Raw genomic sequence first — 220,561 nt, 5'->3', positions numbered from 1 at the left:
CAGCAGGGCCCGTGCAGCACCAGGTGAAAGCCCGCGCGCTGGTGGCCGTTCAGGCTGCTTTCCCAATGGTCGCAGTACTGGCCCAGGTGGAACAGGCTGGCCGTGATCTCCAGCCCGGACAGCAGCAGGTCCTCGACTGGATGTAGCGGGTCGGCGGTCTCGGGGCTTGCTTGGGGAGCGACTGAAGCGGGGTGGCTCATGGCAGGAATATGCTTATTTCTTTTCGTGGATATTTTCAATATGAATACAGCTAGACTGGCATATGGAAGCGCCGGGCCGCAGGGCCGACAATGAAGGCCTGCCATGAATCATCAAGGACCTAACGCTACCATGTCTCGCCTCACTCTTCACACTTTGGATTCCGCTCCTGAAGCCGTCAAGCCCGCGCTGGAGAAGGCTGTGCGCGGCAGCGGCTTCCTGTCCAACCTGCTGGCCGTGCTGGCCAGTTCGCCCGTGGCCCTGCAGGCCTACCAGGACATGTCGGCGCTGAACGCCACCGCCAGTCTGTCGCTGATCGAGCGCGAGGTGGTGCAACTGGTGGCCGGCACCACGCACGGCTGCCGGTTCTGCGTTGCCGGCCATACCGCCATCGCCACCAACAAGGCCAAGCTGGATCCGGAGATCCTGGCGGCGCTGCGCGCCCGCGGCTTCGAGCAGATCCAGGACGAACGCCTGCAGGCGCTGGCCCTGTTCACCAAGGCCGTCATCGATACTCGAGGCCAGGTGTCCGACCAGGCGCTGCAGGACTTCCGCGACGCCGGCTATGGCGACCAGCAGGCGCTGGAAGTGATTGCCGGCGTGGGCCTGGCGACAATCTGCAATTTCGCCAATAATCTGGCCCGCACCCCTCTCAACAGCCAACTGGAGGCCTACGCATGGGAAGCGCCCTGAACGCCGCACCCGACGAACTGACCGGCGCACCGACCGTGCGCCTGTCGCCCGGGCTGGTCCAATGGCTGGAAGAAAACGCCCTGGAGCTGGACACCGGCGCATCGCTCTCGGACGAGCTGCTGCCGCGCCTGGCTGAAGAAGGCCTGTTTCGCCTGGGCCTGAAAGACGATCTGTCGGATTTCGGTGATGCGGTGCGTTCCGTGGTGGCCGTGGCCGAGCATTCCCTGACGGCGGCGTTCGTGCTGTGGGGCCAGCGCACGTTCATCGAATACCTGCGCAACGTGCAGGATCCCGCCATGCGGGAGCGCTACCTGCCCAGCCTGCTCGACGGCCGCCTGGCCGGTTCCACCGGCCTGTCCAATGCCATCAAGTTCCTGGGCGGCATCGAAGGCCTGCAGTTGCAGGCGCGCCCCGACCAGGGTCAATGGCGTTTCGAAGGCCGCCTGCCCTGGGTGACCAATCTGCGGCGCGACAGTTTCCTGGTGGCCGTGGTGGCCGGCATGCCCGACGAGCAGGTGGGCATCTGGGCGTTCGAACATGGCGACGCCGGCCTGCAGCGGTCGGAGGACCTGGAGCTGGTGGGCTTGCGTGGCAGCAGCACGGCGGCGCTGACCTTCGACGGCGTGCGTGTGGGTCGGGAACGCCTGATGCACGCCAATGCCGCCGAGTTCGTGCGCGCCGTGCGCCCGCGTTTCATGGCGCTGCAGTGCGGCATGACCATGGGCCTGGCGCGCCGTTCCCTGCAGCTGGTGCTGCAGGCGCCGCGCCGCCAGTGGGTCCAGGAGCAGCCGGCCAGGCGCCTGCTGGCCCGGATCGAGGAGCTGGCCGACATCCTGATCGGCGCCGCCAGCAAGCCCGGCTCGGTGCCGCCGCCCGACCTGTTCCGCGTACGCATCGAATTGAGCGCGCTGGCCGCCGAGGCCGTGTCGCTGGAAAGCTCGGTCACCGGCGGGGCGGCCTATCTGGATGGCAAGCATCCGCAATTGCTGCGCCGCTATCGCGAGGCCCTGTTCGTGCCCTTGATCACGCCCACCGTCGCCCAATTGAAAGCGGAGCTGGGGCCGGACGCCGCATGAGCACGTCCGCCGCCACTCCGCCTCGCGCCCAGGAGCAGGCTCTGCTGGCCGGCCGGGGCATCACCCTTGCCTATGGCGGCCATACGGTCCTGCAGGGCCTGGACCTGACGGTGCGGGCCGGCGAGATCGTCGCGCTGCTGGGGCCCAGCGGCGTGGGCAAGTCTTCCCTGCTGCGCGTACTGTCCGGCCTGCAGGCGCCCACCCAAGGCGAGGTGAGCTTCCTGGGGCAGCCCGTGCGGGGAGTGCATCCGGCGCTGGCCATGGCCTTTCAGGAAGCCATCCTGCTGCCCTGGCTGAACGTGCAGGCCAATACGGGCTTCGGCCTGGGGTTCGCCCGCCAGCCGCGCCTGCAGGCCGCCGAGCGCCGGGCGCGCGTCGAGCAGGCCTTGCGCCAGGTGGGACTGTACGACAGCCGTCACCTGCGTCCTTCGGCCTTGTCCGGCGGCATGGCGCAGCGCGTGGCGATCGCCCGCTGCCTGGCGCGTCGTCCGCGGGTTCTGCTGATGGACGAGCCTTTCGGCGCCCTGGACGAGGTCACGCGTCGCCAGATGCAGCAATTGATCCTGTCCATCCGCGACCAGACCGGCTGCGCCATCGTGCTGGTCACCCATGACATTGACGAGGCCCTGTTGCTGGCCGATCGGGCCTTGTTGTTGGGCGGACGCCCTGCCGGCCTGCGCCGTGAATGGGCCTGCCCGGCCCATCCCCGCTCCCATCTGGATTCCTGGTTGCAGGCCATACGCCTGGAGGTCGTGGCCTGCCTGGAGCAGAGCCTGGCCCAGGCCGCTCCTTCTTCCTTTTTGCAAGGTATGCCGTCATGACCGACACCCCCACTTCCCGGACCCGCCGCGATCTGCTCAAGCTGGCCTCGCTGTTCACCGCGGCGGGCGCCGCTCCCTTGCTGGCCCAGCGCGCTGCGCGCGCCCAGGCCGAGCCCGATGCGCCGCTGCGCATCGGCTATCTGCCCATCACCGACGCCACCGCCATGCTGGTGGCGCACCACAACGGGTACTTCGAAGAGGCCGGCGTTGCCGTCGAGAAGCCCGTGATGGTGCGCAGCTGGGCCCAGTTGATCGAGGCCTTCATCTCCGGCCAGGTCAATCTGGTGCACCTGCTCACGCCCATGACGATCTGGGGGCGGTATGGCAGCCGCGTGCCGGCCAAGGTCGCTCTCTCTCTCTCTCTCTCTCTCTCTCTCTCTCTCTCTCTCTCTCTCTCTCTCCCTCCCTCCCTCCCTCTCTCTCTCTCTCTCTCTCTCTCTCTCTCTCTCTCTCTCTCTCTCTCTGGCCTGGAACCACATGAGCGGTTCGGCCATCACGGTCGAAAAGAGCATCACTTCCGCCGAACAATTGGGCGGACGCACCGTCGCCATCCCGTTCTGGTATTCCATCCACAATGTCGTGCTGCAGCACGTGCTCAAGGCCCACGGCCTGACGCCCGTGTCGCGCGGTTCGCAATCCGTGGCCGCCAAGGAGGTCAATCTGGTGGTGATGGCGCCGGCCGACATGCCGCCGGCCCTGGCTTCCGGCCGCATCGCCGGCTTCACCGTGGCCGAACCCTTCAATGCCATGGCCGAGACGCAGGGCGTGGGCCGCATCTTGCGCTTCACGGGCGACGTCTGGCGCGACCACGCCTGCTGCGTGGCCTTCATGCACGAGCACGACCTGGAACAGCGCCCGCAGTGGGCGCAGGGCGTGGTGGACGGCCTGGTGAAGGCGCAGGCCTGGATACGCGACAACCGCGCCGAGACGGCCCGGATCCTGTCGCGGGAAGGCGGCAACCGCTACACGCCGCACACCAGGGAAAATCTGCTGAAGGTTCTGGCGCCCGATCCGGCCGACCGCCGCCAGTACGTGGAGTCCGGCGTCATCCGCCATCCGGATTGGGACGACAAGCGCATCGACTTTCAGCCGTATCCCTTCCCCAGCTATACCGAAGAGCTGGTGGGCATGCTGCAGGGCACTCTGATCCAGGGCGAGCGCGGCTTCCTGGACAGCCTGACCCCGAAGCAGGTGGCGGCGGATCTGGTGGATGACCGCTTCGTGCGCGCCGCGGTCGAAAAACAGGGCGGCCTGGCGCGCTTCGGGTTGCCCGGCCAGTACACCCGTACGGAGACCATCGTCGCATGAGCGCGTCCGTATCCGCATCGGTCGAATCGCCAGCGAATCGCGGGCGCGCCGCGTCGTCGGGGCGGCGTCGGCTCCTGCATTCGACCCTGCGCTCGGCCGCCTGGGGGTTGGGCGGTCTGGCAGCGGGCGTGCTGCTGTGGTGGCTGGCCACGGCTTTCAGCGACAGCGCCTTGATGCGCCAGTTCGGCCCCGGCCAGGCGCTGGCCAGCCTGGCGGACATGCTGGGCTGGTCCGACACCTGGATGCACGTGGGCGCCAGCCTGCGGCGCATTTTCGTGGGCCTGGCCATCTCCCTGGGCGTGGGCGTGCCGGCCGGCCTGCTGCTGGGGCTTTCGGCGCGCGCCCACGCGGCGCTCACCCCGTTGTTCCAGTTCCTGCGCATGATCTCGCCCCTGTCCTGGATGCCCATTGCCGTCATGGCCTTCGGCATTGGCGATGCGCCGATTTATTTCCTGCTGGGCGTGGCCGGTGTCTGGCCCGTCCTGTTGAACACGGCCTCGGGCGTGCGTCACCTGATTCCGCGCTTGCTGATGCTGGGCCGCAGCCTGGCGGCCACCCGCCTGGAAACCTTGTTCCATCTGGTCCTGCCGGGCATCGTGGGTTCGGTGCTGACGGGCAGCCGCCTGGCCATCGGCGTACTGTGGATCGTGCTGGTGCCCTGCGAAATGCTGGGCGTGTCCGCCGGCCTGGGCTATCTGGTGCTGGATACGCGCGACCGCATGGCGTATTCGGAGTTGATGGCCGTCATCGTGCTGATCGGCTTGATCGGCTACGTGCTGGACAGCGCCCTGCGGGCCTTGTTCGCCGCCTTCGGGCAGAAGTAGGCGGCTAGAGCTGGGCGAGCGCCGTCGTGCGGCTGCGCACGTCCAGGGAAAAGCGCTGCTTGACGCGTTCGTTGGCGCCCATGCGACGATAGAAGGCGATGCCTGCCTGGTTGTCGGGCGGCGTCTGCCACTCGATCCAGCCTATCCCGCGTTCATGGGCGAAGGCGGCCAGGGTTGCGATCAGGTTCCTGCCTGTTCCCTGGCCGCGCATCTCGGGCTCCAGGTAGAGGCAATCCAGGTAGACGAAAGGCGCCGCGTGCCACGTGGAGCAGTCGATGGTCGCGCTCATGTAGCCGCCGAGCGCTCCGTCCTGTTCCACGACCCAGAGGAAGATCCTCGGCGGCTCGTCCAGGACCAGCTTGCGCAGTCTTTCCAGATCGACAGGCTCGGACAGGGGGGCGCCTTCGTAGGCGGCATGGTTTTCGATCAATTGGCCGAGCTGCTTGAAATCAGCATGAATGGCGGGACGAATCATTCAATGAGCTCCTGAGGGGCGATGACGAAAGAATGCCCAGCGGCGCCTGCGCATGCCCGTAGTCATGCGCAGGCGCCGTTTTGGATCCCGACCGTGCCGGCGAAGGCAAAGCCTGCGGCCATTCAAGGTCAGGCGGGTTCCAGGATGCCGTCTTTATGTATCGGGTGATGCTGGGGGCTGAGCAGGTCGATGAGCTCGCCATGCCAGGACAAGGTTGCGCCCAGGGTGGCGACCTTGCCGATGAGCAGGATGGAGGGACTCTTGAACTCGTGCTGCTGGGCATCGCGCGCAATATTGCGCAGCGTGGACAGCAGGGTGCGCTGTTCGGGCCGGGACCCGTTCTCCACCAGGGCGCAGGGCGTGTCGGCATCGCGGCCGCGCAGCAGCAGCTCTTCGCTGAAGCGCAGGATCTGCTGCAGGCCCATGTAGACGGCTACGGTCTGGGAGGGATCCAGCAGGGAGGTCCAGTCCTGGATGGCGTGGCCGCTCTGGCGGTGCGCCGTGACGAACTGCACGGATTGCGCATGGTCGCGGTGGGTCAGCGGGATGCCGCTGTAGGCGGCGCAGGCCAGGGCGGCGGTGATGCCCGGCACCACTTCGAAGGCCACGTCGTGCCTGGCCAGAAATTCCAGTTCCTCGCCGCCCCGTCCGAAGATGAAACCGTCGCCGCCTTTCAGGCGCACCACGGTGCGCCCGGCGCGGGCGTGTTCCACAAGCAAGGCATGAATGCGGGCTTGCGTTTGGTGATGGTCTTCGCCCAGCTGCTTGCCCACGAAAATGCGGGCGGCGTCGCGGCGGGCCAGCTCCAGCACCTGGTCCGACACCAGGCGGTCGTACAGGATGACGTCGGCGCGGTTCAGGGCGCGCAGGGCGTGCAGGGTCAGCAGCCCTGGATCGCCGGGCCCGGCTCCCACCAGGATGACGCGCCCCTGGCCGCCCTGGGCGGTCTCGGGGCCTTGCAGCGCGTGTTCCAGCGCCAGGCGGGCCTGTTCGTCCCGACGGCCGCGCAGGGCGGCGCCCACGGGGCCGTCCACCAGCCAATCGTAGAAGCGGCGTCGCGCGCCCAGTTCGGGCCGCGCGCGGCGTATGGCGCCGCGGTACTCATGGGCCAGGCGGGCCAGCGCCCCCAGGGAATGGTCCATCATGGTTTCCAATTGTTCGCGCACGCGGCGCGCCAGCATGGGCGCCGAGCCGGTGGATGAAATGGCGATGATCAGCGGCGAGCGGTCCACGATGGCTGGCACCTGGAAGCTGGAGAGCTCCGGATCGTCCACCACGTTGACCAGGATGCGGGCTTGCTGCGCGTCCTGCGCGATGCGCTGGTTGACAGGTCTGTCGTCCGTGGCGGCGATGATCAGCCAGGCGCCGTCCAGGTGGCGCGCCTGGTAGCGTTCGCGGTAGAGGACGATGCGTTCCTGCCGGGCCAGTTCCTGCAGCGCGTCCACGGCGTATGGCGCCACCACGCTGACGCGTGCGCCGGCCGCCAGCATCAGGCGCACCTTGCGTTCGGCGATCTCGCCTCCGCCTATGACCAGCACGGCGCGATGCCTCAGGTTGGCGAACAAGGGGAACAGAGTCATGATCAGGCCGGCTGCAATACCAGGGGAATCAGGCGGGCCGAGGGTTCGGCGACAACGCCCGCGCGCACCAGGAAGTCTCCGAAATGTTCGCCGGGCTGGCGTTCGGCGGCGAAGCGGCCGAACAGTTCGCCCAGGATGGCGAGGATCTCGGTTTCCGGGATGTTCTGGCGGTAGACGACATTCAGGCGTTCGCCGCTGAAGTTGGCGCCCAGCCGAAGGTCGTAGCGGCCCAGCGCGCGGCCCACCAGGGCGATCTCGCCCAGATAGGGGCGCGAGCAGCCGTTCGGACAGCCCGAGATGCGGAACACGATGCGTTCATCGCGCAGGCCGTGCTGTTCCAGCAGCGCTTCGAGCTTGGGCAGTAGCACGGGCGCGTAGCGTTCGCTCTCGGCCATGGCCAGGCCGCAGGTGGGCAAGGCCACGCAGGCGATGGTGCTGCTGCGTATGCCGCTTTGCGTCTGGTAGACGTCCAGCTTGTGTTCGGCCACCAGCTTGTCGATCCCGGCCTTGTCGCGCGCGGCCACGTCGGCAATGATCAGGTTCTGGTTGCACGTCAGGCGGAAGTGGCCCTTGTGCACCTGGGCGATGGCTCGCAGCCCGGACAGCCAGGGACCGTTTTCCGTGTCCATGAGACGGCCCGAGTCCACGCGCAGGCCCAGGTGCCAGCGTCCGTTGGCGCCCTTGACCCAGCCGAAGCGATCGCCGTTGTGATCGAAGTGGTAGGGACGCGAGGGCTCCAGCGTCTGGCCGCTGCGGCGCTGCACTTCCTCCAGGAACCAGTCCGCGCCCAGGCGGTCCACGGTGTACTTCAGGCGCGCATAGCGGCGTTCGTCCCGGTTGCCGTGATCGCGCTGGGTGGTGATGATGGCTTCGCACACGGCCAGCAATTGTTCGGGACGTACGAAACCGATGATGCTGCCCAGGCGCGGGTAGGTGGTGTCGTCGCCGTGCGTCGAGCCCATGCCGCCGCCGATGGCCACATTGAAGCCCAGGAGCCGGCCGTTCTCGATGATGGCGATCAGGCCGATGTCCTGCGCGAACACATCCACGTCGTTCAGGGGCGGCACGGCGATGCCGATCTTGAATTTGCGCGGCAGGTAGGTCTTGCCGTAGATGGGCTCGACCTCTTCGCCTTCCGTGGCTTCGTCGATCTTCTTGCCGTCCAGCCAGATCTCGGCATAGGCGTTGGTCTTGGGCAGGAAGGCGTCGGAGATCTTTTCGGCCCACTCCTGCACCAGGGCGTGCTGTTCGGACAGCAGCGGGTTGGCGGCGCTGACCACTTGTCGGTTCACGTCGCCGCAGGCGGCGATGGTGGTGGCCATGGCGTCGTGGATGGCGCGCAGCGTGGGCTTGAGGAAGGGCTTGCGCACGCCGTGCCACTGGAAGGTCTGGCGCGTGGTGATGCGCAGGCCGAACTGGGCCCAGTCGCGCGCGATCTTGTCAAAGGCCAGCCACTGCGGCGGGGTGACCACGCCGCCGGCCAGGCGGGCGCGGATCATGAAGCTGTAGGCGGGCTCCAGTTTCTGCTTGCGGCGCTCCTCGCGCAGGTCGCGGTCGTCCTGCTGATAGCTGCCGTGGAACTTCAGCAGCTTGTTGTCGTCTTCGCTGATCGCACCGGTAACGGGATCGGCCAGGCCCTGGGCGATGGTGCCGCGCAGGTAGCGGCTGTCCACCTTGAGTTGTTCTATGGGGGCGAGTTTCTTGTCGGTCATGTTCTTGCTTCAGTAAACGTCACGGGCGTAGCGGCCTTGGGCGGACAGCTCCTCCAGCCAGGCGCGGGCTTGCTCGGCGTCCAGTCCGCCTTGCTGGCGGGCGATGTCCTGCAGGGCCTGGTGCACGTCCTTGGCCATGCGGGCGGCATCGCCGCATACATAGATGTGCGCCCCGCCCTGGATCCAGGCGTAGACCTCGGCGGCTTTTTCCAGCAGCCGGTGCTGCACATAGATCTTTTCCTGCTGGTCGCGCGAGAAAGCCAGGTCCAGCTGGTGCAGCTGGCCGTCCTGCAGGGCGCGCTGCCATTCGGTCTGGTAGAGGAAATCGGAATGGAAATGCGGATTGCCGAAGAACAGCCAGTTGCGGCCTTCGCCGCCCTGGGCCGCGCGCTCCTGCACGAAGGCGCGGAACGGGGCCACGCCGGTGCCGGGGCCTATCATGATGACGTCGCGGCCAGGGTCCTCGGGCAGGCGGAAACGCGTGTTCGGGTCGATGAAGACCGGCACGGTGTCGCCCTCGGCCAGGCGCGCCAGGTAGTCGGAGGCCACGCCCCAGCGGTCCTGCTCGTTGAACTGGTATTGCACCTTGGCCACGGTCAGGTGGACTTCTTCGTCCACCTCGGACTGGCTCGACGCGATGGAGTACATGCGCGGGGCCAGGGGGCGCATGGCGGCGACCAGCTCGGCGGCGCTCCAGGCGGCGGGAAAGCGTTGCAGGACGTCCAGCACCTGATGCGTGCCCAGCAGCTCCTGCAGGGTCGGCAGGCCTTCGGGGCCGACAGCGGCCTGCAGGACGGGATCATTGTTGCGCTTGGCCAGTTCCGCCAGAAAGGGCTTGGTCAGCTGGGTCAGTTCCCGGTAGTGGCGCAGCCAGTCCTGCAGGCTGCGGCTGTTGTCCTGGATGGCGACCTGCTCCTGGGGATCCAGCTTCAGGGTCTGGATCACGGCCTGGACCAGGTTCTCGTTCTGGGTGGGCCATACGCCCAGCGCATCGCCGGGCTGGTACTTCAGGCCGCTGCCTTCGAGAGACAATTCGTAGTGGCGGATGTCGCGCGAGCTGCCGCGGCCCGTGATGGGCTGGCTTTGCAGCACCGTGGCCAGGAAGGGTTTTTCGCGTGTGTAGGCGTTGGCGCGCGACTGCGCGCCCAGCACCGTGACATTCCCGCCCGGTGCAGCCGCAGGTGCGGCTGCCTGGTAGTCCTTTTCGAGCAGCGCGAAAGCCTTGTCCTGCCAGGGGCCGGCCACGGTGGCGATGTCCAGGTCGGCCAGGCCGGTTTCCTGGATGCGCTCGGCGCCCAGGGCCTGCAGGCGCTGGTCGATCTTTTCGGCGATGCCGCAGAACAGCGGATAGCTGGAATCGCCCAGGCCCAGCACGCCGTACTTCAGCTTGGGCAGCTTGGGGGCGCGGGCGCCCGACAGGAATTCGAAAAAGGCGATGGAGTCGTCCGGCGGATCGCCTTCGCCCTGGGTGCTCATGATGATGTACAGCAGGCGCTCGTCCTTGAGTTCGCGCGTGGGATAGCGATCGGCGCGCAGCAGGCGCACCGGGATGCCGGCGGCTTCGCAGCGCTGCGCGAAGGCCTCGGCCACGTGCTGGGCGTTGCCGGTCTGGCTGCCGAAGACGATGGTGGCGGGCTTTTGGGACGGAGCGCTGGCGGCGGGCACCAGGGACAATTCGGGCGAGGGCGCCGCCTGTGCTTGCGCGCCGCCGTTGCGTACCTGGGCGACGCCGGCCAGGTAGCCGGACAGCCAATTGAGGGAAAACGGATCGAGCTCTTCGGCGATCTGCTGGATCAGGCCGCGGTTCGACTCGGAGAGACGGGACAGGGCGTGCATGCTAACACTCGGTTATAAGAATGGTTTGTCCCATTCTAAAGAGCGCCCTGTTAGTGGCGAACGATCCGATTCTTATTTGTTTATAAGCACTTCGGTTATTAAGGAGGGGGCATTGCGCCCCCTGGGCGTGCCTGCGTCGGTGTGGACGCAGGGCCTGAAACGCCCGGGCCTGTTCAGGCGGAATCGCGCGGCCGCAGCTCGCGGCGCAGGATCTTGCCCACGTTGGTGCGCGGCAGCTCCTCGCGAAACTCCACCTGGCGCGGCACTTTGTAGCCGGTCAGATTCTTGCGGCAGTGCGCAATGACCTCGGCTTCGGTCAGGGAAGGGCTGCGCCGTATGACGAACAGCTTGACCGCTTCGCCCGAACGCTCGTCGGGCACGCCGACGGCGGCCGCTTCGATGATGTCGGGGTGCTGTACGGCCACGGCCTCCACCTCGTTCGGATAGACGTTGAAGCCCGACACCAGGATCATGTCCTTCTTGCGGTCCAGTATGTAGACGTAACCTTGCTCGTCCATATAGCCCAGGTCGCCGGTGCGCAGGAAGCCGTCGCGGTCGAAGGCCTTGGCGGTTTCATCGGGTCGGTTCCAGTAGCCGGGCGTGACTTGGGGCCCTCGTATGCACAGTTAGCCGTTCTGGCCGGGCGGCAGGTCGTTCTGTTCTTCGTCGCGTATGCTCAGTTCGGTCGAGGGCACGGGCAGGCCGATGGAGCCGGTGAACTCCTGCTTGTCCAGGGGGTTGATGGTGGCGGCCGGCGAGGTTTCAGTCAGGCCGTAGGCCTGGGCCAGGGGTTTGCCGGTGGTCTGCAGCCAGCGTTGCGCCACGACTTCCTGCACGGCCATGCCTCCGCCCAGGGTGAAACGCAGGGATGAGAAATCCAGTTTGCGAAAGTCCGCATTGTTCAGCAGGGCGTTGAACAGGGTGTTCACGCCGGTGATGGCGGTGAAGCGGACCTTGCCCATTTCCTTGACCATGGCCGGTATGTCGCGCGCATTGACGATGAGCAGGTTCTGGGCGCCCAGGCGCAGGAACACCAGGCAGTTCGCGGTGAAGGCGAAGATGTGGTAGAGCGGCAGGGCGGTGACGATGCAGTCGATCTGGTCCTGTTTCAGGCAGGGCCGGACCCAGGCCAGCGCCTGGCACAGGTTGGAGACCAGATTGCCGTGCGTGAGGATCGCGCCCTTGGCCACGCCGGTGGTGCCGCCCGTGTATTGCAGGCAGGCGATATCGTCGTGATCCAGTTCCACGGGCGCGGGCAGGCGGGCGCGGCCTTGCGCCAGCGCCGTGTTGAAGGGGACGGCCTGCGGCAGGGGCCAGGGCGGCACGCCTTTCTTGACGTGGCGCACGATCTGGTTGACCAGCCAGCCTTTCAGCGCTCCGAGGCGGTCGCCCACGCCGGTGACGATGATGCGCTTGACAGGCGTGTCGTGCAGGACCTCCTGCAGGACGTGGGCGAAGTTCTCCGCAATGATGATGGTCTGCGCGCCGCTGTCCTGCAACTGGTGGCGCAGCTCCCGGGCCGTGTACAGGGGATTGGTGTTGACCACCGTCGCGCCGCAGCGCAGCACGCCGTAGAGGCTGATCGGATATTGCAGCAGATTGGGCATCATCAAGGCGACGCGGTCGCCTTTGCGCACGCCCTCGTGCTGCAGCCAGCCGGCCAGGGCCAGGGCATGCTGTTCCAGTTCACGATAGCTCATGCGCCGGCCCATGCTTATGTAGGCTGTGCGTTCGGCAAATTCGGCGCAGCTGCGCTCGAACACCGAGAGCAGGGAGGGATACTGCCGGGCCTGGTCCTCGATGGACTCAGGGACGGCCGGCGGGTAGTGTCGTAGCCAGATCTTGTCCATGGCGCGCTCCGGGCAGACGGGTCACGATTGGCCCAGCAGGGCTTTCTTCAGGGATTCCTGGGCGGGTTTCCTGCCCAGCCAGATCTTGAGCAGCGCCGGAGCCAGGTCGGGGTGGGAGACCCGTCCCAGCGGCTTCTGGTTGAATACGATCTGCACGCCCTGCGCGTCCATGTCCAATTGCACGAGATCGCCTTCCTTGGCCTGTCCGACTTCGCGCATGCGTTCCTCGAACTGGACCAGCGCGGGGTCCAGCTCCCGCCTTTCCTGTTCGTCCAGATTGTTGTTCACGCCTTCCTTGAGCGCGTCGATCAGGGTCTGCGCATCCAGGTCGCGCTTGAGCGTCAGGCGCATCTGGCGCGGGCGCCTGTCGTTGATGACCGCGTCGGCGTCCTGGGTGCGCGCGGCGGTGTACAGGGCGGCCACGTAGACGTCGAAGATGACTTTCTTGCGCAGGCCCGCGCCGTTCAGCGTCAGGGTCTGCGCGTCCACGGCGGCGGTCTCGGGCACGGTCACGCCGGCGACGGTGGCGGCCTGGGCGGCGGGCAGGCCCAGGCTCAGGGCTAGGACTAGGGCGGCACAGCGATGGGTGAACATGAGGCGGTCCTCCTGGGGAGTCAGCGTGATGTTGATTTCTGCCGGTAGAAGTCGGCGTCCGCGATGTACAGCGTGCGTTCCACAATGGTGTAGACCAGGCCTTGCGGGTCCTTGAGCTCGACCGTGAAGGTGGCCTCGGTTTCGTGATGCTGGTCCAGCTGGCGGCGTATGCCGTCCAGTTCCTGCAGGCTGACGCGAAAGTCCGCGTACAGGGTCTGGTAGCCGGGGCGGCGGTAGCGTATCTGCGCGGCCTTGTCCCAGACCACGACAGGGCGGCTCAGGCCGGCCATGAGCATGGCGGCGTGCACGCCGTCGGTGATGGCGAACAGGAAACCGCCGTACAGCGAGCCCACGATGTTGCGGGTGCGCCGGCGCAAGGGCAGGCGCACCACGATGTGCTGCAGGTCGGCCGATACCCGCTGGACCCGCCCGCCGGTGGCCCGGAAGGCGGGATGCCAGTTGAAGCCCAGCTGCAGCAGCCGCGAGCGCCAGCGCGGCGGCAGGCGCCGGAGCAGCTCCATGCGGCGGCTGCGTGCCATGACGCGTCCTTAGAAGCGGTAGCTGAACTGCACGCCCAGGATGTCCCCGCTGTTCTTGTAGGTCCCGCGCACCAGGCCGCGCTTGGCCAGGTCCGAATCATTGTTGATGTCGGTGTTCTTCAGGAACAGGTGGGTATAGCCGAAATCCAGGGTGGCGTTCTTGCTGGGCCGATATTGCGCGCCGATGGACACCCAGTAGCGGTCGCTGTCCGGCAGGGAGGTGGGCCGGTAGTTTTCGTCGCGCACGGGAGACTGGTCCCAGGCCACGCCGCCCTTCAGGGTCCATTGCTCGTTGTAATGGTAGTTGGCGCCCAGGGCGACGCGCCACGCATCCTTGAAGTTCAGTTTCAGGTCGGCGTTCTGGGCGCCTGCGCCGCTGTTCTCGATTTCCAGGTGAGGAATGCTGCTCCAGCCGGTCCAGGAGATGTCGGCCAGCAGTTGCCAGCGTGTGTTCAGGTCGTGCACGACGCTGAAGATGGCTGTGTCGGGCAGCTTGATGGTGGCTTCGGCGTCCCAGTTGAAGTTGGGGGCGGGTAGGCCGGGCGGAATGTTGCGGTTGCTCAGCTTGGTGGTGCCGTCCGGCGTGATCTTGACCTGCGAACGGTAGGACAGGCCCAGGCGGGTGCTGGGGGTGGCCTGGTACAGGATGCCGGCGTTCCAGCCCCAGGCCTCGCCCTTCATCTTGACGCGGGTGTCCAGGTCCAGGGGGCCGAGCAGGGGATGGAAGCCTGCCGGCGTGGCCAGGCGATAGTCGGCGTCGATGTGCATCCAGTTCACGCCCAGGCCCAGGGACAGCTGGTCATTGACCTTGTAGGCGACGGACGGATTGATGTTGATGGTCTCGATGGCGAATTTCTCGGAGTGGTAGCGGCCCACCCAGCCTTCCTCGTATTCGGTGGTCAGACCGAAGGGCGCGCCCACGCCCAGCCCCAACCACCACTGCGGATGTATCTGGTAGGACAGGTAGATGTTGGGCACAGCCGCCCATTTGCCGGCGTCCCCGCCTTCTCCGCCCGTGGCTGGACGGGGGACGCCGCCCGTCAGGCCCAGGGGCAGCGTGCTGCCGTCGTCGGAAAACTTGAATGTGGGCTTGATGGCGTTGAAGCCGGCGGAGAAGTTGCCGCCCGGCAGCTGGGTCATGCCCGCCGGGTTGAAATAGATGGTGCTGGCGTTGTCGGCAATGGCGGCCGACCCGGCATAGGCGTTGCCCAGGCCGCTGGCGTTCTGTTCCAGCAGGTTGAAGCCGGCGGCATGGACCTGGCTGGCGCCCAGCGCCATGAGCAGGGCGGGAATTGTTCGTAAAGCAACAACCGTCTTTTTCATGTGTCTTCTCCAGTTGGTATGTGCTGCTGGTGGCAGCGGCCGAGGGGCAGGTTTTAAAACGCCTGTTTGTTTTCTATGGTGCATGACCCCGGCCGTTCGGCGTATAGGTAGTTGTGCCAATCCGTGCTAAATGTGTTGTTTCCGTGCCGCTTTGTAATGCAGCGGACCGCCGCGAAACGGCGCGAAGCCCGTGCCGAAGATGACGCCCGCATCGGCCAGGTCCTCGTCGCCCACCACGCCGATATGCACCTGCTCCCGTGTCTTGGCGATCAGCGGCTGGATCAGGCGCTCGGCCAGGCCCGGCGGCACAGTGCCGGCGTGGGGCTTTTGCGCCTTGCCGTTTTTCCACGTGTAGAAGCCCTGGCCTGTCTTGCGGCCCAGTTCTCCTCGGTCCAGGCGCTGCCTCAGGCAGGCGGGCGGGACGGCCTCGCCGCTGAGCTGCACGCCCGCGTCGCGGGCGATGTCCAGTCCCACGGTGTCGGCCAGCTCCAGCGGCCCCATGGGCATGCCGAACTGCTCCATGGCCTTGTCCACGGTGGCAGGGGACAGGCCTTCGTCCACGCAGCGCATGGCCTCCAGCATGTAAGGCGCCAGCACGGCATTGACCAGGAAGCCGGGGTTGTCCTGCACCGGCAGGGGCAGCTTGCCGATCTGGTTCACGAAGGCGTAGGCGGCGCTGCGCACGTCCGGCGCCAGGTGCGCGCTTTCCACGACTTCCACCAGCGGCATGCGCGCCACGGGGTTGAAGAAGTGGATGCCCACCAGCCGGTCCGGCTGCAGCAGGCTGCGTCCCAGCTCGGTCAGGGACAGGCTGGAGGTGTTGGTGGCCAGGAAGGCTCCGGGCTTGAGCCGGGGTTCCAGGGCGGCGTACAGGGCGCGCTTGGCATCGGCGTTTTCGAAGATCGCTTCCAGCACGATGTCGGCCCTGGGCACGCCGTGGCCGTCGGGGTCGGGAATCAGCCGGTCCAGCGCGGCCTGGACCAGGCGGCGGTCCTTCAGGCGGCGCTGGAACAAGGCGGCGGCCCGGCCCTGAGCCTGGGCGATGCGTTCGCGGTCCTGGTCCTGCAGAGTGACGGTCATGCCCTTGAGCGCGCACAGCGCGGCGATGTCCCCGCCCATGACGCCCGCGCCCACCACATGCAGGCGGGCGATGTCCGGGTGAGCCGTACGCTTGCCTATGCCTTTCAGGCGTTCTTGCAGATGGAACACGCGCAACAGGTTCTGGGCCACGTCCGACTGGGTCAGGCGCTCGATCAGTTCGGGTGCCTGCAGGGCGTCGCCGTCGTGCTTTTCCCAGACTTCCAGGATGGCGCGCGGCGCCAGGTAATGCTGATACGGGTCGCGCCGATCGATCTGCTTGCGGATCTGGCGGGCCACCAGGGGGCGCAGCCATTTCTGGTTGAGCAGGGCGGCGGCGCCGCGCGCCTTGCGCTCGGGCTTGCCGCTGAGCACCTGCTGGGCGGCGGCCTGCATGGCCAGCCGCGTGGGCACGAGCGCGTCGGCCAGTCCCAGGCGCACGGCCTTGCGCGCGTCCACGCTCTTGCCGCTGAGCATCAGGTCCATGGCGGCCGCCGGCCCGATCAGGCGCGGCAGCCGCCTCATGCCGCCCCAGCCGGGAAAGATGCCCAGCATGACCTCGGGCAGCGCCAGGCGCGTGTCGGGCTGGTCCACGACCAGTCTATAGCGGCAGGCCAGGGCCAGTTCCAGGCCGCCGCCCAGGCAGTGGCCCTGTATCAGGGCGAGCGTCGGGTAGGGCTGTTTGGCCAGCTTGTTGAACAGGCGCCAGCCCCGCGTGACCAGGGCTTGCCCTTTCTCCGCGTTGTCCAGCTCGGCGAATTCGTCGATGTCGGCGCCGGCGACGAAGCCGGCGGATTTGCCCGAATAGATCACCAGGCCCTTGGGCGGATGGCCGTTCAGGTAGTCCAGCGCCCGCGCCAGCTCCTGGAGCACGTCCGCGGACAGCCGGTTCACGGTGCTGCCGGCGCAGTCGATCTTCAGCCAGGCGATGTGCTGTTCGTCCGTGTACAGGGTGAAGTTCTGCAGTTCGAGCGTGAGGACCGGGGTCATGATTGGACTCCTTGCAGCGATTCGATCAGCATGGCGCCGCCCTGGCCGCCGCCGATGCAGATGGCGGCCAGCCCCAGGCGCAGATTGCGCCGGCGCAGCGCGTTCAGGCAGTGCAGCACGATGCGGGCGCCCGAGGCGCCCACCGGATGGCCGATGGCGATGGCTCCGCCGTCCACATTGAGCCTGTCCAGGTCCAGCAGGCCCAGGGCGTCGCGGCCCAGGTGCTGGCGGCACCAATCCTGGTCGTTCCAGGCGGCCCGGCAGGCCAGCACCTGGGCGGCGAAGGCTTCATTGATCTCCCACAGGTCTGGCGCGTTCAATCCGAGCCGGTTGCGCTCCAGGATGGGCGTGGCGGCAAAGACCGGGCCCAGGCCCATGGTGGCCGGGTCCAGCCCGGCCCACTGCACGTCCATGATGCGGCCCAGGGGTTCGAGCTGGTGCTCGCGCACGGCCGCTTCGCTGGCCAGGATGAGCAGGGCCGCGCCGTCGGTGACCTGGGAGCTGTTGCCGGCGGTGACGTTGCCCCAGGGCGGATCGAATACGGGCCGCAGCTTGGCCAGCTTTTCGGGCGTGGAGTCGGCGCGCACGCCGTCGTCCTGGGGGTAGTTCCTGCCGCGCGCATCGGTCAGGGGCACGATCTCCCCGAAGACGCCGTCCTGCTGGGCCTGCAGCGCCAGACGGTGGCTGCGGGCGGCATAGTCATCCATGTCCTGGCGGCTGATGTCGAACTGGTGGGCCAGGTTCTCCGCGGTCTGTCCCATGGACAGGCCGTCCACCGGGTCGGTCAGGCCCTTGAGCAGGCCGATGACCGGCTTGAGGTAGCGCGGGCGCAAGCCGCGCAGGGCCTTGAGGCGCGCGCCCAGGCTGCGCGCCTTGTTCCAGCCGGCCAGCCAGCGGACCATGTCGTCGCTGAGCAGCACGGGCGCGCGCGACAGCGCATCCACGCCGCCGGCCAGCACCAGGTCGGAGCGGCCGGTCTGGATGGACTGGATGGCCGAATCCAGCGCCTGCATGCCCGAGGCGCAGTTGCGCATGACGGTCCAGCCCGGCACGCGGTGCCCCGCGCCCAGCCGCAGGGCCACCACGCGGCCGATATTGGTTTCGTCGGCGGAAGGCGCGGCGCAGCCCAGGATGACTTCGCTCAGCTGGGGCGCGGTGAAGCGCTGGCGCAGCAGCAGTTCGCGACCGGTCTGCAAGGCCAGGTCGCCGGCCGAAAAGGGGCCGGGCGCGTTGCGTGCTTTCAGGAAGGGACTGCGCGCGCCATCGATGATGTAGACAGGCTCGAAACTCATGGCTGGCTTCCTCGTTCATCGTGTCGGGGGGCGGCGGGCTCCGGGCGCAGGTCAAAAGGGAAGTCGTCGACGGCGATCACCCGATCCCGCAAGGCATTGCGAGCCTTAACCATATCGTATTCCTGGGCGGTGATGCCACCGGCCTGGAAGACGGCCTCGGCCAGGTCGCGCACATTGGCCCTGGGATCGGCTTCCAGCCGCCCGCTTTTCTCGAACTGGCGGATCTTGGCGTCGATGTCGCGCGTGTTCAACGTGGCCTGCAGGGCGGCTTCGATGGCGCCTACCGGGTCCTGGTCGTTGGCCGGCAGGTAGACGTCATAGGTCAGGCGGTCGCGCGTGGCGCCGGCTTGCGTCAGCAGCTTGGCCACGGCGTGGTCCAGCCTGTCGTCCGGCCCAAGGCGGCGCGTGCCCAGGGGAAAGACCAGCACGCGCAGGATCCAGGCGAGCGGTCGGTTGGGGAAGTTGCGCAGCACGCCGTCCAGGGCCTGCTGGGTGCGCTGCAGGGCGTCCTGGGCGGCCCAGTGGGCCAGGGGGGCGTCATCCTGTTGCTGGCCTTCGTCGTGGAAGCGCTTGAGCACGGCGCTGAGCAGGTAAAGCTGCGAGAGCGCATCGCCCAGGCGCGAGGACAGGCGCTCGCGCATTTTCAGCGAACCGCCCAGCACCAGCATGGAGGCGTCGGCCAGCAGGGCGAAGGCGGCGCTGTAGCGGCTGGCCTGGCTGTAGTAGGAGCGCATGGCGCCGGCCGTCCCGCGCGGCGCGCGCAGCAGGCGCCAGCCGCCCAGGCCCAGCCACAGCGAGCGGCCGGTGTTGGCCAGCGTGTAGCGCACGTGGGCCCAGAAGGCGCCGTCGAACTTGTCCAGGCCGGCTTCGCGATCGGGATCCAGCGCGGCCTTCATTTCGTCCAGGATGTAGGGGTGGCAGCGGATGGCGCCCTGGCCGAAGATGATCAGGCTGCGCGTCAGGATGTTGGCCCCCTCCACCGTGATGCCCACTGGCAACTGCTGGTAGGCGCGGCCCAGGAAGTTGGACGGGCCCAGGCAGATGCCCTTGCCGCCTATCACGTCCATGCCGTCGTTGACCACGATGCGGCCGCGTTCGGTGATGTGGTACTTGACGATGGCCGAGACCACGGAGGGCTTCTCGCCCAGGTCCACGGCGGCCGCCGTCATGGTGCGGGCGGCGTCCATGGCGTAGGTATGGCCGGCCATGCGCGCCAGGGCTTCTTCCACCCCTTCGAACTTGCCGATGGGGCTGCGGAACTGCGTGCGCACGGCGGCGTAGCCGCCCACGGCGCGGCTGGTCAGCTTGGCCATGCCGGTGAAGGAGGCGGGCAGCGAGATGGAGCGGCCGGCGGCCAGGCATTCCATCAGCATGCGCCAGCCCTGGCCGGCCATGGCGGGGCCGCCGATGATGAATTCCAGCGGCATGAAGACATCCTTGCCGCGCGTGGGCCCGTTCATGAACATGGCGTTCAGCGGGAAATGGCGCCGGCCGGTCTGCACGCCGGGATGGTCGCTGGGCACCAGCGCGCAGGTGATGCCTATGTCTTTTTCCCCGCCCAGCAGGCCGTCCGGGTCATACAGGCGAAAGGCCAGGCCCAGCAGCGTGCACACGGGCGCCAGCGTGATGTAGCGCTTGTCCCAGGTGACCTTCATGCCCAGCACTTCCTGGCCTTGCCACTGGCCCTTGCAGACGATGCCCGCGTCGGGGATGGAGGCGGCGTCCGAGCCGGCCCAGGGGCTGGTCAGCGCAAAGGCGGGGATGTCGCGCCCGTCCGCCAGGCGCGGCAGGTAGTGCTGCTTCTGTTCAGGGGTGCCGTAGTGCAGCAGCAGCTCGGCCGGTCCCAGGGAGTTGGGCACCATGACGGATACGGACAGGGCGGAATTGCGCGTGGACAGCTTGGCCACCACGGCCGAGTGGGCCTGCGCGGAAAAGCCGCGCCCGCCATATTCCTTGGGGATGATCAGGCTGAAGAAGCGGTTCCGCTTCAGGTAGTCCCACACGGCCGGCGGCAGGTCGAAGTCTTCCTGGCTCAGCTTCCAATCGTCGACCATGGCGCACACGGCCTCCACTTCCGTGTCCAGGAACTGGCGCTCTTCGTCCGTGAGCCGGTAGGCCGGATAGGCGGACAGCCTGTTCCAGTCGGGCTTGCCGCGGAACAGTTCGCTTTCCCACCAGACCGTGCCGGCCTCCAGCGCGTCGCGCTCGGTCTGGGACATGGAGGGCCGCCCGCGGGAAAAGGCCCGGTAGATGGGGCGGCTCAGCCATTTGATGCGCAGTTCCCGGTTCTTCAGGACGTAGGCGCAGCCAAGCAGGATCAGGATCAACAGCAAAGTCAGAAACATAGGGACTCCGGCTAGCTCTGGTTGGAGGGTGGAGCCGCCGCCCGGCGTCAGGCGGAGGGCGAGGTCGGCAGGGGGGCGCGCAGGCCGCCCAGCAGAAAGCTCATCAGGCGTTCCTGCAGTTGCTGGCCGCCGTCCTGCGCGTCATTCAGGGGCAGCTGCAGGGCTCGGCGCAGCGATTGCGTGGCCATCAGGGCGTAGGAGGTGGCGCCCAGCATGAAATGAAAGCGCCAGATGATTTCTTCCTCGGGCACGATGGGCAGGGCTTCCAGCAGGGCCTGCTTGAAAGGCAGGAAGATGGCGACCTGTTCGTCCCAGCAGATGGACTGGATGAAGTCCTGGGGCGCGGGCCGGTCGCCGCTGGGCAAGGGAATGAAGGAGCGGTTCGGCCCGTCGCCCGAGCCGGCCAGCCGGATCATCGGGCCGAAGAAGGCGTCCACCACCTGCGAGGCCTTCAACGGGCCTGACCCCGCCAGTTTGCGGTAATGGGCCAGCTTTTCCAGGCGCTCCTGGTTGATGACGTTGAGGCGGCGCTGGAATACCGCCTGGGTCAGGCCGTCCTTGCTGCCGAAGTGATAATTCACGGCGGACAGATTGACGCGCGCTTGCGCCGTGATCTGGCGCATGGAGGTGTTTTCGTGAGCGTGCAGCGCGAACAGTTGCTCGGCTGCATCGAGTATGGCGGACCGGGTCCGATCGGAACGTTTCGCCGTCACGCCTTGATTCAAACGCTTGTTTGAATATGCTAGCGGGTGTGCGCTGAAAGTGCAGTAGGGATTGCCCCTAGCCTGTATGGCCAGGGGCAGGCGGTTCAGATCTGCGTGACGAACTTGGTGACCAGGTAGCCGTCGAAGGTTTCGGCGACGCCCTCGCTGCCGATGCCGCTGTCCTTGACTCCGCCAAAGGGGGTTTCGGGCAGGGAGCTGCCGAAATGGTTGATGTTGACCATGCCCGATTCCAGTTCATTGGCCAGCTGGTGCGCGGCCTGCAGAGACTGGGTGAAGGCGTAGGCGGACAGGCCGAAGGGCAGGCTGTTGGCGCGCCGGATGGCCTCGTCCAGATCCGTGTAGCGGGTCAGCGGCGCGATCGGGCCGAAGGGCTCCTCGGTCATCAGCATGGCATGGTCAGGCAGGTCGGTGACCACCGTGGGCGAGAAGAAGAAGCCGTCGCGCTCCAGGCGCTCGCCGCCCAGGATCACCTTGCCGCCCAGCTGGCGCGCATTGTCCACGAATTGCTTCATGACGGGTACGCGGCGTTCGTGCGCCAGCGGGCCCATCTGCGTGTCCGGGTCCAGTCCGTCGCCCACGCGCACGCTGGCCAGTTCCTCCGTGAAGCGCTGTTCGAAGGCGTCGTAGATGTCGTCATGGATGTAGAAGCGGGTGGGCGAGATGCAGACCTGGCCGGCGTTGCGGATCTTGAAGCGGGCCAGTTGGCGGGCGGCGCGCTCCACATCGGCGTCGGGCAGCACCAGCACGGGGGAATGCCCGCCCAGCTCCATGGTGATGCGTTTCATGTGGGCGCCGGCCAGCGCGGCCAGCTGCTTGCCCACGGGCACCGAGCCGGTGAAGGAGACCTTGCGCACGATGGGCGAACGGATCAGGTAGTCCGACACTTCCTGCGGCACGCCCCAGACGATGTTGAGCACGCCGGGCGGCAGGCCCGCGTCATGGAAGGCCTGGGCGATGGCCATGACGGCGCTGGGGGAATCCTCGGGGCCTTTCAGGATGATGGTGCAGCCGGCGCCGATGGCGGCGCAGATCTTGCGGATGGCCTGGTTGTAGGGGAAGTTCCAGGGCGTGAAGGCGGCGCACACGCCGATGGGCTCGCGCAGCACCATCTGGCGCACCTTGGGATTGCGCGGGCTGATGATGCGGCCGTAGATGCGGCGGCATTCCTCGGCGTGCCAGTCGGCATGATCCGCGCAGGACATGATCTCGCCTACCGATTCGGCCAGCGGCTTGCCCTGGTCCAGCGTCAGGTTGCGGCCGATTTCCTGGGCGCGTTCGCGGGACAATTCGGCCACCTTGCGCAGGATGGCGCTGCGATCCATGGGGGAGCTGTGGCGCCAGCTCTGGAAAGCGGCCTGCGCGGCTGCCAGGGCGGCGTCCAGATCCGCCTGGCCGGCCAGGGGCAGCTGGCCCAGGGTCGCGCCGCTGGCGGGGTTGATGACGGGCTGGGTCTTGCGACCCTGGCCGTCCAGAAACTCACCATTGATATACAGGTGCAGGTCGGGATACATGTCGTCTCCTACTTGATGTTGACGATAGCATAAGGAAAAAGAATGGAATGGGACGGGCGGACCGTGAAGTTTTGCAAACTTCGCGATTTATTTATAAAACTTAGTATTGTTTTCGTACAATTTTGAAATTGTTGGACACTGGTTTTTTGCAAATCGTGTTGCATATGTTTTTATAGTCGTGCAGTGTCTCTGTGTGAACGTCCTGAATGAGGGTTAAAGGCTGTCCATGGGCTTCTTGAAGCTAAGACAAAAAAAACATCTTACCAGCCAAGGCTCGCAGCCCGCGGAGGTAGGGGCTTTGTTGCCGTTCGTGGACCTGCCTGTCGAGTTCGCGCAGCTGCAGCGCGGCGGCTTGTATGCCGTGGGCGTCTACGGACACAGTCAGACCCGGGACCTGGCCGTTCAGACTTTTCTTGCCCTTCCCCGGGGCAGCCGCGCCGTATTCGTAGACGTCGCCGACCAGGTGGACGCACTGATGGCCGAACTGGCCCGCGCCGGCGCAGCCGCGGAAGTGCGGGGTTTTGCCTGGGCTGCTCAGACGCCCAGGGCTCTGGCTGAATTTCCGCTCGATCTGGACAAACTGTTGCGGCCCCGCGGCCGCCTCATCGTGGCGCATGTATCGGCTGATGCCTTGCAAGCCCTGCCTGATGTCGGGCGCTTGATGAAGGCCTGGTCGAACTGGCTGCTGGCCGGCGATTGCACCCTGATGCTGATCATGGCCGGAGCCGCCGCCAAGCCCATGCTGGAACACATGAGCAGGCTCAACCAGTACGTTCGCGGCGCAGCGCACCTGGTCGAGCTGGAGGCGGGCGCGCGCTGGGAGGTTGCGTTCTGGCGCAACACGGAAGGAGTCTGCGGCCCGGCCGGATTGGGTCTGGCAAGGCAAGCGGTAGCCGGATGGCGGTACACGGGACGGAGGTATTCGCAGTCTGCGCATGAGGCCCCGGGAGCCGGCGGCGTGCTTGACGAACAGAAATGCATCCTGCAGGAGCCGGTGCTGGAAGGGACGCCGGTTTTCATGGCCGAGGACTGGCAGGTCCACGCTACGGCGCAGCAGGTGTACGAGCAGGCGCTGCGCGCCACGCATGCCACGGTGGTCTTTGCCTTGGATCATGTTTCCCAGGTGGAGGATCTGGCGCGCAAGCTGTACAACTTGCGCAAGCAACGCGGCCCGGACCTGAAATTGGTCGTGAGGGAAATGCGGCGGACCTTGCGTGATCAGGACGATCAGATCCTGCATGCCTGCGGGGCCACCTTGCTCGTCCCGGCCGATACGCATATCTCCCGTTTCTTCAGTCTCCTGGAAAGCATCCAGGGACAGACGTACACGCGCAGCCTGCCCGAGGACCTGGAACAGGTCCTGAAAAGGCGTGCGCCTGTCGAGGTAAAGGGCATGATCTCTCCTTCCGCCTTTGTCGATTATGTGCACCGGAGCCTGCCCTTGCTGGTCCAGCCCGGCGGTGCGGCCGTGCTGGTGGCTCTGGAGCCCGTGCCCGGGCTGAACACGTCCCAGGTCATGACCCAGCTCATCATGCGTCGTAACGGCGATGTCGCCTGCCATGTGGGCGGTGTTGTGTATTTGTTCTTGCTGGGCTGCCGTCCCAACCTGGTCGAACTGGCTCTGGCGAACGTGTTTCGGCTTCCCTACACGGATATTTTTGTTGAGCATCGTGTGTATTCGAGCCATTCACAGATCGAGGTTCAATTGCAAAACCTGCGTCAGCAACTGGACCAGGGCCTGCAGGAGCCCGACGAGTCGATCGAGGCGCCGGATCTTGTCTCCGGGCCGGGGCCGGCAGCCCGCCAGGATGCGGAACGAGCCTGGAGCGTGCGTCGCTACAGCCTGAAGCTTGCCTCGGGAGAGCTGTCATGACGCAGTTGTTCGCGGCCATCGCCATGGCGGCGTTCGTGCTGGGCCTGTTCCTTGGCCGCCCCTTCTGGCGAGTTCTGCTTGGATTTTCATTATGGTTCAAACTGAGTTTCATGCCTGCCCGCTATTTGCGGAGCAGGGGTGTCTACCGGCCCCAGGGGCAGGACGAGGGTCGCTGAAGAAATGGCTAAAAACAAAGATCAGGATTTGCCGGCGCCCTTCTACGCCATATGGCGCGGCCTGGGCCTGTGGAATCTGTATTTCATTGCCAAGCTTTTCTTGTATTGGGCCGGGCTGCTCAATTTTCATGCTTTTTATAATTTGATTTTTGCCTGCGCGCTGCTGCTGCCGCTGCCGCCTTTGTGGCTGCATCGCCTGCGCCACTTGCTGGCGATTCCGGTGGGCGCGGCTCTTTTTTACTATGACACCTGGTTCCCGCCCATATCGCGCCTGCTGGCTCAGCCCGATGTCCTGAATTTCTCGACCGTTTACCTGCTGGAGCTGGCGCAGCGCTTCATCAACTGGGATCTGGTGGGCGCCGGCTTCGTGCTCCTGGTGGTCTACCTGTTCCTTTCCCAATGGTTGCGCTTGACCATGTTCAGCATGGTGGCGCTGGTCGGGACCAGCTGGCTGGCGTCATTTCCTTGCCGGCAAGCCTGTGGGGCACACAGCCGGCCGTGATGGCGCAGGGGCAGGCGGTGGCGCCGGCTGCGGGCATCGCGCAGCCGCCTGAGCCGGTCGCGGGCAAGCCGCTCAACGAACAGCTCAACCAGGCGTTGCAGGACTTTTATGCAGCGGAGAAAAAACGCGTCACCCAGTTTCCGGTGGAACTGGGTGAATCGGCGGCGTTTGATGTGCTGCTTCTGAATATCTGCTCCCTGTCCTGGTCGGATCTGGAAGCGAGCAATCTTCGCTCCCATCCCATTTTTCAGAAAATGGATGTGGTCTTCAATAATTTCAATTCGGCAACCTCGTACAGCGGTCCCGCCGTGCTGCGCCTGATGAGGGCCAGTTGCGGCCAGGAGTCCCACCATGATTTGTACGAGCCGGTGGATGACCAGTGCTATTTGTTCGAAAACCTCAAACGGCTTGGTTTTTCTCCGCAGACCGCTTTGAACCATAATGGGCAATTCCAGGGATTCATCGAGGAACTGACGGCCGGCGGGCGTTTCCCCGCGCCGTTCATTCCCAAGGATTCCAAGCGCCGCTGGTCCGCATTTGATGACTCTCCAATCTGGGATGACCGCGAGACCCTGCAGCAATGGTGGCGCAACAGATTGGCTTCGGGTCAGAAGAATGCGGCGCTGCTCTACAACACCATTACCTTGCATGATGGAAATCGCGAAATCACGTCCACGGGCGGCAGCCGGTCTTCTCCTTTCCAGAACAGGGCTCAGGTGCTGCTCGACGAGCTGGACGCATTCATGGACGAACTGGAGTCCAGCGGACGGCGCGTACTGGTGATCCTGGTGCCCGAACATGGCGCCGCCTTGGTGGGCGACAAAATGCAGATCTCGGGCATGCGGGAAATTCCCGCGCCCTCCATCACCAATGTGCCGGTGGGCGTGCGCCTGATCGGCGGCAAGAAAACTCAGCAGCCTCGCCAAACGCTGCGTATCGACGAGCCAAGCAGTCACCTGGCGATTTCGGAGCTCTTGTCGCGTCTGCTGGCCGCGCATGCTTTCGAACAGGACACGGTGGACTGGGCAAGCCTGACCTCCGGGCTGCCGCAGACGCTGGCGGTGTCGGAGAACGAAGGCACGGTGCTCATGCCTTACCAAGGCGTGCCCTACGTCCGCATGGGCGGGCGCGACTGGATTCCTTACCCACGATAGAGGCCGTCATGCAAGAACGTTCCAAACTGGTATTGGCCGATGATGTGGTTTCGTTGCGGGAATTCCTGAAGTTGCGCTCCTTGCACTACGTGGACGTGGCCGCGCGCGAAGAACACGAGAAGCTGCTGCAGCGCTGGCCCTTGATGGGCGAAATGCATCGCCTGGCGCAGCAGCGCGACCGCGATCCGGAGCTGCCATCATGAAACTCATGACGGTAGGGACCTTGCGTGGGGGAGCGGGCGCCACGACGGTGGCCGCCATGGCGGCGGAAGCCCTGGTCGGTCAGGGAGCGCGCGTGCTGCTGCTGGACGCATGCCCGGAAAACATGCTGCGGCTGTTCTTTCCCATTGCCTATGAAGCGCAGGACGGCTGGGCGCATGCGCCGCAGGCATGGACCGAGCAGGCCTTCGAGGTGCAGGAGCGGCTCGTGCTTTGTCCGTTCGGCCAACCCGCGGGCGGCGCGCGGGCTTTGAACGCGGATGCGGCGATTGAATTCTGGATGCAATCCCTGCCACGGCTGGCGCCCGAGTTCGACTGGGTGATCGCCGACATCGGCGTCATCGGCCCGGGCAGCGCGTCATGGCGCAGGACCGCCTTTATGGATCTCATCGTGCTTAACCCCGATATCGGCACTCATGTGCGAATGGGGCAAAGTTCATTGCTCGCTCCGGAAAGCCGTTTGCTGATCAACCAGTTCGATCCGGCGCGCAAGCTCTCGGCCGACCTGGTGCTGGACTGGCGGGGGGGCTATGCGGACCAGTTGCTGCCGGTGTTCGTGCATAGGGACGAGGCGCTGCACGAGGCATTGGCCAAGCGCATGACCATAGCGGACTATATGCCTCGCTCGGCGGCGGCATTGGACTTTTCAGCCCTGGCGGTATGGGCGCTTGCGCAGCAAAGGCTCGAGCAGCCATGCTGACCCGTCTTTTCCTCACCCCGGCCGCCCAGGCCTACCTGGAGCGCACCCGCGTCTACCTGCGCGAAGACCGCGGCATGGGACGGCGAACCGCAGCCTGGTATTCGTTCTGGCTGGGCGTGTGCTTCATTTTCTTCAGGCTGGAAGGCCCTGCCTGGCAGTCGCTGCGGCGCCGCTCGGCCCCCTGGTTCGAGCACCTGCGCAGTCGTCCCTGGAGATTTGCGGATCCGTTGCGCTATGTCTTGCAGGCGGGCTGGATGCTGCTGTTCGTTTCGCCAGGCGAGCAACGCGGCTGGCCTGCAGCCCGCACGATCCAGCGTTTCATGCAGGCGGCTCGCTTCTGGCTGCTGCGGCGCCGCCGCCGCTGGCTCGAGCGTCTGGGACAGATGACTCTGCGCATGCGTCAGGACGGGTATGGCCGCTATGTGGCCGAGCACTATGCCGCGCTCGGACGGGGCGCGCGCGGGCTCGTCCTGCTGCTGGCCGGGACGCTGGCCTGCGGCATGGCCCTGTTGCTGGTGACTCAGCCGTTTTCCTATTTTGCGCAGCTGATCTTCGTCATCTTGCTCTGGGGCACCGCCATGGTGGTCCGGCGCATGCCCAGCCAGCTCTCCACCCTGATGCTCATCGTCCTGTCCGTGACGGTGTCCAGCCGCTACATCTGGTGGCGCTATACGTCCACCTTGAATTGGAGCAGCAATCTGGATCTGGTCTTTGGCCTTGCCCTGCTGCTGGCTGAAACCTATTCCTGGATCGTGCTGCTGCTGGGTTATGCGCAGACGGCCTGGCCATTGCGGCGCCAGCCCGCATCCCTGCCCGAGGACCAGTCTCAATGGCCCACGGTGGACTTGATGATCCCCACCTACAACGAGGACCTCAGCGTCGTGAAACCCACGGTCTACGCCGCCTTGGGGATGGATTGGCCCAAGGACAAGCTGCGCATCCACATCCTGGACGACGGGCGTCGCGAGGCTTTCCGGGAATTCGCGCAGCAGGTGGGCGTGGGCTACATCATCCGGCCCGACGGGCGTCATGCCAAGGCGGGCAACCTGAACCATGCCTTGCAATATACGGATGGTGATCTGGTGGCGATCTTCGATTGCGACCACATACCGACGCGTTCGTTCCTGCAGCTGACCACAGGCTGGTTCCTGAAGGATCCCAAGCTGGCCTTGGTGCAGACGCCCCACCACTTCTTTTCACCCGATCCCTTCGAGCGCAACCTGGGGCATTTCGGCAAGCAGCCGAATGAAAACGCCTTGTTCTACGGTTTGCTGCAGGACGGCAACGACTTGTGGAACGCCGCCTTTTTCTGTGGTTCGTGCGCGGTGCTGCGCCGCTCGGCCATCGAGGACATCGGCGGGTTCGCGGTGGAAACCGTCACCGAGGACGCTCATACGGCCCTGCGGCTGCACCGCAAGGGCTACAACTCCGCGTACCTGCGCATCCCGCAGGCGGCCGGCCTGGCCACTGAAAGCCTGTCGGCCCATATCGGGCAGCGCATCCGCTGGGCGCGCGGCATGGTGCAGATCTTCCGCACGGACAACCCCTTGCTGGGCAAGGGCCTGAGCTTCTTCCAGCGCATCTGCTATCTGAACGCGATGCTGCATTTCCTGGCCGGCATACCGCGCATCATCTATCTGACGGCGCCGCTGGCCTTTCTCTGGTTTCATTCCTACATCGTCTACGCGCCGGCGGTGGCCATCTTGCTCAATGTCGTCCCGCACATGGTGCACGCCAACATCACGAACTCGCATATTCAGGGTTCGTACCGGCGCACGTTCTGGGGCGAGGTCTACGAGACCGTGCTGGCCTGGTACATCGCCCGGCCCACGACGGTGGCCCTGTTCGCACCCAGCAAGGGCAAATTCAATGTGACGGCCAAGGGCGGCCTGGTCGAGCGCCAGTACTTCGACTGGACCATCTCCCACCCCTATGTGCTGCTGGCCCTGGCCAACGTGGTCGGCCTGGGTTTTGGCGTATGGCGGCTGTTCACGGGCCCCTCGCATGAAATCATCACCGTGCTGATCACGATGCTCTGGGTTTTCTACAATCTGATCATTCTGGGCGGGGCGGTGGCCGTGGCGGCGGAGGTGCGCCAGGTGAGGCAGACCCATCGCGTGCCTGCCTCGCTGCCCGCTTTCGTGCAAAGTGAAGACGGCCATATCCTGCCGGCCGTGCTGACCGACTATTCCGAAGGCGGGGTGGGTCTGACGCTGGACGAGGCGCGCGGCTTGAAACATGGCCAGCGCATAACCCTGATTCTGGCTCGCGGCGAGAGGCGTTTCAGTTTTGCCGGCACGATCAGCCGCAGTCTGGGGCGCAACATCGGCATACAGTTCGACAGCCTCAGTCAGCAGGACCACATCGACCTGATCCAGTGCACGTTTGCACGCGCCGACTCCTGGCTTGCCTGGAGCGACCGGTTCCGTCTGGACAGGCCCTTGCGCAGTCTGCGCGACGTGGTGGTCCTTGGCTTCAGCGGCTATCAGCGCCTGGCCGCGCACGCGCCATTCCCGTTCAACGTGATGCTGCGCGAAAGCACAAACGCCCTGTCCTGGCTGATGTCCTTCGTGCCGCGTCGCAATGTCGACGCACCCGTTTCCAAGTTTTGAGTGACCGTAACGTTTGCCTTATGAAAAAAATGATGAAATTCCTGTTTGCGGCACTTGGCATGGCGTCCAGCGCCCTGGCCTTTTCGCAAGAAAACACCCCGGCGGGCCTGACGGCGCCGACCGGGATCGTGGAACCGCCGGCCAGCAGTGCCGCGCAGGAGCAGCATGACGCGCCGCGGACCGTGCGCACGGAGCTGAGCCTGAGGCGGCTGGCCAATGGCGACGTGGCGGTGCTCAACGGCCTGCAGAATGTGCAGACGCTGGAGTTCACCCTGCGCAAGGACCAGGTGGTGACCCAGGCCCACCTGGACCTGGCCTTCACGCCGTCTCCCGCCTTGCTGAGCAAGCTCTCGCACATCAGGGTGTACCTGAACGAGGAGATGATGGGTGTCGTGCCGGTGGACGAAACCGCCCCCGGAACCGTCCAGTCGCACCGTGTCGGACTGGATCCGCTCTACCTGACCAGCTTCAACCGCCTGCGGCTCGAATTCGTCGGGCATTACACCAATATCTGTGAAGATCTGGCTCACACGTCGCTGTGGCTGGACCTCAGCCAGAAGACGCGCGTGGTCCTGGATCAGCAAGCCCTTCCGGTCGTGAACGACCTGGCGTTCTTTCCGGAGCCATTCCTGGACCTGGGCGACATGAACGCCCAATCCATTCCGTTCATGTTCCAGCAATTGCCCGATGCGCCCACTTTGCAGGCCGCCTCCGTGCTTTCCTCTTTCCTGGGCAGCCGGGCCGCGTGGCGCGTCCTGGAGTTTCCGACCCTGATCAACAGTCTGCCCGCGCAGGGTCATGCGGTGGTCTTTGCCGACAATGACCATCGCCCCGACATCCTCAAGGATTATCCCAAGGTCGATGCTCCCACCGTGGAACTGATCAGCGTTCCCGACAATCCGACCCGGAAACTGCTGCTGGTGCTGGGGCGAGACAGTGCGGACCTGCTGACGGCGGCCCAGGCGCTGGCCCTGGGCAACCCCTTGTTCCGCGGCCAGAGCGTCACCATCAAGGATGCGGTAAGCCTGCAGGCGCGCAAGCCTTACGACGCTCCCAACTGGACGCCGACGGATCGGCCGGACCGTTTTTCGGAGCTGGTCGAGTATCCGGGGCAGCTGGAGGTGTCGGGCCTGAGGCCCGCGCCCATTACCTTGCGCCTGAACCTGCCGCCTGATCTGTTCGTCTGGCGCAACAACGGCATTCCCATGCAGGTGCGCTATCGCTATACGCCCCCGGCTTCGGTGGATGAGTCGCGGTTGAGCCTGAGCCTGAACAACCGCTTCGTGGATAGTTATCTGCTCAATCCCCAGGGCGGCACCCGGGCCTTGAGCGACATGCGCCTGCCTTTGCTCAGCAATGATTCGACCACCACGCAGGAGAACCTGTTGATTCCGGCCCTGAAGATCGGGGCGCACAATCAATTGCGGTTTGATTTTTCCTTTGCCGCGCTGGTGGGCAGTTCGCAGCCGGACCGTTGCCAGACCATGCTGCCGGTCGACACGCGGGCCGCCATCGACGAAAACTCCCACATCGATTTTTCGGGTTATCGGCATTACCTGGAAATGCCGAATCTGCAGGCTTTCGCCATGAGCGGCTTTCCGTTCAGCAAGATGGCCGACCTGTCTGAAACCCTGGTTGTGCTCCCGGCCAAGCTCAACAAAGAGAGCGTCTCGACCGTCCTGGAGTTGATGGGCCATATCGGCGCGCAAGTGGGCTATCCCGCTGTCAAGGTGCGCCTGAGCCAGGATCTGAATGCGGCGGCCGCCCAGGACGCCGATGTCATCTGGATCGGGGAGATGCCGGAGGCGGCGCGTCTAAGCCCAAACGCCAATCTCTTGTTGCAGGAGGCTGGAGACAGTGTGAAGCAGCCTCGCCAGTCTGGATTGCGCGTCAGCGACAGCCTGCGACATACCGAGTTCTCCGAGCGTCCCGAGATGGACGCGGTGACGCGAGTGGACGTGAAGGCGCTGGCTCCGCTGGCGGCGGTGGTCGGCATGCAGTCGAGCGCCTACCCTCAGCGTAGCTGGGTGGGCCTGCTGGCTTCCACGCCGGAGGATTACGCCTTGCTGCGTACGGCTTTTCGCGATGAAGGCCGCCGGGACGCCATCCAGGGTTCCGTGGCCCTCATCCGGGATTCGGGCGTTGTGAGCGAAGCGGTGGGGCCGCGTTATTTCGTCGGTCAACTGCATTGGTGGCAACTGGTATGGTTCCACTTGTCCGATAAACCGCTGCTGCTGGCCGCCGTGGCGGCGCTGACGGTGGTGCTGATCGCGCTCATGCTGTGGCTGGCCTTGCGGGCAGTGGCTCGCCGGCGGTTGAGCAAAGATGCTTAAGCGCCTGCTTGCGGCATTGTTGCTGCTGGCGGCCGGGCTGCCGGCCTCGGCCGATACTTGCCAGCCGTCCGCCTTCGAGGCGCGCTGGCAGTATTTCAGCCAGCACCTGATCACGGACGAGGGCAGGGTGGTGGACTATTCGGACCAGAGGCAGATCACCACGTCCGAAGGGCAGAGCTATGCGATGCTGTTCGCCTTGCTGGCCGGTGACCAGCCCATGTTTCGCCGCCTGCTCGCCTGGACCCGGGATAATCTGGCCCAGGGAGACCTGGGCGCGCATCTGCCGGCCTGGCTCTGGGGCAGGCAGTCCGAGGACGCCTGGGGCGTGCTGGATGCGAATTCGGCGTCGGATTCCAATGCCTGGATTGCTTATGCGCTGCTTGAGGCTGGCCGTTTGTGGAAGCAGCGCGAGTATACGGTGGCGGGGCACCTGCTGCTGCAGCGCATGGGCAAGGAAGAGGTGGCGGATCTGCCCGGCTTCGGGGCCATGCTGCTGCCGGGTCGGCAAGGTTTCGTGCATGAAGACCAATGGCGCTTGAATCCAAGCTACCTGCCGCCCATGGTGATGGAGCGTTTCGCGCAGGAAGCCAGCCAGCCATGGGCGCAGGTTCTGGAAGGGACGCGTCGTCTTCTGGTCGAGTCCGCTCCTCTGGCCGTATCGCCGGACTGGGTGGATTGGGACGGGCAGGGGCATCGCTTCGTCAGCCGTGACGGAAAAGACGCCCAAAGCAGCTATGACGCCATCCGTGTCTATCTATGGGTGGGAATGATGCCCGCGGGCATGACGGGCGCGGTGGAATTGAAGGCGCACTTCGCCCCCATCGGGCAATGGATAGGTGCCGACGGGCGTTTTCCCGAGCGCATCGATAGCCGTGACGGGACGGCGCTTGGCGTCGGGCCGGCCGCTTTTTCCGCCGCCTTGCTGCCTTTGTTCGCCGATGGCGATAAAGCCAGGGCCTTGCGCACGAGGGCGGCGGGGGTGCCGATGGCGCGAGACAACTATTACAGCCAGGTGCTGAGCCTTTTTTCCGCTGGGTGGGACGCCGGCTTGCTGCGATTCGACCCCCATGGTTTTCTTGATTCACAACAGTCGCCATGCCCTTGAATCGACTCAACTTCATCCTGTTGGCCGGCATGTTCGCGGCCAATCCGGTTCAGGCTCAGCCGCAGGCCGACGCCGAGGCCCTCAAGCGGCGCATCATTGAACAGATCCATGTAGGCGAATCCGCCTATCGGGATGATATCGTCAACGATGCCGTGCAGCGCCTCTATCGTTTGGAGCCGGGGCATCCTGCGGGGGTGTTCGCCCAATTCAACCAGGCGTTGCGAACCGGCAAGCTGGTCGAAGCGCAAGCTTTCCTGCAGGATCTGGAGGCCCGGGCGCCGCAGTCCCAGGAGTTGCGCGAGGCGCGTGTCCTGCTGCGCCTGTCCCAGCCTGCCGGCTCCCAAGCCCTGGGCCAGGCTCGCCTGCTGGCGGCGGCAGGCCGCGTGGAAGAGGCCAGGAAAGCGTATGACGATTTGTTCAAGGGCGTTCTGCCAGGAGCGGACTATGGTGTGGAGTACTGGCAACTGCGCGCCCGCGAAGAGGGCGGCAGGCAGGCGGCCTACCTTCAATTGCAGCAGCTCCAGAAAACGTATCCCAGGCATGCCGCCCTCCTGACCGTACTGGCCAATCTGGCGTTCAACCTGAACCAGCCCGCCCAAGCCCGAAATTACCTGTACCAGTTGGCCAAGCTGCCCGGCGGCCTTGGGGCAGCCGCCACGCGGGAATTCGATTATCTGTCCACGCTGCCGGTGTCGGCCGAGTCCTTGGGCGCCTGGCGGGAGTTCGTCGCCCTGTACGCAGGCCACAGCCTGGTTGCCAAGGCACAGGCCCAGGCGGATCGTCAGGCGGCATTGTTGAGCGATCCTCGTTGGGTGGCCGGCCAGCAGGGGATAGCCGCCATCGAGGCGGGAGGGTCGAGCGCCCGCAGCCTTGCCCAGCTGCAACAGGCCGCGCGGGCCTATCCGGACGATGTGGAGGTCCTGGGCGCATTGGGCCTGGCTTATCTGCGCCGCGGCGATCGCGTACGGGCCCTGCAGTATTTCGAGCAGGCCAAGCGGAGCGAACCTCGGGAGGACCAGACATACCGCTGGGTGAGCCTGATCGATTCGACGCGCTACTGGCTGTTGCTCGAGCAGGCGGAGGCGGCCCTGAAGGCTTCCCGCCTGGACCAGGCGCAAGCTCTGTATACGCAGGCGACGCGCCTGGATGCGCAAGACGTCCATGCGCCGCTGGGGCTGGCGGATGTGGCGGCCGCACGCGGCCAGTACGATGCCGCCCTGGCCGGCTACATGCGCGTTCTGTCGCGGGAGCCCGGGCAGGCGGAGGCGCTGCGCGGAATCGCCCGGACCCTGGATAAATACGAGCCCGCCCAAGCCCTGGCCTGGCTGGACTCGATCCGCGGGCCAAACGCTGCGGCATTGGCGCAGACGCGGCGTCTCGTCCAGTTGCGCATGTACCTGGCCCAGGCGCAGGAGCAGGAGCGGGCGGAGCAGTGGGGCGCATCGGCGGCCTCCCTGGAACAGGCCCAGCAATTGGATCCGGATGACCCATGGCTGAGCTATCGCCTGGCCGAGATGTGGTTCAAGGCCGGCGAGACCGAGCGCGGCCTGCAGGCATTCCAGCGCCATCTGGACAAGCATCCGCGCGCAGGGATCAGCCGCTATGCCCATGGCCTGCTGCTGGAGTCCCTCGATCGCTGGAGCGAGGGACTGGCGAGCCTGGAGCGGGTGGCTCGTACCGACTGGACCGCGGACATGCAGTCCCTGGCGCAGCGTCTGCACGACAGGGAACGGATCGAGCAGGCTCGCAGCTTGTATGCCGTGGGCCGGGTCCAGGATGCGATAGGCTCGCTCGAACGTGAAGACCGGCCCAGCAATGCCGTGCGCCTGCAGATCGCGGCATGGGCTTTGGAGTCCGGCGACGTGGCGAAGGCCAAATCCCAATATGCGGCGGTGCTGCGGGCCGAGCCCGAGAACCCGGACGCCTACCTGGGCCAGATGGAAGCCTGGCAGTCCGAAGGGCGCACGGCGACGGTCGAGCAGGCCTTGAGCGACAGGCCGGCGAGCTTGCGCGACTCAGCCAGCGTCAATGAGAAGCGGCGCCTGTCGGCGCTTTATCTGGCCTTGGGCGAAAGGGCGCAGGCGCGCACTCTGCTGGAGCAGGCCGCCAGCCAGGCCCAGGGGCCGGAGCCTCTGCTCTACCGCGACCTGGGCCGCATCGTCGCCAAGGATCAACCCGAGCAGGCGCTGGGACATTTCGAGACGGCCTTGCGGCAGGCCGTAGCCTTGCAGGATTATTCGGCGGCAGGGCAGGAGCGGCGCAAGACGGAGCTGACCCGGGCGACGCGCAGCAACGAGAGCGATGACTGGCTGTTGCGCAGCTTGCGCAGCGACACGGCCGAGCTCTATCAGCAGCAGAGCCCCGTACTGCATCTGCATGAGGACTTCTGGGGGCGCAACGACGGCACGCCGGGCCTGTCGCGGCTGAGGGCCGGCACGACCATGGCCCAGCTGGATTTCCCGCTGGGCGAGGGCACCATGTATGTACGGGCCGACCATGTGCGCATGAATGCGGGCTCGTTCGATGTAGAGACGAACGGCGCCCACCAGGAGCGATTCGGCACCTGCTCGTTCACGGCGGACGACGCCGACGGAAATACAGTCGCCCTTCCAGGATGCAGCAGTGACTTGCGCCAGCGCGCCAACGGCACCAGCTTTGCTCTGGGTTACCGGAACGGGCGCTTCGCCGCCGACATAGGCCGCACGCCGGCCGGCTTTCCTGTGGAAAACTGGGTGGGCGGCGTCAGCATCAGCGGGGACGCCGGACCGCTTGGCCTGACGCTCACCGCTTCGCGCCGGCCCTTGTCCAATTCGCTGCTGTCATTTGCAGGGGCCCGCGACCCCCGTACCGGCATCACCTGGGGCGGAGTTCTGGCCACCGGGGCGAGCCTGGGCCTGAGCTGGGACCAAGGCCTGGCCCACGGGGTCTGGGCGGATCTGGGGCTGCATCGTCTTACGGGCCGCAATGTGCAAGGCAACACCCGCACCACCTTGATGGGCGGCTACTATCACCGCCTGATCAATCGGCCCCATGAACAATTGTCCGTGGGGGTGAATGCGCTCCACTGGCGGTTCTCGCAGGATCTGGGGGAATACACACTGGGGCAGGGAGGATACTTCAGTCCGCAGCGCTTCACCTCCCTGTCGCTGCCTGTCACCTATGCCCGGCGCACGGCCAACTGGTCTTTCGAGCTGCAGGGCTCGGTGTCCCGCTCCTTCACGCGCAGCCAGGCATCCAGCTACTATCCTCTGGAAGGGCTGGTCTCGGGGCCTGCAGGTCAGATGACGGCCATGGGCGTGCCGTACGCCAATCTGCTGTCCTCCAACGCCATCGAGGGCAGCTCGAGCAAGGGATGGGCCTACTCCTTGCGGGGAGTGGCCGAGCGCAGGCTGGACAATCATTGGGTGCTGGGCGGCGGCATCGACTGGCAGAAGGGCAAGGAGTACGCCCCGAGCCGCTTCATGCTCTACCTGCGCTACAGCTTCGAGCCATGGCAGGGGGACCTGCCCTTGCCGCCCCGGCCCCTGACTCCCTACGCGGATTTCAAGTGAACGGGGTCCCCACGCCGGTCGCCAGGTCGCCTGGTGTGGGGAAAAGTCCGCAAGCTCAAGGCTTTACTGAATTTATCCTTGCTTTTCGGGCTGGCTTTTAGTATTATGAATAGCTTACCTGTCCATTTGTCCGAATGGCATTGTGCTTTGGCATGGGGTCTGGCTGGCAAGCCTGGCAGGTAATACACGTTTTGTCTCTCGCAAGATTTCAACCTAGGGTTCGGCTTGCCGGACCAGATCGAGATCGGGTTTACGGTATCGAACTGGCTGGATCCGAATCTGACGGGACCAAAACTGGTTGTGTGACCCGGTCATTTTGGCTGGATCGTTGCAATTAAGTTGGAACAGGAAAAATCATGATTCAAATGCAGACCACGCTGGACGTGGCCGACAACACAGGTGCGCGTTCCGTAATGTGCATCAAGGTGCTGGGCGGCTCGAAGCGCCGTTATGCCGCCATCGGTGACATCATCAAAGTTACCGTCAAGGAAGCGGCCCCGCGCGGACGCGTCAAAAAAGGCGAAATCTACAACGCTGTAGTGGTTCGTACCGCTAAGGGCGTGCGCCGCAAAGACGGTTCGCTGATTCGTTTCGGTGGCAATGCCGCCGTTTTGCTCAACGCCAAGCTGGAACCCATTGGCACCCGCATCTTCGGACCCGTTACGCGCGAACTGCGTACCGAGAAGTTCATGAAGATCGTGTCTCTGGCTCCCGAAGTGCTGTAAGGAGCGCGAAAAAATGCAAAAAATTCGCAAAGGCGATGAAGTTATCGTGCTGACCGGCCGTGATAAAAAACGCCGCGGCACCGTACTGCAACGCGTCGATGCAGACCACGTCATCGTGGAAGGCATCAACGTAGTGAAAAAACACGTTAAGGCCAATCCCATGGCTGGCACGCAAGGCGGCATCGTCGACAAGACCATGCCCATCCACATCTCGAACGTTGCTCTGTTCAACCCCGAGACCGGCAAGGGCGACCGCGTCGGCATCCAGGTGATCGACGGTCAGAAGACGCGTGTTTATCGTTCCAACGGCAAAGTCGTTGGCGCCAAGGCATAAGGGGCGGATAACATGGCACGTTTACAAGATTTCTACCGCGAAAAAGTGGTTGCCGACCTGCAGAAGCAGTTTGGTTACAAGAGCATCATGGAAGTACCCCGCATCACCAAGATCACCCTGAACATGGGCGTCTCGGAAGCGGTTGCTGACAAGAAGATCATCGAGAACGCGGTTTCGGACATGACCAAGATTGCTGGTCAGAAGCCCGTCGTGACCAAGACCCGCAAGGCTATTGCCGGTTTCAAGATTCGCGAAGATTACCCGATCGGTTGTATGGTGACCCTGCGCGGTCAACGCATGTACGAATTCCTGGATCGCCTGATCGCCGTGGCCCTGCCGCGCGTGCGCGACTTCCGTGGTGTGTCGGGTCGTGCGTTCGACGGTCGCGGCAACTACAACATGGGGGTTAAAGAGCAAATCATCTTCCCCGAAATCGAGTACGACAAAATCGACGCAGTGCGTGGTCTGAACATCAGCATCACTACTTCTGCCAAGACGGACGAAGAGGCCAAGGCGCTGCTCGGCGCGTTCAGCTTCCCGTTCCGCAACTAAGGGGCGCAACGTGGCTAAACTTTCCCTGATCAATCGCGACATCAAGCGCGCCAAGCTGGCTGAGAAATTCGCCGCCAAGCGCGCCGCACTGAAAGCGATCATTGACGACCAGTCCAAGTCTGACGAAGAACGCTACCAGGCTCGCCTGCAGCTGCAGCAACTGCCTCGCAACGCGAACCCAACCCGTCAACGCAACCGTTGCGTTATCACCGGGCGCCCACGTGGTGTCTTCAAGAAATTCGGTTTGACTCGCCATAAAGTGCGCGAAATGGCAATGCGCGGCGAGATCCCCGGTATGACCAAGGCCAGCTGGTAGGAGAAATACACATGAGCATGAGCGATCCAATCGCCGATATGTTGACCCGCGTGCGCAACGCGCAGATGGTCAACAAAACGTCGGTCAGCATGCCCTCCTCGAAGCTGAAGGCAGCCATTGCTGCCGTGCTGAAAGACGAAGGCTACATCGAAGACTTCCGCATCGCTGGCGAACAAGCCAAGCCCGAGCTGGAAATCACCCTGAAATACTATGCCGGCCAGCCAGTCATCGAGCGCATCGACCGCGTCTCGCGCCCTGGACTGCGCATCTACAAAGGCAGCGCAAGCATTCCTCAAGTCATGAACGGCTTGGGTGTTGCCATCGTGTCCACCTCGCGTGGCGTGATGACCGACCGTAAAGCACGCGCAGCCGGCGTTGGTGGCGAAGTGCTGTGCTACGTGGCATAAGGAGAACATCATATGTCACGCGTCGCTAAGTATCCCGTTTCTCTGCCCAAGGGCGTGGAAACGACCATTGCCGCCGATCAGATCACGGTCAAGGGCCCCCTGGGCACCCTGGTCCAGCCTCTGACTGGCGATGTCACCATCGAGCTTCAAGACGGTCAGCTGTCATTTGCCGCTGCGAACGAAACCCGTCACGCAAACGCAATGTCCGGCACCGTGCGCCAACTGGTCAACAACATGGTTGTTGGCGTCAGCGCCGGTTTCGAGCGCAAGCTGAGCCTGGTTGGCGTGGGTTTCCGCGCACAGGTCCAGGGCAATGCCTTGAAGCTGCAGCTTGGTTTCTCGCACGACATCGTGCATGAACTGCCTGAAGGCATCAAAGCCGAGTGCCCCACCCCGACGGAAGTCGTGATCAAGGGTTCGAACAAGCAGGTGGTTGGTCAGGTTGCCGCTGAAATTCGTGGCTATCGTCCACCAGAGCCCTACAAGGGCAAGGGTGTGCGTTATGTCGACGAACGCGTCATCCTCAAGGAAACCAAGAAGAAATAAGCCTGCAGGCAAGGACGAATCATGGACAAGAAACAATCCCGTATGCGTCGTGCAGTGGCTACTCGCCGCAAGATCGCCGAGCTGCGCGTACACCGCCTGTCGGTGCACCGCACGAATTCGCATATTTACGCGAGCATCATCTCGCCCGAAGGCGACCGCGTTCTGGTCAGTGCTTCCACTGCCGAGGCCGAGGTTCGCAAAGAATTGGCCGTTGGCAGCAACGTTGCGGCCGCCAGCCTCATTGGCAAGCGCGTCGCCGAAAAGGCGAAGGCCGCGGGTATCGAGTAGGTTGCTTTCGACCGCTCGGGCTTCCGTTACCATGGCCGCGTGAAAGCGCTGGCCGAGGCCGCGCGTGAAGCCGGCTTGAAATTCTAAAGGAATTATCAAATGGCTAAAGCACAAGGCAGACAGGCTCCAGAGCAAGAGCGCGATGATGGCCTGAAAGAAAAAATGATCGCGGTCAACCGCGTCAGCAAAGTGGTCAAGGGCGGTCGCACCATGAGCTTTGCATCGCTGGCCGTGGTCGGTGACGGCGATGGTCGCATCGGCATGGGCAAGGGCAAGGCACGCGAAGTGCCCGTGGCCGTTCAGAAAGCCATGGAACAGGCCCGCCGCGGTCTGATCAAGGTGCCTCTGAAGAACGGCACGCTGCACCACACCGTCGTTGGCAAGCACGGTGCCTCCACCGTTCTGATCTCGCCCGCGGCCGAAGGTACCGGCGTGATCGCCGGCGGCCCAATGCGCGCTATCTTCGAAGTGATGGGCGTACGCAACGTCGTGGCCAAGAGCCTGGGTTCCAGCAACCCTTACAACATGGTTCGCGCTACATTGAACGGTCTGCGTGCCTGCTCGACACCGGCTGACATTGCTGCCAAGCGCGGCAAGACGGTCGAAGAAATTCTGGGGTAAGTCATGGCACAGAAACAAATCAAAGTAACGCTGGTGCGTTCGATCATCGGCACTAAGCAAAGCCACCGCGACACCGTGCGCGGCCTGGGTCTGCGCCGAGTCAACTCCAGCCGTGTATTGGTTGATACTCCTGAGGTTCGTGGGATGATCCGCAAGGTGGATTATCTGGTTACGGTCTCGGAAGCCTGAAAGGAATCGGGATGTCTGAATTGCAATTGAACAAGCTCAAGCCCGCCGCCGGCGCCAAGCACGCTGCTCGCCGCGTAGGCCGCGGCGTGGGTTCCGGCTTGGGTAAAACCGGCGGCCGTGGCCACAAAGGCCAGAAATCCCGTGCCGGCGGTTTCCACAAAGTCGGTTTCGAAGGCGGTCAAATGCCTTTGCAGCGTCGTCTGCCCAAGCGTGGTTTCACCACCCTGGACGGCCACCTGTACGCAGAAGTGCGTCTGTCCGAACTGCAGAAGCTGGATGTCGAAGTCATCGACGTCCAGGCCCTGAAGCAGGCCGGCGTGGTTGGCCAAATGGTGCGTTACGCCAAAGTCATCAAGTCTGGTGAACTTTCCCGTAAAGTTGCGCTGAAAGGCATTAATGCAACGGCCGGCGCCCGCGCCGCGATCGAAGCAGCCGGCGGCTCGCTGGAATAAAGAAGGGGTCACGGTGGCAAAAGCTCAGGCACAGAGTAAATCGGGTCCGCGCTACGGCGATTTGAAACGTCGTCTCGTTTTCCTGTTGCTCGCCCTGGTTGTCTACCGCTTGGGTACGCACATTCCGGTACCAGGCATCAATCCTGATGCCTTGTCCGAACTGTTCACTCAAAACCAGAGTGGTATTCTGGGTTTGTTTAACATGTTCTCCGGTGGTGCTCTGGAGCGATTCTCGGTGTTCGCTCTGTGAATCAAGACCTACATCTCTGCGCCCAGCATCATGCAATTGATGACCGCTGTGGTGCCCACGCTGGAAGCGATCAAGAAAGAGGGTGAGTCTGGTCGTCGCAAGATCAAGCAATACACCCGTTACGGAACCGTGTTTCTGGCACTGTTCCAGGGAGTCGGGATTTCCATCGCTCTCGAATCGCAGCCCGGATTGGTCATCGACCCCGGCATGCTGTTCCGCTTTACTACAGTGGTTACGCTGGTAACCGGCACCATGTTCGTCATGTGGCTGGGCGAGCAGATCACTGAACGAGGCCTGGGCAATGGTATTTCCATCCTGATCTTCGCCGGTATCGTAGCAGGCCTGCCTAATGCACTGGGCGGCATGCTGGATCTGGTGCGTACGGATTCCGTGTCGATTCTGTCGTCCCTGTTTATCCTGGTTTTGGTAGCCGCCGTCACGTACTTCGTCGTCTTTGTCGAGCGTGGTCAGCGTCGTATTACGGTCAACTACGCCAAGCGTCAGGTAGGTAACCGTATCTATGGTGGTCAAAGCTCGCATTTGCCGCTCAAGCTGAACATGGCAGGCGTGATCCCTCCGATCTTCGCCTCGTCCATCATTCTGCTGCCAGCGACGATTGCCAACTGGTTTTCCAGCTCGCCCGGCCTGGGCTGGCTGCGTGAAATCGAAGCCGCTTTGTCGCCTCGTCAGCCGCTTTACATCACTCTGTTCTCCGCGCTGATCATCGTTTTCTGCTTTTTCTACACGGCCCTGGTGTTCAACAGCCGTGAAACCGCAGACAACCTGAAAAAGAGCGGAGCCTTCGTCCCAGGCATCCGTCCCGGCGACCAGACAGCGCGTTACATCGACAAGATCCTGATGCGTCTGACCCTGGCCGGTGCGATCTACATCACCCTGGTATGTTTGGTTCCAGAGTTCCTGCAAATGCGCTGGAATGTACCGTTCTACTTCGGCGGCACATCCTTGCTGATCATTGTTGTAGTAACCATGGACTTCATGGCGCAGGCCCAGGCCTATGTCATGTCCCAACAATACGACTCGCTGCTCAAGAAGGCTAACTTCAAAGGCTCGAGCCTGCCTATGCGGTAATGTGAAAATGGCAAAGGACGACGTCATTCAAATGCAGGGGCAGGTTCTTGAAAATCTGCCCAACGCAACTTTTCGCGTCAAGCTGGAAAATGGTCACGTAGTGCTCGGATACATTTCAGGCAAGATGCGTATGCACTATATCCGGATTCTGCCGGGCGACAAGGTCACTGTGGAGCTCACGCCCTATGATCTGTCCCGCGCACGAATTGTGTTCCGCTCCAAATAAGCGGCCGGTTACAGGAAACTAGGAGTCAAACCATGAAGGTAATGGCATCGGTAAAGCGGATCTGCCGCAACTGCAAAATCATTAAACGTCATGGCGTGGTGCGTGTCATCTGCACCGATCCACGTCATAAGCAGCGTCAAGGCTAATTCGCCGAAACGCAACCGATTTAACAAGGAATAACCATGGCCCGTATTGCCGGCATTAACATCCCGCCGCATCAACACGCCGAAATCGGTCTTACCGCGATTTTCGGCATTGGTCGCACCCGCGCTCGCAAGATTTGCGAAGCTTCGGGTATCGAATACTCCAAGAAAGTCAAGGATCTGACCGACGCAGAGCTCGAGCGCATCCGTGAACAGATCGGCCAGTTCACCGTCGAAGGTGACCTGCGTCGTGAAGTCCAGCTCTCGATCAAGCGTCTGGCTGACTTGGGAACTTACCGCGGCATGCGCCACCGCCGCGGTCTGCCGGTGCGCGGCCAACGTACTCGCACCAACGCCCGTACCCGTAAAGGTCCGCGTCGTGCCGCCGCGTCCCTGAAGAAATAATCGAGGAATAGAAGATGGCCAAAGCTTCTAGCAGCGCTTCTCGCGCACGCAAGAAAGTCAAAAAGAGCGTGTCGGACGGTATTGCACACGTCCACGCTTCTTTCAACAACACGATCATCACGATCACTGACCGTCAGGGCAATGCTTTGTCCTGGGCTACGTCGGGTGGCGCGGGCTTCAAGGGCTCGCGCAAATCCACGCCGTTCGCCGCGCACGCTGCCGCTGAAACAGCCGGCCGCACTGCCATGGAATACGGCATCAAAAATCTGGAAGTTCGCATCAAGGGCCCCGGCCCAGGCCGTGAATCGTCTGTGCGCGCTCTGAATGCTCTGGGTATCAAGATCACCAGCATTGCAGACATCACGCCGATTCCACATAACGGCTGCCGTCCGCCCAAGCGTCGTCGCATCTAAGGGGAAGCTACGTGGCTCGTTATATTGGACCAAAATGCAAACTCTCGCGCCGCGAGGGTACCGATCTGTTTCTGAAGAGCGCCCGCCGCTCGCTCGATTCCAAGTGCAAGCTGGAATCGCGTCCTGGTCAGCACGGCCGCACCTCCGGTGCCCGCACGTCTGACTTCGGCCTGCAGCTGCGCGAAAAGCAAAAGCTCAAGCGCATGTACGGCGTGCTGGAAAAGCAGTTCCGCAAGTACTACGTCGAAGCCGACCGCCGTCGTGGCAACACCGGTGAGACGCTGATCCAGCTGCTGGAATCCCGCCTGGACAACGTCGTCTACCGCATGGGCTTCGGCTCCACGCGTGCAGAAGCTCGCCAGCTGGTGAACCACCGCGCCATCGAAGTCAACGGCCACACCGCTGACATCGCTTCCATGCTGATCAAGGCCGGCGACGTGGTTGCCGTCCGCGAAAAGGCCAAGTCCCAGTCCCGCATCAAGGAATCCCTGGAACTGGCCACCAGCAATGGTCTGCCACAGTGGGTCGAAGTCGACGCCAGCAAGCTGTCCGGCGTCTTCAAGCAAGCCCCCGATCGCGCGGATGTCGCTCACGACATCAACGAATCGCTGGTTGTCGAGTTGTACTCGCGTTAATTTTTCCGCGAACAAGGCTCCAACAGTTCAGCAAAGCAAGCCCACTTCCCGATTCTTCGGCAAGTGGGCTTTGCGATACTTCCTCGCTGGCTTAGGCCAGTTTCCGTCAGCCTTATCGGTGTAACGAGCCGAGGGTATTGAAAAGGAAATCGAATGTCTCAAGGTTTTTTGAAACCCCGTTCCATTGAAGTTGAACCCATCAGCAAGAATCACGCCAAGGTGATCATGGAGCCCTTCGAGCGCGGCTACGGCCACACGCTGGGCAACGCACTGCGCCGTATCCTGCTGTCCTCCATGACCGGCTACGCACCCACCGAAGTGCAGATCACCGGCGTGGTGCACGAATACTCCACGTTGCCCGGCGTTGGCGAAGACGTGGTCGACATTCTGCTCAACCTCAAGGGCGTGGTCTTCAAGCTGCACAGCCGTGAAGAAGTCAGCCTGATCCTGCGCAAGGAAGGCGCCGGCCAGGTTCTGGCCAGCGACATCGAGCTGCCGCACGATGTCGAGATCATCAATCCCAATCATGTCATCGCCACGCTGACCGACGATGGCAAGCTGGAAATGCAGATCAAGGTCGAGCAAGGCCGCGGCTATGTGCCCGGCAACGTGCGCGCCCTGGCTGATGATCGCACCCACACCATTGGCCGCATCGTGCTGGACGCGTCCTACAGCCCCGTGCGTCGCGTGAGCTACGCGGTCGAGAACGCCCGTGTGGAACAGCGCACCGACCTGGACAAGCTGGTCCTGGACATCGAAACCAACGGCGTGATCTCGCCCGAGGAAGCCGTGCGCCAGTCCGCCCGCATCCTGATGGACCAGATCTCCGTGTTTGCCGCCCTGGAAGGCGTGGGCGATGCCTACGAAGCGCCTGTACGCGGCGCGCCGCAGATCGATCCCGTCCTGCTGCGTCCCGTGGACGATCTGGAACTGACGGTTCGTTCGGCCAACTGCCTGAAAGCCGAAAATATCTACTACATCGGCGATCTGATCCAGCGCACCGAAAACGAACTGCTCAAGACTCCGAACCTGGGCCGCAAGTCCCTGAACGAGATCAAGGAAGTTCTGGCCGCGCGCGGCCTGACCCTGGGCATGAAGCTCGAGAACTGGCCTCCACTGGGTCTGGAACGTCCCTAAGCAGTAAAAACAGGACGATGGCGCGCCCAAAAGTGTGCTATTGTCCTGTGTTGTCCATCCGGTCCGCAGCCTTGCTGATAGAAGAACCGGGTTTACGCGTGCCGCATGTGCGGCGCGCCAATTAGATTCATTCATTAGGAAATCATCATGCGTCACCGTCACGGTCTTCGTAAACTGAATCGTACCAGCAGCCACCGTCTGGCCATGTTCCGCAACATGTCCGTCTCCCTGCTGACCCACGAAGCCATCAAAACCACCCTGCCCAAGGCCAAAGAGCTGCGCCGCGTGGTCGAGCCCCTGATCACCCTGGCCAAGAACCCAACCGTGGCCAACCGTCGTCTGGCGTTTGCCCGTCTGCGCGATCGCGACGCCGTGACCAAGCTGTTCGACGTCATCGGCCCTCGCTTCCAGGAGCGCAACGGTGGTTACACCCGCATCCTGAAAATGGGTTTCCGTCAGGGCGACAATGCTCCCATGGCTTTCATGGAGCTGGTCGACCGTCCAGAAGCCCAGGAAGAAGCCGCCGCTGAATAAGCGCCGCTTTTTTCGGCAATGAGCTTGAAACGGGCCCTTCGGGGCCCGTTTTTTTATGGTTTTAATTACTCCAAGTAATTGCCATATAAGGGTTTTTACTAAGAGCCACGGGGCGAAACATTTTACAATTCAAATAATTGCAGGCATTCGATAAAGCCTGCACTTCTCGGATAGTGAGCGTCTGCCGGCCTTCCTAAAATCTGCTCCATGCCGGGCCCGCCAGCGTGGCGGCCTGCATCAGGACAATGACTATCGGGAGACCTGCCATGGCACAGAACACATTGCTCACACACGACAAATTTCTGCTCGGCACCTTCGCCACCAATTGCGGCGGCGGCATGACGGTGTCCACCTTGCCCGACCGCTGGCAGGCCACCTGGGAAAACAACCTGAAGCTTGGCCGTCTGCTGGATGAGGCCGGCATCGATTTCATGCTGCCCATCGCCCGCTGGATCGGCTACGGCGGCCAGACCGATTTCCATGGCTATGTGCTGGAAACCGTGACCTGGGCGACGGCATTGCTGGCCAATACGCGCAATATCAGCGTGTTCGCCACGGTCCATACGGTCGCCAATCATCCCGTCGTGCTGGCCAAGCAGATCGCCACCATGGCCCAGATGAGCGGCAACCGCGTGGGCCTGAACATCGTGGCAGGCTGGAACAAGCCCGAGTACGACGCCCTGGGCCTGGACCTGCCCGACGACCACGAAACCCGCTATGGCTATGCCCAGGAATGGTTCGACCTGATCAAGAAGATCTGGCACCACGAAGGCCGCTTCGACTGGAACGGGCAGTATTTCAAGGCCAAGGGCGTCTATGGCAATCCGCGCCCCGAGTTCGATCCGCCCATCTTCAATGCGGCCGGATCGGGGCAGGGCCGCGAGTTCGCCAGCCGCAACGCCAATTTCCTGTTCACGCCGGCCATGGAGCTGGATCGCTCGGCCAAGGAAGTGGCCGAGCTCAAGGCCCAGGGCCGCGCGCAGGGCCGCAAGGTGGACGTCATGACCTTCTCGCATGTGGTCTGCCGTCCGACCGAGGCCGAGGCCAAGGCTGAATGGCAGCGCATCCTGGACAACACCGATGAAGGCGCCGTGGACAATCTGATGCGCCTGCAGTTCGCCCACGCGCATTCCTTCCCGCATGAACTGCTGGCCCAGATCCGCGAGCGCATGGCGGCCGGCCATGGCGGCTTCCCGCTGGTGGGCACGCCCGAGCAGGTGGCCGACGGCCTTTGCGCCCTGCACCGGGCGGGCTTCCGGGGAACAACCCTGTCGTTTGTCGACTATGTGCAAGAGTTTCCGTACTTCCGTGATACTGTGCTGCCCTTGCTCCGGCAGCGCGGCATCCGTTGACCACGCGCCTGTGTGCAGGCCTTGCCTTGAACGGCGAGGCCGCGCCGGGCTGGATTGATACGGCGCGAAGGCGCCACTGAATCGCGGCGGGCAAGCTCCGGTCCTGGGCCGGAGCTTGCGTGCCTGGAACAGATAAGGTGAATCATGCCTGTTGAATTGGCTCCTCCCATACAGATTGAAGAAGCGCTGCGCACTCCCGTCGTCTCGGCGGAGCAGTTCAAGCAGGCCATGCGTCACCTGGGCGGCACCGCCAACGTCATCACTGTGGAACACGAGGGCCGGCGCAGTGGTTTGACCGCCACCTCGGTGACGTCGGTGGCGGCCGACCCGGCGGAAGTGCTGGTGTGCGTCAACCAGAGCTCCTCGTCCTGGCCGCTGCTGCGCGACAGCGGTCTGTTCGGCGTCAATATCCTGGGCGCCGAGCAGGCGGGCCTGGCGCTGCAGTTCGCCGGTTTCAAAGGCGAGCAGGGCGAGGCGCGCTATGCGGGCCATGACTGGCTGCGCACCGAGCATGGTGTCTGGCTGGCGCGCCAGGCCCCGGCCGCGCTGGCCTGCCAGGTCGTGGAGATCGTCGAGCGCCACAGTCACGCCCTGGTGCTGGGCCGGGTGCTGCAGGTGCACCACGCCGAGCAAGTCCAGGACTCGCCGCTGCTGTACTGGCAGGGCCGTTTCGGTCGCTTCCAGGACCAGTAGGCATATCGGCTCAGGCCTGTCCGCACGGTCTTGCCCGCTTGCCGGCAGGGCCTAGGGATAGTCTCGATGTTGCGCTGCGCAAGGCTGTGCCAAGATGGGCACGGCCTTTTTTTCGCCCATCGCTTCGCTCATGACCTCTTTACTGAAACGCTATGCCCAGCTGCATTCGCAGGATGTGGAGCGCGTTCAGCAGCATATCTCCCAGGTGTTCTGCCCGCACAGATTGACGCTGGCCGATGGCTGCCGCGGCCTGGATGCGCGCCTGTTCCTGCGCCAGGGACAGGACGTGGCCTACGGACGCCTGCGCTATGGGGCGCAGGTGCGCATCGAGCCCCAGCCCCTGGACGATTTCTATCTGCTGCAGATACCGCTGTGCGGCCAGGAGCAGATACAGACGGCGCACGGCCGCTTCGCCTCGACTTCTCGTCTGGCGTCCATCATCAGCCCGACGCAGCCCTTCAGCATGGAGCACAGCCTGGAAGCCGACAAGCTGTTCGTGCGCATAGGCCGCCGGGGACTGGAGCGCCATTACCGCGATTATTTCGGCCAGGAGCCGCGCGGCGCGCTGGAATTCCAACCTTCCATTCCGCTGGACGAACCGGGCGGCGCCAGCTTGCGCCGCCTTCTGGACTGGCAGTTCGCGGAGGTGTCGGAGGGCGCGCTGTTCGACCAGCCCCGCCAGGTGCGCCAGTTCGAGCAGACCCTGGCCTACGCCCTGTTCGAACTGCACGCCCACAACCAGGCCGGGCATCGCGCCGAGGTGGCGCTGCCGCATGTGCTGCGGCGCGCCCTGGAATTCATGCAGGGCCATGCGGGCCAGGCGATCGGCATCGTCGACATCGCGCAGGCGGCGGGAGTCAGCGTGCGCAGCCTGTACGCGGGCTTCCGGGACCATCTAGGCGTCTCGCCCATGGCGCGCCTCAAGCAGATGCGGCTGGAGGCGGCGCGCAGCCAACTGCTGCAGGGCGGCGCATCCGTCACGGACGTGGCGCTGGCCTGCGGTTTCACGCACCTGGGTCAATTCTCCGCCGACTATCGGCGCTGTTACGGCGAACGCCCCTCCGATACCCTGGCCGGCCGACGCGCTGCGGGCCGGGCCAGCTGAACGCCACGAGCGCGCGCTACACTAGGGGCTCTCGCTTAGGAGCTCGCATGTCCGACACCCCCGCTTCCCCGGAACACGATCTGTCCCTGTCCCTGGCCGGCCTGGAGCCGCAGCATGTCGTGCTGGCGCAGACCACCGTGCCCGACCTGATGCTGGCCAAGTACATGGCGCATCAACTGGTCGAGGACGGAATCGTCGCCTGCGCGAACCTTGCGCCGATCGGCTTGTCCATGTACATGTGGCAAGGAGAGCTGCAGGGCGACGAGGAAATCACCCTGACTTTCAAGACCACAGTCGCCCGGCTTCCGGAACTGGCAGATCGCCTGCGTGCCCAGCACCCTTACGACCTGCCGGAATTGATCGTCCTTCCGGTAGCCGGTGGTTTCACGGCATATCTGGACTGGGTGCGCGCGCAGACGCGCGCGGCCTGATCCGTTTGTGCATGCCTTCAAGATCCGGGACCGATTCGTGTCGTTGTTGCTGAACCAGACCCCTCGCCAATTGCCCGCGCCGCGTCTTGGCGCCGTGTTTTTCCTTCTTCTGTTCGTGCTGGCCGGCTGGCTGGCCGCCTGGTCGCCGCAGGCCCGGGCCGAGGAAGAGTTCCTGGACCCCGAGCAGGCCTTCGTCCTGACCGCCGCCATGAGCGCGCCGGACCAGCTCGATGTGCACTTCCAGATCGCGCCCGGCTATTACATGTATCGCAAGCGCTTCGAGTTCACGAGCGCGGACCCCTCCCATCTGGGCGCGCCCCGGCTGCCGGACGGCGAGAAAGTCTATGACCCCAATTTCGATGAAGTCATGGAGGTCTATCGCCAGTCGGTGACGGTGCGCGTGCCCATCCTGGCCGACAGCTCGGCCGGCGGCGAGCTGCAGGTGGACGTGGTCAGCCAGGGCTGCGCGGACGCCGGCCTGTGCTATTCGCCGTCGACCCAGACCCTGACATTGATTCCGACTGCGCAGGGCTTCGAGGTCGCGGGCCCGTTCGGCGTGCTCAGCGTTCCTCCGCCCGGCCAGTCCGCCCGCCAGGCGGCCGCCGCCAGCGCCCAGCCTTCGGCCGGCGGCGTGGCCTCCGCCCTGAATCTGAGCGACGTGGGCCTGGCGGACTACCTGAAGCAGGCCGGCTGGGGCCAGGTGGTGCTGCTCAGCTTCGTGTTCGGCCTGTTGCTGTCGTTCACGCCCTGCGTGCTGCCCATGGTGCCCATCCTGCTGTCCATCATCGCGGGGCGGCGCGAAACGGCGTCCTCGCGCTGGCACGGGCTGGCCATGGCGTTCGCCTTCGTGCTGGGCCTGTCCCTGGTCTATACGCTGCTGGGCGTGGCCGCGGGGCTGGTGGGCGCGGGCCTGGCCGCCTGGCTCCAGAAGCCCTGGGTGCTGGGCCTGTTCGCGCTCATCCTGGTGGTGCTGGCCCTGTCCATGCTGGACGTCTTCACTTTCCAGGCGCCTTCTGGTCTGCAGAGCCGCCTGAACGACAAGGTCAACCGCCTGCCCGGCGGACGTTTCGGCGGGGTTTTCCTGATGGGCATGCTGTCCGCGCTGATCGTCGGCCCCTGCGTGGCCGCGCCGCTGGCCGGCGTGCTGCTGTTCATCTCCCAGACGGGCGACGTCGTGCTGGGCGGCTCGGCCCTGTTCGCCCTGGCCTGGGGCTCGGGCGTGCTGCTGCTGGCGGTGGGCGCGGGGTCCGGACGTCTGCTGCCCAAGGCCGGCGCCTGGATGAACAGCGTCAAGACGGCATTTGGCGTCTTGCTGCTGGCCACGGCATGGTGGATGGTCTCGCCCCTGATGGTTTCTTCCGTTGCCGTGCTGGGCTGGATCGTGCTGGCCCTGTGGGCCGCGGCCTTGCTGGGCGCCTTCGGGCGCGGCGCCGCGCCGCTGACGGCCTGGTCGGCCTTGCGTCAGGGTCTGGGAGTCCTGCTGGCCGGCTGGGCTGCGCTGATGCTGATCAGCGTGGCGCTGGGCCGCCCCAGCGTGATCCGGCCGCTGGACGGGTTGAAGAACGCGGGCGTGGCCGCGCCGGTTGCCGGCAAGGTCGAATTCCAGCGGATCAAGACCTTGGCGGAGCTGGAGCAGCGCCTGGCCCAGGCCACGCGGCCCGTCATGCTGGATTTCTATGCCGACTGGTGCGTGTCCTGCATCGAAATGGAGAACTTCACCTTCAGCGATCCGGCGGTGGCGCAGCGCATGGCGCAGTTCGAGCTGCTGCAGGCCGACGTCACGGCCAACAATGCCGACGATCGGGCGCTGCTCAAGCAGTTCCGCCTGTTCGGCCCTCCCGGCATCATGTTCTTCGACTCCAAGGGCCAGTACCTGGACGCCCATCGCGTCATCGGTTTCCAGGACGCGCAGCGCTTTGGCAAGGTGCTGGACCAGGTGTTGGCCGCCGGCTAGGCGCGCCGCGCCCGGGCGCAACAAAAAACGCAGCCCGGGAGCTGCGTTTTTTTGTCCGCCAAGTGCGGGTCAGGCGTTCTGCTGGCGCAGCAGCGTGGCCGCCTCGATGGCGAAATAGGTCAGGATGCCGTCGCCGCCGGCGCGCTTGAAGGCCAGCAGGGACTCCATCATGACCTTGTCGTGATCCAGCCAGCCGTTCTGGGCGGCGGCCTTGATCATCGCGTATTCGCCGCTGACCTGGTAGGCGTAGGTGGGCATGCCGAACGCGTCCTTCACGTCGCGCAGGATGTCCAGATAAGGCAGGCCGGGCTTGACCATGACCATGTCCGCGCCTTCACGGATGTCGGCGGCCACTTCGCGCAGGGCTTCGTTGCGGTTGGCCGGATCCATCTGGTAGGTGTTCTTGTTGGAACGCCCCAGGTTGGCGGCCGAGCCCACGGCGTCGCGGAACGGGCCGTAAAAGGCGCTGGCGTACTTGGCCGAATAGGCCATGATGCGCGTGTGGATGAACTGGTCCTGGTCCAGGGCGGCGCGGATGGAGCCGATGCGCCCGTCCATCATGTCGCTGGGCGCCACGATGTCCACGCCGCATCGGGCCTGCGACAGCGCCTGGCGGATCAGCATGTCCACCGTGGCTTCGTTCAGGATGTGGCCCTGCTCGTCCAGGATGCCGTCCTGGCCGTGGCTGGTGTAGGGGTCCAGGGCCACGTCGGTCAGCACGCCCAGCTCGGGGAAGCGCTGCTTGAGCATGCCCACCACGCGCGGGATCAGGCCGTCCGGGTTGGCCGCTTCGGCGCCGTCGGGCGTCTTCAGGGACGGGTCGATGGAGGGGAACAGCGACAGGACGGGAATGCCCAGCTCCAGGCAGCGTTCGGCCACGCGCAAGAGCTCGTCCGGGGAATAGCGCATCACGCCGGGCATGGAGCCGACCTGTTCCTGGACTTTCTCGCCCTCGCGCACGAAGACGGGGTAGATCAGGTCGTCGGTGGACAGGCGGTTCTCGCGCACCAGCCGGCGCGAGAATTCGTCGCGGCGGTTGCGGCGCAGGCGGGTATTGGGAAAGTCAGCGGGGGGAGAAAACGAGTCATGGAACGACCTTCGGAGAAATCCAGTTTTCGATGTGTTCGGTCGCTTCTTGCAGGCCGATCCGATCGGTGGAAGAAAAGGGCAGGGCTTGCAGGGCGCCGATTTCCTTGAGCTGGCGGCGCACCTCGGCCACTGCCTTGACGCGCTGGCCGTAAGGCAGCTTGTCCGCCTTGGTCAGCAGCGCGAGCACGGGCTTGCCGGTGGGTGCGATCCACCGGGCCAGGCGATGATCCAGTTCGGTGACGCCGCGACGGATGTCGATGAGCAGCACGATGCCGGCGATGGAGGGGCGCGACACCAGGTAGCCGCCCAGCACGTCCGACCAGTCCTGGCGCTCGCGCCGGGCCACGGCGGCAAAGCCGTAGCCGGGCAGGTCGACCAGATGGCCCAGGTAGTCGCCGGGGCTGAGCGGATCGGGAATGCCGAACAGATTGATGAGGCGGGTGCGGCCCGGCGTCTTACTGGAGAAGGCCAGCTTGCGCTGATTGGTCAGCACATTGATCGCGGAGGATTTGCCCGCATTGGAGCGCCCCACGAAGCAGACCTCCGGAGGACCCGGAGGGGGCAGCTGATCGATTTGAGCAGCTGAAATCGTGAACTGAGCGCGGTGCAGTATCGACATGGTTGCAGCGTAATTCCATATTGGTTCAGCGCCTATTGTATAATCTGTCGATTTGAAACAGTAACGTCGTGTACACCCCCGATCTTACCGGCGGTCTACGGCGGGTTTTGCGGGGCGCATGCGGCACCCCGATTGAATCGCGATTGTCGAGGTCCTAATGAAGCGTACGCTTTCCCGAATCGTTGTCGCAAGCAGCCTGACGATGGCTTGCTCTGTGGTTTTTACCGCTAACGTGGCAAATGCAGCTGGTCTGCCCAAACCCGATGCCGCCAAGGGCGAGCAGCTCTACCTCAAGGGGGAGATGTCGCGCGGCGTGCTGGCCTGTGTGTCCTGTCACGGGGACGCGGGCAACAGCACCATCCCTGCGAATCCGTCGCTGGCGCATCAGCCCTACGAATACCTCGTCAAGCAGCTGCACGACTTCCGCGCCAAGGACGAGAAGTCCGTGCCGACCCGTCGCGGCCCTGATGGCGCCAATACCCTGATGACCGCCATCGCCGGCGGCATGACCGAAGACGAAATTCGCGACGTCGCCTTCTACCTCTCCACCCAGTCCGTGGATTGGGACAAGGCCGCCAACGCCACCAAGGAAGACACCATGGAGCGCGGCCAGAAGATCTGGCGCGGCGGCCTGCCCGAGCGCGGCGTGGCTGCCTGCGCCGCCTGCCACTCGCCCGACGGCGCCGGCATGCCCGGCCAGTTCCCGCGCCTGGCCGGCCAGCACGCTTCCTACATCGCCGAGCAGCTCAAGCTGTTCCGCAGCGGCGATCGCGCCAACGGCCCGATGATGCATGACATCGCCGACCGCATGTCCGACGCCGACATAGCGGCGGTAGCCGATTTCGCAGCAGGCCTGCGTTAATAGCCAAAGGGGGCCGACGGCCCCTTTTTTGACGCCGGGAGCATGTCTTCCGGCCGTCCCCCGGTCCTGCCCAGGTTCCGGGAGGGAGCCGCAGCCCTCTGACCGCAACGGCGCGCCCGCTTGCCGGTCCTGCATCGGGTACTGGCGTTTGCCTTTTGTCATGTGGGGAACCTTTGCCCGCTTCGCGCATCCAACGTCAGGATGTCTCCGGTGACCACGCGCTTTCGCATCAGTTTCGCCGTCCACGGCGAGGTTGAGCGAGGCGGCATGGATACGGCGCCGCAAGCGCCCCTGTATCGTGGCGAAGCAACTCCGGCCGCATGGCCGGGGCTTCTTCAATCCGCCCACTTCTTAAGATAGACGTTTGTGAAAAAAGTATCTTCCACGCGCCGTTTTGCCGCTGATTTCTTCGAGTTGCTGGGTTCGATGCGTTTTGCCATCAGCCTGCTGATGTTCATCTGCGTCGCCAGCCTGATCGGCACGGTGCTGGCGCAGAACCAGCCGGCCAATACCTATATTGACCAATTCGGCCCCTACTGGTTCGAGCTGTTCGACCATTTTTCCATCTGGTCCGTCTACAACAGCGGCTGGTTCCTGGTCATCATGGCCTTTCTGGTGGTCTCCACCACCTTGTGCGTTTTACGCAACGCCCCGAAGATGGTCCGCGACATGCGCGCCTTCAAGGAGCATGTGCGCGGCGGCAGCCTGAAGGCCTTTCCGCATCGGGTGGAGCTGAACAGCGCCGGCGCGCCAGAACACAGCCGCGAACAGGTGCAGGGCTGGCTGCAGGCTCATGGCTATGCGGTGCGGGTAAGGCGCGACGAGGACGGCAGCATGATGGTGGCGGCCAAGAAGGGCAGCGCCAACAAGCTGGGCTACATCTTCGCCCACCTGGCCATCGTGGTCATCTGCGTGGGCGGGCTGCTGGACAGCGAACTGCCGGTGCGCCTGCAGGTCTGGCTGGGCGGCAAACAGCCCATCACCGAAAACATGCTGATCTCCCAGGTGCCCGATTCGGGCCGACTGGCATTGGGCAATCCCAGTTTTCGCGCCAATATGCTGGTGCCCGAGGGCGCGCGCACAGCCTCGGCCGTGATCAATTCCGGCGAAGGCGTGCTGGTCCAGCCCGTGCCTTTCGCGCTGCAGCTCAAGCGCTTCCTGGTCGAATACTATTCCACGGGCATGCCCAGCAGCTTCAAGAGCGAAGTGGAGGTCACCGACCCGGCCACCGGGGAAACCTTCGAGCGCACCATCCAGGTCAACGAACCGCTGCGCTACAAGGGCGTCACGGTCTACCAGTCGGGCTTTGACGACGGCGGCAGCCGCCTGACCCTGGCCGGCTATCCACTGGCCGGCTCCAGCAGCAAGCCCTTCGAATTGAAGGGCACCGTGGGCGAGAAAGCCGTCATCACGGCCCAGGAAAGTCCCGACGCCCAGCCCCTGACCGTGCAGTTCACCGAATTGCGGCCCATCAACGTGGAGAATCTGTCCGAGGGCGATCCCCAGCCCAAGGCCATGATCGAGCACGTGGCCGCCGTGACCGGCAGCGCCGCCAACAGCAGGAACGAACACTTGAAGAACGTCGGCCCCAGCGTCAGCTACCGCATCATTGACCAGCAAGGGCAGGCGCGCGAGTTCGTCAACTACATGATGCCCGTGGAGCTGGACGGCACGCTGGTCTTTCTGGCCGGGATGCGCAATTCCCCTGCTGAATCCTTCCGCTACGTGCGCCTGCCGGCCGATGCCAACCGCTCCCTGAAGGAGTTCATGGACGTGCGCGCCGCCACCCAGGATCCGGCCATGGTGGAGAAGGCTGCCGAACGTTTCGCGCAGCGGAACTCTTCCTCGCCCGAACAGAAGGAGCTGATGCTGGCCGCCGCCCGGACCTCGCTCCAGGCCTTTACGCGCGCGGGTTTTGACGGCATCATTGGTCGTGTGCCCGAGGCGGAACGCGAACGCATTCTCAGCTTCGCCGTTCCCATGATCCAGCTCACGCTCACCGAATTGCGCGACCTGGTGCGGCAGCAGCAAGGCTTGCCCGAACTGGATTACAGCCAGGAAAACAACGAGGCCAATCGCTGGATCCAGTCCGCGGTTCTGGCTTTCGCCAATCTTCCCAACTATCCCGCTCCGGTCATGCTGACGCTGGACAGTTTCGAGCAGGTGCAGGCCAGTGTCTTCCAGGTGGCGCGCAGCCCCGGCATGTACACGGTGTACCTGGGGTGTCTGTTTCTCATCATTGGCGTGTTCTCGATGTTCTACATCCGGGACCGTCGCGTGTGGGTCTGGATACGTCCGCACGAGCAGGGCAGCAGCCTGATGGCTGCAATGACGTCGCAACGTCGCAACTTGGACTTCAACCTCGAATTTGACCGCCTCCAGGAGGCGTTCAAGCGGCTCTCTGTCTGACAAGGTGTAGCTATGGCGCAGACTCTCTCCTCGGCCACCCCGACCATGTGGCACGACAACATCGCCTCCAGCGGCGATCGCCGCGGCATCCGCGGTCGTCCCGACTGGACCGACCTACTTTATTTCGTCCTGCTGGCGGCGGGCGCGGCCTACGCGCTCAATACCTACAGCGACAGCATGGACTACTACGAAAAGATCATCCTGGTGGGCTTCGTGCCGTTCGTCGCCTGGCTGGGCTGGCTCTGGCGCCCCCTGCGCACCATCACCGTGGCCTGCGGCCTGACGGCCCTGCTGGCCATCTGGCTCTACAGCACGGGCGGCGGCCTCATCAACGGGGACATCCAGAAGGCCGATTCCGTCTTCCTGCTCAAGTACCTGCTGTCGTCCCAGTCCGCCATCCTCTGGATGTGCGCCCTGTTCGTCCTGGCCACGGTGCTGTACTGGGTGGGTTTCTTCAGCGACACGGCCGCCTGGATGGGTTCGGGCCTGACCTGGGCGGCTGTCTACGCCGGCACCACGGGACTGCTGGTGCGCTGGCGCGAGGGCCATCTGCTCGGTCCGGACATCGGCCACATCCCGGTCAGCAACCTGTACGAAGTCTTCGTGCTGCTGGCCTTGATCACCGCGCTGTTCTACCTATATTACGAGCGCCGCTACAACACGCGCGCCCTGGGCGGCTTCGTGCTGCTGGCCATCAGCTCGCTGGTCATCTTCCTGTTGTGGTATTCCTTCGCGCGCGACGCGCACCAGATCCAGCCCCTGGTGCCCGCCCTGAAAAGCTGGTGGATGAAGCTGCACGTGCCGGCCAACTTCATCGGCTACGGCACCTTCTCGCTGGCCGCCATGGTGGGCTTTGCCTACCTGGTCAAGGAAAACGGCGAAACCCGCTCGCGCGGCAAGCTGGTCCCCTTGTTCGTGCTGGGCGCCATCCTCTGTGCCGAGCCCATGATCTTCGGCTCGCGTGAACTGTCCCTGACCTGGATGCTGTATTTCGGCCTGGGCAGCATCATCGTGGGCACCATTCTGTATTTCCGCGGTCCGATCTCGCGCAAGCTGCCTGCGCTGGAGGTGCTGGATGACATCATGTATCGCGCCATCGCCGTGGGCTTTGCCTTCTTCACCGTGGCGACCGTGCTGGGCGCGCTGTGGGCCGCCGACGCCTGGGGCACATATTGGCAATGGGACCCCAAGGAAACCTGGGCCCTGATCGTCTGGCTGAACTACGCCGCCTGGCTGCACATGCGCCTGCTCAAGGGCCTGCGCGGCACCATGGCCGCCTATTGGGCGCTGGCCGGCCTGCTGATCACCAGCTTCGCCTTCCTGGGCGTGAACATGTTCCTGTCGGGCTTGCACTCCTACGGCGCCTTGTAGGCCGGCTAGGCATTGCGCAAGAAAAACCCCGCAACTTCAGTTGCGGTTTTTTTTTGTTTCACGATGACTCCAGTACCGCAATTCGCTGGGCTACGCCAAGGCTCGATAGAGCAGGTTTATCAATCACTTAGGTGAGTTCAACATATGCCGGGGCTTTCCGAAACTTGTCCCAGCTTCCCCTCGCGTGGCTCCCATGCGGCTCTTGGAAACCAGGCTTTCCGAGGAGTCATCATGGCGAAGATCAAGCTCACCAAGTCCGCAGTCGATGCGGCACAATCTCAAGACAAGGCCATCGAACTGCGGGATACCGTGGTGCCTGGCTTCCTGTGCAAGATCACCCCGGCGGGCCGCAAGCCCGCCCTGGGCCAATACGGGGAACTAACCGTCGATCAGGCACGCACGATGGCGCAGGAGCGGCTGGCCGAAGTACGCAAGGGCGGCGACCCCAGCGCGGCCAAGAACGCCGCCCACAAGGTATCGATCATGAAGGAGTATGGCCACACCTTCATGGAGAACTACTCCAAGCAGCGCAGCAAGCCCGGCACGCAGCGTGGCTATCAGGGCGTGATTGACCGCTGCATCATCCCGATCATGGGCCGGATGAAGGTGCAGGACGTGAAGCGCCCGGACCTGGCTGCGCTGATGAAGAAGCTGGCCTACAAACAGGCCGAGGCCAACCGCACCTTCGGCGTGCTGCGCAAGATGTTCAACCCGGCCGAAGTGTGGGGACTGCGCCCTGACGGCACGAATTCGTGCCGCCACGTTCCGATGTACCCGCCGGACAAGGAAACCCGGCTCATCGTAGACGATGAACTGGCGCGGATCTTCCGTCACCTGAAGCATCTGGAGGCGAAAGGGCTGGAGAACTATGTCATCCCGCTGGCGATTCGCCTGCAATTCGAGCTTGCGGCCCGCCGCTCCGAAATTTGCCCGTTGGAGCGGGACCGGGTTGATCTGGAGAAGCGCCGCGTCGTCTGGCCTGACAGCAAGACCGGCGGTATTTCCAAGCCCATGAGCGAGGAAGCCTATCGGTTGCTTTCGACGGCACCGCGCCGGGAAGGCTGCCCCTACGTCCTGCCGTCGCCCAACGATCCGACTCGGCACATGACCCACGGCGAACACTATGGCGGCTGGACGCGCGTGCTCAAGGTCGCTGGCGTGCCGCACGTCGGCACGCACGACATCCGACACAGGGCGACGATCGACATTGCCAACTCAGGCGTGCCAACCAAGGTGGGCATTAAGCTCACAGGCCATGAGACCGTGGCGATATTTATGCACTATGTTCATACCGAGGACAAGCCGGTGCGGGATGCGGCCGAACTGGTGGCGAATCGGCGGCTGGCGATCACCGGGGCATCCCGTTCTATGGAGGTGACAGCATGACAAGGAAGACGCCCGTGGCAACGCGGAAACCTGCTGCCCTACCGGCTGGCTATGCCGGCATCCACAGCGGCATCGTGGAACTGCTGGATGCGGCGCGCTGGGCAGCGGCGCGCAGCGTCAATGCGCTGATGACGGCCAGCTATTGGGAGATTGGCCGTCGGATCGTCGAAGCCGAGCAGAAAGGCAGGCGGCGGGCCGGTTACGGCGAGCAATTGATGATGCGGTTGTCTGCCGATCTGACGGCTCGATTCGGGCGCGGCTTTGGCGTAAACAACCTGGAGAGCATGCGGCGTTTCTTCCTTGCATACCCCCAGCCCGAGATTTCCCAGACACTGTCTGGGAAATTGGGAAATGAGTCGCTTGTCGAGAAATCCCAGACAGTGTCTCGGAAATTCGACCTCTCCGAACTGTCCCAAGTCTTCACTCTGCCATGGTCGGCCTATGTCCGGCTGCTGTCGGTCAAGGATGATCATGCCCGTCGGTTCTACGAGGCCGAGGCGCTGCGCGGTGGCTGGAGCGTGCGCCAGCTCGATCGGCAGATCAGTAGCCAGTTCTATGAACGCACGGCCTTGTCCAAAGACAAGGCAGCGATGCTGGTCAAGGGTTCGGTGCCCAAAGCCGAGGATGTCGTCACGCCCAATGACGCGATCAAAGACCCGTATGTGCTGGAGTTCCTCGACCTGAAGGATGAGTATTCGGAATCCGATCTGGAAGCGGCCTTGATCCAGCGCTTGGAAGACTTCCTGCTGGAACTGGGGGAAGGCTTCACCTTCATCGGAAGGCAGCGGCGCTTGCGCATCGACCAGACTTGGTATCGGGTCGATCTGTTGTTCTTCCATCGCAAGCTGCGCTGCCTGGTCATCATCGATCTGAAGCTGGGCAGCCTGACCCATGCCGATGTGGGGCAGATGCACATGTACTGCAACTATGCCAAGGAGCATTGGGCCTACCCGGGCGAGAACCCGCCGGTGGGTCTGATTCTGTGCGCTGACAAGGGCCATGCCCTGGCGCGGTATGCGCTGGATGGCTTGCCGAACAAGGTGATGGCGGCGAACTATCGGACGGTGCTGCCGGAGGCCGAGTTGCTACAAAAGGAACTGGAGAACACGCGGCGTCTACTCGAATCTCGCGGAGCGCTGCCCCCAAAGGATGCCAATCCATAGTCGTGCGTTCCGGCGTTTCGCCGTTGGGCTCTCTGGCTAGCGCCGCGCGCTTCGTGTCGAATCACAGCTATGTGGCGCTGATTCTTAGCCCCCGATGTTACGATCCCGCAAAGCGGCTAGAAGTAGAGCTAAACCAGTGTCCCGTATAGTTTTTCTATCACCAAGCTGTTTTCATTAAAAGCTTGACGCCGGACTTTTTTTACCTCCAAACCGGGCTCAGACCGTCGGCGAATGCTTCTGCTGGGATTCCAGCAGGAACTGGCGGGCGGGCGCGTCCTTGACCAGGTCGGTGATGGCGGTGGCCTTGAGCAGCTCGGCCGGCGTGCAGGCGCGCGAGACGATGAAGCCCTGCACGTAGTCCACGCCGAGCTCCTGCAGGACCTGCAGGGTGGGCACGTCCTCCACCCATTCGGCGATGCTGATCATGCCCAGGTTGCGCGCCAGCTCCACGATGGTGCGCACGATGGCCACGTTGGTTTCCTTGTTCAGCATGTCGCAGATCAGGGCGCCGTCGATCTTGATGGCGTCGGCGGGCAGCTCGCGCAGGTAGGAGAAGGAGGTATAGCCGGCGCCGAAATCGTCCAGGGCGATGCGCACGCCCGTCTGCTGCAGGCGGCGCATGAAGTGGCGGGTGTGTTCCAGGTCGTCCAGGGCCACGCCCTCGGTGATCTCCACGCACAGCTTGCGCGCCAGGTGCTCGTAGCGCGCCAGGATGTCGAAGAACCACTGGATGAATTTGTCGTCGTTCAGCGACACGCCGCTCAGGTTGATGTTCACCAGCTGGGTGCGCGCCAGTTGCTGCTCGTGCTTGGACATCCATTCCAGCGTGGCCGAGAACACCCACTTGTCGATGATGGTGATGGTGCCGCTTTCCTCGGCCGAGGAAATGATGCGGCCGGTCGGGATCAACTGGCCGGACGAGTCGCGCACGCGCAGCAGCACTTCGAAATTCAGGCTGTCGATGGGACGGCGCAAGGACACGATGGGCTGCATTTCCAGGTACAGGCCGCGCGAGGAGCCGCCTTCCAGCTGTTCGAACAGGCGCAATTCTTCCGCATGTTCCTGCAGGGCATTGGAGTCCTGGTCGTAGATGATCATGTCCTGGTGCTGGCGGCGCGCTTCGCGGGCGGCGCGGCTGGCGGGCGAGAGGGCTGCGTGCGGCGCCATGCCGGGCGCCACCTCCACCCGGCCCAGCGTGCTGCGCAGGTTGAAGCTGCGGTTGCCGGCCATCAGGGGGCTTTTGTTCAAGGCCTCGATGACTTCGTTGGCCAGTGCGCGGGCCTGTTCGGGGTCGCTGTCCTCGAAGATGATCACGAATTCGTCGCTGCCGATGCGGCCTATCTTCTCGCCGGCCTGCAGCACGGCCTCCAGCTGCTCGCAGACCTTCAGCAGCAGGGCGTCGCCCGAGGAATGGCCAAAGGTGCCGTTGACGTACTTGATGTGGTTCAGGTCCAGATAGGCCAGCAGGCAGGGCTTGTCCTCGGCGCTGCGGGCGAGCGCCTCGTCCAGGGCTTTCTCGATGCCTCGCTGGTTCAGCACATTGGTGACCGGATCGTTGTCGGCCATCAGGCGCAGCTGGCGCAAGGTTTCGGCGCGCGCCGTGACGTCCTGCAGCGACCCTTCGATGTGCTGGTTGACAATGGCCACGCGCAGGGCGAACTGGCAGGGGCCGATGTGGGTATCATGCCGGGCGACGGTCACGTCCTGGCTGGCCTGGGTGCTCTGGGCCACGGCCTTCCAGTCCTGCTCGGGAAAGAAATCCGTCCAGTGCACCGGCGCACCGGAGGGGTCGAACTGGATGCCCAGCATCTCGGCCAGCACCGGGCTCATGCGGTGAAAGGCGCCCGATTCGCCCAGCGTGAACATGCCGATGGGCGTCAGGGTGTAGTGGGCCAGCAGTTCGTTGCGGGCGCGCAGGGCCTCGCTGCGGTCTTCGCGCAGACGCTCGCCGATGGCCAGGGCGACCATCAGGTTGGAGAGCAGCAGCGTGATCACGCCATTGAAGTTTTCCACGAAGCTGGAGCGTCCGAACGCGGCCAGGAAGATGGCGGAGATCAGCACGCACAAGGCCATGCTGAGCAGCACCAGCTGCCACAGCATGATGCGCGAGCGGGCCTGCAGCAGGATGGACAGCAGCACCCATCCGGCGCAGCACAGGGCGTAGATGGCGCTGAACCACATCAGGGGCTGGAACAGGTCCGTGGGCAGCAGCACGGAGGCCAGCAGCAGGACCAGGCCCAGCAGGCCTGCCGAGCTGAGCCAGCGCTGCTGAATCATCGAATGGATGGACGGCTTGAGCAGCAGGGTGAACAGCGAGTAGCTGAGCAGGAAATAGCAGGCGATGGTCACCTGGCGCAGCGGCGGCATGACGGCGGCCGGCAGGGTGTGCCCCAGCCACTGCATGTCCCAGCCCATGGCCATGGAGCCCAGGCGCAGGTTGCCGACCAGCCAGACCGACAGCAGCAGGTAGATCCATTCGCGATTGGTGGCGGCCAGCACCAGCATGAACAGCGACATGGTCAGCAGTCCGCCTTCCAGCAGGCCTATGCCGCGCGTGTAGCGGATGGAGGAATGCTTGATGTCGTCTGCGGCCCAGAGCTCCACCTGCAGCACGCCGCGGCGGTCCACTTCGAGGCGGCACAGGATGGAGGCGGGGACGGCGGACGCGCCCAGATCCACGGTGTAGCCCTGGACGGGGGAGCGCAGGGCCTGGGTGGACAGGCTGTGGTCATTGACGGTCAGCGTTTGCAAGTCGTTCGTGCGCCAACAGGCCAGCACGTTGAACCGCGATGCGGGGAAATGCAGGACATGCTCGTTGCCGTCATCCTTGGAGGGCAGGTCCAGCAGCAGCCAGTGCGGCTCGTCCAGTTGCAGCTGGCGCTGCAGGGGGCTGGCCGTCAGGCGGCTGATCAGGTCCGGACCGGGTGTGGCCTGGTCGCTGGCCAGGGCATGGAAGTTCAGGGGCTGGCCCGAAGGCGAAGGGTAGCGGTTGGGCAGGAAGATCAGGGCCCAGAGCGTGAGCAGGATCAGGAACAGAGGGATGACGTAAAAGCTCAGCCCGCGAATCAGGCGTTCGCCGGTCGATGTGACAGGTTCTAGGCTGTCGATCTGTATTCCTGAAACGGTCATGATGGCGATACAGCCTCCAGCGCTTACCATCGAACTGCCCGGCCACCGACAGTGGAGTTTGCGCTTGTCCGTTCGGGACGCGCTAGGCCTGGGCCGACATGCACGGTGGTGACATCTCGGCCCGCAAGATCATCCGTTTAACGGTTTGCGCGCTGAGTTCTTTAAGGCTGAACGGTCGGAACCTCCAGCCCTGCCGTCATTCAAGGCAGCAAACGTTCGGAGGCAAACAGACTTTCCAGGCTTTCACGCGGGCGGATGACGTGGACCTGCTCGCCATCGACCAGAACTTCCGCCGCCCGCGGGCGGGTATTGTACTGGCTGGCCATGGTGAATGCGTAGGCGCCGGCCGACATGATGGCCAGCAGGTCCCCTTGGCGCAGTTCCAACTGCCGGTCGCGCGCCAGCCAGTCGCCGCTTTCGCAGATGGGGCCCACCAGGTCGTAGCGGGGCGTGTCCGCGGTCACGGCGCGCGGCTGGACGGTTTCCACGCTGTGCCAGGCTTCGTACAGGGTGGGGCGGATCAGGTCGTTCATGGCGGCGTCGATGATGGCGAAGTTCTTGGTTTCGCCATGCTTGAGGTATTCCACGCGCGTCAGCAGCACGCCGGCGTTGCCCACCATGGAGCGGCCGGGCTCCAGCACGATTTCCAGTTCGCCCAGGCCATGGGCGTCCAGCGCCGCGTAGACCTTGCTGAGCAGGTCGGTGGGCGTGACCAGGGTTTCGTCGGTGTAGCGGATGCCCAGGCCGCCGCCCAGGTCCAGGTGGTGCAGTTCCACGCCCTGGTCCTTCAGCGCCAGGATCAGCTTGATCAGCTTGTCCAGGGCGTCCAGGTAAGGGCTGACCTCGGTGATCTGCGAGCCGATATGGCAGTCCACGCCCACGATGCGCAGGCTGGGCAGCTCCTGGGCGCGCGCGTAGATGCGGGGCGCCTGCTCGATGGGCACGCCGAACTTGTTGTCCTTCAGGCCGGTGGAGATATAGGGATGGGTGCGGGCGTCCACGTCCGGATTGACGCGCAGCGAGACGGGCGCCTTCAGGTTCAGGCGGGCGGCCACCTCGGCGACGCGCTCCAGCTCGGCTTCGGATTCGATGTTGAAGCATTTGACGCCGGCGGCCAGGGCGGCCTCGATTTCCCAGACCTGCTTGCCCACGCCGGAGAACACGACTTTGCCGGGATCTCCGCCGGCGGCGATGACGCGCGCCAGCTCACCGCCCGAGACGATGTCAAAGCCTGTGCCCAGGCGTGCGAACTCCTGCAGCACGGCCAGGTTGGAGTTGGCTTTCATGCCATAGCACACCAGCAGCTTGCGGCCTTCGCCGGCGACGCGGTAGGACTCCCAGGCGTCGCGCAGGGCCTGGCGGGAGTACACATACAGCGGCGTGCCGAACTCCTCGGCCAGGCGGGTCAGGGGAACCTGCTCGGCGTGCAGCGTATCGTTCTGGAATTGGAAGTGAGGTGCAACGGTCATGATGTCGTCAAATAACAGGGGTTGAGCGATCAACGCGGAGAAACTAACGAGGCGCCGTGTCGGCGGCCGGCGGCTCTTCGGCGGGCGGGTGGTAAAGCGGGCCTTTGTAGCCGCAGGCACTGAGCACGACGCTCAGCGCCAGCAAGGCCAGAAGGCGGGATGGGCGGGCCATTTTCATGATGTTTTCCAGCAAGGGCGGGCAAAGGAGACCATTATGCCATCGGCCCGGCCAAAGCAAAAAAACGCCGGCGATCGCCGGCGTGTGGGTGAAGGGGATCAGAACGGCACGAACTGGTTGTTGTTGCCGCCGCCGCTCGCGTTCTGCTCGGGAGCGATCTGGCGCAGCAGGTCGCCGATGCCATCGCTGCCGTCCTGTTGCAGGCTGCTGTCGCTGGGAGCGGGCAGCCCGACGCGGGCGATGGCCTGACCGGGCGGGAATTCGTTGAAATAGAAGTCCCCGTTGGTCTTGGTGAGGCCGCTGGGCATGGGGCCGGGCGGCACGATGGGCTTGTCCTTCAGGGCCGTGCGCATGTAGTTGATCCAGATGGGCATGGCTGCGCCGCCGCCGGTCTCGCCCGAACCCAGGCTGCGCGGCTGGTCGAACCCCATCCAGGCGATGCCGACCAGATCGGGCGTGAAGCCGGCGAACCAGGCGTCCTGCGAGTCGTTGGTGGTGCCGGTCTTGCCGCCGATGTCGGTGCGCTTGAGTTCGCGCGAGGCGCGCGCGCCGGTGCCGTAGGTAGCCACGCCGCGCAGCAGGTCGTTCATGACGTAGGCCGTGCGCGGATCGATCGCCCGGGCCGCGGCGTCGCCCGCCACCACGGGCTTGGCGCGCATGATGACCTTGCCGGTGCTGTCGGTGACGTGGTCGATCAGGTAGGGCACGGTGCGGTAGCCGCCGTTGGCGAACACCGAGTAGGCGCCGGCCATCTGTAGCGGGGTGACGCTGCCCGCGCCCAGGGCCAGCGGCAGCACGGCCGGCTGGCGCGCCTTGTCGAAGCCGAAGCGGGTGATGTATTCCTGCACGTACTTGGGACCGACCGCCTGCATGATACGGATGGACACCATATTCTTGGACTTGTACAAACCCTGGCGCATGGTCAGCATGGGTTCGTAGGTGCGACCGTAGTTCTTGGGCGTCCAGGGCTTGGAGCCGGTCTGTGCGGCGGTCAGCACGAAGGGTTCGTCCGAGATCTGGGTGGAGGGCGTCAGGCCCCGTTCCAGCGAAGAAGCGTAGATGAAGGGCTTGAAAGCCGAGCCGGGCTGGCGCCAGGCCTGGGTCACGCGGTTGAACTTGCCGTCTGAGAAGTGGAAGCCGCCGACCATGGCCTGGATGGCGCCGTCCTGCGGACGCACCGACACGAAGGCCGCCTGCACGGCGGGCATGTTGATCACTTCCCAGTAGTCGTTGTTCTGGAACAGGTAGACCACCGAGCCGCGTTGGATGCGCACGTCCGCCTTGGCGTTCTGGACCAGGCCGCGCGCCACGATCTTCAGGGCGCGCTTGTCGGTGACGTCGATGATTTCCTGGGCCGTGCGGGCCACGCGGATGCGGTCCGGACCGGCTTCCAGCACCACGCCGGTGAGCAGATCGCCCGTGTCGGGATACTTGTCCTGTATTTCGTCCAGGATGGCGTCCAGGCGGGTGTGGTCGTTTTCAATGCCGGCCGGCAGGTCCACCTGGCCTTGCGGGCCGGTGTAGGGCGCGCGCCGGGTGTAGTCCAGGATGCCGTTGCGCACGGCGCGGTAGGCTGCTTCCTGGTCGGTGGAGTTGATCGTGGTGTAGATGTTGAAGCCGCGCGAATAAACGTTGTCCTGGTAGACGCCGTAAAGCAGTTGGCGCGCCAGTTCGGCGGCGTATTCGCCATGGATGGCGTAGCCGCCGGCGGGCGTGCCCACGGCCGACTTCACCTCGATCTCCTGGGCCATCGCATCCTGGTATTCCTGTTCGGTGATGTAGCCCAGGGAACGCATGCGGCCCAGCACGTAGGCCTGGAGGGTCTTGGCGCGTTCGAAGTTGGCGATGGGGTTGAAGCGCGAGGGCGCCTTGGGAATGCCGGCCAGCATGGCGGCCTCGGCCGTGGTGACCTCGGCCAGCGGCTTGCCCAGGTAGGTGCGCGAGGCGGCCGCAAAGCCAAAGGCGCGGTGGCCCAGGTAGATCTGGTTCATGTACAGGTCCAGGATCTGGTCCTTGGTCAGGGTGGCCTCGATCTTGAAGGTCAGCAGCAGTTCGTAGAACTTGCGGGTGTAGGTCTTTTCCGAGGACAGGTAGAAATTGCGCGCCACCTGCATGGTGATGGTGCTGGCGCCCTGCGTCTTGGACATGTGGGTCAGGTTGGCCAGGGCCGCGCGGCCCACGCCCATCCAGTCGATGCCGCCATGCTGGTAGAAGCGGTCGTCCTCGGCGGCCAGGATGGCCGATTTCATGACGTCGGGGATTTCGTCAAAGCGCAGCACGTTGCGGCGTTCTTCGCCGAACTCGCCGATCAGGACCTTGTCCGCCGTGTAGATGCGCAGCGGCACCCGTGGACGATAATCGATCATGGCGCTCAGATCGGGCAGATTGGGCCAGGCCAGCGCCAGAGCGAGCGAACCGAGCAGGGCTGCGCACAGGCCGAGTCCGCCGACGAAGACCGCCGTCTTGATGATGAAGCGGGCCAGCCAGGAACCGGAGGAGTGCTCGGGCTTGGAATTGGGGGAGTGGGCAGAAGAACTCATTGGGGCTGATTTTAAAGTCCAAACGGGGCTGGACTTGGCCTTGCGCCTGGCATCAATGTAACAAAATAATTCTGGACAGCGGACTGTGCTTCGTGTGGGCTAATGGGATAATACACAAATGAACCACTCTTTACCCGCAGACTGATGCCTGTAGATCATCCTAGCCCTTTATCAGACACCGCGCTGCTCGAATTACAACAGGCCGGCTCGCGGCCCGTCATCCTGGTCGGCATGATGGGCGCGGGCAAGACCACCATAGGCCGCCAGCTGGCGCGGGAGCTGAAGCGCGAATTCCTGGACCTGGATCACGCACTGGAAGCGCGCAGCGGCGTGCGGGTCGCCACCATCTTTGAGTTCGAAGGCGAAGAAGGGTTCCGCAAACGCGAATCGGCCGTGCTGGACATCTGCTCGCGCCTGCCCGGCATCGTGCTGGCCACGGGGGGCGGGGCGATTCTGTCCGAGGCCAATCGCCAGATCATCAAGGATCGCGGTATCGTAGTGTATCTGCGCGCCAGCGTGGACGAACTCTTTCGCCGCGTGGCGCGCGACCGCAACCGGCCGCTGTTGCAGACGGCCGATCCGCGCGCCCGCATCCAGGAGCTCCTGCAGCGGCGCGAACCCCTGTATGAAGAAGTGGCCGACGTGCACTTCGAGACCGGTTCCGCGCCCGTCCACCATGCCGTGCGCCAACTGTTGACCCTCCTGAAAGAACGAGGTTGCTGAATGACCGTAGTGCATGTAGCCGTGGAAGGCGGCGACTATCCCATCCATATCGCTGCAGGCCGCCTGCAACGGCTGGCCGACAGCGTGCCGGCCAACGCCACGGCGGTGGCAATTGTTACAAATCCGACCGTCGCGGCCCTCTACCTGGAGCCGGCCCGGCGCGCCCTGGAGGCCGCCGGCAAGCCCGTGCACGTGGTGGAGCTGCCCGACGGCGAGGCCTACAAGAACTGGGAATCCCTGAACCTGATCTTCGATGCGCTGCTGGGCCGCCACCTGGACCGCAAGGCGCTCATCGTCGCCCTGGGCGGCGGAGTCATCGGCGACATGGCCGGTTTTGCGGCCGCCTGCTTCATGCGCGGGGTGCGCTTCCTGCAGGTGCCCACCACGCTGCTGGCGCAGGTGGACTCCTCGGTGGGCGGCAAGACCGCCATCAACCACCCCCTGGGCAAGAACATGGTGGGCGCCTTCTATCAGCCCATCGCCGTGGAGGTGGACACCCGGGTGCTCAAGACCCTGCCCGCCCGCGAGATCTCCGCCGGGCTGGCCGAGGTCATCAAGTACGGCATGATCTACGACCGCGATTTCTTCGACTGGTGCGAGGCCCGCATCGACGGCATGCGCACCCTGCAGGAAGACGACATCGTCCACGCCATCCGGCGCTCCTGCGAGGTCAAGGCCGAGGTCGTCTCGCAGGACGAGCGCGAATCGGGCCTGCGCGCCATCCTTAACTTCGGCCACACGTTCGGTCATGCCATCGAATCGGGCATGGGCTACGGACAGTGGCTGCACGGCGAGGCCGTGGGCTGCGGCATGATCATGGCGGCCGAGCTGTCCGCGCTGGCCTGCGGCCTGCCCGCCCAGGACGTGGCCCGCATCCGCGCCCTGGTCCGGGCCAGCGGCTGCCCCACCGATCCGCCGCACTGGCCGGCCGAGCGCTGGCTGGAGTTGATGCAGGTGGACAAGAAGAACGAAGGCGGCCAGCTGCGCTTCGTGTTGCTGGACCGCCTGGGCCATGCGGTGGTCCAGGCGGTGGATCCCGATGTGGTGCGCCAGGCGCTGGCGCGCTTCGATCCGGCGGTGCAGGAGTAAACGCCATGCTGACGCTTGCCGCTTATGCCTGTCATCCTGAACAGTCCCGCGGCCGGCGTCACCCGGAAGCCCCGCCGCAGGGCCGCAATGCCTTCCAGCGGGACCGGGACCGCATCATCCACTGCAACGCCTTCCGTCTGCTGGAATACAAGACCCAGGTCTTCATCAACCACGAAGGGGACCTGTTCCGCACGCGCCTGACCCATAGCCTGGAAGTGGCCCAGTTGGCGCGCGCCATCGCCCGCAACCTGGGCCTGCACGAAGACCTCATCGAGGCCATCTCCCTGGCGCACGACCTGGGCCACACGCCTTTCGGCCACGCCGGCCAGGACGAACTGAACGCCTGCATGCAGGAGCTGGCGCCCGAGGCGGGCGGCTTCGAGCACAATCTGCAGAGCCTGCGGGTGGTGGACGAACTGGAAGAGCGCTATGCCGCCTTCAACGGCCTGAACCTGTGCTTCGAGACGCGCGAAGGCATACTCAAGCATTGTTCGGTCAAGCACGCCCGCGAGCTGGGCGACGTGGGCCGGCGCTTCCTGGAGCGCAGCCAGCCCTCGCTGGAGGCCCAGATGGCCAATCTGGCCGACGAGATCGCCTACAACAACCACGATATCGATGACGGCCTGCGCTCGGGCCTGATCAGCCTGGAGCAATTGCTGGAGCTGCGCCTGTTCCGCGACCATTACGATCAGGTGCAGGCGCGCTACCCGGGCCTGGACGGCCAGCGCCTGGTGGCTGAAATCATACGAGGCATGATCAACACCCTGGTGGTGGACCTGACCGAGACCACGAAGGCCAGGCTGGACGAGCACAAGCCCGACAGCGCGGACGCCGTTCGTGCCCTGCCGCGCCTGGCGGGGTTTTCGCCCGAGCTGCGTGCGCAGGCCGACGAGCTCAAGCGCTTCCTGCACGCGAACCTGTATCGCCATTACCGAGTGGTGCGCATGATGGGCAAGGCCCGGCGCATCGTGCGCGAGCTGTTCCAGGCCTTTCTGGTTGATCCGCGCCTGCTGGCCGCCGAGCACCGGCGCGAGGATCCCGTGGCGCAGGCGCGCGCCATCGCCGACTATATCGCGGGAATGACGGACCGCCACGCGATCCGCGAGCACGACGCCCTGTTCAAGATGTAACAGGGCGTCTTCAAGCTGGCTTTTTCGCTTTGGCGCCGGGCCTGCGGCCGGGCTAGTCGTGGCGCTGCAGAAGTGGTTTCAGGTAGCGGCCGGTGTGGCTTTGCGCACAGGCCGACACGGACTCGGGCGTGCCTTGCGCCACGATCCGGCCGCCGCCGCTGCCGCCTTCGGGGCCCATGTCCACCACCCAGTCGGCCGTCTTGATCACGTCCAGGTTGTGCTCGATGACCACCACCGTGTTGCCCGACTCCACCAGCTTGTCCAGCACGCCCAGCAGCACCGCGATGTCGTGGAAGTGCAGGCCGGTGGTGGGTTCGTCCAATATGTACAGGGTACGGCCCGTGCTGCGCTTGGACAGCTCCAGCGACAGCTTGACGCGCTGGGCCTCGCCGCCGGACAGGGTGGTGGCGCTCTGGCCCAGGCGGATGTAGGACAGGCCCACGTCCATCAGGGTGGACAGCTTGCGCGCCACGATGGGCACGGCGTCGAAATACTCCATGGCCTGGGCCACGGTCATGTCCAGCACTTCGCTGATGTTGCGTCCGCGATAGCGTATGTCCAGGGTTTCGCGGTTGTAGCGCCGCCCCTGGCAGACGTCGCAGGGCACGTACACGTCCGGCAGGAAGTGCATCTCCACCTTGACCACGCCGTCGCCCTGGCAGGCCTCGCAGCGCCCGCCCTTGACGTTGAAGGAGAAGCGTCCCGGGTCGTAGCCGCGCAGGCGCGCCTCGGGTACGCCGGCGAACAGTTCGCGGATGGCCGTGAACATGCCGGTGTAGGTGGCCGGGTTGCTGCGCGGCGTGCGGCCGATCGGCGTCTGGTCCACATTGATGATCTTGTCGAAATGCTCCAGCCCGTCCAGGCGGTCGTAGGGAGCGGGCTCGGCATGGGCGCGGTGCAGGATGCGCGAGACGGCCGTGGCCAGGGTGTCGTTGATCAGGGTGGACTTGCCCGAGCCCGACACGCCGGTGATGCAGACCAGGCGCCCCGACGGGATGGCCAGGTCCACGGATTTCAGGTTGTTGCCCGCAGCCCCGTACAGGCGCAGCCAGTCCAGCGAGTCGTCCACCGGACGGCGTTGCGGCACGGCGATCCGGCGCGCGCCCGACAGGTACTGGCCGGTCAGCGAGTCCGGATTGGCCGCCAGTTCGCGCGGCGAGCCCTGCGCGGTGATCTGGCCGCCGTGCTCGCCTGCGCCCGGGCCCATGTCGATGACATAATCGGCGGTGCGTATCATGTCCTCGTCGTGCTCGACCACGATGACGCTGTTGCCCAGGTCGCGCAGGTGCTGCAGGGTCTGGATGAGCTTGTCGTTGTCGCGCTGGTGCAGGCCGATGGAAGGCTCGTCCAGCACATACATGACGCCGGTCAGGCCCGAGCCTATCTGGCTGGCCAGGCGGATGCGCTGGGCTTCGCCGCCGGAAATGGTGTCGGCGCTGCGGTCCAGCGACAGGTAGTTCAGCCCCACGTTGGTCAGGAATTCCGGGCGCGCGCGGATCGCGCGCACGATGCGGGCGGCGATGTCCTTCTTGGCGCCGGACAGTTCCAGCCGCTCGAACCAGTGCAGGCAATCGGACAGGGCCAGGGCCTCGACCTCGTAGATGGCCAGGCCCTTGGGCTGGCCGCCGGCCGCCGCTGTGCCGGGGGCGGGGTCGTCGCCGATGCGCACATTGCGCGCTTCCAGGCGCAGCCGCGCGCCGTGGCAGGACGGGCAGACCTGGGTGCGGCGCAGCTTGCTCAATTCCTCGCGCACGGCGGCCGAGTCGGTTTCTGCCCAGCGGCGCTGCAGATTGGGGATCACGCCCTCGAAGGCGTGCGTCTTGACCGTGGTGCGGCCCTTCTCGTTCAGGTACAGGAAGGAGATCTGTTCCTCGCCCGAGCCGTACAGCACTTTGCGCCGCACGTCCTCGGGCAAGGATTCGAAGGGCGCATCCATGTCGAAGTGGTAATGCGCGGCCAGGCTGGTCAGCAGGGTGTAGGTGAAGGCGTTGCGCCGGTCCCAGCCGGAGATGGCGCCGCCGGCCAGGCTCAGCTCGGGAAAGGCGACCACGCGGTCGGGGTCGAACACGTCCACCTGGCCCAGGCCGCTGCAGTCGGGGCAGGCGCCGGCCGGATTGTTGAAGCTGAGCAGGCGCGGTTCCAGTTCGGGCAGGGCGTAGCTGCAGACCGGACAGGCGTAGCGGCTGGAATACGGCTGTTCGTGGCCGCTGTCCAGGTTGACGACCAGGCAGCGGCCGTCGGTCAGCGACAGGGCCGTCTCCAGGCTCTCGGCCAGGCGTTGCTGGCTGTCGGGACGCACGCGCAGGCGGTCCACCACCAGGTCCAGGTCATGAGGCTGCGCCGCGTCCAGGGCGGGAACGTCCTCCATGCCGTAGGTCTGGCCGTCGATGCGCACGCGCACGAAGCCCTGGGCCTGCAGGCCCGCCAGTTCCGCGCGCAGGTCGCCCTTCAGGCCCCGGTGCAGGGGGGCGAGCACGGCGATGCGGCACTCCGGCTCCCATTGCAGGACCTGGTCCACCATCTGGCTTACGCTCTGCGCCTGCAGCGGCAGGCCGTGCTCGGGGCAATAGGGCGTGCCGACGCGGGCGTACAATAGACGCAGGTAGTCATGGATCTCCGTGGTGGTGCCCACGGTGGAGCGGGGATTGTGGCCCGCCGCCTTCTGCTCGATGGCGATGGCCGGCGAGAGACCTTCGATCAGGTCCACGTCCGGCTTGTCCATGAGCTGCAGGAACTGCCGCGCATAGGCCGACAGGCTTTCGACGTAGCGCCGCTGGCCTTCGGCATAAAGCGTGTCGAAGGCCAGCGACGATTTTCCGGAACCCGACAGCCCCGTCAGGACCACCAACTGACGACGCGGCAGGTCCACGGAGACATTCTTCAGGTTGTGCGTGCGGGCACCGCGGATGCGTATGGCTTCCATCAGCTTTATTTAAGGTCAGTCAAAAGGCAACTTGCTACTATAGCGCGTTGCGTCGGGTTTTATATGATCGGGCTGCGGGCCTTTCCGGCAGCCTTGTTGTGGCAGAGTATTGAATGAGTACACACCAAACCATGAATGCGGCGGGGGCGCGTCCGGCACGTCTCAGCCTGACTCAGGGCGAGCGCAAGGCAAGCATGCTGCTCGCCCTGTTGTTTGCCTGCCGGATGCTGGGCCTGTTCCTGCTCACGCCGGTGTTCGCCGTGGCCGCGCAGGCGTTGCCCGGCGGCAACGATGCGGCGCGCGTGGGCCTGGCGCTGGGCGCCTACGGCCTGACCCAGGCCGTGCTGCAGATCCCGCTGGGCATGGCCTCGGACCGTTATGGGCGGCGTCCGGTCATCGTCGCGGGCATGGTGCTGTTCGTCATCGGCGGGGTCATCTGCGCCCTGGCCAAGAGCGTGGACTGGGTTACGGCGGGCCGTTGCATCCAGGGTCTGGGCGCGGTGTCGGCCGCCATCTCGGCCTGGGTGGCCGATTCGACCCGGCCGGAGGTGCGTACCCGCGCCATGGCCATGGTGGGCGGCTCCATCGGCATTTCCTTTGCCGTGTCGCTGGTGCTCTCGCCCGTGCTGGTGGGCCAGTTCGGCCTGTCGGGCCTGTTCTGGGCCATCAGCCTGCTGGGCTTCGTGTGCCTGCTGATCGCCGCCTTCGTCGTGCCCGCCGCGCCCAAGGCGCCGGTTTCCGCGGTCAAGGTCACGGCCGGACAGGTGCTGCGCCATGCCGACCTGTTGCGCCTGAACTTCGGCGTGTTCTGCCTGCACTTCATATTGATGTCGCTGTTCATCGTGGTGCCGGGCGTGCTCGCCGCCCTGGGCGGCTATGGCACCCAGGATCTGTGGAAGGTCTACCTGCCCGTCATCCTGGCCTCCTTCGTGCTGATGGTGCCGGCCGTGTTCTATACGGAAACCCGCAAGCGCCACAAGCAGGCGCTGGAGCTGGCCGTGCTGGCGCTGATCGTGGTGCTGGCCCTGATGCCCTGGGCGAGCGCATCGCTCGCCCCCATGGTGGCCGCGCTGGTGCTGTTCTTCATCGGTTTCAACATTCTGGAGGCCTTGCAGCCTTCGCTGGTGTCGCGCGTCGCTCCGCCTGAATACAAGGGGCTGGCGCTGGGCTTCTACAACACGTCGCAGTCGCTGGGGGTTTTCGGCGGGGGCCTGGCGGGCGGCCTGCTGGCGTCCCACGGGCAAGTGCAATGGGTCTTGTGGACCGGCGCGGGCCTGGCCTTGCTGTGGCTGCTGACGGCGCGCGGTTTCAAGGACAAGTACTGAGATCGTGGGCGGGCAAGGGGCTGCGGGCGGACCGTTTTGTCCTGTCCTTGGCTCAGCCAGGTGTGTTCATCAAGCACCGAATCCACGATAATAAGGCTTGCTTTGCGCCCTCGCGCCGGCCTTGTCATGGACGACGAGGCCCGGCCAAGCCGGATGGATGCGATGCGTATCGCGTTCCAGCATCATGGCGCAGAAGCCCCGGCCGCAGGGAGGGGCTTCTTCATATCGAAATTTTGACTACAGGATTTTTTTCATGGCATCGGTAAATAAAGTCATTCTGGTCGGCAACCTCGGCCGTGATCCGGAAGTGCGCTACAGCGCAGAAGGTTCGGCCATCTGCAATATTTCCATTGCCACGACTTCCCAATGGAAGGATCGCACCTCGGGCGAGCGCCGCGAGGAAACCGAGTGGCACCGCGTCGTGTTCTACAACCGCCTGGCCGAGATCGCCGGCGAATACCTGCGCAAGGGCCGCTCCGTCTACGTGGAAGGCCGCCTGCGCACCCGCAAGTGGACCGGCCAGGACGGCCAGGAGCGCTACACCACCGAAATCATCGCCGAACAGATGCAGATGCTGGGTGGCCGCGACGGCGGCGAGATGGGCGGCGGCAGCATGGGTGGCGGCGACTACGGCAGCAGCGCCCCGGCTCCCCAGCGCGCTCCGCGCCAGGCTCCCCAACAGCAACAACAGGCTCCGCGCAACAATCCGCCCATGTCGGATAATCTGGCGGACATGGATGACGACATTCCATTCTGACCACGCTTTTCGTGCTGTCCAGGCCCCCGCTCCGCGGGGGTTTTGCATTTTGGGCGGCCTGTTTGTCGATCCGGTTCACCACAAGGCGGTGCAATGGCAATATGCTATGCCTTTGACACGCCGGGCCACGCTATGGCCGAGGCCGACTGCAAGGCGGTTGCGCCCGGCCTGTTCCATGTCGACCGCATCGTTCAGCCCCGGGACTGCGCATGCGCCAGGAGCGATCCAGAATGACGATTGAACCTACTGTGAAAGGCCCTGCTTCCTATTTTCCATCCATCGAGAAGAAATACGGCCAGCCCATCAGCCATTGGCTGGCGGTACTGGAGGGATTGCAGGAGATGAAGCATATGGAGCAGGTGGCCGTGCTCAAGTCCGAACATGGGATGGGCCACGGCCATGCCAACGCCCTGGTCGCTTATCACCGGGCGCGGAACGGGGCATAGAAGACAGGGCCTCAAGGTCCCTGTCCCTGGTCAGAACGCCGCCCGTCGGGTGCGCCGCAGCGGCAGCAGTCCTGCGGCCGTCAGGGCTGCGAAGAGGGCGCCGGCGGCGAAGGTGCCTTGGAAGCCCACCGTATCCCAAAGCGCGCCGGCGATGACGCTGGCCAGCAGCAGGGCCACCCCGGTCAGCAGATGGAACATGCCGAAGGCCGTGCCGCGCAGTTGCGCGGGGGCGCTGTCGGCGATCAGCACATTGAACAGGCCCTGGGTGAAGCCCATGTGCAGGCCCCAGAGGGCCACGCCCAGGCCCAGGCCCGTCAGTCCGGGAACGAAGGCCAGCACCAGGTCCGCCGCGACGAGCAGGGCGACGCCGATCAGCAGCAGGTCCATCTTGCGCATGCGGTCGGACAGCACGCCGGCCGGGTAGGCCGACAGGGAATAGGCCACGCCCATGACCACCAGCACGGCCGGCGCCCACATCGGCGCCAGTCCGGTCGCCTCGGCCCGCAGGATCAGGAAAGCCTCGCTGAAGCGCGCCAGCGTGAAGGCCAGGCCTATGACCACCACCCACCAGTACCCGGAACCCAGGCGGGCCAGCTCGCCGCGGCTCAAAGGCAGCTTGCGCGGCCGCGAGGCGGCGGGCAGCTTGGGCTCGCGCACGCAGAATGCCAGTATCGCCACCGCGGCGAAGGCCGGCAGCACGGCGAACCAGAAGACCAGTTGGTAGTTGTCCGCGGTCCACCACATCAGGCCTATGGCCAGCAGCGGTCCTGTGAAGGCGCCGACGGTGTCCAGGGTCTGGCGCAGGCCGTAGGCGGCGCCGCGCAGCTCGGGCGGCGTGACGTCCGCCACCAGGGCGTCGCGCGGCGCGCCGCGTATGCCCTTGCCGATGCGGTCCACGAAACGCGCGCCCACCAGCCAGTCCAGCGTGCCCGCGAGCGGGAACACGGGCTTGGTCAGCGCGGCCAGCCCATAGCCGATGACGGCCAGCAGCTTGCGCTTGCCGAAACGGTCGCTGATCGCCCCGGAGAAGACTTTCATGATGGACGCGGTGGCTTCCGCGATGCCTTCGATCAGGCCCACGGCCAGCACCGAGGTGCCTAGCACCGCCACCATGTACATGGGCAGCAGGGCATGGATCATTTCGGAAGAAATGTCCATGAACATGGAGACGAAACCCAGCGCCCAGACGCTGCGGGGCACGGCTCCGCGCCTGGGCTGCGCGGGGTCCGGGGAGACGGCCTGGGTGTCAGCGGTTTTCGTCATGGGCGTCATACACCAGTTGGGCATAGTGATCGAGCAGCGCCTTGCAGTCGCGCAGGCGCTCCTGTGCGACGGCCGCGAGCGGCGCGTCGTAGAAGTCCAGCTTGCGGATCTTCTCGTACCAGTTCTCCAGCTTTTTCAGGTCTGTTTCTTCCTCGTCCAGTTCGGCGTAGGTGAATTTCTGAATGGAGATTTCCTTGGCGATCTCGGCCTCGAAGCCCTGGCAGCGACCCAGCAGCTCCCGGTACTGGTCATCACGGTCCGCCTTGAAGCGGGCGATGACTTTTTCTTCCTGCTGATGGTCCAGCGCGATGGTCTCCAGCAGCACGCATTCGCCTTCCATATTGGCGATGTCGTTTTCCAATACCTTGAGCCGGCGCACGTGCTCGTCCGTCTTGGGCAGCAGGCAGACGCCGTTCTGCAGGTAGACGGCGCCCAGGCTCTTCAGTCGCCGCCACAAGGCCAGACGTTTGGAGCCGGGTTCCGCAGGCACCTTATAGGTGAGCAGCAGCCATTTTAGTGAATCCATGATTTTTCTTTGAAAGTAACGGCCGCTTCATATTAAAGGTTACGAAACATATTGGAAAGCAGAATCAGAAAGAGCATTCTTCCAGTAGGACCAATCGGCTCCTTCGGGACTCGGGATCATCCGTGTATCCAAGTGTTCGTCCTTGTATCTGAAATCGACCTGTTCCCGAACCGTCCGGCGGCCGAAGGCGAAAGATCGCTGTCCGGCCGCCAAGCCGCATGCCTACTGGTTTTCCCTGATTCGTAAGGGAGCGAATGGATGAGGATGTGCGTGCGTAAAAGCGGGGGCGACACGCCTGTGCTTGCGTCTGGCCGCGCTTTCCAAGCCCAGTGGCAGTCGTTACCATGGTGGCACCTATCCACGTTGTTCAGGTTCGCGCACGATCGGCTCTTTCGGGCACCCGTGCCGGCTTCAGACTCAGGCGTAGGTAAGGGCCGGCCGTCTCCGGCTGGTTCTTGGCTGTGTTTGAAGCCAGGGTGTTCGTCCCGGTTGGTGCACGATGAAGCGCCGCGCTTCGCGGCGGGAATCAATACGGAGGAATACAATGAGCAATCAGAAGGCTATCCAGAGCAATCATGGTCCCATCGACGTGGCAGCCATCCGCGCTGCGGCCAAGCAGTTCGTCGATGACGGCGCGGTGGCGTCCGGCTATCAGGGCAACCGCGAAGAAATCATCCAGATGCTCAACGATGCGCTCGCGACGGAACTGGTCTGTGTGATGCGCTACAAGCGCCACTATTTCACCGCCACCGGCCTCATGAACGAACCGATCAAGGCCGAGTTCCTGGAGCACGCCAACCAGGAGGCCGAGCACGCCGACCGTATTGCCGAGCGCATCGTGCAACTGAACGGCGAGCCGGATTTCAATCCCAGGACGCTGGTCGAGCGCAGTCACGCCGAATACGACGACAGCGGCGACATCAAGTCCATGATCCGCGCCAACCTGATCGCCGAGCGCATCGCCATCGAGTCCTATCGCCAGATGATCGAGCGCATCGGCGACAGCGATCCCACCACTCGCCAGATGCTGATCGAGATCATGGCCGTGGAGGAAGAGCATGCGGACGACATGAGCGACCTGCTGGATCTGTAAGGCGTTCCGGATGATGAATCGGCCAGCGTTGCGCTGGCCGTTTTTTTTGGTTCTTCGAGACGTTCCGGGGACTGGGTTGCCAAGTCGATGCCGAACTGGTTTTTGAAGACGCCGTTCAAGGCGCAGGAAGATCGGACGGCGCTGATGGCTTGCCGGCGCGGTGCGCCGGTGCCCTGGTCGGGGCGCCTGGCCGGGTGCGTCGTTAACTCCGGCGAGTTGCTCGCCTCCCAGGCGAGCAACCAGCGCCGCCGTCGAACAGAACGACGCTTGCACCCCGTCCCCGCACCCCGCCTGCGGCAAGCCATCCGACCCGCCCCGGCCTGCTTCGCGAGAACCCGAGGTTCTTTCCGCTTGGCCCAAACGGCTCGCCAAACACGGAGGAATCCCCGGAATTCTTTGAAGAATCATTTTTTGCCGCGGGAACGCCGGACCGCTCAAGGCGGAAAGCCCCCTTGGCCGCGCGACTTCTTTATTTTTATCAGACCGTATTGTTGCCCGACTGTGCGTCCTGATAGGCCTGGGCGGCGTTGTGCACGTGCTGGGTGGCCAGCAGGTTGGCCAGTTCGCCGTTGCCGGCGATGACGGCGTTCAGGATCTGGGCGTGGTCCTCCCAGTTCTGGCGAATGCGCTGCAGATTGCTGGGCGCGAACAAGAGGGCGGTGCGATCGCGCAGCGAGCGCATGAGTTCGGTCAGTACGACATTGCCCGACATGGTGGCCAGGGTTTCGTGGAACTGGCGGTTCAGGGACTTGAGCAGGTCCAGGTTGCCCTCGTCCACGGCCTGCCGGCCCTGCGCCAGGATGGCCTGCAGTTTCTCGATGCTGGCCGGATCGCGGCGTTGTGCGGCCAGCTTGGCGTTCAGCCCCTCCAGGGTGGCGCGCACCTCGGCCATGTTGTAGGCGATGTCCGAGGACAGCACGGCCACGGAGGCGCCGCGGCGTGGTTCGATGGTGACCAGGCCTTCGGAAGCCAGCTCGCGCAGGGCTTCGCGCACAGGGATGCGCGAGACGCCCAGTTCCGTGGCCAGCTTGCCTTCCACCAGTCTGTCGCCGGGATGGAATTCGCCGCTGAGGATGCGTTCGCGCAACTGGTCGCGGATGACGGCGAACAGGGAGGCGTGCTGATCCCCCAGGCGCGGGCTGTCGCCGCCGGCGCTGGGGTTGGGAAGGCTGAAGCTGGGGATGTTCATCGTGTGACCTGTGCAATCCGGCAAGGGGGCCAACCTAGATTATACGGGCTGCGGGCGTTTTCCTGAATATGGTATACAGTTTGGGGCCTAAACGAATCAGGCCCAGAGCGTGCGCGCGATCAGGGCGAGGGCGCTGAAGGTGCAGATCGTCAGCAGGAGGCGGCGCATCAGCGGCAGGCTGACCTTGTGCCTCAATTGCCCGGACAGGGCGAAGCCCAGGAGCATGAAGGGGTACAGCACGATGCTGAGCATGGCCTGCTGCAGGGTGAACAGGCCGGCCAGGATCAGCAGCAGCACGGACAGGCTGGCGCCCAGGAACAGGATCAGCCCCAGCGAGGCCCGCAATTGCGCGGGCGCCAGGTTCTGCATGGCGATCGCCAGCGCGGGGGCGCCCACGGAGGTCAGCGTGCCCATGATGCCCGAGGCTACGCCCGCCAGGCTCATGTTGCGGGTGCTGGGCAGGATGCGCAGGCCCCGGGCGGACAGGGCGACGGCGGCCAGGATGGCGACGGCAAAGCCCAGGTTGAGGGCCTGCAGCGGCAGTTGCGTCATGGCCGTCACGGCCACCACGGAGCCGGCGGCGCGGCCCGCCAGTGCGCAGGCGACCACGCGCGGCGCAATATGCTGGCGTTCGCGCAGGGCGGCCAGCAGGGAGACGCTGCCGCCCAGGGCCAGCAGCGGGCCGGGCACCAGTTGCGGAAAGGTCAGCGCGGCGATGGGCGCCACCAGCATCGCAAAGCCGATGCCGCCCACGCCCTGCAGAAAGGCCGCCAGCACCACCAGGCCGGCCATGAGCAGCCAGGACAGCGGATCCACCAGTTCAAGCAAGGTCGTCATGGGTCTTTCTATCCTCTTCCATGTATAAGGTATTCCAAGCTGATAATTCAGGCTTGAATCTCTTAGCGTTTTCCCCAGTTTGGGGCATTTTTTTCTGATTCGAAAACAAAATTGAAGATAGTATACCGTTTATCGTTTCGGACGATGTCCAGAAAAATGACAAGGAAGGGGGATGCATGCAAAGCGACGTGGTGCTCAGTGCGGCGCACTGGGCGTATCTGATCAGTGTCCTGGTCATCATCATCACGATGATGTTCCGGGCCAATGTGGTGGTGCCGTCCGTGATCGGCACGCTGGCGGTGGTGACGGCCATGACGGGCAGTCCCATCCAGGGCTTGATCAGCATCTTCTCGGCCAGCTTCGTGGCCGCCAAGGAGCTGTTCAATATCTTCCTGGTGATCACCTTCATGACCGCGCTGCTCAACTCCCTGAAGCGGCTGGAGGCGGACGTGAAGATGGTGGCGCCGTTCCGCAAGGTCATGGTCAACAGCGCCTCGTCCTTTCTGATGATCGCGGCGGCGACCTATTTCATTTCCCTGTTCTTCTGGCCCACGCCAGCCGTGCCGCTGGTGTCGGCCATCCTGCTGCCGGCCGCCATCGCGGCCGGGCTGCCGCCCCTGGCCGGCGCCATGGTGATCGCCATCTGCGGCCAGGGCATGGCGCTGTCCTCGGACTACATCATAGGCGTGGCGCCGGGCATCAGCGCCAAGGCCGCCGGGGTGGGCGCGGACGTGGCCGTCCTGGCGGATCGCGCCCTGGTGCTGTCCTGGATCACGGGGGGCGTTGCGCTGGTGCTGGCCTTCGTGACCATGCGCCGCCATTTCAAGCCGGCCAGCAGCCGCTTGCTGGATGAATGGATGCGCCGCGCGCCGGACAGCACCCTGGACGAAGTCGAATCCCAGGGCACGTACGACAAGGCGGAAATCGCACGCGGCACCTCGGGCAACGAGCATACCGCGCACACAGGACTGACGCCGCGGGAAGAGCGCTACTCGCGCATCCTGGCGGTGATCACTCCGCTGGCCTTCCTGGCCGTGATCGGCATCATGCTGCTGCCGCGCTTCATCCCCTCCCTGCCCGTGCTGCGCGGCGTCGTCGGGCGGGGCTGGTGGGCGGCGTGGCCTTCATCCTGATGATGATCGCCACCTGCATGGCCGAAGGCCCCGCCGCATGCTGGACACCTGTCCGGACCACATGACCGACGGTTTCGTGTTCGCCTTCCGCGCCATGGGCTCGGTGCTGCCCATCGCCGGTTTCTTCTTCCTGGGCGCCAGCGAAGCCACGTCCGCCATCCTGGGCACGCCGCTGGACCAGACGCCCAGCCTGCTGTTCGAGCTGATCTCGGCCGGCCAGCATTTCATTCCCGACAACCACTTCCTGGTGGCTTTCGGCGTGCTGCTGGTGGGCGTGATCTCCGGCATCGACGGATCGGGCTTCTCGGGCCTGCCGCTGACCGGCACGCTGGCCTCGGCGCTCAGCCCCGTGTCCGGCCTGGACGTGGAGACCCTGGCGGCCGTGGGCCAGATCGGCGCCATCTGGACGGGCGGCGGCACGCTGATCGCCTGGTCCTCGCTGATCGCCGTGGCCGGTTTTGCGCGGGTGCACATCCTGGACCTGGTGCGGGCCCTGACCTTGCCGGTGCTGGCCGGCATGGCGATTTCCACCATCTGCGCCGTGCTGGTGTTCGGGTGAAGGCCATGGGCGATGCGACTGGAAAACTGGATTGCGGCGCGACCTGGGCCGTGGCGACCGGGCATCCGCTGGCCGCCCGGGCCGCGCGCGAGGTGCTGGAACAAGGCGGCGGGGCGGTGGATGCGGCGATTGCGGCCGACGCCGTGATGGGAGTGGTCGAACCCATGGCCACCGGCATAGGCGGCGATCTGCTGGCCATGATCGCGGCGCCGGGCGCCGAGCCCGTGGCCTACAACGGCAGCGGCGCGGCGCCGCAGCTGCTGACGGCCGACGCCGTGCGCGGCCTGCCGGGGGAGCGCATCCCGGAGCGGCACGTGCTGTCCATCACCACGCCCGGCCTGGTGCGCGGCTGGTGGGACGTGCACCAGCGCTACGGCCGGCTGCCTTGGAGCCGGCTGTTCCAGCCGGCCATCCAGGCCGCCCGCGAGGGCTTCGCGGTGGCGGCCGTGGCGGCGCGGGAGTGGCGCATTTTTGATTTTGTGCTGCATCGGGATCCGGTCTGCGCCGCGCTGCACAGGGCGGGCAATCCACCCGCCGCGGGCGAGCAGTATGCCAACCCGGAGCTGGCCGCCGTGCTGGCGGACATCGCACGCGACGGCCCTGACGCCTTCTATCTTGGAAGGCCGGCGCAGCAGGCCGAGCAGGCGATGCGGCGGGTGCAGGGTTTGTTGCGCGCCGAGGACTTCCGGCGGCACCGAGGCTTTTTCTGCGAGCCGGTCAAGGCGCCGCTGGGCGACTACACCCTGTACGAATGCCCGCCCAACACGCACGGCCTGGCGGTGCTGGATGCCGTGCAGGCGGCCTGGAACCACGCCGGCGGCGATGAGGCCGAGGCCGAACTGGCGCTGGTCCGGGCGACGGAGCAGGCCATGGCCAATGCGGCGCGCGTGGTCTGCGATCCGGCGGGCAATACCGTGTGCACGGTGGTGGTGGACGGCAAGGGCCTGGCCGTGACCTTCATGTCCAGCATATTCAAGCGTTTTGGATCCGGCTACGCCGTGCCGGACTGCGGGTTCGTGCTGCAGAACCGGGGCTTCGGCTTTTCCACGCCCGGCCATGTGAATGGACCGGGGCCGGGCAAACGGCCCTATCACACCGTGGTGCCGTCCCTGGCCTTGCGGGGGGACGGTTTCACATGGGGCTGGGCGTGGTGGGCGGGTTGATGCAGCCGCAGGGACAGATACAGATCTGGACTCGCGTGCTGCGTGACGGCCTGCCCTTGGAGCAGGCTTTGTTCGCGCCGCGCTGGCGTCTGGAAGCGGCAGGGCGACTGGCCCTGGAAGAGGGCTTCGACCTCGGGTGCGCGGCCTTCCTGCGCGAGCAGGGCTACGCGGCACCGGACAAAGGGGTCGGCGAGCTGGCGGGCCGCAGCGATTTCGGCGGCGCCCAGGCCGTGGAGCGGCTGCCGGACGGCCGGCTGAAGGCCGTGTCCGATCCGCGCAAGGATGGCTGCGTGGCCGTGGCGTGAGCGAACAGGCAGGGTTATTACCTACTGAACAAAAAGGTAGACGGTATACAATATACCTAAATAGTCGAATCTTCATCTTTCGTCGGCTGCTGTAGAGGCGACGTCTTTCACAAGGAAACAGTCATGGAAAAATTGCTGAACCGCGACGAATTTCGCGCTGCGCTGGAAACCGCCATCAAGGGCAAGAGCGCCAACACCTCTCCCTTCAGCATCGCCTGGGCCAGCGGCAAGCTGAGCCGCGAGCATCTGGCGCGCTGGGCGGAGAACCATTACCACTACGTGGGCCCCTTTGCCGACTACCTGGGCTATCTGTACGCCCGCACGCCGGCTGAATACGTGGAAGCCAAGGATTTCCTGCTGGCCAATATGTACGAAGAAGAGATCGGCGGCGACCGCCACACCGATTTGCTGATCCGCTTCGGCGAAGCCTGCGGCACCACTCGCGAGCGCATCGAGAATCCCGACAACATGAACGCCACCACGCGCGCCCTGCAGGCCTGGTGCTATGCCGTCGCCATGCGCGAAGACCCGGTGGTGGCCGTGGCCGGCCTGGTGGTGGGCCTGGAGTCCCAGGTGCCATCCATCTACCGCAAGCAGACGCCCACCCTGCGCGAGAAATACGGTTTCACCGACGAGGAAGTGGAATTCTTCGATCTGCACATCGTCTCCGACGAGATCCACGGCGAGCGCGGCTACCAGATCGTGCTGGAGCACGCCAATACGGTGGAACTGCAGCAGCGCTGCCTGCGCATCTGTGAAATTGGCGCCGAGATGCGTCTACTGTATACCACTGCCTTGTACAACGATTACGTCAAGGACGAAATCAGCCTGCAGGAGCTGCAGCTGGAAGCGGCCTGAGCTGCCGAGCCGAGCGGGCGGATGGGCCGCCCGCCGACACAGAAACAAGGAAGCACAGCGGTGGACAATCTCAAGGACGCGGTATTTGACAACTATATAGGCGGGCAATGGCAGCCCAGCCGGAGCGGGCGCACGCAGCCCAACCTGAATCCGGCCGACCTGGACGACGTGGTGGGGAGCTTTCCCTTGTCCACGGCGCAGGACGCCCAGGCCGCGGTGGAAGCGGCCCAGGAGGTATTCGCCGGCTGGCGGGCCACGCCTATTTCGACCCGGGCGCGCATCTTGAACGCGGCGGCCGACTGGCTGGACGCCAATGCGGCGCGCATCGCCGAGGGCCTGACGCGTGAAGAGGGCAAGACGCTGGCGCAAAGCAAGATGGAAGTGGGCCGTTCGGCGCAGACGCTGCGTTTTTACGCGGTGGAAGGGCAGACCTACACCGGGGAGACCTTTCCGCAGGACGATGCGCAGCAACTGGTCTACACGCAGCGCGAGCCGCTGGGCGTGGTGTCGGTGATCGCGCCCTGGAACTTCCCCATCTCCATCCCAGCCCGCAAGATCGCCCCGGCGCTCATCACCGGCAATACCGTGGTGTTCAAGCCTTCGTCCGATACGCCGCTGACCGGCTACTACCTGTGCGAAGCCTTCGCGCAGGCCGGCATCCCCGCCGGGGTGCTGAACCTGGTACATGGCCGCGCCGGCGAGGTCGGCCCGGTGCTGGTGCAATCGCCCCAGGTGCGCGCCATCTCTTTTACCGGCTCCACCCGGGCGGGCGAGGACATCTGCCGGCAGGCGCGCATGAGCACCCGCACCCAGATGGAACTGGGCGGCAAGAACCCGCTGATCGTGATGGAGGACGCCGACCTGGACCTGGCTGTGAAACTGGTGGTGCAGGGCGGTTTTTCCCTGAGCGGCCAGGCCTGCACCGGCACCAGCCGCGTGCTGGTGCATCGCCAGGTCAAGGAGGAGTCCACCCGCCGCCTGGTCGAGAAAGTGCGCGCCCTGACGGTGGGCAACGGGCTCACGGGCAATCCGGACCTGGGACCCATCGCCACGCAGGGCCAACTGGACAGCATTCTGGAATACGTGGCCATCGGCAAGCAGGAAGCCACCCATCTGCTGGGCGGCGAGCGGCTGACGGAGGGCGACTACGCCCGCGGCCTGTTCATGACGCCGGCCGTGTTCACGGACGTGACCCAGCAGATGCGCATCGCCCGCGAGGAAATCTTCGGGCCGGTGATCGCCCTGCTGGAGATCGACTCCTATGAGCAGGCCCTGGCGATGGCCAATGACACCGAATACGGCCTGTCGGCCGCCATTGTGACGCGCAGCGCCGAGTATGCGCACCGTTTCGCCACGGACATCGAGGCCGGCACGGTCAAAATCAACCGCACGACCACGGGCAATTTGATCAATGCGCCCTTCGGCGGCCTCAAGCAGTCCAGCACTTCCACGTTCCGCGAGTCGGGCAGGGCGGGGCTGGAGTTCTACACCCAGATCAAGACCGTGTATCGCGGCATCTGAGATTCATCAACCAGGAAGATTGAGAAGGCATATGAAAAAAATCCTACGTCTCGAACAGCGCGAAGCCCGTCTGATGGTGGATGCGGCCATTGCCAAGTCCAAGGAGATCGGCGTACTGGAGACGGTATGCGTGGTCGACGAAGGCGGCTATCCCATCGTGCTCGAGCGCATGGACGGAGCGCGCATCACGGGGGCGCAGATCGCCTGGAACAAGGCGTTCACGGCGGCCGGTCACAAGCGCTCCACGCATTTGTTCACCACGCCGCCCAATGGCCCGGCCCTGCCCGGCAACGAGGCCTTCGGCATCCAGTTGAGCTTCGAAGGGCGCTTTGCGGCCTTCGTGGGCGGCTACCCCATCGTGGTCAACGGCGAAGTGATCGGCGGCATCGGCCTGAGCGGCGGCAATGGCGAGCAGGACACCGCCGCCGGCGTGGCCGGGCTGCAGGCCTTGGCCGAGGCGCTCAAGGGCGAGGGGCTGGACGTGCTGGTCCAGGCCGATATCAAGAAGTAAGAGCATCAGGAGGAAGGGTCATGGCCCATCGTGTCGACATCAAGGAAACCGGCGAGCAGTTCTGGGTGGAGCCGCAGGAGAGCATTCTGCAGGCGGCCCGGCGGCAGGGCGTGCGCATTCATAGCGACTGCGAGTTCGGCGGATGCGGCACCTGCCGCATCCAGGTGACGCGCGGGCAGGTCTGTTACGAGGACGGCTGCCTGCCCATGAGCATTGCCGACGAGGAGCACGAGCAGGGCCATGCCGCCGCCTGCCAGGCGCGGCTGACGGGCGACATCGAGATCAGCCTGGCCAGCCATATGGATGTGCTGCCGCAGGCGCAGCAGCTCACGGCGCGGGTGCACAGCGTGGAGCGGGCCTGCCAGGGCATCTGGCGCTTGGTCCTGCAGTTGCCGGCGGACGTCGCGGTGGATTTCCGTCCGGGCCAGTATTTGAACATCTTGTTCGAGGATGGACGGGCGCGCAGCTTCTCCATGGCCAACGCCGATGCGCGCAGCGGCCGGCTGGAGCTGCATGTGCGGGAAGTGGAGGGCGGGCGTTTCACCCAGGCGCGCCTGCCGGGACTGCAAGCGGGCGAGGAATTGCGGCTGGAGCTGCCGCTGGGCCTGTTCTATTGGCGCGAGCGCGACTGGCGGCCCATGGTGATGGTGGCCACGGGTACGGGCATCGCTCCCATCAAGGCCATTCTGGAGTCCCTGCTGGACAATGACGACTGTCCGCCGGTCAGCCTGTACTGGGGCATGAACCGTCCCGAAGACCTGTACCTGGCGCAGGAGATCGAATCCTGGGCGGACCGGCTGTGCGAGTTCCGCTTCGTGCCCGTGCTGTCGCATGCGGACGAGCACTGGGACGGGGCGCGAGGCTATGTGCAGCATCAGGTCTGCCGGGACGTGCCGGACCTGTCGGAACACGCCATTTATCTGTGCGGCTCGCCCGTGATGATCGAGCAGGCGCGCGCCTTGTTCAAGGAACATGGCGCAGACGAGCAGTTCATGTACGCCGACGCCTTCAATTTCCAGGCCGACGCGCCTGCCGTGGAAGTATCGGCAGCCTAGGCGCCGTGGGGCAGGTGATCCTGGGGATGGTTCTTGTCCCGGTTCTTGCGGCCTGGGAACAGGTCCGCCAGGCGGGGCAGGTTGATCAGGGGGATGCGGCGGCGCAGATGCTTGCGCTGAGCCAGGTGAGGCAGCAACTGCTCGCCGACCGGACGCTGCAGATAGCGAAGTTCGACGGGGGTTTTCATGATGGTCTCGATAAAACGGTTTTGTTGAATTAAGTATACCGCAATAGGGGTTTCTACTCAAACGAGCGGAAATTTGTGTCTAAAAACAAGAAAAATCGTTGCCTGAACAGCACGTTTTTCAAGTTGGTATACCGTTCATGGATTTTTAGGCGGACAGGGCTGGCAATCCGGTCGCAACATTGGCAGCAAGCAGGAGGCCTTATGCCAACCATTACCTTTCACAAGAATGGCCAGGTCCATGTGGGCGAGGTGCAGGAGAACACCAACCTGGTGGTGCGGGCGGGAATCAAGCAGTTTCCCTTTCCCCACCTGACCTACGGTTGCGGCATGGGCAAGTGCGCCAAGTGCGCCTGCCGCGTGCTGGAGGGGGCCGAGCATCTGCCGGCCGCCAACTGGAAGGAAAAGAAACAGCTGGGCGAGCGCCTGGACCAGGGCTGGCGCCTGGCGTGCCAGTTGTGGATCAGCCAGGACATCGCCCTGGAGCAAGCCGATACACAGGAGGTGCAGTAATGTATGTGGTGCTGACCAGCAAGCCGGGCGAGTACCGCACGGAACCGGGCGCGGGCGTGGAGACGGTGGCGGCGTATGAATACCATTTCCACGGCCGGCTCAAGGCGATCTTCGCCATTGCCCGCGTCCAGGACGGATCTCGCGTGCGCATCGTGGAGGAGACCCCGGGCGGGACCGTCAACGACATCCCCACCCGGCAGATGGAGAAATTCGATACGCGGGAGCAGGCCTATGAGGAGCTGGCAGGCCTGACCCGTCTCGTCACCATGGCGGCCGAGCTGCGCGCATGCGCACAGCTCCGTGCCGACGGACGGAGCGTTTCCGCCTCCATGCAGGGGCGCTTTCAGCGCCACACCGGGACGGCCTCGAGCGAGCCCGCCGTGAACGGCGAGGCTGGCGCGAAGGCGCGTGGTCAGCAGCAAACCTGAGGTAGCAGAACATGGTTCAGATTACATTTGCATCGAACAACGACCTGGTGGTGTCGGCGGCGGAGAACAGCAATCTGCTGCGCGTATCCATCCGCGAGCGCGGCGGCATTCCTTTCAAGTGCGGCGGCGGCATCTGCGGCACCTGCAAGTGCCGCATCACCGAAGGGCTGGACAACACCGACGCGGTCAAGCCCAAGGAACACAAGCATCTGTCCGCCGAGGATCTGGCCCGGGGCTTTCGCATGGCGTGCCAGACCTTCGTGCGCGGCGACGTCACGGTGGCCTGGTAGGCCGGGAGAGCGCGCATGCTGCATCTGACGGATCAGGAACTGCACGAGCTGCTGGACGCACCCGCCGTCCAGGCGGCGCTGGAGGAAGCCTTCGGGGAATTCGGGCGCGCGCAGGCCGCGCAGCAGCGCCGCTTGCGCACCGAGGCGGGCGGCATACGCCTGTCCACGCTGGGGGCGGTGATTCCCGGCCAGCAGGTGGCCGGGGCCAAGATCTACACCACGGTGCGGGGGGCCTTCAATTTCGTGATCGTGCTCTTTGACACGGTCAGCGGCGCCGCCCTGGCAAGCTTCGAAGCCGGGGCCATCACGCAATGGCGCACGGCGGCCTGCTCGGTGCTGGCGGCGCGGCGCGGCGCGAGCCCGCAGTCGCAGACGCTGGGCGTGCTGGGCCTGGGCGCCCAGGGCGTGGCGCATGCGCGCCAGTTCTGCCAGGCGTTCGATCTGCGCCGCGTGCTGGTGTGGAGCCCCGGCGTGGACGAGGAGCGCTGCCGCCGGCTGGAACTGGAGTGCGGCGTGCCGGTGCGCGCCGCCAGTCCCGAGGAGATCGCCGCCCAGGCGGACATCCTGGTGACGGCCAGCCGCAGCCGCGAGCCGCTGTTCGACGGCCGTGCGCTCAAGCCGGGCTGCTTCGTGGCGGCTGTCGGCTCCAGCCTGCCCACGGCGCGCGAACTGGACGATGCCTGCCTGCGCCGCGCGCAACGCGTGGTGGTGGAATGGGCGCCGCAGACGCTGGCCGAGGCCGGGGACTTGATCCTGGCTGCGCCGGATTGCGGCGTGCAGGACAAATTGTGCGAATTGAGCGACTGGCTGGGACTGGCCCCCGGCCAGGGCTACGATGAACAGGGCATTTGCGTGTATAAATCGGTGGGTGTGGCGATCGAGGACATTGCCGTGGCCGGGCTGGCGTATCGCCGCCATCGGCTCAGGCAGGCGCAACAGGAGCAGGCCCTCGCCCACTGAACAGACATAGAACAATTCAAGCATGTTGGGGGTAGACAAGGGGAATGGCAGGCTGTTCTTCACCAGGCGAATTCAAGGAGGCGCTGACACGGGACTACAACCGCATCAACAGCAGCATCTTCGCCTCCGGCGTAGTGACGCTGAAGATCGATGTGCACGAAGACCGGATCAGCATGTTGGCCGTCCACAAGCGCCAGCCGGCGCTGCAGGCTCTGAGCCGTGAGAACGCGCATATCGCCGACCTGGCCGATCTGTACCTGATCAAGGCCTTCAAGAAGGAGATGAAGCAGGTTCTGGTGGAGCAGTACGGACTGGACGTGGTGGCGATCTTCAAGGATTACGACGCCGGCGCGGAACTGTCCTCCACCATGGTGTTGTTGAAAAAGGGGGTGTGAACGCAGCGGCGCCGGCGCGAGCCGGCTGCCTGAATTCGCCATCCATGACAAGCAGCTGACTGGTAGACAGTCTTGTTGTCCTTTCGCCGCGGACCGGGCGCCTTGAGCGCGCCGGCCCGCGGGCCCGATCCCGGCATGCGCGGGACGGGTCACGGAAGTCGCCGACAGGAAGCACTTACATACCGCCGGCCTCGGGCACTGGGAAGTCCCAGGGCCGGAGGCCGGCTTTTTTTTTTGGAGACAAGAAAATGGCCTATGTAGCCGATTTGCTGGACGCATTGAACGTGATCACGGGAGGCCGCATGGTCTCCTGTATGGACGAGGTCAAGCATGGCCACCATCCCTTCGTGATCTGGAAGTCCTCGGGAATCTACGGCAAGGCGGTGCTGGAGATCCCGGGGCTGATCCATGGCGATCCCAACAAGGAGATCCGCAAGGTGGCCGTGTGCATGACCATGTCCGAGCTGAGCATCGAGCTGGCGGGGGCGACGGGCGTGGACGCCATCGTGGCCCACCATCCCATTGCCGATGCCGCAAGCTGCGGCGGCGTCACCTTGAAGGATTACCTGAACCTGTATGGCGTGGCCGCGCTGGAGTGCCACGAGGCCTTTCACGGCCTGCACCCCGGCATCGCCTTCCTGCATGGCCACAAGGTGCGCAAGAGCGATATCTCCTATGGCGGCATCCATGGCAATGTCATGTTCGTGGGCGAGCCGCTGGAGGACGTGCGCACGCTGGGAGACATGCTGGCGCGCCTGGACGGTTTCATGGGGCTGGACCTGGAGGAGCAGATCCTGCAGGCCGAGCGCCGCATCAAGGGCAACGAGGACATTCAGGAAACCAGCACGCTGACGCGCGGCGCCATTCGCCTGGGCCGGCCCGACAGTCCGGTCAGCCGCATCCTGCACATCTTCCCGCACACGGGCTTCAGTCCCGAGCATCTGCGCCAGGCCGTGGCCGAGAACCCCGGGGTGGACACGGTGCTGGCCTCCATCAGTCGTGTCTACGACGGCCACGCCCTGATCGAATGCGCCCGCGAACTGGGCCTGAACTTCCTGGTAGGCAACAGCCACGTGCTGGAGATCCTGGAGAACGGACTGCCGCTAGCCTATGCGCTGAGCGCCTTGCTGGACGGGGTGGAGGTCGTGGTCTTCCGCGATCGGGTCACGTCCACGCCGGTCCACCAGGTGGGCGGCACGCGCCTGCGCGAGTATGCCCGGCATTTTTCCACCGCCCACTTGATGGGCAAGAATATATTGAGCTTCCAGTAGGTCCCATCCCCCAAGACGGAGAGAGACATGGATAACAAAACCATAGAAATCGACAAGGTCGTGCATTCCCCGCCGGCGGGCCGCCGGCCTCTGGAGCGCATCGAAGTCGTGGGCCTGGCCTTGCTGGCCCTGGCCATGCTGACGCTGTTCTTCTTCCCGGCCACGCTGTCGGGCGCCTTCGACACGGTGCTCAACAAGGTCAAGCCCGTGGTGGTGGACGTGTTCCTGACCGGCCAGGTCGGGGTGGCGGTCATCATCAGCGTGATCATCGGGCGCCTGCTGGAGCGCCTGGGCTTCACCGACGCCATGATGCGGGTGTTCATGCCGGCCATGCGCGCCATCGGCATCAATCCGGCCGTGATCATCCCCAGCGTGTACAACATCTTCGGCGACATCAACGCCGCCGGCCGCATTTCCGGCCCGCTGCTGCGCAAGGCGGGCGCCGCGCGCGACGAGCAGAAGATCGCCGTTGCCACCATGGTGCAGTCCCAGCAGTCCTTTTCCACCTTCATGCTGGGCATGATGGCCCTGACGTTTGCCGGCGTGAACGTATTCGCCGTGGTGCTGATCGCCATCTTCGGACCTTTGCTGCTCTCGCCGCTGATCCTGTCGCGGCTGGTGTACCGCGACGTGCGTTCGGTGGACCTGCTGGCCGCGCCGCGCTTCACGCCCGACATCGATTTTGCGCCCATGCTGTTCAAGGCGGCGCGTGAAGGCGTGGAGCTGCTGCTCCTGATCCTGATCCCCGCCGTGGCCCTGGTCTTTTGCGTGATCGGGCTGCTGGATCACATCGGCGTCTGGCAGCCGGTCAGCAGTCTGCTGGAGCGCGCCTTGCTGGCCATGAACATCCATCCCGAAACCGGCGTGCTGGCCATGCTGGTCAGTCCGACCCTGGCCATGGGCAAGCTGCAGGCCATGGCCTCCACCCTGGATCCGTCCCTGGTGGTGGGCTCTTTCGTGCTGGCCTCCTCGGGCCTGCCCTTGTCAGCGGTGTTCGGCCAGATTCCGGTGGTCTGGGCGGAATGCTCCGATCTGACGGAAAAAGAAGCCATGAAAGCCGCCGTTCTGGGCATCGTGATGCGTCTGCTGACGGCCGTGGGCCTGGCCGTGCTGTTGACTCCGCTGATCACCTGACGTTTTGCCGCCGTTTCCCCCCTTTGGAGCGCCGCTTGCGGCGCTCTTTTTTTTGCTTAGGCGCCTTTGCCATCTTACTGACACAAAACTTTAACAGGACTGAAAGAACTCTTGTTTAACCTGAACCTGTCTTGGTTTTCATGTCGGGGCGGCGCTTGCGTCCCGGTTCTTTAAATTTATGTCATCCCCTGTCAGCCGGGTCCATGGGCGGCCTGCATTCCAAGCCCATGTTTTCGCTTCTTGGCGCACGGCCGGTCATTCATGCGGCCGGGCCGCCGGCAGGCGGGGAATGGCGCGGCGCGCCCGCGCAAGGGGAGACCTGCCATGAGCCACGCCACCGTTACCGTGCTGAGCGGGCATGGCAGCAAGTCGCCGGCCGCCATCCTGGTCGAGGCTCGCGGCCTGCGCCTGCTGCTCGATGCCGGGGGCCCCCTGTATCCGGGCCAGCGCTGCGACTGGCACCAGGGCCTGGCAGTGGACGCCGTGCTGTTGACCCACGACCATCAGGACCACATGGGTTCCCTGCACCTGCTGCCCGAGCATGTGCCGGTCTACGCCACGGCGGCGACGGCGCGCTGCCTGCCGCCGGGCCGGATCTGGCGTGAGCTGCCCACGCGGGGCGTCACGTACATCGATGGCGTGGCGGTGCAGACCGGCCTGTCGGGCCATGCGCTGGGCGGGGTCTGGCTGCACCTGGACGTGGGCGGGGGCGTGTTCTACAGCGGCGATTTCTCCTGTGAGTCCCTGCTGTTTCCCTTCGACCTGCCGCCGCCGGCGCAACTGGCGCTGCTGGATGCGTCCTACGGACTGTACGACCAGTCGCGCCAGGTGGCCGCGGTGGCCCTGGACCAGTTGCTGGAAGGCCAGCCGGCCCTGTTGCCCGTGCCGCCCACCGGCCGCGCCATCGAGATCGCCCTGTGGCGTCACCAGCTTGGCCACGCGGACTGGAGCATGGATGCCGAATGCTATGAAAACCTGACCCGCCTGGTCTACCAGAGCGGGGACCTGCTGCTGCCGGGGGTGCAGCAGGAGCTGCGCGAACTGATGCCGCGCGCGGCCGTGTTCGACCCGAATGCGCATCTGGTGCTGGCCGGCGATCCGGACGGGATCAGCGGCATGGCGGGCGAACTGATACGCAAGGGCGGGCCGGGCGCCTTCGCCGGCGCGGATTCGCTCACGGGGCGCTTGCTGGTTCATACCGGCTATGTGGCGCCGCATGCGCCGCGCGGCACCCATGTGCTGTGCTGGAATGTCCATCCGCGTCTGACGGACCTGCGCTGGCTGGCGGACATGCTGCAGCCGCGTTATTGCATGCCTTTGTTCACGCCCATGCACGACCTGGCCACCTGGCGCAGCGTGCTGGGGCATTCCTTGAGCCTGGATGGCCGCTGGGAGCTGGAAGCGGCCAGCGGCGTGGTGTCGGCCTGAACCGGCCTTATGCCGTATAACGCTCCAGCAGGGCGTCGCGCCGGGCCGCGTCCAGATTCAGGGCCTGTTGGGCGTAACGTTCGAAGCTGCCGTGCTCGCGGTCTATGGTCTTGAAGGCCGTCTCCAGGAACTCGGGCTCCACGCCCCACAGGATCTCCAGCACTTCTTCGCTCAGGCCGCGGTTGTCGGGCAGGTCGGGGCGGCGGAACAGCCGGCGTGTCAGCAGGTAATCGTGCATGACGTCGTCCGGCCCCACTCCGGCCGCCCGGTGCAGCAGCGCCACGGCAAAGCCGGTGCGGTCCTTGCCGGCGGTGCAGTGCATCACCACGGGCGCGTCCGCCTCCAGCAACTGGTCGAAGACCTGCGCGAAGGTGGCCGAGTGCTGCGTCACGAATTCCGTGTAGGTCTTGTTCATGACCTTGCGCGCCATGTCGGCGTCGAGCCGGCCCTGGCTTGCCACGGCGGCCAGGTCGGGCAGGATGGTGGGCTCCACGGTCAGGGCGTGGCTGGCCAGGAAGTCATACTGGTAGGGCGAGCGCTGGCGCTCGTGCGCGCCGCGAAAGTCCAGCGAACGGGCGATGCCCAGTTCCTGCAGGATGCGCAGGTCCTGCGGGCTGAGGTCGGCCAGATGATCGGATCGGTATACGCGGCCTTTGCGGAAATGTCCCGCGCCCGCGGCGTAGCCGCCGATGTCGCGGAAATTGCTGGCTCCTTCCAGGGGGCAGGAAAGGGAGGCGGGGGGCGGCGATACGGTCACGGCTGACTCCTTTTGAAACAGGGCGAAAGTCCCATGTTAACGGTCTTGCGCGACACGCGCATGTCAAGGGGGCGGAACCCTGTCCGGCGCATACGGGCAGGCTGGGTATTTTCCCTAAAAACGCAGCTTGCCCGCCGCCTTTTCGTTGACACCTTAATCACTATGTATATACTTTTTTGAACCACATTCGCTTGTCCCGCCTGAGCTGCTCGGGCAGGCGGGGCAAGCATGATCCCGCGGCGCCGCCCTGGCCGCGGGGCCGGTGGCAAACGGCCGGGCTAGTCGGGACGGTCGATCCTGTCGTTGAACTTCACATAAAAATGAACGGGCGAGCCGGCCGACCGGGTTCCGGACCGCCCCTTGGAGGAGTACGAGAAATGCGGATCAAATCCCTGATCAATGCCTGTGCCGTCACCTTGACCATGACGCTGATGGCCGCGCCCGTGCATGCCCAGGACCTCCTGGCGCGCATCAAGAACGCGGGCGAGCTGGTGGTGGGCACGGAAATGCAGTTCGCCCCTTTTGATTTCCACGAGAACGGGCAGCAGACCGGCTTCAACAAGGACCTGTTCGGCGCGGTGGCCGAGAAGCTGGGCGTGAAAGTGCGCTTCATCGATCTGCCCTGGCCCAGCGTGCTGCCCGGGCTGGACGCCAGCAAGTTCGACATGGGCGGGGGCCCCATCCTGGTGACGCAGGCGCGCAAGGAGCGTTACGCCTTCACCCTGCCGGTGGCCGACGGCACCGTGGCCCTGCTCAAGAGCGCCAAGAACGACGCCCTGCAAAAACCCGAGGACATAGCCGGCCTGACGGTCGGCGGCAGCAAGGGCTCGGCGCAGCTCGAGCAGCTCAAGACCTTCGCGGCCACGCTGCCCAAGCCCGTGGAGGTGAGGGAGTACGTGGACAACAATCAGGCCTATGCCGACATCGTTTCGGGCCGCCTGGCGGCCGTGGGCAATTCCATCACCAACATTGCCTATGTGGCCAAGCAGCGGCCCAAGATGTTCCAGGTGGTGCAGCCGCCGTTCGGCAAGAAGGTCTATTTCGCCTATTTCATGCGCAAGGACGAGGATAGCCGCTCCCTGCTGGAGGCCTTCAACAAGGCGCTGGGGGAGATGCGCGCCGATGGTTCGCTGGCCAAGCTGCAGCAGAAGTGGTTCGGCATGGAAATGGACGTGCCCGCGGCGGGTTTCCAGCCCGAGGTCTGATGCGCCGGCGGCGCCCCGGACGGCGCCGCCTCCTTCGCATGGGCGTCCGGATCTTTGCTCCGGGCGCCCGCCAAGAGGTAAGAATCATGCTTGAGTTCGATGTTGCGCTCGATGCCATGCCCCTGCTGGTGCAGGCGGCGCGCATGACGCTGTTCGTGTCGGCGGTGGGCCTGGCGCTGGGTTTCGTGATCGCCGTGCTGGTGGCCTCGGCCAGCCTGTCGGCCTCGCCGCTGCTGCGTCGCGCGGCGGGCGCCTATGTCTTCGTGTTCCGCGGCATCCCGCTGCTGGTGCAGTTGATGGTCGTGTTCTATTTCCTGCCCGTCATCGGCGTGAACGTCCCGCCCCTGGTGGCGGCCATCGTGTCCATTTCCTTGTGCGAGGGCGCCTATATCGGCGAAATACTGCGCGGCGGCTTCATGGGCATTCCCAAGGGGCAGATGGAAGCCACGCAATTGCTGGGCTTTTCTCCCTTGCAGACCTTGCTGCGCATCCAGGTGCCGCAGGCGTTGCGCCTGACCACGCCTGCCCTGGTCAATGAAATGATCATGCTGGTCAAGGCCTCGTCGCTGATCTCGGTGGTCGGCGTGACGGAGCTGACGCGCATGGCCCAGAACATCGCCGCCAACACGTTCCTTCCCATGGAGATCTACCTGAGCGCCGCCCTGGTGTACTTCGTGATCAATGGAGCGTTGTCGGTGCTGGGACACCTGGCCGAGCGCCGTTTCGGGAGGACGGTCTGATGAATATCGATTTCGGCGTGCTGGCCGAGTACTGGCCGGCCATAGGGCGCGGTTTCCTGATGACGGTGTTCTGCTGGGTCGTCTCGGTGGCGCTGGGCATGGCGCTGGGCTTCGTGATCGCCGTGCTGCAGCAGTACGGCGGGCTGGCGGCGCGCGCGGTGCTGCGCGTCTACATCGAGGCGATACGCACCACGCCCTTCCTGGTGCAGTTGTTCGTGCTTTATTACGGCGGGCCCACGATAGGCCTGGATCTGTCCGCGCTGCAGGCGGGCGTCCTGGGGCTGACGATCTACGGCAGCGCCTATTTCGCCGAGGTGTTCCGCGGCGGTTTCGCCGCCGTGCCCAAAGGGCAGGTGGAGGCGGCCGAATTCCTGGGGCTGTCGCGGCTGGACGTGATCTGGCGCGTCAAGCTGCCGCAGATGCTGGTCATCATCACGCCGTCCCTGCTGAACCTGATCATCATCCTGAGCAAGGAAACCGCCATCCTGTCCATCGTCACCGTTCCGGAGCTGACGGCCGTGATGGTGCAGATCGGCAATGAACAGTTCGCCTACCTGGAAACCACCCTGTTGCTTTGCGTGGCCTACCTGATCCTGGTGGCCGTGACCGAGCGGCTGGGACGCTGGGCCGAGGCCCGCAGTTGCCGCTTCCTGGCGCGTTGAGCCGGGCAAGCAAGGAGACAAGACATGGACAAGACGATAAGCCCTGTTCCGGCCCGCGACCCGGCCTGCCTGGTCGAGGTGCGCAACATCAGCAAGAGCTATGGATCGGTGCAGGTGCTCAAGAACATCTCCATGGGCGTGCGCCGCTCCGAGGTGACCTGCATCATCGGCCCGTCGGGCTCGGGCAAGAGTACCCTGCTGCGTTCGCTGGCCTTTCTGGAAGAGTACGACAACGGCGAGGTGCTGATCGAGGGACAACTGCTGGGCTACGTGGACAAGCCGGACGGGCGCCGCGTCAAGGCGAGCCGCGCCGAGCTGAACCAGGTGCGCCGGCACGTGGGCATGGTGTTCCAGCAGTTCAATCTGTGGCCCCACATGACGGCGCTGGGCAACGTGGCCGAGGCGCTGCTGCGCGTCAAGCGCCTGCCTCGCGAACAGGCCCTGCAGAAGGCCCGTGACATGCTGGGCAAGGTCGGCCTGGCGGACAAGGTGGACTACTACCCGGTCAATCTGTCGGGCGGGCAGCAACAACGCGTGGCGATTGCGCGCGCATTGGCCATGGAACCGCATATCATGTTGTTTGACGAACCCACCTCGGCCCTGGACCCGGAGCTGGTGGGCGAAGTCCTGCAGGTCATGAAGGAGCTGGCCCGCGAAGGCATGACCATGGTGGTGGTCACCCATGAAATGGGCTTTGCGGCCCAGGTGGCGGATCGGGTGGTCTTCATCGACAAAGGCGAGATCGCCGTGACGGGCAGCCCCCGCGAGGTCTTCTCGCAGGCCACGCAGCCGCGCCTGAAGCAGTTCCTGCAGAATTACATCGAACGCAACGCTTTCTGGGACCGCACCTGTTCCACAGACGCCGGCCAGCCGCGGGCGGCGGTGGCCTAGGGTCCTTAACCGGAATTTTTCAAGGAAGAACCATGTTTGAGCATCTGAAGGCCTATGGCGGCGACCCGATTTTCCGTCTGGGCGAGGCATTTCACGCCGATCCGCGCGAGCGCAAGGTCAATCTGACGGTGGGCCTGTACTACGACGAGCAGGGCCGCCTGCCCTTGCTGGACGTGGCCCGCCGGGCCGAAGACCACTGGGCCGCCAAGGGCCTGCCGCGCGGCTACCTGCCCATCGAGGGACTGGCTTCGTACCGCGAGGCGGTGCAGAAGCTGGTGTTCGGCGCGGACAGCAAGGCGCTTGCCGAAGGCCGTGTCGCCACCATCCAGACCCTGGGCGGCACCGGCGCGCTCAAGGTGGGCGGGGACTTCCTGCACGATGCCTATCCGCACAGCGAGATGTGGATCAGCGATCCGGCCTGGGACAACCACCATGCCATCTTCCAGGGCGCGGGCATTCCCACCCACACCTACCGTTATTACGACGCGGCCACGCGCGGGCTGGACTTCGCCGGCCTGATGCAGGACATTGCCGCCTTGCCCGAGCGCAGCATCGTGCTGCTGCATCCCTGCTGCCACAACCCCACCGGCGCGGACCTGAGCGATGCGCAGTGGCTGGAGCTGATCCCCGTGCTGCAGGAGCGCAAGCTGATCCCCTTCCTGGACATGGCCTACCAGGGCTTCGGCCGCGGCCTGGACGAGGACGCCTTCGCCGTGCGCGCCATGGCGGATGCCGGCATGACCTTCCTGGTGGCCAACTCCTTCTCCAAGAACTTTTCCTATTACTCCGAGCGCTGCGGCGGCCTGTCCGTGGTCTGCCAGAGCGCCGAGGAAGCCGGCCGCGTGCTGGGCCAGCTCAAGGCCGTGGCCCGCCGCATCTACTCCAATCCGCCCTCGCACGGCGGCCAGGCCGTGGCCACGGTGCTGGCCGATCCGGCCCTGTTCGCGGTATGGAAGGCGGAAGTGGAGGCCATGCGCCCCCGCACCGCCCAGCTGCGCCAGCTGGTGCACGAGCGCCTGAAGGAAATCGCCCCGCAGTACGACAGCAGCTATTTCGTCAAGCAGCGCGGCATGTTCTGCTACACCGGCCTGAGCCTGCCCCAGCTGGAGGCGCTGCGACGCGACTACGGCGTGTACATCATCGACTCGGGCCGTATCAGCGTGCCCGGCCTGAACACGTCCAATGTCGATTACTTCGCCCAGTCCCTGGCCGCCGTGGTGGCCCAGGAAACCGCCCAGGCATAGGAGCTCCCATGACCACCGTCTCGCCGTCCCTGGACGACTCCCTGGAAATCCTGCGCGATGCCGATCGCATGGCGCCCTATATGCAGGACGCCAGCGGCGAGGCGGCGGACCAGCCGCCCGCGCAGGTCGCGCGTCCGCGCAATACCGAAGAAGTGGCCGCTTTCCTGCGCCATTGTCATGAGCAGGGTCGGCCAGTCTGCATCCAGGGCGGCCTGACGGGGCTGGCGGGCGGCGCCGTGCCCGGCCGGGGCGAGGCGGTGTTGACCCTGGAACGCATGAACCAGGTGCTGGATTTCGACCCGGTGGGCGGCACGGTGCGGGTGCAGGCCGGCATGGTGCTGCAGGCCTTGTGCGACTACGTGCAGGAGCGCGGCTGGTATTTCCCCATGGACCTGGGCGCGCGCGGTTCCTGCCAGATCGGCGGCAACGTGGCGACCAACGCCGGCGGCAACCGCGTCCTGCGCTATGGCACCATGCGCGAGCTGGTGCTGGGCCTGGAGGCGGTGCTGGCGGACGGCACCGTGCTGTCCATGCTCAACCGGGGGCTGAAGAACAACACCGGCCTGGACCTGAAGCACCTGTTCATCGGCACGGAAGGCACGCTGGGCGTCATCACCCAGGTGGTGCTGCGCCTGTTTCCCCTGCCGCAACGTCGCTACAGCGCCTTGCTGGCGCTGGAGGATTTTCCCAGCGTCGTGGCCCTGCTGCACAGGGCGCGCGGGGCGCTGGCGGAACTGTCCTCGTTCGAGGTGATGTGGCAGGATTACCTGCAGGCGGCCGCGCAGCGCCTGGACTGCCGCGCGCCCTTCGATGCAGTCCATCCCGTGTATGTGCTGCTGGAGATGGAGGGGCGGGACCGTCCCGAATCCGAAGCCTTGCTGGAGCAGTTCCTGGGCGAATGCCTGGAAGAGGGCGTGGCGGTGGACGCCATCCTGCCGCAAAGCCAGGAACAGGCCGCCCAGCTATGGCGCCTGCGCGACGCCATCGGGGAGATCCTCTCCGGCATGAAGCCCTACGTGGCCTTCGACGTGGGCATCCCGCTGGAGCATACCGACGCCTTCGTGCGCGACATCCGCCAGGCGCTGTCCGAGGCCTATCCCCAGGCGCGCCACCTGTTCTTCGGCCACCTGGGCGACGGTAATCTGCACCTGTCCACCGGACCGCATGCGCCCGACGATCTGCTGGCCGTGGAAGAAAAGGTGTACCAGGCCGTGCAGGCCGTGGGCGGCAGCATTTCCGCCGAGCATGGCATAGGCCGCATCAAGAAGCCCTTTCTGCACTACAGCCGCAACGCCGTCGAGCGCGACCGCATGCGCGCCATCCTGCAGTTGCTGGATCCGCAGCAGATCCTGAATCCGGGACGCGTGCTGGATCGCTAGGCCACTTGGCGCGAGGCCGTGTTCTTTACAGCTTTGCGCGCTTTCTTGAAGCGTTTCAGGTCGCTGACGGCGAAGAGCTGGCTGCGGCCTATGGCGCTGCTTGCCTGGAGGCGGCCGTCGTTGACGCAGCGGCGGAAGGTGGACATGGATATTTCCAGATATCCGCAGGCTTCTTCTGCAGTGAAATAGTCGCCGGACAGATGGCCGAACAGTTCGTCGTGGCTCAGGTCTTTTTCCTGGAACGCTTTCTTGGCAAGCAGGACGAAGAATTTCTGCCGTTCGGTTTCCGGCATCTGCTTCAGGTCCTGGAAGAGTTCTTCGGCGGTGATGGCATGTGGCATGGTGCTATCGTCCTGATCGTAGATATCGTTTGAGGTCAGCGTAGAAATTTTCGTGGGGCCCAATCAGGTAAAAATCGATGATGGGCGAGGCTCCAGATCCCGTGTCAGCGGACGAGCGGCAGTGGTACGCGATCAGGAGCTCTTGTTGCTGGAAGTAGAATTTGTAGACCCTGATGGCCAGCAGATCGCCGGCCTTGGCAGCGCCGATCCAGGGCTTGTCGCAAATGTCCTGCACGGCATCTTCGATGGCGAGCTGGAAAGGCTTACGAGCCTTTTTCACAAAACGACTGAACGGCGGCTTGTAGTTCGGCGTCACGGTTCCAGCTCCATGATAGAGATATTTTGACATTTTTTCAACCCATAAATGAATTGAAAAAATGTCGTCGAGTGTCTATCTATCATTTTGCCCGTCGGCGTTCATGAAACGGTCTTCAGGCAGGAGCTTTGGATCCAGCCCGATCTATTCGGGCGTGGCTGCGGCGGTCGGGTTCAGCGCCCGCGCCAGCATGTCCTGGTTCAGGCGCTCCTGCTGGCGTCCCCGGTTGAGCAGCCAGCGGTGGAATTCGCGGCTTTGCAGGGATTCGAAGACGCCTGCACGCCAGGTCAGTACATAGGGCCAGGGCAGGGGCAGGGAAAGCGAGAAGGGCAGCACGAGCTGCCCGGTGCGCAGTTCGCGCTCGATCATGGAGCATTGCGCCAGCACGAAGCCCTGGCCGGCCACGGCGGAGTCTATGGCCATGTGGGACAGGGAAAAGATCCGGAAACGGTCCAGCGGCGCGTCGCCGCTGTCCACGCCGGCCGCCTCGAACCACTCGCGCCAGGAGGGCGGAGAGGTGAAGCGCGGCTGCCAGTCCGAGGACAGCAGGGGGTAGGCCAGCAGGTCGCGCGGCTGGCGCAGGGCCGGCTTGCCCTGGAGCAGGGCGGGGCTGCAGGCCGGAACCACGCGGTCCGTGTATAGCTGCGCCGAACCATTGGGGCGCGCCCCGGCCTGACCGTAGGTGATGCGGAAATCGATGCGCTCGGCCTCCAGGTCCGGCTCGGCGTGGCTGCCTTTCAGGTGCAGGGTCAGGCCGGGGTCGTGCTGCTCCTGCCAGTCGAAGGCGAGCGGCGCCACCCAGGTCTTGAGCAGGGACGGCACGGCGCTGATGGACAGCAGGCTGGTGTTGCGCGAACGCTCCATTTCCTGCTGCCCTTCGCGCAACAGCTCGAAAGCCTGCGAGCAGATGTCGTGGAAGCGGCTGCCGGCGGCGGTCAGGCGCAGGCGCTTGCCTTCCTTGTAGGTCAGGCTGCAGCCCAGGCTCTCTTCCAGCAGTCGCAATTGCTGGCTGATGGCGCCGGGAGTGATCTGCAGGCGGCGGGCGGCCTCGTTCAGGCTCTGGCTGTGGCCCAGGGTTTCAAATACCTGCAGGGCGCGCAGGGGGGCAGTTTGTCCATGGCGGCAGAGGTCCGTGACAGGCGGAGCAGGAGAAGGGTTTCAGGTTTAGAAATTCTAAACAATAAGCGAATTGGCCTGTGTCTGGTTGAGGCTATCATGAAGTCGTCACAAGGAGCATGCCGTGCCGAGCATGCCGTTCATCCTGAATCGGGGGTAGAAAATCATGTTTGTACGCAATGCCTGGTATGTGGGAGCCCTGGCCAAGGACGTGGGCCGCGCGCTGTGTCCGGTGCGCATGCTCAGCGAGAACCTGGTGCTGTATCGCCGCGAGGACGGCCAGGTCGTCGCCCTGGAGGACTCCTGTCCCCATCGTCGCCTGCCCCTGTCCAAGGGCCGCCTGATCGGCGACCAGGTCGAGTGCGGCTATCACGGCCTGACCTTCGATTGCAGCGGCGCCTGTACCAAGGCGCCCGGCACGGCACAGATTCCCAAGAGCGCCGTGGTGCGCAGCTACCCCTGTGCCGAACGCTACGGCATGGTCTGGGTCTGGATGGGGGACGCCGCCCTGGCAGACGAATCCAAGCTGATCGAGATTGCCGAGTGGGACGATCCCGAGTGGGGCGTGAACAGCGGCGACGCCATGGAGCTGAATTGCAACTACCTGTATGTCACGGACAATCTGCTCGATCCTTCGCATGTGTCCTGGGTGCACCAGACCTCCTTCGGCAGCCCCGACATCATCGGCCTGCCGCTGGAAGTCAAGGTGCAGGACAGCGGCGTGACGGTGTCGCGCTGGTCCAGGAACGTGGAGGTGGCCCCCTTCTACAAGCAGTTCGTGAAATTCGCCGGCAACTGCGACCGCAAGCAGCAGTACGAAGTGCGCTTCCCTTCCCAGGCCGTCATCCGCGCGGTCTTTCTGCCGGCGGGCGCGGCTACCGAAGATTCCCCGCAGTTCCACCCCGCCGTGTTCCTGATGGACTCGTACAACTTCCTCACGCCGGTGGACGAGGAGCGCACACGCTACTTCTGGTTCCAGCTCCGCAATTTCAGCCCCAACGACGAAGAGATCTCCAAGGTGTTCAATGAAGACGTGCGGCACGCCTTCATGGAAGACAAGGTCGTACTGGAGGAGGTGCACAAGGGGCTGAAGGAGCGTCCCGCCGCCCTGGATCTGCCCATCGATTCCGGCCCCATGCGTTTTCGTCGCAAGATCAGTCAGTTGATCGAGGCCGAGCAGGCCCCGGCCCCGGTCGAGGCCTGAGCAGGAGACGTCCATGGCAGAACCTGTCGCCACTTCGGCCTCGGCGGGCCCCGCCGCAAGCCGGCGCTTTCGCCAGTACCGTGTGCTGGAGCGCCGCGCGGAAAGCGCGGTGATCACCTCCTTCGTGCTGGAACCGGCCGATGGAGAGCCTGTGCCGGTCTACCGGCCGGGGCAGTACCTGGTGTTCCGCTTCGATATCGACGGCCAGTCCGTGCTGCGCAATTACAGCGTGTCGGGTGATCCTGATCATCCGGGCCGTCTGCGCATTTCCGTCAAGCACGAGAAAGCCCCGGCGGGCCAGAGCGTGCCGGACGGGCAGGGGTCGTCCTTCCTGCACCTGCGCGTGCAGGAAGGCGACATCCTGAGCGCGGCCGGTCCCATGGGGGACTTTGTGCTGGACGAGGACAGCGAGCGGCCCGTGGTGTTGATGAGCGGCGGCGTGGGCCTGACTCCCATGCTGGCCATGCTGCACCGCCTGGTGGGCCGCAGCCAGCGGCGCGTCCATTTCATCCACGCCTGCGAGAACGGCGCGGTGCACGCTTTTGGCGATGAGGTCCTGGAACTGGCGTCCCGGCGGCATGGCGTGCAGGCCTATTTCTGCTACCGCAACCCCGATGCGGACGATGTGCAGCGCGCCCGCCACCATGTCAGCGGCCTGATCACGCGTGAACAATTGCAATCCTGGCTGCCCCTGGACGATTACGAGTTCTACCTGTGCGGGCCCAGCGGCTTCATGCAGGCCAACTATCGCCTGCTGCGCAGCCTGGGCGTGGCCCGTGAACGCATCCATTACGAATTCTTCGGGCCGGCCACCGTGCTGGAGGAAACGTTGGCGCAGGCCAGGGATGCGGCCCCGGACGCTGCCGCTGCGCCTGCCTGCCTTCCCGCCGTCGAGCCCGTCGCTGTTGATTCCGCCGTCTCGATGCAGACCGTGACTTTCCTGCCCGACGGCCGCCAGGCGAACTGGCACGACGATTGCGAATCCTTGCTGGTCCTGGCCGAAGAATCGGGCCTGAGCCCGGACTTCAATTGCCGGGCCGGCCTGTGCAACACCTGCATGTGCACCCTGGTGTCCGGCGAGGTCGATTATTTCGAAGAACCGCTGGACGACGTGCCCGCCGGCAAAGTCCTGTTGTGCTGCTCCCGCCCCAAAGGCGCCGTGGTCGTGGACCTGGCCTGAGAATTTTCCGATTGCTTGTTGAGGTTTGCCCCGTCCTGATGGACGGGGTTTTTTTTTGGGGCTCGCCTTTTACATGCGTCCCGTGAATTTGTACCGATCCCCCGGATGCCACAGGCGCGCGTGCGTGGTGAACTGGTCGCTGGAAGAAGTGCTGCGGTCCATCACCAGGCAGGGCTGGTGTTCAGCCATGTGCAGGGCCTGGGCGATGGCCGGCGGCGGCACCTGGACCTCGATCGTATAGAAGCCCTTGGGCAGCGGGGCCACGCGCACCAGGTATTCGTTGGGCGTGATCCGGCTCCAGTCCTGCTCCATGTAGTCGGGCGCCATGCGCGCGTCCACGATGCGGTCCTCGTACTGGATGGGCAGGCCGTTCTCCGCATGCACGATGATGGAGTGGAACAGCGGCGTGTCCACCGGAATGCCGTACTGTCGCGCCTGCGCGCGCGTGGCCTGCAGGCGCTCGATGCTCAGCACCTGGCTGGTGTGCTCGTGGCCGCGTTCGCGTATGTCCTGGGCGATGCTGCGGATCTCGATCAGCGTGGACTGGAACTTGGGCTGCGCCACATAGGTGCCGGAACCCTTGATGCGCACCAGCAACTCGTCATTGGTCAGCTCGCGCAGCGCCCGGTTCACCGTCATGCGCGAGACGCCGAACTGTTCGCACAAGGCCAGCTCGGTGGGAATCAGGTCGCCTTCGCGCCATTCGCCGTTCTGGATTTTTTCCAGAACGAAGGTCTTGATCTGCAGATAGGCGGGCGCGGCCGCTTCCTTGGCCGAGGGTGTCGTCGGGGCGTTCATTGTTGCACTTTCCTTATGTGGTCATGCAGCGTTTGGAACCTGTTCAGGGTCTTAGGGCTTTCCATGATATGTATAGACAATTAGAAGAAATGCCTATACATTGACCGTGAGCTTACAAGAAAACCGTTGTTTTGTCGGCGCTCTGCGAGGCGTCGCCAGTTTTGCCCCATTCAGACACCCAACGCGTTCAGAGAGACACCGAGATGGAGGAGAGCACCATGCCGAAAGATAACGCCGCCGCGCCCAGCGGGGACCCCCGTTTTGACGCCAGCCGGGAGATCCACGCGCCCACCGGGACGCAGCGCAGCTGCAAGAACTGGGTGGCGGAAGCGGCCTATCGCATGATCCAGAACAACCTGGACCCGGCCGTGGCGGAAAATCCGCAGCATCTGGTCGTGTACGGCGGGATAGGGCGAGCTGCGCGCAACTGGGATTGCTATGACCAGATCCTGGCCAGCCTGCGCGAACTGGAAGAGGACGAGACCCTGTTGATCCAGTCCGGTAAGCCCGTGGGCGTGTTCCGCACGCACAGCGATGCGCCGCGCGTGCTGCTGGCCAACTCCAACCTGGTGCCCAAATGGGCCACCTGGGAAAAATTCAATGAACTGGACCAGGCGGGCCTGTTCATGTACGGCCAGATGACCGCTGGCAGCTGGATCTACATCGGCAGCCAGGGCATCGTGCAGGGGACCTACGAGACCTTTGCCGAAGCCGGCCGCCAGCATTACGGCGGGTCGCTGGCAGGGCGCTGGATCCTGACCGCGGGCCTGGGCGGCATGGGCGGCGCCCAGCCGCTGGCCGCCACCTTTGCGAGCGCCGTATCGCTGAACATCGAATGCAAGCAGAGCAGCATAGACTTCCGCCTGAAGACCCGTTATCTGGACAAGCAGGCGCGCGACCTGGACCATGCCCTGGAACTGATCCGCCAGCACACCGCCGCCAAGGAAGCGGTGTCCATCGGCCTGCTGGGCAATGCGGCCGACATCCTGCCCGAGCTGGTGCGGCGCGCCCAGGCGGGCGGCCTGCGCCCCGACCTGGTCACCGACCAGACCTCGGCCCACGATCTGGTCCATGGCTACCTGCCCTCGGGCTGGACGGTGGAACAGTGGCTGGCCGCCCAGGCCGACGTCACTCAGCATGCGCGCCTGCAGCGCGAGGCGGCGCGTTCCTGCGCCGTGCACGTGAAAGCCATGCTGGCATTCCAGGAAATGGGGATTCCGGTGGTGGACTATGGCAACAACATCTGTCAGGTCGCCAAGGACGAAGGCGTGGAGAACGCCTTCGATTTTCCCGGCTTCGTGCCCGCCTATATCCGTCCGCTGTTCTGCGAAGGCAAGGGCCCGTTCCGCTGGGTGGCCCTGTCCGGGGATCCGGAGGACATCTACAAGACGGACCGCAAGATCAAGGAGCTGTTCCCCGACAACCGGCACGTGCATCGCTGGCTGGACATGGCGCAGGAGCGCATCGCCTTCCAGGGCCTGCCCTCGCGCATCTGCTGGCTGGGCCTGGGCGAGCGCCATCGCGCCGGCCTGGCCTTCAATGAAATGGTGCGCAACGGCGAACTGAAAGCCCCTATCGTGATCGGACGCGATCATCTGGACACGGGGTCGGTGGCCAGCCCCAACCGCGAGACCGAGGGCATGCGCGACGGCACGGACGCCGTCTCCGACTGGCCCCTGCTCAATGCCTTGCTGAACACGGCGGGCGGCGCCAGCTGGGTGTCGCTGCACCATGGGGGCGGCGTGGGCATGGGCTACAGCCAGCACGCCGGCATGGTCATCTTGGCCGACGGCAGCGAGCAGGCCGCCGCGCGTCTGGAGCGCGTGCTGATCAACGACTGCGGCAGCGGCGTGATGCGCCATGCCGACGCCGGCTACGATCTGGCCATCAAGACCGCCAAGGATTTCGGGCTGAAGCTGCCCATGATCAAATAAGAACAAAGGACAGGATGCATTATGAGCAACACCATCGAGATCTCCCCCGGCGCGCTGACCCTGGAGCAACTGCGCCGCATCTGGCAGGACCAGGTCGCGCTGAGCCTGCCCGGCAGCGCCATCCAGGCCATGGACGCGGCTCCGGCCATCGTGCAGAAGATCATCCGTGAAGGCAATCCGGCCTACGGCATCAATACGGGTTTCGGCAAGCTGGCACAAAAGCGCATTCCCGATGAAGACCTGGAGCAACTGCAGAAAAACCTCATCCTGTCGCACTCCGTGGGCGTGGGCGAGCCGGTGGCCGACTCGGTCGCCCGCCTGATCCTCGCGCTGAAGATCGGCAGCCTGGCGCGCGGCTTTTCCGGCATACGTTCCGAGGTGGTCACGACCTTGCTGGACATCCTGAACGCCGGCATCGTGCCCTTCATCCCGTCCAAGGGCTCGGTGGGCGCTTCGGGCGATCTGGCGCCTCTGGCGCACATGACGCTGACCCTGATCGGGCAGGGCCGGGCGCGCTACCAGGGCGAGTGGATGGACGCGGGCCAGGCGCTCAAGCGCGCGGGCATCACGCCCATCGTGCTGGCGGCCAAGGAGGGGCTGGCGTTGATCAACGGCACCCAGGTGTCCACGGCACTGGCGCTCAACGGCCTGTTCCGCGCCCATACCCTGTTCCGCAACGCCATCCTGGCCGGCGCGCTGAGCGTGGACGCCGCCAAGGGCAGCGACGCGCCATTCGATGCGCGCATCCATGAGGTGCGCGGCCAGCCTGGACAGATCTATGCGGCGCGCTTGTACCGGGAACTGCTGGCCGGCAGCCGGATCCGGCAGTCGCACGTGGACAACGACAACAAGGTGCAGGATCCGTACAGCCTGCGCTGCCAGCCTCAGGTCATGGGCGCGGTGCAGGATCTGATCGAGCAGGCGGAGCGCACCTTGCTGACCGAAGCCAATGCCGTCACGGACAATCCGCTGGTGTTCCCAGGCAAGGACGGCCAGCCGGACCAGGTCATTTCAGGCGGCAATTTCCATGCCGAGCCGGTGGCTTTCGCCGCCGATACGCTGGCCCTGGCCATCGCCGAGATCGGCGCGCTGGCCGAGCGGCGCGTGGCCCTGCTGATCGACGCCAGCATTTCCGGCCTGCCGCCGTTTCTGGTGCCGTCCGCGGGCCTGAATTCGGGCTTCATGATCGCCCATGTCACGGCTGCGGCGCTGGCTTCGGAAAACAAGTCGCTGGCGCATCCGGCCAGCGTGGACAGCCTGCCGACCTCCGCCAACCAGGAGGACCATGTCAGCATGGCGACCTTTGCGGCCCGCCGCCTGGAGGACATGGCGCAGAACACCGCCGCCATCGTCGCCATCGAGCTGCTGTGCGCAGCCCAGGGCATCGATTTCCATGCCCCGCTGAACACGTCGGCCCGCCTGCAGAAAGTCCAGGACGCCATCCGCGCCGCCGCGCCGTTCTATGACCAGGACCGTTACCTGGCCCCGGACATCGAGGCGCTCAAGGCTCTGGTGCTGGACGACAGCCTGGCCAATACGGCGGCTGATCTTTTTTGATTACCTGAGCGGCAGGTAAAAAGCCGATGCGGAAAATTCCGCATCGGCTTTTTTTTATTTTCAGGGGTCATGGGCATTTGTACGCATGGACCAATCCGGTATTCGAGCTGGTCGCCGAAGATGGGGTCGGGCATGCTGTGAAGAGCTCCGGTACTGCTGCCGGAGTTTCTCGTCCACGCTACAGGAGCGCTCTGTGCTCTGTATTGGTATCGCCTTGCTTGACCTCGCCGTGAATGGCAAGGCGTGCTCGAAAGCGCGTGGTCAGGGTGTTTTCAGGAGCCTGATGTGTCCGTCCATGATGCTGCCTATCGTCAGATCTTCAGCCATGTGCTGGTTCTGGAGTCTTTGCTGGAAACGGTGGTTTCGGCAGAGCTGGCGTCCTTGCTGGACACGGCTGGCGGCCAATTATTGCCAAGCTCTTACTTCGCGCGTGGCGGACGCAGTCGCAATGCAGACCTGGTATGGAGATTGCGACGGCGGGATAGCCGGGAACAGTACATATTGCTGAGCCTGGAGCACCAGTCCACGGTGGACCCTCTGATGGCTTTGCGCATGACGACATATACATCTCTTTTGCTGGAGAACCTGGCCAGGCGAGAGCGTTTGGTTGCGGGGCGCCTGCCCTTGGTGTTGCCGATTGCCATCTACAGCGGGACGCGGCGCTGGGCGGCGTCAACACGCCTGGAAGATCTTTTCATGCCGACGCCTCTGTTGTTGAAACGCTACCAACCCAGGCAGGAATATTTGCTGATTGAGCAAAAACAGCAGCTTATGAACGGCTCCTTGCCGACGGATAGCCTGCTTGGCCTGATATTCCGCCTGCATCACCATCAGAGTCTGGACGAGTTGCGCGAGCTTGTTCAGACTCTGAATCATCGTCTGTCGGGAGAGGCGGCGGAAGGATTGCGCCGCACCTTGCTGGAATGGGTCATGCACGGTTTGCTGCCCGAGCGGCTGCCCTGTGTTCCATTACCTGCCTTGAATCACTTTTCGGAGATATCCACCATGTTGGATGACAGTCCACCTAACTGGACCGAACAATGGATGGCTCAGGGCCAGCAGGCCTTGCTACGCCATCAAATGGAACATCGTTTTGGCCCTCTCGCTCCTCATTTGCAGGAACTGTTGGGCCAAGGGTCTGAAGCGGATGTTCGAGCCTGGAGCCTGAACCTGCTGACGGCCGACAACGTGCAGCAAGTCTTTGCATCGGGGTCCGCCCAATATTGAGGTCGCCGCTGCTGCGGCCTATCTCAAACAGGACTCTCGTAGAAAAGAAACGTGGCAACAGCTCTTGTCCAGGCTGTGGTCATGCTGCGTTCAGCGGGAATCCTTTGACAGTGTATTCAGCGCCAATTCCAGGCAGCGTTCCAGCACGGGCGCCAACCTGTCGGCGCGTGCCGGATCGTAGGCGTAGGGCGGGGCCTCGTCCATGTAGTTGATCTGCGCCAGCTCCAGCTGCACCGCGTGTATGTCCTGGTCGGGCCGGCCGTAGTGGCGGGTGATGTAGCCGCCCTTGAAGCGGCCGTTCGCCACGGCGCTGTAGCCCGCCCGGGCGGCTTCGTCGGCCAGGGCCTGGGCCAGGCCGGGCAGGGCGCTGTCCTCGTCGGCCGTCCCGAAGTTGAAATCCGGCAGGCGGCCTTCGAACAGGCGCGGCACCACGGAGCGGATGGAGTGCGCTTCCCAGAGCAGCACGCGTTCGTGACGGCCGCGCAGGCGCTGCAGCTCGCCCTGCAGGGCGTCGTGGTAGGGCCGCCAGTACAGGTCGCGGCGGCGCTGCTTCTCGGCGTCGTCCGGTTCGCGACCTGGCAGGTACAGGGGGTCTTCGTCGAAGGTGTCCAGGGGCAGCAGGCCGGTGGTGTTCTTGCCGGGGTACAGGTTCCGGTCGTCGGGCGGACGGTTCAGATCGATCACGTAGCGCGAATGCGAGGGCGTCAGGATGGAAGCGCCCATGCGGCGTGCGAAGGCGTACAGGCGGTCCAGGTGCCAGTCGGTGTCGTCCAGGCGCAGGGCGGTGTCGCGGTGCATGCCGGCCAGGAGGTCCTCGGGAATGGTCGTGCCCAGGTGGGGAATGGAGATCAGCAGCGGGGCGGCGCCCGTTTGCAAGGTATAGACGGTCATGATGGAACCTCGACAGGTGCTCAGGCGTGGCGCAACAGCGTCGCCATGGCGCGTTGATAGGCGGCGAAAGCGGCTTTTTCGCGGGGGTGGCGGCCGTTCAGCACGCAGGCCGCGCCGCTGACGAAGACATCGCGGATCGGGCTGGAGTGCGCCCGCTCGGCGAAGACCAGGGCGGAGAGCCAGTGCCGGCTGTCCAGTCCCGCCAGGACGGGGTGCTCCAGGTCTATCACCATCAGGCCGGCTTGACGGCCGGCTTTCAGTTCCCCTGACTCACGCCCCGAAGCCTGGGCCCCGCCGCGCGTCGCCGCGTCGAAAAGCCGGTCAGCAACAAAAGGCTGCGCGTCTGAGCTCAGCACATTGCGCTGGCGCAGCAGCAGGCGCTGGCCGTACTCCAGCAAGCGCAGTTCGGCACGCCAATCCACGCAGATATGGCTGTCCGAGCCCACGCCGATGCGTCCGCCTTCGGCCAGGAACGGCGCGGCGGGGAACAGTCCGTCCCCCAGGTTGGCTTCGGTGCTCAGGCACAGGCGGGCCACGGCGCTGCTGCGGGCGATGCGCCGGCGCTCCTGTTCGTCGACGTGGGTCGCATGCACCAGACACCAGCGCTCGTCGACCTCGAAGTTGTCGTGCAGGTAGGCGACGGGCCCGCAGCCATGGCGGTCCTGGCAAGCCTGCACTTCGGCGGTCTGCTCAGCAATGTGGATGTGGATGGGGCCGGCTTGGGGCAGTCCGCGCAGCAAGGTATCCAGCGATTCCACCGTGACCGCGCGCAGGGAGTGGGGCGCTACGCCATAGCGCCGGTTCAGGCCGGCGGGATGGCTGCTTTGCAGGGATTCCAGCAGGTGCAGCAATTGGGCCGGACTGTTCAGGAAGCGCTTCTGATCGTCGCGCGGCGCTGCCGCGCCGAAGTTGCTGTACTGGTACAGCACGGGCAGCAGGGTCACGGCCAGACCGCTGCTGCGCGCCGCCTCCAGCACGCCTTGCGCCAGTTCGGTGACAGGACTGTAGGGCCGGCCGTCGCGCTGGTGATGCAGGTAGTGGAACTCGCAGACGCTGGTGTAGCCGGACTTGAGCATCTGGATGTACAGCCATTCGGCGATGGCGCGCAGTTGGTCCGGCTCCAGGCGCGCTGCGAAGCGGTACATCAGGTCGCGCCAGCTCCAGAAGCTGTCCTGGCCCTGGCTGCGGAATTCGGTCAGGCCCGCCATGGCGCTCTGGAATGCGTGGGAATGCAGATTGGGCATGCCGGGCAGAACCGCGCCTTGCGCCGCATGGACCCGGCCGGCGGCGCGTATGTCCTGGGAGCTGGCCTGCGGGATCAGGCTGGTCAACGTGCCCTGCTGGTCCCAGCGCAGCAGGACATTGGCCTGCCACCGGCCGTCTATGCGCGCCCAAGGGGCCAGCAGGGCGTCGTGATGTTGCGGCAAAGTCATGCGGCCCCCTTGCGCAGGTCGCGGCTGATGCGGCCATGGCGCACCACCAGCGCGCAGCGCGGCAGGCCCAGCCAGTACACCAGTTCGGCCAGGGAGTCCACGTCCCAGGCCACGAAATCGGCGCGTGCGCCGGGCTTCAGTTCGCCGGTGATGTCCGGATCGCCCAGGGCGCGGGCGGCGTGGCGGGTGACGCCCGCCAGGGCTTCGGGTACGGTCAGGCGGAACAGCGTGCTGGCCATGTTCAGCACCAGCAGCAGCGAAGCGCAGGGCGAGGTGCCCGGATTGCTGTCCGTGGACAAGGCCATGGGCACGCCGTGCCGGCGCAGCAGCTCGACGGGGGGCAACTGCCGCTCGCGCAGGAAATAGAATGCGCCGGGCAGCAGCACGGCCACGGTGCCCGCCTGCTTCATGGCCAGCACGCCGGCTTCGTCCAGGTACTCCAGGTGATCGGTGGACAGGGCGCGATAGCGGCTGGCCAGCACGCTGCCGCCCAGGTTCGACAATTGCTCGGCGTGCATCTTGACCGGCAGGCCCAGGGTCCGCGCTGCCTGGAAGACGCGTTCGGACTGGGCCAGGTCGAAGGCGATGCGCTCGCAAAATACATCCACGGCGTCGATCAGGCCTTCGGCCGCCAGGGCCGGCATCATGTCTTCGCACACCAGGTTCAGATAGTCGTCGGGACGGCCCGCGTATTCGGGCGGCAGGGCGTGGGCGCCCAGGAACGTGGTGCGCACCGTCACCGGACGCAATTCGCCCAGCCGGCGCGCCACCCGCAGCATCTTGCGCTCGCTCTCCAGGTCCAGGCCATAGCCCGACTTGATTTCGATGGCGGTGACGCCTTCGTCCAGCAGGGCGTCCAGGCGGCGCAGCGATTGCGTCAGCAGTGTTTCTTCGTCCAGCGCGCGCGTGGCGCGCACGGAGGATACGATGCCGCCGCCCTGGCGGGCGATCTCCTCGTAGGAGGCCCCGGCCAGCCGCAGCGCGAATTCTTCCGCCCGGTTGCCGCCATAGACAAGATGGGTATGGCAATCGATCAGGCCCGGCGTGACCCAGCGCCCGCCCAGCTCATGCTCCTGGTCGGGCCGGCTCCACTGGACCGGCAAGTGCGCGCGCGGTCCCAGCCAGGCAATGCGCCCGTCCTGCTCGACCAGGCAGGCGTCCTCGACGGCATGCGCGGGATCGGCGCCAGGCGCCAGGCGCAGATTGGTCCAAAGCGTGTAGCTCATGAGTCGTCAATCCTTGGAAGAGGCGATGAATGCATGCACCAGGACGCCCTGCTGGCCGACGGCCCGCCATTGCAGGCTGGCGCCCTGCGGGCAGGCCATGGCCAGGGCCTGCCCGGCGGCCAGCGGCCAGGCCTGGCCGTCCAGGCTGGCGTGATAGGCGCCCTGCGCGACGTACAGCAGATGAAAGCCCGCGTTCAGGGCGGCCGGCGCGGCGAGGCCGCGCCAGGCCTGCAACCCACCCTGGGCGCGCCCGCGGCGCAGCATCAGGTTGAAGTCCCGGGTAGGCCCGTGGGGCAGGGCGCTGGCGACGGCCGCCTCGCCCGCGAAGGCATGGGGCTCGAACGGCCGCAGCACATGGGTGCTGCCGCGCTCCTTGTCCGTCAGGGGCATGCTGGCACCCTCGATCAGCATGATGTGCCTGTCCACTCCCGGAAAACGTGAAAAGTCGCCCGGCTGTGCAACCCGGGCGATGCTGATGCGCCAGTCGAAATCCTCGAAGCCGGCGCAAGGCGGATGGCAGAGGAGTTCGCGGGTGGCGCCGCCGCCGTTCTTCCAGGCTTGTTCGGGCAGGCTGTCCGCTTCCAGCACGCTCACGCGGCAGGCGGGAGGGGAGAGGCTCATGGCGGGCGGGCTCCTTGTCGCAATAATTGTATATACAATACCCTCAATCCTGCCTCGGCCACAATCGCAGGCGGGCGCCAGGAGCCTGTTTTCAGGGTAAATCCCGAGGCTGGAGCCGCATGGCTCTTGCGTTGGCGGCGGCTTGGTGGCAAGGTAGAGCAAGCACGCTAATAATGACCATGGCAGGCAGCCTTGCTCCGGCCGCGCGGATCCGTCCGCCCTTGCCGGCTGCCATTCCCCTCCCGCCAACCCGGCCCGGTCCGGGCTGACGCCAGGATGTGAACAGCATCTGCACCCGCAGCGATACCATTGCCTGCATCGCGCCAGCCAGCCATCCCTGCGGTCCAGGAGACGCGTCAAAATGTTGCAAATTAGCGCCGCGTTGCGCCAAATGGTGCAGGATGACGGCCCGGCCGCGCATCCTGCGGTAATCTACAAACCTAAAGTTTGTATGTGAAGTTTCAATTGTTCTTATTCAGGACTGTTCCGCATCATGGATTCCCTATCCCAGCCTTTTACCTTTTCCCAACGCGCCCAGAAACTGACCGGCTCCGCGATTCGTGAAATTCTCAAGGTCACCTCGCGCCCCGAGATCATCTCTTTTGCGGGTGGTCTGCCTACGCCGGTCGGCTTTCCCGTCGAGGAAATTCATCGCGCGTTCGACAAGGTGCTGAGCGAGCAGGGACGGGTTGCGCTGCAGTACGCCACCACGGAAGGGCACCTGCCGCTGCGCCAGTGGCTGGCCGACCAGATGACGGCCGAAGGCGATACCGTCAGCCCGGACGAGGTCCTGCTGGTGAACGGCTCGCAGCAGGCGCTGGACATGCTGGGCAAGCTGTTCATCGACGAAGGCAGCAAGGTGCTGGTCGAATCCCCCACTTACCTGGGCGCCCTGCAGGCCTTCTCGTTGTATGAACCGTCCTACACCGCCATTCCCACGGACGAGCAGGGCATGCTGCCCGAATACGTATCTTCGCCCGAGGCCGCCGGCGCGCGCCTGCTGTATGCGCTGCCCAACTTCCAGAACCCGACCGGCCTGCGCCTGCCTCTGGAGCGCCGCCAGGAGCTGGTCGAGCGCTGCGCGGCCGCCCGCATCCCTATCGTCGAGGACGACCCCTACGGCGAGCTGCGCTACGCCGGCGAGCGTCTGCCCAGCCTGCTGGCCCTGGGCCGCAAGGCAGGCGCCACGGTGGTGCGCCTGGGCACGTTCTCCAAGGTGCTGGCGCCCGGCCTGCGCCTGGGCTACATCGTCGCCCCGCGCAAGATCATCGATAAACTGGTGCAGATCAAGCAGGCGACCGACCTGCATACTTCCACGCTGACGCAGATGGCTGTCTACGAGGCCGTGCGCACCGGCTTTCTGGACCAGCACCTGCCCACGGTGCGCGACCTGTACCAGAAGCAGTGCAGCTACATGCTGGACGCCATGGCGCAGCATTTCCCCGCCAGCGCCAAGTGGACCCGTCCCGAGGGCGGCATGTTCATCTGGGTGACCCTGCCCGAACACATCGATGCCACCGTGCTGCTGCAGAAAGCCATCGAGAATCTGGTGGCCTTCGTTCCCGGCGAACCCTTCTACGCCGGTGCCGACGTCAAGCGCAACACGCTGCGCCTGAGTTTCGCCACGGTGCCGGAGGAAAAAATTCGCGAGGGCATCGCCATCTTGGGTAAACTCATCAAAGAAGCCTGATCGCCGCGCCATGCACCGGCGCCATTCGCCCCGCGTCTGGTCCGATGCCCTTGGCGCGCCTGTCAGCGCCGTCGTCCGCCGGGGACGGCCCTGCTTTCCCCGGTCTGTAGTCCGAATCCATGGCATACCCTCCCAGCGGAGGGTATGCCTGTTTTCAGCCCGCGGCCATGCGCCGCGGATCCAGGTTTTGCCGTCATGACATCTCCACCCGCTTCCGATACCTCCCGGCGTCCCGATCTTTCCGACATGCGCCCCGCGGACGACTGGGTCGCGCGCCATCTGCCCGCGTCCTGGGGCCCATATGCGCGCCTGTGCCGGCTGGACAGGCCGGTGGGCACCTGGCTGACCCTGCTGCCGGCCATCGCCGCCCTGGTGCAGGCGGCCGACGGCCTGCCCACGCTCTGGCGCCTGGTGGTGTTCTCCCTGGGAGCCCTGCTGATGCGCGGCATAGGCTGCTGCTTCAACGACATGGCCGACCGCAATTTCGATCACCAGGTCGAGCGCACGCGCTTCCGGCCCCTGACCAGCGGCCAGATCACCATGCGCCAGGCCGTCATCTTCGTGCTGGCCCAGATCGCGGTCTGCGCCTTGCTGCTGCTGGCCATCAATGAATACAGTCGCTGGCTGGCGCTGGCGCTGTTCCCCATCGTCATGATCTACCCCTTGTGCAAGCGCTTCACGTACTGGCCGCAGGTGGTGCTGGGCATCTGCTTCAACTGGGGCATGCTGATGGCCTGGTCCGACACGCAGAATGTCGTGCCGGTCGGCGCCGTGCTGATGTGGGTGGGCGCCATCCTCTGGCAGGTGGGCTACGACTCCATCTACGCCTACATCGACGTGGCGGACGACACCAAGCTGGGCCTGCACTCCACGGCGCTGCGTTTTCGCGAGGCCGGCAAGGCCTGGATCAGCGGCTTCTACATCGCCGGCATGGGGTGCTGGCTGGCGGGCGGCTACCTGCTGAACGAGCGCGTCCTGTACTACGTGGTCATGGCGGTCATCGCCGCGCACCTGAGCTGGCAGATGCGGCACTTCGACGTGCGCTATCCCGAACGGGGCCTGCGCCTGTTCCGGGCCAACATCTGGGTGGGCGTGTTGCTGGTCGTGGCGGCCCTGGCCGGCACCGTAAGCCTGGCCTGATGCGGATTTCTCCAATTTCAATAATGCTATAAAAAAGGTTTGAGGAATGGCTACTCCACTCGAGATCGTTGCAACGGCGTTGTTCGCCATCGCAATCATCCACACCTTCTCCGTCCCCTTCTTCGCGCGCCTGGCCAACAAGGGAGGCAGTCACGCCGGGCTCTGGCACATGCTCTCCGAGGTCGAGGCCGTCTTTGGCGTCTGGGCCTGTGTGCTGGTGGCCTACATGGCGGTGTTCATCGACCTGGATTCGGCCATCCAGTACCTGGAAGGGCGCAACTTCACCGAGCCCATGTTCGTGTTCGCCATCATGGTGGTCGCCGCCAGCCGCCCCATCCTGGAGCTGGTCAACAAGACCGTGGCCCTGCTGGCGCGCGCCCTGCCCATGCCGGACAAGGTATCCATGTACCTGATCACCATGTCCGTGGTGCCGCTTTCGGGCTCCTTGATCACCGAGCCGGCCGCCATGACGCTGGCCGCGCTGCTGCTGCGCAAGGCCTATTTCCGCCACCAGGGCCACGCCGGCTTCAAGTACCTGACGGTGGGCGTGCTGTTCGTGAACATTTCGATTGGCGGCGTGCTGACGGCCTACGCAGCGCCGCCCGTTCTGATGGTGGCCAACACCTTCGGCTGGGACACGGCCTACATGGCCACGCATTTCGGCTGGCGCGCGGTGCTGGCGGTGGTCATCAATGCGGGCCTGGCCACGCTGCTGTGCCGCAAGGCGCTGCTGGAAATGGGGGAGGGTATGGAGGAAACCAGGCAGAGCCAGCTTCCCGTGCCTTTCACCGTCATGGCCATCCACGTGGCCTTTCTGGTGGCCATCGTGCTGGGCGCCCACCACCCCATCGTGTTCATGGCGCTGCTGATGCTGTTCATCGGCTATGCCCACTCCTACCAGCATTACCAGAATCCCCTGCTGGTGCGCGAAGGCCTGATGGTCGGCTTCTTCCTGGCCGGGCTGGTGGTGCTGGGCGGCCTGCAGAAATGGTGGCTGCAGGACCTGCTGGGCGGCCTGTCGCCCACGGTGCTGTTCTGGGGCGCCACGGCGCTGACCGCGGTGACCGACAATGCGGCCCTGACCTACCTGGGCTCGCTCGTGGAAGGCACCAGCGAGGTGTGGCGCTACATGCTGGTGGCCGGCGCGGTCACGGGCGGAGGCCTGACGGTCATCGCCAACGCGCCCAATCCGGCCGGCTTCTCCATCCTGAAGGGCAATTTCCCGGACGGTTCCATTTCCCCGTTGCGCCTGCTGGCCAGCGCCGCCGTCCCCACGCTGGTGGCGGCCGCCATGTTCCTGCTGCCGGTCTGAGCGCGCCGGCGGCGTCGGCCGGGGAGCTCGAAGGCCGGCGCCCCTTCGGCCCGTTGCGCCCAGGCCCCGTTCTGGCCGATGATCAGTGCCACTGACGGCCAAAAGGGCTAAAATCACGGCGGAAGCGCCCCTGGCCTGTTCCTTGCGGATCAGGCCAGCGTTTTTCATTTCAAAGTTTGTTTCGGCTTTTTGTTAGGATTGAGTCGTGCCTATTTACTCGTACAAATGCAGCGCGTGCCAATACGAAAAAGACGTACTGCAGAAAATGTCGGATCCTGTCCTGGAAGTCTGTCCCGAATGCGGCCAGCCTACCTTTGGCAAACAGGTGACGGCGGCAGGGTTCCAGCTCAAGGGTTCGGGCTGGTACGTCACGGATTTCCGCAACCAGGGCGGCGGCAGCAAGCCTTCCGACAGCGGTTCTTCGTCGTCTTCCACCTCCACGTGATCGCGTCTCCGGCATGCGTCCCTTCAAGCGCTACTTCGTCACAGGCCTGCTGATCTGGGTGCCCCTGGTCATCACCGTCTGGGTGATCACCCTGCTGATCGAAACGCTTGAAAGCGTCGTGCCGGAGTTCCTGTCCTCGCAGGCCCTGTTCGGCCTGCGCATTCCCGGCTTTCGCATCCTGCTGGTGCTGGCGGTGCTGTTCGGCACCGGTCTGCTGGCGGCCAACTACCTGGGCCGCGCCGTGGTGGACGCTGGGAATTGCTGCTCGGACGCATCCCTTTGGTGCGTTCGATTTATAATTCGGTCAAGCAAGTCAGCGACACCGTGCTCGCGCCGGACGGCCAGGCGTTTCGCGAAGCGGTCCTGGTGCAGTATCCCCGGGCCGGCTCCTGGACCATCGCCTTCCTGACCGGAGCGCCGGGCGGCGAAGTGGCCCGGATGCTGGAGGGCGACTTCGTCAGCGTCTATGTTCCCACCACGCCCAACCCCACATCGGGTTTTTTCCTGATGATGCCGCGTGCGGACGTACGCAAGCTCGACATGACGGTGGACGCCGCGCTTAAATACATTGTTTCCATGGGCGTGGTGGTGCCTCCCGAGCCTGCCTCCCTGCCCGCGGCCCTGGACCAGCCGGGCGGCCCCGACGGGGCGCCGCCGCTGACCGGGGCCTGAACTTTCCAATTTGCAGTCTTTACTACTATTTCGGAGTCATCCTAGATGCGTACGTGTTATACCGGCGAGGTTTCCAAAGAATACCTGGGCCAGACGGTCAATTTGTTTGGCTGGGTACATCGTCGCCGCGACCACGGGGGTGTGATTTTCATCGATCTGCGCGACCGTGCCGGCCTGGCCCAGGTGGTGGTCAATCCCGACAACGTGCAGGCCTTCGAAATCGCCGAACGCATCCGCAATGAATATTGCCTGCGCATCACCGGTCGCATCCAGGCCCGTCCCGAAGGCACCGTCAACCCCGATCTGCGCTCGGGCGAGATCGAAATCATCTGCGACGAGATCGAGATCCTGAACGCCTCGGTGACGCCTCCCTTCCAGCTGGATGACGACAACCTGTCCGAGACCACGCGCCTGACGCATCGCGTGCTGGACCTGCGCCGCCCGCAGATGCAGAACAACCTGATGCTGCGCTACAAGGTCACCATGGAAGCGCGCAAGTTCCTGGACGAGCTGGGCTTCATCGACATCGAAACCCCCATGCTCACCAAGAGCACGCCCGAAGGCGCCCGCGACTATCTGGTCCCGTCGCGCGTGAACGCCGGCCAGTTCTTCGCCCTGCCGCAGTCCCCTCAGCTGTTCAAGCAGATGCTGATGGTGTCGGGCTTTGACCGCTACTACCAGATCACCAAGTGCTTCCGCGACGAGGACCTGCGCGCCGACCGCCAGCCTGAATTCACCCAGATCGACTGCGAGACCTCCTTCCTGAACGAAGTCGAGATCCGCGCGATCTTCGAAGGCATGGTGCGCCACATCTTCCAGAAGGTGCAGCAGGTCGAGCTGCCCCAGCCTTTCCCCACCATGAGCTGGTCCGAGGCCATGCAGCGCTTCGGTTCGGACAAGCCCGACCTGCGCGTCAAGCTGGAATTCGTGGACGTGGCCGATCTGATGCGCGACGTGGACTTCAAGGTGTTCTCCGCGCCCGCCAATGATCCGGCCTGCCGCGTGGTCGCCCTGCGCGTGCCCGGCGGCGGCGCCATGCCTCGCAGCGAGATCGACGCCTACACCAAGTTCGTGGGCATCTACGGGGCCAAGGGCCTGGCCTACATCAAGGTCAACGACGCCGCCTCCATTCCCGAAGGCCTGCAGTCGCCCATCGTCAAGAACATCCACGTGGATGCGCTCAAGCAACTGATCGCGCGCACCGGCGCCCAGGACGGCGACCTGATCTTCTTCGGCGCGGACAAGACCAAGGTGGTCAACGACGCCATCGGCGCGCTGCGCATCAAGATCGGCCACAGCGATTTCGGCAAGGAGCACGGCCTGGTCGAAAACGGCTGGAAGCCGCTGTGGGTGGTGGACTTCCCCATGTTCGAGTACGACGAGGAAGAAAACCGCTACACGGCCGCGCACCATCCCTTCACCAGCCCGAAGGACGGCCACGAGGACCTGCTCGAGACCGATCCGGGCAAGGCTTTCGCCAAGGCCTACGACATGGTGCTGAACGGTTGGGAAATCGGCGGCGGCTCGGTCCGTATCCACCGCGCCGATGTGCAGAGCAAGGTGTTCCGCGCCCTGAAGATCGACGCCGAGGAAGCGCAGCTCAAGTTCGGCTTCCTGCTGGACGCGCTGCAGTACGGCGCCCCGCCTCACGGCGGCCTGGCCCTGGGCCTGGATCGTCTGGTCACCATGATGGCGGGCCCCGACTCCATCCGCGACGTCATCGCCTTCCCCAAGACGCAGCGCGCCCAGTGCCTGCTGACCCAGGCGCCGTCGGCCGTGGACGAGAAACAGTTGCGCGAGTTGCACATCCGCCTGCGAGCTGTCGAAAACAAGTAAGCCTATGTAGGGGGACGACGTGTCGGTGATACGGGTAGTCAGCTACAACATCCACAAGGTCCGGTCAGCCTCCGGCAAGCGCGAGTCCCTGGCAGACCTGCGCCTGGGGCTCTACGGCCTGTCCCCCGACTTGCTTTTCCTGCAGGAAGTGCAGGGCCGCAACCAGTTGCAGGGCAGCCTGGACGCGCAGCACGAATCCCTGGCGGCGGCGCTGCGCATGCATACGGCCTATGGCTGCAACGTGGTGCGCCAGCATACCGACCACGGCAATGCGCTGCTGTCGCGCTTTCCCATCCTGCAATACGAAAACCAGGACATCTCGGACCATCGCCTGGAGCAGCGCGGCCTGCTGCATGCGGTCATCCAGGTCGACGGTCGGCCCGTGCACTGCATCGTGGTGCACCTGGGCCTGTTCAACAACGGCCGCGTGCGCCAGATCCAGGCCCTGCTGGACCGCATCAAGCGCATCGTGCCGGCGGACGAGCCCTTGCTCATCGCCGGGGACTTCAACGACTGGAACAACCGCCTGGCGCCCATCTTCGTGCAGCAGCTCAACCTGTACGAAGTCTTTTCCTTTTCCCCTCAGGGCCAGGTGGATCACCGTTTCCGCTTGCGCCGGCCCATCAACTGGCTGCGCACCTTGCGCCAGGGCGTCATCCAGCCGTCCGCCGGCAGCATCCAGCTCGGCGTCAACGGCGCGGCCCGCATGACGCCGCCGCCGCGCACCTTTCCCGCGGTCTTTCCCTGGCTGCGCCTGGACCGCGTCTACCAGCGGGGCTTTGCCGTGCGCAATGCCCGCGTGCTGGTCGGCGATCCGTGGAAGCAGCTTTCGGATCACGCGCCCATCCTGACCGAACTGGAGCTGCCCTGACGGGCCCGTCCGTCTGACGGCGCAACTGCCAGGCCGATCACCGCCATGCCCCGCCTCAAGCGCAACCCCGTCTGGCACGACGGCAACCGGATTACCCTGCTGCAGAATGGCCAGGATTTCTTCCCGGCCATTTGCCGGGCCATTGCCCAGGCGCAGCACAGCATCCATCTGGAAACCTACATCTTCAACCTGGATGACAGCGGACACAGCGTGCTGGAGGCCCTGCGCGAGGCCAGCGCCCGGGGTGTGCGCGTGCGCGTGGTGATCGACGGCTTCGGCAGCGATCGCCATGCCCTGCAGATCGGCGAGCAGTTGCGCGCCATGCGCGCCCGCTACCGCATCTACAGGCCCAAGCCGCGCGGCTGGCGCGAACCGCGCCTGTCCTTGCGCCGTCTGCGCCGCCTGCATCGCAAGGTGCTGGTGGTGGACGAGCGCATCGGTTTCGTGGGCGGTATCAATATCCTGGACGATTTCGACGACGTTCCCTTGCTGGACGGACGGACCAATCCAGCGCTTTGATTTCGCCGTGCGCTGCGAGGGCCCCATCGTGGACGACATGGTACGTGCGCAGCAGGCCTTGTGGCTGCGCATGGCCTGGCGCCGGCGCGACGATTGGGAAAGCTTCACCCAGCGCTTCTTGCAGTGGTGGCTCCGGCAGCAGCAGCGGCGCCGGAGCTGGATGCCCCGACACCCGCCGGCCGAGAAGGGGCTGCGCGCCACTTTGCTGCTGCGCGACAATGTGCGATACCGCCAGCAGATCGAGAAAGCCTATCTGCACCTGCTCGCGACCGCCCGCCAGGACGTGATCCTGGCCAATGCCTACTTCTTCCCCGGCCGCAAGCTGCGCCGCCAGCTTGAAAAGACCGCGGCGCGCGGGATACGGGTGCGGCTGCTGCTGCAGGGTCACGACGAGTATTTCCTGCAGTATCGGGCCTGCCGCTACATGTATGGGCAGTTGCTGGACGACGGGATCGAGCTCTACGAATACAACGCCAGCTACCTGCATGCCAAGGTGGCGGTCGTGGACGACTACTCGATGGTGGGCTCGTCCAACCTGGACCCATTCAGCCTGCTGCTGGCCCGCGAAGCCAATGTGCTGATCGATGACGCCGGCTTTTCCGCCGACCTGCGCCGGCGCCTGGAGCGCGAGATTCGCGATTGTTCCAGGCAGGTGACCGCGGCGCAGTACCGCAGTCTGGGGCCGCTGAGCCGCCTGGTGGACTACCTGGCGTATGGCATGCTGCGGCTGGGCGTGCTGCTGACGGGGAAATCGTCCTTGTATTGACCGCGCGCCTTCGCGCCGGCCTTGCCGTTCGCGACGGTGATACGCGGGCCGGCGGCGTTCCTCATCTAGGCGAAAAAGCCCGGGCCGCTGGCCTTTGAGTCGATAGCTCTATACATTATGGCTTGGCGCCGTCTGGCTGCGCGCTTGCGCCGCCCTGGCGGAAAGCCGGAGACGACATCCTACCAAGAGAGGGCTATGACACAGGAACTGGAACTGTTGAACGAACACCGCTGCTTCGATGGCTGGCAGCGCTATTACCAACATGCGTCGCAGGCGATCGGCCTGCCCATGCGCTTTTCCGTTTATCTGCCGCCGCAGCTGCAGGCCAAGGCGCACAAGGGGGCGGCGAGCCTGGAGCAGGCAGTGGGCCAGGGCCGCGTGCCCGTGCTGTTCTTCCTGGCGGGCCTGACCTGCACCGAAGAAACCTTCATGATCAAAGCCGGCGCTCAGCGCTACGCCGCCGAGCACGGCATCATGCTGGTGGCGCCGGACACCAGCCCGCGCGGCGCGGGCGTGCCCGGGGAAGACGAGGGCTGGGATCTGGGAACAGGGGCGGGCTTCTACCTGGACGCCACCGAGCCGGGCTGGAGCACACACTATCGCATGGAGAGCTATGTGGCGCGCGAGCTGTTCGAGCTGGCGACCACGGTGCTGCCCGGCGATGCGGCGCGCGCCGGCATCTTCGGCCATTCCATGGGCGGGCATGGCGCCCTGACGCTGGCCTTGCGCCACCCGGGCCAGTACCGCTCCGTATCCGCTTTCGCGCCCATCGCCGCGCCCACTCGCTGCCCTTGGGGAGAAAAAGCCTTCGGCGCCTATCTGGGACAGAACCGCCAGGCCTGGGAGGCGCATGATGCCAGCGTGCTGATGGCGGAAGCCAGCGCGCCATACCCTGCCGGCATCCTGGTGGATCAGGGCCTGAGCTGTCTCTTATACACACCCGACGCTGCCGACGACCCCATACGTCGGAGTTCTGCTGGTTGCGAGCGGGCTGAACAGCCGCTCACGCTGCGCCGCCACGAAGGGTACGACCATGGTTATTACTTCATTTCCACCTTCATCCAGGACCACATGCGCTTTCACGCTGAGCGGCTGTGAGGATGTGAAGGATGGCGTAGCGCCCTGTCATGTTTTTGTTTTATAAGGGCGCTAAGCTGCGGACAGGCAGGGCTTGCCCTGCCTGTTTTTTATTTCCAGCCCGTGGCGGGGCGTGCTGTGGACGGGTTGTTTTTTGCCCTCCGGCTGGAACTTTTTCTTGCTGAGGGGCTCCTAATCCTGTATTGCAATTTTTTAGCACTCCCCACGCCAGAGTGCTAAACTGAGATCAACATCGATATACGTTTCGTCCGGTGCGTGTTTGAGCTTCTTGTTCCCGCCGGCCGACTTTTGAAGGATTTTCCATGACACAACAAGCGAACGCGTTGGCCCTGGCGTCTGGTAATGAACTCGTCGCTGCGGTCTCCAATCCAGGCGCTCTGGGTACCATTGAAGCGTATATTTCCGCCGTCAACCGCCTGCCGCTGCTCAGCGCCGAGCGCGAGACAGAACTGGGCCAGCGCCTGCGCGACAAGGGGGACCTGGACGCGGCCCGTGAACTGATCATGTCGCACCTGCGCCTGGTGGTTTCCATTTCCCGCCAGTACCTGGGCTATGGCCTGCCGCACGCCGACCTGATCCAGGAAGGCAATGTGGGCCTGATGAAAGCCGTCAAGCGCTTCGATCCCGATCGCGGGGTCCGCCTGGTGTCTTTCGCCGTGCACTGGATCAAGGCCGAAATCCACGAATACGTGGTGCGCAACTGGCGCATGGTCAAGGTCGCCACCACCAAGGCCCAGCGCAAGCTGTTCTTCAACCTGCGCCGCATGCGGCCCGACGGCCAGACGCTGGACTCGGCACAGGTGGACGAGATCGCCCGCGAACTGGACGTGCGTCCGCAGGATGTCAGCGAAATGGAAGTGCGCCTGTCGGGCCACGACCTGGCTCTGGAAGCGCCCAGCGACGACGACGAGAGCTTTGCGCCCATTTCCTACCTGTCCGACGACGGCCACGAGGAACCTTCGCAGGTGCTGGAGCGTCGCGCCCGGGACATGCTGGAGGGCAGCGGCCTGGAGGAAGCCATAGCCGCGCTGGACGAACGTTCCCAACGCATCGTGCGCGCCCGCTGGCTGCAGGATGAGGGCGGCGCCACGCTGCACGAACTGGCCGCCGAATACGGCGTGTCGGCCGAGCGTATCCGCCAGATCGAGTCCGCCGCATTCAAGAAGCTGCGCCTGGCCCTGGCCGGATCGGTTTAAGACTCAAACAGTTACATCTTTTGCGGGAAATCGAAGAACTTAAGCGCCTCACGGCGGACTAAACAATACATGTGCTGATTATTGCCACCTACGCATTCCAGCATATGTCGTCCGCTTCGGCTTCTCCTCTTCCCCTCCCTTTTGAAGCGGATGTTTACGGGACACCAGCAAGGGTGTCCCTTTTTTTTTGCCCGCGCCGGGCGGATGTCCCGCCCGGTGCAGCCGGCCTTAGAACGACAGGGCCGCCTTCAGCCAGACCGTGCGCCCCGGATCGTTGAAGCGGGTCGCCGCGGCGTAGCCGAAGCCGCTGTTGCCGGCCAGGTTCAGGTGTTCGCTGTAAGTCTTGTCGAACACATTGTCCACGCCCGCCGTCAATGCCAGATGTCGGTTGACCTTGTAGCCTCCATACAGGGACACGGTGCCGAAACCGCCGGTCGGCCCGAAGTCATACCCCACCACATTGCCCTGGCCGCTCGCGTAGTGGTTCTGGGCGGCCACCAGGCGCCAGACGCCGCCCGCCGACCAGGCGCCGCGCGTGTAATCGGCGTTCAGGCGCAGGTCCAGCGGCGGCATCTGCGGCAGGGGGCGGCCGTCGCTGCGGTTGCGGCCCCAGGCGTAGGCCAGGGCGGCGCCCAGCTTCCAGTTCCGGCCGACCTGAACGTCCGCGCCCAGTTCCGCACCCATGATGCGGGCCTGCACATTGCGCGCCTGGGCGCCGGCGCCCATCATGCCGCCGGATGGGTAGTCGAACAGGATGTAGTCCTGGATATGGCCGGCATAGGCCGAGGCCCAGGCCGACAGGGTCTCGCCCTTGTACTGCGCGCCTATGTCCAGCTGAGTGGTCTTTTCAGGCCGCACGCCCAGGAAGGCGCTGGCGCTGCCCTGCGGGCCGCGCTGGGGGGAAATCAGCTCCCAGTAGTCCGGCATGCGCTGCACATGGCCCAGACCGGCATACAGGCTCAGCGGCACGGATTCCAGATCGTGTTCCAGGCGCAGAAAACCGCTGGGCAGGGTCTCGCGCCGGCGCACGCCGGCGCCGGGGTTGGTCATGTTCATCATGCCGCTGCCCAGGGTAGGGCGCAGGTCCTTGGCTCCTGCCCGGTCCAGCCGCGCGCCGCCCGCCAGGCGGTAGCCGTCGGCCAGCTCCCAGCGGGCTTCCGTGAACACGCCCAGATTGTCGAACTCCGCATCCTTGATCCAGGGCTGGTCGCGATAGTCCTGGCGTCCCATGGCGCTGCGCTTGCGGTGGCGGCTGCGCTGCAGGTCCAGGCCGGTGGTCAGGGTCAGCTTTTCGCGCAGCGTCCAGTCCGCGCTGAGGCGCGCGCCCCAGGTCAGCCTGTCCACGTTGGACGCCATGGGCATGGACATGCCGCCGCCCGGCTTGAAGGGGCGCAGCTCATGGTTGTCCATGACGTGATCGGCGTAGTTGTAGTAGAGCTGGGCTTCGACATTGCGCAGCAGGCCCTGGTCCATGTCTTTCTTGAAGCGCATGCCCAGGCTCTCGCGCTTGAAACGCGTGCCGTCCATGCCGCGCCCGGCGTAGCGGGCGTAGCCATCGCCGGTTCCGGCGCTCAGCTCCAGCAGCGTGTCCGGGTCGGGCGTCAGGCCAACCGAGACGTCCGCATTCCATTTTTTCCAGCGCGAGGGCACGCGTTCGCCGTCGCCGTCGCTATAGTCCTGCGCCCGGTCCCGGTTGACGGTCAGGCGCGTGTAGTAGGACGCATTGCCGGCCGCAAAGTCCGCCGCACCGGCATGGCGGCCCCAGGAGCCACCCAGCAGGCTGGCTTCCAGCGTGGCGTCCGGTTCCGTGAAAGCGGGCGGCTTGCGCTCGAGGCGCACGGTGCCGGCGGAGGCGCCGGGTCCCCAGCGCACGCTTTGCGGGCCCTTGATGATGGTCAGCTCGTCGAAGGATTGCGGAGAAATGTAGGAGGTCGGGGCGTCCATCCGGGCCGGGCAGGCGCCGGGCATGGCGCTGCCGTTGGCCAGGATGGCCAGGCGCGAGCCGAACATGCCGCGCAGCACGGGATCGCCGTTGCTGCCGCCGTTGCGTATGGCGGTGAAGCCGGGGATGGTCTTCAGGTAGTCTGCGCCGTCGCTGGCGGGCAAGGGCAGGCGCGGCAGCTTGGGATTGGTGCTGAACAGCAGCGGTGTTTCGGGCGTCACGCCGGTGACGACGATGGGGCTCAGCTGTTCGACGGGCGGGGTCTGGGCGGCGGCGGGATGGGACAGGCAGGCCAGGACGGCGGCGCTGATCAGGCCGGGAGCACATGTATTCTTCATGACGGAATTCCAGGGAACGCCGGTCTCCCTGCGAACGGTTCGCAAGGCAGGGGCGTCGAATAGAAAGGGCGCACGGCGCGAGCCGGGCGCGGGAAGTCAGGCAGGAAGAAGAGAAGGCGGGCGCGCTGGCCCACGGGCGGGCCGCGGATGAAGGCCTGGTCCGGGATCGGTTCCAGGACCGGCAGCAGCAGAGGCCGGAAACGGCCGCTGTGCAGGGGAGGCAGGGCGGCGAGCGGAGCGGGGCTCAGGGCCGCCTGCAGCATCATGGCGAATGGGCAGGTGGCGCTGGTGGTGGCCTCGTCCTGGTGCTGGACGGGCTCTTCGCCCATCAGGGCGGTCCATTGCCGGGCCGCCTCGGGAGACAGGATCTGGCCGGCCGGCAGGCAGAAGGTCAGGGCGTAGCCCTGCTCGGTCTGCCTGGGCATGTAGCCCGCGGGCACCACGCCGCGCAGCATGAGCCCCAGCAGCAACAGGCACAGGCCCAGGCGTCTGGGCCAGGATGCGGCGTCAAGAGAAGGGCGCGGGGAGCTCATGGCGTAGCAGTATAGCGATTCGCCCGGCTCACGGATTTGTTCCAGCGCAGCCGTCCATGAAAAAAAGAGGTCCCGCCGCGTACGGAAAAAACGTAAATTTTGGTAGAAAAGGCCCTGCCTCGGGCTGTGCTTCAGGTAAAAAGCGCTATGCTAATCCTTGCGGGGAGCGGGGCGTCCCGTGCCGATCCGGCCCGACTTGCGGCCATGCCTGGTATTCACTCCTACGCGGATCGGCTCATCGCCGATGACAGAGGACGTTGTGATGCAGATTGGGCAGTTGGTATTTGGTTTGGCGGGCCTGCTGGCGCTGGTGGCCTTCATGCCGCCGCTGGCGGGACGCCTGCGTCTGCCGTATTCCGTCCTGCTGGCCCTGATCGGCTTTGCGCTGGGCATATTGCTGCACCTGCATGCCTGGGCGCCCAAGGTCATGTCGGACTTTTTCGATACCCTGCAGGCCTTCAAGATCTCCTCCGAGACCTTTCTCTACGTTTTCCTGCCCATCCTGCTGTTCGAAACCTCGCTGTCCATGAACCTGCGGCGTCTGCTGGACGACATAGGCCCCATCCTGATGATGGCCGTGGTGGCGGTGGTGGTCTGCACCTTTGCCGTGGGCTACGCGCTGAATGCGGCCTCGACCTACGGCCTGGTGGTATGCCTGATGCTGGGCGCCATTGTCGCCACCACCGACCCGGTCGCCGTGGTCGGGGTGTTCCGCGAAGTGGGCGCCCCCAAGCGCCTGTCCACGCTGGTCGAGGGCGAGGCGCTCTTCAACGACGCCGCCTCCATCGCCCTGTATTCGGTGCTGCTGGCCGTGCTGACCGGCGGCGGCGCCCTGTCGGGCGGCACGGTGCTGAACAGTTTCCTGATCAGCTTTCTGGGCGGCGCCCTGGCCGGCTACCTGATGGGCCGCCTGGCCAGCAGCCTGTTCGTGCTGCTGGGCGGCTGGCCCTCGGCCGAGGTCACGCTGACCGTCGCGCTGGACTACCTGGCCTTCTTCGTGTCCGAGCACTACCTGGGCGTATCGGGCGTCGTGGCCACCGTCATCTCCGGCCTGGTGGTGGGCTCCACCGGCCGCACCCGCATGTCGCCCGCCACCTTCGAGCTGCTGACCAGCTCCTGGGCGCAGATGGGCTTCCTGGCCAATTCCCTGATCTTCCTGTTCGCCGCCATGCTGATTCCGCGCATGATGGCGGAAATGACCTGGACGCAAGTCGGCCTGATCGGCCTGCTGTTCGTGGTCACCCTGCTGGCGCGCGCCGTCATGGTGTTCGGCGTGCTGCCCTTGCTGGGGCGTACGCGCTTTGGCACGCGCGTCAGCCGGCCCTACCGCATGGGCATCCTGTGGGGCGGTCTGCGCGGCGCCGTGTCGCTGGCCCTGGCCCTGGCCGTGACCGAACAGCATGCCGTGCCGCATGAGGTGCGCCAGTTCATCGGCGTGGCCACCACCGGTTTCGTGCTGCTGACCTTGTTCGTCAACGGCATGACTTTGCGGCCCCTGATCCACCGGCTGGGCCTGGACCAGCTCACGCCGCTGGAGCGGCACTTGCGCGATCAGGCGGTGAGCCTGGCGCTGGAGGACCTGCGCGACAAGACCGAAGAGCTCGCCCGCCAGGAAAAGATCAAGCCGCAGGTGACCGAGCATCTGTGCACCGTCTTCGATGCCAGCCAGGCCAGCGTCGCTTCCGGCCAGATCCAGAGCCTGACCGAGGCGCAGAAGATCAAGATGGGCATGGCCATGCTGTCGGCGCGCGAGGTGGAGCTGTTCTATGAGCTGCTCAAGTCCCAGATCGTGGACTGGAAGACGGCCGAATCCTTGCTGAGCCGGGCCGAGCGCATGAACGACACGGTGCGCCAGGGCGGCCTGACGGGCTTCGAGTCCGCCATTGCCGCCGACCTGCGCTATTCCTACGGTTTCCGCTGGGCCTTGCGCCTGCATTACCTGATGGGCGTGCAGGGCTGGCTGGCCCGCGAACTGGCCAAGCGCTTTGCCAACCTGATCGCCAAGCGTTCCGTGGCCGAGCGCCTGATCCGCTTCGCGCGCACGGAACTGCCGCCCCTGCTGGGCCAGCAGGCCACGGAAACCATTGTGCAGGCGCATCAGCTGCGCCTGACGCAACTGGAGGACGCCATGCACTCGCTGACCCTGCAGTATCCGGTGTTCGCGCAATGGCTGCAGGAGTCCTACCTGGCGCGCATCGCCGCCTCGCAGGAGCGGGCGCGCTATCGGGAAATGCTGTCGCATTCGCTGATCACCGGCGAGATGTACGCCGACCTGGTCAAGCAGATCAATCAGCGCTGGCGCTATCTGGACAAGCGGCCGGCCCTGGACATCGCCATGAGCGCGTCAGAGCTGATCAGCCGGGTTCCTTTGTTCGACGGGATTCCGGACGAGACCAAGCAGCGCCTGGCCAAGCGCCTGCGTCCCCGCCTGGCCTTGCCGGACCAGAAGATCCACCTGCGCTTTGGCGGCATGCGCGCCATGTACTTCGTCGCGTCGGGAGCGGTGGAGACCACCCTGCCGGACGGCAGCACGGTGGAGCTGGGCACGGGAGAGACCATAGGCGAAGTCAACCTCGTCGAACACACGGATTATGCGGGCGAGGTGCGCTCGCTGGGCTACAGCCGCCTTCTGATGCTGACCGAGCGCGATTTCGACGCCTTGCTGGCCAAGGCTCCCTTGCTGCGCGAAAAGATAGAAACCGTGGTGCGCCAGCGCCAGCGCGCCTACCAGGTATGGAAGGAGTTTGAATCGGGGCAGCGCAAGCACGAACCCTTGCCGCCCCTGTTCGGCCTGGCCCAGGCCTTGAGCCAGGCGGAAAGTTTCGTGGGCCCGCTGCAGCCGGGCAGCAGCATTCCGGTCGCCGCCAGCGCGCCGGCGCCGCACTGAACCCGCGTCAGCCCAGCAGCAGGCGCACGTCGTGGGCGATTTCCTCCGGACTGGCGTCGCCGCGCAACAGCGAGCGCGCCTCGCCTTGCTGGTCGATCACATAGAAGGACGAGGAATGGTCCATGCTGTACTGGCCTGAACCGGGCGCGCCCGAGCGCGCGTAGAAGGCCTTGAACGAGCGCGCCGTGCGGGCCAGCTGGTCGGCGCTGCCCGTCAGCCCCACGAAATCGGGGTTGAAGGCGTTCAGGTAGGCGCGCAGCAGCGCGGGCGTGTCGCGCTCCGGGTCCACGGTGATCATGATGGCCTGCATGCGCGCGGCATCGTCGCCCAGCAGTTCCTGGGCCGTGGCCAGCTGGGCAAGGGCGGTGGGGCAGACGTCCGGACAATGCGTGAAGCCGAAGAAGACCACCAGCACCTTGCCTTTGTAGTCCTTCAGGTGGCGCGTGCGGCCTTCGGTGTCCACCATTTCCAGGTCCTGGCCGAAGTGCGAGCCGCTGATATTGCTGCCGTGGAAAGCCGGCGGGGCGGGCTCGGGCGAGCAGGCGGACAGCAGCAGGCCCAAGGAAGCGACGAACAGCAGGCGTCGCCATGAAACAGCGCTTGAAAGGTTCAGCATGAGGACACGGGAAAGGGGAAGTCAGATCTCCTCAGATTAACCGAACCCAGTGATCCAGTAAAAGCGCGCCGAACAGCAAGGCCAGGTAGAGGATGGAGAACCGGAACAGCTTGCGGGCCAGCTCGTCGCTGTAGCAGCGATGCAGCTGGTGGGCATACTGGATGAAGCGCGCGCCCAGCAGCACGGCGGCGGCCAGGTACAGCGGGCCGCTCATGCGGATGACGAAAGGCAGGATGGTGCCGGCCAGCAGGATGTAGCTGTAGAGCAGGACGTGCAGGGTGGTGAAGGTCTTGCCGTGGGTGACGGGCAGCATGGGCAGGCCCGAGCGCTGGTAGTCGTGCTGGCGGTACAGCGCCAGGGCCCAGAAGTGGGGCGGAGTCCAGATGAAGATGATCAAAACCAGCAGCCAGGCTTCGGCGGGCACCGAGTCGGCCACGGCGGCCCAGCCCAGGGCGGGCGGCATGGCGCCGGACAGTCCGCCGATGACGATGTTCTGCGGCGTCAGGGGCTTGAGGATGACGGTGTAGATGACGGCATAGCCGATGAAGGTGGCCAGCGTCAGCCACATGGTCAGGGCGTTGACCCAGTAATACAGCACCAGCATGCCCAGGCCGCCCAGCAGGCCCGAGAAGGCCAGCACCTGGGCGGAGGTGATGGCGCCGCGCGCGGTGGCGCGGCGGGCGGTGCGCAGCATGCGGGCGTCGATCTCGCGCTCGATCAGGCAGTTGATGGCGAAGGCGGCCGCGGCCAGCATCCAGATGCCCAGCGTGCCGGCCACCACGGTGCCCGGATCGGGCAGTCCCGGCGTGGCCAGGAACATGCCGATGACGGCGCAGAAGACAGCCAGCTGGGTGACGCGGGGCTTAGTCAGTACCAGATACTGGCGCAGGAGCGAAGCTTGGGCGAGGGTAGCGGTGGTTGTCATACTGTTTTCCTTCGAGGACAGTCGACTTGCGGGACAGCCGTACCAGCAGGGTCACGCAGGTCAGCACCAGACCGGCGGCTCCCCCATTATGCAGGACGGCGATCAGAAGAGGCCACTGGAAAAATATCGTGGTTAACCCCGTGACGAGCTGCGCCAGCAGGAGCAGCAGCGCCAGGGTGGCGGGCCGGCGCAGCACCGGATCGGCGCGCAGCTTCCAGGCCACCGTGCCCAGCAGCAGGAACACCGCGAAGGCCATGTTGCGGTGGACCCAGTGGATGGCGGTCAGCGCGGCCTGGGAAATCATCTCGCCCGAGGGCAGTTCGCCCAGGGCGCGGAACAGGGAGAAGCCGCCGTGCAGGTCCATGTCGGGAATCCATTGGCCATGGCACAGCGGGAAATCCATGCAGGCCAGGGCGGCGTAATTGGTGCTGACCCAGCCGCCCAGGCCGACCTGCACGGTCAGCAGCAGCAGCGATACGATGAGCCAGGGCCGCCAGCGTTGCGTGGCCGGGGCGGCCGGCGGGCCGGGGTTTTCGCGCGCCGCCAGCCAGGTCATCAGGGCCAGCACGCCCATGCCGCCCAGCAGATGGGTGGTGACGATGATGGGCATGAGCTTGTGGGTGACGGTCCAGGCCCCGAAGGCGCCCTGCACGCAGACGGCCAGCAGGGTGAAGGTGGCCAGGCGGGCCGAATGGCCCAGCGCCCGGCGATGCCGCCAGGCCATCCAGACAATGGCGATGATGAGCATGCCCAGCGCTGCGCCCACGTAGCGGTGGATCATCTCGATCCAGGCCTTGCCCCAGCTGACCGGGCCGTAGGGCATGGCCTGGTAGGCCTGTTCGATGTGCGCGCCCGCGCCCAGGGGCGTGAGCTTGCCGTAGCAGCCCGGCCAGTCGGGGCAGCCCAGGCCGGAATCGGTCAGGCGCACGAAGGCGCCGAACATGATCAGGTCCAGGGTCAGGAACCAGGTCAGGTAGACCAGCTTGCGATAGCGTAGGCGTATGTCTGCCATGCCTTATCCGATGCGCGAGTTGTACAGGAGCTTGCTGATGTCCTTGCGCACCTTCAGGGGGTCGGCGTCGCCGGGAAAGGACATCATCAGATTGCCGTTGGGATCGATGATCCACATGCCGTTCTTCAGGGCGTCCCTGGCCTCGCCGGCCTGCGGCGCCAGGAAGGCGGCCAGCCGCTGCGGGTCGGCCTGCAGCATGTGGGTGCCCTGGTAGGCCTGGAGTATCTGTTCCGTCGGCTGGCCCTGGTCGGTGACGAACCAGACGCGGGCCAGGCGCTCCACGTTCTTTCCCTGGCTGGCATGGGAGTTTCGCAGGATGAAGAGCTTGCGCACGCAGCTCTCGGGGCAGGCGCTGTCGTCGGCGCTGACCAGCACCCAGCGTCCGCGCAGCGATTGCAGATCGAACGGCTGGCCGTCCAGGCGGCGCAGCGGCAGGGCCGCGTTGTCCGGGACGGGCCGCTGGGGTTCGATCAGCCGGCCGTAGGCGCTGCTGTCGTCGGGGCGCAGTCCCAGGCCCGGGATGTAGTAGGCGGCCAGGGCGAACAGCACGGGAGCCAGGCTGATCGCCAGCAGCAGGTACAGCGGCGTCATGGAGCGCGGGCGGGCGGGGCGTTGGGTCGTTTCCACGTCAGGTTTTCCTTGTTGTTGGCCTGGAGCGTCGCAGCCATTTCCACGCTACACCGATCCAGGCGCACAGGGCAATCAGGGCAAAACCGAACCACTGCATTGCATAGCCGCGGTTCTTCTCGAAGTCGATGTTCGGATCAGGCCAGTCGGTCAGCAATTCCGTGGCCGGTTTGGTCTGCGCCAGCACGCGCGGCTGCAGGGGCAGGGCGCTGCGCTCGCTCAGCTCGGACACGGTCAGGTTCTGCACCACGGGCGCGGCGCCGGACGGGTCGGGCAGGGACCGGGGCAGGGAGGATGCGCCCAGTTCGAACAGGCGCGGCACGCGTTCCAGCAGTTCGCCTTCGATGGCTTGCGGGCCGGCGGGCGCGGCGGGCGGACGGGGCGGCTGGCCGGGCTGGCGCGCCAGCCAGCCGCGCAGCACCAGGATGGCGCTGCCGGCCAGGGTGCCCTGGTCCAGCACGAAAGGCGTGGCGACCCAGTAACCCGGCCTGCCTTTGAAATTGCGATTGTCCAGGAGTACAGTTAAATCGCCGCGCCACGATCCATGCAGCGCGACCGTCTGCCAGAGGGCGCCCCGGTCCAGCGCGGCCTGGGAGTCCACTTGCAGAGGCGCTTGCCGGCGGCCCTGTTCGATCTGCTGGGCCAGCGTCTGGCGTTCCTGGGCCCGGCCCAGCTGCCAGCGGCCCAGGCTGACGAACAGCATCATCAGCAGGCCCAATGAGACCAGGGGGAGCAGGGAACGGCGGGAAGAGAAACGAGTGTTGCTGGACATCAATGAAACCTGAAGCGGGGTGCTGAATGCGTGTGCTCGTACTGGTGGTATTTCTGGGAATTATTGCGTCGCTGGGCTCGGCCCTGGTCTATCTGATGCGGGATCGGGGCAATTCCAGCCGCATGGCCTTTGCGCTGACCTGGCGGGTGGGGCTGTCGGTGGCGCTGTTCCTGTTCGTGTTGCTGGCCCATCACTGGGGCTGGATAGAAAGCACGGGCGTGCCCATGGCTTGAAGACGGCCAGGCCCGGTTTCCCGGGCCTGGCGCGCAGGGTCAGAACCAGTAGACGTACAGGTACAGGCCCAGCCAGACCACGTCCACGAAGTGCCAGTACCATGCCGCGCCCTCGAAGCCGAAGTGGTGTTCGGCCGTGAAGTGGCCGCGCATCAGTCGCAGCAGCATGACGCTGAGCATGGTCGCGCCGATGATCACGTGAAAGCCGTGAAAGCCCGTCAGCATGTAGAACAGCGCGCCGTAGGCGCCGGAGGTGAACTTCAGGTTCAGTTCCGTGTAGGCGTGGTGGTATTCGTAGGCCTGGCAGGCCACGAAGATGAAGCCCAGGGTCACGGTCAGGAACAGCCAGAAGATGGCGCTGCCGCGCTTGCTGGCGCGCAGCGCGTGGTGGGCGATGGTCAGGGTGACGCCCGAGGACAGCAGCAGGGCGGTGTTGATGGTGGGCAGCCAGAAAGGGCCCACCGTCTGGAAGGGGGCGACGGTTCCGGCCGGGCCCTGGTTGGGCCAGGCGCCGGAGAAGTCGGGCCACAGCAGGATGCGGTGATCCAGGTCGCTCAGCAGCGGGGTGGCGATCTCGCGGGTATACCACAGCGCTCCGAAGAAGGCGGCGAAGAACATCACTTCCGAGAAGATGAACCAGGACATGCTCCAGCGATAGGACACGTCCACCCTGGCGCTGTTCAGTCCGCCTTCGGATTCGCGGATGGAGTCGCTGAACCAGAAGTACAGCACCACCAGGAAGCTCAGGATGCCCACCAGGAACAGCCAGAAGCCGCCGGACCAGTTGTTGATCCAGGTGGCGGCGCCCAGCAGGGTCAGGCAGAGGGAAATGCTGGCGCGCACCGGATGCCCCGACAGCCCGGGCACGTAATAATAAGGCGCCTTGGAGGCATGGACCGTGGATTCGACATGCATATTGTTCTCCTTCTCCCTATTCGCCCCCGGGGGCGCAATGTAAGCGATGCGATCAGGACGCGTGGCCGATGAACCAGCGGGCCACCATGACCAGGCCCACGACGAAAAGAACGGTGGCGATGACGGCGGCGATGATCAGGTAGACCGGGTTGATCTTGGCGATGTCCTGCTCGTGATCGCGGCCGCGGCGCACTCCGAAGAACCCCCAGGCGATGGCCTTGAGGGTCTGGAAAAAGCTCAGCTTGCGCCGCGAGAGGTCCCGGAAATCATCATCCATGTCACTGCCCCAGGAATTGGCTGCCCTTCAGGAAGGTCCAGACCAGGACGGCCACCACGAACAGGGCCAGGAGCAAGCCGGTGCGGCGATTGCGGCGTCGTTGTTCAGGGGTCATGGCTGGATCCTCCGGTGTTACTTGATGACGGGCGGCGTTTCAAAAGTGTGGTGCGGAGCGGGCGAAGGCACCGTCCATTCCAGCCCTTCCGCGCCTTCCCATGGCTTGGCGGGTGCGGGCTCGCCCTTGCCGCGCGCCGCCTGGATCACGATGTAGATCAGCAGCAGCTGGGACAGGCCGCACCAGAATGCGCCTATGGTGGCGATCTGGTGGAAGTCCGTGAACTGGCCGGCGTAGTCCACATAGCGGCGCGGCATGCCGGCCAGGCCCAGGAAGTGCATGGGGAAGAAGGTCACGTTGAAGGAAATCATCGTGGACCAGAAGTGGATCTTGCCCAGGCGCTCGTTGTACATGCGGCCCGTCCACTTGGGCAGCCAGTAGTAGGCGCCGCCGAACAGGGCGAACAGTGAACCGGCCACCAGCACGTAGTGGAAGTGGGCCACGACGTAATAGGTGTCGTGCACGGCGATGTCGATGGGGGCCACGGCCAGGATCAGGCCGGTGAAGCCGCCGATGGTGAACACGAAGATGAAGCCGATCGCAAACAGCATGGGCGTCTCGAACGAGAGCGAACCGCGCCACATGGTGGCCACCCAGTTGAAGATCTTCACCCCGGTGGGGATGGAGATCAGCATGGTGGCGTACATGAAGTACAGCTGGCCCGTCACCGGCATGCCCGTGGTGAACATGTGGTGGGCCCAGACCAGGAAGGACAGGATGGCGATGGCGGCCGTGGCGTACACCATGGATGCGTAGCCGAACAGGGGCTTGCGCGAGAAGGCGGGCACGATGGCGGAGATGATGCCAAAGGCCGGCAGGATCATGATGTAGACCTCGGGGTGGCCGAAGAACCAGAAGATGTGCTGGTAGAGCACGGGGTCCCCGCCGCCGGCGGCGTTGAAGAAGTGGGTGCCGAAGTGACGGTCGGTGAGCAGCATGGTCACGGCGGCGGCCAGCACGGGCATCACGGCGATCAGTAGGTAGGCGGTGATCAGCCAGGTCCAGCAGAACAGCGGCATCTTCATCAGGGTCATGCCGGGCGCGCGCATGTTCAGCACCGTCACCACGATGTTGATGGCGCCCATGATGGAGGAGGCGCCCAGGATGTGGACCGCGAAGATGGTGAAGTCCATGCCCGGACCCACTGCAGGGACAGGGGCGCGTACATGGTCCAGCCGCCGGCCGGCGCGCCGCCGGGCACGAAGAAGGACGTGGTGAACAGGATGGCGCCCACCGGCAGCAGCCAGAAGCTGAAGTTGTTCATGCGGGCGAAGGCCATGTCCGAGGCGCCGATCTGCAGCGGGATCATCCAGTTCGCAAAGCCCACGAAGGCGGGCATGATGGCCCCGAAGATCATGATCAGGCCGTGCATGGTGGTGAACTGGTTGAACAGTTCGGGCCGGAAGAACTGCAGGCCGGGCTGGAACAGCTCGGTGCGCAGCAGCAGCGCGAGCACGCCGCCCTCCAGCAGCATGACGAACGAGAAGATCAGGTACATCGTCCCGATGTCTTTGTGGTTGGTGGCGAACAACCAGCGGCGCCAACCCGTGGGTGTGGCATGGGCATGATGATCATCATGTCCGCTCGGGCTCGCTACATGGTCGACGGTAACGCTGCTCATGCTTGACTCCTTCCTGCGGGGCCCTGACCGGAGTCAGGGCTTGAATGACGGTGTGATGGGCGGTGCGGGCGGCGCTCTGTCAGCGCAGGGCCTTGACATCGGCCGGCTTGACGACGGGGTCGGGCCCCTTGCCGGCATTGCCCCATGCATTGCGGGTATAGGTGATGACCGAGGCGATCTGCACATCGTTGAGCTGGTCCCGGAAAGCCGCCATGGCCGTGCCCGGGTGGCCGTTCAACACGGTCTCGATCTGGCCCTTCATGGGCGCCAGGACGTACTTCTCGTCGCCGTCCAGGGCCGGGAAGGTGTTGGGGATGCCCTTGCCGTTGGCCTGGTGGCAGGCCACGCAGTTCTGGGCGAAGACCTGTTCGCCGCGCTTGATCAGCTCATCGGCCGTCCATTCCTTGTTCGGATCGTCCGCCTGGGCGGCCAGCTTCTTCTTCTGGTCGTCCACCCATTTGTCGTAGTCCTGCTGCTCCAGGACCTGCACGACCACCGGCATGTAGGCGTGGTCCTTGCCGCACAGCTCGGCGCACTGGCCGCGGTAGATGCCGGCCTTGTGGGCGCGGAACCAGGTGTCGCGCAGAAAGCCGGGGATGGCGTCCTGCTTGACGCCGAACTCGGGCACCATCCAGGAGTGGATGACGTCCTCGGCGGTCAGGACCAGGCGGATCTTCTTGTTGACCGGCACGACCAGCGGTTCGTCCACTTCCATCAGGTAGTTCTCGCCGATGGGCGCGCGGCCTTCGATCTGGTCGCGCGGCGTGGCCAGGTTGGAGAGGAACTTGACGCCCGAGGCCGGGCCGTCCAGGTATTCGTAGCCCCACTTCCACTGATAGCCGGTGACCTTGACGGTCATGTCGGCGCTGGTGGTGTCCTTCATGGCCACCACGGTCCTGGTGGCCGGCAGGGCCATGCCGATGACGATCAGGAACGGGATCACGGTCCAGGCCACTTCCACGCCCAGGTGTTCGTGAAAGCGCGCGGGCTCCGCCCCCTTGGATTTGCGGTGCCTGATGATGGAGTAGAACATCACTCCGAATACGCCAATGAAGATGATCGTACAGATGATCAGCATCATCCAGTGCAGCCACGCGATGTCCTGTGCGATGGGCGTGACGCCGGTGTGCAGGTTCAACTGGTTGACGCGCGGCCCCCCTGCCATATCGGTGACCTGCGCCCAACTGGACAGCGCCGTGAAGCTGGCGCCCAAAGCAAACAAACTTCTCCACATCTTCATTGTTGTCCCTCTTTTTGGTGTCGCCATGCCAAACCGGGGTTCGGCCGTGTCAACGCTCCGAAAATCCAACGCTGGAAGAAACTGCGGTGTTGCCAGAGGCAGGCTTATAGTTGCTGATTTGTTGCCTGCTCGAAGTTTTCACAGCTTAACTGTTCGGGGAAATTATATCGAACTCGCTTTACCCTTCAAGGGCAGGGTATGTCCCTACAAAACAAGGTTGGACTAAACGCTACAAAAGCCGTAATGGCGCAGGGCATGAATTACAATCGCCGCTTATGAATTCGTTCCAGAACCGAGCGCTCGCCCAGGCCATACGCCAGCGCATGGCGAGCCTGACCTGCCAGATCCAGCAGCTTCCCCCGCCGGGCAGCCGTCCCGTCACCGTCGCCGGACGCGTCGCCGGGTGGATCACTGCGCGCGCCGCCGACTGCATCGAACCCCTGCCCGGGGTGACGATCGAGGAGGACGGGCTGCGCATAGGCGCCGGCTCCCGGCGCCGCCGGAGCCTGGCCCAGGTGCTGGGCAAGGTGGCGCTCAAGCGGCTGGAAGGCGGCTGCATCCGCGCCTGGCGCGGCGAGCTGCTGGACGTGGTCGGCGAGGGGCGCCGCCTGTCGCGCATCGAGCGCGGCGCGGTGCGTCCGCTGGGTTTCCTGACCCAGGCCGTGCATTTGAACGGCTGGTCCTCGGACGGCCGCATCTGGGCGGCGCGCCGCTCGCCCACCAAGTCCACCGATCCCAATATGTGGGACACGCTGGTGGGCGGCCTGGCCGTCTCGGGCGAACCGCTGGAAACCTCCCTGGTGCGCGAGAGTTACGAAGAAGCAGGCCTGCAGCCGCCATCTCTGGCAGGCTGCACTCCCTTGCGCGTTGCCTTGCGCATGCACCGGCGCCTGCCCGAGGGTTATCAGGTGGAGAACGCCCTGGTCAGCGACTGCGTCTTGCCGGACGGCGTGCAGCCCTGCAATATGGACGGCGAAGTCAGCGAATTCCGTCTGCTGACCATGGACGAAACCTGGCAGATGATGGAGGCGGACCTGTTCACGCTGGAGGCGCAGGTCGTGCTGATGGACAGCATGCAGCAGCGCCTGGCGCTGCCTGCCTGAACCCTGGCCTGCCAGGGAGCGGATCAACCCCGACCGGAGCAATCATGAACGCGAATCCTTTTGGCATACCCGATTTCAGCGCCCTGGGCGGAGCCAGCGCCAATCCTTTGCTGCGCAGCATGGACATGATGGCGCAGGCCTGGAAGAACATGGCCAGCGGCGGCGCCGCCGAACTGGGCCCGGGCATGATGCCCAGCCTGTCGGCCGAAGACCTGGACCGCCGCATCCGCGATCTGCGCGCCGTGGAAAGCTGGCTGCAGCTCAACCTGTCCATGCTGGGCACCACCATTCAGGGCCTGGAGATCCAGCGCTCCACGCTGGCCGCGCTCAAGACCATGTCGCAGCAAGGCGGCCTGCCGGCCGGGCAGAATCCCTTTGAAGCCCTCATGGCCATGAATCCGCTGGCGGCCGCGCCGCCAGCCGCGCCACCGGCTGCGCAGGCCGAGGCGCCGGCGCAGCAGCCCGCCGAACCCGCCGACGCGCCGGAGCCGGCCGCGGGCCCCGCCGCGCAAGCCTGGTGGACCATGCTGCAACAGCAGTTCGACGCTATGGCTACCGCCACGGCCGCTTCCCTGCGCCAGGTGGACGCCTTGCGGCAGCAGGCGGGCCAGGCCATGGAGCAAGTACAGAAAACCGCGGCGGATTCTTCTGCCGCCGCCCCCGCGAAGACCGCTCGCAAGACGGCCCGCCGATCCTCGGCCGCCGCCAGGACGGCGCCCAAGAGCGCGGGCAAGAAAACCTGATCGACAACCCTACTAGGTGTTTTTTATGCTGAATATCGTGATTCTGGCAGCAGGCATGGGCAAACGCATGCAATCCGACCTGCCCAAGGTTCTGCACCCCATCGCCGGCAAGTCCATGCTGGGCCACGTGCTCGACAGCGCGCGTGAACTGGGGCCGGAAAAGGTCGTGGTTGTGGTGGGGCACGGCGCCGAGCGCGTGCGCGAGGCCTATGGCAGCCAGGACGGGCTGGCCTTCGCCCTGCAGCAGCCCCAGCATGGCACGGGCCACGCGGTGCAGCAGGCCGTGCCCGAGCTGGCCGGCGGCGATCAGGCCGACGACGCCACGCTGGTGCTTTACGGCGACGTGCCGCTGGTCCAGCCTGAAACCCTGCGCCGACTCCTGGAGGCGCGCGGCCAGGGCGTGGCCGTGCTGACCGAGAATCTGGCCGACCCCACCGGCTACGGGCGCATCATCCGCGGCGCGGACGGCACCGTGCAGCGCATCGTCGAGCACAAGGATGCCAGCGAGCAGGAACGAGCCGTCCAGGAAGTGAACACGGGCATACTGGTGGCCCCGACCGCCCGCCTGAAGGACTGGCTGGGCCGCATCACCAATGACAACGCCCAGGGCGAGTATTACCTGACCGACATCATCGCCCTGGCCGTGGCCGACGGCGTGCCCGTGCAGGCCGCCCAGCCCGCCGCGTCCTGGGAAACGCTGGGCGTGAACAGCCGCGTGCAGCAGGCCCAGCTGGAGCGTCTGTGGCAAGCCGAGCAGGCGCGCCGCCTGCTGGAGCAAGGCGTGACCCTGGCCGATCCGGCCCGCTTCGATCTGCGCGGCACGCTGGAGTGCGGCCGCGACGTCTTCATCGACGTGGGCTGCGTGTTCGAGGGCAAGGTGGTCCTGCAGGACGGCGTGCGCGTCGGCCCGCATTGCGTGCTGCGCGACGTGTCGCTGGCGGCCGGCACCCAGGTGGAGGCTTTCAGCCATCTGCAGCAGGCCAAAGTGGGCGAGCAGGCCCGCATCGGCCCTTATGCGCGCCTGCGCCCCGGCGCGGTGCTGGGCGACCATACCCATGTGGGCAACTTCGTGGAGATCAAGAACACGCAGCTGGGCCACGGCTCCAAGGCCAACCACCTGAGCTACGTGGGCGATGCCGACGTGGGCGAGCGCGTCAATATCGGCGCCGGCACCATCACCTGCAATTACGACGGCGTGAACAAGTTCCGCACCGTCATCGGCGATGACGCCTTCATCGGTTCCGATACGCAGCTGGTGGCTCCCGTGACGGTGGGCCGGGGCGCCACCATCGGCGCCGGCACGACGCTGACGCGCAATGCGCCCGACGATCAACTCACGCTGTCCCGTCCGGAGCAGAAAAGCGTGCCCGGCTGGAAGCGTCCGGTGCGCAAGCCGAAATGAACCTGCGCCAAGTCGGGGCCCAGGCTGCGGGCAGGGCTCGCAGCCTGACTGGGCGGGTCCGGCCTGGAGCGAGGCGCTGCGCTCCGTCCCGGTTTCCATGATGCGTATCCTGCAACTCAACTTCGAGCGCGGCTGGCGCGGCGGCGAACGGCAGACCCTGCTGACCCTGCAGCAATTGCAGCAGGCCGGGCATCAGGTCCGCCTGCTGGCCCGCCAGGGCGAAGAGCTGGCCCGGCGAGCCCGCGCGGCGGGCATGACCGTGGTGGAATGCGCGTCCGCGCCGGCGGCCCTTTGGCATCTGCTGCGGCATGGGCGTGGTTTTGATGTCCTGCACGCGCAGACGGCCTCCTGCATGAGCTGGCTGGCCCTGCTGCACGCCTGGCTGCCTGGGCGCGTCGTCTTCACGCGCCGAACCGCCTTCCCAGTGGATAGGCAGCGGAGGGAACAGCCTCAAGGAAGTTCCTTGACGGGCAAGGAGCGGCGCACGCGCTGGAAGTGGCGCCGGGCTGATCGGCTGGCGGCCATCAGTCAGGCCGCGGCGACGGAACCGCGCCGCCTGGGCTTGCGCGTGGAAGTCATACCCAGCGCCATTCAGGTCCTGCCCGAAGACCCCGACTACGTCGCCGCGTTGCGCTCACGCTTGAACCCCCGGGGTTTGCGCGTGCTGGGCACGACCGCCGCTCTGACGGCGGAGAAGGATCCGCTGACGCTGATCCGCGCCGTGCAGCTGCTGGCGCAGCGCCGTCAGGACTTCATTTTTCTGCACTTTGGCGCAGACGGTTCCGAAACCCCGGCTGCGCGTGAACTCATCGCCCGCTTGGGCCTGGAAGACCGATACCGCCTGGCCGGCTTCGAACCGCGGCCGGAACAGGCCTTTCGGTTGCTGGATGGCTTTGTCCTGAGTTCCCGGCACGAAGCGCTCGGCTCCAGCGTGCTGGACGCCTTCGTCTATGGCGTGCCGGTGGCCGCCACCATGGCCGGCGGCCTGCCCGAATTGCTGGATCAGGGACGCGGCCGGCTGTGCGCGGTGGGCGACGCCCAGGCTCTGGCGCAGGCCATGGAAGACATGCTGGATCAGCCGGACGCCGTCCGGCGGCAGGCCGCGCAGGCCCGGCGATGGGCTCTGCAGGAACATAGCCCGGCCACCATGGCGCAGCGTTACCTGCGCCTGTACGGCCAACTGGTGCAGGCGCGACGCCGTCCCGGCCGGCCCTGAGGCCGTAGCCCAAGGCTGCGAGCCGTGCGCGCTCGAAGGCCGGCTCGTTCTAGGGCGTCGCGGGCCGGGCGGGCAGCGGGACCCGCGTCTCGAATTTGGCCTGGTGGATGGAGAAAAAGCTGCGCACGTTGCGGATGTTGGCCTGTGTGGTGAACAAGGCGTGCGCCAGCTGGTGATAGGCGGTCATGTCGCGCACCTGCAGGACCACGATGAAGTCCACGCCCGTTGACACGCGGTAGCACTGCAGCACGGCTTTTTCGGGCATCACCAGGCGTTCGAAGTCTCGCAACTGTTCTTCGCCCTGGCGATCCAGGGTGATTTCCACGATGGCCGTCAGGCTGGGCCCCAGGCGTTCCGGATTCAACAATGCGACCTGGCGCAGGATCACGCCCTGTTCGCTCAGGCGCCGTACCCGCCGCAGGCAGGTGGGCGGGGAGGCATGCACGCGCGAGGCCAGTTCCTGGTTGCTGATGGAGGCGTCGTTCTGCAGTTGTTCCAGGATGCGCAGGTCCAGCTCGTCCAGATCAATCATGGCACAATTTTTCCTATCGTTATGAAATATAATTTCATAAATCAGTGTCGAGCACAATAAAATTACAGATAGGCTCTTGCATGAAATTTTAATTCATAACGGTAAAAAAACAGACATAAAATTTCCTGAGTTTCAGCTCAAAATAGCTCCATTCGTTTATTGAGCCCGCCTCTGCCGCGGGCTGGAACAGGAGCCTAGTATGTGTGGAATCGTTGGCGCCGTCGCGCAACGCAATATCGTCCCCGTCCTGCTGGAAGGTCTCAAGCGCCTGGAATACCGAGGCTATGATTCCTGCGGCGTGGCGGTGCATGCGGACGGGCAGTTGCGCCGGGCGCGCAGCACGCAGCGCGTGGCCGAGCTGCAGGAGCAGGTCAAGGCGGAGCACCTGGAAGGCTTCACCGGCATTTCGCACACCCGCTGGGCCACGCACGGCGCTCCCGCCACCCATAATGCCCATCCGCATTTCTCGGGCAAGGGCAAGGCGCGCATCGCCCTGGTGCACAACGGCATCATCGAGAACCACGACGAGCTGCGCGCCGAGCTGAAGGACATAGGCTATGTGTTCGAGAGCCAGACCGACACCGAAGTCATCGCCCACCTGATCGACCACCTGTACAACGGCGATCTGTTCGAAGCCGTGCAGCAGGTCATCCGCCGCTTGACCGGCGCCTACGCCATCGCCGTGTTCTGCCAGGACGAGCCGCACCGCGTGGTCGGCGCCCGTCATGGTTCGCCTCTGGTGGCGGGCCTGGGCAAGAACGAGAACTTCCTGGCCTCCGATGCGCTGGCCCTGGCGGGCACCACCGACCAGATCATCTACCTGGAAGACGGCGACGTGATCGACCTGCAGATCAGCAAGGTCTGGATCGTGGACAAGGATGGCAAGCCCGTGGAGCGCAGCGTGCACACCGTGCATTCGCATACCGCCGCCGCCGAGCTCGGTCCGTATCGCCATTTCATGCAGAAGGAGATCTTCGAACAGCCGCGCGCCGTGGGCGATACCCTGCAGGACATCGAAAGCGTCACGCCCGAACTGTTCGGCGACCAGGCCTACAAGGTCTTCCAGGACATCGATAACGTGCTGATCCTGGCCTGCGGCACCAGCTATTACGCGGGTCTGACCGCGCGCTACTGGATCGAGTCCCTGGCCAAGATTCCCGTCAATGTGGAAATCGCCAGCGAGTACCGCTACCGCGACAGCGTGCCCAATCCCCGCACCCTGGTCGTGACCATCTCCCAGTCCGGCGAGACCGCCGACACCCTGGCCGCTCTTAAGCATGCCCGCAGCCTGGGCATGGAACAGACGCTGACCATCTGCAACGTGGCCACCAGCGCCATGGTGCGCGAGTGCAAGCTGGCCTACATCACGCGCGCCGGCGTGGAGATCGGCGTGGCCTCCACCAAGGCCTTCACCACGCAACTGACCGCGCTGTTCCTGCTGACCATGGCCCTGGCCCAGATCAAGGGCCACATGAACGAGCAGCAGGAAGGCGAGTACCTGAAGTCCCTGCGCCACCTGCCCACCGCCATTTCCGCCGTGCTGGCCCTGGAACCCCAGATCATGGCCTGGGCCGACCGCTTCGCCAGCAAGGAAAACGCCCTGTTCCTGGGCCGCGGCATGCACTACCCCATCGCCATGGAAGGCGCGCTCAAGCTCAAGGAGATCAGCTATATCCACGCCGAGGGCTATCCCGCTGGCGAATTGAAGCACGGCCCCCTGGCCCTGGTGACCGAAGCCATGCCCGTGGTGACCATCGCCCCGCGTGACGAGCTGCTGGAAAAGCTCAAATCCAACATCGAGGAAGTCCACGCCCGCGGCGGCGAGCTGTACGTCTTCGCGGATGCCGACACCCGCATCGGCAGCAGCGACCGCGTCCATGTCATCCGCATGCCCGAGCACTACGGCAAGCTCTCTCCCATCCTGCACACCATCACCTTGCAGCTGCTGGCCTACCACACCGCCTGCTCTCGCGGCACGGACGTGGACAAGCCGCGCAACCTGGCCAAGAGCGTGACGGTGGAATAAGCGTTTCAAGGTCTTTGGAGCATTGGCAGGCTGCGTTCATCGCAGCCTGTTTTGCATTGGGCGCGCCGGAATTGGCCGATAGGCAGAAAGGACCAGCAGCCAGATCGGATGCAACAGTCTTAGTGCAAAGTAATTGCTTGTAGCAATTGGTAGGTTTACCGTCCGGAACAACTGCTACGGTATCTGCATCCATTGACCTGGCTGCCATCCAGGTGCCTCCGGTCTTGGACTCCGTAGGTTAGAGGACGATTTAATCAAAAACGTTCTTGCTTATATTGGGAGAAGTAATCATGAAAAAATCCGCTATCTTGTCCAATATCTTAATGACGACTGCTTTGAGCTTTGGCCTGCAGGCCGGCGCCATGGCAGCCGATAAAGACACCAATACGGATCATTCCGCAACGGCGGGCGAAGCCGTCAGTGATGCATGGATCACGACGAAGATCAAGGCTGAACTTGCCAGCACCAAGGATTTGAAAAGCACGGATATTTCTGTCGAGACCAATAACGGAGTCGCGACCTTGACGGGTACCGTGCCTAGCGACATTGAGCTTAAAAAGGCTGTGGCCGCAGCGCAAAGCGTCAAGGGCGTCCAGAGGGTGGATTCCTCCGGCCTGAAAGTCAATGCGAATAAATAATCCGTAAAGCCTAAACCGGTCGAATTTCAAGTACATCCGAGGTATATCATGAATGAAGACACGATCAAGGGAAAATGGAAGCAACTGACTGGAAAAATCCAGGAAAAGTGGGGCAAGCTGACCAACGATGATCTGGACGTTGCCGAAGGCAATGCGGAATATCTGGTCGGCAAGATTCAAGAGCGATACGGTATCGAGCGTGAAGAAGCCGAAAAGCAAGTGCGGGATTTCAATGACGACGCGCGCTACTGATTTATGATTTGCGCTTGACCTTGCAAGAGGCGCCCTGTGAAGACGGGGCGCCTTTTTCATCTGGATCGGGCTGGGATTGATCTGGTTGCCGGCAAGAGACAATGAATAAGCCGGAATTCGCCTTCAATGTAAATGAATTGGGCTTTCGTTAAGTGAAACAGCGAAAAGGAGCAAGCTTCAATGTCGACTGAGTTCAAGGTCGGAGACCATGTCACCTGGAATTCCGAAGCAGGGCACGTCAGCGGCGTCATCCGCAAGATTCATACTGAAGACTTTGAATATAAAGGCCATATGCGCAGGGCCTCTGCGGAAGATCCTCAATATGAGATCAAAAGCGATAAGACCGAGCATATAGCGGCCCATAAGGGCAGCGCCTTGAGGAAAATTGCGAAGAAAGAAAACTGAAGTCCTCTCTTTACATGTTGGGCGTCCGATCCGGCGTACCGATGCGTTTCCAGTACTGCCGCAAGCGGCTCATGTCGCTCGTTGTGCAAATTGCGGCAGGCTTGATTCGCCGCTTCCACAGCATGCGCGTGGGCGCCGGAGCGTAAAATCAGAGGCCAGATCTGCATGACCATGGATAGAGCTTGATGATGATTTCACGTAGCGGGCGTCCTGACGACATACCTGCTTTGAATGAATTGGCCCTGGCCGCAAAAGCATTCTGGGGCTATACGCCCCGGCAGTTGGAGTCATGGCGCAGCGATCTGCAGGTTCATCCTGCCTTGACGACGACTCACCCCGTATGGCTGGTCGAGCAGGAGGGGCGGCTGGCGGGGTTTGTGCAGCTCGACACCCAGGCACGGCCATGGGAGATAAGGGGTCTGTGGGTCCATCCCGATTTCATGCGTCAAGGCATAGGTCGCGTCTTGCTGGAATGGTCCGTCCGGACGGCAAGCACCGCTGCTTGCAAGGAGCTGCATATCGATTCCGAGCCGAATGCGGAAGGCTTCTACTTGGCTTGCGGCGCTCGCCGCATCGGCGCGGCGGCGGCGCCGCTGGACGGCCAGCCTGATCGGGTACGGCCTCAGCTTGTGTTGCCTCTGTGCCGGCCTTGAGGTCTTTGGTTCAATGGGATTTTGTTCTCGGCCATGGCTTTATCGGGCGGCGCCTGAATCGTCCAGCATGTCCAGCAATGTATAGGCGATCACTTTGGCGGCTTTGTTGATCGTGTCCAATGGGACGCGTTCGTCGGCACGGTGGCCGTTGGCTTCCAGCAGGTCGCGGGGTCCGGCGCCATACATGATGGTGGGTATCCCGTTTTCGCTGTAGAGCCGCGCATCCGTGTAGAGCGGTATGCCCATGGCGGCTGCGATGGGCTCGCCCATGATGTCCTGGGCGTTTCTGGCCAGGGTCTCGGCGAACGCGGCCGATGCCGCGGTTGGCGCCAAGGGGCGCGCCAGCAGGATCTGGTCCACCTCGAGCTGGATTCCGGGCATGTCTTTCAAGGCCTCTGCAAGGACCTGGCGCAGGTCTTGCTCGACTTGCGCCGGGCTTTCTTCTGGAATGATGCGGCGATCAATGCGCAGTACGACTTCGTCGGCGACGACGTTGGTGTTGATCCCTCCTTTGATCAGGCCGACGACGCAGGTGGGAGAGGCGATGCCGGGTGTACTGGACACGATCTGGTTCAGCGAATCGCGGTAGCGATAGAAGGCGTTCAGCAATGCTGACGTGGCTTCAATGGCGTCGTGCCCGGTATGGGGCGCTGCAGCATGCGCCGACTTCCCGCGCACGCGCGCCTCCAGGTGCAGGCACCCATTGTGCGCGATGATCACGTTGTAGGAAAATGCGGCGCAGATCACATAGTCCGGCTTGACTATGCCCTGCTCCAGCAGCCAGCCGGGACCCAGCAGGCCGCCCGTTTCCTCGTCGAAGGTGAAGTGCAGCTCCACCGTGCCCTTGAGCCTGGCGCCCGATTGTTTGAGGGCGCGCAGCGCGTAGGCGTAAGTCACGAAGTCGGACTTGGAGACGGCCGCTCCCCGGCCAAACAGCCATCCGTCTCTTTGTTCGCCTTTGTAGGGATCCACCGTCCACCCCAGCCCTGGCGGCACGACATCGCCATGTGCATTCAGGGCGATGACGGGACCGTCGCCGAAGCGTTCGCGGACTACCAGGTTGATGACGGACTGCATGCCTGCCCGGGCCGTTGTTTGCGGGTCCACCTCGTGCAGTTCGACCTCGAACCCCAGTTGGCGCAGTTGTGCGGCTGCGACTCTTGCGATCGGGGCGCAGTCTCCAGGAGGATTATCCGAAGGAGTCCGTACCAATTCAGTCAGATGAGTGATAGCGTTACCATGGCTGGCGTCGATCAGATTCGAGAGTTTGGACTTGATGGTTTCTCGGTGCGGCATGCGGCGCGTCTCCTTGGCGAGGTGCCGATTTTCTTGGGAGGAGTGCTAGAATTTCCGCCCAACAATATTGAAGTTTTTTGTTTTGAATTTATAAATATATTGTAAACAATTTATTTTGATACTGTGGTTACTACGGATGGTAAAGATCAGATGCTGACGAAACGGGTACTGGGCGCCGAGGAAATCTATGATCGTATTCTGCTGGCGATCACGGAGCGCCGCTTGTTGCCAGGAGCAAGGCTGGTCGAGGAGCGCCTCAGCGAGGTGACGGGAGCGAGCAGGGCGCGGATCAGGCAAGTGTTGTCGCGGCTCGCGCATGAGCAGCTGGTGAGCCTGGTGCCCAATAAAGGCGCATGCATCGCAAGCCCCACTGTCGAAGAGGCGCAGGAGCTGTTCTATGCCAGGCGCCTGATCGAACCCAGCCTGGTGGCGGATCTGGCCGGTCGCATCACCCCGGCGCAGGTCCAGCAGTTGAAGGCCCATGTGCAGGCCGAAAGAGAGGCGCGCCGGCAGCGCGACATGCGCACGGTGGTGCGCCTGTCGGGCGAATTTCACATGCTGCTGGTGGAAATGTCGGCGTCTCGCATGTTGCTTCGCATCATGCGGGAATTGACCACTTTCACCTGCCTGATCATCACGCTTTATGACAAGCCGACCATGTCAGCCTGTTCGGATCATGAGCACCAGGATCTGATCGACTGCCTGGAGAAGGGCGATGGGGAGGGGGCGCGCAAGATCATGCTGGATCATCTGCTGGGAATAGAGCAGGCTTTGGACTTGTCCGGCGAGGACGAGGAACTGCCGGATTTCGACGAGATTTTCAAGTAAGCGCCCGCCCGGCAGGGCGCGCAATTCTTCCATGGCTGCTCCTGGTCCGGGACAGCCGGTTCCCGATTCGTCCGCAACGGAAGGCCCTGGTTCGGGCCTTCCGGGGAACCTTGCGCACATAAGAAAAACGTACCTTACCCTGACCTGAATAGGGTTTACGACTATTTTTTGTCGGTTTTGTCTCTGTAGAATTGTTAACTAAATCACATTGCTTTGTTAACAATAAAATGGAGGTGGTGAGATGAAACTGAACAGGTTCTTGTTACTGGCCGGAGTGAGCATGGCAATGTTGGCAGCGGGTGCGCCAGCGCAAGCCGTGGAGCGTTTGCGCATTGCCGGCAATCATCCGGTTGAAGACGCCGTATCGCGGTCGATGGAAGTGTTCAAGAAACTGGTGGAAGAGCGGTCGGCGGGAGAGATCCAGGTCGATCTGTTCCCCGCCATGCAACTGGGCGGAGCGACCGAGAACGTGGACCAGGTGCGTTCGGGCACCGTGTTCGCCACCCTGATCTCATCGGCCTACCTGACGCGGCTGGTGCCTGAGTACGAGGCCTTGAGCCTGCCATTCCTGTTCGACAATCGCGCCCAGGTCGCCAAGCTGGTGGGCGGTCCGGCAGGCGAGAAGCTGCACGAGAAAATGGGCAGGCAAGGCTTTGAAGTCCTGAGCTACGGCGAGATCGGGTTCCGCCACGTGACCAACAGCCTGCGCCCGCTGGCGACGGCGGATGATTTCCGCAGCCTGCGCATCCGCCTGCAGCCCAACGAGGTGCATCTGGCCACCTTCCGGGCGTTGGGCAGCAACCCCATTTCCATGGACGTGTCCGAGCTTTACTCGGCCCTTCAGCAGAAAGTGCTGGATGGGCAGGAGAATCCGTACAGCACCATTGCAAGCCGGCGCTTCAATGAAGTGCAGGGACATCTGTCCGACAGCTCGCATTTCTATGACGTGCTGGTGGTCATGGCCAACAAGCGGCGCTACGACAAGCTGTCCCCCGAACACCAGAAGATCGTGGGCGAGGCCATGCGGGAAGCCATGCAATGGCAGCGTGAAACCGCGGAGAAGGAAGACAAAGCCTCTCGCGCCCAGCTGACCGACTCCGGCATGGTCTTCACCCCCATTGCTCCTGATGTGCGCGAGCAGCTGCGCGCCGCCACGGCCGGCGTCGTGGACCAGGTCAAGAAGCGCACCGACCCCGCCTTCGTGGATCTGGTCCTTGAGCAAGTGAGAGCGCCATGAGCGAGTCCGCGGCTGCGCTTCCGCCTCTTTTCGCCGGGCTCAAGGCCTTCCTGAGCCGTGTGGACAGGCTGACTTACTGGATCATCGTGGCGGTGATCGGGGCCATGACGCTGATCGTGGCCGTCCAGGTGATCATGCGCTACTTCTTCGGGCTGTCCATCGATTCGGCGGACGAGCTCTCCCGCCTGCTGTTCGTCTGGTCCATTTTCCTGGCTGTGCCGCATGGCGTGCGCCTGGGCATCCATGTGGGCATAGACGTGCTGGTGGGAACGCTGTCCGCCACGACGCGCGACCGCATCTTCCGGGCAACCTGCCTGGTCAGCATGGTGCTGATGGCGGTGGTGTGCCTGGGAGCCTGGACGGCGACCGTCGAGCGCTGGCCCGAGCTGATGCCCACGCTGCCCCTGAGCTCGGCCATGTTCTACATCCCCTTGCTGATCTGCGCCGTGCACAGCTTTCTGCACCTGCTGCTGCAGCTGCGCTGCGGGGCCCAGGTCTGGGCAGGAGAAAACCTATGAGCGTGTATCTGGTCCTGCTGTTCCTGGCGCTCGCCCTGACCGGCATGCCCCTGGCATTTGCGCTGGGGCTGGCTTCGATCTTCGCGATATGGATGCTGGATTTCGAGCTGGTCGTCATGCCGCAGCGCATGATGCATGCGGTCAACAACTTCCCGCTCATGGCCATTCCGCTGTTCATATTGGCGGGCGAGCTGATGGTGCGCGCCAACATCATGGAAAGGCTGATCGGCTTTGCCAACAGCATGGTGGGACGCGTCAACGGAGGGCTGGCGCAGGTGACCATCATTTCCGGCACGATCTTCTCGTCGGTGTCGGGCGCCGCCGTGGCCAGCGCCAGCGCCCTGGGCAGCACCCTGATGCCTTCGCTGCGCAAGCATTACCCCGACGGCTATTCGGGCGCGGTCATCTGTTCCGCGGCCAACCTGGGCGCCATCTTCCCGCCCAGCAATGCCATGATCGTCTACGCGCTGATGGCGGGCTCGTCCGTGTCCGTCGGGGGATTGTTCATGGCGGGCGTGGTGCCGGGCTTCGTGCTGGTGCTGTGCTTCATGCTGTGGGCCGGATTCACGGCCAAGCGCCGCGGCTATCCCTTTACCGGCGAGCATTTCAGCCTGCGCAACATGCTGGTCCAGGCCCGCCGCGCGCTGGTCATCCTGCTGATGCCCATCATCGTGGTCGGGGGATTGTCTTCGGGGCATTCACCGCTACGGAAGGGGCGGCCATCGCGGTGGTGTATTCGGCGATGATCGGTTTTTTCGTCACCAAGACCTTGCGCATCGCCGATCTGCCGGGCTGCCTGTTCCGGGCGGCGGTAACCTCCGCCATGGTGGGGGCGCTGGTGGCCCTTTGCGGCGGCGGTCACCTTCATCTTCACGGTGGAAATGGTGCCGGCGCAACTGTCGGCCTTCATCCAGGGCATGACGCAAAGCCCCATGGTGTTTCTGCTGCTGGTGATGGCCCTGCTGATCGTGCTGGGCATGTTCCTGGAATCGAACGCCGCCTACATCATGCTGGTGCCTCTGTTCGCGCCCCTGGCGCTGGCCTACGGCATAGACCCGCTGTACTTCGGCTTCCTGTTCGTGTTCAACCTGATCATCGGCATGATGACCCCGCCCGTGGGCGTGCTGTATTTCGTGGTCAGCGGCATCGGCAAGGTGCCGCTGGGAACCTTGATCCGGGATTCCTTCCCCTTTGTGCTGGTGCAGTTCGCCGTGCTGGGCCTGTGCATCGTGTTTCCCGGTCTGGTGACGGCCTTGCCCCGCGCCATGGGCTTCTGATTCCTGCGCGGCCCCCGGCAGGGGGCCGCTGTTTCATGCAGAGGACTGTATGCGTCTACTCATCGTCAATCCCAATATTTCCCGCAGCGTCTCGGACTTGATCGAGGCCGAGGCCCGGCGGGCTGCTTCTGCGGACACCCAGCTGACCGTGGCCACGGCGCCGTTCGGGGTGGCTTACATCGAGACCCGCGCCGAGGCGCTGATCGGCGGCTATGCCACGCTGACCGTGCTGTCGGAACAGTATCGCGACTATGATGCGGCCGTGGTGGCGGCGTTCGGCGATCCGGGGCTGCAGGCCGCGCGCGAGATCCTGCCCATTCCCGTGGTGGGCATGACCGAGTCGGCCCTGATGTCGGCCGCCATGCTGGGCGGACGGATTTCCATCATCGCCATCTCGCGCCGCATCCGCACCTGGTACGAAGAAACGGTTGCCTGCTACGGCATGAGCAGCCGGCTGGCCAGCATACGCAGCCTGGAGAACCCCTTGCGCGACATCGCGACCATCCAGCAGGATCATGGGGACCAACTGGTCGCCTTGTGCGAGCAGGCGATCCAGGAAGACGGCGCCGATGTCATCATCATCGCGGGCGCGCCCTTGGCGGGCTTGGCGCGTTCTGTCGCCGACCGCATTCCGGTTCCCGTGGTGGATGGCGTCAGCTGTGCCGTGTGGCAGGCACAGGCCCTGGCGGGCATAGGGGCGCGGCCGGCGCAAAAGGGCAGCTATGCGCCGCCCGCCGACAAGCCCGTGGCCGGCCTGCCGCCTGAACTGATGAAGCTGGTGGGCCGCCAGCCGCTGGCGCGCTAGGGGCGGGCGATGCCAGCGACCATGATCACCGGCGGAGGCGGATTCTGCGGCTTGAATATCGCCGAGCATTTGCTCGGACAGGGCCGCAGGGTCGTGCTGTATGGCGTGGACGAACCGCCAGCGCAGGCGCTGGCGGCGCTGCGGACCTTGCCGGGCGTACTGCTGGTAGAGCAGGGCGATGTGCGGGACCAGGCGGCCCTGAAGCAGGCGATGGCCCGGCATGACGTGGATGAGCTCGTGCATGCGGCCGCCATCACGGCCTCGCTGCAGACCGAGCAGCGCGCCGCGGCAAGAATCCTGGACGTCAATCTGCTGGGCACGATCGCCGTGCTGGAAGCGGCGCTGGGCAGGGGCGTGCGGCGGCTGGTGTGCCTGAGCAGCGGCGTGGTCTTTGGCAGCAGGGTCAAGAAAGAAGGCCTGCTGGACGAGGACCGGGATATTCCTGTTCCCGAAAGCCTGTACGCCATCAGCAAGTACGCGGCCGAGCGTGCCGCCTTGCGCTATAGGCAGAGCCGGGGCCTGGACGTGGTGGTGCTGCGGGTTGGCACCGCGTTCGGCCGCTGGGAATACAGTTCCGGGGTGCGCGATACCCTGAGCGTGCCGTATTCACTGTGGCACATGGCCCGCCAGGGCAAAGAGGCGGTATTCACGTCTGAGCTGCCGACCGATTGGGTGTATGGCGACGACGTGGCCCAGGCCGTGTCCCTGCTGTTGCAGGCAGCGTCGTGCCGCCATGGACTGTATCAGGTGGCCACAGGTGCGAGCTGGAGCGTGCCGCAATGGTGCGACTTGTTGCAGACGGAGTTTCCTGCGTTCGTCTATCGATGCACGTCTTGCCGGGGCCAGGCCAATGTCGGCGTGCCCGCGCCGACCGTCAGGCCGCCTTTTTCGGTGGCCCGCCTGGAGCAGGAGTTCGGATACAAGGCGCAATACAGGGAACAGGCGGCGTTTGACGACTATATGCAGTGGCGCCTGGGGTATCCCGACTGGTGATGCACCAAGGCGGGGCCTGCCGCATCGAGGACATGCCCATACGCATGGACTGGGCATCGCGGTAACTGGAGAAGATGACGGCGGAGGGCGCGGCGGAACGCTCAGTCCGCGTTTTTGCTTTTGCGCCCGGCAAGGTAGTGGCTGGGTGCGGCGCCCAGCGCGCGCTGGAAGGCGGCCGTGAATGCGCTGGTATTGCTGTAGCCCAGTTCCATGGCGACGCGCGTCACCGAGTCGCCCAGGCCCAGTCGCGTCAGCGCGGCCAGCAGGCAGGCTTGCTGCCGCCATTGGCCGAAGCTCATGCCTGTCTGCGCCCGGAACAGGCGGGTGAAGTTGCGCCGGCTCATGCCGACCTGCCGCGCCGCCGTATCGATGTCGACTTCCAGCGTGGGCGCCTGCAACAACTGGCGGCACAATTGCGCCATCCTGGGCCCCAGGGGCAGCGGCGCGTTCAAGGGCAATTCGGGCATGGCGGCGATTTCCTCGACCAGCAGGCGCATCAGATGATCGTCGCGCCCGCCCAGCGCGTATTCCTTGGGCAAGTCCACGGCGGCGGACAACAGTTCGTGCAGCAGAGGCGATACTCCGAGAACGGTGCAGCGAGCGGGCAGGCCGGCGGTCAGTGCGACGTCGGGGAAAATGTAGGCGCTGCGCGTGCTCGTCGGGCCGCTCATGCGTACTTCGTGCTCGATTCCGCTTGGAATCCACGATGCGCACCGTGGAGGCACGACCCAGCTTCCCGCGCTGGTCGTGACGGTCAGCACGCCGGTGATCGCGTACAGGCACTGGCTGCGCCGGTGGCTGTGAGGGAGCAGCACGGTCCCGGCAGGATAGTCGTTGCCCAGGGCGAAGACCGTGCGTTGCACGTCTTCATGGTCCTTGACGAGGGTATTTCGCATCGTGAATCCAGAAATGGCCCATATTCATAACTATTATGCCCGATACTGATTTCGGGCTGTTCGCCGTCCCTCTACAGTGGCACTGAAAATCTCATAGAGGCTGGTTCCCATTTCCAATTCGCTGATTTGTTTATGACTGCAAAAGATCTTTCCCTTGAAACGTCAGGCAGGCCGACGGCCGCACCGGCAACAGAGCCCAAACCTAACGGTTTTCTCCTGCCCATCGTGGGCGGCGCCGCGCTTGCACACCTGCTCAACGACATGATCCAGGCGATGCTGCCGGCCATCTTTCCCATGCTCAAGGCCAGCTTTTCCCTGAGCTTCGGGCAGATTGGCGTCATCGCCCTGGTGTACCAGGTGACGGCGTCCTTGCTGCAGCCCTGGATAGGTCTGTACACGGACAAGCATCCCAAGCCTTATCTGCTGCCCTCGGGCATGGTGATGACCTTGATCGGCATCGCCCTGATCGCCACGGCGGGCAGCTACGCCATGCTGCTCGTGGCGGCGGCCATTGTCGGCGTGGGCTCGGCGACCTTCCATCCGGAGGCCTCCCGCATTGCCCGCCTGGCCTCGGGCGGCCGGTTCGGCACTGCCCAGTCCACGTTCCAGGTGGGCGGCAATACGGGCACGGCCATCGGTCCGCTGCTGACGGCCCTGATCGTCATTCCCTACGGGCAGCCTGCCGTGGCTTGGTTCATGCTGGTGGCGCTGTTTGCCATCTATGTCTTGTACCGGCTGACCATCTGGGTCAAGCACAACGGCCAGGCCAAGGCGAAAAGCCTGTCCAAAAGCCATGCCGCGGGGCTGCCGCGCGGCAAGGTCGTTCAGGCCGTGGTCGTCATCTGCATCCTGATGTTCGCCAAGTTCGTCTACATTGCCTCTTTTACCAACTACTTCACGTTCTACCTGATCGAGCGCTTCGGCTTGAGCGTGCAGCACAGCCAGATCTTCCTGTTCATCTTCCTGGCGGCGGTCGCGGCCGGCACGTTTGCCGGCGGCCCCGTGGGCGACCGCATCGGGCGCAAGGCCGTCATCTGGATTTCCTTTCTGGGCGTGGCCCCTTTCGCGCTCATGCTGCCGCACGTCGGCCTGGTCTGGACGGCGATCCTGGCCATCGTGATCGGCCTGGTGATGTCATCGGCCTTCGCCGCCATGGTGGTGTATGCGCAAGAGGCCGTGCCGGGCCGGGTGGGCATGGTGTCGGGCCTGATGTTCGGGCTCATGTTCGGCATAGGCGGCATAGGCGCCGCCGGGCTGGGGGAGCTGGCCGATTCCCGGGGGATCGTCTGGGTGTATGGCTTGACCTCGTTCCTGCCATTGCTGGGTCTTGCCACCGCCTTGCTCCCCAGTACGGGCAACAAAAGCAACAAGCTCTGATCCTGCTTCCGTTGCCGCAGGCCGGCGCCCGTTCGCGGCGGGCGCTGCTCACTCCAGCTCCGGATGCCGGTCCGCCAGGCGTTGCCGCTTCTGCTTGAGCGCCTCCAGCTTTTCCTCCATTTCCGCGATTTCCGCTTCGATGTCCTGCACGTTCTGCTCGATGTGGTCGTAGGCCTGCTGCAGCAGTTCTTCGGCTTCGTCGGGGTTGGAGGCTGTGGGCGTGTCGCCGCGCAGGGGGCGGTTGGCGGTCTCGGGCAGGAACATGGCGGTGACCAGGCCGATGACCGAGGCGAACATCAGGTAGAAGGCGGGCAGCAGCAGATTGCCGGTCTGTTCGACCAGCCAGGCGGCGATGGTGGGCGTCAGGCCGGCGATGATGATGGCGATGTTGAAGGAAGCGGCCAGCGCGCTGTAGCGGATGCGGGTGGGGAACAGGGCCGGCAGGGTGGAGGCCATGACCCCGGTCATGCAGTTCAGCAGCACGGCCAGGATCAGCAGCCCCAGAACGATCCGCACGTTGTTGTCGCTGCCGATGACGTGGAAGGCGGGCACCGCCAGGATCAGCAGGCCCACGCTGCCGATCAGCAGGAAGGGCTTGCGGCCGACCTTGTCGCTGATGAAGCCCACCACCGGCTGCACGAACAGCATGCCTATCATGACCACCACGATGATCAGCACGCCGTGCTCTTCGGAATAGCCCAGGTTGCTGGACAGGTAGGTGGGCATGTAGGTCAGCAGCATGTAGTAGGTGATGTTGGTCACCAGCACCATGCCTATGCACACGAGCAGGGCCTTGCGGTACTTGGAGAAGATGGCGCCGAAGGAGACGGTGGGGCGTTCCTGTACTGCGGCGCGGTCTTCCTGTTCCATTTTTTCCAGTTGCTGGGTGAAGGCGGGCGTTTCTTCGGCCGCGTGCCTCAGGTACAGGCCCAGCAGGCCCAGCGGCCCGGCCACGAAGAAGGGCACGCGCCAGCCCCAGTCCTCGAAGGCCTGTGCGCTCAGCGCCGTCTGCAGCAGCACCACCAGGCCTGCGCCCAGCACGAAGCCGGCGATGGAGCCGAAGTCCAGCCAGCTGCCCAGGAAGCCGCGCTGCCGGTCGGGCGCGTATTCGGCCACGAACACCGCCGCGCCGGTGTATTCGCCGCCCACGGAAAAGCCCTGGGCCAGGTTGCACAGCAGGAGCAGGATGGGCGCCCAGAGACCGATGCTCAAGTAAGAGGGGATCAGGCCGATGCAGAAGGTGCTGATGGCCATGATGATGATGGTCAGGGACAGCACCTTCTGGCGTCCGAAGCGATCGCCCATGATGCCGAAGAAGACGCCGCCCAGCGGCCGCACCAGGAAGGGCACGGAAAAGGTGCCCAGGGCGGCGATGGTCTGCACGGCGGGGGAGGCGTCGGGAAAAAAGACCTTGCCCAGGGTGGCGGCCACGAAGCCGTAGACGCCGAAGTCGAACCACTCCATGGCGTTGCCCAGTGCGGCGGCGGTGACGGCCTTCTTGAGCTTGGTATTGTCGACGACGGTGATGTCGTCGATCTGCAGCGGCCGCGCGTCGCTCGAAGCCGAGGGTGTCTGTGCCATGAATGCCTCCCGTGATGTGCAGGGCGATCGCCCGCAGGTTCGTTTTACATTCTTGCCTTGACCATTGCTGCAACCGGCGCGAAGGCCTTGAAGAAAGGGCCGCGTCTGGAAACGATTCTACGTCCGGCCCCGCGAACCGTCCATATGGAGTCGACTATAAGGCGCGACACCCCCTGGGCAGGCGCGCCTGCTTCACGTAGGCGCGTACTTCCTGCGCCAGCGCGGCCGCCGCGGGCGTGGGCGCGTGGTCCTGGTGGAACATCAGGCACAGGGTGCGCACCAGCTTGGGGGCGCGCAGCAGGGAAAAGGACAGGCCGGGCACCAGCACGCGGTGCGCGGCCAGGGCGGGCAGCAGGGCGATGGCCAGGCCGCTTTGCACCAGGGCGGCCTGGGAGGTGGTGCTGGATGCTTCGTAGAACGGCGCGGCGGCTTCAATGGGCAGATCCGCCCGCGATTGCAGCACCGCCATGATGCCGGTCTCGTCCACCACCCCGACCAGCTTGCGGTGCCGCAGCGCCTTCCAGCTGACGGCGCCGCGCGCATCGGGCTTGATCTGTTCGTCGTCGCTGCGATAGAGCACGCCGAACTGGTCTTCCAGCAGAGGCTGGCTGTCCAGCCCGTGGACATCCGCCCAGGGGCTGGTCAGGCCGAAGTCCACGTCCCCGGCGGCGATCTGGCGCTGGATGCGCCCCGAGTTGTCGTCGCGCAGGTAAAGGCGCACGGCGGGGTGGCGCTGGGAAAAAGTGTAGGCGGCCGGCGCGATCAGGTCGGTGATGGCCGAAGGGGCGGCGGCCACGCTGACGCGGCCGCTTTTCAATGCGCCGTAGCGCATGACGTCGCCGATGGCGCCGTCGAAATCGGCCAGCAGGCGGGTGATGCGCGGCAGGAATTCCTGGCCCACTGGAGTCAGGGCGACGCGTCGGCTGGTGCGGGAGAACAGCGGCGTGTTCAGCGCCGCCTCCAGCTGCTGGATCAGGCCGGTGACGGAAGACTGCGTCTGGAACAGGCGCCGCGCCGCATGGGTGAAGCTGGCTTCCTGGGCCACAGCCACGAAGGCGTTCAAGTGTTTCAAGGTGATGTGCTTGGGCAGTCTATCCATCTTGATTTGCGATCAATCTATTAACTTAAACAATTTTTCATATTAATCATGCCTTTGGATAATACGCCCAACTCCTGCTTCCGTGGGGGGATTTGTGGAGATGGGTATGCAGGCAGACGACCGCAGGCTGGACGTCAAGATCACCGATGGCTGGATCATGGATGGAACGGCGGCGCCGCGCTGGCGGGGCGACGTGGGCATTCGCGCAGGGCGTATCGTCGCCCTGGGGGATCTGAGCGCCTGGACGGCCGAGCACTGCCTGGATGCGCGCGATAAAGTAGTTGCGCCCGGGTTCATCGACACGCATGGCCATGACGACCTGATGTTCATCGAGAAACCCGCCCTGGACTGGAAGACCAGCCAGGGAATCACCTCGGTCGTGGTGGGCAATTGCGGCGTCAGCGCCTTTCCGGCGCCATTGCCGGGCAATTCGGCGGCCGCCCTGGCCCTGCTGGGCGAATCGCCCCTGTTCACGGGCATGGCCGACTATGTGCAGGCCGTGCAGGCCCTGCAGCCCATGATCAATGTGGCGGCCCTGGTGGGCCACGCCAATCTGCGCATGGCGGTGATGCAGGATCCGATGGCCGCGCCCACCGCCGACGGGCAGGCCGCCATGGAGTCGCTGCTGGACCAGGCCCTGGAGCAGGGCGCGGTGGGCTTCAGCACCGGCCTGGCCTACGAGCCTGGCTGCATGGCGCAGCCTGCCGAGCTCGAAGGCCTGGCGCGAGTCGCGGCCGCGCACGGCTCCCTGCACACCAGCCACATCCGCAACGAAGGCGACACGGTCGAGGAATCCGTCGAAGAAGTGCTGGCCGTGGGCCGCCAGACCGACTGCGCCACCCTGGTGTCGCACCACAAATGCATGCTGCCGGCCAACTGGGGCCGCAGCGACCGTACCTTGGCCAACATAGACCGGGCTCGCGCCGCGGGCCTTCAGGCCGCGCTGGACATCTACCCCTATTCGGGCAGCTCCACCATTCTGATCCCGGAGCGCGCCCACACCATAGACCGCATCCGCATCACCTGGTCCGAACCTCATCCCGAATGCAATGGCCGGTATCTGGCCGACATCGCCGAGCAATGGGGCTGCGACCGGAAAACCGCCGCGCGCCGCCTGCTGCCGGCCGGCGCCATCTATTTCGCCATGGACGAACAGGAAGTACAGCGCATCTTCCGCCACCCCTGCTGCATGGTGGGGTCCGACGGCCTGCCGGCGGACGCGCATCCGCATCCGCGCCTGTGGGGCAGCTTCACCCGCATCCTGGGGCGCTACGTGCGCGAAGACGGCCTGATGCCGCTGGAGCAGGCCGTGGCCAAGATGACGTCGCTGCCGGCATCGGTGTTCGGCCTGCAGGACCGGGGCGTGCTGCGGCCCGGCGCCTGGGCCGACGTGGTGGTGTTCGATCCCGACACGGTTCAGGATTGCGCCACCTGGGAGCAGCCCACGCTGCCCTCGCAGGGCGTGCAGGCCGTGTACGTGAACGGCGTGCAGGTGCATCCGCAGGCCCCGCAGCAGCGGCCCGGCCAGGTCCTGCGCCGGGCCTTTCCCGCCCGGGCGCAAAGCCTGGCGGCGCAGCAGGCCCGGACCTAGGCCGCAGCCGCACAGACAAGAAAATACCTGCCATGGCCTGGGCGTAAGACAGGGTATGGCGCATCGCATCACAATAGGACCGGCTCCGTCATGGGCTGGTCCGGAAGGATCGTAAAGGAGACATCATGACCTTCACTCAGCAACAGGCGCCCACTGGCAAGCGTAATATAGCCATTGCGGTGTTCTTGATCGGGCTAGCCATAGCTCTCTATACCCACTTCTACCTGCCCGGCCAGACCTCCCTGTGGGGCCTGACGCCGGTGGTGGTGTTCGCCGTCATCGCCCTGCTGGGCGTGGAGATCGTGCGGGCGACCATAGGCGCCATCGTGCTGGGCGCCATCATGACCAGCACCACCCCGATTGCCATGGGCAAGCTGCTGGCCGAATCGCTGGGTTCGTTCATTGCGGTGGTCGGCCTGATCATCGTGCTGGGCGCGGGCGTGGGCGAAGTGGCCTCCCGCACGGGCGCGGCCGAACAACTGGTGCGCGCCATCGTCAAGCGCATCGGCCTGTCCAATCCGGTGCGCGTGCGCCTGGGCATCATGGTGACGTCCACCCTGATCTGCGGCGCCCTGGGCACCCTGGCCGGCGGCAACGCCATCATCGCCGCGGTGGTGATCCCGATCGCCGCCGCCGTGCGCCTGTCCCCGCCCGCCGTGGCCGCGCTGTTCCAGAGCGCCGGCTCGGCCGGCCTGGTCCTGGGGCCGTTCACCCCCAATGTGGTGACCGTGACCGGCCTGACGGGCCTGAGCTACATGGAGTACCTGACCGTGGCCGGCCTGCCCATGGCCGCCGCCACGTTGCTGACCGGCTGGTTCATGTCCGGCCGCATCCAGAAGATGACGGAAAAGGACTTCCAGTATGAAGAAGCCGCGCAGGGCGCCGCCGCCTTCGACCTGAACGCCAAGGCCTCGCCCAAGGCCGTGCGCGCCGCCTGGGCCTTCTGCGCCACCATCGTGACCCTGGCCGTCATCGGTATCATGGCCAAGGCCGGCTTTGCCTTCGCCATCATCGTGATGGTGTCCCTGGGCGCGGTCACCGGCCTGGCCGGCGGACTGGCCCCGCGCGAGATCCTGCAGGCCATGTATGCCGGCGCGGGCAAGCTGATCTGGATCTTCTTCCTGTTCTGGCTGTTCAATCCCGTGCTGGTGCTGGTGGATCAGCTCAACGCCTATCACGCCCTGCTGGACGCGGTGCAGCCCTACCTGGTGGGCATCAGCGGCGCGGCCCTGTGCATGATCATCGTGGCCTTCAACGTGGTGGGCCACATCCCGGGAGCGGCCGTGGCGCAGATGACCTTCACCGCCAAGATATTCGGTCCCGTGCTGGCGGCGGCCGGCGTGGGTCCCGCCGCCACCACGGCGGTGATCCTGGGCAGCTCGCAGATCGACTGGTTCGGTCCCTTCCCTTCGTCCGACATGTTCGGCCAGATGGGCCTGGCCCGTTCCACCCAGCTCAAGTACATGCTGTACAACGGCTGGGCCGTGATGCTCATCAATTTGCTGATGTTCGCCGGCCTGTTCATGATCCTGGCCTGATCGACGAGGAGAAACGCCATGTTCACCCTGGGAAGCGAGATACTGGATGCGGCTGCGCTGCGCGGCCGCCTGCAGCGCAGCCTGGAGCCCGTGCTGGAGCGGGAGAGCGCCCGCATTTCCATGGCCGTGCGCACGTTGGAGGGCGACAGCCTGTTCGACTGGCATGCGCAGCGCGCCATGCCCTCGGCCAGCCTGATCAAGGTGCCCATGCTGCTGTGCCTGCTGGAGGAAGTCGCCCAGGGGCGCCTGAGCCTGGAGGACATGTGCGCGCTGCCCGCCGCCGGCCGCGCCGGCGGCACGGGCATCCTCAGCCAGCTGCCCAGCGTGCAGGCCTTGACGCTGCGCGAACTGGCGCACCTGATGCTCGTCCTGAGCGACAACGTGGCCACCAACGCCTTGATCGACCTGCTGGGCATGGAGCGCATCAACCATGGGAGCCGGCAGGCCGGCCTGCGGCAGACGGACCTGCAGCGCCACATGATGGACGCCCAGGCGCGGGCCCAGGGCAAGGACAACTGGACCAGCGCGGCCGATGCCTGCGCCGCCCTGGCATACCTGCTGCATGCGCCCGCCTTGCCGGACGACTTGCGCCAGGAAGGGCTGCGGATGCTGGCCGATCAGCGCGAGCGCGGCCATTTCGCGGCCATCCTGCCGCCGCAGGCGGAGCTGGCCCACAAGACGGGCTCCCTGCCCGGACTGCGCCACGACGCCGGCATCCTGACGGTGGGCGGACGCAGCGTCGTGCTGGCCGTGCTGGCCGACGGCTTCACGGACGGCCGCACCAGCGCCACCCTGTACGGCGGCGAAGGCGCCGCCGTGCTGGCGCATCTGGCGGCCCAGGTGGCCCAGGCCTTGCAGGATTGAACCCGCCCGGCGCGCAAGCGCCGGGCCTGGAAGAAGGAAACACTATGTCTACGACACGCGTCGCCCTGATTCAACTGGACAGCGGCCGGGACCGCGAGGCCAACCTGGCGCAGATCGAGCGCTGGGTGCTGGCGGCGGCCCAGGACGGGGCGAAATTGATCATCACGCCCGAATACAGCGATGTACGCGGCGATACGGCCTGGCTGCAGCAGAACGCCACGCCCATTCCCGGCCTGGTCACCGAGCGCATGGCCAGCCTGGCGCGGCGCACGGGCGCCTGGATCCACATGGGTTCCATGCACGAGCGCCGGCCGGACGATCGCCGCCTGGGCAATACGGGCGTGACGTTCTCGCCGGACGGCGCCATCGTCGCGCAGTACCGCAAGGTGCATCTGTACGATGCCGTGGTCAATGGCCTGGAGTACCGTGAGTCGGATGATTTCTGCCATGGCGATCATTTGCAGACCGTCCAGGCCGGCGGCCTGACGCTGGGCCTGAGCATCTGCTACGACCTGCGCTTTGCCGAGCTGTTCCGCAGCCTGCGCGCCCAGGGCGCCAATGCGCTGGTGGTTCCGGCCGCCTTCAATGTGCATACGGGCCGCGATCATTGGGAAGTGCTGCTGCGCGCCCGCGCCATCGAGAACCAGTGCTACGTGCTGGCGGCGGCGCAGATCGGCGGGCCCGGGCCGGCCATGCCCTGCCTGGGACGCAGCATGATCATCGACCCCTGGGGCACGGTGCTGGCCTGCATGCCGGACCAGCCCGGCTATATATGCGCGGACCTGGATCCGGCACGCGTGTCGCGCCTGCGCGAGTCGCTGCCCGCCTGGAGTCACCGGCGCGGCGATCTGTACCCCATCGTTTCCTGATCATCCTGGAGCCTGGCCATGACCGACCCCGCCGTTTTTGACTTTCACCCCGGCACGGCGCCTTTGCTGATCTCCATGCCGCATGCCGGAACCTATGTGCCGCCGGAGGTGGCGGCGCGCTCTACCGAGCCGGCCCGCCAGGTGCCGGACACCGACTGGCATCTGCCGCGCCTGTACGCCTGCGCCCGTGAATTGGGCGCGTCCGTGCTGGTGGCCAATTATTCGCGCTTCGTGGTGGACCAGAACCGTCCGCCCGACAACGCCAGCCTGTATCCCGGCCAGAGCGTCACCGGCCTGTGCCCCTTGGACACCTTTGGCGATGAGCCCGTCTACCTGCCCGGCCAGGAGCCCGACGAGCAGGAGATCGCCCAACGCCGCGAGGCGGTCTGGCGGCCGTATCACCAGCAGCTCGAGCGGGAGCTGGCGCGCCTGCGCAGCCTGCATGGCCGCGTCGTGCTGTGGGACGCCCATTCCATCCGCTCCGTGGTGCCGCGTTTCTTCGAGGGCCGCCTGCCCGACCTGAACTTCGGCACCGCCGACGGCGCCAGCTGCGCCCCCGGACTGAGCGCGCGCCTGATGGCGGCGGCCCAGGCCGATGGCCGCTACAGCAGCGTGCTCAACGGCCGCTTCAAGGGGGGCTACATCACCCGCCGCTACGGCAATCCGGAACAGGGCGTGCATGCCGTGCAACTGGAGATGGCGCAGTGCTGCTACATGCAGGAGCACTGGCCTTTCGCTTACCAGGAAGAGCCCGCCCGCCGCATCCAGCCCCTGATCGAGACCTTGCTGCGCGAGGCGCTGGCGTTCGCCGGGCAGGAGTGAACCCGCGCCGGGGGCGCTACACTATCGCCTTGGCCGCAGTGGCCGTAGAGCGATGAACACGATGCCTGACCATACACCGCCCCTGTTCGGGCGCCTTTGCTGTCCCCTGGACGGCCAACTCCTGACCTTGCAGGAGCGCAGCTGGCGCTGCCCGGCGGGCCATTGTTTCGACGTGGCCGGCCAGGGCTACGTCAATCTGCTGCCGGTGCAGAACAAGCGCTCGCGCAACCCTGGCGACAGCAAGGAGATGGTGGCGGCCCGGCGCCGCTATCTGGAATCGGGCGTGTATGTGCCCATTGCCGCCGGCGTGGCGCGCCTGCTGATGGACGGCCTGGAAGGGCAGGCCCCTTATGCCTGCCTGGACGCCGGCTGCGGGGAGGGTTATTACCTGCGCCGCCTGCAGGAGCGGGACGAGCGCGGCGAACTGGCCCTGATAGGGCTGGACATCTCCAAGTGGGCGGTCATGGCAGGGGCCCGCAGCTCGCCGGGCATGCGCTGGCTGGTGGGCAGCAACGCGCACCTGCCCGTGCCCGAGGCCAGCCTGGATGCGCTGATCTGCATGTTCGGCTTTCCCGTCTACGATGAGTTCCGACGCGCGCTCAAGCCCGGCGGCCTGCTGCTGCAGGTGGAGGCGGGGCCGGATCACCTGCTGGAGCTGCGCCGCATCATCTATCCCAGCCTGAAAGCCGAGAAGCCGCCGACCCAGGAGCCGCCGGAGGGCTTCAGCCTGGAGGCCGACGAACGTCTGTCCTTTGCGATTGCGCTGCAGTCCCAGGCGCAGATTGCCGATCTGCTGCTGATGACGCCCCACCTGTTCCGCGCCAGCGCGCAGGGGCTGGAACAGGCGCGCGCCCTGGCGCGCCTGGATCTGACGGTGGATGTGCGGCTGAGCGCCTGCCGTCGTCTGTAGACGGCTCAGTCGCTCTTGGTGGCGCGCCCCGACAGGCCGACTATCTCCACACGGTTGCGTCCATTGCGCTTGGCGTCGTACAAGGCCTGGTCGGCCATTCTCAGCACCTTGGCCTGGTCGGATGCGTGCACCGGCCAATGAGCCACGCCGATGGAAATGGTGATGTTCTGGCCCACTGGGCTTTCGGTACGGCTGACCAGATTGCGCAGGCGTTCGGCCAGCTGGGCGGCCTGCTCGATGTTCTGATTGGGCAGGAACAGGAAGAATTCTTCGCCGCCCGCACGGCAGAGGACGTCGGTATCGCGGGTGCAGGCGCGCATGGTGTCGGCCAGGAAGCGCAGCACCAGGTCCCCGGCGTCATGACCGTAGGTGTCGTTCACCAATTTGAAATGGTCGATGTCGCAGGCCAGCACGGCAAAGGGCAGGTCGGCCTCCTTCCATTGCTGCAGGGCCGACGCCATGCCGCGCCGGTTCATCAGTCCGGTCAGCGGATCGGTATTGCGCTCCTGGTCCATGACGCCGATCTTGCGGTTCAGCTTCTTCAGGCCGATCAGCATGGCCAGCTTGATCTGCCGCGCCTCGAAATACCAGGCGTGCACTTTCTCGATGCGTTCGCTGGCGCTGGGCGAATCCCAGTGCGGCGCCGTGCGGGCCAGCTTGCGCAAGGGCTTGGCGATCAGCAGGGCCAGCATCCAGATCAGGACCAGCACCAGCAGGAAAAAAGGAATGGTGTTGCGCAGTACCTTGGCCAGCAAGGCGTCCAGCTCGTTGAGCACCACATGGGTGGGGCGCTGCACCACCACGCCCCACTGGATGTCGCGGGCCGGCGCAAAGCCGGCCAGCATGTCCACGCCTTGCGAGTTGACCAGGGGCATGGCGCTGGCCTTGCCCTGGATGACGGCGTCGATGGCCTGGTTGCCCTGCACCACCTCGCCGATGCGGCTGCGGTCCTGGTGGTAGATCAGCCGCTTGTCCTTGTCCACGACGTAGATCTGCGAGCCGTCGCGGTAGAAATGTTCGCCCAGCAAGGTGTTCAGGCTGTTGGGCTCATGCAGGTAGATGGTGCCGCCCACCAGGCCCGCGTAGTCTCCGTGGGCGTCCACGATGGGATGCGACAGGAAGATCAGCAGGCGCCCGGTGCTGGATACATAAGGCTGGCTGACCGTGGGCAGCTTGGCGTTCAGCGCCTGGCGCACGCCGCTGCTGGCCAGCGTGGCGCCCAGCAGGCCCAGATCCGGCGGAGAGTTGGCCAGCACCTTGCCTTCCTCGTTCAGGATCAGCACCGAGTTGAAGCTGTTGTTCTGCTCCTTCAGGCGATGCGTCTCGGCGTCCAGTTGCCAGGACTGGTGCATGTTCAGGTACAAGACGCGCGCGCTGTAGGCCAATTGCTGCTGCAGCGTGTCGACGAATTGGTCCGTGCTGCTGGCCAGCTTCAGCGCATAGGCGCGGTTGTTTTCCAGCGACTGTTCGAGCAGGATGGAACGCTCGGCCGAGTAGGCGCCGTACAGGGTGTAGCCCAGGGTCAGCAGACTGCTGGAGGTGGCCAGCAGCAGGATCAGACGGCGCAGGTCGACTAAAAACATGAAAGGGAGCGTGTGGATGGAGGAGGGGCGGCAGGCAGCGTCAAGCGCGGGTTGGCGACGTTTCACGGCTCATTATACGGAAAGAAATGTTTTGTCACCGGTCGGGCGTCCGCAGGGCGCGGCGCGGGGGCCGGGTCGAGCCACCTCGGCAGCACAACGTGTAAGATGAGGTGTGGCGCTCGCCATTGTCCATTTACCACAGACACTTAGCAGGCCTTGCAGATTGGCGGTGTCGGGCAGGTGTCCTTTTTCACGGAGATCCCGATATGAAAAGCGTAGATAGTTTTCAGTCATTGGACCATCTGGACGTCGGCGGACAGCGCTACGAGTATTACCGCCTGGACGCGGTGCGCGGAGAGGGGCTGGATGTGGCCAGCCTGCCGTACGGCCTGAAGATCCTGCTGGAAAACCTGCTGCGCACCGAAGACGGGGGCGATGTCACAGCGGACGACATCCGCGCGCTGGCGGCCTGGGATCCGGCCGCCGACCCCGACCGGGAAATCGCCTTCACGCCGGCCCGCGTGGTGCTGCAGGACTTCACCGGCGTGCCCGCCGTGGTGGACCTGGCCGCCATGCGCGAGGCCATGCAGGCCCTGGGCGGCGATCCTCACAAGATCAACCCGCTCGCGCCCGTGGAGCTGGTCATCGACCACTCCGTCATCGTGGATGATTTCGGCAGCCCCAGCTCCTTCCAGCGCAACGTGGAAATCGAATACGGCCGCAACATGGAGCGCTACCAGTTCCTGCGCTGGGGCCAGAACGCCTTCGACAACTTCAAGGTCGTGCCGCCGGGCACGGGCATCGTGCACCAGGTCAACCTGGAACACCTGGCGCGCGTGGTCTTCACGCGCAATGAGGAAGGCCGCCTGCTGGCCTACCCAGACACCTGTGTGGGCACGGATTCGCATACTCCCATGGTCAACGGCCTGGGCGTCGTCGCCTGGGGCGTGGGCGGCATCGAGGCCGAGGCCGCCATGCTGGGTCAGCCCATCTCCATGCTGATCCCCCGCGTGGTGGGCTTCAAGCTCACCGGCCAGATGCCCGAGGGTACCACCGCCACCGACCTGGTGCTGACCATTACCGACATGCTGCGCAAGCACGGGGTGGTGGGCAAGTTCGTGGAGTTCTACGGCCCCGGCGTGAGCGCCGTGCCGCTGGCCAACCGCGCCACCATCGGCAATATGAGCCCTGAATACGGCTCCACCATCTCGATGTTCCCGATCGACGAGGGGACGCTGCGCTACATGAAGCTGACCGGCCGCTCGGACGAGCAGATCGCGCTGGTGCAGGCCTACGCCAAGGCCCAGGGCCTGTGGCACGATCCCGACCACGAGCCCCGCTATTCCGAACGCCTGGAGCTGGATCTGGCCACCGTGGTGCCGTCCATCGCCGGTCCCAAGCGCCCGCAGGATCGCATCGCGCTGTCCTCGTCCAAGCAGTCCTTCCGCCAGGAACTGGCCGGCCTGGTGGGCAGCCACGCCGCCAGCTACGACGAGGCCGTGGAAGAAAGCTTCCCCGCTTCCGATGTCCCCTCGCATGAACCGCCGGCGCGTCGCAGCAACGCCGCCCGGTTCACCCTGGCCGACGGCAGCCAGTGCGAGCTGGACAACGGCTCGGTGGTCATCGCGGCCATCACGTCCTGCACCAATACCTCCAACCCCAGCGTCATGATGGCGGCGGCTCTGCTGGCCAAGAAGGCCGTTGAAAAAGGGCTGAACCGCAAGCCCTGGGTCAAGACCAGCCTGGCGCCCGGATCGCGCGTGGTGACGGACTACTACGAGCGCGCGGGCCTCACGCCTTACCTGAACAAGCTGGGCTTCGACCTGGTGGGCTACGGCTGCACCACCTGCATCGGCAATTCGGGGCCGCTGATCCCGGAGGTCAGCCAGGCCATCAGCCAGAACGACCTGACCGTGGTGTCGGTGCTGTCGGGCAACCGCAACTTCGAGGGCCGCATCCACCCCGAGGTCAAGATGAACTACCTGATGTCCCCGCCGCTGGTCGTGGCCTATGCGCTGGCCGGCACCATGGACATAGACCTGTACCAGGAGCCGCTGGGCAAGGGCTCGGACGGCCAGGACGTGTTCCTGAAGGACATCTGGCCTTCGGCCGCCGAGGTGCAGGCCACCATCAGCCAGGCCATCGCGGCTGACATGTACCGCGAGGGCTACGCCGACGTGTTCGCCGGCGACCAGCGCTGGCAGTCCCTGCCCACGCCCAAGGGCGATCTGTTCCACTGGCAGGACAGCTCCACGTACGTGCGCAAGCCGCCTTACTTCGTCGACCTGCAGCGCGAGCCCAGCCCGGTGACGGACATCTACGGCGCGCGCGTGCTGGCCAAGCTGGGCGATTCGGTCACCACCGACCATATCAGCCCGGCCGGCGCCATCTCGCGCACTTCGCCTGCGGCCACCTACCTGATGGGGCATGGCGTGGAGCAGCCGGACTTCAACTCCTACGGCTCGCGCCGCGGCAACCACGAAGTCATGATCCGCGGCACCTTCGCCAACGTGCGCCTGCGCAACCAGCTGGCCCCGGGCACCGAGGGCGGCTACACCCGCGACTTCACCCAGGACGGCGCGCCCGTGGCCACGATCTACGACGCATCGCGCAACTACCTGCAGACCGGCACGCCGCTGGTCATCCTGGCGGGCAAGGAATACGGCTCGGGCTCATCGCGCGACTGGGCGGCCAAAGGCACGGTGCTGCTGGGCGTGCGCGCCGTGATCGCCGAATCCTACGAGCGCATCCACCGCAGCAACCTGCTGGGCATGGGCGTGCTGCCGCTGCAGTTTCCGGACGGCGAGAACGCCCAGACCCTGGGTCTGGCCGGCGACGAGGTCTTCGACATCGTGGGCATCACGGCGCTGAACCAGGACCAGATTCCCGAAACCGTCATGGTGCGCGCCGGCGACATCCAGTTCGAGGCCCGCGTGCGCATCGACACTCCCAGCGAAGCCCATTACTACCGTCATGGCGGCATCATGCAGTACGTGCTGAGGGGATTGCTGAAGTCTTGAGCCGGTTTTTGTAAACTGTCTTGACGGCAAGGTTTCGCCTGCGCCAGCGGCCCGGGGTCTGCTCCTGAAAGATCACGAGCAGGCACCCAGCGCCGCTGGCGCACTTGTACGTCCCTCGTTCCGGCGCATGCGCCGGTCTTTGAGACGCGTCCAGAGTTTGTCATGCAGCGGCATCAAGGTGACGTTGCAGATGGGTTCGACGACGGCGGCCACGCCGCCTGTCGCCAGCGAACCCGTGAATGCATAGGTCACGGCGAAGGCCACGGACATGTGCAGGGCAACCTGGCTGGTCTTGAAGGCGAGAAGAAGCATGATGAATCCACCGATAGTGTTTTCTAAATGATAATCACTATCATTGGCGCGAACCATTTTGTATTTTTCATCGAGCTTATCAATTTTGTATATCGGCCCGGCGCGCAAGCGCACGGGCCGGTTTATTGAATATGACTATGCGGCGCGCCCGACGCGCCAACGGAAAGAGAAAAATGCAAAGTGTTCAAGAAGCATCCTGGTCGGAGCTGTTGTGGGGCCGCAATGGCCTGCGCTCGCTGGCCTTGGCCGGCGGGGTGGCGGTTCACGCCATCAATGTGTATGTGGCCACCACCATCCTGCCTTCGGTCGTGCAGGACATCGGCGGGCTGGAATACTACGCCTGGAATACCACGCTGTTCGTGGTGGCTTCCATCCTGGGCTCTGCGCTGTCGCCGCAGTTCCTGGAAAAGCTGGGCCTGCGGCAGGGTTTTCTGGTGTCGCTGCTGGTATTCGCGCTGGGCACGACGTTCTGCGCCCTCGCTCCCTCCATGCCTTTCCTGCTGTTCGCGCGCACCTTGCAGGGGCTGGGCGGCGGCCTGCTGCTGGGGCTGAGCTATTCGTCCATCCGCCTGGTGTTCGAGGAGCGCCTCTGGCCCCGGGCCATGGCGCTGGTATCGAGCATGTGGGGCGTGGCCACCTTGTCCGGACCTGCCATCGGGGGCGTCTTCGCCCAGATGGGGGAGTGGCGCCTGGCCTTCTGGAGCGTGCTGCCCTGCGCCCTGGGGCTGGCCCTGCTGGTCTGGACCCAGTTGCGCGATGCGCGCCGGCCCGATGCGCCCAAGTCCGGGTCCACGCTGGGCAAGGTGCTTTTGCTGACCTCTTCCGTGCTGGTCATGTCGGCGGGCAGCCTGTCCAGTTCCTGGCTGGTCAACCTGGCCGGCGTGCTGGGCGGGGCCGTGCTGGTGTACATCATGGCCCTGGCCGACCGCGGTTCGGCCAGCCGGCTGTTCCCGCAAGGCACGTATTCCCTGGGCACGGCGCTGGGCAGCCTGTATGCCGGCATCGGCCTGGTCAGCGTAGCCGTGGCCACGGAAATCTTCATTCCCTACTTCCTGCAGATCATTCACCACATGACGCCGCTCAAGGCCGGTTACCTGACCGCCCTGATGTCCGGAGGCTGGACCCTGGGCTCCATCGCCAGCTCCAGCCGCAGCATGAAGGCGGCCGACAGGCTCATCATCGCCGGCCCCTTGCTCTCGGGCCTGTCCCTGGCGGGGCTGGGCGTGCTGATTCCCTGGCAGGGCCTGGCCAGCGGCCCGGACTATTCCTGGGTGCTGTATTTGTCCTTGCTGGGGGTGGGCGTGGGCATAGGCCTGGCCTGGCCGCATCTGCTGACGCGGGTGTTCCATTCGGCGCCCAAGGGGCAGGAGAACATCGCCTCGGCGGCGATCACCACGCTGCAGTTGTTCACCATGGCGCTGGGCGCAGCCATGGCGGGCATCATCACCACGGCGGCCGGCTTCGTGGACCCGGGCGGCGTGCAGGGCGCGCGCCAGTCGGCTCAGGTGCTGCTGCTGGTCTTCGCCCTGGCTCCCGTGCTCGCGGCCCTTTTGTCGGGGCCGGCGCGCCGGGTGCGCCCGTAAGCAGAAGCGCCTGATCAGGCGGCCTTGGGCAGGCGGAACAGTTCGGGGTCCGGGCCCAGGCGGCCGCCGGCCTGATCCAGGGCGGCGATGTCCGCCATGTCCTGGGCGCTCAGCTCGAAACTGAAGATGTCGAAGTTCTCGCGCTGGCGCTCGGGCGAGTTCGACTTGGTGATCACCATATTGCCCAGCTGCACCTGCCAGCGCAGCACGATCTGCGCGAGCGAGCGGCCGTGCTTTTTGGCGATGCGCTGCAGCACCGGATTGTCCCAAAGGGTGCCCAGCCCCAGCGGGCTCCATGCCTGGGTCTGCATGGCGTGATCATGGTGGTAGTGGCGCAGCTCGGACTGCTGGAAGCCGGGGTGCAGCTCGATCTGATTGAGCACCGGCAGCACGCCGGTCTTGTCCAGCAGGGTCTGCAGGTGATGCGGCTGGAAGTTGCACACGCCGATGGACTTGATCAGGCCTTCGTTGCGCAAATTGATCAGCATTTCCCAGGACTGCACGAACTGGCCGATCTTGGGCACGGGCCAGTGGATCAGGTACAGGTCCACATAGTCCAGTTGCAGCTTGTCCAGGCTCTCCTTGAAGGCCTTCTGGGTGTTCTCGTGGCCGTGCATGTCGTTCCACAGCTTGGTGGTCACGAACAGTTCCTCACGGCGCAGGCCGGACTGGCGTATGCCCTGGCCGACTTCGGCTTCGTTGCCGTAGATGGCGGCCGTATCGATCAGGCGGTACCCCGTTTCGATGGCGCTGCAGACGACGTCGGCCGTGCGGGCGGCTTCGACCTGCCAGACGCCCAGGCCCAGTTGCGGGGCGGTGTTGCCGTCGTGGAAGGTAATGGTAGGGGGTGTAGTGGACTTAGGTTTCTCCTAGGTTTCTGCGCGGCAGACCGGATGGCGGACAACCGGCGCGAATGCCGCGCGGCGAGGCCCTGCGCGGTCCAGACGGCGGACCGCGCAGGTGCGTAAAGCAAAAAATTTACCCTCGCGCCACGCCTTCGGCTTGTCGCCCCCAAGGGGGTGTTTTCTATCTTGGGCGCTCCGGCGGCCCGGCGATAAAAAAGAAAAAAGACGAGAATCCGCGAGGGATGGGCACACGGACCTTGTGTGCGGACAGGAAGTTGGCTTATTGTTTTTTTTCCTGCGCCGATTATATAGGCGCAGAATGGATTTTTACCTAACGTTTTGCAATTAGCATCATTCATATTCCCATATTTTGATAAATGGGCTTAAGTTGGAGTAAGTATGAGCGTACACAGCACGCAGGTGGGTCTGAGCGTACCCGCCTTGATGGCTTACAAGGGCAAGCAGAAGATCGCCTCGCTGACCGCCTACATTGCGCCCATCGCGCGCATGCTGGACGAGCATATGGACATGATTCTGGTGGGTGATTCCACGGCCATGGTGGGCTATGCCATGCCGGACACCCTGAGCATCACGGTGGACATGATGGCCGCGCACGCCGCCGCCGTGGTGCGCGCCACGCAGCACGCCTGCATCGTAGTGGACATGCCCTTCGGCAGCTACCAGCAGTCCCCCCAGCAGGCCTTCGCCAATGCCTCGCGCATGCTGGCCGCCAGCGGCGCCCAGGCGGTCAAGCTCGAAGGCGGACAGGTCATGGCCGAAACCACGCGTTTCCTGGTGGAGCGCGGCGTGCCGGTGCTGGCCCACGTCGGGCTGATGCCGCAGTACGTGAACACCATGGGCGGCTACAAGGCCCAGGGCATGAATGACGCCGCCGCCCAGCGCGTGCTGGAAGACGCGGTGGCGCACGCCCAGGCGGGCGCCTGGGGCGTGGTGCTGGAAGGCGTGGCCGAAGGACTGGGCCGGCGCATCACGGAGTCCATCGCCATTCCCACCATCGGCATCGGCGCTTCGCCCGCCTGCGACGGCCAGGTGCTGGTCACCGAGGACATCCTGGGGCTGACCAGCGGCAAGATCCCGAAATTCGCCAAGCCTTATGCCGACGTGGGCGCGCTGATTTCCCAGGCGGCCGCGCAATACGGCGCCGAGGTGCGCGACGGGACTTTTCCGTCGCTGGAACATTGTTTCGGCGTGAAACGCTAGTGCGGCAAACTATTCCGCATTAGAATATTCCATGTTCATAAATGCAGTATCCACATAAAGCGACATGGAAATCCGACAGCTTGAGGCCTTTGCGGCCGTGATGTCCGCCGGCAGCGTCACCGCTGCCGGACGCCTGCTGGACCGCTCGCAGCCCGTGGTCAGCCGCCAGATCCAGGAACTGGAGCAGGAACTGGGCTTCAGGCTGTTCACTCGCACGCGGCCCCAGGTCACCCTGACCGAGCAGGGGCGCGAGTTCTACCTGGAGGCGCGCCCCGTCCTGATGAACCTGGAGGCGCTGCAGAGCCGCGCGCTGGAGATCGCCCGCGGCGGCCTGCGCCCCTTGCGCATCGTGGCCACGCGCGCGCTGGCCATCGGTCTGCTGCCCCAGGTGCTGGGCTTGATGGAGCAGCATGATCCCGCCTTCAAGCAGAAGCTGATCATCGACACGGTCAACGCCGAAGAGGTGGTGCAGGCCATCGATGAAGGCCGAGCCGACCTGGGCGTCACCAGCCTGCCGCTGGACATCGACAGTTGCACCCTGCACTGGTCCGGCCAGAGCCCCTGCCTGCTGGGCGTTCCCGCCCGCAGCCCCCTGGCCGAGCGCGAAACCGTGCGCCTGAGCGAAATCCGCGGCATGCCGCTGATCGCCGTTCAGAACCGGCATCGCCTGCGCCATACCCTGGCCACGGCCCTGTTGCGCGCCAGTCCCGAAGCGCCCGAGGACATCCGCCATATCGAAGTGACCTCGTCCCTGGAAGGCCTGGCCCTGGTGGGGCAGGGCGTGGGCGTGTCCCTGATCGACCCCTTCACGGCGCACGGCGTGCCCATGAAGAACGTGGAGCTGCGCCCCATCGACATCCACGTGCCCTACATGATGGGCGTGGTGTCCTTGAAGTCCCGCGAACTGCGCCCCGATGCGCAGCGCCTGGTGGAGGCGCTGCGCCAGTACGTGCTGCAGTTCATTCCGCGCTTCGTGCTGGGCGACGACACCGGCCTGCCCAGCACGCACGACCCGTTTGATTCTCTCTGAGCCGATTTGTTTTTTCCAGAAGGCGGCCTGTGCCGCCTGCAGACACCATGACAGCAGAATTTCCGATACCCGATGGTCTGGCCGCGCTGGAGGCGCGCGTGCGCCAGGATTACGCCTGGCTGGACCTGCCCGCCAAGCCCTGGGTGCCCGAGACCTTCATCGATGGACAGACCGTGCTGGATGCGGCCATCGTGGGCGGCGGCATGGCGGGCCTGGCCCTGGCCAACGCCATGAAGAACCTGGGCCTGCGCGCCCAGGTCTACGACCAGGCGCCTGCCGGGTTCGAGGGCCCCTGGGCGACCACGGCGCGCATGGAGACCCTGCGTTCTCCCAAGCAATTGACCGGCCCGGCCCTGGGCTTTCCCGCGCTGACCTTTCGCGCCTGGTTCGAATCCCAGTTCGGCGCCCAGGCCTGGGAGGAACTCGACAAGATTCCCCGCCTGCAGTGGATGGATTACCTGCGCTGGTACCGTCAGGTCAATGGACTAGCCATCGCCAACGAACACGAAGTGCTGGACATCGTGCCCAGCGCCGATCATGTGCGTCTGCGCATACGCAGCGCGCAGGGCGAATTCGACGTGCTGGCCCGCCATGTGGTCCTGGCCACCGGTCGCGCCGGCCTGGGCGGCCCCAGCCTGCCGGACTGGGCGCAGGCCGTCGCGCCCGGCGCGCGGGCGCATTCCTCCGACGTCATGGACTATGCGGAGCTGCGCGGCAAGCGCGTGGCCGTCATCGGCGCAGGCGCCTCCGCCATGGACAGCGCCGCCACGGCGCTGGAGAACGGGGCCCTCGGCGTGGACCTGCTGATCCGCCGCGCCGACATTCCCCGCGTCAACAAAGGCAAAGGCCTGGGCAGCCCTGGCGCCGTGCATGGCACGCTGGGCTTGCCGGATGAATGGAAATGGAAGATCCGGCACTACATCGGCGAGCAGCAGGTGCCGCCGCCGCGCGGCAGCGTGCTGCGCGTCTCGCGCCATGCCAATGCGCGCTTCTACCTGGATGCGGGCGTGCAGGGCGCGGCCATGGACGGCGAGCAAGTCGTCCTGCAGACCAAGCGCGGCGAGCGCCGCTACGATTTCGTGATCTTCGCCACCGGCTTCAAGGTGGACTGGCGCTCGCGGCCTGAATACCGCACGATCGCGCCCGCCATCCGCGTCTGGGGCGACCGCTTCGCCGAACCCGCCGGCCAGGAAAGCCAGGAGCTGCGCGAATCGCCGGACCTGGGCGATCTGTTCGAGTTCCAGCCGCGCGAGCCCGGCCAGATGCCGGGGCTGGAGCGTGTGCATTGTTTCTGCTATCCCGCCACATTGACTCACGGTCAGGTGTCGGGGGACATCCCCGCCATCAGCGATGGAGCCTTGCGCCTGTCGCAGGGGCTGTGCCGCCAGTTGTTCGTGGAAGACGCGCCTGTCCATTTCGAGCGCCTGCAGGCCTATGACGAGCCTGAGGTCTACGGCGACGAGTGGGTGCCCGCGCAGGATTGATGAAGAGCCGCGCCGCAGGGTATGGTCACCGAACCGCCTCGAGGCGCCGGATGAAAGAAACCGTGCGGCGGATGCCGCCACAGGAGAGACCATGACTGAACACGACGAGGCGGTCGCAGCCGACCTGATCGACCAGTTGCTGGGCGTGGGCCCCGGTGATGACTTGCATGCCTTGCGCCATGCCCGGGCCAAGGCCACCGACGCCATCCAGCGCAGCCAGGAGCTGTTTTTCCAGCCTGAACTGGGCCAGGTATCCTTGCAGGACCGATTGAGCATCGCCTTGTATGCGTGCGCATTGTCGCGGGCGCAGCGACTGGGCGGCTATTACCGGAAGCAACTGGCCAGCCAGCCCGGCGTGTCGCCGGACCTGGTGGCGGCCCTGGAGCAGGACAGGCTGGACGCGGTCCAGGATGCGCGCCTGCGCGCCATGCTGGTCTTTACCCGCATCCTGATCCTGACGCCGGTGCAGGGCGACAAGGCCGCTTTGCAGGCCTTGCAGGCCGCCGGCCTGCAGACGCCCGACGTGGTGACGGTGGCGCAACTGATCGCCTACCTGTCCTATCAGATCCGCATGCTGGCCGGTCTGCTGGCATTGCAACAGCGCAAGGAGCAGGCATGAGCGAGATCATCCGCAAGAACGGTTTCACCAACGAGAACCTGGACTGGACCGCCTGGCTGGACGTGGTCGATCTGGAGCGCGCCACGCCCGAACAGATCGCCGTGCTGGAGATGAGCCATCCCAAGGCCAAGGAAATGGACTACTACCGCTTCCTGGTGCATCAGCCCGCCATCCTGCAGCAGCGTTCCGAAGCCTATAACGCCATCATGTACGCGCCGGGCGGCCTGCCGCGCGCGGAGCGCGAGCTGGCGGCCCTGACGGTCTCGCGCATCAATGGCTGCGCCTATTGCGCCTCCGTGCACGCCCAGCGTTTCGAACAATTGGCCAAGCGCAACGATACCGTGCACCAGGTGTTCGAGGATCCGCGCAGCGCGGGCGCCACGGACCGGGAGCGCGCCATCGCGGCCTTCGCCGTCAAGCTGACCGAAGCCCCCGACCAGTTGGACGCCCAGGACATGGCCGCCTTGCAGGCCCAGGGCCTGAGCGACGCCGAGATCCTGGACCTGATCAACTCGGCCGCCATCTTCGGCTGGGCCAATCGCCTGATGCACAATCTGGGCGAATCCTCGCCGCAGGCCTGATCGTTCGGCCATATACTTCAAGCCTAAATGAATAATCCGAATCGGGACCAGCAAGCCTGGTCCCGGACAGGGGCGTTGGAGCATATGAAGCTGAATATTGATGATTACCGGCAGGCGGCGCAGCGCGCCTTGCCGCGTTTTGTCTATGACTATGTGGCGGGCGCGGCCGAGGATGAGCTCTGCCTGCAACGCAATCGCCGGGATCTGGAGGCGATCACCTTGTCGCCGCGCAGCCTGCGCGACACGGCCGCGGCCTCGACGGCCGTGCAGGTGTTCGGCCGTCCATGGAGCGCGCCGTTCGGCGTGGCGCCGGTCGGGCTGATCGACGTGGTCAGGCCCAGGGGAGACATCCTGGCTGCCCGCGCGGCGGGCAGGGCTGGCTTGCCGTACATCCTGTCCACGGCCTCCAACAGCCGGCTGGAGGCTGTCCGCCAGGCCACCGACGGGCCTTGCTGGATGCAACTGTACGTCATGCAGGACAGGGGCATGGCGGACTCCATCCTGGATCGCGCCCGCGAGGCCGGCTTCGAGGCGCTGGTCCTGACCGTGGACGTGCCGGCCGGCGGTTACCGCGAGAAAGACGTGCGCCATGGTTTCAAGCTGCCGTTCCGCCCTGGTCCGCGCCTGGTGCTGGACATGGCCCTCCACCCTGGCTGGCTGAGGCGTCAGGCCCTGGCCGGCGCGCCGCAGTTCGTGAACCTGGCGCCCACCAGCGGCGCGACCTCGGCCCAGGCGCAGGCGGCCTTGCTGTCGCGCACCATGGATCGCTCCCTCGTCTGGGAAGACCTGACCTGGTTGCGCTCGAAGTGGGACGGCCCCTTGCTGATCAAAGGCCTCCTGCATCCGCAGGACGCCCGCCAGGCGTTGCAGCATGGAGTCGACGGCCTGATCGTGTCCAACCACGGGGGCCGGCAGCTGGACGTCGCTCCTTCGGCCATTTCGGCGCTTCCGGCGATCATGGACGTCGTGCGGGATCGCGTGCCGGTCTTCATCGACAGCGGTTTCCGGCGAGGAGCCGACGTGGCCAAGGCATTGGCCTGGGGCGCGCAGGGCGTCTTCCTGGGGCGCCCGGTCGCCTATGGACTTGCCCAGGGGGGCGAGCAAGGCGTGGCGAGCGTGCTGGATATCGTGGCCCAGGAACTGCTGCGCACCATGATCCTGCTGGGAGCGAGTCGCCCGGACGAACTGGTCCAATGCCTGGAGGAGGGGGTTCCCGTCCAGGGTCGCTAGGATTCCCGGCCGCGGGCCGGTAACAATTGCGCTGCGGGCGGGCCGGAAAGCCTGTCATATACTGTGCGGCATGCACGCTTTCATTTCCGTTCGGCGCACGCTTGAAGCGGCCTGGCAGGCCCTGTTCTGCCTGGTCCTCCTGGCGTTCGCGTGCCGGGCGGTCGTGCCTGCGGGCTACATGCCGGGACTGTCGGAGCAGAATGGGTTCGCCATGACTTTCTGCACGGCGCAGGGAGTGGTCACGACCCTATGGGTGGGCTCGTCGGATGCGGCCGGGAAAACTTCCCAGGATGACCATGCCGTCGGCCTGGATTGCCCCTTCGGCTTGCTGCTCGCCCAGGCCGCGCTGCCCGACCAGGATGCGCCTTTGCCGGCGGGCGTCGTGACCTATCGCCCTGTTTCGTTCCAACCTCCGTATCGGGCCTTGCCGCCCTTGCCGGCGCTGGGGCCGCCTCTGGGGTCGCGCGCTCCGCCAGCTTCTCTCGTGTGATGTTCGTCCACGGCCGCTCTTGTGCGGCCAAGCATTCAACGATACTGATCCCGAGGTTCTTCCATGTCCATTCATGTCATTTCCAGCCGTCTGGCCGCCGCGGCGGCGGCCCTGGTCCTGGTTCCATCCGCCGCGTTCGCCCATGTGTCGCTGGAGACCCGCCAGGCCCCGGTCGAAAGCAGCTACAAGGCCGTGTTCAAGGTGCCGCACGGCTGCAAAGGCTCTCCCACCGTCAAGCTGCGCGTGCGCATTCCCGATGGCGTGCTGGGCGTCAAGCCGCAGCCCAAGGCCGGGTGGACGCTCCAGACGGTGACGGGCGACTATGCCCGTGCCTATACCCTTTACGGCGCACCGGTGAGCTCCGGCGTGAAGGAGGTCGTCTGGTCCGGCGGGTCCCTGCCCGACGATCACTATGACGAGTTCGTGTTCGTCGCTTACCTGAGCAGCGCCTTGAAGCCGGATACCACCCTGTATTTCCCTGTGGTGCAGGAGTGCGAGCAAGGCCTGACGCGGTGGATAGACCAGCCTGCGCCAGGTCGGAAGCCGGCGGACGATCATTCGGATTCTCCTGCCCCCGCCCTGAAACTCCTGCCCAAGCCTTGAGCTGATTCGCAGGCCCCGCCGGCCGTGGCCCGACTGCAAGGTTGAGCCTGCTCGGGCTGGCGGGTCGGACAGACGGACCAGGGCTGAAGCGCAGTCAACGTGAGGCGCATGGAAGGGGGCGTGATGCAGACAAACACTTTCGATGTCCGGGCATGCCGGCATGGGCGGCTGCCGGATCGGGCGCGCGCCTGGTTCATGGCGTTGTTCTTCTTGGCGGGCGCGCTCGCGTGGTCGCCGCGGGCGGCCGCCCACGCGGCGCTGATAAGCAGCAGTCCGCAGGCAGGAGCGGTGCTGACGCAGGCCCCGGAGCAGGTCCGGTTGCGGTTCAACGAGCCAGTGTCGCCCTTGGTGCTGAGGCTGGTGCAGCCGGATGGACAGGGCGTGGCGCTTGCCGATGCGCAGGTTCTGCCTGATGGCCTGGCGCTGCCCATGCCCAGGCTGGACATGCAGGGGACCTACGCCTTGAGCTGGCGCGTAGCGTCCGCCGACGGCCATCCTGTCGGCGGCACGGTGACGTTTTCCATCGGGATCCAGGACAGGGACGCAAGTCAAGCCGGGCAGGGCGAGCGGGGGCGGGACGTGCTGATCTGGCTGGCCCGCTGGCTAGCCTACGCGACCTTGTTCCTGAGCGCGGGATTGGCCGCTGCCCAGGCCTTGACTTCATCGCGTCGCCAATTGCGGCGCACGCTGCGCTGGAGCGCGTCCCTGGGCGCGACAATGGTCTTGTTCAATGCCGGCCTCTGGGGCGTCGACGCCCTGGACCTGCCGCTTGCGGGCTTTTTCAGCGCAGCGGCATGGGCGGCCGTGGCGGCCTCGACGTTTGGAGCCTCGGCCTTGCTGGCCCTGGCCGCCCTGGCATGTGCCGCGCTGGCGCCGGGCCGGCGCACTCCCCTACGCCAGGGCATCACGGCCAGGGCGGCCATCGTGTTGCCGGGCGCTTCCTTTGCCTCCACGGGACACGCCAGCGCCGCGCCGCCCGCCTGGCTGTCCATGCCCGCTGTATGGCTGCATGTCGTAGCCGTCGCATTGTGGGTCGGGTTCCTGTGGCCGCTGGCGTCGGGCCTGGGCGACAGCCCGGACTTCTGGCTGCTGCAGCGCTTTTCCCGCTGGATTCCGCTGGTGCTGCTGGTCCTGTTCGGGGCCGGCGGCGTCCTGATCTGCGTGCAGCTGGATGGGATGGCTTCGCTCTGGCAAAGCGCGTACGGGCGGGTTCTGCTGGGCAAGCTGGCCCTGGTGGCTTTGATGCTGGGGCTGGGGGCGCACAACCGCTACCGGCTGACAAGCGCCGTCCTGCGGCGGGAGATCGCGCCCCGGCTGGCCATGCGGCGCGTGATACGCATCGAATGCCTGCTGGCGCTGATGATCCTGGCGGTGGCGGCGCTCTGGCGGTTCACGCCGCCGCCACGCGCCCTGGCTGCGTCGGCCGCCTCAACGGCGCGAACTGTCGTGATGGCCCATGTCCATGGCCCGGACGCCATGGCAGAGCTGGCCCTGCGCGAGCCAGATCCAGCGGCGCCAGGTTCCCGCCCCATCGGCGGGGCGAGCGGGCCGGGCGAGCTGCAGATCACTTTGACTGATCCCGCAGGACAACCCCTGGCCGCCCAGGAAGCGGATGTCGTCTTCTCCAATCCGGCCGCGGGCCTCGAGCCTCTGAGTTTTCCCGCTGAACGGGTCAGCGAAGGCCTTTGGCATGTGCAGAATCTGCAATTGCCCTATCAGCCGGACTGGCAGGTGCGCATCGATGTGCTGATTTCGGACTTCGATCGCGTGCGGCTGGAAACGACGGTGCAAATGAAGGAATAATGCGGGATGGGGCCGGCCCGCAGTCCAAGGCGTGCCGGACCTGAGGGGCGTCAGGCAAGCATGCGGATGGGCAGGCTGCGCACGCGCTTGCCGGTCGCGGCGAAGACCGCATTGCACAGGGCAGGGGCCACGGGCGGCACCGGCGGTTCGCCCACGCCGCCGGGCGGCAGGCTGTGATCGTCGTTGACCAGGTGGGTCCGTATCACGCGGGGAGACTGCCCATGGCGCAACACTTCATAATCGTGGAAGTTGCTTTGCACCACCCGGCCTTTCTCGAAGGTGATCTCGCCAGTCAGCGCCAGACTCAGGCCCATGACGGCTCCGCCCTCCATCTGCGCGCGGATACGCTCGGGATTGATCTGCGGGCCGCAGTCCAGGGCCATGTCCACGGCCACCACCTGTACCTTGCCGTGCTCGTTGACGGCGACCTCGATCACCGTGGCCGTGTAGCTCATGAAGCTGTAGCAGAAGGCCAGCCCCAATCCATGCCCTTCGGGCAGCTTCCGTCCCCAGTCGGCGCCCTGGCAGGCGGCCTCGATCACGGCTCGCAGGCGGCCGGTGTCATAGGGGTAGCGTTGCGGCGATTCGCTGTAGTTCCAGGTGTCGGCCAAGGAGCCCGGATCGATCCTGCGCGCCGGCCCGATCAGCTCGAGCGCAAACTGCTTGTGATCCTTGCCCGCGTGGTGCGCCAGTTCGGCGATGAAGCACTGCGCGGCGAAGGCATGCGGGATGTTGGCCACCGAGCGGAACCAGCCTATGCGCGCATGCGCCGGCACGGCGGCGGTCTCCACGCGCACATTGGGGATCTGGTAGGGCATGTTGATGGCCGACATGGCCGATTCGAACAGTTGCTGTCCTTGTGCGTTCTGATCGAACAGGGACGCGATGGTGGGCGCGGCGCTGCGGTGCAGCCAGGAGCGGACCTGGCCGTCGCCGTCGATGACGGCTTCCAGACGCTCCACGGACACGGTGTGCAGATAATCGTGATGGATGTCGTCCTCGCGGGTCCAGACCAGTTTCACCGGAGTGCCTTCGGGCATGGCCTGGGCCACGATGGCGGCTTCATCCACGAAGTCGGGCATGGACTTGCGGCCGAACCCGCCGCCCAGAAGCAGGACGTTGACCTTGACGTCTTCGGGCTTGAGCTTCAGGCGCGCCGACACGGCGTCCTGCGCGGCAGCCGGGTTCTGGATCGAGGTCCAGACCTCGGCCTTCCCGCCCTGGATCCGGACCGTGGCCGCGGGCGGCTCCATCGATGCATGGGCCAGGTGCGGCACATAATAATCGGCGCTCAGGCGCCGGTCATCGGACGCTTTCTTCCATTCCCGGGCAACATCGCCTTGTACGCGCATCGCCTTGCCCGGCGCGCGGGCCGCGGCTTCCAGCCCCTGCCGATAAGCAGCGGAGTCATAGCTGCCGTTGGGGCCGTCTTCCCATTCCAGGTCCAGCGCCGAGCGCCCCTGCAGGGCCGCCCAGGTGTTGCGCGCCACGACGGCCACGCCGCCCAGGGGCTGGAAGCCGGGCGCGCCCTCGAACGCGGGAATTTTTACGACGTTGAGCACGCCGGGCACCGCCAGAGCCTGGGTCGAATTAACATGGCGCAGCTTGCCGCCCACCACGGGGGGGCGCGCCACCACGGCGTAGACCATGCCCGGCAGGCGCATGTCCATGCCGTAGAGCGCCCGGCCTTTGCCGATGGCCTCGAGGTCGACCGGCCGGATCTGGCCTTTGCCGATATAGCGAAAGTCCGCGGGCTCTTTCAGCCGGAGGGCATCGGCCGCAGGCACTGGCAAGCGGGCCGCCTCGGCAGCCAGTTCGCCAAAGCCAAGGCGGCGGCCCGTGGGGCCATGCACGACTTCATGGTGCTCGGCCCTGACCTCGGCCACAGGCACCGCCCATCGCGCCGCGGCGGCCGATTCGAGCATCTGGCGGGCGGCGGCGCCCACCCTGCGCATCGGCATCAGGAAGTGCCGCATGCTGCGTGAGCCGTCCACGTTCTGGTTGCCATATCGGGCTTCGTCAGCCGGGGCCTGGATGACTTTCACGCGGTCCCAGCGGGCCTGCATTTCGTCGGCGACCACCATGGGCAGGCTGGTGCGCACGCCGGTGCCCATTTCCGCTCGGTGAGCCACGATGGTGACGAGACCGTCCGCGGCAATGGAGACGAAGATCAGCGGATCATCCACGGTGCCGCCGGGCATGGAGTCCGCTCCGAACTTCTGCGCCGGGGCGTCGGCGGCCCAACAGGCCGAGACCCGTCCTCTGGCCGTCACGGCTAGTGTCAGTGCGCCCAGGGAGCCTTGCAGGAACCGGCGCCGGGAGAGCAGGGCGGCCGCGGTCATGAGCGTTCTCCTTGCGCCAGGCGGCCTGCCGCGTCGGTGATGGCGGCGCGGATGCGCGGATAGGTGCCGCAACGGCAGATATTCCCGCTCATCGCTTCGTCGATCTGCTGGTCGGTGGGCGTTGCCGTGGCCTGAAGCAGGCTGGCGGCCGCCATGATCTGTCCCGCCTGGCAATAGCCGCACTGGGCGACGCTGTGCTCGAGCCAGGCTTGCTGCAGCACTCTGCCCACCCGGTCCGTATCCAGAGCTTCGATGGTGAAGATGGTGCGTCCGGCCGCTGCCGCGACGGGGGTGACGCAGGCGCGGACGGGGGCGCCGTCCATGTGCACCGTACAGGCGCCGCACAAGGCTGCGCCACAGCCGAACTTGGTGCCGGTCAGGCCCAGCTCGTCGCGCAGCACCCAGAGCAGCGGCATGTCGTCGGGAACGTCGACCTCCCAGTCCCGACCATTGATGTGAAGTGTCGCCATAGAGCCTCCTTGGAGTGGATGACGCTGCGTCCAGCGACCCCTTGGGCGCAGCCTGTCTCGCAAGTCCAAGATTATCCTGACAAACTCAGGTTCTCATTAATTAGCGAGGCTTATAGCAGTATAAAGAGCCTCATGCCCGGCCTGGCGACGGAGTTGTAAGGCGGATGTTTTTGTTTTTTTTTGATTGCTCGGAATCAGCTTCTCGACCCTGCCTCGCGAGTGGCGGCCGGTGTTAGGCCGAACGGGGTAAATGCTTATCTTGCTGGGTGATCCCGTTATTGCGATCTTAACGTAATCATTCCTGTTCACATGGTCTCGCCGATACGCTGCGCCAATCGCTTGTAGAAGCTTGGCCATTTGCAATACCCGGAATGCGCGCCGCTGAAGCAACGGCCGGTGTCGTACTTGAAGTCTTGCACTGCGCCGGCTGAGGTTCCGGTGAAGGTCGGCAGGACCAGAAAGCCCAGCAAGTCATTGGTGTCCAGGATGTTCAGCCAGCGCTTCGCGCGCTTGGGCGAGGCGATGGCCTCGTGCGGGGTTTCATTGCGGTCTGTGCGCCCGGGACTGGTCCATAGCAGCGACATTTCTTCGAACAGTCCGACCTGAGCCCCCACGGTCACCCAGGCATCGACCTCCAGGTCCGAGCCTTCGGCGTAGTGGGTGAGGATGTCGTAGACGATTTCGGCGCCGAAACTGTGGCAGATGACCACCAGCGGCTCCCTGCTCGAGCGGGCCAGGTCATGGGCCTGCCGCAGCGACTGGAGGATCGTCGCGGCGATGGGGCCGGGGGTGGCGCCGTCGCCGCGCTCGGCCAGATAGCGGAAGGTGTCGCCCATGAGGGTGGCGGCCTTGCGCGTCAGAGGGCGCCGCAAGGGCAGCACGAAGGCATGGGATATCTGGTCCGGGCCAAGCAGTATCAGGCGCTTCGCTCCCTCTTCGAGCATGCCCCTCAAGCCCGCGTCATGGAATGCTTCCTCTCCACCGGCGGCCTGCATTGGAATGACCACAGCGAGTACCTGTTCCAGCACGCCATCCATGGTGGTCTGCGCCGACCATGGTTCTGCGGTGTCGGCCAGGCGGTTCTGCGCCAGGCGATAGGCCCTGGCCACAGCGAGGATGTCGGCCTGGGATCGGGCTTGCTGGATGACGGCATCGAACAGCAGATCGACGGCGGTGTCGGGACTGCGCCGCGCTACCGCATCCAGGGTGTCGCCAGCCTGCACCGTGCCATTCGCCATGGCGAGGCCCAGCGATGGAGGCGGCTCCTGATCGTTCGCTGTCAGAGGCTCCATCTCGCTGCCTTTGGGAATCACCGCCAGGTCATGCCAGAACCTGACCCCGTCATCACCCCAGTACGGCGCGTAGATGGGATGCCGGGCATCGATCCCGGCGGCGGGAGCGACGATCTCCCTGAGAAACGCCGCCCGAACCTGCTCCTCGCGGCCATAGTCCGCATCCCTGCGACTGTTGACGCCGTGGACGAATACGAATGGCATAAGCCCTCCTGGGTACATGCAGCGCTCAATTCCCAGCTTAGATTCAAAAATTCCGGACTGGCGTACATTTTCGTCCGCAGGTAACAAGAGATTGCTGGGCGGGGCATGGGCCTGAAGTGGCTGGGATGGCGAACTGTCATCGTATTTGCATGCCGCAGCTTGAATGGTGCGTGATCAACATCAGCGTTGAGTGCTTGGAGTGCATCGTCAGGCACTTGCAGATCGATGTGATGGTTCTGCTGATCGTTTCAAGGTAAGGAAGGGGCGCTCTAGGGAAACGGAGGCGCAACGACCAAAAAGCAAAACGCCAACCCAAAGGGTTGGCGTATGTGCTTGAAACTGTTGGTGCCGGCTAAAGGAGTTGAACCCTCGACCTTCGCATTACAAGTGCGCTGCTCTACCAACTGAGCTAAGCCGGCGAACTGGGGATTATAACGGGCTTCTGCGTGAACAGGCAATCAGGCCGTGGACGGCGGGGGCGCCTTTTCAAGAGGAGGTTCCGGACGGATCATGCTTTCTGGTTATAAAGGAATGATGAAAAGTTCGTTTTAAATGCGTTATCCCCTACTCATAATGAAATCCATCAAGGCTTTGGTTATATACGCCGGGCCGCAGAACACGTTGTGATGCTACGGGCCCGCATCGGGCTCCCAGGGGAAAAGCATGAACTTGAAGTCCGTGGTCGGTTCCGCTCTGCTCTTGTCTTCGCTGCTGGGCGGCGTGGCCAGTGCGCAGGTCACCTTGCTCAACGCTTCCTTCGACGTGGCCCGCGAGACCTTCGCCGCCATCAATCCCAAGTTCGTGGAGCACTGGAAAGCTGCCACCGGCCAGGACATCAAGATCGACCAGTCATTCGCCGGCACGTCCCGCCAGGCCCAGGACATCATCCAGGGCAAGAAGGTGGACACGGTGACCTTCAACCAGGTGACGGACATCGAGTTCCTGGCCGAGCGCGGCGCCGTGGCCAAGGACTGGGCCAGCAAGTTCCCCAACAACAGCTCGCCGTACTACAGCACCATCGCCTTCCTGGTGCGTAAGGGCAACCCCAAGAACATCAAGTCCTGGGATGACCTGGTGCGCGACGATGTGAAGCTGGTGTTCCCCAACCCCAAGACGTCCGGCAATGCCCGCTACACCTACCTGGCTTCCTGGCTCTACGCCAACGAGAAGTTCGGTGGCGACCAAGCCAAGATCAAGGATTTCGTGCGCAAGGTGCTGGGCAATGTGGAGAGTTTTCCCACAGGCGGCCGCGGCGCGACGGTGGCCTTCGCACAGAATGGCCAGGGCGACGTGCTGCTGACTTTTGAATCCGAAGTCATCAATATCGCCGGCAGCGACGAGTTCAAGGGCAGCGAGCTGGAAATCGTGGTGCCGCCCGTCAGCGTGCTGGCCGAGTTCCCGGTCGCCGTGGTGGACAAGGTCGTGGACCAAAAGGGCACGCGTAAAGAAGCGACGGAATACCTGAAGTTCCAGTACACTCCTGAAATCCAGCGTCTGCTGGCAGGTTTCAACTATCGGGTGACTGATCCTGCCGTGGCGAAGGAATTCGAATCCAAATACGCGCCGGTCAAGCTGATCAACCCCACGGACGTGCTGGGTAGCTGGAAAGACATCCAGAGCCAGCATTTCGCAGCCAACGGCATTCTGGACCAATTGCTCGCGAAATAACCGATGACCCGTTCCCTCGTGGACCCGACCGCAGCGCCCCTGGCGGCGCCTGCGGTCAAACCCGTCTTTTTCCTGCGCCGCCCCGTCATTCCAGGTTTTGGCCTGAGCTTCGGCTTCAGCGTCCTGTACCTGTCCATCATCGTCCTGCTGCCGCTCTCGGCGCTGTTCATGTATGTCAGCGACATGAGCATGGCCGACTACTGGCGCGCCGTCACCGACAAGCGCGTGCTCAGCAGCTACCAGGTCACCATCAGTGCGGCCTTTTATTCCACGGTGATCGCCAGCGTGGTGGGCTTCATCATCGCCTGGATCATCACCCGCTTCGACTTTCCGGGGCGCCGGCTGATCGACGCATTGGTGGACCTGCCGTTCGCCCTGCCGACCTCGGTGGCCGGCCTGACCCTGGCGACCCTGTTCGTGCCCGGCGGCTGGTTCGGCCAATTCCTGCCCGAAGGCTGGAGGATCGCCTACCAGTATCCCGGCATCGTGGTCGCCATGACCTTCACCAGCCTGCCTTTCGTGGTGCGCATCGTGCAGCCGGTGATCGAGGAGCTGGGCGATGAATACGAGGAAGTCGCCCAGACCCTGGGGGCGACGGGCTGGCAGACCTTCTACAAGGTGGTGTTCCCGCCCCTGATCCCGGCCATGGTGACCGGCGCGTCCCAGGCCTTCATACGCAGCCTGGGCGAGTTCGGCGCGGTCATCATGATCGCCGGCAACATTCCCTATAAAACCGAAGTGTCCTCGCTGATGATCTTCGTGCGCCTGCAGGAATTCAACTATCCGGCGGCGGCGGCCATTGCTTCGGTGATCCTGCTGGCGTCCCTGCTGCTGCTCTTCACTTTGCAGCTGGTGCAGAACCGCCTGCTGGGCTGGCAACGGAGGCGCGCATGAGAAAAGCACCCAAGAGTCTGGCGGATCGCCTGATCCTGGCCGTGGGCATCGTGCTGGTGCTGGGCCTGCTGGTGGTGCCGCTGCTGCTGATCTTTTCCAAGGCCCTGGGCGACGGGCTGCCGGCCTTGTGGTCCAACCTGCGGGAAGACTTCATGCTGCACGCCATCGGGCTGACGCTGTTCGTGGCGGTGGTGACGGTGCCGCTGAACATGGTCTTCGGCATTCTGCTGGCCTGGTGCCTGACGCATTACCAGTTTCGCGGGCGGCGCCTGCTGAGCACGCTGGTGGACCTTCCCTATGCGGTCTCGCCCGTGGTGGCCGGCCTGTGCTACTTGGTGGTCTATGGGGTGGAGACGTCCCTGGGTCAATGGGTCAGCGGTCACGACATTCAGTTGATGTTCGCCTGGCCGGGCATCGTCATGGTCACGATCTTCGTCACCACGCCCTATGTGGCGCGCATCCTGATCCCGGTCACGCACGCCCAGGGTTCGGATGCGGAAGCCGCGGCGCTCAGCCTGGGCGCCAATGGATGGCAGATCTTCTGGCATGTCACCCTGCCCGACATCAAGTGGGCGCTGATGTACGGCGTGGTGCTCACCAATGCGCGCGCCATCGGCGAGTTCGGCGCGGTGTCGGTGGTGTCCGGCACCATCATGAACCAGACCCTGACCTTGTCCCTGCTGGTGGACCAGCTCAACAACGACAACAAGGCCGCTGCCGCCTTCACGGCCGCCGCCCTGCTGGCGACCTTCGCCATTGTGTCGGTGATGCTCAAGAGCCTGCTGGAATGGCGCGTGGCCGCCGCACGGCGTCGCAACCAGGCCGAGGCGGTGCAGACTTGAGGAAGTTCAGCCCCAGTCAGTGCGTGGCCTTCGTGGGCGCCTGTAACGGCATTTTGTATCGATATGGCCTGCTTTGATGTCCGGCTGGACGCGTGCCGGGAGCGCTCAGATAAATCCGCTATTGTCGTCAGATCGCTGCGGGAAGGGGGGCGGTGCCTCCGCTCAAAATGGCGAGGTATTGCGGATAGCTGAAGACGCGGCCCCGTTTGCGCCCGGTGATTTCTTTGATAATGCCGAGCCGTTCCAGGTCAGAGAGCGCTGCATTGACCGTCGGAGTCGAAAGGCCTGTTTGTTGGACGAGTTGACTGGCTGTTAAATAGGGGTGCTGTTGAAACAGATCATGGACGCGTAGGGCTGAGCCAGGTCGGTCACTTTGCGCGGTGATCCGTTCGCGGTCTTCCTTGAATAGATCGACGATCCGGGTGGCGGCGTCGAACGCCTGATTGGCCGTATCTGCGACGCCGGCGAGATAAAAGTCGAGCCAGGCTTCCCATGCGCCGTGCTCGCGCACTTCTTGAAGCAGGCGGTAATAGTCCGTGCGATGAGTTTTGAGATAAAGACTCAGGTAGAGCAACGGTTTGCGCAGCACTCCGTTGACGCACAGATAAAGGGTGACCAGCAGGCGGCCGATCCTGCCGTTACCGTCCAAGAACGGATGAATGGTTTCGAACTGGACGTGCAGCAGACCTGCCTTAACCAGTGCCGGTAGCCGCGACTGGTCTTCATGCATGAAGCGTTCAAGAGCATCAAGACAAGAGGCCATCTCGGCGGGCGGCGGTGGTACGAAAAGCGCATTGCCCGGGCGCGACCCGCCTATCCAGTTCTGTGAACGTCGAAATTCGCCGGGGTTTTTCGTGCCGCCGCGCCCACTTTGAAGCAGTCGCGCGTGCATTTCGCGAATCAGGCGCAAGGACAGGGGCAACTCTTTCAGTCGTTCCAAACCATACATCATCGCATCGACGTAGTTTGATACTTCACGAATGTCGTCGATTGGCTGGCCCGCTTGCGCTTCGGTTTCGAAACGGAGCAAATCCGAAAGAGTTGATTGCGTACCTTCGATCTGGGATGAGAGGACTGCTTCTTTCCTGACATACATATAGAGGAACAGTTACTGGCGCGGGAGCAGCATCGTGATGCCGTCCAGACGTCCCAGTGCGCGTTCCGCTAAGCTTAGTCGTTCCAGCAGGGCCAGTACATCGATGGGCGGTTGCGGAGGCAGCGGCGGCGGTACAAAGGCGCGCACGAGCTCGCCCGCAACAGGGGCTTCGACAAAGTGACCTAGCCGAAGGGTGGGGGAAGATTCAGGCATGCCCCATTATGGAGTTGTGCTTTTATTTAAGCAAATCAATTTTTTTTTAATAGTGAGTGCGTTAAGGTAAGTGCTCTTAAATAACGGTCAATATCAACATTGACCATGCGTCTTTGCGTGAGCTTTGCAGTGATCGGTGAGGTCAGGCAGAACCAATGCGGTGCGGCGTCGAGAGGGACTTCTGCGAGGAACGAAAAGCACAAGGGCCCCATGCGGGGCCCTTGTTGCGTGTGCGTCGTGCGTGCTTACTTGACGATCTTCAGGTGCGAAACCTTGCTGCCGTCGCCATCCTTGGCGGGGGCGGGTGCATCGTCGGCCTTTTCGGAGGCGGCGTCGGGCGTATCGCCGCCTGGGTAGGGCTCGGACTCCACCACGTCAAAGCCCATGCCGGCGCCCGTCTCGCGGGCGTAGATGGCCGACACGGCGGCAACGGGTACGAAGATGTCTTCCGTGACGCCGCCAAAGCGGGTCTGGAATTCGATGTAGTCGTTGCCCATGACCAGGCGGTTGGTGGCCAGGTGCCCGATGTTCAGGGTGATCTGGCCGTCCTGGATGTGCCCGCGCGGGACCACGGTATTGGCGTCCACGGTGACGACGATGTGCGGCGTGTAGCCGTTGTCGGTGCACCATTCGTGCAGGGCGCGCAGCAGGTAGGGCTTGGTCGAGGTTTCTTGCATGATGGGATCAGCGACGCATGACTTTTTCGGAGGGCGTCAGCGCCTCGATATAGGCGGGACGCGAGAATACGCGCTCGGCATACTTCTGCACGGGCGCGGCGCTCTTGGGCAGTTCGATGCCATAGTGGTCCAGGCGCCAGAGCAGGGGGGCGATGGCCACGTCGAGCATGGAGAATTCTTCACCCAGCATGTACTTGTTCTTGAGCAGGATGGGGGCCAGTTGCGCCAGGTGGTTGCGGATCTGCTGGCGGGCCAGGTCCTGGGCCTTGGGGTCGGTGTTGCGGCGGTCTTCCAGGGCGGCCACGTGCACGAACAGTTCCTTTTCGAAGTTGTACAGGAACAGGCGGGTGCGGGCGCGCATGGTGGGGTCCGCAGGCATCAGCTGCGGATGGGGGAAGCGCTCGTCGATGTATTCGTTGATGATGTTCGATTCGTACAGGATCAGGTCGCGTTCGACCAGGATGGGCACCTGTCCGTAGGGGTTCATGACGGCGATATCTTCAGGCTTGTTGTACAAGTCGATGTCGCGGATCTCGAAATCCATGCCTTTTTCAAACAACACGAAACGGCAGCGTTGCGAGAAAGGGCAGGTCGTTCCAGAGTAGAGCACCATCATGGTATGGGATTCCAGTCGTAGAAATAAAAACAAGAGCCTCACGGCTCAAGAAACAAGGCCGCGCGGCTGGGCCTTGGCAAACGGGAAGCCGGGCAGGCCTGGCGGCCAGCCCGACTAGCATAGCGTGTTACTTGATGTCTTTCCAGAACACGCTGTTCAGGCGCCAGGCGACGGCGAAGAACAGCAGCAGGAACAGCATCACGCCCACGCCGATCTTCTTGCGCACCAGCTGGGCGGGTTCGGCCATCCAGCCCATGAAGTTGGCCAGGTCGGCCACGTCGCTATCGAACTTGGCGGCCTGCTTGGCGTTGACGGGCTCCAGCTTGACGGAGTCCGTGGCATGGCCGGTGTAGTTGGCCAGCGGTTCCTTGGTGACCGTGGAGAAACCGAAGGGATCGTAGGTGGCGGTGGTCTTGACCCACTGCTTGCTGCCGTCGTCCTTGGCTTCCTCGGCCACGGTCGTGCGGTGCAGCGTCACGCCGCCCTGGCGCTCCCACAGGGCGTGGGGCATGCCCACGCTGGGGAAGACCAGGTTGTCCCAGCCGGTGGGGCGGGAAGCGTCGCGGTAGAACGTGCGCAGGTAGGTGTAGATGTAGTCCGTGCCGGTGGGGCCCAGGTTGGCGGATTTGGCGCGGGCGATCACGGACAGGTCCGGCGGCGCGGCGCCGAACCACTTCTTGCCCATTTCCGGCGTCATGGCGATCTTCATGAGGTCGCCCACCTTGTCCGAGGTGAACAGCAGGTTCTTCTTGATGTCTTCGTCGGACAGGCCGATTTCCGTGAGCTTGTTGTAGCGCATGGAGTTGGCGCTGTGGCAGTTCAGACAGTAGTTGACGAACAGTTTTGCGCCATTTTGCAGCGCAGCCATGTCGTTGATGCGGTTGGGAGCGCGCTCCAGAGCATAGCCGCCCTCGGCGGCGACAGCCACCGTGCAGGTCAGGGACAAGGCCAGAGCGCCAAGCAGTTTTTTAATCATGGTCATTCCGTTACGTGTTGTGGGCCTAGTGAGGGCGGAAGGTCACGCGATCAGGTTCGGGCTTGAACGTACCCAGGCGGCTCCAGACCGGCATCAGCAGGAAGAAGGCCAGGTAGATCACGGTGCCGATCTGGCTCAGCAGGTTGAACAGATCGTTAGGTGCTTGCGTGCCCAGGTAACCCAGGATCAGGAAGTTGACGATGAAAATCGCGTACAGCACTTTGTGCCAGGTGGGACGATAGCGGATCGACTTGACGGGCGAGGCGTCCAGCCAGGGCAGGAAGAACAGGATCACGACCGCGCCGCCCATGGCCACCACGCCCCAGAACTTGGCGTCGATGATGCGGAACAGCACGGCGATGGCGATCAGGATGGCGGGAACGGCCACGCGCCAGATGCCGGGCAGCTTGCCCTTGACGAACAGCGCGATGGCGGCGATGACCGAGGCGCCGGCCAGGATCCAGGTGAAGTCGGCGGTGGTGGCGCGCAGCATCGAGTAGAACGGCGTGAAGTACCAGACCGGGGCGATGTGCGGAGGCGTCTTCAGGGCGTCGGCCGGGGTGAAGTTGTTGAACTCCAGGAAGTAGCCGCCCATTTCAGGCGCGAAGAACAGGATCGCGGCGAACACGATCAGGAAGCCGGCCACGCCCAGGATGTCGTGCACGGTGTAGTAGGGGTGGAAGGGGATGCCGTCCAGGGGGCGACCTTGGGCGTCCTTGGGGCCTTTCTTGATTTCCACGCCGTCGGGGTTGTTGGAACCCACTTCGTGCAGGGCGATCAGGTGGGCCACGACCAGGCCCAGCAGGACCAGGGGAATGGCGATCACGTGCAGGGCGAAGAAGCGGTTCAGGGTGGCGTCGGACACCACGTAGTCGCCGCGGATGAGGATGGCCAGGGCAGGACCGATGAAGGGGATGGCCGAGAACAGGTTCACGATCACCTGGGCGCCCCAGTAGGACATCTGGCCCCAGGGCAGCAGGTAGCCCATGAAGGCTTCGCCCATCAGGCACAGGAAGATGGCCACGCCGAAGATCCAGACCAGTTCGCGGGGCTTGCGGTAGGAGCCGTAGAACAGGCCGCGCAGCATGTGCAGGTACACCACCACGAAGAACATGGAGGCGCCGGTGGAGTGCATGTAGCGGATGATCCAGCCGCCGGGCACTTCGCGCATGATGTATTCGACGGATTCGAACGCCAGCTTGGCGTCGGGCTTGTAGTTCATGACCAGGAAGATCCCGGTCACGATTTGGATGACCAGCACCAGCAGTGCCAGGGAACCGAAGAAGTACCAGAAGTTGAAGTTCTTCGGAGCGTAGTATTCCGACATGTGCTCCTTGTACAGGGATGTCAGGGGGAAACGCCTGTCAATCCATCCCAAGAGTCCTGTCGTTTCGAGGGTTTTCTCGCCAGCCATGAAACGGCTCCATTATCTTTTAATGAATACGTATTGGGTTACAGCCGCCTTAGGCCTTGTTGTCTTCGTCCACGCCGATCGTGACCATCGTGCCGTCGGCCGAGAACTGGTAGGGCGGGATTTCGAGGTTGTCGGGCGCGGGCTTGTTGCTGTAGACGCGGCCGGCCAGGTCGAAGGTCGAACCGTGGCAGGGGCACAGGAAGCCGCCTTCCCAGCCGCCAGGCAGGCCGGCGCCGGCGCCGGCGGCCAGGTGGGGCGTTGGCGAGCAGCCCAGGTGGGTGCAGATACCGATACAGATAAAGATTTCAGGACGACGCGAACGGTACTCGTTCTTGGCGTAGGCGGGCGCGAAGCCGGGGCGGCCCGAATTGGGGTCGGCCAGCTGGTTGTCCAGCTTGGGCAGGGCGTCCAGCTGCTCTTTCGTGCGATGCAGGATCCAGACGGGCTTGCCGCGCCATTCCACAGTGCGCATTTCGCCGGGGGCGATGCTGGAGATGTCCACTTCCACGGGCGCGCCGGCGGCCTTGGCCTTGTCGGACGGAGCAAAGGAGCTGACGAAAGGAACAGCGGTGGCCACACCAGCGACACCACCTAACGCACAGGCGGTGGCGACCCAGGTGCGGCGCGAAGGATCGGGCGGAAGGTTGGGATCAACCGCGCCTATGTCATCGGGCTGTGTCGTAATCTGACTCATTCTAGTATCCTTATTCCTGCCCGATTCGGGCATACCACAATTTACGGATTTGGGCCTGGGTATATTATTCAACCGCGTATTATAGCGTTACCCAGCACAGCATGACTTGATCAAAGGTGAACATATGAACAAGGCTCGAGGTTTTCTCCACGAATTCCGGGAGTTTGCAGTCAAGGGCAACATGATAGACCTCGCGGTCGGTGTCATCATCGGGGCCGCGTTCGGCAAGATCATCGACTCGCTGGTGAAGGACATCATCATGCCCGTCATCAGCTTCATACTGGGGGGCGAAGTCGATTTCACCAATCAATTCACGGTCTTGCGCCTACCCGAAGGCTACAGCGGCCCTGAAACCTTCGATGCCCTGACCAAGGCGGGCGCCGTTATCCTGTCGTGGGGCAACTTCCTGACCATACTGATCAATTTCATCCTGCTGGCCTTCGTGGTGTTCTGCATGGTGAAGATGGTCAACCGCATGCGTGACACCGTGGTCAAGAAGGAGGAAGCCGCTCCTGAGCCAACCCCCGAGGACGTGCTGTTGTTGCGCGAGATCCGGGATTCGCTGAAGAAATAAAGGCGTTGCCTGATCAATGCGCTAGAGCAAGGGTGTCGTCAGGCACCCTTTTTGTTCATGCAAACCAGCCGGCAATGCCAAGTCGGGTCGCTGCCGGATACTTGATTTTAGCCCTTCTTCACCGGGCCGTGTCTAGCTGTCAGCCGCATAAAACCTTGTTCAGCGTCATGTCAGCGCGCCTGTCCGCCGTTCATACGGGATTGTCCAGATCCACGAACTCGACCTCGATGCCAAAGCGCCGGGCGATCTCCTCGCCCAGGGCCTTGGCGCCGTAGCGTTCGGTGGCATGATGACCCGCCGCCATGAAGGCGATGCCGTTCTCCTGGGCGCTGTGAAAGGTCTGTTCCGAGGCCTCGCCGGTGATGTACAGGTCCGCGCCGGCTTCGATCGCGGCGTCGATGAAACCCTGCGCTCCGCCCGTGCACCAGGCGATGCGGCCTATGTTTCGTTGTAAATCCCCAACAACCAGTGGCTCACGTTGTAAATTACTGCAAACTGTCAGGCGAAAGGTTTCGAGGGTCGCCGGCTCCGCCAATTCGCCCAGCCAGACCAGTCCGTCCGGGCCGCAGGTGCGGGGTCGGCCTTGTTCATCGCGCAGCGGCTCTATCCCCAGCCGGCGCCCCAGCTGGGCGTTATTGCCGAATTCCGGGTGGGCGTCCAGGGGCAGATGGTAGCCGAGCAGGTTAAGCTGGTGCTGCAGGACGCGTTCGATGCGCGTTTTCCTGGCGCCGCGTATGCAGGGATTCTCGTTCTTCCAGAACCAGCCGTGGTGCACCAGGATGGCGTCCGCTTGGCGGGCGATGGCCGCGTCCACCAGCGCCAGGCGATGCGGTCACGCCGGTGACCAGGTTGCGGATGACGGGCTTGCCCTCCTCCTGCAGGCCGTTGGGGCAGTAATCCTTGAACCGGGCGGCATCCAGGGTGGTGTCCAGCCAGTTGGCCAGATCGGCAGTTGAAACCTGTGTCATGGAAATCCTTATCTGAATGAGTGCTATGCGTCGATTGTGGCTGGTATTTGCTCAAGCGGTGACGGTCTGTCTGGCGGGCTTCTTTATCGTGGCGACACTCAGGCCGCAGTGGCTGGGCGCGCCTGCGACGCCGGCCAAGTCAGCCGCGCCTGTCCCGGCGCCGGCTTCGCCGGTCGCGCCGAGCGCCGTGCAAGCCAGGCCGGGGCCCCTGTCTTATGCGTCCGCCGTCGCCAGTGCCGCGCCCGCCGTGGTCAATGTGTACACCAGCAAGCATCTGGGCGGCAATCCGTCGCCGTTCCAGGATCCAGAGCTGAACCGCCTGTTCCGCGAACTGCCCGACCTGATCGAGCGCCGCCCCAATACCAACCTGGGCTCGGGAGTGATCGTACATGAGGAAGGCTTCATCCTCACCAATTACCATGTGATCGAGGCGGCCGACGCCATCGAGGTCGCCCTGGCCGACGGACGCCAGGCGCGGGCGCGGCTGATAGGCGCGGACCCGGAAAGCGATCTGGCCGTGCTGAAGATCGATCTGCCCGGCCTGACCGCGATTGCGGCCGAGGACAGTTCGGATCTGCGCGTGGGGGATGTGGTGCTGGCCATCGGCAATCCGTTCGGCGTGGGCCAGACCACGACCATGGGCATTGTGTCGGGGCTGGGGCGCAACCGCCTGGGCATCAATATCTACGAGAACTTCATCCAGACCGACGCGGCCATCAATCCCGGCAATTCGGGCGGCGCGCTGGTGAATGCGCGCGGCCGGCTGGTGGGCATCAACACCGCCATCTATTCCGAGACGGGCGGATCCCTGGGCATAGGCTTCGCCATTCCGGCCACGACGGCCCTGGCCATCATGGAGGAGATCATCCGCAATGGCGTGGTGACGCGCGGCTGGCTGGGCCTGGAGCCGCAGGACATCACGCCGGATCTGGCCAAGGTCTTCCATCTGGACAGCGACGAAGGCGTCATCATCGCCAGCCTGCAACACCAGGGTCCGGGCGCCCAGGCGGGCATGCGGGTAGGGGACATCGTGCTGCGCTTCAATGGCCAGAAGGTCACGGACTCCATCGGCCTGCTGAACCAGATCGCGCCCATCAAGCCCGGCCAGGAGGTCGCCCTGTCCCTGCTGCGCGAGGGCAGGACGCTGGAGCTGAAGGTCAAGGTGGGCGCGCGGCCGGCGGCCCGGAACCGTTAAGGCCTGCGGCCGTTTGGGCCTGCGCGGCATGAAAAAAGCCCCTTGTCGCCACGACAAGGGGCTTTTTTCCATGGGCCGGGGCGCGCCCTTAGAGGTCCAGCTCGCGCCTTTCGCTTTCCGGGACCTCGCGTTTCTTGATCATGCTGGCCGCCAGGATCCCCATTTCGTACAGCAGGCACAGCGGCGCGGCCAGCAGGATCTGGCTGACCACGTCCGGGGGCGTGACGATGGCGGCAATCACGAAGGCGCCCACGATGACGTAGCCGCGGATCTCGCGCAGCTTGGCCACCGTGACCACGCCGGTCTTGACCAGCAGGATCACGGCGATGGGCACCTCGAAGGTGATGCCGAAGGCCATGAACATGGTCATGACAAAGCCCAGGTAGGCTTCGATGTCCGGCGCCGGCGTGATGGACTGCGGCGCGAAGGTGGCGATGAAGTGGAACACCGTGCGGAACACCACGAAATAGCAGAAGGCCATGCCGGCGATGAACAGCAGGGTGCTGGTGAAGATCAGCGGCAGGGCCAGCTTTTTTTCGTGGCTGTACAGGCCGGGCGCGATGAAGGCCCAGGCCTGGTAGAGCACCACGGGCAGGGCCAGCACGAAGGCGGCCATCAGGGTGACCTTGACGGGCACCATGAAGGGCGTGATGACGCCGGTGGCGATCATGCGCGTGCCTTCGGGCAGCGAGGCCATCATGGGCTGGGCCAGCACGTCGTAGATGGCCGAGGCGCCGGGGTACATGAACAGCACCACGAAAATACCCACCACGGTCAGCACGGCCCGCAGCAGGCGGGTGCGCAGCTCGATCAGGTGGGAGATGAAGGAGTCTTCCTGAGGCGCTTCGGTGCTCATGCCGTCGGTCCTTTGGGGTTGGAGGCGGGAGCGTCCTCTGGGGCGGACTGTGCGGGCGCGGGCCTGGCCGCGTCCTGCGGCGCGTCGCCGGCGGCGGGCTCGGGAGCGGCGGGCGGCGCGTCCGCTTTCCGGGCGGGCTCGTCGGCCTGGGCGGACAGGGCGCTGCGCGCCGAGTCCGAGGCCTGCTGGAGGGCGTCGCGCGCCTGCTCCAGCGGCTGGCTCAGGCTCTTGCCCGTGTCTTCGACGGAAGAGCGCACGGAACGGGCCGCCTCTTCCATCTGGTCCCTGAGCTTGTTGACTTCGTCCAGGTTGATTTCGCGCTGGATGTCGGACTTGACCTCGTTGACATAGCGCTGCGCGCGGCCGAGCAGGTGCCCTGCCGTGCGAGCCACCTTGGGCAGGCGCTCGGGACCGATGACGATCAGGGCGACCACGCCGATGACGATTAACTCGGTAAAGCTGACATCAAACATTGAAGCTCACACAAAAGCGATCAGGCGCGATCGGATTTTTCCTTGGCCTGCACGTCTATGGCCTGAGGATCGGCGGCGCGCTGGCTGACCGATTCGGGGGTCTTGCCGTCGTCGGCCGCGTCTTTCATGCCTTCCTTGAAGCCCTTGACGGCGCCGCCCAGGTCCGAGCCGATGTTGCGCAGCTTCTTGGTGCCGAAAATGAGGGCGACGATGACCAGGACGACCAGCCAGTGCCAGATGCTAAAGCTACCCATAATGTATCTCCGTTATGCAGCCACGGCTGCGCGATGTGCCCATGGGCGCGGACCGCCCAGGATGTGCATGTGTAAGTGATTGATTTCCTGCCCGCCGTCGAGGCCGTTGTTGATCACGACGCGAAAGCCGCCCTCGGGTCCGGGACGGCAGCCTGCCTGGGCAGCCAGCGTCGGGGCCATTGCCAACATTTTACCCAACCACACGCTGTCTTCGGGAGAAATTGCCTGCAGGGATTGCACGTGCTGCTTGGGGATTACCAGTATATGCACCGGAGCGGCCGGATTGATGTCGTGGATGACCAGGAAGTCCTCGTCCTCGTAGACTTTCTTGGAGGGAATGTCGCCGGCGGCGATCTTACAGAAGAGACAGTTCTCGCTCATAGGAACCTCGGTAGCGGGACGCCCGCCCGGCGGGCGCCTTGAATAAGTCCATGTATCCGGACAGTGTATCGCGTCTGCGTGACAGGATTACAGTCCGTCGCGCGGCCGGGAGGCTTTTTCCGCCAATCCGGAGGTGCCTTCGCGGCGCACCAGCTCGGCCAGCACGTCGCGCGGCTCCAGGCCGTAGTAGGTCAGGGCTACAAGGCTGTGGAACCACAGGTCGGCGGCCTCGCTGACGATGCGCTCGCGCTGCTCGTCCTTGGCGGCCATGACCAGCTCCGTGGCTTCTTCACCGATCTTCTTCAGGAAGGCGTCCGGTCCCTTGGCGAACAGCTTGGCGGCATAGGACGAGGCCGGATCGCCGCCCTGCGCGGGCAGGCGCGACTTCAGGGTGCGGCCCAGGTGTTCCAGGATGGTGTCGGGATTCAGTTCTTGGCTCATCGGTAGATGTGCTCCGGGTCTTTCAGCACGGGATCGGTGACGGCCCATTGCGCCTGCTCGTCCCGCCCCTGAAGCTGGCGAAAGAAGCAGCTTTCCCGGCCGGTATGGCAGGCGATGTGGCCGACCTGCTCGACGCTCAGGAGGATGACGTCGCCGTCGCAGTCCAGGCGGATGTCCGAGACGTGCTGGACGTGGCCGGATTCCTCGCCCTTGCGCCAGAGGCGCTGGCGCGAGCGCGACCAGTACACGGCGCGCCGCGTGCGCGCCGTCTCCAGCAGCGACTCCTGGTTCATCCAGGCGACCATCAAGATTTTTCCGCTGGCCTGGTCCTGGGCGATGGCGGGGATCAGTCCCTGCTCGTCGAACCGGACCTCGGCCAGCCAGGCGGGTAGGGGAGACATCAGCGGCGTACCTGTATGCCTTGGGCGGCCATGAAGTCCTTGGCCTCGGCGATCGTATGTTGTCCGTAATGGAAAATGCTGGCGGCCAGCACGGCGCTGGCGCCGCCCTGCAGCACGCCGTCGGCCAGGTCCTGCAGCCCGCCCACGCCGCCGGAGGCGATCACGGGCACGGAGACGGCGCTGGAGACGGCGCGGGTCAGTTCGAGGTCGAAGCCCGACTTGGTGCCGTCGCGGTCCATGCTGGTCAGCAGCAGCTCGCCCGCGCCGTAGTCGGCCATGCGCACGGCCCATTCCACCACGTCCAGCCCGTTGGCCCGGCGGCCGCCGTGGGTGAACACTTCCCAGCGGGGCGGCTCGCCCGCGGCGCTGACGCGGCGCGCGTCGATGGCCACCACGATGCACTGGTTGCCGTGATGGTCGCTGGCGGCGCGCACCAGGTCCGGATTGGTGATGGCGGCGCTGTTGATGGAGACCTTGTCGGCGCCCGCATTGAGCAGGCGCTGCACGTCCGCCACTTCGCGCACGCCGCCGCCCACCGTCAGGGGAATGAACACCTGGCTGGCGACTTGCTCGATGATGGGCAGGATCAGGTCGCGGTTGTCCGAGGTGGCGGTGATGTCCAGGAAGGTGAGCTCGTCCGCGCATTGTTCGTTGTACTGGCGGGCGATCTCGACGGGATCGCCGGCATCGACCAGGTCCACGAAGTTCACGCCCTTGACCACGCGTCCGGCGGTCACGTCCAGGCAGGGGATGATGCGGCAGGAGAGTTCGCTGGCGACGTCCTGGCTCATGCCTGGTACTCGTCGGCAAATTCCTGGGCCTGGGCGAAGTCCAGCGTGCCTTCGTAGATGCTGCGGCCCAGGATCACGCCTTCCACGCCTTCGGATTCGACGGCGCACAGGGCCTCGATGTCTTTCAGGTTGGTGACGCCGCCCGAGGCGATGACGGGGATCTTCACGTGCTGGGACAGGCGTACGGTGGCTTCGATGTTCACGCCCGAGAGCATGCCGTCGCGGCCGATGTCGGTGTAGATGATGGACTCGCAGCCGTAGTCCTCGAATTTCTTGGCCAGGTCCAGCACGTCGTGGCGGGTCAGCTTGCTCCAGCCGTCCGTGGCGATCTTGCCGTCGCGCGCGTCCAGGCCCACGATGATGCTGCCGGGGAAGGCGCTGCAGGCGTCCTGCAGGAAGCCCGGGCTCTTGACCGCGGCGGTGCCGATGATGACATAGGTCATGCCGGCGTCCAGGTAGCGCTCTATCGTGTCCAGGTCGCGGATGCCGCCGCCGATCTGCACGGGGATTTCGCCGTCGACGGCCTTGAGGATGGACTTGATGGCTTCCACGTTTTTGGGCTTGCCGGCGAAGGCGCCGTTCAGGTCCACCAGATGCAGACGGCGAGCACCTGCTTCCAGCCATTGTGTTGCTATTTCGGCCGGATCATCGGAGAAAACAGTAGCATCGTCCAGGTCGCCCTGGCGAAGGCGCACGCAACGCCCGTCTTTGAGGTCGATGGCGGGGATCAAAAGCATGGTCTTTAGCCGTAAAAACGTAAGAAATACTGAGTCTGATGGATGGAAAGGAAAGAAGCCGCGGAACGGTAATTGGAATCAGGGTTTCCAGCGGGCGAAATTCCGGAACAGTTGCAGGCCGTTGTCCGCGCTTTTCTCTGGATGGCACTGCACCGCGAAAATATTAGCGGTTGCCACCGCGCAGGTAAAGCGCTGGCCGTACTGGCTCGTGCCGCAGATTTGGCCTGGATCAGACGGATCCGCAAAATAACTGTGCACGAAATAGAAATAGGCGCCGTCGGGGATGCCGGCCCACAGGGCGTGGTCCCGGTTCTGGTGCACGCGATTCCAGCCTATATGTGGCACTTTCAGGACGCCGGGTTCCCGGGTGCCGGGTTCCAGGGTGTCGGGCTGCCGGCGCCGCTGGCGCTCTTGTAGCCGGGGCCTTCGAAGCGGCGCACGCGTCCGGGCATCAGGCCCAGGCAGGGCACATTGCCTTCCTCGCTCAGGTCGAACAGCATCTGTTCACCCACGCAGATCCCCAGCAGGGGCTTGCTGCGGGCCGCGGCCAGCAGCGCCTCGCGCAGGCCCGATTCGTCCAGGTGGCGCATGCAGTCGGGCATGGCGCCCTGGCCGGGCAGCACCACCCGGTCGGCGTCCAGGATGGCCTGGGGGGTTTGGGCGAGAATGACGCGGTCAGCGGGCGCGGCGGCGCTCAGTGCGCGGGCAACAGAGAAAATGTTGCCCGTGCCGTAATCGACAATGGCGATGGTTGTCACGATGTTTGGCCGAAGGAAGGTTTACAGAACCCCTTTGGTCGAAGGCACCACGCCTTCGCTGCGCGGATCGAGCTCCAGCGCCATCCGCAGTGCTCGGCCAAAGGCTTTGAACACGGTTTCGCACTGATGGTGTGCGTTTTCGCCGCGTAGGTTATCGATGTGCAAGGTGACCAGCGCGTGATTGACGAAGCCCTGGAAAAACTCGCGCGTCAAGTCTACATCGAACTGGCCGATCCGTGCGCGGGTGAAGGGCAGAAAATAGAACAGGCCGGGGCGGCCGGAAAAGTCCACCACCACGCGCGACAGGGCCTCGTCCAGGGGGACGTAGGAGTGGCCGTAGCGGCGCAGGCCCGCCTTGTTGCCCACGGCCTTGGCGAAGGCCTGGCCCAGGGCGATGCCGATGTCCTCGACCGTGTGGTGGTCGTCGATGTGGGTGTCGCCTTCGCAGTGCACGTCCAGGTCGATCAGGCCGTGGCGGGCGATCTGGTCCAGCATGTGGTCCAGGAAGGGCACGCCGCTGTTCAGGTTGTGGCGGCCCGTGCCGTCCAGGTTGATGGCGACGCGGATGCGGGTCTCGTTGGTGTTGCGGGTGATTTCGGCGGTACGCATGTCAGGCCGGCGGCTAGGCCGGTTTCAGGATTGGGTCAGTCGGAATTGCGCGCTGGCGGCGTGGGCGTACAGGCCCTCGCCCTCGGCCAGCGTGGCGGCTATGGGTCCCAGCGTCTGCGCGCCCGATTCCGAAACCTGGATGATGCTGCTGCGTTTCTGGAAATCGTAGACGCCCAGGGGCGATGAGAAGCGCGCGGTGCGCGCCGTCGGCAGAACATGGTTCGGGCCCGCACAGTAATCGCCCAGCGATTCGGAGCTGTAGGGGCCCAGGAAAATGGCGCCGGCATGGCGGATCTTGCCCAGCAGGTCCCGGGCGTTGCGCGTGGACACCTCCAGGTGTTCGGGCGCGATGTGGTTGCTGATGCGGCAGGCCTCGTCCAGGTCGCGCACCTTGATCAGGGCGCCCCGGCCGGACAGGCTGCGGCGGATGATGTCGGCGCGCGGCATGGTGGCCAGCAGGCGCTCGATGGCGGCCTCGACCTGGTCCAGGTAGGCGGCGTCCGGACAAAGCAGGATGGCCTGGGCCAGTTCGTCGTGCTCGGCCTGCGAGAACAGGTCCATGGCGATCCAGTCGGGCGGCGCGCTGCCGTCGCTGATGATCAGGATCTCGCTGGGGCCGGCGATCATGTCGATGCCCACCACGCCGAAGACCCGGCGTTTGGCCGAGGCCACGTAGGCGTTGCCGGGTCCGACGATCTTGTCCACGGCGGGAATGGTGTCCGTGCCATAGGCCAGCGCGCCCACGGCCTGGGCGCCGCCGATGGTGAAGACGCGATCCACCCCGCCCAGGGCGGCGGCGGCCAGCACGATGGGGTTGCGCACGCCGTCGGGCGTGGGCGTGACCATGATCAGCTCGGGCACGCCGGCCACCTTGGCCGGGATGGCGTTCATCAGCACGGACGAGGGATAGGCGGCCTTGCCGCCGGGCACGTACAGGCCCACGCGGTCCAGCGCGGTGACCTGCTGGCCCAGCACCGTGCCGTCGGCTTCGGTATAGGTCCAGGTCTGGGCGCGCTGGTGCTCGTGGTAGCGGCGCACGCGCTCGGCTGCCTGCTCCAGGGCCTCACGCTGATCGGCGGGCAGGCCGTCCAGCGCGGCCTGCAGTTCTTCGCGGGAAATCTCCAGCGCGGCGGCCTGGTCCACGTCCAGGCGGTCGAAGCGGCGCGTGTAGTCGAGCAAAGCGGCATCGCCTTCATGCTGGATGCGATGCAGGATGTCGGCGCAGGCCCGTTCGATGGATTCGTCTTCGGAGGCCTCATAGGCCAGCAACGAGCGCAGTTCGGCGTCGAACTGGGCGGACTCGGCATTCAGGCGATGGATCAGTGACATGACGCTATAGAGAAAAACAGAAGTTCAACAGGCAGTGTATACCGTTTGGCTTAGGGGGGGGGGGCCATGGGGCGGGCCGGCCCTCGGGCACCCATGTCGCCGCAGTCTGCGGGCAACTGGGTCTAGGCCGGGTCGTGCTCCACGGAGGCGCGCGAGAAGGCGTCGATCAGGGGCTGCAGTTGCGGGCCGCGGTTCTTCATGGCGGCCTGGTTGACGATCAGGCGCGAGGAGATCGTGGCGATTTCTTCCACTTCGACCAGCTTGTTGGCACGCAGGGTTCCGCCGCTGGACACCAGGTCCACGATGGCGTCGGCCAGGCCCACCAGCGGCGCCAGTTCCATGGAGCCGTACAGCTTGATCAGGTCCACGTACACGCCCTTGCCGGCGAAGTGCTCGCGCGCGGCGCGGGTGTACTTGGTGGCGATGCGCAGGCGCGAACCCTGCTTGACGGCGGAGTGGTAGTCGAAGCCCTCGGCCACGGCCACGCACAGGCGGCAGCGGGCGATGTTCAGGTCCACGGGCTGGTACAGGCCGCCGGGGTGCTGCTCCATGTGTTCGTACAGCACGTCCTTGCCGGCGATGCCGATGTGCGCGGCGCCGTACTGCACGTAGGTGGGCACGTCGGTGGCGCGCACGATGATCAGGCGCAGGTCCGGATTGTTGGTGGGCAGGATCAGCTTGCGGGAGGTTTCGGGGCTTTCCAGCACCTTGATGCCGGCTTCTTCCAGCAGGGGCAGGGTCTCGTCGAAGATGCGGCCCTTGGACAGGGCCAGCGTCAGGGGCTGGTTCAGGCTGGCGGGGCTCATGCGTTTTCCTTGCTGCTGATGCGCTCGATCTGCGCGCCCACGGCCTGGAGCTTGGCTTCCATGCGGTCGTAGCCGCGGTCCAGGTGGTAGATGCGCTAGACGGTGGTTTCGCCGCGGGCGGCCAGTCCGGCGATGACCAGGCTGGCGGAGGCCCGCAGGTCGGTGGCCATGACGGTGGCGCCGGTCAGGTAGGGCACGCCCTTGACCACCGCCACGTGGCCGTCGATCTCGATCTGCGCGCCCAGGCGGTTCAGCTCCTGGACGTGCATGTAGCGGTTTTCGAAAATGGTTTCCACCACGGAGGAGGTGCCGTCGGCGATGGTGTTCAGCGCCATCAGCTGGGCCTGCATGTCCGTGGGAAAGCCCGGGTATTCGCTGGTGCGAAAGCCCACGGCCTTGGGGCGGCCCTGCATGGAGCCCTTGATCCAGTCCGCGCCCGTCTCGATGTGCAGGCCGGCCTCGCGCAGCTTGTCCAGCGTGGCGCCCAGGGCCTGGGCGTCGGTATTGCGCAGGATGAGCTCGCCGCCGGTCGCGCCCACGGCGCACAGAAAGGTGCCGGTCTCGATGCGGTCCGGGCAGATGCGGTGTTCGGCGCCGTGCAGGCGATCCACGCCGTCGATGACGATGCGGTCGGTGCCGTGGCCCTGGATGCGGGCGCCCATCTTGATGAGCAGTTCGGCCAGGTCGATGATTTCCGGTTCGCGGGCGGCGTTCTCCAGAATCGTCTGGCCCTCGGCCAGCACCGCGGCCATCATCAGGTTCTCCGTGCCCGTGACAGTGATCATGTCGGTGCGCACCACCGCGCCGCGCAGGCGCTTGGCGCGCGCATTGACGAAGCCGTGCTCGACGTGGATCTCCGCGCCCATGGCCGCCAGTCCCTTGATGTGCTGGTCCACGGGGCGCTGGCCTATGGCGCAGCCGCCCGGCAGGCTGACGCGCGCCTCGCCGAAGCGGGCCAGCAGCGGGCCCAGCACCAGGATGGAGGCGCGCATGGTCTTGACCAGCTCGTAAGGCGCTTCCAGGCTGGTGATATCGGCGGCGGTCAGGGCCAGCGTGCCGTTGCGCTCCTGCGCCACGCCCAGTTGTCCGAGCAGCTTGAGGGTGGTGTCGATGTCGCGCAGGCGCGGCACATTGTCCAGCACCACGGTGTCGGCCGTCAGCAGGCTGGCGCACAGAATGGGCAGGGCGGCGTTCTTGGCGCCGGAGACGGAGATTTCCCCGTTCAGGCGCTGGCCGCCCGAAATGCGTAATTTATCCATTCGGATTGGCCTTGTATTCGTCGGGAGTCAAGGTGCGCATGGACAGGGCGTGGATCTCGGCCTTCATGCGGTCGCCCAGGGCCTTGTAGACCAGTTGGTGGCGGGCGATCAGGCGCTTGCCCTCAAAGGCGGGGCTGACGATCAGCGCCTCGAAATGCGAGCCGTCGCCATCGACGTGCAGGTGGTCGCAGGGCAGGTTGTCGGCAATGTATTGGCGTACTTGTTCAGGGGTCGGCAACATGAGATCAATTCCGTAATTTATAGCCTGATGCGAGCAGGCGTAGCGAAATCAGGCACAGCGCAGCAAAGACGCCGGCGACGACGGCAAAGCTGAACCAGGGCGAGACGTCCGAGGCGGCGAAGAACCCGTAGCGGAACCCGTCTATGGTGTAGAAGAGCGGATTCCAGTGCGAGACCGTCTGCCAGAAGGGCGGCAGGCTGTGGATCGAGTAGAACACGCCGGACAGGAAGGTGGCCGGCATGATCAGGAAGTTCTGGAACGCGGCCAACTGGTCGAATTTCTCGGACCAGAGGCCGGCGATCAGGCCCAGCGTGCCCATGATGCCGCAGGACATGACGGCAAAGAGGATAACCCACAGCGGGTTGGCCACGGGCAGGTGCACGTAGAATACGGATATGGCCCACACGCATATGCCCACGCCCACGCCGCGCGCGATGGAGGCCAGCAGGTAGGCGGCGAAGATCTCGCGGTGCGAGAGCGGCGGCAGCAGGATGAACACCAGGTTGCCGGAAATGCGGCTCTGGATCAGCGAGGACGAGGGATTGGCGAAGGCGTTCTGCAGCATACTCATCATCATGAGCCCGGGGATCAGGAAGGCGGTGTAGGGCACGGAGTCGTACACCGTGACGCGGCCTTCGAGCACGTGGGCGAAGATCAGCAGGTACATCAGCGCCGTCAGCACCGGAGCGGCGATGGTCTGGAAGGCGACTTTCCAGAAGCGCATCAGTTCCTTGCGCAGCAGCGTGGGAAAGCCCGAGCCCATGGCGGGCTGCGCGGGCGGCTGCACCGTGCCGGGGCGCGGCGCGGCTGCGTCGGCGTTCCGGGGCACGCCCCAGTGCTTGGGGGAGGCGGGTTGGTTCATAGGGCCACTCCCATTTTTCCTTCGTTGTGCATGATGCGTACGAATGCGTCTTCCAGGTCGGTCCCGCCGGCGCGCTCCATGATGGCCTGGGTGGTGTCCAGGGCGACGATGTTGCCGTGCTTGAGCAGGCCTAAGCGTCCGCACAGGGCTTCGGCCTCTTCCAGGTAGTGCGTGGTCAGCAGGATGGTGTGGCCCTGCTGGTTCAGGCGGATGATGAATTCCCACAGGGTGCGGCGCAGGTCCACGTCCACGCCGGCGGTGGGTTCGTCCAGGATGATGACGGGCGGGCGGTGCACCAGCGCCTGGGCGACCAGCACGCGGCGTTTCATGCCGCCGGACAGGGCGCGCATATTGGCGTCGGCCTTGTCCGTCAGGGCCAGGTTGGCCAGGATCTCGTCGATCCAGTCGTCGTTGTGCTTCAGGCCGAAGTAGCCTGATTGCAGGCGCAGGGTCTCGCGCACGGTGAAGAAGGGGTCGTAGACGATTTCCTGGGGCACTACGCCCAGGGAGCGGCGCGCCTGCTGATACTGGGTGCGCACGTCGTAGCCGCAGACGCTGACTTTGCCGCTGGTGGGCTGGGTCAGGCCGGCGAGCATGGAGATCAGGGTGGTCTTGCCCGCGCCGTTGGGGCCCAGCAGGCCGAAGAACTCGCCGTGCTCGATGGTCAGGCTGACCTGGTCAACGGCCAGGAAGCCGGCGTCGGTGCGGGGAGGGGAAAACAGGCTTTTGAGGCCGCGGCGGCGGGGCGCAAAGCGTTTGCTGACGTTGTCGAGTTTAAGGGCGGACATGGCAATTAAGGTTGGCCTGACGCGGGTGTGCTGTGGTTGTCGCCGCCGCGGCGCCCCTGTGGCAAGAGCGGGCCTGCGCTGGTGCGCAGGGCCTGCCGCGGCGGTGGTCAGGTTCTTTATTATAGGGTACGACTCTGGTCTGGTTATAAGCTCATGGCCAGAGCGCGCCCTGCCGCCCCGTGAAGGGCGGCCGGCTTACTTGTTCTGGTTGTTGAGCGCCTGGATCAGGCCGTTGATGCCGTTCTGCTCGATCTGCTGGGAGAACTGGTTGCGGTAGTTCTGGATCAGCCAGATGCCTTCCACGCTCAGGTCGTAGATCTTCCAGCCCGCGGGCGTCTTTTCCATGCGGGAGTCCACGCCCACGGGGGCGCCGCTGGATTGGGTCAGCGAGGAGCGTACGACCACGTCGTCGGCGTTGGGGTCGCCGCGAAAGGGCAGGATGTTCAGCTGGGTCTTGTCGTCCACGCGGGACAGGGCGCCGCTGTAGGTGCGCACCAGGGTGCCCTTGAAGGCTTCCACCAGTTGCTGGCGCTGCTCGGGCGTGGCCTGGCGCCAATAGCGGCCGGCGGCCAGGCGCGTGGTCTTCTCCAGGTTCACGTAGGGCAGGATGTGCTGGTCCACGGCGGACAGGATGGCGCTGCGGCTGCCGCTGCGGATGGCGTCGCTGTCCTTGACGACCTGGAGAGCCTTGCTGCCGACGGCCGCCACGAAGTCGTTGGGCGCCGCCTTGGGGTCGATGACCTGGGCCTGGGCGGCCGTGTGCAGGCACAGGGCCAGGATCGCACAGGCGGCCAGGAACCAGTGAAAGAGACGGGAGGGCGAGGACTGCAAAGCAGTCCCGCCGGCGGCGGGACGTGGGTTCATGCGTAAAACTCCAGATTCAATGTGAAGCGGGCAGGCCGGGTCTTATTCGTCAGCATCCGAGTAGTCGGGCAGATCCTGACTGGTGTCGCCGCCGGTTCGGCGCGACTGGACCATGGCGTTGCGTCGTTGCAGGTAAGCGTCGCGTATGAAGCTGTACCGGTCAAGGGCAATGTCGTTAACAAGTTTTTCCGCATCCAGCAGGCCGGCGCGCGCATCCACGGCCCACAGGCCCATGATGCTGTTGCGCACGGGCACGTCGCGGATGGCCATGATGGGTCCGGTGGACGAAAACCCTTCGATGAAGCTGGTGCCGCGCGCAAGGCCGTCGCGCACCGTGCTGGGGCCGAAGAAAGGCAGCACCACGTACGGGCCGGGCTTGATGCCCCACACGCCCAGGGTGATGCCGAAGTCGTTGGGGATGCGGCGCGAGCCGTTCATGGTGGCCACGTCGATACAGCCCCCCAGGCCCATGGTGGAGTTGAACAGCACGCGGCCCAGCGTGTTGAAGAAGTCGATGTGCTCGCCTTGCAGGAAGCTGTTGACCGCCGACCAGGCATCGCCGAGGTTGTTGAAGATGTTGCTGACGCAGGTGCGCACCGGTTGGGGCGTGAGCGCCGTATAGCCTTCGGCGATGGGCTTGATGAGGGCCTGGTCCACATTTTCGTTGAACGTGTAGATGCCGCGGTTCATGCTTTCCCAGGGGTCGTTGGGATTAGGGTTGGGCACGCTGGCGCAGCCGGCGGCCAGGGCGGCCGTGGCGCCGATCAGGCCCAGGCGGGCGGCGCGCGGCAGCGCGTAGGAGCGACGGGTCGTGTCTGTAGTCATGGTTTCGTGTTCTTGTTGGGGCAGCAGGGGCTGCGGTTTATTTGCCCGAGCCGGCGTCGCCTTCCTTGGCGGCCGAGTTGTAGAGGAACTTGCTGATGAGTTCTTCCAGCACCACGGCGCTTTGGGTGTAGGCAATGGTGCTGCCGTTCTGCAGATTCTTGTCGTCGCCGCCGGCCGTCAGTCCGATGTACTGCTCGCCCAGCAGGCCCGAGGTCAGGATGGAGGCCGAGGTGTCGGCCGGGAATTGATACTGTTCGTCCATGTCCATGGTGACCACGGCCTTGAAGTCGACGTTGTCAAAGCTGATCGAACGCACCCGGCCCACCACCACGCCGCTGGCCTTGATGGGCGCGCGCGGCTTCAGGCCGCCCAGGTTGTCGAACTTGGCCGAGACCTCGTAGGTCTGGGCCAGCGAAAAGGAGCTGAGGTTGCCGGCGCGCAGGGCCAGGAACGCCAGCGCGACCAGCCCCAGCAGTACGAACAGGCCAACCCAGAAATCGGTTTTCTCGCGATTCATAGCTGAGCAATTCCTAAATAATTAACTGAACATGAGGGCGGTGAGCAGGAAGTCCGTGCCCAGCACCGCCAGCGCGCCGCTGACCACCGTGCGGGTCGTGGCGCGGGAGACGCCTTCGGGGGTGGGCTTGGCGTGCCAGCCCATATAGAGCGCGATCAGGGTGACAATGACGCCGAACACCACGCTCTTGATGAAGCCGTTGAGCACGTCGTCGATGACGTCCACGCCGTTCTGCATCTGCGACCAGAACGAACCGGCGTCGATGCCGATCAGTTGCACGCCCACCACGTAGCCGCCCAGAATGCCGACCATGGAAAACACGGCGGCCAGGATGGGCATGGCGATGACCCCGCCCCAGAAGCGCGGCACCAGCAGGCGGCGCAAGGGATCCACGGCCATGACTTCCATGGCGGCGATCTGTTCGCCGGCCTTCATCAGGCCGATCTCGGCGGTCAGGGACGTGCCCGCGCGCCCGGCGAACAGCAGGGCGGTGACCACCGGGCCCAGCTCGCGCACCAGCGACAGGGCCACCAGCAGGCCCAGGGCTTCCTCGGAGCCATAGCGGTTCAGGGTGTAGTACCCTTGCAGGCCCAGCACGAAACCGACGAAAAGCCCTGAAACGGCAATGATCAGCAGCGAATAGTTGCCAATGAAATGTATTTGTTGCGAAACCAGGCGCGGACGCCGCCACAGCAGCGAGGAGCGCGCCAGCAGGTTGACCAGCAGGCGGCTGAAGGCGCCCAGGCCGAAGATGCTGCTGCGCACGGCGGCGCCCAGGGCGGCGAAGGGGCGGGTGATCAGATTCATGGTCGCGTCGTCCGGTTCTTGAGCCAGGCTTCGAAAGCCGGGGTGACGGGATAATTGAAAGCGATGGGGCCGTCCGGTTCGCCGCGCAGGAATTGCCGCACATAAGGGTCGGCGGAATCGCGCAACTGGGCGGGCGCGCCCTGGGCGATGAGCCGCCCCTGGCCCACGATGTAGACCTGATCGGCGATGGCGAAGGATTCGGCGACATCGTGCGTGATCAGGACCGAGGCGCAGTTCAGGCGGTCCGTCAGGTCGCGGATGAGTTGCGCGGTGATGCCCATGGAAATCGGGTCCAGGCCGGCGAAGGGCTCGTCGTACAGGATCAGTTCGGGCTCCAGCACGATGGCGCGCGCCAGGGCCACGCGGCGGGCCATGCCGCCGGAAATCTCGCTGATGCCAAGGTGGGCCGCGGCGCGCAGGCCCACGGCGTCCAGCTTGTCCAGCACGCGCTCCTGGATCTGCGCTTCGGAGATGCGCGTCAGTTCGCGCAGGGGAAAGGCGACGTTCTCGAAGACGTTCAGGTCGGTGAACAGGGCGCCTTGCTGGAAAAGCACGCCCATGCGCTTGCGAGTGCGGCGCAACTGCTCGCCGTCCAGTTGCGCGATGTCCTGGCCGAAGGCCGCGACCACGCCTTTCTGGGCGCGGATCTGGCCCGTGGCGGCGCGCAGAAGTGTTTTTTTTCCGGAGCCCGAGCCGCCCATCATGGCCACGACCTGACCCTTGCAGACCGACATGGAGATGTCCGACAGCACGGTAAAGGACCCGTAGCCCAGCGAGGCGGAGTCCAGTTTTAGTACGGCTTGGTCAGTATTTTCGGCCATGAGGCGGGCAAGGACGGTTGAATGGACCTGTCATTGTACCGCTTGCGCTGTCTGACACTCAACGCAATCGCGCCCGGCCCGCCTGCCGGCAGGCGGGCTTCGGGCGCGTGCAGGGCTCAGCGGCGCGCGGGGCCGACCGGATTTTCCAGGGTCCCCAGGCCGCTCACGCGGATGCGCAGGCGGTCGCCGTCCCGCAGGTACCGGGGCGGGTCGAAACGCGCGCCGGCGCCCGTGGGCGTGCCGGTCAGGATCACGTCGCCGGGCATCAGGCGGCTGAACTGCGAAATGTATTCGATCAGACGGTCGAAGCCGAAGATCAGGTTCGCGGTGGTGTCGTCCTGGCGCAGTTCCTCGTTCACCCAGGTCTGCAGGTGCAGGTCCTGGAGCTGGGCGGGGTCGCGCAGCAGCGTCATCCAGGGGCCTATGCTGCCGCTGGCCTCGAAGTTCTTGCCTTGGGTGACGTTGAACTTGCCGTGGCGCAGCCAGTCGCGCACCGTGCCTTCGTTGGCGATGCACAGGCCGGCCACGTGCTCCAGGGCCTGTTCGCGGGCGATGCAGCGTCCTCCTTGCCGATCACCAGCACGATCTCGCCTTCATAGTCGAACTGCTCGCTGATGGCGGGCTTGAGCAGGGGCTGGCCATGGCCCACGAAGGTGGACGCGGTGCGCATGAACAGGCTGGGGTAGGCGGGCGCGGCGCTGCCGTCCTTGTATTCCTCGTTGCGGTCCGCGTAATTGACGCCCACGCAGAAGATCTTCTCGGGCTCGAACAGAGTGGGCAGGAATTCGACCTGATACTGGGCCAGGCCGGGCGCGGCCAGCGCCTGGGCGATGCGGCCGTCCAGCTCTTGCGGCCTGGACAAGAGGGCCTTCATGGCGGCGGCGTCCGCGTCCAGAGGATGGATCAGGCCCTGGCGCAGCACGCCGATGGCGCGCGCGCCCTGGTGGCGATAGCAGACAATCGGCATCTCAGACTCCGTCCTGGTTCATGAATTTGCGGATGGAGTTGGCCTTGTAGTTCAGGGTGGGGTGCATTTCCTGCACTTCGAAGGCGATGGCCGTGGGCCGGCGCTCGCTCAAGGCCGCCAGGTGGCGGGTGAGCGCTTCGAAGATCCCGTCCGCCACCCGCTTCTGCGTGGCTTCGTCCCGACCGTGGCCGATGCGCAGCACGATGTGCACGAAGGCGTTGCGCGGGTTGCCGTCCGCGATCAGGGCGTTCTGGATGGGCAGCAGGCGTATGCGTATGCCCGCCAGCGGGAAGATGCCGCTGTCTATCATGGCCTTGTGCAGGGCGGGGCCCAGGGTCTGGATTTCTTCGTCGTGCTCGATATTGCTGCTGTATTCAATCCAGGCGTGAGGCATGGATAACTCCTTGTGTCATTTTTGGAAAAGCCCGGCGTCCCTGATAGGCTGCTCCCATCGCTGCGTCTCGCTCTTCATCAGGGCGTCGAAGGCTTCGCTGCTCGATCCCTTGGGCTCGACCCCGGCAGTCTGGAACTGGGTCTTCAGCTCGGGCGACTCCAGGGCCTTCTGGGTGGCGGCGTGCAAGGTGCGGATGATCTCGGGCGGCGTGCCGGCCGGAGCGGCCAGCCCGTACCAGCCCACCACGTCGAAGCCCGGGTAGCCTTGCTCGGCCACGGTGGGCAGGTCCGGCAGCAGCCGGTAGCGTTCGCGGCTGGTGACGGCGATGGGCTTGAGCTGGCCTTGCTGCAAATGGGGCAGGACCGAGACGGGGCTGGAGATCATCAACTGCACCCGGCCGCCCACCACGTCGCTGATGGCTTCGCCCGATCCTTTATAGGGGATGTTCAGCATGTCCAGGTGCGTGGCCGCTTTCAGGGCCTCGCCGGCCAGAAAGGCGGCCGAGGCGCCGGTGGCATAGTTCAGCTCGCCCGCTTCCTTCTGCGACAGTTCGCTCAGCGAGCGCAGCGAGTCGGCTTTGACGGCGGGATTGGCCACCAGCAGATAGGGCTGGGCGGACACCTGCGAGATGCCCGCGAAGTCCTTGTAGCTGTAGCCGGTGTTCTTGTAGAGCCAGGGGCTCATGGCCACGGTGGCTTCGATGGCCAGCACGATGGTCTGGCCGTCGGCCGGCGCCTGCAGCGCCGTCTTGGTGCCGATGATGCCGTTGGCGCCGGGCTTGTTCTCCACCACCACGGTCGCATCCAGCTCCTTGGCCAGTTCCTTGGCCAGGATGCGAGCCACCACATCGGTGCCCCCGCCGGGAGCGAAGGGCACGATGAAGCGGATGGGCCCGTTTGGATAGGGCGCGGCGTGGACGGCGCCGGCCGCGCTCAGCAGGCAGGCCGCCACAAGGCGCAAAGGGGTCTTGATCATGGTCGTCTCCTCGTCCTTCCTCATCGGGAAGGTTTATTTCTGTTGCGAGAACAGGGCGTCGATGCGCGCCTCGTAGGCGTGGTAATCCAGGAATTTGTACAGCTCTTCGCGTTGCTGCATGATGTCCAGCACGCCTTTTTGCGTGCCTTTGTGGCGGATTTCCTGATAGACGCGCAAGGCGGCGGCATTCATGGCGCGGGCGGCCGACAGCGGGTACAAGGCGGCTGATACGCCGGCCTGCGCCAGCTCCTCGGTGGTGAAGTTGGGCGTCTTGGAAAATTCGGTGATGTTGGCCAGCACCGAATGGGGACGATTCAGGCGTTGAGCGAAGGCGGCGTATTCCTCCAGCGTGGTGCAGGCTTCGGCGAAGATCATGTCGGCGCCGGCGTCCAGATAAGCCTGCGCGCGGTCCAGCGCCTTCTCCAGGCCCTCGATGGCCAGCGCGTCGGTACGGGCGATGATGAAGAAGTCCGGATCGGTGCGGGCGTCCACCGCGGCCTTGATGCGGTCCAGCATCTCGCCCTGGCTGACGATCTCCTTGCCGGGGCGGTGGCCGCAGCGCTTGAGCTGCACCTGGTCTTCCATGTGCAGGGCGGCTGCGCCGTCCTTGATCAGGCCTTTCATCATGCGGGCGATCATGAAGGCGCCGCCAAAGCCCGTGTCCACGTCCACCACGACGGGCAAGTCCACGGCGTCGGTGATGCGGCGCAGGTCCGTCAGCACGTCGCTCAGATTGGTGATGCCCAGGTCGGGCAGGCCATAGGAATAATTGGCTACGCCGGCGCCGGCCAGGTAGATGGCGCGAAAGCCCAGCGTCTTGGCCATCATGGCCGTGTAGGGATTGAGCGTGCCGACGATCTGCAGCGGATGTTCTTCTTTCAGGGCCTGACGGAAACGGGCGCCGGCCGAGGCGGGGGTCTGAGTCATTGTGCTACTCCGTATAAAAGTCCATAATATGGATTAATTAATGCGTTAACTAATTGCTGGATAGCGTAAATAAAACGATAAATCCTTGTCAATGAACTGCTTAACGTATTTACAAGTAATCCGTATGGTGGAGTTTTTTTATGTCTTCAGTGCAAAGTCTGGGCCGGGCCTTCGATATTCTTCGCGTGATCGCTCATCACCAGGGAACGGGGGTGCGCCTGAAGGACCTGACGATACTGACGGGCCTGTCCCAGCCCACGGTGCACCGTTTGCTTGCGGAACTGCAGACGCAGGGCGTGGTGCGCCAGCGACCCTACAGCCGCCGCTATTTCCTGGGCGCCATGGTGGCGGAACTGGGCCTGACGGCCAGCGCCGACTACGACTTCGCCACCATGTGCCGGCCTTCGGTGGCGCGCATCGCGGCAGAGACGGGCGATACGGCTTTCGTGTCCAAGCGCAGCGGGCTGGATCTGCTGTGCCTGGACCGCCGCTCGGGGGCGCATTTGTTCAAGGCTTTCACGCTGGACGTGGGCGTGCGTCGGCCGCTCGGGCGGGGCGCCAGCGGCATCGCGCTCTTGATGCATCTGCCGGAAGCGGAGGTGTTGGGCATACTGCGCCGCAACGCGGCCTTCCTGCGCCAGCGCGATCCGCAGGGCGAACAGGAGGCCGAGCGCCGCTGGCGGCAGGCCTGCGAGCAGGGCTACGCCGTGCGCGACGCGGCCGAGGCGGACGTGCGCTCGGTTGCCGTGCCCATACGGGACGGCCGCGGCCAGCCGGGAGCCTGCCTGAGCGTGTCCACCACCCGCGCACGCCTGGACGAGGCCCGGCTGGCACAGGTGGTGACGCTGCTGGAGCGCGAGGCGCGTCGCCTGGAAGACGTCTTGCTGGCGCAATCCGACCCGGAAGAGTCTTTGCTTTGACGGCCCGGCGCGGCGGCGCGCCAGAAAAAGGGGTCAGCCCAGCGGGCGCACCAGGGCGAACAGCAGGCCGCCCAGGGCCAGCAGCACCAAGGGGTTGATGCGGGTGCGCAGCAGCAAGGCGGTGCCCGCCAGCGCGACGCCCCAGGCCCAGGGGCCGCCTTCGGCGGCTTTCAGGATGGTGCCGCTGGCCGCCAGGATCATGCCCGCCGCGA

General features: G+C 64.9%; 205 protein-coding genes, 1 tRNA gene and 15 pseudogenes (2 of these 221 cut by a window edge). 128 read left to right on the top strand and 93 right to left on the bottom strand.

Features of this window, described 5'->3' with window-relative positions; translation table 11 throughout:
* On the bottom strand, positions 1-200 hold the 5' portion of the coding sequence (locus ACWPWO_RS16355) for a cupin domain-containing protein (protein ID WP_454007447.1). The gene continues 427 nt to the left of window position 1, outside the view; only the first 200 of its 627 coding nucleotides appear in the window; it begins with the start codon at positions 198-200; the stop codon falls past the left edge of the window.
* A 130-nt stretch (positions 201-330) separates the two neighbouring features.
* Here ACWPWO_RS16355 and ACWPWO_RS16350 point away from each other — a divergent pair, with 130 nt between their 5' ends.
* From ACWPWO_RS16350 to ACWPWO_RS16325, 6 genes and pseudogenes are all read left to right on the top strand, one after another.
* Positions 331-891 carry a carboxymuconolactone decarboxylase family protein gene (locus tag ACWPWO_RS16350; protein WP_454007446.1) on the top strand — a complete coding sequence of 187 codons (561 nt, stop codon included), beginning with the start codon at positions 331-333 and terminating at the stop codon, positions 889-891.
* Positions 876-1,967 carry an acyl-CoA dehydrogenase family protein gene (locus ACWPWO_RS16345; RefSeq protein WP_454007445.1) on the top strand — a complete coding sequence of 364 codons (1,092 nt, stop codon included), beginning with the start codon at positions 876-878 and terminating at the stop codon, positions 1,965-1,967. The genes ACWPWO_RS16350 and ACWPWO_RS16345 overlap by 16 nt, the downstream gene beginning before the upstream one ends.
* Complete coding sequence (locus tag ACWPWO_RS16340; RefSeq protein WP_394062850.1) at positions 1,964-2,788, top strand: ABC transporter ATP-binding protein; 825 nt, start codon at positions 1,964-1,966, stop codon at positions 2,786-2,788. Before ACWPWO_RS16345 ends, ACWPWO_RS16340 begins: the two co-directional genes overlap by 4 nt.
* A pseudogene (locus ACWPWO_RS16335) lies at positions 2,785-3,135 on the top strand (ABC transporter substrate-binding protein); the annotation flags it as partial. The gene ACWPWO_RS16340 and the pseudogene ACWPWO_RS16335, both read left to right, overlap by 4 nt.
* Positions 3,136-3,265: 130 nt before the next feature.
* Positions 3,266-4,096 (top strand): ABC transporter substrate-binding protein, encoded by an 831-nt coding sequence (locus ACWPWO_RS16330; protein ID WP_454007444.1) that lies wholly within the window; start codon positions 3,266-3,268, stop codon positions 4,094-4,096.
* Entirely contained in the window at positions 4,093-4,920 is an 828-nt protein-coding gene (locus ACWPWO_RS16325; RefSeq protein WP_454007443.1) for an ABC transporter permease, read from the top strand. Before ACWPWO_RS16330 ends, ACWPWO_RS16325 begins: the two co-directional genes overlap by 4 nt.
* A 4-nt stretch (positions 4,921-4,924) precedes the next feature.
* Here the strand turns inward: ACWPWO_RS16325 and ACWPWO_RS16320 are convergent, their stop codons facing one another.
* From ACWPWO_RS16320 to ACWPWO_RS16260, 13 genes and pseudogenes are all read right to left on the bottom strand, one after another.
* The gene (locus ACWPWO_RS16320; RefSeq protein WP_454007442.1) at positions 4,925-5,395 is read right to left on the bottom strand and encodes an N-acetyltransferase family protein; all 471 of its coding nucleotides are present in this window, start codon (positions 5,393-5,395) and stop codon (positions 4,925-4,927) included.
* Positions 5,396-5,523: 128 nt separating this feature from the next.
* Positions 5,524-6,975 carry a siroheme synthase CysG gene (gene cysG, locus ACWPWO_RS16315; RefSeq protein ID WP_454007441.1) on the bottom strand — a complete coding sequence of 484 codons (1,452 nt, stop codon included), beginning with the start codon at positions 6,973-6,975 and terminating at the stop codon, positions 5,524-5,526.
* A gap of 2 nt (positions 6,976-6,977) precedes the next feature.
* Positions 6,978-8,687, bottom strand: coding sequence for an assimilatory sulfite reductase (NADPH) hemoprotein subunit (gene cysI / locus ACWPWO_RS16310; RefSeq protein WP_454007440.1), 1,710 nt, complete (start codon positions 8,685-8,687; stop codon positions 6,978-6,980).
* Positions 8,688-8,696: 9 nt separating this feature from the next.
* A complete protein-coding gene (locus ACWPWO_RS16305) occupies positions 8,697-10,523 on the bottom strand; it encodes an assimilatory sulfite reductase (NADPH) flavoprotein subunit (RefSeq protein ID WP_454007439.1) in 1,827 nt (608 codons plus the stop codon).
* A 173-nt stretch (positions 10,524-10,696) separates the two neighbouring features.
* Positions 10,697-12,373 (bottom strand): annotated as a pseudogene (locus tag ACWPWO_RS16300) (AMP-binding protein).
* A gap of 21 nt (positions 12,374-12,394) precedes the next feature.
* Entirely contained in the window at positions 12,395-12,967 is a 573-nt protein-coding gene (locus tag ACWPWO_RS16295) for a chalcone isomerase family protein (protein WP_454007438.1), read from the bottom strand.
* Between the two features lie 20 nt (positions 12,968-12,987).
* Positions 12,988-13,506: a PaaI family thioesterase gene (locus ACWPWO_RS16290; RefSeq protein WP_454007437.1), complete on the bottom strand. Its 519-nt coding sequence runs from the start codon at positions 13,504-13,506 to the stop codon at positions 12,988-12,990.
* 9 nt (positions 13,507-13,515) lie between these two features.
* The gene (locus ACWPWO_RS16285) at positions 13,516-14,829 is read right to left on the bottom strand and encodes an OmpP1/FadL family transporter (RefSeq protein ID WP_454007436.1); all 1,314 of its coding nucleotides are present in this window, start codon (positions 14,827-14,829) and stop codon (positions 13,516-13,518) included.
* A 126-nt stretch (positions 14,830-14,955) separates the two neighbouring features.
* A complete protein-coding gene (locus ACWPWO_RS16280; RefSeq protein ID WP_454007435.1) occupies positions 14,956-16,896 on the bottom strand; it encodes a 3-hydroxyacyl-CoA dehydrogenase NAD-binding domain-containing protein in 1,941 nt (646 codons plus the stop codon).
* Complete coding sequence (locus ACWPWO_RS16275; RefSeq protein ID WP_454007434.1) at positions 16,893-18,188, bottom strand: acetyl-CoA C-acetyltransferase; 1,296 nt, start codon at positions 18,186-18,188, stop codon at positions 16,893-16,895. The genes ACWPWO_RS16280 and ACWPWO_RS16275 overlap by 4 nt, the downstream gene beginning before the upstream one ends.
* Positions 18,185-20,533: an acyl-CoA dehydrogenase gene (locus ACWPWO_RS16270; protein ID WP_454007433.1), complete on the bottom strand. Its 2,349-nt coding sequence runs from the start codon at positions 20,531-20,533 to the stop codon at positions 18,185-18,187. Before ACWPWO_RS16270 ends, ACWPWO_RS16275 begins: the two co-directional genes overlap by 4 nt.
* 47 nt (positions 20,534-20,580) lie before the next feature.
* Positions 20,581-21,246, bottom strand: a complete 666-nt coding sequence (locus ACWPWO_RS16265) for a TetR/AcrR family transcriptional regulator (protein WP_454007432.1) — start codon at positions 21,244-21,246, stop codon at positions 20,581-20,583.
* Between the two features lie 95 nt (positions 21,247-21,341).
* Entirely contained in the window at positions 21,342-22,769 is a 1,428-nt protein-coding gene (locus ACWPWO_RS16260) for an NAD-dependent succinate-semialdehyde dehydrogenase (RefSeq protein WP_454007431.1), read from the bottom strand.
* A gap of 298 nt (positions 22,770-23,067) precedes the next feature.
* Here ACWPWO_RS16260 and bcsE point away from each other — a divergent pair, with 298 nt between their 5' ends.
* From bcsE to dsbD, 33 genes and pseudogenes are all read left to right on the top strand, one after another.
* Entirely contained in the window at positions 23,068-24,642 is a 1,575-nt protein-coding gene (bcsE, locus tag ACWPWO_RS16255; protein ID WP_454007430.1) for a cellulose biosynthesis protein BcsE, read from the top strand.
* Entirely contained in the window at positions 24,639-24,818 is a 180-nt protein-coding gene (locus ACWPWO_RS16250; RefSeq protein ID WP_454007429.1) for a hypothetical protein, read from the top strand. The genes bcsE and ACWPWO_RS16250 overlap by 4 nt, the downstream gene beginning before the upstream one ends.
* A gap of 4 nt (positions 24,819-24,822) precedes the next feature.
* A complete protein-coding gene (gene bcsG / locus ACWPWO_RS16245; RefSeq protein ID WP_454007428.1) occupies positions 24,823-25,320 on the top strand; it encodes a cellulose biosynthesis protein BcsG in 498 nt (165 codons plus the stop codon).
* A complete protein-coding gene (gene bcsG / locus ACWPWO_RS16240; RefSeq protein ID WP_454007427.1) occupies positions 25,284-26,474 on the top strand; it encodes a cellulose biosynthesis protein BcsG in 1,191 nt (396 codons plus the stop codon). The genes bcsG (ACWPWO_RS16245) and bcsG (ACWPWO_RS16240) overlap by 37 nt, the downstream gene beginning before the upstream one ends.
* An 8-nt stretch (positions 26,475-26,482) precedes the next feature.
* Positions 26,483-26,677, top strand: a complete 195-nt coding sequence (gene bcsR / locus ACWPWO_RS16235; protein WP_454007426.1) for a BcsR/BcsP family cellulose biosynthesis protein — start codon at positions 26,483-26,485, stop codon at positions 26,675-26,677.
* Positions 26,678-26,733: 56 nt separating this feature from the next.
* Positions 26,734-27,393, top strand: coding sequence for a cellulose synthase operon protein YhjQ/BcsQ (locus tag ACWPWO_RS16230; RefSeq protein WP_454007425.1), 660 nt, complete (start codon positions 26,734-26,736; stop codon positions 27,391-27,393).
* Entirely contained in the window at positions 27,387-30,005 is a 2,619-nt protein-coding gene (gene bcsA / locus ACWPWO_RS16225; RefSeq protein WP_454007424.1) for a UDP-forming cellulose synthase catalytic subunit, read from the top strand. Before ACWPWO_RS16230 ends, bcsA begins: the two co-directional genes overlap by 7 nt.
* A gap of 29 nt (positions 30,006-30,034) precedes the next feature.
* Complete coding sequence (gene bcsB, locus ACWPWO_RS16220) at positions 30,035-32,338, top strand: cellulose biosynthesis cyclic di-GMP-binding regulatory protein BcsB (protein WP_454007423.1); 2,304 nt, start codon at positions 30,035-30,037, stop codon at positions 32,336-32,338.
* A complete protein-coding gene (bcsZ, locus tag ACWPWO_RS16215) occupies positions 32,331-33,443 on the top strand; it encodes a cellulose synthase complex periplasmic endoglucanase BcsZ (RefSeq protein ID WP_454007422.1) in 1,113 nt (370 codons plus the stop codon). The genes bcsB and bcsZ overlap by 8 nt, the downstream gene beginning before the upstream one ends.
* The gene (gene bcsC / locus ACWPWO_RS16210) at positions 33,434-36,994 is read left to right on the top strand and encodes a cellulose synthase complex outer membrane protein BcsC (protein WP_454007421.1); all 3,561 of its coding nucleotides are present in this window, start codon (positions 33,434-33,436) and stop codon (positions 36,992-36,994) included. The genes bcsZ and bcsC overlap by 10 nt, the downstream gene beginning before the upstream one ends.
* A 356-nt stretch (positions 36,995-37,350) precedes the next feature.
* The gene (rplN, locus tag ACWPWO_RS16205; protein ID WP_003805375.1) at positions 37,351-37,719 is read left to right on the top strand and encodes a 50S ribosomal protein L14; all 369 of its coding nucleotides are present in this window, start codon (positions 37,351-37,353) and stop codon (positions 37,717-37,719) included.
* A 13-nt stretch (positions 37,720-37,732) separates the two neighbouring features.
* Entirely contained in the window at positions 37,733-38,053 is a 321-nt protein-coding gene (gene rplX, locus ACWPWO_RS16200; RefSeq protein ID WP_394062792.1) for a 50S ribosomal protein L24, read from the top strand.
* Between the two features lie 12 nt (positions 38,054-38,065).
* Positions 38,066-38,605, top strand: coding sequence for a 50S ribosomal protein L5 (gene rplE / locus ACWPWO_RS16195; protein ID WP_394062790.1), 540 nt, complete (start codon positions 38,066-38,068; stop codon positions 38,603-38,605).
* A gap of 10 nt (positions 38,606-38,615) precedes the next feature.
* A complete protein-coding gene (rpsN, locus tag ACWPWO_RS16190) occupies positions 38,616-38,921 on the top strand; it encodes a 30S ribosomal protein S14 (protein WP_394062788.1) in 306 nt (101 codons plus the stop codon).
* Positions 38,922-38,932: 11 nt separating this feature from the next.
* The gene (gene rpsH, locus ACWPWO_RS16185) at positions 38,933-39,328 is read left to right on the top strand and encodes a 30S ribosomal protein S8 (protein ID WP_394062786.1); all 396 of its coding nucleotides are present in this window, start codon (positions 38,933-38,935) and stop codon (positions 39,326-39,328) included.
* A gap of 12 nt (positions 39,329-39,340) precedes the next feature.
* Positions 39,341-39,874, top strand: a complete 534-nt coding sequence (rplF, locus tag ACWPWO_RS16180; protein ID WP_394062784.1) for a 50S ribosomal protein L6 — start codon at positions 39,341-39,343, stop codon at positions 39,872-39,874.
* Positions 39,875-39,895: 21 nt separating this feature from the next.
* A pseudogene (gene rplR / locus ACWPWO_RS16175) lies at positions 39,896-40,249 on the top strand (50S ribosomal protein L18).
* Between the two features lie 12 nt (positions 40,250-40,261).
* Positions 40,262-40,783, top strand: coding sequence for a 30S ribosomal protein S5 (rpsE, locus tag ACWPWO_RS16170; RefSeq protein WP_316990896.1), 522 nt, complete (start codon positions 40,262-40,264; stop codon positions 40,781-40,783).
* A 3-nt stretch (positions 40,784-40,786) separates the two neighbouring features.
* On the top strand, positions 40,787-40,972 hold the full coding sequence (gene rpmD, locus ACWPWO_RS16165; protein ID WP_394062780.1) for a 50S ribosomal protein L30: 186 nt from the start codon (positions 40,787-40,789) through the stop codon (positions 40,970-40,972).
* Between the two features lie 11 nt (positions 40,973-40,983).
* Positions 40,984-41,424, top strand: coding sequence for a 50S ribosomal protein L15 (rplO, locus tag ACWPWO_RS16160; RefSeq protein WP_394062778.1), 441 nt, complete (start codon positions 40,984-40,986; stop codon positions 41,422-41,424).
* Positions 41,425-41,437: 13 nt separating this feature from the next.
* Positions 41,438-42,763 (top strand): annotated as a pseudogene (secY, locus tag ACWPWO_RS16155) (preprotein translocase subunit SecY).
* A gap of 7 nt (positions 42,764-42,770) precedes the next feature.
* A complete protein-coding gene (gene infA / locus ACWPWO_RS16150; protein ID WP_003805361.1) occupies positions 42,771-42,989 on the top strand; it encodes a translation initiation factor IF-1 in 219 nt (72 codons plus the stop codon).
* A gap of 32 nt (positions 42,990-43,021) precedes the next feature.
* Positions 43,022-43,135, top strand: a complete 114-nt coding sequence (rpmJ, locus tag ACWPWO_RS16145) for a 50S ribosomal protein L36 (RefSeq protein ID WP_003805360.1) — start codon at positions 43,022-43,024, stop codon at positions 43,133-43,135.
* 36 nt (positions 43,136-43,171) lie between these two features.
* Positions 43,172-43,537 (top strand): 30S ribosomal protein S13, encoded by a 366-nt coding sequence (gene rpsM, locus ACWPWO_RS16140; RefSeq protein WP_394062774.1) that lies wholly within the window; start codon positions 43,172-43,174, stop codon positions 43,535-43,537.
* A 14-nt stretch (positions 43,538-43,551) separates the two neighbouring features.
* The gene (gene rpsK, locus ACWPWO_RS16135) at positions 43,552-43,950 is read left to right on the top strand and encodes a 30S ribosomal protein S11 (protein ID WP_454007420.1); all 399 of its coding nucleotides are present in this window, start codon (positions 43,552-43,554) and stop codon (positions 43,948-43,950) included.
* A gap of 11 nt (positions 43,951-43,961) precedes the next feature.
* The gene (rpsD, locus tag ACWPWO_RS16130) at positions 43,962-44,585 is read left to right on the top strand and encodes a 30S ribosomal protein S4 (RefSeq protein WP_394062770.1); all 624 of its coding nucleotides are present in this window, start codon (positions 43,962-43,964) and stop codon (positions 44,583-44,585) included.
* A gap of 153 nt (positions 44,586-44,738) precedes the next feature.
* Entirely contained in the window at positions 44,739-45,722 is a 984-nt protein-coding gene (locus ACWPWO_RS16125) for a DNA-directed RNA polymerase subunit alpha (RefSeq protein ID WP_454007419.1), read from the top strand.
* Between the two features lie 147 nt (positions 45,723-45,869).
* Positions 45,870-46,256, top strand: coding sequence for a 50S ribosomal protein L17 (rplQ, locus tag ACWPWO_RS16120; protein WP_394062767.1), 387 nt, complete (start codon positions 45,870-45,872; stop codon positions 46,254-46,256).
* 266 nt (positions 46,257-46,522) lie between these two features.
* Complete coding sequence (locus tag ACWPWO_RS16115; protein WP_454007418.1) at positions 46,523-47,608, top strand: LLM class flavin-dependent oxidoreductase; 1,086 nt, start codon at positions 46,523-46,525, stop codon at positions 47,606-47,608.
* A 144-nt stretch (positions 47,609-47,752) separates the two neighbouring features.
* Positions 47,753-48,301: a flavin reductase family protein gene (locus ACWPWO_RS16110; protein ID WP_394062763.1), complete on the top strand. Its 549-nt coding sequence runs from the start codon at positions 47,753-47,755 to the stop codon at positions 48,299-48,301.
* Positions 48,302-48,431: 130 nt separating this feature from the next.
* On the top strand, positions 48,432-49,406 hold the full coding sequence (locus ACWPWO_RS16105; protein WP_454007417.1) for an AraC family transcriptional regulator: 975 nt from the start codon (positions 48,432-48,434) through the stop codon (positions 49,404-49,406).
* 47 nt (positions 49,407-49,453) lie between these two features.
* Positions 49,454-49,837 carry a divalent-cation tolerance protein CutA gene (gene cutA / locus ACWPWO_RS16100; RefSeq protein WP_394062759.1) on the top strand — a complete coding sequence of 128 codons (384 nt, stop codon included), beginning with the start codon at positions 49,454-49,456 and terminating at the stop codon, positions 49,835-49,837.
* 37 nt (positions 49,838-49,874) lie between these two features.
* Positions 49,875-51,791 carry a protein-disulfide reductase DsbD gene (gene dsbD, locus ACWPWO_RS16095; RefSeq protein ID WP_454007416.1) on the top strand — a complete coding sequence of 639 codons (1,917 nt, stop codon included), beginning with the start codon at positions 49,875-49,877 and terminating at the stop codon, positions 51,789-51,791.
* Positions 51,792-51,860: 69 nt separating this feature from the next.
* Here the strand turns inward: dsbD and hemB are convergent.
* Positions 51,861-52,859: pseudogene (gene hemB, locus ACWPWO_RS16090) on the bottom strand (porphobilinogen synthase); the annotation flags it as partial.
* A 16-nt stretch (positions 52,860-52,875) separates the two neighbouring features.
* Entirely contained in the window at positions 52,876-53,499 is a 624-nt protein-coding gene (yihA, locus tag ACWPWO_RS16085) for a ribosome biogenesis GTP-binding protein YihA/YsxC (RefSeq protein ID WP_394062753.1), read from the bottom strand.
* A gap of 157 nt (positions 53,500-53,656) precedes the next feature.
* Here yihA and ACWPWO_RS16080 point away from each other — a divergent pair, with 157 nt between their 5' ends.
* The 5 genes from ACWPWO_RS16080 (at position 53,657) to ACWPWO_RS16060 (ending at position 60,690) form a co-directional block, all read left to right on the top strand.
* The gene (locus ACWPWO_RS16080; protein ID WP_394062751.1) at positions 53,657-54,361 is read left to right on the top strand and encodes a c-type cytochrome; all 705 of its coding nucleotides are present in this window, start codon (positions 53,657-53,659) and stop codon (positions 54,359-54,361) included.
* 426 nt (positions 54,362-54,787) lie between these two features.
* Entirely contained in the window at positions 54,788-56,770 is a 1,983-nt protein-coding gene (locus ACWPWO_RS16075) for a cytochrome c biogenesis protein ResB (RefSeq protein WP_454007516.1), read from the top strand.
* A gap of 12 nt (positions 56,771-56,782) precedes the next feature.
* Positions 56,783-58,141 carry a c-type cytochrome biogenesis protein CcsB gene (gene ccsB, locus ACWPWO_RS16070; RefSeq protein WP_394062749.1) on the top strand — a complete coding sequence of 453 codons (1,359 nt, stop codon included), beginning with the start codon at positions 56,783-56,785 and terminating at the stop codon, positions 58,139-58,141.
* A 231-nt stretch (positions 58,142-58,372) separates the two neighbouring features.
* Positions 58,373-59,527 (top strand): tyrosine-type recombinase/integrase, encoded by a 1,155-nt coding sequence (locus ACWPWO_RS16065; protein ID WP_454007415.1) that lies wholly within the window; start codon positions 58,373-58,375, stop codon positions 59,525-59,527.
* Positions 59,524-60,690 carry a PDDEXK nuclease domain-containing protein gene (locus tag ACWPWO_RS16060; protein WP_394062745.1) on the top strand — a complete coding sequence of 389 codons (1,167 nt, stop codon included), beginning with the start codon at positions 59,524-59,526 and terminating at the stop codon, positions 60,688-60,690. The genes ACWPWO_RS16065 and ACWPWO_RS16060 overlap by 4 nt, the downstream gene beginning before the upstream one ends.
* Positions 60,691-60,906: 216 nt before the next feature.
* Here ACWPWO_RS16060 and ACWPWO_RS16055 read toward each other — a convergent pair whose 3' ends face one another.
* The 4 genes from ACWPWO_RS16055 to ACWPWO_RS16040 all read right to left on the bottom strand — a co-directional run bounded on the left by ACWPWO_RS16055 (position 60,907) and on the right by ACWPWO_RS16040 (position 68,006).
* Positions 60,907-63,819, bottom strand: a complete 2,913-nt coding sequence (locus ACWPWO_RS16055; RefSeq protein WP_454007414.1) for a putative bifunctional diguanylate cyclase/phosphodiesterase — start codon at positions 63,817-63,819, stop codon at positions 60,907-60,909.
* Positions 63,820-64,019: 200 nt separating this feature from the next.
* Complete coding sequence (lysA, locus tag ACWPWO_RS16050) at positions 64,020-65,288, bottom strand: diaminopimelate decarboxylase (protein ID WP_454007413.1); 1,269 nt, start codon at positions 65,286-65,288, stop codon at positions 64,020-64,022.
* Positions 65,289-65,331: 43 nt separating this feature from the next.
* Positions 65,332-65,466: an LPS translocon maturation chaperone LptM gene (gene lptM, locus ACWPWO_RS16045; protein ID WP_454007412.1), complete on the bottom strand. Its 135-nt coding sequence runs from the start codon at positions 65,464-65,466 to the stop codon at positions 65,332-65,334.
* 98 nt (positions 65,467-65,564) lie between these two features.
* Positions 65,565-68,006, bottom strand: a complete 2,442-nt coding sequence (locus tag ACWPWO_RS16040; protein WP_454007411.1) for a penicillin-binding protein 1A — start codon at positions 68,004-68,006, stop codon at positions 65,565-65,567.
* A 231-nt stretch (positions 68,007-68,237) separates the two neighbouring features.
* On the opposite strand from ACWPWO_RS16040, the gene ACWPWO_RS16035 reads away from it, so the two are divergent.
* The 3 genes from ACWPWO_RS16035 to ACWPWO_RS16025 are packed head-to-tail and all read left to right on the top strand — an operon-like array spanning position 68,238 to position 70,948.
* On the top strand, positions 68,238-68,729 hold the full coding sequence (locus tag ACWPWO_RS16035; RefSeq protein WP_454007515.1) for a shikimate kinase: 492 nt from the start codon (positions 68,238-68,240) through the stop codon (positions 68,727-68,729).
* Positions 68,730-69,818: a 3-dehydroquinate synthase gene (gene aroB, locus ACWPWO_RS16030; protein ID WP_454007410.1), complete on the top strand. Its 1,089-nt coding sequence runs from the start codon at positions 68,730-68,732 to the stop codon at positions 69,816-69,818.
* A gap of 5 nt (positions 69,819-69,823) precedes the next feature.
* Entirely contained in the window at positions 69,824-70,948 is a 1,125-nt protein-coding gene (locus tag ACWPWO_RS16025) for a deoxyguanosinetriphosphate triphosphohydrolase (protein WP_394062731.1), read from the top strand.
* Between the two features lie 52 nt (positions 70,949-71,000).
* On the opposite strand, the gene uvrA is transcribed toward ACWPWO_RS16025, so the two are convergent.
* A complete protein-coding gene (uvrA, locus tag ACWPWO_RS16020; protein ID WP_454007409.1) occupies positions 71,001-73,871 on the bottom strand; it encodes an excinuclease ABC subunit UvrA in 2,871 nt (956 codons plus the stop codon).
* 113 nt (positions 73,872-73,984) lie between these two features.
* On the opposite strand from uvrA, the gene ACWPWO_RS16015 reads away from it, so the two are divergent.
* The 3 genes from ACWPWO_RS16015 to ACWPWO_RS16005 all read left to right on the top strand — a co-directional run bounded on the left by ACWPWO_RS16015 (position 73,985) and on the right by ACWPWO_RS16005 (position 76,399).
* Positions 73,985-75,196 (top strand): MFS transporter, encoded by a 1,212-nt coding sequence (locus tag ACWPWO_RS16015; RefSeq protein WP_454007408.1) that lies wholly within the window; start codon positions 73,985-73,987, stop codon positions 75,194-75,196.
* 253 nt (positions 75,197-75,449) lie between these two features.
* Positions 75,450-75,953, top strand: a complete 504-nt coding sequence (gene ssb / locus ACWPWO_RS16010; RefSeq protein WP_394062725.1) for a single-stranded DNA-binding protein — start codon at positions 75,450-75,452, stop codon at positions 75,951-75,953.
* Positions 75,954-76,183: 230 nt separating this feature from the next.
* Positions 76,184-76,399: a DUF4287 domain-containing protein gene (locus ACWPWO_RS16005; protein WP_454007407.1), complete on the top strand. Its 216-nt coding sequence runs from the start codon at positions 76,184-76,186 to the stop codon at positions 76,397-76,399.
* Positions 76,400-76,429: 30 nt separating this feature from the next.
* Here ACWPWO_RS16005 and ACWPWO_RS16000 read toward each other — a convergent pair whose 3' ends face one another.
* The gene (locus ACWPWO_RS16000; protein ID WP_454007406.1) at positions 76,430-77,662 is read right to left on the bottom strand and encodes an MFS transporter; all 1,233 of its coding nucleotides are present in this window, start codon (positions 77,660-77,662) and stop codon (positions 76,430-76,432) included.
* On the bottom strand, positions 77,646-78,188 hold the full coding sequence (locus tag ACWPWO_RS15995; RefSeq protein ID WP_454007405.1) for a Chromate resistance protein ChrB: 543 nt from the start codon (positions 78,186-78,188) through the stop codon (positions 77,646-77,648). Before ACWPWO_RS15995 ends, ACWPWO_RS16000 begins: the two co-directional genes overlap by 17 nt.
* Before the next feature lie 544 nt (positions 78,189-78,732).
* Here ACWPWO_RS15995 and ACWPWO_RS15990 point away from each other — a divergent pair.
* Positions 78,733-79,281 (top strand): ferritin-like domain-containing protein, encoded by a 549-nt coding sequence (locus tag ACWPWO_RS15990; protein ID WP_394062717.1) that lies wholly within the window; start codon positions 78,733-78,735, stop codon positions 79,279-79,281.
* A gap of 478 nt (positions 79,282-79,759) precedes the next feature.
* Here the strand turns inward: ACWPWO_RS15990 and ACWPWO_RS15985 are convergent, their stop codons facing one another.
* Together ACWPWO_RS15985 and ACWPWO_RS15980 are read right to left on the bottom strand one after the other, a co-directional pair.
* Positions 79,760-80,470 (bottom strand): GntR family transcriptional regulator, encoded by a 711-nt coding sequence (locus tag ACWPWO_RS15985; RefSeq protein ID WP_394062715.1) that lies wholly within the window; start codon positions 80,468-80,470, stop codon positions 79,760-79,762.
* 96 nt (positions 80,471-80,566) lie between these two features.
* Positions 80,567-81,307, bottom strand: coding sequence for a sulfite exporter TauE/SafE family protein (locus ACWPWO_RS15980; protein ID WP_454007404.1), 741 nt, complete (start codon positions 81,305-81,307; stop codon positions 80,567-80,569).
* Between the two features lie 176 nt (positions 81,308-81,483).
* Between ACWPWO_RS15980 and ACWPWO_RS15975 the strand changes: the two are divergent.
* The 6 genes and pseudogenes from ACWPWO_RS15975 (at position 81,484) to ACWPWO_RS15950 (ending at position 88,412) form a co-directional block, all read left to right on the top strand.
* A pseudogene (locus ACWPWO_RS15975) lies at positions 81,484-82,999 on the top strand (hypothetical protein).
* Between the two features lie 5 nt (positions 83,000-83,004).
* Positions 83,005-84,467, top strand: a pseudogene (locus ACWPWO_RS15970) (gamma-glutamyltransferase family protein).
* A gap of 123 nt (positions 84,468-84,590) precedes the next feature.
* Positions 84,591-85,325, top strand: a complete 735-nt coding sequence (locus ACWPWO_RS15965; protein ID WP_454007403.1) for a TenA family transcriptional regulator — start codon at positions 84,591-84,593, stop codon at positions 85,323-85,325.
* Positions 85,326-85,385: 60 nt separating this feature from the next.
* Positions 85,386-86,846, top strand: coding sequence for an aldehyde dehydrogenase family protein (locus tag ACWPWO_RS15960; protein ID WP_454007402.1), 1,461 nt, complete (start codon positions 85,386-85,388; stop codon positions 86,844-86,846).
* A 31-nt stretch (positions 86,847-86,877) separates the two neighbouring features.
* Positions 86,878-87,357, top strand: a complete 480-nt coding sequence (locus ACWPWO_RS15955) for a GlcG/HbpS family heme-binding protein (protein WP_394062704.1) — start codon at positions 86,878-86,880, stop codon at positions 87,355-87,357.
* A gap of 20 nt (positions 87,358-87,377) precedes the next feature.
* Positions 87,378-88,412 carry a 2Fe-2S iron-sulfur cluster-binding protein gene (locus ACWPWO_RS15950; protein ID WP_454007401.1) on the top strand — a complete coding sequence of 345 codons (1,035 nt, stop codon included), beginning with the start codon at positions 87,378-87,380 and terminating at the stop codon, positions 88,410-88,412.
* On the opposite strand, the gene ACWPWO_RS15945 is transcribed toward ACWPWO_RS15950, so the two are convergent.
* Positions 88,409-88,600: a hypothetical protein gene (locus ACWPWO_RS15945; RefSeq protein ID WP_454007400.1), complete on the bottom strand. Its 192-nt coding sequence runs from the start codon at positions 88,598-88,600 to the stop codon at positions 88,409-88,411. The genes ACWPWO_RS15950 and ACWPWO_RS15945 overlap by 4 nt on opposite strands.
* A 201-nt stretch (positions 88,601-88,801) precedes the next feature.
* On the opposite strand from ACWPWO_RS15945, the gene ACWPWO_RS15940 reads away from it, so the two are divergent.
* The 8 genes from ACWPWO_RS15940 to ACWPWO_RS15905 all read left to right on the top strand — a co-directional run bounded on the left by ACWPWO_RS15940 (position 88,802) and on the right by ACWPWO_RS15905 (position 95,016).
* On the top strand, positions 88,802-89,110 hold the full coding sequence (locus ACWPWO_RS15940) for a 2Fe-2S iron-sulfur cluster-binding protein (RefSeq protein ID WP_394062698.1): 309 nt from the start codon (positions 88,802-88,804) through the stop codon (positions 89,108-89,110).
* A complete protein-coding gene (locus ACWPWO_RS15935; RefSeq protein WP_454007399.1) occupies positions 89,110-89,538 on the top strand; it encodes a ferredoxin in 429 nt (142 codons plus the stop codon). Before ACWPWO_RS15940 ends, ACWPWO_RS15935 begins: the two co-directional genes overlap by 1 nt.
* A gap of 11 nt (positions 89,539-89,549) precedes the next feature.
* Positions 89,550-89,828: a 2Fe-2S iron-sulfur cluster-binding protein gene (locus ACWPWO_RS15930; protein ID WP_454007398.1), complete on the top strand. Its 279-nt coding sequence runs from the start codon at positions 89,550-89,552 to the stop codon at positions 89,826-89,828.
* 15 nt (positions 89,829-89,843) lie between these two features.
* Positions 89,844-90,788 carry an ornithine cyclodeaminase family protein gene (locus ACWPWO_RS15925; protein WP_454007397.1) on the top strand — a complete coding sequence of 315 codons (945 nt, stop codon included), beginning with the start codon at positions 89,844-89,846 and terminating at the stop codon, positions 90,786-90,788.
* Between the two features lie 44 nt (positions 90,789-90,832).
* Positions 90,833-91,183 (top strand): DUF2294 domain-containing protein, encoded by a 351-nt coding sequence (locus tag ACWPWO_RS15920; RefSeq protein ID WP_454007396.1) that lies wholly within the window; start codon positions 90,833-90,835, stop codon positions 91,181-91,183.
* Positions 91,184-91,431: 248 nt separating this feature from the next.
* Positions 91,432-92,454: a Nif3-like dinuclear metal center hexameric protein gene (locus ACWPWO_RS15915; protein ID WP_454007395.1), complete on the top strand. Its 1,023-nt coding sequence runs from the start codon at positions 91,432-91,434 to the stop codon at positions 92,452-92,454.
* 27 nt (positions 92,455-92,481) lie between these two features.
* Positions 92,482-93,588 carry a hypothetical protein gene (locus ACWPWO_RS15910; protein ID WP_454007394.1) on the top strand — a complete coding sequence of 369 codons (1,107 nt, stop codon included), beginning with the start codon at positions 92,482-92,484 and terminating at the stop codon, positions 93,586-93,588.
* 324 nt (positions 93,589-93,912) lie between these two features.
* On the top strand, positions 93,913-95,016 hold the full coding sequence (locus ACWPWO_RS15905) for an MBL fold metallo-hydrolase (RefSeq protein ID WP_454007393.1): 1,104 nt from the start codon (positions 93,913-93,915) through the stop codon (positions 95,014-95,016).
* Positions 95,017-95,023: 7 nt separating this feature from the next.
* Here ACWPWO_RS15905 and ACWPWO_RS15900 read toward each other — a convergent pair whose 3' ends face one another.
* Entirely contained in the window at positions 95,024-95,773 is a 750-nt protein-coding gene (locus ACWPWO_RS15900) for a tyrosine-protein phosphatase (RefSeq protein WP_454007392.1), read from the bottom strand.
* Between the two features lie 422 nt (positions 95,774-96,195).
* On the opposite strand from ACWPWO_RS15900, the gene ACWPWO_RS15895 reads away from it, so the two are divergent.
* The 6 genes from ACWPWO_RS15895 (at position 96,196) to ACWPWO_RS15870 (ending at position 101,894) form a co-directional block, all read left to right on the top strand.
* On the top strand, positions 96,196-96,978 hold the full coding sequence (locus tag ACWPWO_RS15895; protein WP_454007514.1) for a transporter substrate-binding domain-containing protein: 783 nt from the start codon (positions 96,196-96,198) through the stop codon (positions 96,976-96,978).
* Between the two features lie 86 nt (positions 96,979-97,064).
* Positions 97,065-97,718: an amino acid ABC transporter permease gene (locus tag ACWPWO_RS15890; RefSeq protein ID WP_394062678.1), complete on the top strand. Its 654-nt coding sequence runs from the start codon at positions 97,065-97,067 to the stop codon at positions 97,716-97,718.
* Entirely contained in the window at positions 97,715-98,380 is a 666-nt protein-coding gene (locus ACWPWO_RS15885) for an amino acid ABC transporter permease (RefSeq protein WP_454007513.1), read from the top strand. Before ACWPWO_RS15890 ends, ACWPWO_RS15885 begins: the two co-directional genes overlap by 4 nt.
* 24 nt (positions 98,381-98,404) lie before the next feature.
* Entirely contained in the window at positions 98,405-99,271 is an 867-nt protein-coding gene (locus ACWPWO_RS15880; protein WP_454007391.1) for an amino acid ABC transporter ATP-binding protein, read from the top strand.
* Between the two features lie 32 nt (positions 99,272-99,303).
* Complete coding sequence (locus ACWPWO_RS15875; RefSeq protein WP_454007390.1) at positions 99,304-100,515, top strand: amino acid aminotransferase; 1,212 nt, start codon at positions 99,304-99,306, stop codon at positions 100,513-100,515.
* 8 nt (positions 100,516-100,523) lie between these two features.
* Complete coding sequence (locus ACWPWO_RS15870) at positions 100,524-101,894, top strand: FAD-binding oxidoreductase (protein WP_454007389.1); 1,371 nt, start codon at positions 100,524-100,526, stop codon at positions 101,892-101,894.
* On the opposite strand, the gene ACWPWO_RS15865 is transcribed toward ACWPWO_RS15870, so the two are convergent.
* From ACWPWO_RS15865 to ACWPWO_RS15855, 3 genes are all read right to left on the bottom strand, one after another.
* Positions 101,891-102,235 carry a helix-turn-helix domain-containing protein gene (locus ACWPWO_RS15865; protein WP_394062670.1) on the bottom strand — a complete coding sequence of 115 codons (345 nt, stop codon included), beginning with the start codon at positions 102,233-102,235 and terminating at the stop codon, positions 101,891-101,893. The genes ACWPWO_RS15870 and ACWPWO_RS15865 overlap by 4 nt on opposite strands.
* 4 nt (positions 102,236-102,239) lie before the next feature.
* Positions 102,240-102,551, bottom strand: coding sequence for a type II toxin-antitoxin system RelE/ParE family toxin (locus ACWPWO_RS15860; protein ID WP_454007388.1), 312 nt, complete (start codon positions 102,549-102,551; stop codon positions 102,240-102,242).
* 144 nt (positions 102,552-102,695) lie between these two features.
* The gene (locus ACWPWO_RS15855; RefSeq protein WP_454007512.1) at positions 102,696-103,643 is read right to left on the bottom strand and encodes a LysR substrate-binding domain-containing protein; all 948 of its coding nucleotides are present in this window, start codon (positions 103,641-103,643) and stop codon (positions 102,696-102,698) included.
* 190 nt (positions 103,644-103,833) lie between these two features.
* On the opposite strand from ACWPWO_RS15855, the gene ACWPWO_RS15850 reads away from it, so the two are divergent.
* Positions 103,834-104,871, top strand: a complete 1,038-nt coding sequence (locus tag ACWPWO_RS15850) for an aromatic ring-hydroxylating dioxygenase subunit alpha (RefSeq protein ID WP_454007387.1) — start codon at positions 103,834-103,836, stop codon at positions 104,869-104,871.
* A gap of 13 nt (positions 104,872-104,884) precedes the next feature.
* The gene (locus ACWPWO_RS15845) at positions 104,885-106,051 is read left to right on the top strand and encodes a 2Fe-2S iron-sulfur cluster-binding protein (RefSeq protein WP_454007386.1); all 1,167 of its coding nucleotides are present in this window, start codon (positions 104,885-104,887) and stop codon (positions 106,049-106,051) included.
* 69 nt (positions 106,052-106,120) lie between these two features.
* Here ACWPWO_RS15845 and hutC read toward each other — a convergent pair whose 3' ends face one another.
* Positions 106,121-106,849, bottom strand: a complete 729-nt coding sequence (gene hutC, locus ACWPWO_RS15840) for a histidine utilization repressor (RefSeq protein WP_454007385.1) — start codon at positions 106,847-106,849, stop codon at positions 106,121-106,123.
* A gap of 203 nt (positions 106,850-107,052) precedes the next feature.
* Between hutC and hutU the strand changes: the two genes are divergently transcribed.
* From hutU to ACWPWO_RS15825, 3 genes are all read left to right on the top strand, one after another.
* Positions 107,053-108,783: a urocanate hydratase gene (gene hutU / locus ACWPWO_RS15835; protein ID WP_454007384.1), complete on the top strand. Its 1,731-nt coding sequence runs from the start codon at positions 107,053-107,055 to the stop codon at positions 108,781-108,783.
* A gap of 21 nt (positions 108,784-108,804) precedes the next feature.
* Positions 108,805-110,340, top strand: a complete 1,536-nt coding sequence (gene hutH, locus ACWPWO_RS15830) for a histidine ammonia-lyase (RefSeq protein WP_454007383.1) — start codon at positions 108,805-108,807, stop codon at positions 110,338-110,340.
* A 285-nt stretch (positions 110,341-110,625) separates the two neighbouring features.
* Positions 110,626-111,567, top strand: a complete 942-nt coding sequence (locus tag ACWPWO_RS15825; protein ID WP_454007382.1) for an Rpn family recombination-promoting nuclease/putative transposase — start codon at positions 110,626-110,628, stop codon at positions 111,565-111,567.
* A 90-nt stretch (positions 111,568-111,657) separates the two neighbouring features.
* Here the strand turns inward: ACWPWO_RS15825 and hutG (ACWPWO_RS15820) are convergent, their stop codons facing one another.
* From hutG (ACWPWO_RS15820) to ACWPWO_RS15805, 4 genes are read right to left on the bottom strand one after another with little or no spacing between them, the layout of a single operon-like run.
* Positions 111,658-112,458: an N-formylglutamate deformylase gene (hutG, locus tag ACWPWO_RS15820; RefSeq protein ID WP_454007381.1), complete on the bottom strand. Its 801-nt coding sequence runs from the start codon at positions 112,456-112,458 to the stop codon at positions 111,658-111,660.
* 20 nt (positions 112,459-112,478) lie between these two features.
* Positions 112,479-113,891, bottom strand: coding sequence for a formimidoylglutamate deiminase (locus tag ACWPWO_RS15815; RefSeq protein ID WP_454007380.1), 1,413 nt, complete (start codon positions 113,889-113,891; stop codon positions 112,479-112,481).
* The gene (hutI, locus tag ACWPWO_RS15810) at positions 113,888-115,117 is read right to left on the bottom strand and encodes an imidazolonepropionase (RefSeq protein ID WP_454007379.1); all 1,230 of its coding nucleotides are present in this window, start codon (positions 115,115-115,117) and stop codon (positions 113,888-113,890) included. Before hutI ends, ACWPWO_RS15815 begins: the two co-directional genes overlap by 4 nt.
* A gap of 6 nt (positions 115,118-115,123) precedes the next feature.
* Positions 115,124-115,738, bottom strand: a complete 615-nt coding sequence (locus ACWPWO_RS15805; RefSeq protein WP_454007378.1) for a HutD/Ves family protein — start codon at positions 115,736-115,738, stop codon at positions 115,124-115,126.
* 493 nt (positions 115,739-116,231) lie between these two features.
* Here ACWPWO_RS15805 and ACWPWO_RS15800 point away from each other — a divergent pair, with 493 nt between their 5' ends.
* From ACWPWO_RS15800 to rpoH, 10 genes and pseudogenes are all read left to right on the top strand, one after another.
* A complete protein-coding gene (locus ACWPWO_RS15800; protein ID WP_454007377.1) occupies positions 116,232-117,428 on the top strand; it encodes an aminotransferase-like domain-containing protein in 1,197 nt (398 codons plus the stop codon).
* 195 nt (positions 117,429-117,623) lie between these two features.
* A complete protein-coding gene (gene ubiA, locus ACWPWO_RS15795) occupies positions 117,624-118,568 on the top strand; it encodes a 4-hydroxybenzoate octaprenyltransferase (RefSeq protein ID WP_454007376.1) in 945 nt (314 codons plus the stop codon).
* Between the two features lie 46 nt (positions 118,569-118,614).
* A complete protein-coding gene (locus tag ACWPWO_RS15790) occupies positions 118,615-119,880 on the top strand; it encodes a putative Na+/H+ antiporter (protein ID WP_454007375.1) in 1,266 nt (421 codons plus the stop codon).
* A gap of 205 nt (positions 119,881-120,085) precedes the next feature.
* Positions 120,086-120,325 carry an FmdB family zinc ribbon protein gene (locus tag ACWPWO_RS15785; protein WP_454007374.1) on the top strand — a complete coding sequence of 80 codons (240 nt, stop codon included), beginning with the start codon at positions 120,086-120,088 and terminating at the stop codon, positions 120,323-120,325.
* A gap of 13 nt (positions 120,326-120,338) precedes the next feature.
* Positions 120,339-120,997 (top strand): annotated as a pseudogene (locus ACWPWO_RS15780) (DUF502 domain-containing protein).
* Between the two features lie 45 nt (positions 120,998-121,042).
* The gene (gene aspS / locus ACWPWO_RS15775; protein ID WP_454007373.1) at positions 121,043-122,833 is read left to right on the top strand and encodes an aspartate--tRNA ligase; all 1,791 of its coding nucleotides are present in this window, start codon (positions 121,043-121,045) and stop codon (positions 122,831-122,833) included.
* 19 nt (positions 122,834-122,852) lie between these two features.
* Positions 122,853-123,704: an endonuclease/exonuclease/phosphatase family protein gene (locus ACWPWO_RS15770; RefSeq protein ID WP_454007372.1), complete on the top strand. Its 852-nt coding sequence runs from the start codon at positions 122,853-122,855 to the stop codon at positions 123,702-123,704.
* A 45-nt stretch (positions 123,705-123,749) separates the two neighbouring features.
* Positions 123,750-124,989 (top strand): annotated as a pseudogene (clsB, locus tag ACWPWO_RS15765) (cardiolipin synthase ClsB).
* Between the two features lie 195 nt (positions 124,990-125,184).
* The gene (gene fghA, locus ACWPWO_RS15760; RefSeq protein WP_454007371.1) at positions 125,185-126,087 is read left to right on the top strand and encodes an S-formylglutathione hydrolase; all 903 of its coding nucleotides are present in this window, start codon (positions 125,185-125,187) and stop codon (positions 126,085-126,087) included.
* Positions 126,088-126,389: 302 nt separating this feature from the next.
* The gene (rpoH, locus tag ACWPWO_RS15755; RefSeq protein WP_394062629.1) at positions 126,390-127,283 is read left to right on the top strand and encodes an RNA polymerase sigma factor RpoH; all 894 of its coding nucleotides are present in this window, start codon (positions 126,390-126,392) and stop codon (positions 127,281-127,283) included.
* A 228-nt stretch (positions 127,284-127,511) separates the two neighbouring features.
* Here rpoH and ACWPWO_RS15750 read toward each other — a convergent pair whose 3' ends face one another.
* Both ACWPWO_RS15750 and ACWPWO_RS15745 read right to left on the bottom strand, forming a co-directional pair.
* Complete coding sequence (locus ACWPWO_RS15750) at positions 127,512-129,563, bottom strand: TonB-dependent copper receptor (RefSeq protein WP_454007370.1); 2,052 nt, start codon at positions 129,561-129,563, stop codon at positions 127,512-127,514.
* Entirely contained in the window at positions 129,560-130,096 is a 537-nt protein-coding gene (locus tag ACWPWO_RS15745) for a DUF2946 family protein (RefSeq protein ID WP_454007369.1), read from the bottom strand. The genes ACWPWO_RS15750 and ACWPWO_RS15745 overlap by 4 nt, the downstream gene beginning before the upstream one ends.
* A 262-nt stretch (positions 130,097-130,358) precedes the next feature.
* Here ACWPWO_RS15745 and ACWPWO_RS15740 point away from each other — a divergent pair, with 262 nt between their 5' ends.
* Positions 130,359-132,983, top strand: coding sequence for a cation:proton antiporter (locus ACWPWO_RS15740; RefSeq protein WP_454007511.1), 2,625 nt, complete (start codon positions 130,359-130,361; stop codon positions 132,981-132,983).
* Between the two features lie 7 nt (positions 132,984-132,990).
* On the opposite strand, the gene ACWPWO_RS15735 is transcribed toward ACWPWO_RS15740, so the two are convergent.
* From ACWPWO_RS15735 to ACWPWO_RS15715, 5 genes are read right to left on the bottom strand one after another with little or no spacing between them, the layout of a single operon-like run.
* Positions 132,991-133,599: an SCO family protein gene (locus ACWPWO_RS15735; RefSeq protein WP_394062623.1), complete on the bottom strand. Its 609-nt coding sequence runs from the start codon at positions 133,597-133,599 to the stop codon at positions 132,991-132,993.
* Between the two features lie 31 nt (positions 133,600-133,630).
* Positions 133,631-134,524: a heme o synthase gene (gene cyoE, locus ACWPWO_RS15730; RefSeq protein ID WP_454007368.1), complete on the bottom strand. Its 894-nt coding sequence runs from the start codon at positions 134,522-134,524 to the stop codon at positions 133,631-133,633.
* Positions 134,463-135,536, bottom strand: a complete 1,074-nt coding sequence (locus ACWPWO_RS15725; RefSeq protein WP_454007367.1) for a COX15/CtaA family protein — start codon at positions 135,534-135,536, stop codon at positions 134,463-134,465. Before ACWPWO_RS15725 ends, cyoE begins: the two co-directional genes overlap by 62 nt.
* 3 nt (positions 135,537-135,539) lie before the next feature.
* Positions 135,540-136,127, bottom strand: coding sequence for an SCO family protein (locus ACWPWO_RS15720; protein WP_454007510.1), 588 nt, complete (start codon positions 136,125-136,127; stop codon positions 135,540-135,542).
* A gap of 37 nt (positions 136,128-136,164) precedes the next feature.
* Positions 136,165-136,935: an SURF1 family protein gene (locus ACWPWO_RS15715; protein WP_454007366.1), complete on the bottom strand. Its 771-nt coding sequence runs from the start codon at positions 136,933-136,935 to the stop codon at positions 136,165-136,167.
* A 26-nt stretch (positions 136,936-136,961) separates the two neighbouring features.
* Here ACWPWO_RS15715 and ACWPWO_RS15710 point away from each other — a divergent pair, with 26 nt between their 5' ends.
* Positions 136,962-137,168 (top strand): twin transmembrane helix small protein, encoded by a 207-nt coding sequence (locus tag ACWPWO_RS15710; protein ID WP_394062615.1) that lies wholly within the window; start codon positions 136,962-136,964, stop codon positions 137,166-137,168.
* 39 nt (positions 137,169-137,207) lie between these two features.
* Here ACWPWO_RS15710 and ACWPWO_RS15705 read toward each other — a convergent pair whose 3' ends face one another.
* The 5 genes and pseudogenes from ACWPWO_RS15705 to coxB all read right to left on the bottom strand — a co-directional run bounded on the left by ACWPWO_RS15705 (position 137,208) and on the right by coxB (position 141,336).
* Complete coding sequence (locus ACWPWO_RS15705) at positions 137,208-138,083, bottom strand: cytochrome c oxidase subunit 3 (protein WP_454007365.1); 876 nt, start codon at positions 138,081-138,083, stop codon at positions 137,208-137,210.
* A gap of 52 nt (positions 138,084-138,135) precedes the next feature.
* Positions 138,136-138,360 (bottom strand): DUF2970 domain-containing protein, encoded by a 225-nt coding sequence (locus tag ACWPWO_RS15700; RefSeq protein ID WP_454007364.1) that lies wholly within the window; start codon positions 138,358-138,360, stop codon positions 138,136-138,138.
* Position 138,361: 1 nt separating this feature from the next.
* Positions 138,362-138,475 (bottom strand): cytochrome oxidase small assembly protein, encoded by a 114-nt coding sequence (locus ACWPWO_RS15695; protein ID WP_454007363.1) that lies wholly within the window; start codon positions 138,473-138,475, stop codon positions 138,362-138,364.
* Positions 138,476-138,492: 17 nt separating this feature from the next.
* A pseudogene (gene ctaD / locus ACWPWO_RS15690) lies at positions 138,493-140,096 on the bottom strand (cytochrome c oxidase subunit I).
* A 79-nt stretch (positions 140,097-140,175) separates the two neighbouring features.
* Positions 140,176-141,336 (bottom strand): cytochrome c oxidase subunit II, encoded by a 1,161-nt coding sequence (gene coxB / locus ACWPWO_RS15685; RefSeq protein ID WP_394062605.1) that lies wholly within the window; start codon positions 141,334-141,336, stop codon positions 140,176-140,178.
* 275 nt (positions 141,337-141,611) lie between these two features.
* Here coxB and ACWPWO_RS15680 point away from each other — a divergent pair, with 275 nt between their 5' ends.
* The 4 genes from ACWPWO_RS15680 (at position 141,612) to ACWPWO_RS15665 (ending at position 145,800) form a co-directional block, all read left to right on the top strand.
* Positions 141,612-142,439, top strand: coding sequence for an NUDIX hydrolase (locus ACWPWO_RS15680; protein ID WP_454007362.1), 828 nt, complete (start codon positions 141,612-141,614; stop codon positions 142,437-142,439).
* A gap of 44 nt (positions 142,440-142,483) precedes the next feature.
* Entirely contained in the window at positions 142,484-143,182 is a 699-nt protein-coding gene (locus ACWPWO_RS15675; RefSeq protein WP_454007361.1) for a PhaM family polyhydroxyalkanoate granule multifunctional regulatory protein, read from the top strand.
* A gap of 25 nt (positions 143,183-143,207) precedes the next feature.
* A complete protein-coding gene (gene glmU, locus ACWPWO_RS15670; RefSeq protein ID WP_454007360.1) occupies positions 143,208-144,584 on the top strand; it encodes a bifunctional UDP-N-acetylglucosamine diphosphorylase/glucosamine-1-phosphate N-acetyltransferase GlmU in 1,377 nt (458 codons plus the stop codon).
* Between the two features lie 97 nt (positions 144,585-144,681).
* Complete coding sequence (locus ACWPWO_RS15665) at positions 144,682-145,800, top strand: glycosyltransferase family 4 protein (RefSeq protein ID WP_454007359.1); 1,119 nt, start codon at positions 144,682-144,684, stop codon at positions 145,798-145,800.
* A gap of 49 nt (positions 145,801-145,849) precedes the next feature.
* On the opposite strand, the gene ACWPWO_RS15660 is transcribed toward ACWPWO_RS15665, so the two are convergent.
* Positions 145,850-146,332 (bottom strand): Lrp/AsnC family transcriptional regulator, encoded by a 483-nt coding sequence (locus ACWPWO_RS15660; RefSeq protein WP_394062595.1) that lies wholly within the window; start codon positions 146,330-146,332, stop codon positions 145,850-145,852.
* 199 nt (positions 146,333-146,531) lie between these two features.
* On the opposite strand from ACWPWO_RS15660, the gene glmS reads away from it, so the two are divergent.
* The 5 genes from glmS (at position 146,532) to ACWPWO_RS15635 (ending at position 150,306) form a co-directional block, all read left to right on the top strand.
* A complete protein-coding gene (glmS, locus tag ACWPWO_RS15655; protein ID WP_454007358.1) occupies positions 146,532-148,358 on the top strand; it encodes a glutamine--fructose-6-phosphate transaminase (isomerizing) in 1,827 nt (608 codons plus the stop codon).
* 290 nt (positions 148,359-148,648) lie between these two features.
* Complete coding sequence (locus tag ACWPWO_RS15650) at positions 148,649-148,996, top strand: BON domain-containing protein (RefSeq protein ID WP_454007357.1); 348 nt, start codon at positions 148,649-148,651, stop codon at positions 148,994-148,996.
* A 48-nt stretch (positions 148,997-149,044) separates the two neighbouring features.
* A complete protein-coding gene (locus ACWPWO_RS15645; protein WP_454007356.1) occupies positions 149,045-149,248 on the top strand; it encodes a CsbD family protein in 204 nt (67 codons plus the stop codon).
* 180 nt (positions 149,249-149,428) lie between these two features.
* Positions 149,429-149,653: a DUF2945 domain-containing protein gene (locus ACWPWO_RS15640; RefSeq protein WP_454007355.1), complete on the top strand. Its 225-nt coding sequence runs from the start codon at positions 149,429-149,431 to the stop codon at positions 149,651-149,653.
* 185 nt (positions 149,654-149,838) lie between these two features.
* Entirely contained in the window at positions 149,839-150,306 is a 468-nt protein-coding gene (locus ACWPWO_RS15635; RefSeq protein ID WP_454007509.1) for a GNAT family N-acetyltransferase, read from the top strand.
* Positions 150,307-150,345: 39 nt separating this feature from the next.
* On the opposite strand, the gene ACWPWO_RS15630 is transcribed toward ACWPWO_RS15635, so the two are convergent.
* A complete protein-coding gene (locus ACWPWO_RS15630; RefSeq protein ID WP_454007354.1) occupies positions 150,346-151,602 on the bottom strand; it encodes an ArgE/DapE family deacylase in 1,257 nt (418 codons plus the stop codon).
* A gap of 150 nt (positions 151,603-151,752) precedes the next feature.
* On the opposite strand from ACWPWO_RS15630, the gene ACWPWO_RS15625 reads away from it, so the two are divergent.
* The 7 genes and pseudogenes from ACWPWO_RS15625 (at position 151,753) to ACWPWO_RS15595 (ending at position 157,260) form a co-directional block, all read left to right on the top strand.
* Entirely contained in the window at positions 151,753-152,430 is a 678-nt protein-coding gene (locus ACWPWO_RS15625; RefSeq protein WP_454007353.1) for a GntR family transcriptional regulator, read from the top strand.
* A 280-nt stretch (positions 152,431-152,710) separates the two neighbouring features.
* Positions 152,711-153,667 carry a TRAP transporter substrate-binding protein gene (locus ACWPWO_RS15620; protein WP_454007352.1) on the top strand — a complete coding sequence of 319 codons (957 nt, stop codon included), beginning with the start codon at positions 152,711-152,713 and terminating at the stop codon, positions 153,665-153,667.
* On the top strand, positions 153,664-154,185 hold the full coding sequence (locus ACWPWO_RS15615; protein WP_454007351.1) for a TRAP transporter small permease: 522 nt from the start codon (positions 153,664-153,666) through the stop codon (positions 154,183-154,185). Before ACWPWO_RS15620 ends, ACWPWO_RS15615 begins: the two co-directional genes overlap by 4 nt.
* A pseudogene (locus ACWPWO_RS15610) lies at positions 154,182-154,975 on the top strand (TRAP transporter large permease subunit); the annotation flags it as partial. The gene ACWPWO_RS15615 and the pseudogene ACWPWO_RS15610, both read left to right, overlap by 4 nt.
* Before the next feature lie 73 nt (positions 154,976-155,048).
* A pseudogene (locus ACWPWO_RS15605) lies at positions 155,049-155,462 on the top strand (TRAP transporter large permease subunit); the annotation flags it as partial.
* A 49-nt stretch (positions 155,463-155,511) separates the two neighbouring features.
* Positions 155,512-156,267 (top strand): aspartate/glutamate racemase family protein, encoded by a 756-nt coding sequence (locus ACWPWO_RS15600; protein ID WP_454007350.1) that lies wholly within the window; start codon positions 155,512-155,514, stop codon positions 156,265-156,267.
* A gap of 9 nt (positions 156,268-156,276) precedes the next feature.
* Positions 156,277-157,260 (top strand): NAD-dependent epimerase/dehydratase family protein, encoded by a 984-nt coding sequence (locus ACWPWO_RS15595; protein WP_454007349.1) that lies wholly within the window; start codon positions 156,277-156,279, stop codon positions 157,258-157,260.
* A 101-nt stretch (positions 157,261-157,361) separates the two neighbouring features.
* Here the strand turns inward: ACWPWO_RS15595 and ACWPWO_RS15590 are convergent, their stop codons facing one another.
* Positions 157,362-158,156, bottom strand: a complete 795-nt coding sequence (locus ACWPWO_RS15590) for an AraC family transcriptional regulator (RefSeq protein ID WP_454007348.1) — start codon at positions 158,154-158,156, stop codon at positions 157,362-157,364.
* Between the two features lie 132 nt (positions 158,157-158,288).
* Here ACWPWO_RS15590 and ACWPWO_RS15585 point away from each other — a divergent pair, with 132 nt between their 5' ends.
* Complete coding sequence (locus tag ACWPWO_RS15585; RefSeq protein ID WP_454007347.1) at positions 158,289-159,533, top strand: MFS transporter; 1,245 nt, start codon at positions 158,289-158,291, stop codon at positions 159,531-159,533.
* Between the two features lie 48 nt (positions 159,534-159,581).
* Here the strand turns inward: ACWPWO_RS15585 and proP are convergent, their stop codons facing one another.
* Together proP and ACWPWO_RS15575 are read right to left on the bottom strand one after the other, a co-directional pair.
* Entirely contained in the window at positions 159,582-161,114 is a 1,533-nt protein-coding gene (gene proP / locus ACWPWO_RS15580) for a glycine betaine/L-proline transporter ProP (protein WP_454007346.1), read from the bottom strand.
* Between the two features lie 154 nt (positions 161,115-161,268).
* A complete protein-coding gene (locus tag ACWPWO_RS15575) occupies positions 161,269-162,213 on the bottom strand; it encodes a LysR family transcriptional regulator (protein ID WP_454007345.1) in 945 nt (314 codons plus the stop codon).
* 106 nt (positions 162,214-162,319) lie between these two features.
* Between ACWPWO_RS15575 and ACWPWO_RS15570 the strand changes: the two genes are divergently transcribed.
* The 6 genes from ACWPWO_RS15570 to ACWPWO_RS15545 all read left to right on the top strand — a co-directional run bounded on the left by ACWPWO_RS15570 (position 162,320) and on the right by ACWPWO_RS15545 (position 168,807).
* A complete protein-coding gene (locus ACWPWO_RS15570; RefSeq protein ID WP_454007344.1) occupies positions 162,320-163,804 on the top strand; it encodes an N-acyl-D-amino-acid deacylase family protein in 1,485 nt (494 codons plus the stop codon).
* Positions 163,805-163,929: 125 nt separating this feature from the next.
* Complete coding sequence (locus tag ACWPWO_RS15565; protein WP_454007343.1) at positions 163,930-165,342, top strand: gluconate:proton symporter; 1,413 nt, start codon at positions 163,930-163,932, stop codon at positions 165,340-165,342.
* Positions 165,343-165,360: 18 nt separating this feature from the next.
* Positions 165,361-166,206 carry a serine hydrolase gene (locus ACWPWO_RS15560; RefSeq protein ID WP_454007342.1) on the top strand — a complete coding sequence of 282 codons (846 nt, stop codon included), beginning with the start codon at positions 165,361-165,363 and terminating at the stop codon, positions 166,204-166,206.
* A 44-nt stretch (positions 166,207-166,250) separates the two neighbouring features.
* Complete coding sequence (locus tag ACWPWO_RS15555) at positions 166,251-167,075, top strand: carbon-nitrogen hydrolase family protein (protein WP_454007341.1); 825 nt, start codon at positions 166,251-166,253, stop codon at positions 167,073-167,075.
* A gap of 18 nt (positions 167,076-167,093) precedes the next feature.
* Positions 167,094-167,897 (top strand): N-formylglutamate deformylase, encoded by an 804-nt coding sequence (gene hutG / locus ACWPWO_RS15550; protein WP_454007340.1) that lies wholly within the window; start codon positions 167,094-167,096, stop codon positions 167,895-167,897.
* A 61-nt stretch (positions 167,898-167,958) separates the two neighbouring features.
* On the top strand, positions 167,959-168,807 hold the full coding sequence (locus tag ACWPWO_RS15545) for a putative RNA methyltransferase (protein ID WP_454007339.1): 849 nt from the start codon (positions 167,959-167,961) through the stop codon (positions 168,805-168,807).
* A 5-nt stretch (positions 168,808-168,812) separates the two neighbouring features.
* On the opposite strand, the gene ACWPWO_RS15540 is transcribed toward ACWPWO_RS15545, so the two are convergent.
* Positions 168,813-170,390 carry a diguanylate cyclase domain-containing protein gene (locus tag ACWPWO_RS15540; protein ID WP_454007338.1) on the bottom strand — a complete coding sequence of 526 codons (1,578 nt, stop codon included), beginning with the start codon at positions 170,388-170,390 and terminating at the stop codon, positions 168,813-168,815.
* 266 nt (positions 170,391-170,656) lie between these two features.
* Here ACWPWO_RS15540 and acnA point away from each other — a divergent pair, with 266 nt between their 5' ends.
* Positions 170,657-173,410, top strand: a complete 2,754-nt coding sequence (gene acnA / locus ACWPWO_RS15535; protein WP_454007337.1) for an aconitate hydratase AcnA — start codon at positions 170,657-170,659, stop codon at positions 173,408-173,410.
* Between the two features lie 72 nt (positions 173,411-173,482).
* On the opposite strand, the gene ACWPWO_RS15530 is transcribed toward acnA, so the two are convergent.
* Positions 173,483-173,836: a DUF2061 domain-containing protein gene (locus ACWPWO_RS15530; RefSeq protein WP_454007336.1), complete on the bottom strand. Its 354-nt coding sequence runs from the start codon at positions 173,834-173,836 to the stop codon at positions 173,483-173,485.
* A 59-nt stretch (positions 173,837-173,895) separates the two neighbouring features.
* Between ACWPWO_RS15530 and ACWPWO_RS15525 the strand changes: the two genes are divergently transcribed.
* Entirely contained in the window at positions 173,896-175,305 is a 1,410-nt protein-coding gene (locus tag ACWPWO_RS15525) for an MFS transporter (RefSeq protein ID WP_454007335.1), read from the top strand.
* 14 nt (positions 175,306-175,319) lie between these two features.
* On the opposite strand, the gene ACWPWO_RS15520 is transcribed toward ACWPWO_RS15525, so the two are convergent.
* Positions 175,320-176,105, bottom strand: coding sequence for an aldo/keto reductase (locus tag ACWPWO_RS15520; RefSeq protein WP_454007508.1), 786 nt, complete (start codon positions 176,103-176,105; stop codon positions 175,320-175,322).
* A 444-nt stretch (positions 176,106-176,549) separates the two neighbouring features.
* Here ACWPWO_RS15520 and panB point away from each other — a divergent pair, with 444 nt between their 5' ends.
* From panB to ACWPWO_RS15475, 9 genes are all read left to right on the top strand, one after another.
* Positions 176,550-177,371: a 3-methyl-2-oxobutanoate hydroxymethyltransferase gene (panB, locus tag ACWPWO_RS15515; RefSeq protein ID WP_454007334.1), complete on the top strand. Its 822-nt coding sequence runs from the start codon at positions 176,550-176,552 to the stop codon at positions 177,369-177,371.
* A gap of 64 nt (positions 177,372-177,435) precedes the next feature.
* Positions 177,436-178,401: a LysR family transcriptional regulator gene (locus ACWPWO_RS15510; RefSeq protein WP_454007333.1), complete on the top strand. Its 966-nt coding sequence runs from the start codon at positions 177,436-177,438 to the stop codon at positions 178,399-178,401.
* Positions 178,402-178,448: 47 nt separating this feature from the next.
* Positions 178,449-179,885, top strand: a complete 1,437-nt coding sequence (locus ACWPWO_RS15505; RefSeq protein ID WP_454007332.1) for an NAD(P)-binding domain-containing protein — start codon at positions 178,449-178,451, stop codon at positions 179,883-179,885.
* A 91-nt stretch (positions 179,886-179,976) separates the two neighbouring features.
* On the top strand, positions 179,977-180,504 hold the full coding sequence (locus ACWPWO_RS15500) for a CMD domain-containing protein (RefSeq protein ID WP_454007331.1): 528 nt from the start codon (positions 179,977-179,979) through the stop codon (positions 180,502-180,504).
* Entirely contained in the window at positions 180,501-181,085 is a 585-nt protein-coding gene (locus tag ACWPWO_RS15495) for a peroxidase-related enzyme (protein ID WP_394062546.1), read from the top strand. Before ACWPWO_RS15500 ends, ACWPWO_RS15495 begins: the two co-directional genes overlap by 4 nt.
* 84 nt (positions 181,086-181,169) lie before the next feature.
* Entirely contained in the window at positions 181,170-182,315 is a 1,146-nt protein-coding gene (locus ACWPWO_RS15490; RefSeq protein WP_454007330.1) for an alpha-hydroxy acid oxidase, read from the top strand.
* A 70-nt stretch (positions 182,316-182,385) separates the two neighbouring features.
* A complete protein-coding gene (locus ACWPWO_RS15485; RefSeq protein ID WP_454007329.1) occupies positions 182,386-182,805 on the top strand; it encodes a DUF2946 family protein in 420 nt (139 codons plus the stop codon).
* A 63-nt stretch (positions 182,806-182,868) separates the two neighbouring features.
* Entirely contained in the window at positions 182,869-183,408 is a 540-nt protein-coding gene (locus ACWPWO_RS15480) for a YcnI family copper-binding membrane protein (RefSeq protein ID WP_454007328.1), read from the top strand.
* Positions 183,409-183,531: 123 nt separating this feature from the next.
* Positions 183,532-185,211, top strand: coding sequence for a copper resistance CopC/CopD family protein (locus ACWPWO_RS15475; RefSeq protein WP_454007327.1), 1,680 nt, complete (start codon positions 183,532-183,534; stop codon positions 185,209-185,211).
* A gap of 50 nt (positions 185,212-185,261) precedes the next feature.
* Here the strand turns inward: ACWPWO_RS15475 and ACWPWO_RS15470 are convergent, their stop codons facing one another.
* The 4 genes from ACWPWO_RS15470 to ACWPWO_RS15455 all read right to left on the bottom strand — a co-directional run bounded on the left by ACWPWO_RS15470 (position 185,262) and on the right by ACWPWO_RS15455 (position 189,938).
* Positions 185,262-187,553 carry a molybdopterin cofactor-binding domain-containing protein gene (locus ACWPWO_RS15470; protein WP_454007326.1) on the bottom strand — a complete coding sequence of 764 codons (2,292 nt, stop codon included), beginning with the start codon at positions 187,551-187,553 and terminating at the stop codon, positions 185,262-185,264.
* Complete coding sequence (locus ACWPWO_RS15465) at positions 187,550-188,023, bottom strand: (2Fe-2S)-binding protein (RefSeq protein ID WP_454007325.1); 474 nt, start codon at positions 188,021-188,023, stop codon at positions 187,550-187,552. The genes ACWPWO_RS15470 and ACWPWO_RS15465 overlap by 4 nt, the downstream gene beginning before the upstream one ends.
* A 305-nt stretch (positions 188,024-188,328) precedes the next feature.
* Positions 188,329-189,519: a hypothetical protein gene (locus tag ACWPWO_RS15460; protein WP_454007324.1), complete on the bottom strand. Its 1,191-nt coding sequence runs from the start codon at positions 189,517-189,519 to the stop codon at positions 188,329-188,331.
* A 343-nt stretch (positions 189,520-189,862) separates the two neighbouring features.
* A tRNA-Thr gene (locus ACWPWO_RS15455) sits at positions 189,863-189,938 on the bottom strand.
* Between the two features lie 244 nt (positions 189,939-190,182).
* On the opposite strand from ACWPWO_RS15455, the gene cysP reads away from it, so the two are divergent.
* Genes cysP through cysW form a run of 3 tightly spaced genes read left to right on the top strand, consistent with a single transcriptional unit; the run spans position 190,183 to position 192,923 of the window.
* Positions 190,183-191,187, top strand: coding sequence for a thiosulfate ABC transporter substrate-binding protein CysP (gene cysP, locus ACWPWO_RS15450; RefSeq protein ID WP_454007323.1), 1,005 nt, complete (start codon positions 190,183-190,185; stop codon positions 191,185-191,187).
* A gap of 3 nt (positions 191,188-191,190) precedes the next feature.
* Positions 191,191-192,081: a sulfate ABC transporter permease subunit CysT gene (gene cysT, locus ACWPWO_RS15445; RefSeq protein WP_454007322.1), complete on the top strand. Its 891-nt coding sequence runs from the start codon at positions 191,191-191,193 to the stop codon at positions 192,079-192,081.
* A complete protein-coding gene (gene cysW, locus ACWPWO_RS15440; RefSeq protein ID WP_454007321.1) occupies positions 192,078-192,923 on the top strand; it encodes a sulfate ABC transporter permease subunit CysW in 846 nt (281 codons plus the stop codon). The genes cysT and cysW overlap by 4 nt, the downstream gene beginning before the upstream one ends.
* A gap of 127 nt (positions 192,924-193,050) precedes the next feature.
* Here cysW and ACWPWO_RS15435 read toward each other — a convergent pair whose 3' ends face one another.
* The 6 genes from ACWPWO_RS15435 to petA form a co-directional block, all read right to left on the bottom strand.
* Positions 193,051-194,019, bottom strand: a complete 969-nt coding sequence (locus ACWPWO_RS15435; RefSeq protein WP_454007320.1) for a Fic family protein — start codon at positions 194,017-194,019, stop codon at positions 193,051-193,053.
* Between the two features lie 458 nt (positions 194,020-194,477).
* Positions 194,478-194,909, bottom strand: coding sequence for a ClpXP protease specificity-enhancing factor (locus tag ACWPWO_RS15430; RefSeq protein WP_394062522.1), 432 nt, complete (start codon positions 194,907-194,909; stop codon positions 194,478-194,480).
* Positions 194,910-194,916: 7 nt separating this feature from the next.
* The gene (locus ACWPWO_RS15425) at positions 194,917-195,525 is read right to left on the bottom strand and encodes a glutathione S-transferase N-terminal domain-containing protein (protein WP_394062521.1); all 609 of its coding nucleotides are present in this window, start codon (positions 195,523-195,525) and stop codon (positions 194,917-194,919) included.
* Positions 195,526-195,652: 127 nt separating this feature from the next.
* A complete protein-coding gene (locus tag ACWPWO_RS15420; protein WP_394062520.1) occupies positions 195,653-196,507 on the bottom strand; it encodes a cytochrome c1 in 855 nt (284 codons plus the stop codon).
* A gap of 19 nt (positions 196,508-196,526) precedes the next feature.
* On the bottom strand, positions 196,527-197,915 hold the full coding sequence (locus tag ACWPWO_RS15415; protein WP_454007319.1) for a cytochrome b: 1,389 nt from the start codon (positions 197,913-197,915) through the stop codon (positions 196,527-196,529).
* A 49-nt stretch (positions 197,916-197,964) separates the two neighbouring features.
* Complete coding sequence (petA, locus tag ACWPWO_RS15410; protein WP_454007318.1) at positions 197,965-198,609, bottom strand: ubiquinol-cytochrome c reductase iron-sulfur subunit; 645 nt, start codon at positions 198,607-198,609, stop codon at positions 197,965-197,967.
* Positions 198,610-198,733: 124 nt separating this feature from the next.
* On the opposite strand from petA, the gene mscL reads away from it, so the two are divergent.
* Complete coding sequence (mscL, locus tag ACWPWO_RS15405) at positions 198,734-199,183, top strand: large conductance mechanosensitive channel protein MscL (protein WP_394062515.1); 450 nt, start codon at positions 198,734-198,736, stop codon at positions 199,181-199,183.
* A 190-nt stretch (positions 199,184-199,373) separates the two neighbouring features.
* On the opposite strand, the pseudogene ACWPWO_RS15400 reads toward mscL, so the two are convergent.
* Positions 199,374-200,151: pseudogene (locus ACWPWO_RS15400) on the bottom strand (Nif3-like dinuclear metal center hexameric protein).
* Between the two features lie 25 nt (positions 200,152-200,176).
* Here ACWPWO_RS15400 and ACWPWO_RS15395 point away from each other — a divergent pair.
* Complete coding sequence (locus tag ACWPWO_RS15395) at positions 200,177-201,346, top strand: S1C family serine protease (protein WP_454007507.1); 1,170 nt, start codon at positions 200,177-200,179, stop codon at positions 201,344-201,346.
* 88 nt (positions 201,347-201,434) lie between these two features.
* Here ACWPWO_RS15395 and tatC read toward each other — a convergent pair whose 3' ends face one another.
* The 26 genes and pseudogenes from tatC to prpB form a co-directional block, all read right to left on the bottom strand.
* Entirely contained in the window at positions 201,435-202,202 is a 768-nt protein-coding gene (gene tatC / locus ACWPWO_RS15390) for a twin-arginine translocase subunit TatC (RefSeq protein ID WP_454007317.1), read from the bottom strand.
* Positions 202,199-202,675: a Sec-independent protein translocase protein TatB gene (gene tatB, locus ACWPWO_RS15385; RefSeq protein ID WP_454007316.1), complete on the bottom strand. Its 477-nt coding sequence runs from the start codon at positions 202,673-202,675 to the stop codon at positions 202,199-202,201. Before tatB ends, tatC begins: the two co-directional genes overlap by 4 nt.
* Before the next feature lie 20 nt (positions 202,676-202,695).
* Complete coding sequence (gene tatA, locus ACWPWO_RS15380) at positions 202,696-202,929, bottom strand: Sec-independent protein translocase subunit TatA (protein WP_454007315.1); 234 nt, start codon at positions 202,927-202,929, stop codon at positions 202,696-202,698.
* Between the two features lie 12 nt (positions 202,930-202,941).
* A complete protein-coding gene (locus tag ACWPWO_RS15375) occupies positions 202,942-203,310 on the bottom strand; it encodes a histidine triad nucleotide-binding protein (protein WP_454007314.1) in 369 nt (122 codons plus the stop codon).
* A gap of 87 nt (positions 203,311-203,397) precedes the next feature.
* Positions 203,398-203,751: a phosphoribosyl-ATP diphosphatase gene (locus tag ACWPWO_RS15370; RefSeq protein ID WP_454007313.1), complete on the bottom strand. Its 354-nt coding sequence runs from the start codon at positions 203,749-203,751 to the stop codon at positions 203,398-203,400.
* Complete coding sequence (hisI, locus tag ACWPWO_RS15365; RefSeq protein WP_454007312.1) at positions 203,748-204,152, bottom strand: phosphoribosyl-AMP cyclohydrolase; 405 nt, start codon at positions 204,150-204,152, stop codon at positions 203,748-203,750. Before hisI ends, ACWPWO_RS15370 begins: the two co-directional genes overlap by 4 nt.
* Positions 204,152-204,943, bottom strand: coding sequence for an imidazole glycerol phosphate synthase subunit HisF (gene hisF / locus ACWPWO_RS15360; protein WP_454007311.1), 792 nt, complete (start codon positions 204,941-204,943; stop codon positions 204,152-204,154). Before hisF ends, hisI begins: the two co-directional genes overlap by 1 nt.
* Positions 204,940-205,680: a 1-(5-phosphoribosyl)-5-[(5-phosphoribosylamino)methylideneamino]imidazole-4-carboxamide isomerase gene (hisA, locus tag ACWPWO_RS15355; RefSeq protein ID WP_454007310.1), complete on the bottom strand. Its 741-nt coding sequence runs from the start codon at positions 205,678-205,680 to the stop codon at positions 204,940-204,942. The genes hisF and hisA overlap by 4 nt, the downstream gene beginning before the upstream one ends.
* Positions 205,681-205,758: 78 nt before the next feature.
* Positions 205,759-206,438 (bottom strand): annotated as a pseudogene (gene hisH, locus ACWPWO_RS15350) (imidazole glycerol phosphate synthase subunit HisH).
* Between the two features lie 21 nt (positions 206,439-206,459).
* Positions 206,460-207,047: an imidazoleglycerol-phosphate dehydratase HisB gene (gene hisB / locus ACWPWO_RS15345; protein ID WP_394062493.1), complete on the bottom strand. Its 588-nt coding sequence runs from the start codon at positions 207,045-207,047 to the stop codon at positions 206,460-206,462.
* A gap of 24 nt (positions 207,048-207,071) precedes the next feature.
* Positions 207,072-208,376, bottom strand: a complete 1,305-nt coding sequence (gene hisD / locus ACWPWO_RS15340; RefSeq protein WP_454007309.1) for a histidinol dehydrogenase — start codon at positions 208,374-208,376, stop codon at positions 207,072-207,074.
* 122 nt (positions 208,377-208,498) lie between these two features.
* Entirely contained in the window at positions 208,499-209,182 is a 684-nt protein-coding gene (gene hisG, locus ACWPWO_RS15335; RefSeq protein WP_454007308.1) for an ATP phosphoribosyltransferase, read from the bottom strand.
* Positions 209,179-210,441 (bottom strand): annotated as a pseudogene (gene murA / locus ACWPWO_RS15330) (UDP-N-acetylglucosamine 1-carboxyvinyltransferase). Before murA ends, hisG begins: the two are co-directional and overlap by 4 nt.
* Positions 210,434-210,682: a BolA family protein gene (locus ACWPWO_RS15325; protein ID WP_394062485.1), complete on the bottom strand. Its 249-nt coding sequence runs from the start codon at positions 210,680-210,682 to the stop codon at positions 210,434-210,436. Before ACWPWO_RS15325 ends, murA begins: the two are co-directional and overlap by 8 nt.
* 4 nt (positions 210,683-210,686) lie before the next feature.
* Entirely contained in the window at positions 210,687-211,445 is a 759-nt protein-coding gene (locus ACWPWO_RS15320; RefSeq protein WP_454007506.1) for an ABC transporter permease, read from the bottom strand.
* 95 nt (positions 211,446-211,540) lie between these two features.
* Positions 211,541-212,332, bottom strand: a complete 792-nt coding sequence (locus ACWPWO_RS15315) for an ABC transporter ATP-binding protein (RefSeq protein ID WP_394062483.1) — start codon at positions 212,330-212,332, stop codon at positions 211,541-211,543.
* 195 nt (positions 212,333-212,527) lie between these two features.
* The gene (locus ACWPWO_RS15310; protein WP_454007307.1) at positions 212,528-213,196 is read right to left on the bottom strand and encodes an MlaC/ttg2D family ABC transporter substrate-binding protein; all 669 of its coding nucleotides are present in this window, start codon (positions 213,194-213,196) and stop codon (positions 212,528-212,530) included.
* Between the two features lie 42 nt (positions 213,197-213,238).
* Positions 213,239-214,021, bottom strand: coding sequence for an MlaA family lipoprotein (locus ACWPWO_RS15305; protein WP_394062479.1), 783 nt, complete (start codon positions 214,019-214,021; stop codon positions 213,239-213,241).
* 37 nt (positions 214,022-214,058) lie between these two features.
* Positions 214,059-214,538 (bottom strand): outer membrane lipid asymmetry maintenance protein MlaD, encoded by a 480-nt coding sequence (gene mlaD, locus ACWPWO_RS15300; RefSeq protein ID WP_454007306.1) that lies wholly within the window; start codon positions 214,536-214,538, stop codon positions 214,059-214,061.
* Between the two features lie 21 nt (positions 214,539-214,559).
* Positions 214,560-215,345 carry a lipid asymmetry maintenance ABC transporter permease subunit MlaE gene (gene mlaE / locus ACWPWO_RS15295; protein WP_454007305.1) on the bottom strand — a complete coding sequence of 262 codons (786 nt, stop codon included), beginning with the start codon at positions 215,343-215,345 and terminating at the stop codon, positions 214,560-214,562.
* A complete protein-coding gene (locus ACWPWO_RS15290) occupies positions 215,342-216,166 on the bottom strand; it encodes an ABC transporter ATP-binding protein (RefSeq protein ID WP_454007304.1) in 825 nt (274 codons plus the stop codon). The genes mlaE and ACWPWO_RS15290 overlap by 4 nt, the downstream gene beginning before the upstream one ends.
* Before the next feature lie 116 nt (positions 216,167-216,282).
* Complete coding sequence (locus ACWPWO_RS15285; RefSeq protein ID WP_454007303.1) at positions 216,283-216,660, bottom strand: fumarylacetoacetate hydrolase family protein; 378 nt, start codon at positions 216,658-216,660, stop codon at positions 216,283-216,285.
* On the bottom strand, positions 216,588-217,133 hold the full coding sequence (locus ACWPWO_RS15280; protein ID WP_454007302.1) for a fumarylacetoacetate hydrolase family protein: 546 nt from the start codon (positions 217,131-217,133) through the stop codon (positions 216,588-216,590). The genes ACWPWO_RS15285 and ACWPWO_RS15280 overlap by 73 nt, the downstream gene beginning before the upstream one ends.
* A 1-nt stretch (position 217,134) precedes the next feature.
* A complete protein-coding gene (locus tag ACWPWO_RS15275) occupies positions 217,135-217,527 on the bottom strand; it encodes a 5-carboxymethyl-2-hydroxymuconate isomerase (RefSeq protein ID WP_454007301.1) in 393 nt (130 codons plus the stop codon).
* 15 nt (positions 217,528-217,542) lie between these two features.
* The gene (locus ACWPWO_RS15270; RefSeq protein WP_454007300.1) at positions 217,543-218,502 is read right to left on the bottom strand and encodes a Bug family tripartite tricarboxylate transporter substrate binding protein; all 960 of its coding nucleotides are present in this window, start codon (positions 218,500-218,502) and stop codon (positions 217,543-217,545) included.
* A gap of 33 nt (positions 218,503-218,535) precedes the next feature.
* Entirely contained in the window at positions 218,536-219,429 is an 894-nt protein-coding gene (prpB, locus tag ACWPWO_RS15265; RefSeq protein WP_454007299.1) for a methylisocitrate lyase, read from the bottom strand.
* A gap of 140 nt (positions 219,430-219,569) precedes the next feature.
* On the opposite strand from prpB, the gene ACWPWO_RS15260 reads away from it, so the two are divergent.
* Positions 219,570-220,349 (top strand): IclR family transcriptional regulator, encoded by a 780-nt coding sequence (locus ACWPWO_RS15260; RefSeq protein ID WP_454007298.1) that lies wholly within the window; start codon positions 219,570-219,572, stop codon positions 220,347-220,349.
* Between the two features lie 33 nt (positions 220,350-220,382).
* Here ACWPWO_RS15260 and ACWPWO_RS15255 read toward each other — a convergent pair whose 3' ends face one another.
* Positions 220,383-220,561, bottom strand: partial view of a chromate transporter gene (locus ACWPWO_RS15255; RefSeq protein ID WP_454007297.1) — the final stretch only. The gene runs 352 nt beyond the window's last position; 179 of the gene's 531 nt are visible here — the last part of the coding sequence; its start codon lies beyond the right edge, outside the window; it ends in the stop codon at positions 220,383-220,385.

It is taken from the genome of Alcaligenes sp. Marseille-Q7550 (assembly GCF_965112015.1).
The sequence above is the reverse complement of the archived record's forward strand: the minus strand, read 5'-3'. Positions and strand labels throughout refer to the sequence as shown.

Excerpts from the sequence above, each read along its gene's own strand:
- rpoH (WP_394062629.1), top strand. The coding sequence starts at position 126,390 with ATGACACAACAAGCGAACGCGTTGGCCCTGGCGTCTGGTAATGAACTC.
- ACWPWO_RS15395 (WP_454007507.1), top strand. The coding sequence starts at position 200,177 with ATGCGTCGATTGTGGCTGGTATTTGCTCAAGCGGTGACGGTCTGTCTG.
- ACWPWO_RS15915 (WP_454007395.1), top strand. The coding sequence starts at position 91,432 with ATGGCCTATGTAGCCGATTTGCTGGACGCATTGAACGTGATCACGGGA.
- bcsR (WP_454007426.1), top strand. The coding sequence starts at position 26,483 with ATGCAAGAACGTTCCAAACTGGTATTGGCCGATGATGTGGTTTCGTTG.
- ACWPWO_RS15420 (WP_394062520.1), bottom strand. The coding sequence starts at position 196,507 with ATGACCATGATTAAAAAACTGCTTGGCGCTCTGGCCTTGTCCCTGACC.
- ubiA (WP_454007376.1), top strand. The coding sequence starts at position 117,624 with ATGACATCTCCACCCGCTTCCGATACCTCCCGGCGTCCCGATCTTTCC.
- ACWPWO_RS16230 (WP_454007425.1), top strand. The coding sequence starts at position 26,734 with ATGGCGGCGGAAGCCCTGGTCGGTCAGGGAGCGCGCGTGCTGCTGCTG.
- ACWPWO_RS15925 (WP_454007397.1), top strand. The coding sequence starts at position 89,844 with ATGCTGCATCTGACGGATCAGGAACTGCACGAGCTGCTGGACGCACCC.
- rpmD (WP_394062780.1), top strand. The coding sequence starts at position 40,787 with ATGGCACAGAAACAAATCAAAGTAACGCTGGTGCGTTCGATCATCGGC.
- ACWPWO_RS15415 (WP_454007319.1), bottom strand. The coding sequence starts at position 197,915 with ATGGCTGGCGAGAAAACCCTCGAAACGACAGGACTCTTGGGATGGATT.
- ACWPWO_RS16275 (WP_454007434.1), bottom strand. The coding sequence starts at position 18,188 with ATGAGTTTCGAGCCTGTCTACATCATCGATGGCGCGCGCAGTCCCTTC.
- acnA (WP_454007337.1), top strand. The coding sequence starts at position 170,657 with ATGAAAAGCGTAGATAGTTTTCAGTCATTGGACCATCTGGACGTCGGC.
- ACWPWO_RS15920 (WP_454007396.1), top strand. The coding sequence starts at position 90,833 with ATGGCAGGCTGTTCTTCACCAGGCGAATTCAAGGAGGCGCTGACACGG.
- hisB (WP_394062493.1), bottom strand. The coding sequence starts at position 207,047 with ATGCGTACCGCCGAAATCACCCGCAACACCAACGAGACCCGCATCCGC.
- hisD (WP_454007309.1), bottom strand. The coding sequence starts at position 208,376 with ATGTCACTGATCCATCGCCTGAATGCCGAGTCCGCCCAGTTCGACGCC.
- mscL (WP_394062515.1), top strand. The coding sequence starts at position 198,734 with ATGAACAAGGCTCGAGGTTTTCTCCACGAATTCCGGGAGTTTGCAGTC.
- ACWPWO_RS15470 (WP_454007326.1), bottom strand. The coding sequence starts at position 187,553 with ATGACCGCGGCCGCCCTGCTCTCCCGGCGCCGGTTCCTGCAAGGCTCC.
- ACWPWO_RS15510 (WP_454007333.1), top strand. The coding sequence starts at position 177,436 with ATGGAAATCCGACAGCTTGAGGCCTTTGCGGCCGTGATGTCCGCCGGC.
- ACWPWO_RS16065 (WP_454007415.1), top strand. The coding sequence starts at position 58,373 with ATGGCGAAGATCAAGCTCACCAAGTCCGCAGTCGATGCGGCACAATCT.
- aroB (WP_454007410.1), top strand. The coding sequence starts at position 68,730 with ATGACCGTAGTGCATGTAGCCGTGGAAGGCGGCGACTATCCCATCCAT.
- ACWPWO_RS15880 (WP_454007391.1), top strand. The coding sequence starts at position 98,405 with ATGGACAAGACGATAAGCCCTGTTCCGGCCCGCGACCCGGCCTGCCTG.
- ACWPWO_RS15305 (WP_394062479.1), bottom strand. The coding sequence starts at position 214,021 with ATGACTACAGACACGACCCGTCGCTCCTACGCGCTGCCGCGCGCCGCC.
- ACWPWO_RS15695 (WP_454007363.1), bottom strand. The coding sequence starts at position 138,475 with ATGACCCCTGAACAACGACGCCGCAATCGCCGCACCGGCTTGCTCCTG.
- ACWPWO_RS15890 (WP_394062678.1), top strand. The coding sequence starts at position 97,065 with ATGCTTGAGTTCGATGTTGCGCTCGATGCCATGCCCCTGCTGGTGCAG.
- mlaD (WP_454007306.1), bottom strand. The coding sequence starts at position 214,538 with ATGAATCGCGAGAAAACCGATTTCTGGGTTGGCCTGTTCGTACTGCTG.
- ACWPWO_RS15815 (WP_454007380.1), bottom strand. The coding sequence starts at position 113,891 with ATGACTTTGCCGCAACATCACGACGCCCTGCTGGCCCCTTGGGCGCGC.
- ACWPWO_RS15905 (WP_454007393.1), top strand. The coding sequence starts at position 93,913 with ATGAGCCACGCCACCGTTACCGTGCTGAGCGGGCATGGCAGCAAGTCG.
- ACWPWO_RS15320 (WP_454007506.1), bottom strand. The coding sequence starts at position 211,445 with ATGGGCTCGGGCTTTCCCACGCTGCTGCGCAAGGAACTGATGCGCTTC.
- tatC (WP_454007317.1), bottom strand. The coding sequence starts at position 202,202 with ATGAGCACCGAAGCGCCTCAGGAAGACTCCTTCATCTCCCACCTGATC.
- ACWPWO_RS15935 (WP_454007399.1), top strand. The coding sequence starts at position 89,110 with ATGTATGTGGTGCTGACCAGCAAGCCGGGCGAGTACCGCACGGAACCG.
- petA (WP_454007318.1), bottom strand. The coding sequence starts at position 198,609 with ATGAGTCAGATTACGACACAGCCCGATGACATAGGCGCGGTTGATCCC.
- ACWPWO_RS16015 (WP_454007408.1), top strand. The coding sequence starts at position 73,985 with ATGAGTACACACCAAACCATGAATGCGGCGGGGGCGCGTCCGGCACGT.
- ACWPWO_RS15720 (WP_454007510.1), bottom strand. The coding sequence starts at position 136,127 with ATGACGCCGCTGTACCTGCTGCTGGCGATCAGCCTGGCTCCCGTGCTG.
- ACWPWO_RS15545 (WP_454007339.1), top strand. The coding sequence starts at position 167,959 with ATGCCTGACCATACACCGCCCCTGTTCGGGCGCCTTTGCTGTCCCCTG.
- bcsB (WP_454007423.1), top strand. The coding sequence starts at position 30,035 with ATGATGAAATTCCTGTTTGCGGCACTTGGCATGGCGTCCAGCGCCCTG.
- ACWPWO_RS15985 (WP_394062715.1), bottom strand. The coding sequence starts at position 80,470 with ATGAACATCCCCAGCTTCAGCCTTCCCAACCCCAGCGCCGGCGGCGAC.
- ACWPWO_RS15745 (WP_454007369.1), bottom strand. The coding sequence starts at position 130,096 with ATGAGCTCCCCGCGCCCTTCTCTTGACGCCGCATCCTGGCCCAGACGC.
- rplO (WP_394062778.1), top strand. The coding sequence starts at position 40,984 with ATGTCTGAATTGCAATTGAACAAGCTCAAGCCCGCCGCCGGCGCCAAG.
- hisA (WP_454007310.1), bottom strand. The coding sequence starts at position 205,680 with ATGCTTTTGATCCCCGCCATCGACCTCAAAGACGGGCGTTGCGTGCGC.
- ACWPWO_RS15980 (WP_454007404.1), bottom strand. The coding sequence starts at position 81,307 with ATGACGACCTTGCTTGAACTGGTGGATCCGCTGTCCTGGCTGCTCATG.
- ACWPWO_RS16340 (WP_394062850.1), top strand. The coding sequence starts at position 1,964 with ATGAGCACGTCCGCCGCCACTCCGCCTCGCGCCCAGGAGCAGGCTCTG.
- ACWPWO_RS16295 (WP_454007438.1), bottom strand. The coding sequence starts at position 12,967 with ATGTTCACCCATCGCTGTGCCGCCCTAGTCCTAGCCCTGAGCCTGGGC.
- ACWPWO_RS15475 (WP_454007327.1), top strand. The coding sequence starts at position 183,532 with ATGCAGACAAACACTTTCGATGTCCGGGCATGCCGGCATGGGCGGCTG.
- ACWPWO_RS15625 (WP_454007353.1), top strand. The coding sequence starts at position 151,753 with ATGCTGACGAAACGGGTACTGGGCGCCGAGGAAATCTATGATCGTATT.
- ACWPWO_RS15430 (WP_394062522.1), bottom strand. The coding sequence starts at position 194,909 with ATGCAAGAAACCTCGACCAAGCCCTACCTGCTGCGCGCCCTGCACGAA.
- hisF (WP_454007311.1), bottom strand. The coding sequence starts at position 204,943 with ATGAGCCAGGACGTCGCCAGCGAACTCTCCTGCCGCATCATCCCCTGC.
- ACWPWO_RS15930 (WP_454007398.1), top strand. The coding sequence starts at position 89,550 with ATGGTTCAGATTACATTTGCATCGAACAACGACCTGGTGGTGTCGGCG.
- ssb (WP_394062725.1), top strand. The coding sequence starts at position 75,450 with ATGGCATCGGTAAATAAAGTCATTCTGGTCGGCAACCTCGGCCGTGAT.
- ACWPWO_RS15990 (WP_394062717.1), top strand. The coding sequence starts at position 78,733 with ATGAGCAATCAGAAGGCTATCCAGAGCAATCATGGTCCCATCGACGTG.
- ACWPWO_RS16260 (WP_454007431.1), bottom strand. The coding sequence starts at position 22,769 with ATGTATCCCGACCTGCACCTGTATATCAATGGTGAGTTTCTGGACGGC.
- bcsA (WP_454007424.1), top strand. The coding sequence starts at position 27,387 with ATGCTGACCCGTCTTTTCCTCACCCCGGCCGCCCAGGCCTACCTGGAG.
- ACWPWO_RS15715 (WP_454007366.1), bottom strand. The coding sequence starts at position 136,935 with ATGTCCAGCAACACTCGTTTCTCTTCCCGCCGTTCCCTGCTCCCCCTG.
- ACWPWO_RS16115 (WP_454007418.1), top strand. The coding sequence starts at position 46,523 with ATGGCACAGAACACATTGCTCACACACGACAAATTTCTGCTCGGCACC.
- ACWPWO_RS15945 (WP_454007400.1), bottom strand. The coding sequence starts at position 88,600 with ATGAAAACCCCCGTCGAACTTCGCTATCTGCAGCGTCCGGTCGGCGAG.
- ACWPWO_RS15260 (WP_454007298.1), top strand. The coding sequence starts at position 219,570 with ATGTCTTCAGTGCAAAGTCTGGGCCGGGCCTTCGATATTCTTCGCGTG.
- ACWPWO_RS15460 (WP_454007324.1), bottom strand. The coding sequence starts at position 189,519 with ATGCCATTCGTATTCGTCCACGGCGTCAACAGTCGCAGGGATGCGGAC.
- ACWPWO_RS15590 (WP_454007348.1), bottom strand. The coding sequence starts at position 158,156 with ATGCGAAATACCCTCGTCAAGGACCATGAAGACGTGCAACGCACGGTC.
- ACWPWO_RS15735 (WP_394062623.1), bottom strand. The coding sequence starts at position 133,599 with ATGCTGAACCTTTCAAGCGCTGTTTCATGGCGACGCCTGCTGTTCGTC.
- panB (WP_454007334.1), top strand. The coding sequence starts at position 176,550 with ATGAGCGTACACAGCACGCAGGTGGGTCTGAGCGTACCCGCCTTGATG.
- uvrA (WP_454007409.1), bottom strand. The coding sequence starts at position 73,871 with ATGGAAGCCATACGCATCCGCGGTGCCCGCACGCACAACCTGAAGAAT.
- ACWPWO_RS15995 (WP_454007405.1), bottom strand. The coding sequence starts at position 78,188 with ATGGATTCACTAAAATGGCTGCTGCTCACCTATAAGGTGCCTGCGGAA.
- ACWPWO_RS15555 (WP_454007341.1), top strand. The coding sequence starts at position 166,251 with ATGTCTACGACACGCGTCGCCCTGATTCAACTGGACAGCGGCCGGGAC.
- ACWPWO_RS15275 (WP_454007301.1), bottom strand. The coding sequence starts at position 217,527 with ATGCCTCACGCCTGGATTGAATACAGCAGCAATATCGAGCACGACGAA.
- ACWPWO_RS15870 (WP_454007389.1), top strand. The coding sequence starts at position 100,524 with ATGACCACCGTCTCGCCGTCCCTGGACGACTCCCTGGAAATCCTGCGC.
- ACWPWO_RS16325 (WP_454007443.1), top strand. The coding sequence starts at position 4,093 with ATGAGCGCGTCCGTATCCGCATCGGTCGAATCGCCAGCGAATCGCGGG.
- ACWPWO_RS15370 (WP_454007313.1), bottom strand. The coding sequence starts at position 203,751 with ATGAGCCAAGAACTGAATCCCGACACCATCCTGGAACACCTGGGCCGC.
- rpsH (WP_394062786.1), top strand. The coding sequence starts at position 38,933 with ATGAGCATGAGCGATCCAATCGCCGATATGTTGACCCGCGTGCGCAAC.
- ACWPWO_RS15800 (WP_454007377.1), top strand. The coding sequence starts at position 116,232 with ATGGATTCCCTATCCCAGCCTTTTACCTTTTCCCAACGCGCCCAGAAA.
- ACWPWO_RS15650 (WP_454007357.1), top strand. The coding sequence starts at position 148,649 with ATGAAAAAATCCGCTATCTTGTCCAATATCTTAATGACGACTGCTTTG.
- ACWPWO_RS15290 (WP_454007304.1), bottom strand. The coding sequence starts at position 216,166 with ATGGCCGAAAATACTGACCAAGCCGTACTAAAACTGGACTCCGCCTCG.
- coxB (WP_394062605.1), bottom strand. The coding sequence starts at position 141,336 with ATGAAGATGTGGAGAAGTTTGTTTGCTTTGGGCGCCAGCTTCACGGCG.
- ACWPWO_RS15540 (WP_454007338.1), bottom strand. The coding sequence starts at position 170,390 with ATGTTTTTAGTCGACCTGCGCCGTCTGATCCTGCTGCTGGCCACCTCC.
- ACWPWO_RS15480 (WP_454007328.1), top strand. The coding sequence starts at position 182,869 with ATGTCCATTCATGTCATTTCCAGCCGTCTGGCCGCCGCGGCGGCGGCC.
- ACWPWO_RS15485 (WP_454007329.1), top strand. The coding sequence starts at position 182,386 with ATGCACGCTTTCATTTCCGTTCGGCGCACGCTTGAAGCGGCCTGGCAG.
- ACWPWO_RS15495 (WP_394062546.1), top strand. The coding sequence starts at position 180,501 with ATGAGCGAGATCATCCGCAAGAACGGTTTCACCAACGAGAACCTGGAC.
- hisG (WP_454007308.1), bottom strand. The coding sequence starts at position 209,182 with ATGAGCCCCGCCAGCCTGAACCAGCCCCTGACGCTGGCCCTGTCCAAG.
- hisI (WP_454007312.1), bottom strand. The coding sequence starts at position 204,152 with ATGTCTCCCCTACCCGCCTGGCTGGCCGAGGTCCGGTTCGACGAGCAG.
- ACWPWO_RS15640 (WP_454007355.1), top strand. The coding sequence starts at position 149,429 with ATGTCGACTGAGTTCAAGGTCGGAGACCATGTCACCTGGAATTCCGAA.
- ACWPWO_RS15965 (WP_454007403.1), top strand. The coding sequence starts at position 84,591 with ATGGAAAAATTGCTGAACCGCGACGAATTTCGCGCTGCGCTGGAAACC.
- ACWPWO_RS16055 (WP_454007414.1), bottom strand. The coding sequence starts at position 63,819 with ATGACCGTTTCAGGAATACAGATCGACAGCCTAGAACCTGTCACATCG.
- ACWPWO_RS16280 (WP_454007435.1), bottom strand. The coding sequence starts at position 16,896 with ATGACCCCGGTCCTCACGCTCGAACTGCAGAACTTCACCCTGTACACG.
- yihA (WP_394062753.1), bottom strand. The coding sequence starts at position 53,499 with ATGTCGATACTGCACCGCGCTCAGTTCACGATTTCAGCTGCTCAAATC.
- prpB (WP_454007299.1), bottom strand. The coding sequence starts at position 219,429 with ATGACTCAGACCCCCGCCTCGGCCGGCGCCCGTTTCCGTCAGGCCCTG.
- ACWPWO_RS16060 (WP_394062745.1), top strand. The coding sequence starts at position 59,524 with ATGACAAGGAAGACGCCCGTGGCAACGCGGAAACCTGCTGCCCTACCG.
- ACWPWO_RS15950 (WP_454007401.1), top strand. The coding sequence starts at position 87,378 with ATGGCCCATCGTGTCGACATCAAGGAAACCGGCGAGCAGTTCTGGGTG.
- ACWPWO_RS16305 (WP_454007439.1), bottom strand. The coding sequence starts at position 10,523 with ATGCACGCCCTGTCCCGTCTCTCCGAGTCGAACCGCGGCCTGATCCAG.
- ACWPWO_RS15630 (WP_454007354.1), bottom strand. The coding sequence starts at position 151,602 with ATGCCGCACCGAGAAACCATCAAGTCCAAACTCTCGAATCTGATCGAC.
- cysI (WP_454007440.1), bottom strand. The coding sequence starts at position 8,687 with ATGACCGACAAGAAACTCGCCCCCATAGAACAACTCAAGGTGGACAGC.
- hutG (WP_454007381.1), bottom strand. The coding sequence starts at position 112,458 with ATGACCGTCTATACCTTGCAAACGGGCGCCGCCCCGCTGCTGATCTCC.
- ACWPWO_RS15875 (WP_454007390.1), top strand. The coding sequence starts at position 99,304 with ATGTTTGAGCATCTGAAGGCCTATGGCGGCGACCCGATTTTCCGTCTG.
- ACWPWO_RS16005 (WP_454007407.1), top strand. The coding sequence starts at position 76,184 with ATGACGATTGAACCTACTGTGAAAGGCCCTGCTTCCTATTTTCCATCC.
- ACWPWO_RS15565 (WP_454007343.1), top strand. The coding sequence starts at position 163,930 with ATGACCTTCACTCAGCAACAGGCGCCCACTGGCAAGCGTAATATAGCC.
- ACWPWO_RS16350 (WP_454007446.1), top strand. The coding sequence starts at position 331 with ATGTCTCGCCTCACTCTTCACACTTTGGATTCCGCTCCTGAAGCCGTC.
- ACWPWO_RS15665 (WP_454007359.1), top strand. The coding sequence starts at position 144,682 with ATGATGCGTATCCTGCAACTCAACTTCGAGCGCGGCTGGCGCGGCGGC.
- ACWPWO_RS16330 (WP_454007444.1), top strand. The coding sequence starts at position 3,266 with ATGAGCGGTTCGGCCATCACGGTCGAAAAGAGCATCACTTCCGCCGAA.
- tatA (WP_454007315.1), bottom strand. The coding sequence starts at position 202,929 with ATGGGTAGCTTTAGCATCTGGCACTGGCTGGTCGTCCTGGTCATCGTC.
- ACWPWO_RS15660 (WP_394062595.1), bottom strand. The coding sequence starts at position 146,332 with ATGATTGATCTGGACGAGCTGGACCTGCGCATCCTGGAACAACTGCAG.
- ACWPWO_RS15940 (WP_394062698.1), top strand. The coding sequence starts at position 88,802 with ATGCCAACCATTACCTTTCACAAGAATGGCCAGGTCCATGTGGGCGAG.
- tatB (WP_454007316.1), bottom strand. The coding sequence starts at position 202,675 with ATGTTTGATGTCAGCTTTACCGAGTTAATCGTCATCGGCGTGGTCGCC.
- ACWPWO_RS15675 (WP_454007361.1), top strand. The coding sequence starts at position 142,484 with ATGAACGCGAATCCTTTTGGCATACCCGATTTCAGCGCCCTGGGCGGA.
- ACWPWO_RS15750 (WP_454007370.1), bottom strand. The coding sequence starts at position 129,563 with ATGAAGAATACATGTGCTCCCGGCCTGATCAGCGCCGCCGTCCTGGCC.
- ACWPWO_RS15585 (WP_454007347.1), top strand. The coding sequence starts at position 158,289 with ATGACTGCAAAAGATCTTTCCCTTGAAACGTCAGGCAGGCCGACGGCC.
- ACWPWO_RS16125 (WP_454007419.1), top strand. The coding sequence starts at position 44,739 with ATGTCTCAAGGTTTTTTGAAACCCCGTTCCATTGAAGTTGAACCCATC.
- ACWPWO_RS15570 (WP_454007344.1), top strand. The coding sequence starts at position 162,320 with ATGCAGGCAGACGACCGCAGGCTGGACGTCAAGATCACCGATGGCTGG.
- ACWPWO_RS16270 (WP_454007433.1), bottom strand. The coding sequence starts at position 20,533 with ATGTTTCTGACTTTGCTGTTGATCCTGATCCTGCTTGGCTGCGCCTAC.
- ACWPWO_RS15315 (WP_394062483.1), bottom strand. The coding sequence starts at position 212,332 with ATGTCCGCCCTTAAACTCGACAACGTCAGCAAACGCTTTGCGCCCCGC.
- ACWPWO_RS15865 (WP_394062670.1), bottom strand. The coding sequence starts at position 102,235 with ATGCCACATGCCATCACCGCCGAAGAACTCTTCCAGGACCTGAAGCAG.
- ACWPWO_RS15705 (WP_454007365.1), bottom strand. The coding sequence starts at position 138,083 with ATGCATGTCGAATCCACGGTCCATGCCTCCAAGGCGCCTTATTATTAC.
- ACWPWO_RS16250 (WP_454007429.1), top strand. The coding sequence starts at position 24,639 with ATGACGCAGTTGTTCGCGGCCATCGCCATGGCGGCGTTCGTGCTGGGC.
- ACWPWO_RS15425 (WP_394062521.1), bottom strand. The coding sequence starts at position 195,525 with ATGATGGTGCTCTACTCTGGAACGACCTGCCCTTTCTCGCAACGCTGC.
- cysT (WP_454007322.1), top strand. The coding sequence starts at position 191,191 with ATGACCCGTTCCCTCGTGGACCCGACCGCAGCGCCCCTGGCGGCGCCT.
- ACWPWO_RS15500 (WP_454007331.1), top strand. The coding sequence starts at position 179,977 with ATGACTGAACACGACGAGGCGGTCGCAGCCGACCTGATCGACCAGTTG.
- ccsB (WP_394062749.1), top strand. The coding sequence starts at position 56,783 with ATGGCGCAGACTCTCTCCTCGGCCACCCCGACCATGTGGCACGACAAC.
- ACWPWO_RS15955 (WP_394062704.1), top strand. The coding sequence starts at position 86,878 with ATGAAAAAAATCCTACGTCTCGAACAGCGCGAAGCCCGTCTGATGGTG.
- ACWPWO_RS15270 (WP_454007300.1), bottom strand. The coding sequence starts at position 218,502 with ATGATCAAGACCCCTTTGCGCCTTGTGGCGGCCTGCCTGCTGAGCGCG.
- lptM (WP_454007412.1), bottom strand. The coding sequence starts at position 65,466 with ATGAAAATGGCCCGCCCATCCCGCCTTCTGGCCTTGCTGGCGCTGAGC.
- ACWPWO_RS16320 (WP_454007442.1), bottom strand. The coding sequence starts at position 5,395 with ATGATTCGTCCCGCCATTCATGCTGATTTCAAGCAGCTCGGCCAATTG.
- rplE (WP_394062790.1), top strand. The coding sequence starts at position 38,066 with ATGGCACGTTTACAAGATTTCTACCGCGAAAAAGTGGTTGCCGACCTG.
- rplN (WP_003805375.1), top strand. The coding sequence starts at position 37,351 with ATGATTCAAATGCAGACCACGCTGGACGTGGCCGACAACACAGGTGCG.
- glmS (WP_454007358.1), top strand. The coding sequence starts at position 146,532 with ATGTGTGGAATCGTTGGCGCCGTCGCGCAACGCAATATCGTCCCCGTC.
- ACWPWO_RS15525 (WP_454007335.1), top strand. The coding sequence starts at position 173,896 with ATGCAAAGTGTTCAAGAAGCATCCTGGTCGGAGCTGTTGTGGGGCCGC.
- glmU (WP_454007360.1), top strand. The coding sequence starts at position 143,208 with ATGCTGAATATCGTGATTCTGGCAGCAGGCATGGGCAAACGCATGCAA.
- hutU (WP_454007384.1), top strand. The coding sequence starts at position 107,053 with ATGGAGGAGAGCACCATGCCGAAAGATAACGCCGCCGCGCCCAGCGGG.
- infA (WP_003805361.1), top strand. The coding sequence starts at position 42,771 with ATGGCAAAGGACGACGTCATTCAAATGCAGGGGCAGGTTCTTGAAAAT.
- ACWPWO_RS15375 (WP_454007314.1), bottom strand. The coding sequence starts at position 203,310 with ATGAGCGAGAACTGTCTCTTCTGTAAGATCGCCGCCGGCGACATTCCC.
- ACWPWO_RS15310 (WP_454007307.1), bottom strand. The coding sequence starts at position 213,196 with ATGAACCCACGTCCCGCCGCCGGCGGGACTGCTTTGCAGTCCTCGCCC.
- ACWPWO_RS15740 (WP_454007511.1), top strand. The coding sequence starts at position 130,359 with ATGCAGATTGGGCAGTTGGTATTTGGTTTGGCGGGCCTGCTGGCGCTG.
- ACWPWO_RS15700 (WP_454007364.1), bottom strand. The coding sequence starts at position 138,360 with ATGGATGATGATTTCCGGGACCTCTCGCGGCGCAAGCTGAGCTTTTTC.
- ACWPWO_RS15595 (WP_454007349.1), top strand. The coding sequence starts at position 156,277 with ATGCCAGCGACCATGATCACCGGCGGAGGCGGATTCTGCGGCTTGAAT.
- ACWPWO_RS15645 (WP_454007356.1), top strand. The coding sequence starts at position 149,045 with ATGAATGAAGACACGATCAAGGGAAAATGGAAGCAACTGACTGGAAAA.
- rplX (WP_394062792.1), top strand. The coding sequence starts at position 37,733 with ATGCAAAAAATTCGCAAAGGCGATGAAGTTATCGTGCTGACCGGCCGT.
- ACWPWO_RS16285 (WP_454007436.1), bottom strand. The coding sequence starts at position 14,829 with ATGAAAAAGACGGTTGTTGCTTTACGAACAATTCCCGCCCTGCTCATG.
- cysW (WP_454007321.1), top strand. The coding sequence starts at position 192,078 with ATGAGAAAAGCACCCAAGAGTCTGGCGGATCGCCTGATCCTGGCCGTG.
- ACWPWO_RS15620 (WP_454007352.1), top strand. The coding sequence starts at position 152,711 with ATGGCAATGTTGGCAGCGGGTGCGCCAGCGCAAGCCGTGGAGCGTTTG.
- cysP (WP_454007323.1), top strand. The coding sequence starts at position 190,183 with ATGAACTTGAAGTCCGTGGTCGGTTCCGCTCTGCTCTTGTCTTCGCTG.
- proP (WP_454007346.1), bottom strand. The coding sequence starts at position 161,114 with ATGGCACAGACACCCTCGGCTTCGAGCGACGCGCGGCCGCTGCAGATC.
- ACWPWO_RS15435 (WP_454007320.1), bottom strand. The coding sequence starts at position 194,019 with ATGTATGTCAGGAAAGAAGCAGTCCTCTCATCCCAGATCGAAGGTACG.
- hutC (WP_454007385.1), bottom strand. The coding sequence starts at position 106,849 with ATGAACGCCCCGACGACACCCTCGGCCAAGGAAGCGGCCGCGCCCGCC.
- rpsK (WP_454007420.1), top strand. The coding sequence starts at position 43,552 with ATGGCCAAAGCTTCTAGCAGCGCTTCTCGCGCACGCAAGAAAGTCAAA.
- ACWPWO_RS15600 (WP_454007350.1), top strand. The coding sequence starts at position 155,512 with ATGCGTCTACTCATCGTCAATCCCAATATTTCCCGCAGCGTCTCGGAC.
- ACWPWO_RS16290 (WP_454007437.1), bottom strand. The coding sequence starts at position 13,506 with ATGGCACGCAGCCGCCGCATGGAGCTGCTCCGGCGCCTGCCGCCGCGC.
- cutA (WP_394062759.1), top strand. The coding sequence starts at position 49,454 with ATGTCCGACACCCCCGCTTCCCCGGAACACGATCTGTCCCTGTCCCTG.
- ACWPWO_RS15465 (WP_454007325.1), bottom strand. The coding sequence starts at position 188,023 with ATGGCGACACTTCACATCAATGGTCGGGACTGGGAGGTCGACGTTCCC.
- hutI (WP_454007379.1), bottom strand. The coding sequence starts at position 115,117 with ATGAGCTACACGCTTTGGACCAATCTGCGCCTGGCGCCTGGCGCCGAT.
- mlaE (WP_454007305.1), bottom strand. The coding sequence starts at position 215,345 with ATGAATCTGATCACCCGCCCCTTCGCCGCCCTGGGCGCCGCCGTGCGC.
- ACWPWO_RS15850 (WP_454007387.1), top strand. The coding sequence starts at position 103,834 with ATGTTTGTACGCAATGCCTGGTATGTGGGAGCCCTGGCCAAGGACGTG.
- ACWPWO_RS15910 (WP_454007394.1), top strand. The coding sequence starts at position 92,482 with ATGGATAACAAAACCATAGAAATCGACAAGGTCGTGCATTCCCCGCCG.
- rplQ (WP_394062767.1), top strand. The coding sequence starts at position 45,870 with ATGCGTCACCGTCACGGTCTTCGTAAACTGAATCGTACCAGCAGCCAC.
- ACWPWO_RS15805 (WP_454007378.1), bottom strand. The coding sequence starts at position 115,738 with ATGAGCCTCTCCCCTCCCGCCTGCCGCGTGAGCGTGCTGGAAGCGGAC.
- ACWPWO_RS15490 (WP_454007330.1), top strand. The coding sequence starts at position 181,170 with ATGAAGCTGAATATTGATGATTACCGGCAGGCGGCGCAGCGCGCCTTG.
- lysA (WP_454007413.1), bottom strand. The coding sequence starts at position 65,288 with ATGACCGTTGCACCTCACTTCCAATTCCAGAACGATACGCTGCACGCC.
- rpmJ (WP_003805360.1), top strand. The coding sequence starts at position 43,022 with ATGAAGGTAATGGCATCGGTAAAGCGGATCTGCCGCAACTGCAAAATC.
- ACWPWO_RS16000 (WP_454007406.1), bottom strand. The coding sequence starts at position 77,662 with ATGACGAAAACCGCTGACACCCAGGCCGTCTCCCCGGACCCCGCGCAG.
- hutH (WP_454007383.1), top strand. The coding sequence starts at position 108,805 with ATGAGCAACACCATCGAGATCTCCCCCGGCGCGCTGACCCTGGAGCAA.
- ACWPWO_RS16040 (WP_454007411.1), bottom strand. The coding sequence starts at position 68,006 with ATGAGTTCTTCTGCCCACTCCCCCAATTCCAAGCCCGAGCACTCCTCC.
- ACWPWO_RS16025 (WP_394062731.1), top strand. The coding sequence starts at position 69,824 with ATGCTGACGCTTGCCGCTTATGCCTGTCATCCTGAACAGTCCCGCGGC.
- cyoE (WP_454007368.1), bottom strand. The coding sequence starts at position 134,524 with ATGACAACCACCGCTACCCTCGCCCAAGCTTCGCTCCTGCGCCAGTAT.
- ACWPWO_RS16080 (WP_394062751.1), top strand. The coding sequence starts at position 53,657 with ATGAAGCGTACGCTTTCCCGAATCGTTGTCGCAAGCAGCCTGACGATG.
- ACWPWO_RS15725 (WP_454007367.1), bottom strand. The coding sequence starts at position 135,536 with ATGGCAGACATACGCCTACGCTATCGCAAGCTGGTCTACCTGACCTGG.
- cysG (WP_454007441.1), bottom strand. The coding sequence starts at position 6,975 with ATGACTCTGTTCCCCTTGTTCGCCAACCTGAGGCATCGCGCCGTGCTG.
- ACWPWO_RS15790 (WP_454007375.1), top strand. The coding sequence starts at position 118,615 with ATGGCTACTCCACTCGAGATCGTTGCAACGGCGTTGTTCGCCATCGCA.
- hutG (WP_454007340.1), top strand. The coding sequence starts at position 167,094 with ATGACCGACCCCGCCGTTTTTGACTTTCACCCCGGCACGGCGCCTTTG.
- fghA (WP_454007371.1), top strand. The coding sequence starts at position 125,185 with ATGACACAGGAACTGGAACTGTTGAACGAACACCGCTGCTTCGATGGC.
- ACWPWO_RS15845 (WP_454007386.1), top strand. The coding sequence starts at position 104,885 with ATGGCAGAACCTGTCGCCACTTCGGCCTCGGCGGGCCCCGCCGCAAGC.
- ACWPWO_RS15615 (WP_454007351.1), top strand. The coding sequence starts at position 153,664 with ATGAGCGAGTCCGCGGCTGCGCTTCCGCCTCTTTTCGCCGGGCTCAAG.
- ACWPWO_RS16075 (WP_454007516.1), top strand. The coding sequence starts at position 54,788 with ATGCGTTTTGCCATCAGCCTGCTGATGTTCATCTGCGTCGCCAGCCTG.
- rplF (WP_394062784.1), top strand. The coding sequence starts at position 39,341 with ATGTCACGCGTCGCTAAGTATCCCGTTTCTCTGCCCAAGGGCGTGGAA.
- ACWPWO_RS15895 (WP_454007514.1), top strand. The coding sequence starts at position 96,196 with ATGACGCTGATGGCCGCGCCCGTGCATGCCCAGGACCTCCTGGCGCGC.
- ACWPWO_RS16345 (WP_454007445.1), top strand. The coding sequence starts at position 876 with ATGGGAAGCGCCCTGAACGCCGCACCCGACGAACTGACCGGCGCACCG.
- ACWPWO_RS16110 (WP_394062763.1), top strand. The coding sequence starts at position 47,753 with ATGCCTGTTGAATTGGCTCCTCCCATACAGATTGAAGAAGCGCTGCGC.
- ACWPWO_RS16035 (WP_454007515.1), top strand. The coding sequence starts at position 68,238 with ATGATGGGCGCGGGCAAGACCACCATAGGCCGCCAGCTGGCGCGGGAG.
- ACWPWO_RS15325 (WP_394062485.1), bottom strand. The coding sequence starts at position 210,682 with ATGTTGCCGACCCCTGAACAAGTACGCCAATACATTGCCGACAACCTG.
- bcsC (WP_454007421.1), top strand. The coding sequence starts at position 33,434 with ATGCCCTTGAATCGACTCAACTTCATCCTGTTGGCCGGCATGTTCGCG.
- ACWPWO_RS15710 (WP_394062615.1), top strand. The coding sequence starts at position 136,962 with ATGCGTGTGCTCGTACTGGTGGTATTTCTGGGAATTATTGCGTCGCTG.
- ACWPWO_RS16105 (WP_454007417.1), top strand. The coding sequence starts at position 48,432 with ATGACCTCTTTACTGAAACGCTATGCCCAGCTGCATTCGCAGGATGTG.
- rpsM (WP_394062774.1), top strand. The coding sequence starts at position 43,172 with ATGGCCCGTATTGCCGGCATTAACATCCCGCCGCATCAACACGCCGAA.
- ACWPWO_RS15635 (WP_454007509.1), top strand. The coding sequence starts at position 149,839 with ATGATGATTTCACGTAGCGGGCGTCCTGACGACATACCTGCTTTGAAT.
- bcsZ (WP_454007422.1), top strand. The coding sequence starts at position 32,331 with ATGCTTAAGCGCCTGCTTGCGGCATTGTTGCTGCTGGCGGCCGGGCTG.
- ACWPWO_RS15280 (WP_454007302.1), bottom strand. The coding sequence starts at position 217,133 with ATGCCGATTGTCTGCTATCGCCACCAGGGCGCGCGCGCCATCGGCGTG.
- rpsE (WP_316990896.1), top strand. The coding sequence starts at position 40,262 with ATGGCTAAAGCACAAGGCAGACAGGCTCCAGAGCAAGAGCGCGATGAT.
- bcsG (WP_454007428.1), top strand. The coding sequence starts at position 24,823 with ATGGCTAAAAACAAAGATCAGGATTTGCCGGCGCCCTTCTACGCCATA.
- ACWPWO_RS15505 (WP_454007332.1), top strand. The coding sequence starts at position 178,449 with ATGACAGCAGAATTTCCGATACCCGATGGTCTGGCCGCGCTGGAGGCG.
- ACWPWO_RS15560 (WP_454007342.1), top strand. The coding sequence starts at position 165,361 with ATGTTCACCCTGGGAAGCGAGATACTGGATGCGGCTGCGCTGCGCGGC.
- ACWPWO_RS15575 (WP_454007345.1), bottom strand. The coding sequence starts at position 162,213 with ATGGATAGACTGCCCAAGCACATCACCTTGAAACACTTGAACGCCTTC.
- aspS (WP_454007373.1), top strand. The coding sequence starts at position 121,043 with ATGCGTACGTGTTATACCGGCGAGGTTTCCAAAGAATACCTGGGCCAG.
- ACWPWO_RS15680 (WP_454007362.1), top strand. The coding sequence starts at position 141,612 with ATGAATTCGTTCCAGAACCGAGCGCTCGCCCAGGCCATACGCCAGCGC.